The organism is Pseudomonas sp. C9 (assembly GCF_002000165.1).
Taxonomy (GTDB): domain Bacteria; phylum Pseudomonadota; class Gammaproteobacteria; order Pseudomonadales; family Pseudomonadaceae; genus Aquipseudomonas.
Window position 1 is genome coordinate 3882376 of the sequence record NZ_MPAK01000001.1, and the last position, 229207, is coordinate 4111582.

General features: G+C 58.4%; 212 protein-coding genes, 4 tRNA genes, 6 pseudogenes and 1 riboswitch. Of the genes and pseudogenes, 125 read left to right on the forward strand and 97 right to left on the reverse strand.

Translation table 11 applies throughout. From position 1 onward, the window contains the following. The coding region (locus tag BMS17_RS18085; protein WP_139348144.1) for a transposase at positions 1-142 on the reverse strand (142 nt) is incomplete at its 3' end. A gap of 648 nt (positions 143-790) precedes the next feature. On the opposite strand from BMS17_RS18085, the gene BMS17_RS18090 reads away from it, so the two are divergent. Then, a complete protein-coding gene (locus BMS17_RS18090) occupies positions 791-1165 on the forward strand; it encodes a DUF6124 family protein (protein ID WP_077431354.1) in 375 nt (124 codons plus the stop codon). 58 nt (positions 1166-1223) lie between these two features. Here BMS17_RS18090 and BMS17_RS18095 read toward each other — a convergent pair whose 3' ends face one another. From BMS17_RS18095 to BMS17_RS18105, 3 genes are all read right to left on the reverse strand, one after another. Beyond that, entirely contained in the window at positions 1224-1820 is a 597-nt protein-coding gene (locus tag BMS17_RS18095; protein WP_077431355.1) for a superoxide dismutase, read from the reverse strand. Between the two features lie 176 nt (positions 1821-1996). Then, positions 1997-2599: a LysE/ArgO family amino acid transporter gene (locus BMS17_RS18100; protein WP_046033234.1), complete on the reverse strand. Its 603-nt coding sequence runs from the start codon at positions 2597-2599 to the stop codon at positions 1997-1999. A gap of 6 nt (positions 2600-2605) precedes the next feature. Further along, on the reverse strand, positions 2606-3007 hold the full coding sequence (locus tag BMS17_RS18105) for an ACT domain-containing protein (protein WP_046033235.1): 402 nt from the start codon (positions 3005-3007) through the stop codon (positions 2606-2608). 96 nt (positions 3008-3103) lie between these two features. On the opposite strand from BMS17_RS18105, the gene BMS17_RS18110 reads away from it, so the two are divergent. The 4 genes and pseudogenes from BMS17_RS18110 (at position 3104) to BMS17_RS18125 (ending at position 7120) form a co-directional block, all read left to right on the forward strand. Beyond that, positions 3104-3997: a LysR family transcriptional regulator ArgP gene (locus BMS17_RS18110; RefSeq protein ID WP_077431356.1), complete on the forward strand. Its 894-nt coding sequence runs from the start codon at positions 3104-3106 to the stop codon at positions 3995-3997. 54 nt (positions 3998-4051) lie between these two features. Continuing rightward, on the forward strand, positions 4052-5044 hold the full coding sequence (locus tag BMS17_RS18115) for an NAD(P)-dependent oxidoreductase (RefSeq protein WP_077431357.1): 993 nt from the start codon (positions 4052-4054) through the stop codon (positions 5042-5044). A 119-nt stretch (positions 5045-5163) separates the two neighbouring features. Further along, positions 5164-6042 (forward strand): ATPase, encoded by an 879-nt coding sequence (locus BMS17_RS18120; protein ID WP_077431358.1) that lies wholly within the window; start codon positions 5164-5166, stop codon positions 6040-6042. Positions 6043-6272: 230 nt separating this feature from the next. Then, positions 6273-7120: pseudogene (locus BMS17_RS18125) on the forward strand (cache domain-containing protein). A 121-nt stretch (positions 7121-7241) separates the two neighbouring features. Here the strand turns inward: BMS17_RS18125 and BMS17_RS18130 are convergent. Both BMS17_RS18130 and pobA read right to left on the reverse strand, forming a co-directional pair. After that, complete coding sequence (locus BMS17_RS18130) at positions 7242-8759, reverse strand: MDR family MFS transporter (RefSeq protein WP_046033240.1); 1518 nt, start codon at positions 8757-8759, stop codon at positions 7242-7244. Positions 8760-9103: 344 nt separating this feature from the next. Beyond that, positions 9104-10297, reverse strand: coding sequence for a 4-hydroxybenzoate 3-monooxygenase (gene pobA / locus BMS17_RS18135; protein WP_077431359.1), 1194 nt, complete (start codon positions 10295-10297; stop codon positions 9104-9106). A 176-nt stretch (positions 10298-10473) separates the two neighbouring features. Here pobA and BMS17_RS18140 point away from each other — a divergent pair, with 176 nt between their 5' ends. Continuing rightward, on the forward strand, positions 10474-11370 hold the full coding sequence (locus tag BMS17_RS18140) for a helix-turn-helix domain-containing protein (RefSeq protein WP_046033242.1): 897 nt from the start codon (positions 10474-10476) through the stop codon (positions 11368-11370). A 9-nt stretch (positions 11371-11379) separates the two neighbouring features. Here the strand turns inward: BMS17_RS18140 and BMS17_RS30380 are convergent, their stop codons facing one another. Together BMS17_RS30380 and BMS17_RS18145 are read right to left on the reverse strand one after the other, a co-directional pair. After that, the gene (locus BMS17_RS30380; protein ID WP_175648977.1) at positions 11380-11556 is read right to left on the reverse strand and encodes a hypothetical protein; all 177 of its coding nucleotides are present in this window, start codon (positions 11554-11556) and stop codon (positions 11380-11382) included. A gap of 216 nt (positions 11557-11772) precedes the next feature. Next, the gene (locus tag BMS17_RS18145) at positions 11773-12678 is read right to left on the reverse strand and encodes a LysR family transcriptional regulator (RefSeq protein ID WP_218191590.1); all 906 of its coding nucleotides are present in this window, start codon (positions 12676-12678) and stop codon (positions 11773-11775) included. 209 nt (positions 12679-12887) lie between these two features. Between BMS17_RS18145 and BMS17_RS18150 the strand changes: the two genes are divergently transcribed. Both BMS17_RS18150 and BMS17_RS18155 read left to right on the forward strand, forming a co-directional pair. Further along, positions 12888-13775, forward strand: a complete 888-nt coding sequence (locus tag BMS17_RS18150) for an MBL fold metallo-hydrolase (protein ID WP_077431360.1) — start codon at positions 12888-12890, stop codon at positions 13773-13775. Between the two features lie 124 nt (positions 13776-13899). After that, positions 13900-14514, forward strand: a complete 615-nt coding sequence (locus tag BMS17_RS18155) for an NAD(P)-dependent oxidoreductase (protein WP_077431361.1) — start codon at positions 13900-13902, stop codon at positions 14512-14514. Positions 14515-14669: 155 nt separating this feature from the next. On the opposite strand, the gene BMS17_RS18160 is transcribed toward BMS17_RS18155, so the two are convergent. Next, positions 14670-15551, reverse strand: coding sequence for a LysR substrate-binding domain-containing protein (locus tag BMS17_RS18160; protein ID WP_077431362.1), 882 nt, complete (start codon positions 15549-15551; stop codon positions 14670-14672). A 160-nt stretch (positions 15552-15711) separates the two neighbouring features. Between BMS17_RS18160 and BMS17_RS18165 the strand changes: the two genes are divergently transcribed. From BMS17_RS18165 to BMS17_RS18190, 6 genes are all read left to right on the forward strand, one after another. Further along, on the forward strand, positions 15712-17349 hold the full coding sequence (locus BMS17_RS18165) for a 5-guanidino-2-oxopentanoate decarboxylase (protein WP_077431363.1): 1638 nt from the start codon (positions 15712-15714) through the stop codon (positions 17347-17349). Further along, positions 17346-18794, forward strand: a complete 1449-nt coding sequence (locus tag BMS17_RS18170; RefSeq protein WP_077431364.1) for an aldehyde dehydrogenase family protein — start codon at positions 17346-17348, stop codon at positions 18792-18794. Before BMS17_RS18165 ends, BMS17_RS18170 begins: the two co-directional genes overlap by 4 nt. Positions 18795-19013: 219 nt before the next feature. Beyond that, the gene (locus tag BMS17_RS18175) at positions 19014-20117 is read left to right on the forward strand and encodes an extracellular solute-binding protein (RefSeq protein WP_046033249.1); all 1104 of its coding nucleotides are present in this window, start codon (positions 19014-19016) and stop codon (positions 20115-20117) included. 143 nt (positions 20118-20260) lie between these two features. Beyond that, positions 20261-21169 carry an ABC transporter permease gene (locus BMS17_RS18180; RefSeq protein ID WP_046033250.1) on the forward strand — a complete coding sequence of 303 codons (909 nt, stop codon included), beginning with the start codon at positions 20261-20263 and terminating at the stop codon, positions 21167-21169. Beyond that, complete coding sequence (locus BMS17_RS18185; RefSeq protein WP_077431365.1) at positions 21166-22014, forward strand: ABC transporter permease; 849 nt, start codon at positions 21166-21168, stop codon at positions 22012-22014. Before BMS17_RS18180 ends, BMS17_RS18185 begins: the two co-directional genes overlap by 4 nt. A gap of 18 nt (positions 22015-22032) precedes the next feature. After that, positions 22033-23088 carry an ABC transporter ATP-binding protein gene (locus BMS17_RS18190; protein ID WP_077431366.1) on the forward strand — a complete coding sequence of 352 codons (1056 nt, stop codon included), beginning with the start codon at positions 22033-22035 and terminating at the stop codon, positions 23086-23088. Between the two features lie 131 nt (positions 23089-23219). Here the strand turns inward: BMS17_RS18190 and BMS17_RS18195 are convergent, their stop codons facing one another. After that, positions 23220-24149: an AraC family transcriptional regulator gene (locus BMS17_RS18195; RefSeq protein WP_077431367.1), complete on the reverse strand. Its 930-nt coding sequence runs from the start codon at positions 24147-24149 to the stop codon at positions 23220-23222. Positions 24150-24487: 338 nt separating this feature from the next. On the opposite strand from BMS17_RS18195, the gene BMS17_RS18200 reads away from it, so the two are divergent. Then, positions 24488-24841, forward strand: coding sequence for an antibiotic biosynthesis monooxygenase family protein (locus BMS17_RS18200; RefSeq protein ID WP_046033254.1), 354 nt, complete (start codon positions 24488-24490; stop codon positions 24839-24841). Between the two features lie 41 nt (positions 24842-24882). Then, positions 24883-25113 (forward strand): hypothetical protein, encoded by a 231-nt coding sequence (locus BMS17_RS18205; protein ID WP_046033255.1) that lies wholly within the window; start codon positions 24883-24885, stop codon positions 25111-25113. A 1-nt stretch (position 25114) separates the two neighbouring features. Here the strand turns inward: BMS17_RS18205 and BMS17_RS18210 are convergent, their stop codons facing one another. The 5 genes from BMS17_RS18210 to BMS17_RS18235 form a co-directional block, all read right to left on the reverse strand. Next, positions 25115-25750, reverse strand: a complete 636-nt coding sequence (locus BMS17_RS18210) for a flavin reductase family protein (RefSeq protein WP_046033256.1) — start codon at positions 25748-25750, stop codon at positions 25115-25117. A 240-nt stretch (positions 25751-25990) separates the two neighbouring features. Then, positions 25991-27310: an MFS transporter gene (locus BMS17_RS18220; protein WP_046033257.1), complete on the reverse strand. Its 1320-nt coding sequence runs from the start codon at positions 27308-27310 to the stop codon at positions 25991-25993. Between the two features lie 310 nt (positions 27311-27620). Beyond that, positions 27621-28946 (reverse strand): sigma-54 dependent transcriptional regulator, encoded by a 1326-nt coding sequence (locus BMS17_RS18225; protein WP_046033258.1) that lies wholly within the window; start codon positions 28944-28946, stop codon positions 27621-27623. Continuing rightward, positions 28940-30706, reverse strand: a complete 1767-nt coding sequence (locus tag BMS17_RS18230) for an ATP-binding protein (protein ID WP_077432195.1) — start codon at positions 30704-30706, stop codon at positions 28940-28942. Before BMS17_RS18230 ends, BMS17_RS18225 begins: the two co-directional genes overlap by 7 nt. A gap of 233 nt (positions 30707-30939) precedes the next feature. Next, positions 30940-32463 carry a fumarate hydratase gene (locus BMS17_RS18235; RefSeq protein ID WP_077431369.1) on the reverse strand — a complete coding sequence of 508 codons (1524 nt, stop codon included), beginning with the start codon at positions 32461-32463 and terminating at the stop codon, positions 30940-30942. Positions 32464-32943: 480 nt separating this feature from the next. On the opposite strand from BMS17_RS18235, the gene BMS17_RS18240 reads away from it, so the two are divergent. From BMS17_RS18240 to BMS17_RS18250, 3 genes are read left to right on the forward strand one after another with little or no spacing between them, the layout of a single operon-like run. Next, the gene (locus BMS17_RS18240; protein WP_077432196.1) at positions 32944-34050 is read left to right on the forward strand and encodes a GGDEF domain-containing protein; all 1107 of its coding nucleotides are present in this window, start codon (positions 32944-32946) and stop codon (positions 34048-34050) included. Next, positions 34043-34978, forward strand: a complete 936-nt coding sequence (locus BMS17_RS18245) for an iron-sulfur-binding ferredoxin reductase (protein WP_077431370.1) — start codon at positions 34043-34045, stop codon at positions 34976-34978. Before BMS17_RS18240 ends, BMS17_RS18245 begins: the two co-directional genes overlap by 8 nt. Before the next feature lie 29 nt (positions 34979-35007). Continuing rightward, positions 35008-35757 (forward strand): enoyl-CoA hydratase-related protein, encoded by a 750-nt coding sequence (locus BMS17_RS18250; RefSeq protein WP_046033260.1) that lies wholly within the window; start codon positions 35008-35010, stop codon positions 35755-35757. A gap of 209 nt (positions 35758-35966) precedes the next feature. Here the strand turns inward: BMS17_RS18250 and pyk are convergent, their stop codons facing one another. Next, positions 35967-37418: a pyruvate kinase gene (pyk, locus tag BMS17_RS18255; RefSeq protein ID WP_027922904.1), complete on the reverse strand. Its 1452-nt coding sequence runs from the start codon at positions 37416-37418 to the stop codon at positions 35967-35969. Positions 37419-37607: 189 nt separating this feature from the next. Here pyk and BMS17_RS18260 point away from each other — a divergent pair, with 189 nt between their 5' ends. Together BMS17_RS18260 and BMS17_RS18265 are read left to right on the forward strand one after the other, a co-directional pair. Beyond that, on the forward strand, positions 37608-37979 hold the full coding sequence (locus BMS17_RS18260; RefSeq protein ID WP_046033261.1) for a tol-pal system YbgF family protein: 372 nt from the start codon (positions 37608-37610) through the stop codon (positions 37977-37979). Between the two features lie 241 nt (positions 37980-38220). Further along, positions 38221-38580: a PilZ domain-containing protein gene (locus BMS17_RS18265; protein WP_046033262.1), complete on the forward strand. Its 360-nt coding sequence runs from the start codon at positions 38221-38223 to the stop codon at positions 38578-38580. A 63-nt stretch (positions 38581-38643) separates the two neighbouring features. Here BMS17_RS18265 and BMS17_RS18270 read toward each other — a convergent pair whose 3' ends face one another. The 8 genes from BMS17_RS18270 to BMS17_RS18305 all read right to left on the reverse strand — a co-directional run bounded on the left by BMS17_RS18270 (position 38644) and on the right by BMS17_RS18305 (position 46431). Further along, positions 38644-39018, reverse strand: a complete 375-nt coding sequence (locus BMS17_RS18270) for a DUF6124 family protein (protein WP_046033263.1) — start codon at positions 39016-39018, stop codon at positions 38644-38646. Positions 39019-39324: 306 nt separating this feature from the next. After that, positions 39325-39573: a hypothetical protein gene (locus BMS17_RS18275; RefSeq protein WP_046033264.1), complete on the reverse strand. Its 249-nt coding sequence runs from the start codon at positions 39571-39573 to the stop codon at positions 39325-39327. A gap of 141 nt (positions 39574-39714) precedes the next feature. Continuing rightward, complete coding sequence (locus BMS17_RS18280) at positions 39715-41046, reverse strand: DUF58 domain-containing protein (RefSeq protein ID WP_077431371.1); 1332 nt, start codon at positions 41044-41046, stop codon at positions 39715-39717. Beyond that, entirely contained in the window at positions 41043-42044 is a 1002-nt protein-coding gene (locus tag BMS17_RS18285; protein ID WP_046033266.1) for a MoxR family ATPase, read from the reverse strand. Before BMS17_RS18285 ends, BMS17_RS18280 begins: the two co-directional genes overlap by 4 nt. After that, positions 42041-43204 (reverse strand): DUF4350 domain-containing protein, encoded by a 1164-nt coding sequence (locus BMS17_RS18290; RefSeq protein ID WP_077431372.1) that lies wholly within the window; start codon positions 43202-43204, stop codon positions 42041-42043. The genes BMS17_RS18285 and BMS17_RS18290 overlap by 4 nt, the downstream gene beginning before the upstream one ends. Continuing rightward, a complete protein-coding gene (locus tag BMS17_RS18295) occupies positions 43201-44745 on the reverse strand; it encodes a DUF4129 domain-containing protein (RefSeq protein WP_077431373.1) in 1545 nt (514 codons plus the stop codon). Before BMS17_RS18295 ends, BMS17_RS18290 begins: the two co-directional genes overlap by 4 nt. Further along, the gene (locus BMS17_RS18300) at positions 44732-45709 is read right to left on the reverse strand and encodes a stage II sporulation protein M (RefSeq protein ID WP_046033269.1); all 978 of its coding nucleotides are present in this window, start codon (positions 45707-45709) and stop codon (positions 44732-44734) included. Before BMS17_RS18300 ends, BMS17_RS18295 begins: the two co-directional genes overlap by 14 nt. Continuing rightward, complete coding sequence (locus BMS17_RS18305) at positions 45706-46431, reverse strand: RDD family protein (RefSeq protein ID WP_077431374.1); 726 nt, start codon at positions 46429-46431, stop codon at positions 45706-45708. The genes BMS17_RS18300 and BMS17_RS18305 overlap by 4 nt, the downstream gene beginning before the upstream one ends. 183 nt (positions 46432-46614) lie before the next feature. Here BMS17_RS18305 and sbcB point away from each other — a divergent pair, with 183 nt between their 5' ends. Next, entirely contained in the window at positions 46615-48045 is a 1431-nt protein-coding gene (gene sbcB / locus BMS17_RS18310; RefSeq protein ID WP_046033271.1) for an exodeoxyribonuclease I, read from the forward strand. Between the two features lie 100 nt (positions 48046-48145). On the opposite strand, the gene mvaT is transcribed toward sbcB, so the two are convergent. Next, positions 48146-48523, reverse strand: a complete 378-nt coding sequence (gene mvaT / locus BMS17_RS18315) for a histone-like nucleoid-structuring protein MvaT (RefSeq protein WP_007933316.1) — start codon at positions 48521-48523, stop codon at positions 48146-48148. Positions 48524-48860: 337 nt separating this feature from the next. Here mvaT and purU point away from each other — a divergent pair, with 337 nt between their 5' ends. Beyond that, positions 48861-49709 carry a formyltetrahydrofolate deformylase gene (gene purU, locus BMS17_RS18320; protein ID WP_077431375.1) on the forward strand — a complete coding sequence of 283 codons (849 nt, stop codon included), beginning with the start codon at positions 48861-48863 and terminating at the stop codon, positions 49707-49709. 86 nt (positions 49710-49795) lie between these two features. Continuing rightward, a complete protein-coding gene (locus tag BMS17_RS30385; RefSeq protein ID WP_175648978.1) occupies positions 49796-49972 on the forward strand; it encodes a hypothetical protein in 177 nt (58 codons plus the stop codon). A gap of 173 nt (positions 49973-50145) precedes the next feature. Here BMS17_RS30385 and BMS17_RS18325 read toward each other — a convergent pair whose 3' ends face one another. Continuing rightward, positions 50146-52035 carry a methyl-accepting chemotaxis protein gene (locus BMS17_RS18325; protein WP_046033273.1) on the reverse strand — a complete coding sequence of 630 codons (1890 nt, stop codon included), beginning with the start codon at positions 52033-52035 and terminating at the stop codon, positions 50146-50148. A gap of 185 nt (positions 52036-52220) precedes the next feature. Between BMS17_RS18325 and BMS17_RS18330 the strand changes: the two genes are divergently transcribed. Next, on the forward strand, positions 52221-53708 hold the full coding sequence (locus tag BMS17_RS18330; RefSeq protein ID WP_077432197.1) for a helicase HerA-like domain-containing protein: 1488 nt from the start codon (positions 52221-52223) through the stop codon (positions 53706-53708). A 107-nt stretch (positions 53709-53815) separates the two neighbouring features. Here BMS17_RS18330 and BMS17_RS18335 read toward each other — a convergent pair whose 3' ends face one another. Continuing rightward, positions 53816-54271 (reverse strand): DUF721 domain-containing protein, encoded by a 456-nt coding sequence (locus BMS17_RS18335; RefSeq protein WP_046033274.1) that lies wholly within the window; start codon positions 54269-54271, stop codon positions 53816-53818. Between the two features lie 307 nt (positions 54272-54578). Here BMS17_RS18335 and secA point away from each other — a divergent pair, with 307 nt between their 5' ends. The 4 genes from secA (at position 54579) to BMS17_RS18355 (ending at position 60372) form a co-directional block, all read left to right on the forward strand. Then, the gene (gene secA / locus BMS17_RS18340) at positions 54579-57314 is read left to right on the forward strand and encodes a preprotein translocase subunit SecA (protein ID WP_046033275.1); all 2736 of its coding nucleotides are present in this window, start codon (positions 54579-54581) and stop codon (positions 57312-57314) included. A 119-nt stretch (positions 57315-57433) separates the two neighbouring features. Further along, the gene (argJ, locus tag BMS17_RS18345; protein ID WP_046033276.1) at positions 57434-58651 is read left to right on the forward strand and encodes a bifunctional glutamate N-acetyltransferase/amino-acid acetyltransferase ArgJ; all 1218 of its coding nucleotides are present in this window, start codon (positions 57434-57436) and stop codon (positions 58649-58651) included. 147 nt (positions 58652-58798) lie between these two features. Continuing rightward, entirely contained in the window at positions 58799-59431 is a 633-nt protein-coding gene (locus BMS17_RS18350; protein ID WP_046033291.1) for a glutathione S-transferase family protein, read from the forward strand. Then, positions 59428-60372 carry a Nudix family hydrolase gene (locus tag BMS17_RS18355; RefSeq protein WP_046033277.1) on the forward strand — a complete coding sequence of 315 codons (945 nt, stop codon included), beginning with the start codon at positions 59428-59430 and terminating at the stop codon, positions 60370-60372. Before BMS17_RS18350 ends, BMS17_RS18355 begins: the two co-directional genes overlap by 4 nt. 127 nt (positions 60373-60499) lie before the next feature. On the opposite strand, the gene BMS17_RS18360 is transcribed toward BMS17_RS18355, so the two are convergent. Genes BMS17_RS18360 through BMS17_RS18370 form a run of 3 tightly spaced genes read right to left on the reverse strand, consistent with a single transcriptional unit; the run spans position 60500 to position 64084 of the window. After that, positions 60500-61081, reverse strand: coding sequence for a cob(I)yrinic acid a,c-diamide adenosyltransferase (locus BMS17_RS18360; protein WP_046033278.1), 582 nt, complete (start codon positions 61079-61081; stop codon positions 60500-60502). 3 nt (positions 61082-61084) lie between these two features. After that, positions 61085-63121 (reverse strand): ATP-binding protein, encoded by a 2037-nt coding sequence (locus tag BMS17_RS18365; RefSeq protein ID WP_046033279.1) that lies wholly within the window; start codon positions 63119-63121, stop codon positions 61085-61087. A gap of 45 nt (positions 63122-63166) precedes the next feature. Continuing rightward, positions 63167-64084: a putative 2-dehydropantoate 2-reductase gene (locus tag BMS17_RS18370; protein ID WP_046033280.1), complete on the reverse strand. Its 918-nt coding sequence runs from the start codon at positions 64082-64084 to the stop codon at positions 63167-63169. A gap of 140 nt (positions 64085-64224) precedes the next feature. Between BMS17_RS18370 and BMS17_RS18375 the strand changes: the two genes are divergently transcribed. Next, positions 64225-64710, forward strand: a complete 486-nt coding sequence (locus tag BMS17_RS18375; RefSeq protein WP_007906601.1) for a YajQ family cyclic di-GMP-binding protein — start codon at positions 64225-64227, stop codon at positions 64708-64710. Between the two features lie 129 nt (positions 64711-64839). Then, positions 64840-65682, forward strand: coding sequence for a mechanosensitive ion channel family protein (locus tag BMS17_RS18380; protein WP_046033281.1), 843 nt, complete (start codon positions 64840-64842; stop codon positions 65680-65682). 143 nt (positions 65683-65825) lie between these two features. On the opposite strand, the gene BMS17_RS18385 is transcribed toward BMS17_RS18380, so the two are convergent. Then, entirely contained in the window at positions 65826-67154 is a 1329-nt protein-coding gene (locus BMS17_RS18385) for an OprD family porin (protein WP_046033282.1), read from the reverse strand. An 874-nt stretch (positions 67155-68028) separates the two neighbouring features. Between BMS17_RS18385 and BMS17_RS18390 the strand changes: the two genes are divergently transcribed. Both BMS17_RS18390 and BMS17_RS18395 read left to right on the forward strand, forming a co-directional pair. Continuing rightward, entirely contained in the window at positions 68029-68454 is a 426-nt protein-coding gene (locus tag BMS17_RS18390) for an HIT domain-containing protein (RefSeq protein ID WP_046033283.1), read from the forward strand. A gap of 3 nt (positions 68455-68457) precedes the next feature. Continuing rightward, positions 68458-68664, forward strand: coding sequence for a SlyX family protein (locus BMS17_RS18395; RefSeq protein ID WP_008029236.1), 207 nt, complete (start codon positions 68458-68460; stop codon positions 68662-68664). A 64-nt stretch (positions 68665-68728) separates the two neighbouring features. Here the strand turns inward: BMS17_RS18395 and BMS17_RS30855 are convergent, their stop codons facing one another. After that, positions 68729-69331, reverse strand: coding sequence for a cold-shock protein (locus BMS17_RS30855; protein ID WP_046033284.1), 603 nt, complete (start codon positions 69329-69331; stop codon positions 68729-68731). A gap of 258 nt (positions 69332-69589) precedes the next feature. Between BMS17_RS30855 and BMS17_RS29960 the strand changes: the two are divergent. The 18 genes and pseudogenes from BMS17_RS29960 to BMS17_RS18490 all read left to right on the forward strand — a co-directional run. Beyond that, positions 69590-69709, forward strand: a pseudogene (locus tag BMS17_RS29960) (DNA starvation/stationary phase protection protein); the annotation flags it as partial. A gap of 268 nt (positions 69710-69977) precedes the next feature. After that, positions 69978-70316 carry a ribbon-helix-helix domain-containing protein gene (locus BMS17_RS18410; RefSeq protein WP_046033285.1) on the forward strand — a complete coding sequence of 113 codons (339 nt, stop codon included), beginning with the start codon at positions 69978-69980 and terminating at the stop codon, positions 70314-70316. Between the two features lie 136 nt (positions 70317-70452). After that, complete coding sequence (locus BMS17_RS18415; RefSeq protein ID WP_010457489.1) at positions 70453-70674, forward strand: FmdB family zinc ribbon protein; 222 nt, start codon at positions 70453-70455, stop codon at positions 70672-70674. Between the two features lie 106 nt (positions 70675-70780). Further along, positions 70781-72556: an aspartate--tRNA ligase gene (gene aspS / locus BMS17_RS18420; RefSeq protein WP_077431376.1), complete on the forward strand. Its 1776-nt coding sequence runs from the start codon at positions 70781-70783 to the stop codon at positions 72554-72556. A 117-nt stretch (positions 72557-72673) separates the two neighbouring features. After that, the gene (locus BMS17_RS18425) at positions 72674-73420 is read left to right on the forward strand and encodes a YebC/PmpR family DNA-binding transcriptional regulator (protein WP_046033287.1); all 747 of its coding nucleotides are present in this window, start codon (positions 72674-72676) and stop codon (positions 73418-73420) included. A gap of 155 nt (positions 73421-73575) precedes the next feature. Next, positions 73576-74100, forward strand: coding sequence for a crossover junction endodeoxyribonuclease RuvC (gene ruvC / locus BMS17_RS18430; RefSeq protein ID WP_046032063.1), 525 nt, complete (start codon positions 73576-73578; stop codon positions 74098-74100). A 116-nt stretch (positions 74101-74216) separates the two neighbouring features. Continuing rightward, a complete protein-coding gene (ruvA, locus tag BMS17_RS18435) occupies positions 74217-74834 on the forward strand; it encodes a Holliday junction branch migration protein RuvA (RefSeq protein WP_046032062.1) in 618 nt (205 codons plus the stop codon). Then, on the forward strand, positions 74835-75896 hold the full coding sequence (ruvB, locus tag BMS17_RS18440; protein ID WP_008027785.1) for a Holliday junction branch migration DNA helicase RuvB: 1062 nt from the start codon (positions 74835-74837) through the stop codon (positions 75894-75896). Positions 75897-76023: 127 nt separating this feature from the next. Continuing rightward, complete coding sequence (gene ybgC / locus BMS17_RS18445) at positions 76024-76491, forward strand: tol-pal system-associated acyl-CoA thioesterase (RefSeq protein ID WP_007945841.1); 468 nt, start codon at positions 76024-76026, stop codon at positions 76489-76491. Further along, positions 76481-77176, forward strand: coding sequence for a protein TolQ (tolQ, locus tag BMS17_RS18450; protein ID WP_008147369.1), 696 nt, complete (start codon positions 76481-76483; stop codon positions 77174-77176). The genes ybgC and tolQ overlap by 11 nt, the downstream gene beginning before the upstream one ends. Before the next feature lie 23 nt (positions 77177-77199). Beyond that, the gene (gene tolR, locus BMS17_RS18455) at positions 77200-77652 is read left to right on the forward strand and encodes a protein TolR (RefSeq protein ID WP_161807482.1); all 453 of its coding nucleotides are present in this window, start codon (positions 77200-77202) and stop codon (positions 77650-77652) included. Beyond that, on the forward strand, positions 77652-78731 hold the full coding sequence (gene tolA / locus BMS17_RS18460; RefSeq protein WP_046032061.1) for a cell envelope integrity protein TolA: 1080 nt from the start codon (positions 77652-77654) through the stop codon (positions 78729-78731). The genes tolR and tolA overlap by 1 nt, the downstream gene beginning before the upstream one ends. A 17-nt stretch (positions 78732-78748) precedes the next feature. Next, positions 78749-80029, forward strand: a complete 1281-nt coding sequence (gene tolB, locus BMS17_RS18465) for a Tol-Pal system beta propeller repeat protein TolB (RefSeq protein ID WP_263295831.1) — start codon at positions 78749-78751, stop codon at positions 80027-80029. Positions 80030-80081: 52 nt separating this feature from the next. After that, positions 80082-80579 carry a peptidoglycan-associated lipoprotein Pal gene (pal, locus tag BMS17_RS18470; protein WP_003178634.1) on the forward strand — a complete coding sequence of 166 codons (498 nt, stop codon included), beginning with the start codon at positions 80082-80084 and terminating at the stop codon, positions 80577-80579. 6 nt (positions 80580-80585) lie between these two features. Next, positions 80586-81425, forward strand: a complete 840-nt coding sequence (gene ybgF / locus BMS17_RS18475) for a tol-pal system protein YbgF (RefSeq protein WP_046032059.1) — start codon at positions 80586-80588, stop codon at positions 81423-81425. A gap of 167 nt (positions 81426-81592) precedes the next feature. Then, positions 81593-82240, forward strand: a complete 648-nt coding sequence (gene queE / locus BMS17_RS18480; protein ID WP_046032066.1) for a 7-carboxy-7-deazaguanine synthase QueE — start codon at positions 81593-81595, stop codon at positions 82238-82240. A gap of 1 nt (position 82241) precedes the next feature. Next, entirely contained in the window at positions 82242-82934 is a 693-nt protein-coding gene (gene queC / locus BMS17_RS18485) for a 7-cyano-7-deazaguanine synthase QueC (protein WP_046032058.1), read from the forward strand. Between the two features lie 63 nt (positions 82935-82997). Then, positions 82998-83073, forward strand: a tRNA-Lys gene (locus BMS17_RS18490). 277 nt (positions 83074-83350) lie between these two features. On the opposite strand, the gene BMS17_RS18495 is transcribed toward BMS17_RS18490, so the two are convergent. Next, positions 83351-85252, reverse strand: a complete 1902-nt coding sequence (locus tag BMS17_RS18495) for an acyltransferase family protein (protein ID WP_046032057.1) — start codon at positions 85250-85252, stop codon at positions 83351-83353. Between the two features lie 287 nt (positions 85253-85539). Here BMS17_RS18495 and nadA point away from each other — a divergent pair, with 287 nt between their 5' ends. After that, positions 85540-86598 carry a quinolinate synthase NadA gene (nadA, locus tag BMS17_RS18500; protein WP_046032056.1) on the forward strand — a complete coding sequence of 353 codons (1059 nt, stop codon included), beginning with the start codon at positions 85540-85542 and terminating at the stop codon, positions 86596-86598. A gap of 59 nt (positions 86599-86657) precedes the next feature. Here nadA and BMS17_RS18505 read toward each other — a convergent pair whose 3' ends face one another. The 12 genes from BMS17_RS18505 to arcD (BMS17_RS18560) form a co-directional block, all read right to left on the reverse strand. Then, complete coding sequence (locus BMS17_RS18505) at positions 86658-87146, reverse strand: RDD family protein (protein ID WP_077431378.1); 489 nt, start codon at positions 87144-87146, stop codon at positions 86658-86660. Between the two features lie 96 nt (positions 87147-87242). Next, complete coding sequence (locus BMS17_RS18510) at positions 87243-87455, reverse strand: cold-shock protein (protein WP_007934683.1); 213 nt, start codon at positions 87453-87455, stop codon at positions 87243-87245. Positions 87456-87859: 404 nt separating this feature from the next. Then, on the reverse strand, positions 87860-88984 hold the full coding sequence (gcvT, locus tag BMS17_RS18515; RefSeq protein ID WP_077432198.1) for a glycine cleavage system aminomethyltransferase GcvT: 1125 nt from the start codon (positions 88982-88984) through the stop codon (positions 87860-87862). Positions 88985-89022: 38 nt separating this feature from the next. Continuing rightward, positions 89023-90399: an L-serine ammonia-lyase gene (locus BMS17_RS18520; protein WP_077431379.1), complete on the reverse strand. Its 1377-nt coding sequence runs from the start codon at positions 90397-90399 to the stop codon at positions 89023-89025. Between the two features lie 202 nt (positions 90400-90601). Further along, the gene (gene gcvP / locus BMS17_RS18525; protein WP_046032053.1) at positions 90602-93454 is read right to left on the reverse strand and encodes an aminomethyl-transferring glycine dehydrogenase; all 2853 of its coding nucleotides are present in this window, start codon (positions 93452-93454) and stop codon (positions 90602-90604) included. Positions 93455-93465: 11 nt separating this feature from the next. Then, positions 93466-93849, reverse strand: a complete 384-nt coding sequence (gene gcvH / locus BMS17_RS18530; protein ID WP_046032052.1) for a glycine cleavage system protein GcvH — start codon at positions 93847-93849, stop codon at positions 93466-93468. Positions 93850-94289: 440 nt separating this feature from the next. Continuing rightward, positions 94290-95798: a sigma-54-dependent transcriptional regulator gene (locus tag BMS17_RS18535; protein ID WP_046032051.1), complete on the reverse strand. Its 1509-nt coding sequence runs from the start codon at positions 95796-95798 to the stop codon at positions 94290-94292. Between the two features lie 141 nt (positions 95799-95939). Beyond that, positions 95940-96302: a DUF5064 family protein gene (locus BMS17_RS18540; RefSeq protein ID WP_046032050.1), complete on the reverse strand. Its 363-nt coding sequence runs from the start codon at positions 96300-96302 to the stop codon at positions 95940-95942. Between the two features lie 12 nt (positions 96303-96314). Further along, the gene (gene arcC, locus BMS17_RS18545) at positions 96315-97244 is read right to left on the reverse strand and encodes a carbamate kinase (RefSeq protein WP_046032049.1); all 930 of its coding nucleotides are present in this window, start codon (positions 97242-97244) and stop codon (positions 96315-96317) included. Between the two features lie 194 nt (positions 97245-97438). Beyond that, positions 97439-98449: an ornithine carbamoyltransferase gene (locus BMS17_RS18550; RefSeq protein ID WP_046032048.1), complete on the reverse strand. Its 1011-nt coding sequence runs from the start codon at positions 98447-98449 to the stop codon at positions 97439-97441. An 80-nt stretch (positions 98450-98529) separates the two neighbouring features. After that, positions 98530-99786 (reverse strand): arginine deiminase, encoded by a 1257-nt coding sequence (gene arcA / locus BMS17_RS18555; protein ID WP_077431380.1) that lies wholly within the window; start codon positions 99784-99786, stop codon positions 98530-98532. Between the two features lie 35 nt (positions 99787-99821). Further along, entirely contained in the window at positions 99822-101249 is a 1428-nt protein-coding gene (gene arcD, locus BMS17_RS18560) for an arginine-ornithine antiporter (RefSeq protein ID WP_077431381.1), read from the reverse strand. A 461-nt stretch (positions 101250-101710) separates the two neighbouring features. On the opposite strand from arcD (BMS17_RS18560), the gene arcD (BMS17_RS18565) reads away from it, so the two are divergent. Beyond that, complete coding sequence (gene arcD, locus BMS17_RS18565; RefSeq protein ID WP_046032045.1) at positions 101711-103138, forward strand: arginine-ornithine antiporter; 1428 nt, start codon at positions 101711-101713, stop codon at positions 103136-103138. After that, on the forward strand, positions 103135-103998 hold the full coding sequence (locus BMS17_RS18570) for a DNA-3-methyladenine glycosylase (RefSeq protein WP_077431382.1): 864 nt from the start codon (positions 103135-103137) through the stop codon (positions 103996-103998). The genes arcD (BMS17_RS18565) and BMS17_RS18570 overlap by 4 nt, the downstream gene beginning before the upstream one ends. A gap of 105 nt (positions 103999-104103) precedes the next feature. Here the strand turns inward: BMS17_RS18570 and BMS17_RS18575 are convergent, their stop codons facing one another. The 10 genes and pseudogenes from BMS17_RS18575 to gap all read right to left on the reverse strand — a co-directional run bounded on the left by BMS17_RS18575 (position 104104) and on the right by gap (position 115030). Then, positions 104104-105435, reverse strand: coding sequence for a CoA transferase (locus BMS17_RS18575; protein ID WP_077431383.1), 1332 nt, complete (start codon positions 105433-105435; stop codon positions 104104-104106). Between the two features lie 201 nt (positions 105436-105636). Then, complete coding sequence (locus BMS17_RS30970; RefSeq protein ID WP_371916731.1) at positions 105637-106392, reverse strand: methyl-accepting chemotaxis protein; 756 nt, start codon at positions 106390-106392, stop codon at positions 105637-105639. Positions 106393-106542: 150 nt separating this feature from the next. Beyond that, a pseudogene (locus tag BMS17_RS30975) lies at positions 106543-107781 on the reverse strand (chemotaxis protein); the annotation flags it as partial. Between the two features lie 178 nt (positions 107782-107959). Further along, entirely contained in the window at positions 107960-108355 is a 396-nt protein-coding gene (locus tag BMS17_RS18585; RefSeq protein WP_077431384.1) for a YbaN family protein, read from the reverse strand. Between the two features lie 137 nt (positions 108356-108492). After that, on the reverse strand, positions 108493-109101 hold the full coding sequence (locus BMS17_RS18590) for a biliverdin-producing heme oxygenase (protein WP_046032040.1): 609 nt from the start codon (positions 109099-109101) through the stop codon (positions 108493-108495). Between the two features lie 114 nt (positions 109102-109215). Then, positions 109216-111780 carry a TonB-dependent receptor gene (locus tag BMS17_RS18595; RefSeq protein WP_077431385.1) on the reverse strand — a complete coding sequence of 855 codons (2565 nt, stop codon included), beginning with the start codon at positions 111778-111780 and terminating at the stop codon, positions 109216-109218. Between the two features lie 122 nt (positions 111781-111902). Further along, entirely contained in the window at positions 111903-112868 is a 966-nt protein-coding gene (locus BMS17_RS18600) for a FecR domain-containing protein (RefSeq protein WP_077431386.1), read from the reverse strand. Between the two features lie 83 nt (positions 112869-112951). After that, positions 112952-113470, reverse strand: a complete 519-nt coding sequence (locus BMS17_RS18605; RefSeq protein WP_077431387.1) for an RNA polymerase sigma factor — start codon at positions 113468-113470, stop codon at positions 112952-112954. 76 nt (positions 113471-113546) lie between these two features. Beyond that, on the reverse strand, positions 113547-114011 hold the full coding sequence (locus BMS17_RS18610) for a methylglyoxal synthase (RefSeq protein ID WP_077431388.1): 465 nt from the start codon (positions 114009-114011) through the stop codon (positions 113547-113549). A 17-nt stretch (positions 114012-114028) separates the two neighbouring features. Then, on the reverse strand, positions 114029-115030 hold the full coding sequence (gap, locus tag BMS17_RS18615) for a type I glyceraldehyde-3-phosphate dehydrogenase (RefSeq protein WP_077431389.1): 1002 nt from the start codon (positions 115028-115030) through the stop codon (positions 114029-114031). Positions 115031-115250: 220 nt separating this feature from the next. On the opposite strand from gap, the gene edd reads away from it, so the two are divergent. The 11 genes from edd (at position 115251) to BMS17_RS18670 (ending at position 128793) form a co-directional block, all read left to right on the forward strand. Next, complete coding sequence (gene edd, locus BMS17_RS18620) at positions 115251-117077, forward strand: phosphogluconate dehydratase (RefSeq protein ID WP_046032034.1); 1827 nt, start codon at positions 115251-115253, stop codon at positions 117075-117077. Next, on the forward strand, positions 117074-118024 hold the full coding sequence (locus BMS17_RS18625; RefSeq protein WP_046032033.1) for a glucokinase: 951 nt from the start codon (positions 117074-117076) through the stop codon (positions 118022-118024). The genes edd and BMS17_RS18625 overlap by 4 nt, the downstream gene beginning before the upstream one ends. Positions 118025-118182: 158 nt before the next feature. Further along, on the forward strand, positions 118183-118914 hold the full coding sequence (locus tag BMS17_RS18630; protein WP_046032032.1) for a response regulator: 732 nt from the start codon (positions 118183-118185) through the stop codon (positions 118912-118914). Then, positions 118904-120373 (forward strand): ATP-binding protein, encoded by a 1470-nt coding sequence (locus tag BMS17_RS18635; RefSeq protein ID WP_046032031.1) that lies wholly within the window; start codon positions 118904-118906, stop codon positions 120371-120373. The genes BMS17_RS18630 and BMS17_RS18635 overlap by 11 nt, the downstream gene beginning before the upstream one ends. 219 nt (positions 120374-120592) lie before the next feature. Then, the gene (locus BMS17_RS18640) at positions 120593-121852 is read left to right on the forward strand and encodes an AGE family epimerase/isomerase (protein WP_077431390.1); all 1260 of its coding nucleotides are present in this window, start codon (positions 120593-120595) and stop codon (positions 121850-121852) included. 117 nt (positions 121853-121969) lie between these two features. After that, a complete protein-coding gene (locus tag BMS17_RS18645; protein ID WP_046032029.1) occupies positions 121970-123268 on the forward strand; it encodes an ABC transporter substrate-binding protein in 1299 nt (432 codons plus the stop codon). Positions 123269-123407: 139 nt separating this feature from the next. After that, entirely contained in the window at positions 123408-124316 is a 909-nt protein-coding gene (locus BMS17_RS18650; protein WP_007974433.1) for a carbohydrate ABC transporter permease, read from the forward strand. Further along, positions 124309-125154, forward strand: a complete 846-nt coding sequence (locus BMS17_RS18655; RefSeq protein WP_046032028.1) for a carbohydrate ABC transporter permease — start codon at positions 124309-124311, stop codon at positions 125152-125154. Before BMS17_RS18650 ends, BMS17_RS18655 begins: the two co-directional genes overlap by 8 nt. Positions 125155-125158: 4 nt before the next feature. Then, a complete protein-coding gene (locus BMS17_RS18660) occupies positions 125159-126319 on the forward strand; it encodes an ABC transporter ATP-binding protein (RefSeq protein ID WP_046032027.1) in 1161 nt (386 codons plus the stop codon). Between the two features lie 128 nt (positions 126320-126447). Then, on the forward strand, positions 126448-127794 hold the full coding sequence (locus BMS17_RS18665; RefSeq protein ID WP_077431391.1) for a carbohydrate porin: 1347 nt from the start codon (positions 126448-126450) through the stop codon (positions 127792-127794). Positions 127795-127938: 144 nt separating this feature from the next. Beyond that, entirely contained in the window at positions 127939-128793 is an 855-nt protein-coding gene (locus BMS17_RS18670) for a D-hexose-6-phosphate mutarotase (RefSeq protein WP_046032025.1), read from the forward strand. A 101-nt stretch (positions 128794-128894) separates the two neighbouring features. Here the strand turns inward: BMS17_RS18670 and BMS17_RS18675 are convergent, their stop codons facing one another. Next, on the reverse strand, positions 128895-129755 hold the full coding sequence (locus BMS17_RS18675; protein WP_175649041.1) for a MurR/RpiR family transcriptional regulator: 861 nt from the start codon (positions 129753-129755) through the stop codon (positions 128895-128897). A gap of 226 nt (positions 129756-129981) precedes the next feature. On the opposite strand from BMS17_RS18675, the gene zwf reads away from it, so the two are divergent. From zwf to BMS17_RS18695, 4 genes are all read left to right on the forward strand, one after another. Beyond that, positions 129982-131451, forward strand: coding sequence for a glucose-6-phosphate dehydrogenase (gene zwf, locus BMS17_RS18680; protein WP_046032024.1), 1470 nt, complete (start codon positions 129982-129984; stop codon positions 131449-131451). Then, positions 131438-132151 (forward strand): 6-phosphogluconolactonase, encoded by a 714-nt coding sequence (gene pgl, locus BMS17_RS18685; protein WP_046032023.1) that lies wholly within the window; start codon positions 131438-131440, stop codon positions 132149-132151. Before zwf ends, pgl begins: the two co-directional genes overlap by 14 nt. Before the next feature lie 17 nt (positions 132152-132168). Continuing rightward, the gene (locus BMS17_RS18690; protein WP_046032022.1) at positions 132169-132834 is read left to right on the forward strand and encodes a bifunctional 4-hydroxy-2-oxoglutarate aldolase/2-dehydro-3-deoxy-phosphogluconate aldolase; all 666 of its coding nucleotides are present in this window, start codon (positions 132169-132171) and stop codon (positions 132832-132834) included. Between the two features lie 346 nt (positions 132835-133180). Then, a complete protein-coding gene (locus BMS17_RS18695) occupies positions 133181-133906 on the forward strand; it encodes an intradiol ring-cleavage dioxygenase (protein ID WP_046032021.1) in 726 nt (241 codons plus the stop codon). Between the two features lie 2 nt (positions 133907-133908). Here the strand turns inward: BMS17_RS18695 and BMS17_RS18700 are convergent, their stop codons facing one another. Next, positions 133909-135090: an aminotransferase class V-fold PLP-dependent enzyme gene (locus BMS17_RS18700; RefSeq protein WP_046032020.1), complete on the reverse strand. Its 1182-nt coding sequence runs from the start codon at positions 135088-135090 to the stop codon at positions 133909-133911. Between the two features lie 17 nt (positions 135091-135107). Then, complete coding sequence (locus BMS17_RS18705) at positions 135108-135344, reverse strand: DUF3820 family protein (protein WP_003213031.1); 237 nt, start codon at positions 135342-135344, stop codon at positions 135108-135110. Positions 135345-135548: 204 nt separating this feature from the next. Here BMS17_RS18705 and BMS17_RS18710 point away from each other — a divergent pair, with 204 nt between their 5' ends. Continuing rightward, entirely contained in the window at positions 135549-136016 is a 468-nt protein-coding gene (locus tag BMS17_RS18710; RefSeq protein WP_046032019.1) for a PA2169 family four-helix-bundle protein, read from the forward strand. Positions 136017-136091: 75 nt separating this feature from the next. Here the strand turns inward: BMS17_RS18710 and BMS17_RS18715 are convergent, their stop codons facing one another. Next, positions 136092-136562 (reverse strand): MaoC family dehydratase, encoded by a 471-nt coding sequence (locus tag BMS17_RS18715; protein ID WP_008151121.1) that lies wholly within the window; start codon positions 136560-136562, stop codon positions 136092-136094. 42 nt (positions 136563-136604) lie between these two features. Further along, positions 136605-137549, reverse strand: a complete 945-nt coding sequence (locus BMS17_RS18720) for an alpha/beta hydrolase (RefSeq protein WP_077431392.1) — start codon at positions 137547-137549, stop codon at positions 136605-136607. A 245-nt stretch (positions 137550-137794) separates the two neighbouring features. Between BMS17_RS18720 and fadD2 the strand changes: the two genes are divergently transcribed. Next, positions 137795-139483, forward strand: coding sequence for a long-chain-fatty-acid--CoA ligase FadD2 (fadD2, locus tag BMS17_RS18725; protein ID WP_046032017.1), 1689 nt, complete (start codon positions 137795-137797; stop codon positions 139481-139483). A gap of 386 nt (positions 139484-139869) precedes the next feature. After that, entirely contained in the window at positions 139870-141570 is a 1701-nt protein-coding gene (gene fadD1, locus BMS17_RS18730) for a long-chain-fatty-acid--CoA ligase FadD1 (RefSeq protein ID WP_077431393.1), read from the forward strand. A 170-nt stretch (positions 141571-141740) separates the two neighbouring features. On the opposite strand, the gene BMS17_RS18735 is transcribed toward fadD1, so the two are convergent. Continuing rightward, positions 141741-142118, reverse strand: a complete 378-nt coding sequence (locus tag BMS17_RS18735; protein ID WP_046032015.1) for a hypothetical protein — start codon at positions 142116-142118, stop codon at positions 141741-141743. A gap of 200 nt (positions 142119-142318) precedes the next feature. On the opposite strand from BMS17_RS18735, the gene BMS17_RS18740 reads away from it, so the two are divergent. From BMS17_RS18740 to def, 3 genes are all read left to right on the forward strand, one after another. Continuing rightward, positions 142319-142510 (forward strand): CsbD family protein, encoded by a 192-nt coding sequence (locus tag BMS17_RS18740; protein WP_046032014.1) that lies wholly within the window; start codon positions 142319-142321, stop codon positions 142508-142510. A 173-nt stretch (positions 142511-142683) separates the two neighbouring features. Beyond that, on the forward strand, positions 142684-143646 hold the full coding sequence (locus BMS17_RS18745; protein WP_046032013.1) for a YihY/virulence factor BrkB family protein: 963 nt from the start codon (positions 142684-142686) through the stop codon (positions 143644-143646). After that, the gene (gene def, locus BMS17_RS18750; RefSeq protein ID WP_046032012.1) at positions 143643-144182 is read left to right on the forward strand and encodes a peptide deformylase; all 540 of its coding nucleotides are present in this window, start codon (positions 143643-143645) and stop codon (positions 144180-144182) included. The genes BMS17_RS18745 and def overlap by 4 nt, the downstream gene beginning before the upstream one ends. Positions 144183-144223: 41 nt before the next feature. On the opposite strand, the gene BMS17_RS18755 is transcribed toward def, so the two are convergent. Continuing rightward, complete coding sequence (locus tag BMS17_RS18755; RefSeq protein WP_046032011.1) at positions 144224-144643, reverse strand: GNAT family N-acetyltransferase; 420 nt, start codon at positions 144641-144643, stop codon at positions 144224-144226. A 335-nt stretch (positions 144644-144978) separates the two neighbouring features. Between BMS17_RS18755 and BMS17_RS18760 the strand changes: the two genes are divergently transcribed. The 4 genes from BMS17_RS18760 (at position 144979) to BMS17_RS18775 (ending at position 148504) form a co-directional block, all read left to right on the forward strand. Further along, positions 144979-145920, forward strand: coding sequence for a fatty acid desaturase (locus BMS17_RS18760; RefSeq protein WP_046032010.1), 942 nt, complete (start codon positions 144979-144981; stop codon positions 145918-145920). Positions 145921-146058: 138 nt separating this feature from the next. Next, the gene (locus BMS17_RS18765) at positions 146059-146850 is read left to right on the forward strand and encodes a phosphate/phosphite/phosphonate ABC transporter substrate-binding protein (protein ID WP_046032009.1); all 792 of its coding nucleotides are present in this window, start codon (positions 146059-146061) and stop codon (positions 146848-146850) included. 116 nt (positions 146851-146966) lie between these two features. Then, positions 146967-147494: a sigma-70 family RNA polymerase sigma factor gene (locus BMS17_RS18770; protein ID WP_077431394.1), complete on the forward strand. Its 528-nt coding sequence runs from the start codon at positions 146967-146969 to the stop codon at positions 147492-147494. Beyond that, entirely contained in the window at positions 147491-148504 is a 1014-nt protein-coding gene (locus tag BMS17_RS18775) for an ABC transporter substrate-binding protein (protein ID WP_077431395.1), read from the forward strand. The genes BMS17_RS18770 and BMS17_RS18775 overlap by 4 nt, the downstream gene beginning before the upstream one ends. A 235-nt stretch (positions 148505-148739) precedes the next feature. Here BMS17_RS18775 and BMS17_RS18780 read toward each other — a convergent pair whose 3' ends face one another. The 3 genes from BMS17_RS18780 to BMS17_RS18790 form a co-directional block, all read right to left on the reverse strand. Next, the gene (locus BMS17_RS18780; protein ID WP_077431396.1) at positions 148740-149294 is read right to left on the reverse strand and encodes a hypothetical protein; all 555 of its coding nucleotides are present in this window, start codon (positions 149292-149294) and stop codon (positions 148740-148742) included. A 155-nt stretch (positions 149295-149449) separates the two neighbouring features. Beyond that, complete coding sequence (locus BMS17_RS18785) at positions 149450-150082, reverse strand: glutathione S-transferase family protein (RefSeq protein WP_046032005.1); 633 nt, start codon at positions 150080-150082, stop codon at positions 149450-149452. A 56-nt stretch (positions 150083-150138) separates the two neighbouring features. Further along, positions 150139-151170 (reverse strand): LacI family DNA-binding transcriptional regulator, encoded by a 1032-nt coding sequence (locus BMS17_RS18790; protein ID WP_046032004.1) that lies wholly within the window; start codon positions 151168-151170, stop codon positions 150139-150141. A gap of 214 nt (positions 151171-151384) precedes the next feature. Here BMS17_RS18790 and BMS17_RS18795 point away from each other — a divergent pair, with 214 nt between their 5' ends. Both BMS17_RS18795 and BMS17_RS18800 read left to right on the forward strand, forming a co-directional pair. Beyond that, a complete protein-coding gene (locus BMS17_RS18795; protein ID WP_046032003.1) occupies positions 151385-151918 on the forward strand; it encodes a gluconokinase in 534 nt (177 codons plus the stop codon). Between the two features lie 82 nt (positions 151919-152000). Beyond that, a complete protein-coding gene (locus BMS17_RS18800; RefSeq protein WP_046042277.1) occupies positions 152001-153353 on the forward strand; it encodes a GntP family permease in 1353 nt (450 codons plus the stop codon). Between the two features lie 118 nt (positions 153354-153471). Here BMS17_RS18800 and alaC read toward each other — a convergent pair whose 3' ends face one another. Further along, a complete protein-coding gene (gene alaC / locus BMS17_RS18805; protein WP_077431397.1) occupies positions 153472-154686 on the reverse strand; it encodes an alanine transaminase in 1215 nt (404 codons plus the stop codon). Positions 154687-154825: 139 nt separating this feature from the next. On the opposite strand from alaC, the gene BMS17_RS18810 reads away from it, so the two are divergent. The 3 genes from BMS17_RS18810 to BMS17_RS18820 all read left to right on the forward strand — a co-directional run bounded on the left by BMS17_RS18810 (position 154826) and on the right by BMS17_RS18820 (position 156628). Then, on the forward strand, positions 154826-155488 hold the full coding sequence (locus BMS17_RS18810; protein WP_046032000.1) for a LysE family translocator: 663 nt from the start codon (positions 154826-154828) through the stop codon (positions 155486-155488). A gap of 67 nt (positions 155489-155555) precedes the next feature. Then, a complete protein-coding gene (locus BMS17_RS18815) occupies positions 155556-156041 on the forward strand; it encodes a GyrI-like domain-containing protein (RefSeq protein WP_077431398.1) in 486 nt (161 codons plus the stop codon). Positions 156042-156139: 98 nt separating this feature from the next. Beyond that, a complete protein-coding gene (locus BMS17_RS18820) occupies positions 156140-156628 on the forward strand; it encodes a GNAT family N-acetyltransferase (RefSeq protein WP_077431399.1) in 489 nt (162 codons plus the stop codon). Positions 156629-156761: 133 nt separating this feature from the next. On the opposite strand, the gene BMS17_RS18825 is transcribed toward BMS17_RS18820, so the two are convergent. Beyond that, complete coding sequence (locus BMS17_RS18825) at positions 156762-157247, reverse strand: GNAT family N-acetyltransferase (RefSeq protein WP_046031995.1); 486 nt, start codon at positions 157245-157247, stop codon at positions 156762-156764. 139 nt (positions 157248-157386) lie between these two features. On the opposite strand from BMS17_RS18825, the gene BMS17_RS18830 reads away from it, so the two are divergent. From BMS17_RS18830 to BMS17_RS18840, 3 genes are all read left to right on the forward strand, one after another. Beyond that, positions 157387-157812, forward strand: coding sequence for a nuclear transport factor 2 family protein (locus BMS17_RS18830; RefSeq protein WP_046031994.1), 426 nt, complete (start codon positions 157387-157389; stop codon positions 157810-157812). A gap of 67 nt (positions 157813-157879) precedes the next feature. Next, positions 157880-158224, forward strand: coding sequence for a YciI family protein (locus tag BMS17_RS18835; RefSeq protein ID WP_046031993.1), 345 nt, complete (start codon positions 157880-157882; stop codon positions 158222-158224). Next, on the forward strand, positions 158224-159459 hold the full coding sequence (locus BMS17_RS18840) for an RNA polymerase sigma factor (RefSeq protein WP_077431400.1): 1236 nt from the start codon (positions 158224-158226) through the stop codon (positions 159457-159459). Before BMS17_RS18835 ends, BMS17_RS18840 begins: the two co-directional genes overlap by 1 nt. 100 nt (positions 159460-159559) lie before the next feature. On the opposite strand, the gene BMS17_RS18845 is transcribed toward BMS17_RS18840, so the two are convergent. Next, complete coding sequence (locus BMS17_RS18845; RefSeq protein WP_046031991.1) at positions 159560-160414, reverse strand: LysR family transcriptional regulator; 855 nt, start codon at positions 160412-160414, stop codon at positions 159560-159562. 90 nt (positions 160415-160504) lie between these two features. Here BMS17_RS18845 and BMS17_RS18850 point away from each other — a divergent pair, with 90 nt between their 5' ends. Next, on the forward strand, positions 160505-160951 hold the full coding sequence (locus BMS17_RS18850) for a multidrug/biocide efflux PACE transporter (RefSeq protein WP_046031990.1): 447 nt from the start codon (positions 160505-160507) through the stop codon (positions 160949-160951). Positions 160952-161094: 143 nt separating this feature from the next. On the opposite strand, the gene BMS17_RS18855 is transcribed toward BMS17_RS18850, so the two are convergent. The 4 genes from BMS17_RS18855 to BMS17_RS18870 all read right to left on the reverse strand — a co-directional run bounded on the left by BMS17_RS18855 (position 161095) and on the right by BMS17_RS18870 (position 165879). Further along, positions 161095-161817 (reverse strand): TylF/MycF/NovP-related O-methyltransferase, encoded by a 723-nt coding sequence (locus BMS17_RS18855; RefSeq protein ID WP_046031989.1) that lies wholly within the window; start codon positions 161815-161817, stop codon positions 161095-161097. Continuing rightward, positions 161814-162680 (reverse strand): hypothetical protein, encoded by an 867-nt coding sequence (locus tag BMS17_RS18860; RefSeq protein WP_077431401.1) that lies wholly within the window; start codon positions 162678-162680, stop codon positions 161814-161816. Before BMS17_RS18860 ends, BMS17_RS18855 begins: the two co-directional genes overlap by 4 nt. Before the next feature lie 290 nt (positions 162681-162970). Beyond that, the gene (locus BMS17_RS18865) at positions 162971-164587 is read right to left on the reverse strand and encodes an inorganic phosphate transporter (protein ID WP_046031987.1); all 1617 of its coding nucleotides are present in this window, start codon (positions 164585-164587) and stop codon (positions 162971-162973) included. A 269-nt stretch (positions 164588-164856) separates the two neighbouring features. Continuing rightward, complete coding sequence (locus BMS17_RS18870; protein ID WP_077431402.1) at positions 164857-165879, reverse strand: transporter; 1023 nt, start codon at positions 165877-165879, stop codon at positions 164857-164859. Positions 165880-166300: 421 nt separating this feature from the next. On the opposite strand from BMS17_RS18870, the gene BMS17_RS18875 reads away from it, so the two are divergent. The 3 genes from BMS17_RS18875 (at position 166301) to BMS17_RS18885 (ending at position 169008) form a co-directional block, all read left to right on the forward strand. Continuing rightward, entirely contained in the window at positions 166301-167926 is a 1626-nt protein-coding gene (locus BMS17_RS18875; RefSeq protein WP_046031985.1) for a methyl-accepting chemotaxis protein, read from the forward strand. Positions 167927-168037: 111 nt separating this feature from the next. Then, positions 168038-168466 (forward strand): hypothetical protein, encoded by a 429-nt coding sequence (locus BMS17_RS18880; RefSeq protein WP_077431403.1) that lies wholly within the window; start codon positions 168038-168040, stop codon positions 168464-168466. 179 nt (positions 168467-168645) lie between these two features. Next, positions 168646-169008 (forward strand): hypothetical protein, encoded by a 363-nt coding sequence (locus BMS17_RS18885; protein WP_077431404.1) that lies wholly within the window; start codon positions 168646-168648, stop codon positions 169006-169008. 16 nt (positions 169009-169024) lie between these two features. Here the strand turns inward: BMS17_RS18885 and BMS17_RS18890 are convergent, their stop codons facing one another. From BMS17_RS18890 to BMS17_RS18900, 3 genes are all read right to left on the reverse strand, one after another. Further along, positions 169025-170203 (reverse strand): HAMP domain-containing sensor histidine kinase, encoded by a 1179-nt coding sequence (locus BMS17_RS18890; protein ID WP_046031983.1) that lies wholly within the window; start codon positions 170201-170203, stop codon positions 169025-169027. A gap of 125 nt (positions 170204-170328) precedes the next feature. After that, a complete protein-coding gene (locus BMS17_RS18895; RefSeq protein WP_046031982.1) occupies positions 170329-170634 on the reverse strand; it encodes a PepSY domain-containing protein in 306 nt (101 codons plus the stop codon). Between the two features lie 148 nt (positions 170635-170782). Continuing rightward, positions 170783-171910, reverse strand: coding sequence for a glycerophosphodiester phosphodiesterase (locus tag BMS17_RS18900; RefSeq protein ID WP_077431405.1), 1128 nt, complete (start codon positions 171908-171910; stop codon positions 170783-170785). 238 nt (positions 171911-172148) lie between these two features. On the opposite strand from BMS17_RS18900, the gene BMS17_RS18905 reads away from it, so the two are divergent. Further along, positions 172149-172475, forward strand: a complete 327-nt coding sequence (locus BMS17_RS18905; protein ID WP_046031980.1) for a DUF2025 family protein — start codon at positions 172149-172151, stop codon at positions 172473-172475. A 126-nt stretch (positions 172476-172601) separates the two neighbouring features. Here the strand turns inward: BMS17_RS18905 and BMS17_RS18910 are convergent, their stop codons facing one another. Together BMS17_RS18910 and BMS17_RS18915 are read right to left on the reverse strand one after the other, a co-directional pair. Continuing rightward, positions 172602-172910, reverse strand: a complete 309-nt coding sequence (locus tag BMS17_RS18910; RefSeq protein WP_077431406.1) for an antibiotic biosynthesis monooxygenase — start codon at positions 172908-172910, stop codon at positions 172602-172604. Between the two features lie 5 nt (positions 172911-172915). Then, the gene (locus BMS17_RS18915; RefSeq protein ID WP_077431407.1) at positions 172916-173614 is read right to left on the reverse strand and encodes a CTP synthase; all 699 of its coding nucleotides are present in this window, start codon (positions 173612-173614) and stop codon (positions 172916-172918) included. A gap of 15 nt (positions 173615-173629) precedes the next feature. Here BMS17_RS18915 and BMS17_RS18920 point away from each other — a divergent pair, with 15 nt between their 5' ends. After that, a complete protein-coding gene (locus BMS17_RS18920; RefSeq protein ID WP_077431408.1) occupies positions 173630-174571 on the forward strand; it encodes a LysR family transcriptional regulator in 942 nt (313 codons plus the stop codon). A 7-nt stretch (positions 174572-174578) separates the two neighbouring features. Here the strand turns inward: BMS17_RS18920 and BMS17_RS18925 are convergent, their stop codons facing one another. Both BMS17_RS18925 and BMS17_RS18930 read right to left on the reverse strand, forming a co-directional pair. Continuing rightward, positions 174579-175112: a DUF1003 domain-containing protein gene (locus BMS17_RS18925; RefSeq protein ID WP_077431409.1), complete on the reverse strand. Its 534-nt coding sequence runs from the start codon at positions 175110-175112 to the stop codon at positions 174579-174581. 120 nt (positions 175113-175232) lie between these two features. Further along, positions 175233-175850 (reverse strand): TetR/AcrR family transcriptional regulator, encoded by a 618-nt coding sequence (locus BMS17_RS18930; RefSeq protein ID WP_077431410.1) that lies wholly within the window; start codon positions 175848-175850, stop codon positions 175233-175235. Positions 175851-176064: 214 nt separating this feature from the next. Between BMS17_RS18930 and BMS17_RS18935 the strand changes: the two genes are divergently transcribed. Beyond that, positions 176065-177123, forward strand: a complete 1059-nt coding sequence (locus BMS17_RS18935; protein ID WP_077431411.1) for an MBL fold metallo-hydrolase — start codon at positions 176065-176067, stop codon at positions 177121-177123. A 17-nt stretch (positions 177124-177140) separates the two neighbouring features. Here the strand turns inward: BMS17_RS18935 and BMS17_RS18940 are convergent, their stop codons facing one another. The 4 genes from BMS17_RS18940 to BMS17_RS18955 form a co-directional block, all read right to left on the reverse strand. Continuing rightward, complete coding sequence (locus tag BMS17_RS18940) at positions 177141-177461, reverse strand: helix-turn-helix domain-containing protein (RefSeq protein WP_077431412.1); 321 nt, start codon at positions 177459-177461, stop codon at positions 177141-177143. 3 nt (positions 177462-177464) lie between these two features. After that, positions 177465-177818 (reverse strand): type II toxin-antitoxin system RelE/ParE family toxin, encoded by a 354-nt coding sequence (locus BMS17_RS18945; protein ID WP_077431413.1) that lies wholly within the window; start codon positions 177816-177818, stop codon positions 177465-177467. A 45-nt stretch (positions 177819-177863) separates the two neighbouring features. Further along, positions 177864-178181, reverse strand: coding sequence for a helix-turn-helix transcriptional regulator (locus tag BMS17_RS18950; protein ID WP_077431414.1), 318 nt, complete (start codon positions 178179-178181; stop codon positions 177864-177866). 93 nt (positions 178182-178274) lie between these two features. Further along, positions 178275-179042 carry a helix-turn-helix transcriptional regulator gene (locus tag BMS17_RS18955; RefSeq protein WP_077431416.1) on the reverse strand — a complete coding sequence of 256 codons (768 nt, stop codon included), beginning with the start codon at positions 179040-179042 and terminating at the stop codon, positions 178275-178277. A 112-nt stretch (positions 179043-179154) separates the two neighbouring features. On the opposite strand from BMS17_RS18955, the gene BMS17_RS18960 reads away from it, so the two are divergent. Continuing rightward, complete coding sequence (locus tag BMS17_RS18960) at positions 179155-179970, forward strand: sulfite exporter TauE/SafE family protein (RefSeq protein WP_077431418.1); 816 nt, start codon at positions 179155-179157, stop codon at positions 179968-179970. Between the two features lie 6 nt (positions 179971-179976). Here BMS17_RS18960 and BMS17_RS18965 read toward each other — a convergent pair whose 3' ends face one another. From BMS17_RS18965 to BMS17_RS18985, 5 genes are all read right to left on the reverse strand, one after another. Next, positions 179977-180966 (reverse strand): hypothetical protein, encoded by a 990-nt coding sequence (locus BMS17_RS18965; RefSeq protein ID WP_077431420.1) that lies wholly within the window; start codon positions 180964-180966, stop codon positions 179977-179979. A 96-nt stretch (positions 180967-181062) separates the two neighbouring features. After that, entirely contained in the window at positions 181063-181290 is a 228-nt protein-coding gene (locus BMS17_RS18970; protein WP_028939376.1) for a hypothetical protein, read from the reverse strand. Beyond that, complete coding sequence (locus BMS17_RS18975; protein WP_077431421.1) at positions 181287-182465, reverse strand: colicin E3/pyocin S6 family cytotoxin; 1179 nt, start codon at positions 182463-182465, stop codon at positions 181287-181289. The genes BMS17_RS18970 and BMS17_RS18975 overlap by 4 nt, the downstream gene beginning before the upstream one ends. A gap of 379 nt (positions 182466-182844) precedes the next feature. Beyond that, positions 182845-183354 carry a Bro-N domain-containing protein gene (locus tag BMS17_RS18980; RefSeq protein WP_077431423.1) on the reverse strand — a complete coding sequence of 170 codons (510 nt, stop codon included), beginning with the start codon at positions 183352-183354 and terminating at the stop codon, positions 182845-182847. 383 nt (positions 183355-183737) lie between these two features. Continuing rightward, positions 183738-184157: a very short patch repair endonuclease gene (locus BMS17_RS18985; protein ID WP_077431424.1), complete on the reverse strand. Its 420-nt coding sequence runs from the start codon at positions 184155-184157 to the stop codon at positions 183738-183740. Between the two features lie 27 nt (positions 184158-184184). Here BMS17_RS18985 and BMS17_RS18990 point away from each other — a divergent pair, with 27 nt between their 5' ends. The 5 genes from BMS17_RS18990 to BMS17_RS19010 all read left to right on the forward strand — a co-directional run bounded on the left by BMS17_RS18990 (position 184185) and on the right by BMS17_RS19010 (position 193302). Next, positions 184185-185765 carry a DNA cytosine methyltransferase gene (locus BMS17_RS18990; RefSeq protein WP_077431426.1) on the forward strand — a complete coding sequence of 527 codons (1581 nt, stop codon included), beginning with the start codon at positions 184185-184187 and terminating at the stop codon, positions 185763-185765. A 315-nt stretch (positions 185766-186080) separates the two neighbouring features. Further along, positions 186081-187547, forward strand: a complete 1467-nt coding sequence (locus tag BMS17_RS18995; protein WP_077431427.1) for an ATP-binding protein — start codon at positions 186081-186083, stop codon at positions 187545-187547. Further along, on the forward strand, positions 187544-190273 hold the full coding sequence (locus BMS17_RS19000) for a Z1 domain-containing protein (protein ID WP_139348100.1): 2730 nt from the start codon (positions 187544-187546) through the stop codon (positions 190271-190273). Before BMS17_RS18995 ends, BMS17_RS19000 begins: the two co-directional genes overlap by 4 nt. Further along, positions 190263-191198: a PD-(D/E)XK motif protein gene (locus BMS17_RS19005; protein WP_175648979.1), complete on the forward strand. Its 936-nt coding sequence runs from the start codon at positions 190263-190265 to the stop codon at positions 191196-191198. The genes BMS17_RS19000 and BMS17_RS19005 overlap by 11 nt, the downstream gene beginning before the upstream one ends. Before the next feature lie 19 nt (positions 191199-191217). Continuing rightward, positions 191218-193302: an AIPR family protein gene (locus tag BMS17_RS19010; RefSeq protein WP_077431431.1), complete on the forward strand. Its 2085-nt coding sequence runs from the start codon at positions 191218-191220 to the stop codon at positions 193300-193302. Between the two features lie 133 nt (positions 193303-193435). On the opposite strand, the gene BMS17_RS19015 is transcribed toward BMS17_RS19010, so the two are convergent. The 3 genes from BMS17_RS19015 to BMS17_RS19025 all read right to left on the reverse strand — a co-directional run bounded on the left by BMS17_RS19015 (position 193436) and on the right by BMS17_RS19025 (position 195972). After that, positions 193436-194686 (reverse strand): ribonucleotide-diphosphate reductase subunit beta, encoded by a 1251-nt coding sequence (locus BMS17_RS19015; RefSeq protein ID WP_007943877.1) that lies wholly within the window; start codon positions 194684-194686, stop codon positions 193436-193438. Between the two features lie 516 nt (positions 194687-195202). After that, entirely contained in the window at positions 195203-195517 is a 315-nt protein-coding gene (locus tag BMS17_RS19020; RefSeq protein WP_046031966.1) for a hypothetical protein, read from the reverse strand. Positions 195518-195708: 191 nt separating this feature from the next. Next, positions 195709-195972, reverse strand: coding sequence for a DUF2790 domain-containing protein (locus tag BMS17_RS19025; RefSeq protein WP_046031965.1), 264 nt, complete (start codon positions 195970-195972; stop codon positions 195709-195711). 561 nt (positions 195973-196533) lie between these two features. On the opposite strand from BMS17_RS19025, the pseudogene BMS17_RS19030 reads away from it, so the two are divergent. The 9 genes and pseudogenes from BMS17_RS19030 to argR form a co-directional block, all read left to right on the forward strand. Then, positions 196534-196722: pseudogene (locus BMS17_RS19030) on the forward strand (acetyl-coenzyme A synthetase N-terminal domain-containing protein); the annotation flags it as partial. A 47-nt stretch (positions 196723-196769) separates the two neighbouring features. Continuing rightward, positions 196770-197642, forward strand: a pseudogene (locus tag BMS17_RS19035) (AMP-binding protein); the annotation flags it as partial. 13 nt (positions 197643-197655) lie between these two features. Further along, positions 197656-198960, forward strand: a pseudogene (locus BMS17_RS19040) (acetate--CoA ligase); the annotation flags it as partial. A 684-nt stretch (positions 198961-199644) separates the two neighbouring features. After that, a complete protein-coding gene (locus BMS17_RS19045; RefSeq protein ID WP_077431435.1) occupies positions 199645-200421 on the forward strand; it encodes an ABC transporter substrate-binding protein in 777 nt (258 codons plus the stop codon). 91 nt (positions 200422-200512) lie between these two features. Next, positions 200513-201202 carry an ABC transporter permease gene (locus BMS17_RS19050; protein ID WP_077431437.1) on the forward strand — a complete coding sequence of 230 codons (690 nt, stop codon included), beginning with the start codon at positions 200513-200515 and terminating at the stop codon, positions 201200-201202. After that, entirely contained in the window at positions 201199-201897 is a 699-nt protein-coding gene (locus BMS17_RS19055) for an ABC transporter permease (RefSeq protein ID WP_077431439.1), read from the forward strand. Before BMS17_RS19050 ends, BMS17_RS19055 begins: the two co-directional genes overlap by 4 nt. Position 201898: 1 nt before the next feature. Continuing rightward, positions 201899-203011 (forward strand): succinylglutamate desuccinylase/aspartoacylase family protein, encoded by a 1113-nt coding sequence (locus tag BMS17_RS19060; RefSeq protein WP_046031525.1) that lies wholly within the window; start codon positions 201899-201901, stop codon positions 203009-203011. Positions 203012-203038: 27 nt separating this feature from the next. Next, positions 203039-203803, forward strand: a complete 765-nt coding sequence (locus tag BMS17_RS19065) for an ABC transporter ATP-binding protein (RefSeq protein ID WP_046031526.1) — start codon at positions 203039-203041, stop codon at positions 203801-203803. A 246-nt stretch (positions 203804-204049) separates the two neighbouring features. Further along, positions 204050-205030, forward strand: coding sequence for a transcriptional regulator ArgR (argR, locus tag BMS17_RS19070; protein ID WP_046031527.1), 981 nt, complete (start codon positions 204050-204052; stop codon positions 205028-205030). Positions 205031-205063: 33 nt separating this feature from the next. Here argR and BMS17_RS19075 read toward each other — a convergent pair whose 3' ends face one another. Next, positions 205064-209767 (reverse strand): dermonecrotic toxin domain-containing protein, encoded by a 4704-nt coding sequence (locus tag BMS17_RS19075; RefSeq protein WP_077431441.1) that lies wholly within the window; start codon positions 209765-209767, stop codon positions 205064-205066. A gap of 286 nt (positions 209768-210053) precedes the next feature. On the opposite strand from BMS17_RS19075, the gene BMS17_RS19080 reads away from it, so the two are divergent. From BMS17_RS19080 to astE, 7 genes are all read left to right on the forward strand, one after another. After that, positions 210054-211274, forward strand: a complete 1221-nt coding sequence (locus BMS17_RS19080) for an aspartate aminotransferase family protein (RefSeq protein ID WP_046031529.1) — start codon at positions 210054-210056, stop codon at positions 211272-211274. A gap of 201 nt (positions 211275-211475) precedes the next feature. After that, positions 211476-212495 (forward strand): arginine/ornithine succinyltransferase subunit alpha, encoded by a 1020-nt coding sequence (aruF, locus tag BMS17_RS19085; RefSeq protein ID WP_046031530.1) that lies wholly within the window; start codon positions 211476-211478, stop codon positions 212493-212495. 84 nt (positions 212496-212579) lie between these two features. Further along, positions 212580-213605, forward strand: coding sequence for an arginine N-succinyltransferase (astA, locus tag BMS17_RS19090; protein ID WP_046031531.1), 1026 nt, complete (start codon positions 212580-212582; stop codon positions 213603-213605). After that, complete coding sequence (gene astD / locus BMS17_RS19095) at positions 213605-215071, forward strand: succinylglutamate-semialdehyde dehydrogenase (protein WP_077431443.1); 1467 nt, start codon at positions 213605-213607, stop codon at positions 215069-215071. Before astA ends, astD begins: the two co-directional genes overlap by 1 nt. A gap of 168 nt (positions 215072-215239) precedes the next feature. Then, positions 215240-216586 carry an N-succinylarginine dihydrolase gene (gene astB / locus BMS17_RS19100; protein ID WP_077431445.1) on the forward strand — a complete coding sequence of 449 codons (1347 nt, stop codon included), beginning with the start codon at positions 215240-215242 and terminating at the stop codon, positions 216584-216586. 26 nt (positions 216587-216612) lie between these two features. After that, a complete protein-coding gene (locus tag BMS17_RS19105) occupies positions 216613-216900 on the forward strand; it encodes a hypothetical protein (RefSeq protein ID WP_046031534.1) in 288 nt (95 codons plus the stop codon). 11 nt (positions 216901-216911) lie between these two features. Further along, complete coding sequence (gene astE / locus BMS17_RS19110) at positions 216912-217922, forward strand: succinylglutamate desuccinylase (RefSeq protein WP_046031535.1); 1011 nt, start codon at positions 216912-216914, stop codon at positions 217920-217922. A gap of 167 nt (positions 217923-218089) precedes the next feature. On the opposite strand, the gene BMS17_RS19115 is transcribed toward astE, so the two are convergent. Further along, positions 218090-218599 carry a 6,7-dimethyl-8-ribityllumazine synthase gene (locus BMS17_RS19115; protein ID WP_046031536.1) on the reverse strand — a complete coding sequence of 170 codons (510 nt, stop codon included), beginning with the start codon at positions 218597-218599 and terminating at the stop codon, positions 218090-218092. Positions 218600-218701: 102 nt separating this feature from the next. Continuing rightward, positions 218702-218873, reverse strand: a riboswitch (FMN riboswitch). 196 nt (positions 218874-219069) lie between these two features. On the opposite strand from BMS17_RS19115, the gene ltaE reads away from it, so the two are divergent. From ltaE to BMS17_RS19150, 7 genes are all read left to right on the forward strand, one after another. After that, on the forward strand, positions 219070-220074 hold the full coding sequence (gene ltaE / locus BMS17_RS19120; protein ID WP_077431447.1) for a low-specificity L-threonine aldolase: 1005 nt from the start codon (positions 219070-219072) through the stop codon (positions 220072-220074). Between the two features lie 146 nt (positions 220075-220220). Next, positions 220221-222839, forward strand: coding sequence for an alanine--tRNA ligase (gene alaS, locus BMS17_RS19125; RefSeq protein ID WP_046031538.1), 2619 nt, complete (start codon positions 220221-220223; stop codon positions 222837-222839). Between the two features lie 91 nt (positions 222840-222930). Then, positions 222931-224172: an aspartate kinase gene (locus BMS17_RS19130; RefSeq protein WP_046031539.1), complete on the forward strand. Its 1242-nt coding sequence runs from the start codon at positions 222931-222933 to the stop codon at positions 224170-224172. Positions 224173-224360: 188 nt separating this feature from the next. Continuing rightward, positions 224361-224549: a carbon storage regulator CsrA gene (csrA, locus tag BMS17_RS19135; protein WP_002554426.1), complete on the forward strand. Its 189-nt coding sequence runs from the start codon at positions 224361-224363 to the stop codon at positions 224547-224549. A gap of 62 nt (positions 224550-224611) precedes the next feature. After that, positions 224612-224702, forward strand: a tRNA-Ser gene (locus tag BMS17_RS19140). A 108-nt stretch (positions 224703-224810) separates the two neighbouring features. Then, positions 224811-224887 (forward strand) — tRNA-Arg (locus BMS17_RS19145). Positions 224888-224958: 71 nt separating this feature from the next. Beyond that, positions 224959-225035: transfer RNA gene (locus tag BMS17_RS19150), tRNA-Arg, on the forward strand. A gap of 19 nt (positions 225036-225054) precedes the next feature. On the opposite strand, the gene BMS17_RS19155 is transcribed toward BMS17_RS19150, so the two are convergent. After that, on the reverse strand, positions 225055-225573 hold the full coding sequence (locus BMS17_RS19155) for a SmpA/OmlA family hypothetical protein (RefSeq protein ID WP_046031540.1): 519 nt from the start codon (positions 225571-225573) through the stop codon (positions 225055-225057). Between the two features lie 319 nt (positions 225574-225892). Here BMS17_RS19155 and mgtE point away from each other — a divergent pair, with 319 nt between their 5' ends. Then, on the forward strand, positions 225893-227335 hold the full coding sequence (mgtE, locus tag BMS17_RS19160) for a magnesium transporter (protein ID WP_046031541.1): 1443 nt from the start codon (positions 225893-225895) through the stop codon (positions 227333-227335). 102 nt (positions 227336-227437) lie between these two features. Here mgtE and BMS17_RS19165 read toward each other — a convergent pair whose 3' ends face one another. Next, positions 227438-227764 (reverse strand): Arc family DNA-binding protein, encoded by a 327-nt coding sequence (locus BMS17_RS19165; RefSeq protein ID WP_028620557.1) that lies wholly within the window; start codon positions 227762-227764, stop codon positions 227438-227440. 387 nt (positions 227765-228151) lie between these two features. Here BMS17_RS19165 and phnN point away from each other — a divergent pair, with 387 nt between their 5' ends. Further along, on the forward strand, positions 228152-228724 hold the full coding sequence (gene phnN / locus BMS17_RS19170; RefSeq protein WP_046031542.1) for a phosphonate metabolism protein/1,5-bisphosphokinase (PRPP-forming) PhnN: 573 nt from the start codon (positions 228152-228154) through the stop codon (positions 228722-228724). Here the strand turns inward: phnN and BMS17_RS19175 are convergent. Together BMS17_RS19175 and BMS17_RS19180 are read right to left on the reverse strand one after the other, a co-directional pair. After that, complete coding sequence (locus BMS17_RS19175; RefSeq protein ID WP_046031543.1) at positions 228699-228878, reverse strand: PA3371 family protein; 180 nt, start codon at positions 228876-228878, stop codon at positions 228699-228701. The two genes, phnN and BMS17_RS19175, sit on opposite strands and share 26 nt — an antisense overlap. Positions 228879-228901: 23 nt before the next feature. Continuing rightward, the gene (locus BMS17_RS19180) at positions 228902-229132 is read right to left on the reverse strand and encodes a hypothetical protein (protein WP_046031817.1); all 231 of its coding nucleotides are present in this window, start codon (positions 229130-229132) and stop codon (positions 228902-228904) included. Between the last annotated feature and the right edge of the window lie 75 nt (positions 229133-229207).

Here is a 229207-nt window from a genome sequence, read left to right on the forward strand (position 1 = left end):
GAACCTGATCGACCCAGCGCCGTAAAGCGGTGGGCCCGATATCCAGCGATGCACAAACATCTGAAACCGGGCAGTTATCATCAAGCACCATGCTGGCAGCATGAAGCTTGAACTCGCGCGTATAGACCTTTCTTTCGTTCATGGAGCCTCCAAGTTGGCGAAATCATATCGCCCTTAAGAGGTGTCCGAAATTATTAGGCCAGTTCAGGCTTGCCCGCGATGGCGGCCTGACAGCCGACCGATCTCTTGCCGGTGTACACATTCCCTGTGGGAGTCGGGCTTGCCCGCGATGGCGGCCTGACAGCCGACCGATCTCTTGCCGGCGTACTCATTCCCTGTGGGAGCCGGGCTTGCCCGCGATGGCGGCCTGACAGCCGACCGATCTCTAACAGGTGTGCATCAATTGATCGTTCCCACGCTCAGCGCGGGAATGCCGCCGGGGGCGCTCCGCGTTCCATTTTTGTGTGTTGAAAGATGTGTAAGAAACGCAGTGCTTTCCCACGCATTTTTCAGGTTGCCGGGTAGGAAGCAGTCTCTCTAACCTCTGGCTGTCGCTGAAAATTCAGCGACCGGGTGTGAGAGCCCGGCAACTTATGGTCATCCAGTGTCTGTACACGCATAATCGCCGCCAGCTTATTCGCTGCCGGCAAATGCGTTATGGCGGCTGTGTGCGGGCGGACTTCGGTCCGGCCGGGTGTCCATAACCGGTCTTCTCACCTCGCACATAGCTGCCACCTCTTCGCCGTGTGAGAAGCGGCGAGTGGAGGCTCCAACGCTGGAGAAATGCTCAATGGACAAATTAATTCCCGATCCACCCTTCAACGCCACCACCCCAACCGCCGAAGACACCCAATCCGAAGCACTCCTGCGAGACCGCGAAGCCATAAAACGCGCCCTCGACTACTACCTCGATCCCCCGTCCCAATACACCGAAAAAACCCGCCGCCCCAGCACGATGTTTCTGGTCGCCCCCAACATGGGCACCGAAAGCCTCCTGGCCCAGGCCTGCGAGTCACTGGCCTCCGCCAGCGTCATGACCAGTGATTTCGCCGCGAACCTGATCGGCCCGCAGAGAAACACCGTGCTGGCGATCCAGCAGATCATCATGCTGGCCGAGTTGGCGGTGAACCGGGCCTTGGATAACGTCGACCCACAAGCGACCTGACATTCTCCTGGCGAAAAAAAACCCGGCAAAAGCCGGGTTTTTTTGACTGGCGTCGAGATTAAGCGGTGAAGGTTTTGCCTTCGAACTGCTCAGCCACGAATTTCCAGTTGACCAGGCTCCAGAACGCTTCGACGTATTTCGGACGAACGTTGCGGTAGTCGATGTAGTAGGCGTGTTCCCAGACGTCGCAGGTCAGCAGCGGGGTGTCGCCGTTGGTCAGCGGGTTGCCGGCGCCGATGGTGCTGGCCAGGGCCAGGGAACCGTCAGCCTTTTTCACCAGCCAGCCCCAACCGGAACCGAAGGTGCCGATGGACGTCTTGCTGAACTCTTCCTTGAACTTGTCGAACGAACCGAAAGCCGCGTTGATGGCTTCAGCCAGCGCGCCGGTAGGTTGACCGCCGGCGTTTGGCGCCAGGCAGTTCCAGTAGAAGGTGTGGTTCCAGACCTGAGCGGCGTTGTTGAAGATACCGCCCGACGAAGATTTAACGATTTCTTCCAGGGTCTTGCCTTCGAACTCGGTGCCTGGCACCAGGTTGTTCAGGTTCACGACGTAGGTGTTGTGGTGCTTGTCGTGGTGGTATTCCAGAGTTTCCTTGGAAATGTGCGGCTGCAGGGCATCGTGTGCGTAAGGCAGCGGCGGCAATTCGAAAGCCATGATGATTCTCCTAATCAGGTCAGTTGCGGTGAGCGCAAGGCCGATCACGGGCGGCCAGACAAGCGCCGGGGAGTTTGTACTCTTTGCGGCGCAGGGAATCGGATCATAGCACCGGGGGTGCGGCATAACCACGCAACAACTGTGTGGAATAGAGGTTCCAGAGCCTTTTGGAATAATCAGCCTGCAACAATTAATTGAAACGCCACCGCAAACATCATTACCGCGACCAGCAGGTCGAGTATCCGCCATGTACTTGGCCGGGCCAGCCACGGCGCCAGCCACGCCGCGCCCAACGCCAGGGTGAAAAACCACAGCAACGACGCACTCGCCGCGCCCACCACATAAGCACCGGGCTCGGTTTGTTGCGCCCCGAGAGAGCCGATCAGCAACACCGTATCCAGATAAACGTGCGGGTTGAGCAGGGTGACGGCCAACGCACTGAGCATGACGGCACGCAGTGAGCGAACAGTCTGGTTTTCACTCTGTTGCAGGCTTTGTTTCGAGCAGGCCCGGCGCAGCGCCTGGCTGCCGTACCAAATCAGAAACACCGCGCCCCCCCAGCGGGCGACCGCCAGCAGTGTCGGATTTTGCGCCAGGACCGTCGCGAGGCCGAAGACTCCGGCCGCCACCAACAATGCATCGCAGACCACGCACAGCGCCGCCACCGGCAGGTGATGTTCGCGTCGAAGACTTTGCGCGAGCACAAACGCATTCTGAGTGCCGATCGCCATGATCAGTCCAGCGGCGACCAGCAGGCCGTTTACATAACTTTGCCACATACGTCATTACTCCCCGTTGGCCGCGAGATCGCGCAGTACTTGCAGGGCACGTTCAGCATCGGCCTGACCGACGAACAGGTGGTCGTGGTAGTAACCGGCGATCACGTTGCAGCTGATGCCGGCCTTGCCTAAAGCGGTGGCGAACGCGGCAGTCAGGCCAACTGCTTCCAGCGCCGAGTGCACATTCAAGGTGATCCAGGCCGCGACATAGTCGAAGCTGAAACCGGCCTGTTCGGCGTGGGAGCGTTCCAGAATCACGGTCAGACCTTCCTGCTCGCGAAAGCTGCCGACGATCTCAAGGCCAGTCGGCAACGTGCCGTCGCGCAGGGTGCAAAACACGTATTCGCCGGCGTTGAGTTGCGGGCTCATGCTGCGCAGCAAGGTTGCCAATGAAGTTTCACCCGCCATGTCGGTATTCCTTGTTCAAAAGTGCTTGTCGGGCATTCTGGGCTGCTAACCTGTATAAGAAAAACCAATCATGCTGATCGCTCATTAGGAAAACTGATGTTCGACTATAAATTACTCTCTGCCCTGGCTGCCGTTATCGAGCAGGCCGGGTTCGAACGGGCCGCGCAGGTGCTTGGCTTGTCGCAATCGGCGATCTCCCAGCGCATCAAGTTGCTGGAAGCGCGGGTCGGCCAACCGGTGCTGGTGCGGGTTACGCCGCCGGCCCCGACTGAAATCGGTCGGCGCTTGCTCAACCATGTGCAACAAGTGCGTCTGCTGGAGCGTGACTTGCAATCCCAGGTGCCGGCGCTGGACGAAGAAGGCCTGCCGGAGCGTCTGCGAATTGCGTTGAATGCCGACAGCCTGGCCACGTGGTGGGCGCAAGCGGTGGGCGATTTTTGTGCCGAACAACACCTGCTGCTGGATCTGGTGGTCGAGGACCAGACCGTCGGCCTCAAACGCATGCGTGCCGGTGACGTGGCGGCGTGTGTCTGCGCCAGTGAGCGCCCGGTGGCCGGGGCTCGCAGCGTTCTGTTGGGGGCCATGCGTTATCGGGCATTGGCCAGCCCGGCGTTCATCGCCCGGCATTTCCCGCAAGGCGTTCGTGCCGATCAACTGGCGAAAACCCCGGCGCTGGTCTTTGGCCCGGACGATTTCCTGCAACATCGTTACCTTGCTTCGGTGGGGGTTGATGGCGGTTTCGAACACCATTTATGCCCCTCGTCAGAAGGCTTCATTCGTTTGACCGAGGCCGGACTCGGCTGGGGGCTGGTGCCGGAATTACAGGTGCGCGAGCAACTGGAGCGCGGTGTATTGGTCGAGCTTTTGCCAGATAAGCCCATCGATGTGCCGCTGTACTGGCATCATTGGCGTAATGGCGGTCAGCTTCTGGGGTTGCTGACGGACCAATTGGTGCGTTCGTCGAAGCAATGGCTGGTGCCGTTGGACTGACGGGCAGCGTCAAGACTCACGAATCAGGCAAAACGAAAGACATCGGAGCACTACATGAAAATTCTGGTCACCGGCGCAAGCGGCTTCATCGGCGGACGCTTTGCGCGTTTCGCGTTGGAGCAGGGCCTGGACGTGCGGGTCAACGGTCGCCGGGCCGAAAGCGTCGAACATCTGGTGCGCCGTGGCGCCGAGTTTATTCAGGGCGATTTGAGCGACCCGGAACTGGCGCGCGACCTGTGTTCAGATGTCGAGGCCGTAGTCCATTGCGCGGGGGCGGTGGGGCTGTGGGGACGTTATCAGGACTTTCATCAAGGCAACGTCCAGGTCACTGAAAACGTGGTTGAAGCCTGCCTGAAACAGCGCGTTCGACGCCTGGTGCACTTGTCGTCGCCGTCGATCTACTTCGACGGTCGCGACCACTTGGGGTTGACCGAAGAACAGGTGCCCAAGCGTTTCAAGCACCCCTACGCCGCGACCAAATTTTTGGCCGAGCAAAAGGTCTTCGGTGCCCAGGAGTTTGGCCTCGAAACCCTGGCCCTGCGTCCGCGTTTCGTCACCGGCGCAGGTGACATGAGCATCTTCCCACGCCTGCTGAAAATGCAGCGCAAAGGCCGCTTGGCGATCATCGGCAACGGCCTCAACAAGGTCGACTTCACCAGCGTGCACAACCTCAACGAAGCGTTGCTCAGCAGTTTGCTGGCCAGCGGCTCGGCATTGGGCAAGGCCTACAACATCAGTAATGGAACGCCGATTCCGTTGTGGGATGTGGTCAATTACGTCATGCGCAACATGGAAGTCCCACAAGTCACGCGCTACCGTTCCTACGGTTTGGGTTACACCGTCGCGGCACTCAACGAAGGTGTGTGCAAACTGTGGCCGGGGCGTCCCGAGCCGACGTTGTCGCGGCTGGGCATGCAGGTCATGAACAAAAATTTCACCCTGGACATCAGCCGCGCCCGGCATTATCTGGACTACGATCCGAAAGTCAGTGTCTGGGCCGCCCTCGATGAATTCTGCAGTTGGTGGAAGGCTCAAGACCTGCGTTGACGTCGCGCTAGTCGTCTGCCCGCACTGAACCGAGTTGGGAGTAGGGAGTCAATCGGTGCGGCAGTGGGGTTTATACTCGCCGCATAAAGCCATCACCGCGTTTCACAAAGGTTGACTCAATGTCCATGCGTAACGATGCCAACGACGATTTTGATGATGTACCGAGCCTGCGAGCCGACAGCCTCGACGATGATGATGATTTTGCGCCTACCGCTCGCACCAGCGTGCATTCGCGGCCGGCACCGGTGGTCAAGGTCAAGAGCGCCAGCACCGGCGCGCTGTGGGCATTGGTCGGCGCGTTGTTTTTTGCCTTTGCCGGCCTTGCCTGGTGGAGCTTTCAGCAGATCTCGCTGATGGAACAACAACTGGTGGCCACCCAGGAAAGTTTCGCGCGTATCAGTGAGGAAGCGGCGGGGCGCTTGCAGGACATTTCCGGCAAGGTCGTTGCCAGCCAGACCAACGTCACCAGCGACAGCGAAGCGCTGAAACTGCAAATCAAAGACCTGGAAAACAAGCTGCTGGATCAAGGCAAGCAGCAACAAGGCGTAGTCGGTCAGGCCTCGGATCTGGACAAGCGCCTGGCGCAGATGACCGCGCAAACCAGCGATCTGGATAAGCGTCTGGCGCAACTCACCACCCAGCACACCGAACAACAGGCGGCCAATACGCAATTGCAGGCGCAGCTCAAATCGCTGAGCAGCGAATTGACCGCACTGAAAAGTGCCCCGGCGGACACCAGCAAAGTTGAGGCCGAACTGAAAAGCCTTGGCGCCGACGTCGCCGCGCTGAAAAAACAAGGCAACCCAAGTGCCGCCATTGATCGTCTGGAACAAGACATGGTTGTTCTCAAAAGCCTGCAGGACAACCGCCCGGCCGTTGCGCAAGGTTCCACCAATACCGCTGAGTTCGACGCGTTCCGCGGCCAGGTCACCCGCAACATCAACACCCTTCAGGCCCAAATCCAGAACCTGCAGCAGCAGCTTCGCGCCCGGCAATAAACCTCAGGCAGCCTTGTAGCAGCTGTCGAGCCCCGGCGAGGCTGCGTTCGGCTGCGAAGCAGTCGTCAATCCGATCAACTCGGTCTACCTGAAGCACCGAGTCGGTAGATTTTGCGACTGCTTCGCAGCCGGTCGCAGCCTCGCCGGGGCTCGACAGCTGCTACGGGTCTGGGGGTATCTCCCATTGCCGTCTACGCTCTTGAAACATCGACAAGAACGAGGGATGCACAATGGGGGTTTTGCACAAATTGACCTTGATGGGCGCAATGCTGCTTCTGTGCCTGGGCCAGGCTTTCGCTGCCGGCACCGAAAAAGAAGACAGTCAGGCTGCCAGGGCCTTGCTGGAGAAAGCCCTGGCCTATTACCACGACAATGGCGACAAGGCCCTCGCGGCGTTCAGCCGTCAGGGCGAGTTTGTCGACAAAGAGCGCTACGTGTTTGTGGTCGATACCAAAGGCGTAATGCTCGCCAGTGGTGGGCCGTCTGCGGCGTTGATCGGACGAAACTGACCGAGACGCTCGGGCCAGACTTGCAGAAAGCCTTCAAGGACGCCTTGAAAGTACCGGAGGGCAATGGCATCCAGGAGGCTGAATACCGCTGGCAGAACTGGGCCGACGGCAAGGTCGAGCTCAAGCATGTGTTCTATCAGCGCGTGGGGGCGCGAATCCTCGCGGTCGGTTACTACCTGCCACGAGCGTCAGCGGAACAGGCCATGGCGCTGCTGAACAAAGCCGCGACTGATCTGGCCAAGGACGAGAAGGGTACGCTGACCGCCATCAATTCCCTCAAGGGCGGTTACTTGCAGGATGACCTGTATGTATTCGTCGTCGACCTGGACACCCAGCGTTATGTGGCTCACGGCACCAATCTGCGGCTGATCAATACCGACTTCAGCAAGATCAAGGACCCAGACGGCAAACCGGTGGGCGAGCCGATCCTGGCGTTGATGGCCAAACAGGATTATGGCGAATACGCATACCGCTGGAAAAACCCGGTGACCGGCAAGGTTGAAGACAAGCATGCCTATCTGAAAAAGGTCGGGCACTTCCTGGTGGCGGTCGGGTATTACAGCCCTTGAATCTCAGTGACTGATAAACCGCTATCGCGGGCAAGCCCGCTCCCACGGTTGACCGCGTTCTCTGGAACAACACGGTCTATTGTGGGAGCGGGCTTGCCCGCGATGGCCGCGACTCGGTCTACTACCGAACCTTATCCTCTCGCCCGCGCAACAACATATTCGGCATGGCAATCGCCGCCGCCAGCCCCAGCAGCGACACCGCCGCACTGACCATCAGCAAATGCCTGAACGTCAGCAACAACTCCGCGCGCAAGGCGTTTTGCGCATCCCCCGGCGCGGCGTTCAGGCCGTCGAGCAAGACATTGCCCGAGCTGCCCTCGGCAATCAGCGATGAACCGGCAATGTGGGCAAAACTGGAATCCTGCAACAGCGCCAGCAACAGTGCCGACATCAACGCCACTCCCACCGCGCCGCCCAGTGAGCGGAAGAGATTGGTGGTGCTGGTGGCAACGCCGATATCACGCTGCTCCACCGAATTCTGCGTGCCGACCAATGACGTCGGGAATTGCATGCCACTGGCGATCCCGCACAGCAACATGAACAGGCTACTGAGCCAAAAGGCCTGGGGCGGGCTGAACGCCATACCCAGGATCGCCATCGGCATGAGTGCAGCGCCCGTCAGGATCATCGGTTTGTAGCGCCCGGTGACGGAGGTCCGGCGTCCGGCAAAGTACGCACCAATCGGCAAACCCATGGCCAGTGGCAACAGGTGCAGCGCGGCGCTGTCGGCCCCGGCGCCGGTGACGCTCTGGAAGCGCAGCGGCATCAGCACGATCAACGAGATCGCCTGGAAGCTGGTGAAGAAAATCGTGCACCAGCAAAAAATGGCATTGCGGTTGGCGAACAAGTGCATCGGCAGCAAGGGCTCACGCGCCCGACGCTCATGCCAGACGAACAGCGCCAGTACCAACACCGCAGACCCGAACAAGGCCAGCACTTCGGCGCTGCGCCACGAATGACCCTGACCCACCTGAGTGATACCCAGCAGCAACGCAGTCAAACCGATGATCATCAGCAGCGTGCCGAGGTAATCGATGATCGGTTTGCGCTGTGGCACCGGCAGCCCGACGAGTGTGCGATTCGCCACCAGCCAGGCACCGAGGCCCAGCGGCAGATTGATCAAAAACACCCAGCGCCAGGACAAGTACTCGGTCATGTAACCGCCAAGCACCGGGCCGGCTACGCTCGCCACCGCGTACATGCTGCTGAAATAGCCTTGATAACGACCACGTTCCCGAGGCGGCACAATGTCGCCGATGATCGCCTGGCTGACCGAAATCATCCCGCCCGCGCCGATGCCTTGAATGATCCGCGCCAGCACCAATTGCTCCATGCTTTGGGCCATGCCGCAAAACAACGAAGCGAGGGTGAACAACCCCATGCCGAACAGCATCAGCTTGCGCCGACCATACAAATCGCCGAGCTTGCCGTAGATCGGCACCGCCACTGTCATCGCCACCATGTACCCGGAAATCACCCAGGCCAGCAGGCTGACGTCCTTGAACTGCGCGGAAATCGCCGGCATCGAGACGGCGACGATGGTCTGGTCCAGCGCGCCGAGAAAGATCGCCAGCATCAGGGCGATCAGCACGCTGCGAATGGCTGGCTTGGGCGTGTCAGGCTGGTTGAGATTGGTCACGGTAAAACCTGCGGGCAGTGATGGACCCGCAAGGGGCAAGGCGAGCGGGGATGCTCGCCAGTGTACAGGGTGTGTTATCCATTTTTCCCGCGTCGCGTTGCCGCCTGAAAGCGGGCCAGGCAAGGCGCAGCCCGAAGGTAAGGGTTGTTTCCTTGCCGAGGGCTGCAACGCAGCATGGCCCGCTTTCAGGCGACAACCCGAAGGGCCGGGCGTGCTGTTGCGCAGGGCCGCGTTGCTCGGAGCTTATTTGGAATGACCAAACCACGCTCCTCGCGCCTTGCCCTGCGCAACAGCACACCCGGCGCGACGCGGGAAAAATGGATAACACACCCTGCGATAGCAAGCTATTCGATAGCCTCGTATGGAAGCCCGACGTAGTTTTCTGCAATGGTTTTTCGACCGGCTTCGGAACCGACAAAGTAGTCCAGTTCCGAGGCGCTGATCCGTTGGGTGAACTCATCGTGATCGTCAAAACGGTGCAGCATCGAGGTCATCCACCAGGAAAACCGCTCGGCTTTCCACACCCGACGCAGGCAGATCTCGGAGTATTTCTCCAGCAAATCCACGCGTCCTTCCTGGTAAACCTTCAACAGAATATTGAACAGCGTGCTGACGTCACTGGCCGCCAGGTTCAGGCCCTTCGCGCCGGTGGGCGGGACAATGTGCGCCGCGTCGCCGACCAGGAACATCCGCCCGTATTGCATTGGCTCGACCACAAAGCTGCGCAGTGGCGCGATGCTTTTTTCGATGGACGGGCCGGTCACCAACGCGTCGGCGAGGGCGGTCGGCAGCCGCGATTTGAGCTCATCCCAGAAGCGCTGGTCCGACCAGTCCTGCACCTGATCCTCGACCGGCACCTGGAGGTAATAACGGGTACGGGTAGCCGAACGCATGCTGCACAACGCAAAACCACGTTCGTGACGGGCATACACCAACTCTTCGTGCACCGGCGGCGTGTCGGCGAGAATGCCGAGCCAGCCGAACGGATAGACCCGCTCGAATACCTTGAGGCCGTCGTCGGGGATCGATTGGCGAGCCACGCCATGGAAGCCGTCGCACCCGGCGATGTAGTCGCAATCGAGGCGATACGTCTGGCCATCCTTCTCGAAGGTCACGAAAGGTTCGTCGCTTTTCATGCCGTGCGGGACGACATTGCCGGCCTCGTAAATCGTCTGCGCACCGGCCTCCCGACGAGCGGCCATCAGGTCGCGGGTGACTTCGGTCTGGCCATACACCATCACGGTTTTGCCCCCGGTCAGGGCGTGCAGGTCGATGTGTACTTGGCGGCCGTCGAGCGCCAGTTCGAAACCGCTGTGCACCAGTCCTTCGGCGTCCATTCGCTGCCCGACACCGGCCTGACGCAACAGCTCTACCATGCCTTGTTCGAGGACACCGGCACGGATTCGACCGAGCACATAATCCGGGCTTTGGCGTTCAAGAATGAGGGTGTCGATACCGGCGTTGTGCAGCAACTGGCCGAGCAGCAAACCGGACGGACCGGCGCCAATGATGGCGATTTGGGTTTTCAGCGTTTTCATTGTTATCAGGACTCGCAAGCTCCACGCGACCAGAGCCGGTGAATTATTTTTATGGATCGAGTGCTTGCATTTTTCCCTTGCGAGTCTGTCAATTGAAGGTGAAAACTGAGCCGATATCTGTACATTCTGCCAATCGGTGCGATTATCGCCCGTCACCTGAAGCCTGGATTGAAGTGATGAACAAGCCTGACCTGCCTTCGATTCCAGTGTTCAAGCTCTACGGTGAAAGCCTGGACTGGCCGACCCCGGACTTGCTGCACTGCGAAACCATTTCCAAACGCAGCCGCGAACATCAATGGGAAATCAAACCCCACCGCCACGCCGATTTGTGCCAGTTACTCTTCGTCTTCAAAGGTCAGGCAGAGCTTGAAATCGAAGGTAAACGCACGCAACTGACTGAGCCTGCCATCCTGATCCTGCCGCCATTGTCGGTGCACGGTTATCGGTTTTCCGAGGACGTCGAAGGGTTTGTATTGACCCTGGCCGCGCCGTTGGTGACCCATCTGCAGGCGCAACTGGGCAACTCGGTAAATGCGCTGGCCCAGGCCGAAAGCTACCCGGCGGGCAAGGACGGCGATTACCTCAACAGCCTTTTTTCAGCGCTGCAGGACGAATACACCGGTCACCAACCGGCGCGTGAAATGCTCATGCATTCGTTGGTCAGCGTGATCATGGTGTGGGTCAGCCGGCAGGTAATCACGCGCCGCACTGCCAGCCAGCGTCCGCAGCGTGCCCGGGAATACCTCAACGGTTTTATTCAACTGGTGGAAGAGACTTACCGCCAGCACGTCAAGGTCGAAGACCTGGCGCATCGGCTGGGGATTTCCGTGTCCCACCTCAACGGCACGTGCCGTGAACTGGCGGGACAACCGGCGTTGCAGATCATGCACGAACGGCAATTGCTGGAGGCCAAGCGTTTGCTGACCTACACCAGCATGACCATTTACGAAATGTCCGACGTGTTGGGGTTTTCCGATCCGACCAACTTCACGCGCCTGTTCCGGCGTCGAGTGGGGATTTCTCCCAAGGCGTTTCGCGACCGCTTGAAGGCCGATCAGGACAACGAGGCCTGATCCTCTTCGTTAGCGCAGGGCGTTGAGGGTCGCGTTGTGGGGGATGCAGCGCTCGAAGTTGCAGCTCGCAAATTCGCGGGGCAGTTGGCGCAACTGCTCGACCCGCCAGGCGGCTGTGCCATACAGCGCCAGCGTCGCCGCGCAGGTAATGAAAATGGCGAGGTATCTTCTTGTTTTGGTGTTCATGGCGTTTGACCTCTGAACGAATACCGCTTGGGTATTACTTTCAGCATAGGTCAGCGCCAGTGAGTTGCCACTGAAGCGATATCGGCTCTGACACGGTATTCAGAGCCTTGATGATCCCCTGTGGGAGCGAGCTTGCTCGCGATAGCGATTGATCATTCAACAACGATGTCGACTGAACTACCGCTATCGCGAGCAAGCTCGCTCCCACAGGTTTTTTTATAGGCCGACATCCCACTCCGGTTCCTCGGGGAACCTTAAAACAAGAAAATCCAGCAGGCTGCGCAGCGCCGCCGGCATGTGTTTGCGTGAGGCGTACACCGCGTAAATGTTCATCTGCCGGGGTTGCGCATGAGGTAGCAGACGGATCAGCTCACCGCTGTGGATATGCACGCCGGCCTGATAACTGGGGAGCATTGCCACCCCCGCGCCGGCCATTGTCGCGCGCAGCAACGTGCTGGCTTCGTTGGCGCTGATGTTGCCCTGCACCGGCACCGAGACCGGCTCACCGTCCTCCTCGAAATGCCAAAGGCTTTTGCCGAAGTAGGAATGGGTCAGGCAGTTGTGCTGACTCAAATCTTCCACCCGCTGTGGCCTCGGATGTTCACGCAGATAGGCCGGGGACGCGCAAATCACTGAGCGGCAGACCGTCAGCCGACGGGCAATCAGATTCGGGTCCAGGTCGTTGCTGGTGCGTATCGCCAGATCAATGCGTTCATCCACCAGGTTCACGGTGCGGTCGAGCATCTGCATATCGATGCTGACGCCGGGGTAACGTTTGACGTAGGCGGCCATGGCGTCCGCCAGTTGGGCCTGACCAAACGAGGTGCTGACGCTGATCCGCAACAGCCCGCGCGGCGCATCGTCGGGCTCGCGGATGGCGGCTTGCATGTCGGTGGACAAGTCGAGCATCTGCCGGCAGCGGGGCAGCATCTCGGTGCCGGCAGCCGTCAGGCTCAACTTGCGTGTCGTGCGGTGCATCAACCGGGCGCCGACCCAATCTTCCAGTTCCGCCAGATAACGCGAAACCACCGGGCGTGACAGGTCCAGTTGATCGGCCGCCGCCGACTGGCTGCCGAGGTCGACCACGCTGACGAACACGCGCATTGCTTGTAGACGATCCATGATTTGCCCATTTTTAGAAACAAACTATGTTCAAGCATCGCATTTTTTGTACTGAGTCAGGCAACTAAGCTCTGTCCCCCTGTAGGAGCTGACGAGTGAAACGAGGCTGCGATCTTTTGATCTTGCCTTTACAAGATCGCAGCCTCGTTTCACTCGTCAGCTCCTACAGAGCCATCGGCCAACCTTGGCCATCAACAACGGAGCAACAGATGATCGGCTTCACCTCGCTTAAACGTATTTTGCTGGCCACCGCCACGCTCGGCTTCGCGGCCCATGCAGCCGCGGCATCGACGCTGACTCTGGACGTTTACAACCCCGGCGACAAGGCGATTTTCCCGGTGACGTCGGTGCTGGTCAGTGGCGAAAAGGACGCGATTCTGGTGGATGCGCAGTTCGGCAAATCCCAGGCTGAACAGGTCGTCGAGAAAATCCGCGCCAGCGGCAAGCAACTGACCACCATCTACATCAGCCACGGCGACCCGGATTACTACTTCGGCCTCGACACCCTGACCGCTGCGTTCCCGAACGCCAAAGTGCTCGCCTCGCAACCGACCGTGGATCACATCAAGCACACCGTCGACGGCAAACTCGCGTTCTGGGGCCCGAAAATGGGCGCCGACGTCCCCTCTAAAACCATCGTGCCGGGTGTACTCAAGGGCGACAGCCTGATGCTCGAAGGGCAGAAGTTGCAGGTGGTGGGGCTGGCGGGCAAGCAACCGGATCGCACCTTCGTCTGGATTCCGTCGATCAAGGCCGTTGTCGGAGGCGTGGTCGTGGCAGAAAACATCCACGTCTGGATGGCTGACACGCAAACACCGCAGTCACACGCCGATTGGCTGACTACGCTGCATTCCATCGAAACCCTGAAACCGAAAACCATCGTGCCGGGTCATTACCTCGGTGACAGTGCCCGCTCGTTGGCGGCCGTGCAGTTCACCGCCGACTACATCAAGGCCTTCGATGATGAAGCCGCCAAGGCAAAAGACTCTGCTGCACTGATCGCCGCGATGAAGAAACGCTACCCGACGCTGGGCGAGGAAAGCTCGCTGGAGTTGAGCGCCAAAGTCGCGAAGGGCGAGATGAAGTGGGGTGAATGAGTATTCCCACGCTCCGCGTCCCATTCAAAGCTGAACGCGGAGCGTCCGTTGAGGCATTCCCACGCAGAGCGTGGGAACGATCATTCCGCATGCACTAATTCACTTGAGCCAACTGGAGAACGTCATGAGCAACATCGCAATCATCGGAGCCACCGGTCGTGCCGGTAGCCAACTGTTGGAAGAGGCCCTGCGTCGCGGTCACAGCGTTACGGCCATCGCCCGCGACACGTCGAAGCTCGGCCCGCGTGCTGGTGTGGTGAGCAAAGCCGTGGATGCACTCGACGCCGAGGCGTTGCAAGCGGCGGTCGCGGGGCATGATGTGGTGATCAGCGCCGCGCACTTCGCGACCTTGCCCGCCAGTGCCGTCATCGGCCCAGTGAAAAAGGCCGGTGTGAAACGCCTGCTGGTGGTGGGCGGTGCCGGCTCATTGCGGTTGCCGGACGGGACTCGCGTGATCGACAGCAAGGGCTTTCCCGAGGAGTACAAAGCGGAGGCGGGTGCCGGTGCTGTGTTCCTGGAGAACCTGCTTCAGGAAAAGGACCTGGACTGGACCTTCCTGTCACCGTCGGCGGAGTTTGTCGAAGGCGAGCGCACGGGCACGTTTCGTGTCGGCAAGGATGACTTGCTGGTGAGCAGTGCCGGGCGCAGCTGGATCACGTTTGCCGATTATGCGATTGCGATGATGGATGAAGTGGAAGCGCCAAAGCACACTCGCCAGCGTTTCACCGTCGGGTACTGATCACCGCAAACCTTGTAGCAGCTGGCGAAGCCTGCGTCCGGCTGCGTAGCAGTCGTAAACCCTGCATCCACGGTTTTTCTGACACACCGTGAACTATGGTTTTACGACTGCTACGCAGCCGGACGCAGGCTTCGCCAGCTGCTACAGGATTTCGCTCATCGTGCCTGCGCTTGCTCCACCAACCACCCCATCAGCTCGCGCAACTTCGGCGACGGTCCGGGTTTTTCCGGGAACACCAGGTAATACGCCAGCCCCGTCTTCACCTTCAGTTCAAACGGCATGACCAGCCGCCCGGCGCTCAAGTCATCGCCAATCAACGACCAGTCCCCAATCGCTACCCCCGTTCCCTGAGACGCCATCGACATCGCCAGGTCCAGCGTTTCAAAGTGCTGACCCTTGCTGACATTGCTCAAGCGAACATTGGCGGTGGCCAGCCAGGCCTTCCAGTCCCGTTCATCCCGAGTCGGGTGCAGCAGCATGTGTTTCTCAAGATCTTCGGGCGTCTGCAACGGCACCGGGCCTTCGAGCAGCGGTTTGGAGCAGACCGGCGTCAGCTGTTCTTCAAACAGGCGCTGGGACACCAATACGCTGTCTGGCGGCGCGCCGTACATCACCGCCGCGTCGAACTGCTCGCGATGAAAATCCACACCGTGCTTGATCGTGGTAGTCAATTCCACCGGCACATCCGGGCGCTCCCGTTGCCACTGCAACAGGCGCGGCAACAACCAACGCATGACGCACGTCGGGGCCTTGAGTTGCAAGGTCTCGCGCTTCTCGCCGATCTGCTCCACCGCCTCGTCGATCAGGCCGAAAATCTGCTGGACCCGTGGCAGCCACTCGCGTCCCTCGGCCGTCAAATCCAGACCTCGTGCCTGGCGAATGAACAGCTCATAGCCCAGATGATCTTCCAGCCCGGCGATCTGTCGGCTCACTGCGCCTTGGGTGATGTGTAGCTGTTCGGCTGCGCGGGTGAAATTGCAGCACTGCGCGGTGATCAGGAAAGTGTGCAGCGCCGGCAGAGGAGGCAGTCGTTTCATTGGGATCCAAGGTATGACGTGAGGACATGGCTAGTATGATTTTTTATCCATTGTTGCGGCTATGTGTCGCCCGTTCCAATGAGGCCATCCCTGGACCTGCCCACGCATCATAAACAACGCGCAGGCCCGGCGTCTCAATCGAACAAGAAGGGCAAATTACATGGCGACGTGCGGCGAAGTATTGGTCAAGTTACTCGAAGATTACGGGGTCGAGCAGGTGTTCGGCATTCCCGGGGTTCACACCGTGGAGCTGTACCGCGGACTGGCCCGTTCGAGCATCAACCACGTCACTCCGCGTCACGAACAAGGCGCCGGCTTCATGGCCGACGGTTATGCACGCACCAGCGGCAAACCGGGTGTGTGCTTCATCATCACCGGCCCTGGCATGACCAACATCACCACTGCGATGGGTCAGGCTTATGCCGACTCGATCCCGATGCTGGTGATCTCCAGCGTGCAATCGCGCAGCCAGTTGGGCGGCGGTCGCGGCAAGCTGCATGAGCTGCCGAACCAGGGCGCGTTGGTCGCCGGTGTCGCGGCGTTCTCCCACACCTTGATGTCGGCGTCTGAATTGCCCGGCGTACTGGCGCGTACCTTTGCCCTGTTCCAGGCCGGTCGTCCGCGTCCGGTGCACATCGAAATTCCATTGGACGTACTGGTTGAAGAAGCCGATGACCTGCTCAGCAGCGTACCGGTGAACATCGACCGCGCCGGTGCATCGCCGACCGCCGTTTCGCGCATGAGCGAGTTGCTGGCCGGCGCCAAGCGTCCGCTGATCCTCGCCGGTGGCGGTGCCATCGATGCCGCCGCTGAGTTGACCGAACTGGCCGAACTGCTGGACGCGCCAGTCGCCCTGACCATCAATGCCAAGGGCATGCTGGAATCCAGCCACCCGTTGCTGATCGGTTCGACCCAAAGCCTGGTTGCCACCCGCGCCCTGGTGGCCGAGGCCGACGTAGTGTTGGCCATCGGCACCGAGCTGGCCGAGACCGACTACGACGTGACCTTCGCCGGTGGTTTCGAAATCCCTGGCCAATTGCTGCGCGTGGACATCGACCCGGACCAGACCGTGCGCAACTACCCGCCGCACGTGGCGCTGGTGTCCGACTCGCGTAACGCCGCCCAAGCCTTGCTCACTGTCCTGTCGCACACATCGCTGGCGGCGCGCCGCAACGATTGGGGGCAGGTGCGTGCTGCCCGCTTGCGTGAAGAACTGGCCGGCACCTGGGACGCTCCGACACTGGCTCAGACCCGCTTCCTCGAAACCGTTCTGCACGAGTTGCCGGAGGCCGTGTTCGTCGGCGATTCGACCCAGCCTGTCTACACCGGCAACCTGACGTTCAACCCCGAGCGCCCGCGTCGCTGGTTCAACTCGTCCACCGGTTACGGCACCCTCGGTTACGCCTTGCCGGCCGCTATCGGCGCCTGGCTTGGCGGCAGCGTTGTCGGCGATTCGCGTCCTCCGGTGGTGTGTCTGATCGGTGACGGTGGCCTGCAATTCACCCTGCCGGAACTGGCCAGCGCCGTTGAAGCGCGCACTCCGGTGATCGTGCTGCTGTGGAATAACCAGGGCTACGAAGAGATCAAGAAATACATGGTCAACCGCGCCATCGAGCCGGTCGGCGTGGACATCTACACCCCGGACTTCATCGGTGTGGCCAAGGCGCTGGGCTGTGCCGCCGAGGCGGTCAACGGTGTCGAGCAACTGCGCGTTGCATTGCGTGTCGCTGCCGACCGTCAGGGCCCGACCCTGATTGAAATCGATCAGACCCAGTGGATGAAGGCGGTGTCGAAATGAGTTTTCCAACAACCTTGGATGGCGTGTTCATCAATGGCCAATGGTCGGCCGGCAACGAACATCTGCGCGTGATCAACCCGGCAACCGAAGCGTTGCTGACCACCGTCAATGGCGGTGATGCCCAGGCTGTCGATCAGGCCGTGAGCGCGGCGACCAACGCTTTCGCCGAGTGGTCGAAAACCAGCGGTGCCGAACGTGGCGCGATTCTGCGCAACATCGCGGCCGGCGTGCAGGCCGCTCGTGAGCGCTTGATGCACTTGCAGTCGAGCAACAACGGCAAGCCACAGTTTGAAGCGGCCATCGACGTCGACGACGTGATCGCTACCTTCGAGTATTACGCCGGTCTGGCCGAAGGGCTGGACGCGAAACAAGACAGCGCTGTTGAGCTGCCGACGGAAGATTTCAGCGCACGTCTGCGCCGTGAGCCTGCCGGTGTGGTCGGTTTGATCGTGCCGTGGAATTTCCCGATGGTCACCACCGCCTGGAAACTCGCCCCGGCCCTGGCTGCCGGTTGCTGCGTGGTGCTCAAACCGTCCGAAGTGACGCCGCTGCCAGAGTTGGAACTGGCGGCCATCATCGCCAAGGCCGGCTTGCCTGCAGGCGTCTTCAACCTGGTCTGCGGCACGGGCCTGGCGGTCGGAGCGCCGCTGTCGGCGGATCCGCGCATCGCCAAAATCTCCTTCACCGGCAGCAACGCGGTGGGTGTGCAGGTCATGCAACGGGCGGCGGAAACCGTGAAAGGCGTGAGCCTGGAGCTGGGCGGTAAATCGTCGCTGCTGGTGCTGGCCGATGCTGACATCGAACTGGCGGTGGAAGTGGCGTGCGGCGGTGGTTTCTTCAACGCCGGGCAAATGTGCTCCGCCACTAGCCGCGTGCTGGTTGCCGATGAAGTCGCCGATGAATTCCTGTTGCGCCTGAAGGCTCGCGCCGAAGCCATTCGCGTGGCTGACCCGTTCGACCCGGCGGTGGAAATGGGTGCGCTGGTCAACCACGCGCAATACCAGCGTGTGCTCGGTCACATCGACCGGGGCTTGAGTGCGGGCGCCAAGCTGATGTGCGGCGGTAATCGTCCGGCAGACCTGCCGCGCGGATATTTTTTACAGCCGACAATTTTCACTGAAGTGCCCCTCGACAGTGCGTTGTGGTGTGAAGAGATTTTCGGCCCGGTGATCTGCGTTCGCAGTTTTGCCACTGAAGCCGAGGCGATTGCCTTGGCCAACGACAGTCAGTTTGGCCTGGTCGCCAGCGTCGTCACGCGCAATGCCGAAACGGCTGACCGCGTCGCTAACGCCTTGCAGGCGGGGCTGGTGTGGATCAACGCGCCACAGGTGATCTTCCCGCAGACCGCCTGGGGTGGCTACAAGCAGAGCAGCATCGGCCGCGAATTGGGGCCGTGGGGCTTGCAGGCTTTCCAGGAAATAAAACACGTGATTCGGGCCGTCTGACGGCACGAAAACGGTGAGCGCATGCCTCGAAACGAGGCATGCGCTGGCGTCATGGCTTCAATGAGTTTTTATCGATAGTCAGGTGATTTACACGACCTCAGGATGAACCCGTCGGCTCAGCTCTAACCCTTTGAATACGGGGGTTTGAAGCGGATCTGACCGCGCGGATACAACGGTTGCGACCAACCTCATAATTTACAAAAACAAAGGGAGTCCTTCATGGGCGAGCATGATCTGAACAGACGTCAATTCATCAAAACCGTGGGCGTAGCCTCGGTGGCAGCGGCCGCCATGAGCATGCCGTTCATCAAGGCCAATGCCAGCGACACACGTTTTGCCGGCAAGACCCTGCGTTTGCTGACCTGGTCCGATGACACCGGTCTGGCAGCCCTGCGCAATATCGCTGCAACTTTCGAAGACAAGTACGGCTGCAAGGTCATCGCTGACCGTACCGGCAGTACCTCGGAAATGGTTGCCAAACTGAAGGCCGGCGGTGATCGTCCGCAGTACGACATCATCACCCTGGCTGGCGTCGGTGCCGAAGGTCTGGCCGCCGCCAACCTGCTGGAAAAACCCGACCTCAACCGCATTCCCAACCTGGTCGACGTACCGGAAAAATACCGCACCGGCGCCAATGGCCACGGTATCGGTTACCTCCTGTGGTGCAACAGCCTCGTCTACAGCACCCGCACCCAGAAAGAAGCGCCGACCAGCTACGCCGCCCTGTGGGATGCCGAGCAGTCGCCGAACATCTTCCTGCCGCCGCCAAACTGGACCGAGGCCATGGACCTGATCATCATCGCCGCCAAACTGGCCGGTGGTGACGAACACAACATTGAGCCGGGCTTCAAGAAACTCGCCGAGTTGAAAGATCGCGTGGTGACCCTGGGTGAAAACCCGAACCAGATCGCCGAGCTGTTCCGCACCGGTTCCCTGGACATGGGCGGGCTGTACGCGCCGGCGTTCTTCCCGAAACAGATTCGCGATCCGGCCTACGGCTTGAGTGCAACCTTTGGCATGAAGGAAGGTTTCTACACCGACTTGATGCAATCGGTCATGCCGAAGAACCGTCCGGGCGACACCGACATGGCGTACGCCTTCATCAACCACTCTCTGGACCCGGTAGTGCAGGGCAAGATGGCTGAAGACATCTACAACGGCCCGGTCAACGCCAAGGCGATCATCTCCGCCGAAGCGCGCAAGAGCCCGTACATCCTCACGCCAGAGCAGATTGCCGAGAAGGCGATCATGCACGACAACGCCTTCCTGGCCACCGTGCATGACCAATGGATTCGTCGCTACACGGAAATCTTTTCTTCCTGATCTGAATCGCAGGGAGGTTCTTCGAACCTCATCGCGGGCAAGCCTCGCTCCTACAAGAGCAGCGCCATACCTGTACGAGCATGGCTTGCCCGCGATCGAGTGCGCAGCACTCGCCAAGATCTTCCATTGACGAGACCTTTGCTATGGAACACCAACCTCTGACTCATCCGGTGAGTGTCGCCCCCGTGCGCGCCAACCGGGGTGTTTCGCCGACGACGCGCGCCTGGCTTTTCCTGTCGCCGTCGATGCTGTTCATGGGTGTGCTGATTGCCGCCAGCCTGCTGGTCCTGCGCATGAGCGTGGGCACCAAAGGCGCGGAGTGGACCGGGTTCAGCCTGGCCAGTTACGCTCAATTGCTGGAACCGTATTACCTCAAATCGTTGCTGCTGACCCTGCGCCTGGCGCTGATCAGCGCAGTTATTGCCGTCGTGTTGGCGATCCCGGTGGCCTACACCATGTCGCGCCTGACCTCACCGTTCGTGCGCCGGATCTTCCTCGCCGCGGTGCTGTTGCCGTTGCTGGTCAACCTGCTGCTGCAAAGCTACGGCTGGCTGGTGATTCTCGGCCCTGGCGGCATGCTCAACCAGGCACTGATGGGCCTGGGCTTGATCAAGCGTCCGATCATGCTGCTTTACAACCAGAACGGCGTGCTGATGGGCCTGGTGCAAACCGCGTTCCCGCTGGCCGTGCTGCCGATTGCCAGCGCCATGCGCGGCGTCGCCCGTACTTACGAAGAAGCCGCCGCGACACTGGGCGCGAGTCGCTTGCAGGTGTTCCGCCAGGTGGTGTTGCCGATGAGCATGCCGGGGATCATCACCGGCGCGACGTTGGTGTTTGCCTACAACGCCAGCAGCTTCGTGGTGCCCCTGCTGCTCGGTGGTCGACGCGTGCCGATGCTGGCGGTGATGGTCCATGACCAGATCGCCCCGCTGATGAACTGGCCCGCGGCCTCCGCTGCCGGTGTGGTGCTGATTGTCACCACGCTCGCGATCATGACTTTGTCCGAATACATCACTGGCCGCCGTCGGCGCATGCTGGAGGCTTCGCAATGAGTACCCTGACCAAGAAACGTTATGGGCTGCTGCCGGGCGAAACCGGCAAGTTCGCCGGCATCCTCTCGGGCTTCATCCTGCTGCTGGCGGTGTTGCCGATCCTGACCATGATCGTGATGTCGTTCAGCGGTTCGTCGAACCTCGACTTTCCGCCGAGCAGCTACAGCCTGCAATGGTACAAAGCGGCCTGGCACACCTTCGTCTCGCCGGACGGCAACGACGTGCTGAGCCTGGGCAAGGCGATGACCACCAGCCTGATGGTCGCGTGCCTGACCATGGTTTTCGCCACGATCATCGCGGTGCCGGCGTCTTACGCGCTGACCCGTTGCGAGTTCCGTGGCAAAGCCGTGGCGTTGCAACTGATGTCGCTGCCGTTGGTGTTCCCGATGGTGGTATTGGGCCTGGCATTGCTGCTGGTGTTCGACAGCCTGCCGTTCCAGATGACCACCTCGCGGCTGGTGATTGCCCACGTGATCCTGGCGCTGCCCTTCGTGGTGAAAAACTGCACCGCGGCGATGCTGTCCATCGGCACCGAAGTCGAGGAGGCCGCGCAAATGCTCGGTGCCTCGCCGACCCGGGCGATTGTCGATGTGGTGGTACCGCTGATGAAATCGGGGATTCTGGCGGGGATGCTGCTGGCGTTCATCGTCTCGTTCAACGAATTTACCGTGACCTATTTCCTCTACACCATCGACGTCATGACCGTGCCGATCTGGATGTACAGCCGCACCGTGTCTTCGCTCGACCCTACCGTTTTCTCGTTTGCCGTGCTGATCGTGTTGATCGACTTTGTCCTGATCTGGGCGCTCGAAAAACTGGTCGGTGAAGGTGGCGTTTCGTTCTGATTTCTTGAGGTAATTCACATGTCTGGTCTGATTCTGGAAAACGTCGAGAAACACTACGGCTCGGCTTGCGCGGTAAAGGATGTAAACCTGCATTTGCCGGAAGGCAAACTGGTGTGTTTCCTCGGCCCTTCGGGGTGTGGCAAAACCACGTTGCTGCGCATGATTGCCGGCCTTGAAACCCTGACCGGCGGCGAGATTCGCCTGGACGGTGACGACATCGGCAACACGCCTGCGCACCAGCGCAACTTCGGCATGGTGTTTCAATCACTGGCCTTGTTCCCGCACATGACCGTGGGGGAGAACATCGCCTATCCACTGAAACTGCGTGGCGTCAGCAAGGCTGATCAGCAGGCGCGGGTGGTGGAATTGCTGGAGCTGATTCAGCTGCAGGAAATGATTGATCGCCCGGTGGCAAAACTCTCCGGTGGTCAGCGTCAGCGCGTGGCGATTGCCCGGGCGATTGCCAACCACCCGAAAATCCTGCTGCTGGATGAGCCGCTGTCGGCGCTGGACGCCAAGCTGCGCGAGTCGATGCAGGTGGAAATCCGTCAGCTGCAACAACGCCTGAACATCACCACGATCATGGTGACCCACGATCAGCGTGAGGCAATGACCATGGCCGATATCGTCGTGGTGTTGGGTGAGCATCGCGTGCAACAAGTGGGTACGCCGATTGAAATCTACCGCCACCCGGCCAACGAATTTGTCGCGGACTTTATCGGTTCCGGCAACATCTTCCCGGCCACGGCGCTGGGCAACGGCAAAGTCAGTTTGCCAGGTGGCGATGCACTGCAAGTGCCGATCTGCAGCAGCATCGTCGTCGGCGAGAAAGTGAAGATGCTGATTCGCCCGGAAGACCTGCAACTGTCGCACCCGCAGGCAACGGCGGGGAATCGTTTGATGGGCACGGTGACGTTCGTGCGTGATATCGGCGCGACGATTGAAACCACCGTGGAGTGTTCCGGGGTGACGTTTACCGCGCTGAGCACGCCGTGCCAGGGGTTTGGGTTGAGCATTGGCAACCCGGTGTCGGTGACGTTGCCGGCTGAGGCTTGCCGCGTACTCGGCGCCTGATCCCAAATTTTTATTGCCTGAACTGGCCTCATCGCGGGCAAGCCCGCTCCCACAGGTTTTGTGTACACCGTGATCCCTGTGGGAGCGGGCTTGCCCGCGATGAGGCCATCAGCCACGCAACAATTTCTGGATCAGACACTCAACCGCAACCGCGCCAAATCCCGCAATGGCGGCGCCCCAAACAACCGACTGTATTCGCGGCTGAACTGCGAGGGGCTTTCATACCCCACCCGATACCCCGCCGCCGAAGCCTCCAGTCCTTCGGCCAGCATCAACCGCCGCGCTTCCTGTAACCGCAGTTGCTTCTGATACTGCAACGGGCTCATCGCCGTCATCGCCTTGAACCGGTGATGCAGCGTCGACACGCTCAAATTCACTTCCTTGGCCAGATCATCGATACGCAGCGGCTGCTCATAGTTGCCGTTGAGCCACTTGATCGCCTGACTGATGCGATGGCTCTGGCTGTTGGCGATGGCGATTTCATACAGCCGATGCCCCTGCGGACTGCGCAACAACCGATAAAGAATCTCCCGACGAATCAGCGGCGCGAGCATGGCGATGTCTTTCGGCGTGTCCAGCAACCGCGCCAGGCGCAGCACTGCGTCGAGCATCGCGGTGTCGATGCGTTCGACATACAGGCCTCGACCGGTAGGGCGGGTCGGAACGCCCAAGGGGCCAGCGTCGGCGATCAACGCAGTGATTTCTGCCGGGTCGATGTCCAGGCGCACGGCAAGGATCGGCGTCTCGGGCGAGATGTCCACCACCCGCCCGCTCAGCGGCATCGAGACCGACACCACCAGGTAATTCAGCGGGTCGTAGTTGAAGTGCTCGTCGGCCAGCCGGACCTCTTTGCGCCCCTGCGCCATGATGCACAGCGCCGGTTGCGCGAGCACCGGGGAAAACTCGTGGGACTGGCTGTGGCGTGACATGAACAGCGAACCGACGGCCGTCGCATAGGTGCCATCGTCCGACGTATTGCGGCGAATGATAGCGGCCAGTTCTTCGCGCTGTTTCTCCATGTCGGCATCCAGCGGAACTTGAACGTGATCGAACGACGACATGCCGGGCATCCTCGCTGAGGGGGGTAGGTAATGAGCCGAGCTTAAATTTGTGCAAGACAAAGCGGTAGACACATCCTGCCTCAACCTTGCCTGATTCTGCGCGGCGTGGGTTAACGGTGCGTCTATGTCTGCGTATCGCCGGGGAAACTTGCTTGAAACCCGTGTTTCATTGGCGTGGAACGTATAGACAGGCCGCTACGGCCGTTTTGGAACACCGCGCAGGATTGTGCAATAAGCCGGCAGAAATCGACTAACCGCGCTGGATTGTGCGCGATTAACCTTTGATCCTGTCGCAGCCCGTCCCACGGCTGCCACTCGAGTACCTGGGAGGGTTGAACATGTCTACGCAGATCCCCGTCAGTCACATGGCTTTTGTGCGTGCCCGCGCCGGGCGCTCGGCGGAGCTCGGTGTGCGCCTGAGCGCGTTGATCGAGCCATCGCGCAGCGCGCCGGGTTGCCTGAGTTTTTCCCTGCAGCATTCACAATGCGATCCCGAGTTGTGGCTGGTTTCCGGTTTTTGGGCCCATCAGCAAGCCATGACCGCTTATTTCAGCACGCCGGCGATGGAAGTGTTCGCCGAGCTGGTGCAGGAACTGGTGGTCAACAGCCTGGACTTTCATACCTTCAAGGAGGTCTCCGCCGCTCAGGCCCTGGGCCAGTCCGGGTCGTGGGTACACAAAATGGCGGGTTGAGGGTTTAATGAGCGCATTCTCAATCAGCCAGGATCCGCGACATGGCACGTAAAGCCTTTGAACACTTCGAAGCCGTTTCCGCAGTAGTACCGGGTGAAGGGGGTTACCACGCCGCCATCGCCGTCAAAGCCCTGGGTGGCGCGGGCGCACCGCGTTTTCACAAAGTCCTCGAAGGCCAGGTCTTCAAGACCGCCCATGAGGCCGATGAAGCAGCAGCCAAAGAGCTGACCCGCCTCAAAGACGTCAAGGAAAACACCGACCTGCTTTGGTGATTTACCGGTTTGCCCCCGGGCGATACATCTTGAACAACGCCTCCGGTCCCAGCTGAAAATAGTCCGCTGGCCCACCGCCGCGCAGAATCGGTTCTGCCGCGGCGGTGTCGTATACCCCGTCCTTCAACAGCCACTTGGCGATATGCACGGCGACCACTTCGCCGAGAATCAGCCAACTCGGCACCACGTTTCCGTCGGCGCGTTGCAACTGAATGATCTGCGTGACCTTGCACTCGAAGGACACCGGGCTTTCGGCCACCCGTGGCACCTGGATGATTTTCGAGGCGAGGGGCGTGAGCCCCGACAGTTCGAACTCATTGACCTCGGGGCTGACCATGGCGCAGCTCTGATTCATTTGCTCGGCCAGCGGGCGGGTGGCCAGGTTCCAGGCGAATTCGCCGGTCTGCTCGATGTTGTTCAGGCTGTCTTTGCGCCCGACGCTGGAAAATCCAATGATCGGCGGAATGTAGTTAAAGGCATTGAAGAAGCTGTACGGCGCCAGGTTCAGGCGGCCGTTGGCATCCTGCGAGGAAATCCAGCCGATAGGGCGCGGGCCGACGATGGCGTTGAACGGGTCGTGGGGCAGGCCGTGGCCGTTGGCTGGTTCGTAGAAATGGATGTCGATGTCGTCAGCCATGAAAGGGTTCCTGGGGCTTCATTCGGGATCGGGCCATAGTGCAAGGACGAACGCGTTATTTCCAGCAACACGATCCAAATGTGGGAGCGGGCTTGCTCGCGAAAGCGGTGGATCAGTCAGCCAATTTGCTGAATGTGAAGCGGCCTTCGCGAGCAAGCCCGCTCCCACAGGTTGTAGGTCTATTCAGTAAAAAGGGGCAGACCCTCGCAGGTCTGCCCCTTTTGTTCAGCGCTGACGGTATCAGTCAGTCTCGATCCGCGAATGCTTGCGGGTGTCTTTCATGGTCACATACACCAGCAACGACACCGCGATGCACGCGGTGACATACCAGTAGTAACCGGTTTCCATGCCAATGCTCTTGAACCACAGTGCGATGTATTCAGCGGTGCCGCCGAAGATCGACACGGTCAGGGCATACGGCAAGCCTACGCCCAGCGCACGAATCTCGGTCGGGAACAGTTCGGCTTTGACCACGGCGTTGATCGAGGTGTAGCCGCTGACGATGATCAGCGCCGCCATGATCAGGAAGAACGCGCCCCACCAGGATTGAACGGTGTGCAGGGTGGTCAGGATCGGCACGGTGAACAGCGTGCCCAGAATGCCGAAGGCAATCAGGATCGGGCGACGACCGACTTTATCCGACAGCCCGCCGATGATCGGTTGCAGGCACATGAACAGGAACAATGTGGCGGCGGAAATCGTGGTGGAGTCGGAGATGCTCATGCCGACGGTGTTCACCAGGTATTTCTGCATGTACGTGGTGTAGGTGTAGAACGCCAGCGTACCGCCCATGGTCAGGCCGACCACGGTCATCAGTTCTTTCGGGTGACGAAGCAAGGTGCGCATGGCGCTTTCCTTGGACTTCTCTTTTTTGGTGAACGACTCGGTTTCTTCCATGCCGCGACGCAGGTAGAGCGCGACCACGGCACACAGCGCGCCGATGGCGAACGGGATGCGCCAGCCCCAGTCGTACAACTGCTCGGTGGTCAGCACTTGTTGCAACACGATCAGCACGGCCAAGGCTATGAGCTGGCCGGAGATCAGCGTCACGTACTGGAAGCTGGAGTAGAAGCCGCGACGCTCCTTGGTGGCCATCTCGCTGAGATAGGTCGCCGAGGTGCCGTACTCGCCACCAACCGACAAACCTTGCAGCAGGCGCGCGAACACCAGCAGGATCGGTGCGCCGATGCCGATGGTTTCATACCCAGGACTCAGGGCGATCAGCAGCGAGCCGAAGCACATCAGGTACACCGAGGCCATCAGCGCTTTTTTGCGCCCGACTTTGTCGGCATAGAGGCCCATCATCCAGCCACCAATCGGGCGCATCAGGAAGCCCACGGCGAAAATCGCGGCGGTGTTCAGCAGTTGGGCGGTGGTGTCGCCTTTGGGGAAAAAGGCTTTGGCGAAGTACAGGGAGAAGGCGGCGTAGACATACCAGTCGTACCACTCGACCATGTTGCCGACCGAGCCGCTGAAAATCGATTTGATGCGACTGGCGGTGGTTCTTTCTTTAGCCGGCACGGCAGCCGACCCAAGGGGCAGGGTATTGGAGTTATCCATTGAAGGATCCTTCGTTTAATTGTTTTTGTGGAGCGCGTTGAAACGCAGCCTGCGAGGGCTATAGCAGGAGGTGTGCCAGATCAAGGAGGGCTGGTTTAGAGGGGTTGCGGGGAACTGGTGAGCGGAAATCCGCTTATGTTGGATTAGGCGTGAGCGGAAAATTGCTTATCCGGCTTGTGGGTTTGCGTTGTCAGCGCTGGCCCCTTCGCGGGCAAGCCCGCTCCCACAGTGACCGAGTTGAACGAAGATTTTGTGTACGACACTGAACCCTGTGGGAGCGGGCTTGCCCGCGAAGAGGCCCGTTCAGGCGCTACAGGAACATCTCGCGCGTCAGTCCATGCCGCTGCATCTTTTCATTGAAGGTCCGGCGCGGCAGTTGAAGTTCTTCAAGCACCGCTTTCACATCGCCCTTGTGCCGGGTCAACGCCGAGCGCAGGCATTGCGCTTCAAACGCTTCCTGCTGCGCCGCCAGTGACTGGCCAGGGTCGATGCCCACCGGTTCCGGTTCGCCCAGCCCCAGCACTTGCCGTTCAGCGACGTTCGCCAGTTCGCGCACATTGCCCGGCCAGTCGTGGCTCAGCAGATGGCTCAACTGCGGGCCAGTCAACGGTGGGAACGTCCGCCCCAGACGCTCGGCGGCATTCTGCGCAAACGACTCGAACAACAACGGAATGTCTTCGCGGCGCTCGCGCAACGGTGGCAGTCGCAACTCGGCAACGTTCAGTCGATAGGCCAGGTCCTCGCGAAAACGCCCGGCCCGCGCTTCATCGAGCAGGTCTGGCTTGGTCGCGGCGATGATTCGCAAATCCACGCGAATGCTCTGGTTGGACCCCAGGCGCTCAAGCTTCTGCTCCTGCAGCACCCGCAGCAATTTCACTTGCTGGGCCAGCGGCATGCTTTCGATCTCATCGAGAAACAGCGTGCCGCCATCCGCGTATTCAAGCTTGCCGATGCGTTTACCCTGCGCCCCGGTGAACGCGCCGCTTTCGTGGCCGAACAACTCGGCCTCGAACAATTGCTCGGGAATCGCCGCGCAGTTGAGCGCCACAAACGGCTTGTCGGCCCGCGGTCCGAAGTCGTGCAGGCAGCGGGCAACCAGCTCCTTGCCGCTGCCGGTTTCGCCGCGGATCAGCACATTGACCGGCAATGCCGCCAGGTCCAGCACCTGGCGGCGCAAGGTTTGCAAGCCACGGGACACACCGAGTAGCGTCGCGTCGAGTTTGGCGCGGTTGTCGGCCTGTTCGTGCAGGGCGCGGTTCTCCAGCACCAGCCGCCGCTTGTCCAGCGCGCGGCGCAAACTGCTCAGCAGCGTTTCCGGGCTGAAGGGTTTTTCCAGAAAGTCATACGCGCCATCGCGCATCGCCTCGACCGCCATCGGCACATCGCCGTGACCGGTCAGCAGAATCACCGGCAGGTCGGCATCGCGCCGTTGAACCTCGGCCAGCAGTTCCAGCCCGGTCATGCCGGGCATGCGCACATCGCTGAGGATCACGCCGGGAAAGTGAGTGGGCAGTTGCGCCAGGCATTCATCGGCGCGGCTGAACAATTGCACCTCAAAGCCCGACAGGCTCAGCCATTGTTCGACGGCACTGCGAATACTGCTTTCGTCGTCGACCACCATGACTGAATTCAGCATGGGCTGTGGGCCTCCAGGTCAATGGGCAGGGACAGGGTGAACACCGCGCCGTTGGCGTGATTGTCGGCACTCAGGCGTCCGCCCGCTTCGTGAGCGATGGCAAACGATACCGCCAGGCCCAGGCCCAGGCCATCGCCCACCGGTTTGGTGGTGAAGAAAGGATCGAACACGTTGCCCAGATGTTCTTCGGCGATGCCGCCACCGTTGTCGCTGACGGTCAGGCGCCACAGTTGCTCGTCGGCTTCGAGGCGGATTTCCAGGCGCTTGCAGGGTTTGTCGTGCATGGCGTCGAGGGCGTTGCGCAGTAGATTGATCAGCACCTGTTCCAGACGAATCGCATCGCCGCGCACCCACGCCGGACGCGTCAGGTGCAGCACCGTGCTGATTTGTTCATCACGCAGGCGTGCGTCGAGCAATTGCAGGGATTGGTCGACCACCGCGGCCAGGTCCAGGCGTTCGCGCAGGCCACTGGGGCTTTTGCGGGCGAAGGTTTTCAGGTGGCCGGTGAGGGCCGCCATGCGCGTGAGCATGTCGTCCACCGGTTTGAGTGCCTTGTAAGCGTCGTCGACCCGACCGTGATCGAGCAGCAGGCGCAAGGTCGCCAGTTGCATGCGCTGGGCCGTCAGCGGTTGATTGATTTCATGGGCCAGCGCCGCCGACATCTGCCCCAGCGCCGCGAGTTTGGCCGACTGCACCAAACCGTCCTGCGCCGTGCGCAAATCGCGGGTACGTTCCTCGACCAATCGTTCAAGTTCTTCGCGGCTGCGCTGGCGCAGTCTGGCCAGGCGCCAACGCTGATTGAGGAACAGCAACAGAAACACCAGCGCCAGCCACAGTCCGGCGGCGGCGAGCGCGGCGTTGCGGCTGTCTTCGAACGCGACTTGCGGGCGGCGCAGCAAGTGCAGCGTCCAGCCTTCGGCGGTCAACGGCAGCGATTCCCACAGATACTTCGCCGCCCCGTCAGGCCCCGCCACTTGCCTCAGCTCACTGTTGTCGTCGAAACGCTCCACCGATTGGAATTCGAGCGGCGTGAGCGGTTGTTTGTCGTACTGGCGGGTGGCCTTGAGTTCGGCGTGATCGCTGTCGCTCAGGGGGTTCAACAAGCGATAGCGCCAGCCCGGCTGGTTGGCGATGAAGATGATCCCGCGTGCATCGCTGACCAGCAGCGTGTCGCTGCCCTGACGCCATTCGCGTTCCAGTTCCGGAAACTCGAGCTTGACCACCATCGCCCCGAGGAACTCGCCGTTGTCGTCGGTCACTGCGCTGGACAGGAAGTACCCCGGAATGCCGCTGGTCACGCCCACGGCGTAGAAGCGCCCGGTGCCTTGGGTGCGAGTCTCGCTGAAGTAAGGGCGAAAGCCGTAGTTGTGGCCGACATAGCTACTGGGTAAACGCCAGTTACTGGCCGCCACGGCGAGGCCGGTGCGGTCGAGCAGTTCGAGGGTCGAGGATTGCGCGGCGCCGTTGATTTTTTCCAGCTTGCGATTCAGCGCGTCCTGTTGCTCAGGCATTACCGTGCCATTGAGGGCTGCGCGCAGTTCCGGGTCCAGCGCGAGCACAGCGGGCAGGGCGCGGTAGCGATCGATCAGGGTGTGCAGGGAATTGGCGTAGAGCGCCAATTGCTGATTGGCGCGGGAGGCGTCCTCGACCAAGGCCTGACGTTCGGCGTGGCGCATGGCGAAGCTGGCGGCCAACGCGGCGCCGGCGATGATCAGCAATGTGTACAGCGTCAGGCGTAACGCGCGTGAAGTCGCAAGCATGGTGTTGGAAACAGTCAGCAATACGGGCGCGCACCATACCATGGAGCGCTTGAAATCATGAGCCGTGTGACGGCGTATTGCCTTTTATGCTGCTCATTGTTCGATGAAGTGTTTTGTGACTATGCCGATTTATTCGACAGGTTTACTGAACGCGCTATGAAATTTAAAACGTGGCAAAAAAAACGGCCGGGTCATCTGAAAGACGCCCCGGCCGTATTGGTGCCTTGTAGCGCTTACTGCACTTCTACCGCCAGGCTTTCACTGATCTTTTTCTGCCAGATGGCAGGACCGGTGATGTGAACCGACTCGCCTTTGCTATCAACCGCAACAGTCACTGGCATGTCTTTCACGTCGAACTCGTAGATGGCTTCCATCCCCAGTTCGGCGAATGCCACGACGCGGGATTTCTTGATGGCTTGCGCCACCAGGTAAGCCGCGCCGCCGACTGCCATCAGGTAAACAGCCTTGTGGTCCTTGATCGCTTCGATCGCGGTAGGGCCGCGCTCGGATTTGCCGATCATGCCCAACAGGCCGGTTTGCTCGAGGATCTGACGGGTGAACTTGTCCATCCGCGTTGCGGTGGTCGGACCGGCAGGGCCAACCACTTCTTCGCGCACCGGATCAACCGGGCCGACGTAATAGATGAAGCGACCCTTGAGGTCCACCGGCAAGGTTTCACCCTTGTTCAGCATCTCGACCATGCGCTTGTGCGCCGCGTCGCGACCGGTGAGCATCTTGCCGTTGAGCAGGACGGTCTCGCCCGGCTTCCAGCTCTGCACTTCTTCCGGGGTCAGGGTGTCGAGGTTGACGCGACGGGCCGACGGGCCGGCTTCCCAGACGATTTCCGGGTAGGCGTCCAGCGGTGGCGCTTCCAGCGAGGCCGGGCCGGAACCGTCGAGCACGAAGTGGGCGTGACGGGTGGCGGCGCAGTTCGGGATCATGCACACCGGCAACGAAGCGGCGTGAGTCGGGTAATCCATGATCTTCACATCGAGCACGGTGGTCAGGCCACCCAGGCCCTGGGCGCCGATGCCCAGTTGGTTGACCTTCTCGAACAGCTCCAGGCGCATTTCTTCAATGCGGTTCTGCGGGCCGCGAGCCTTGAGCTCGTGGATGTCGATGGACTCCATCAACACTTCCTTGGCCATGACCGCAGCTTTCTCGGCGGTGCCGCCGATGCCGATGCCGAGCATGCCAGGTGGGCACCAGCCGGCGCCCATTTCCGGAACGGTCTTCAGAACCCAGTCGACGATCGAGTCGGACGGGTTGAGCATGGCCATTTTCGACTTGTTCTCGGAACCGCCGCCCTTGGCCGCCACGTCCACTTCCACGGTATTGCCCGGGACGATGGAGTAGTGGATCACGGCCGGGGTGTTGTCCTTGGTGTTTTTACGAGCGCCCGCCGGGTCGGCGAGGATCGAGGCACGCAGGACGTTTTCCGGCAGGTTGTAAGCCCGGCGCACGCCTTCGTTGATCATGTCGTCCAGGCCCATGGTGGCGCCATCCCAACGCACGTCCATGCCCACGCGGACAAACACGGTGACGATGCCGGTGTCCTGGCAGATCGGGCGGTGGCCGGTGGCACACATGCGCGAGTTGATCAGGATTTGCGCGATCGAATCGCGGGCCGCTGGCGATTCTTCGCGCAGGTAGGCCTCGTGCATCGCCTGGATGAAGTCAACGGGGTGGTAGTAAGAAATGAATTGCAGGGCGTCAGCAACGCTCTGAATCAGGTCGTCTTGCTTGATCACGGTCATGAGTCGCGCTCCTCTAAAAGACGGGAACATTCAATAAGGTGCTTGCAGCTTGGGTGCATCGGTCGGTTGCAAGCACCTTTCAAGGCACGCCGGGGCTGCTGGCGCGACGCTAAAAAGGCGCGGCAGTATACCGCGCCTCGGTTCCGGGCACACCCGCCGACAGTCAATCGTTGGTCGCATAACTTCACGACCCCTGTAGCCGCTGGCGAAGCCTGCGTCCGGCGGCGAAGCCGTCGTAAAACCTGAATCGGTGATTTGCCTGACACACCGGGGTGCATGGATTCACGACGGCTTCGCCGCCGGACGCAGGCTTCGCCAGCTGCTACAGGGTATGGGGATGGGTGAATGAGGGACATGCTTTTGACGCCAGTTTTTTGCCCCGAAAATAGTATGGTTATTTGTCTGGCTCGCCACTAAAGTGGCACTCGGCCTGTAGAGTAGGACACTCGATCAGCATTCCTTCGCATGGTGAGTCAACGATTGACCCATAACGCAATTCAACGGCTTTTACTCAAACGCTTTGCCCTCGCAGCCTGCACTTACGCCTTGGCCTTGATGCTGCTGTGGCTGGCGTTTTTCACCGGGCACTACGACGAACCCATGGCCAGCGTGGCCGTCGGCACGGCGCTGGTGGTCATCAGCCAGGTGGCGTTGTTCGCGGTGTTCTACAGCGGCTGCAACCTGCGCTTTTCCGACCCCAGCCTGACCGAAGCGCAAGTGTTGATGGGGCTGGGTTGGCAAACCTGGCTGATCGCCAATCTGGATGAGGCACGCGGCGCGTTTCTGGTGTTCTACGTGCTGATCCTGCTGTTCGGACTGTTCCACCTGTCGCGTCGGGCGCTCGTGCGGTGTGCGCTGCTGGTGTTTTTCAGTTTCTGCGCGATCACGCTGTGGGAGGGCTACCACTTTCAGCTGCCCGACCCGGCGCTGGCCGGGTTGCAAGTGTGCGTATTGCTGATTGTGCTGATCTGGCTGGTGCTCTACGCCCATTACGTTCAGGCGTCGCGCCAACGCATGCGTCAGCGGCGCTTCGCCCTGCAAGCGCATCAGGACACCCTGCGCGGGATGATGCGCCAGCTCGAAGACCTGGTGGCCACCGACGAACTCACCGGGCTGTTCAACCGCCGCCATTTCCTGCGCCTGGCCTCCCGCGAACTGAAGGTGATGGACGCCGGTGTGATGCATGGCCTGGCGCTGATCGACCTCGATCACTTCAAACGTATCAACGATGTGCACGGCCATGCGGCGGGCGACCAGGTCTTGCAAGCCTTCGCTGGCGTGGCGACGGCGTGCCTGCGCGACGGCGATGTGTTGGCGCGTTATGGCGGTGAGGAATTCGTGGTGCTGGTGCCCGATTGCGATGCCGAACGCCTGACCGCCTGCTGTGAGCGGCTGCGCATCGCCTTCACCGATGTCGAACTGATCGGCCTCAACGTGAACAGCCTGAGCCTTTCGGCGGGCATGACCCTGCTGGCCGTTGGCGACGATCTCGACGACGCCTTGCAGCGAGCCGATCAGGCGCTTTACCGCGCCAAGCGTGACGGTCGCAATCGCTGCGCGGCGGCCTGGGAGAACGTCGATGCCTGAGTTGCGGGTCGGCGAGCGGCATTTTTCAGTGGCAACGGGCAGCAACCTGCTCGATGCCCTGAATCAAAATGGTGTAGCGGTGCCCTACAGTTGCCGCGCCGGCAGTTGCCATGCGTGCCTGGTGCAATGTGTACAAGGCCTGCCGAGTGACAACCGCCCGGATGCCCTGAGCGCAGATCAGCGTCAGCAAGGCTGGCGTCTGGCGTGCCAGTGCCAGGTGGTCGAGGATTTGCAGGTGCATGCCTTCGACCCGCAAGTGGACGGTCGCCCGGCCGAGGTCGCCGCCATCGATTGGCTGAGCGCCAGCGTGTTGCGCCTGCGCCTGATACCGCAACGGCCGTTGCGCTACAACGCCGGGCAACATCTGGTGCTGTGGGCGGGCAACGTGGCACGTCCTTATTCACTGGCGAGCTTGCCGCAAGACGACCGCTTTCTGGAGTTTCACCTCGATTGCCGTCAACCGGGGCAATTCAGCGACGCGGCCCGTCAGTTGAGCATCGGTGACACCCTGCGCCTCGGCGAACTGCGCGGCGGGGCGTTGCATTACGACCCGGACTGGCACACCCGACCGCTGTGGCTGCTGGCCGCCGGCACCGGTCTTGGCCCGTTGTTCGGGGTCTTGCGCGAAGCGTTGCGTCAGGATCATCACGGCGCCATTCGCCTCATTCACCTGGCCCATGACGCCGACGAGCATTACCTGGCCAAACCGCTGCAAGCCATGGCTGACGGTCGCGATAACCTGACGGTCGAGTTCTGGACCCCGGCCGAGTTGCCGCAGGCATTGGCGCAACTGCGGCTTGTCTCCCGACAAACCCTGGCCTTAGTCTGCGGAGCCCCCGACAGTGTCGACGCCTTTTCCCGGCGCCTTTACCTCGCGGGATTGCCGCGCAATCAACTGCTGGCCGATGTGTTCCTGCCGCGTGGTTGAGCGCTGATTGATCAGACGCGAGTCCCACCATGACCGATACCATCCAGATTGAACGCGAACGCGGTGTGCTGACACTGCGCCTGAATCGCCCCGAAAAGAAAAACGCCCTGACCCGCGCCATGTACAGCCACTTGTCTGAAGCGCTGAAGCAGGCTGATACCGATCCCGAAATCAATGCGGTGCTGATCACCGGCAGCGCCGAGTGCTTCACCGCCGGCAACGACATCGCCGACTTCATCCAGCAACCACCGGGCAACCTCGACAGCCCGGTGTTTCATTTCATGCTCAACCTGCTCGAATGCCGTAAACCGGTGGTCGCTGCCGTGGCGGGTGCGGCGGTGGGGATTGGCACGACGATGTTGCTGCATTGCGATCTGGTGTATGTCAGCCGTGATGCTCGCCTGCGCATGCCGTTCGTTAATCTCGGCTTATGCCCGGAGTTCGGCTCCAGCCTGATCCTGCCGCGACTGCTCGGGCATGCCAAAGCGGCGCAGTTGCTGTTGCTGGGTGAAGGTTTCAGCGGTGAGCAGGCGGCGGGGTGGGGCATTGCCACCGAGGCGTTGGGCAGTGGCGAAGAAACATTGGCCAAGGCGCGGGAAATGGCGCTGCGGTTCGAATCGCTGCCACCGGAAGCGGTGCGCATCAGCAAGCAATTGATGAAAGCGCCGGACCGGGAATTGATTCGCAAGGTGATCGAGGAAGAGGGCGCGTTGTTTACCCAGCGGTTGCGCTCGCCGGAAGCGTTGGCGGCGTTGACCGGGTTTATCCGCAAACACTAAATCTTGCAGTGATTGGGCGGGCCTCATCGCGGGCAAGCCCGGCTCCCACAGTGACCGGTGTCGTTCTCGAGTCTGAGTTCTACACAAAACCCTGTGGGAGCCGGGCTTGCCCGCGATGAGGCCCGATCAGACAACACAGCTGTTGGACCAGAAAGCAAAAAGCCCCGCCATTCACATGGTGGGGCTTTTGTTTTTCAGCGGTCCGGTACTCAGACCATCGGGTCGCCAACGTGCAGGATCTTCATGCCGTTGGTGCCGCCGATGGTGTGGTAGCTGTCGCCCTTGGTCAGGATGACCCAGTCGCCTTTCTCCACAACGCCGCGCTTGAGCAACTCGTCGATCGCGGCCTGGCTGACTTGCTCAGGCGGCAGCGATGCCGGGTCGAACGGTACGGTGTAGACGCCACGGAACATGGCCGCGCGGGCCTGGGTTTCGCGGTGCGGAGAGAACGCGTAGATCGGCACCGAAGAACGGATGCGCGACATGATCAACGGCGTGTAGCCACTTTCGGTCAGGGCGATGATCGCCTTCACGCCCGGGAAGTGGTTGGCGGTGTACATGGCCGCCAACGCGATGCTCTGGTCGCAGCTTTCGAAGACCTTGCCGATACGGTGGCTGGAGGTCTTGCTGGTCGGGTGCTTTTCAGCGCCGACGCAGATGCGCGCCATGGCCTGCACAGCTTCCAGCGGATACAAGCCAGCAGCACTTTCAGCCGAGAGCATCACGGCGTCGGTGTAGTCGAGCACGGCGTTGGCCACGTCGGACACTTCGGCGCGAGTCGGCATCGGGTTCTGGATCATCGACTCCATCATCTGGGTCGCCACGATCACAGCCTTGTTGTGGCGGCGTGCGTGCAGAATGATTTTCTTCTGAATGCCCACCAACTCGGCGTCGCCGATTTCCACACCCAGGTCACCACGGGCAACCATCACGGCGTCGGACGCCTGGATCAGCGCGTCGAGGGTTTCGTCGTCGGCCACGGCTTCGGCGCGTTCGATCTTCGCCACCAGCCAGGCAGTACCGCCGGCCTCGTCACGCAGTTGACGGGCGTATTCCATGTCGGCAGCGTCACGCGGGAAGGACACGGCGAGGTAATCGACTTCCATCTCGGCGGCGAGCTTGATGTCGGCCTTGTCTTTCTCGGTCAGGGCCGGAGCCGTCAGGCCACCACCGCGACGGTTGATGCCTTTATGGTCGGACAGCGGGCCGCCGATCAGCACGGTGCAGTTCAGTTCGGTGGCGGTGGCGGTATCGACGCGCATTACCACGCGGCCGTCGTCGAGCAGCAGCTCGTCGCCCACGCCGCAGTCTTTGACCAGGTCCGGGTAGTCGATGCCGACCACTTGCTGGTTGCCTTCGGTCAGAGGATGGCTGGTGGAGAAGGTGAACTGATCACCGATCTTCAGCTCGATCTTCTTGTTGGCGAATTTGGCGATACGGATTTTCGGGCCTTGCAGATCACCCAGCAGGGCCACGAAGCGGCCGTGCTTGGCGGCGAGGTCACGCACCAGCTTCGCGCGAGCCTTGTGCTCGTCGGGGGTGCCGTGGGAGAAGTTCAGGCGGGCGACGTCCAGGCCAGCCAGAATCAGCTGTTCGAGAACTTCCGGCGAGTTACTGGCCGGGCCAAGGGTAGCGACGATTTTGGTACGACGGACGGACATGCAAAGACTCCTGAGTTCAAGCGCTGAGTGAGGCTACTATGCTCTAGGGGTGTAGTCATTGTTCGTTTGCACTACTTTTTATAAAGATCTTGTTCGTCGCTTTTATCTCCAGGCGAATGCTTTTGGTGCAGGCAGCCTGAAGTTTTTACTCAACGGGTCGATACAGGGCTCAAGACAGGAGAACCCCCCATGCGATTTGCGCTCATTGCCGTCCTTGCCCTCAGTGTGACGGGCTGCGCCCGTTGGTCCATGAACCATCATTTGAATCTCGCCTACAGCGCCTATGACCGTGGCAATTGCGAGCAGGTGATGCTCGAGTTGTCGAAAGTCGAGCGCTCCAGTCGCGTGCGGCCTTATGTGTGGCCGGAAGTCTCGATGATGCGTGGCCAGTGCCTGGAACGGCAAATGCTGTTCGTCGATGCGGCTCAGACTTACGAGTTCATCATCGCGACCTACCCGCAAAGCGAATACGCCTACCGCGCCCGCGCCCGTCTGGAAACCCTGCAGAGCACGGGCCATTACCCGATCCGCAGCGCAGCGGCCCCGCGCCCGACTTACTGATTGCAGTTGTCATGCAACGGCTGGCTCACCGGTGGCGGTGAGCTATAGTCCAATAGATCGGTTTCAGAGCCCTTGCCTCTGAACCGAGGTCATGCCTGTGACCGGCAGCAGTGAGCGTCAGCATTGTGTGGACTGTCGCACCGGAAGCGGGGAGAGCGCGCCTACCTCTAAACAAGTCACGCAGGCTCGTTCCGAAGCAGTAGTGCGGCTCTGCTTAAGGGCCTTGCTGGGCGAATTACGCATGTTTACCAACCGCCGTATCGAGCGGCATCAACTGCCGTATTTCCTGAAGGTGTTCAACAGCGTCACTGACAAACCCATCGGGTTTCTGGGCAATGTCTCTGCCGACGGACTGATGCTGATCAGCCAGTTGCCGATGATGATTGGCGCCGATTTCGATTTACGCCTGAAAATCCCCGGTTGCAACGGTTGCCTGCAAGTCATCGATTTTCGGGCGTGTTGCCTGTGGTGCCACGAAGACGCGACCCCTCACCACTATGACGCCGGTTTCAGCCTGCAACGGGCACCGCCGGAGTATGGGCAACTGGTGAGTGCGTTACAGCAATACTTCAGTTTTCAGCCGTTGCCGGCGTCGGCCTGAAGTTAGCGGCGCTTTCGCCATCGCGGACAAGCCCGCGATGGCGTCAGTTAAGGCATCTCAAACTCAAAGCTCAGGTCGTTTAATCGCCTGTTCGTTATCCAGCGACCGCTCCACCAGCATCAATCCCAACTCACTCAACTGATAAATCAACATCGCCAGGTGCCGCGGCTTGTCATCTAGGCTTTCGGCTAGGTCGAGCAGCAGAATGTTGACCGATGAAAAGGTTTCGTAGGTCTGGATGGTCAGGGCTTCGGGATTGGCATCAGGGGCAACAGTGAACATTTTCATGGCGCGGTCTCGGGATGAGCGGAGGGAGGTGATGTCGGGTTCGAGATAATGGTCGAGCGCCTTTTTAGCCGCCTCGTGGAGTTTTCTCGGGTCGAGGTAGCTGTAGGGGGAACGAAGATTCGTTTCGGGTAGCTCGGGTTGGGGGGGCATTGGTTATCTCCTTGTTGGGGCTTCACCATTTCGGAATGAGATGAAAGGGTGGTAACTGCCGATAGGAGAACCTTATGTTGGGAGAGGTAACGTCACAATCAGACAGGGTCGATGAGATCTGTAGGCAGTGGCGCTTCATTCTGTAGTCGTTTGCGCGGCTATGTGAGAGCCAAGCGACGGGGGCAAAAAGTGAGTTAGATGCTAGGAGCGCTTTTCGCGACATGGCAGAGCAGCTTCCCCTAGCTACTGCACGATGAAGAGCATGGGAAAGTAATTGAGGAGAAGCTGCATGAAATTGAAGATCAGCTAGACGTCAGGATCCGGACTTTTTGGCTCTTTTGGTTCGTTGAAATCTGTGGAGATAGACAGAAGCGCCAAAGATATAAAGTCTTGGTTTCGATCAAGCGTATCCAGCGCACCTCGGATGTTACCCGCCACTTCGGTAGCACCGTGTCGTTCCACCCAGTTTGATAGCTCTTCTACTGCTGCGCCTAGCGCCAGTTGGTTCTCGTAGAGTTTCGTTAACACTGAAGTGAGTAGAATTTTCTCGTCCATGAACAATTCCTTTTGACTAAACGATGAGGTTGTAAGTCAGAGTGTTTTTTGCGAGTACTATCAAATAAGTACTAGTGATTAATGCTCGTTCAGCATATTTTTTTGCGTCTCAAGACCTAACCAATTGATTGCGACTTACCATTAAATTGTTCCGGCTTTTTTCCATTCCAAATATCGAGTCACCAATTTTGCACCCAACTCCACGGGCCGCGCATCCACCACCGGCACTCCATGAGCACTCAACCGCTCATGGAGCTCCGCCCGCGCATTCAAGTAATCCACCGTTCCGCAATAAGCCAACGCCTCCGGCAAGGTTTGCACGGGTGCGTGCCGCAAATTGTCGAGCAAGTCTTCGCGCAAACTCGCCACCAGCACCCGATGTTGCTTGCTCAAACGTTTGACGGCGGTCAGCAGTTCTTCGTCGTCTTCATCGCGCAGGTTGGTGACCAGCACCACCAGCGCCCGACGTTTCTGGCGGGCCAGCAACTGGGTGGCGGCGGCCTGGTAATCGGCGGGGCGTTGGGTGCTGTCGAGGTCGTAGACGCTGTTGAGCAACACGTTCAGTTGACCAGTGCCTTTGACCGGGGCGAGGTAGCGGGGATGATCGCTGGCGAATGTGCTCAGGCCCACCGCATCGCCTTGGCGCAGGGCGATGTAACTGAGCAACAGGCAGGCATTCAGCGCGTGATCGAAATGCGCGAGCTCGCCGTCCTGGCTGCGCATTCGGCGGCCACAATCGAGCATGAAAATGATCTGTTGATCGCGCTCGTCCTGATACTCACGGGCGATGGGCGTGCGCTGGCGGGCGGTGGCTTTCCAGTCGATCTGGCGCAGGCTGTCGCCTTCGCGGAATTCCCTCAATTGATGGAACTCAAGGCCCAGCCCGCGACGCTGGCGCTGCCGTACGCCGAGCTGGCTGATCCAGTTGTCCACCGCCAACAGTTCGCCGCCGTAGAGGCGAGCGAAGTCGGGGTAGACGCGGGTGTTGTCGATCACGTTCAGCAGACGCTTGTCGGACCATAAGCCCAAGGGGCTCGGCAAGCTGATTTCGCAGTGTTCGAAGCTGAAGTGGCCGCGCTTGAGCGGACGCAATCGATAGCCAATCTGGCTCTGTAGCCCGGGTTGCAGTTCGATGGACAGGGGGAGGTTTTCGAAACTCAGTCCCGGCGGCACATGGTCGAAAAGCTGCACGTTCAGCGGTTGAGCAAACGCATGTTCAATGTCCAGTCGCACTTCACTCCACCGACCCAATGCAAGACTGCCGGGCATGTGTCGGTGCACGCGCGGCGAGGGCAGGCGTTTGAGGCGAATGGCGTCGAGCACAGCCAGCGCCAACAGGGCTAGCAGCAGCCCCCAGTTGATCGACAACAGGGTTGACGGGACGGCGAAGTCCAGTGCCCGCAATGCGCCCAGCACGATGCCGATGGCCAGCAGGATCGCGAGCCAGATCAGCAGCAGGCGCGAGGGTTTCACAGGCGCGGTGCCGGTACTTGATCGAGCAATTGCTTGAGCACTTGATCGACGTCCAGCCCCTCGATGTCGAGCTCCGGTGCGATCCGGACGCGATGACGCAGCACCGCCAGGGCGCAGCCTTTGATGTCATCCGGAATCACGAACTCACCGCCGCGCAGCAACGCACGAGCCCGTGCGCAACGCACCAGTGCGATGGACGCCCGAGGCCCGGCGCCGAGGGTCAAGCCGGGCCAGGTGCGGGTGGCACGGGCCAGGCGCACGGCGTAATCGAGCACCTGATCGTCCAGCGGCAAATCGCTGGCGATGCGCTGCAAGGCTGATACGTCCTTGGCTTGCAACAGGGTGCGCAGTGGCTGCACATCGAGCATGTCGGCGCGGGTCGAGCGGCTGACCAGGCGCACCATGTTCAGCTCTTGCTCGGCATCGGGGTAGTCCATGCGCACTTTGAGCATGAAGCGGTCGAGCTCGGCTTCGGGCAGTGGGTAAGTACCTTCCTGCTCGATAGGGTTTTGCGTGGCGAGCACCATGAACGGTTGCACGATGGGCAGGGCGCGGCCTTCGAGGGTGACCTGGCGTTCTTGCATGGCTTCGAGCAATGCGGCCTGGGTTTTCGCCGGGGCGCGGTTGATCTCGTCGGCCAGCAGCAGGTTGGTGAACAGCGGCCCTTTGCGCAGTTTGAATTGTTCGGTGGTCAGGTCGTAGACCGCGTGCCCGGTGACATCGCTGGGCATCAGGTCCGGGGTGAACTGGATGCGCGCAAATTCGCCGCCGAAGCAGCGGGCGAGGGCGCGCACCAGCAAGGTCTTGCCCAGCCCCGGCACGCCTTCGAGCAGCACATGGCCGCCAGCGATCAATGCCGTCAGCACGTCGTCGATGACCGTGTCCTGACCAATCACGGCTTTCTGCAGTTCGGTTCTCACGGCCTGAGCCAACTGACTGGCGCGTTGGCGTTGCTGGGCAGCGTGGGTCGCGCTGCCGGGCTCGATCTGTTCACTCATAAGGCGTTCCTCAAGGTTTGCAGGTGGGCGACCTGGCGGCTGAATTGCACGCTGGACAACCGCTGCTTCGGTCGCGGGCTCATGGCCTGACTGATCGCGCGCGTGGGTTGGCCGGTCAGGCGTGCGAGCACCAGCCATTGCTCGGCAATGACGAGTTGTTCAAAGCCTGGATGACGACGCCGGACACGCCGCAAGATGTCTTGCTGCAACGCTTGCAGCAGGTGATGTTGACCGTTGCGACGCAACATGAAATCGGCACTGGCGCGCAGGTGTTCCTGAAGCTGACGACGCGCTTTGGGCGCAGGTTCCAGCAACGGACCATTGCGCACACCGACGTGCCAGCAGACAAGTGCAATCAAGGCGATCAGGGCCGCCAGCGCTTGGGGGAAATAGCGCACCAGCAAGGTCAGCAGGCTGTCGTGAACGGTGTTGAACATCAGGGTCACGTTCGTGTCTGCGGTCAGGTACCAAAGCAGCCAGGCGTTGTCGTATTGATCGATGGCGGGGGTTTTCCACAGGTCGGCATCGGTGACCACGATGATTGAGCCGAGCCCGTGGCTCAGCTGCATCATGTGCGTGCCTTTGCCACTGTTGGCCCAGGATTGCGCGAGGTTTTTCGGGTCGTCGAGATGGAACGCGGTATCGAAACTGGCGTAGGCCGGTGCGTCCTCGTCTTCCAGATAGAGTTTGGTCAGCTTGGGAAAGGAGTCTTCGAAAACATTGGGTGGCGGGTCTTTCAGGTCTTTGCTCAGCGACTGGTGCAATTGCACGCGGTCGAGCAACAGGTCATTGCTCTGGCCCAGTTTTTCATCCCACAAGGATTGGGCGACAAACAGCAAGCGCCCGCCCGCCCGAGTCCAGTTCATCACCTGATCAACCTGGCGCGGGGTCATCTTCGACCGGTCCCCGAGCAGCAACAGGCTGTGTTGATGAGGATCGATACTCGGCAGGATATCGAGGCTGTTGGCATGGCTGACGTTCAGGCCCTGTTTGCCTAGAAAGTATTCGGCGGCCAGGTAAGGATTGGCTTGGGCTTCTGGCGATGGGCCGTGATCGATTTCGGTCTGATAGGGCGTGGCCTTCAGGTACAGATAAATACTCAGCGCGGCCACGAGCACCGCGACGATCAGCCCGATCGCCAGCCCGCGGTGCCGATTCAACGCGCCGCTCCCGGGCCGAACAATGTGCGCCAGCCGTCACAAAGTTCCTGTTGCAAATGCGCCGCAGGCAGGCGATGCCCGTAGGCCATGTTCTGCCAGTGCCGGGTCAGGTTTTTACTGAAGGTCAAAAGCGCCGGCTGTTGCAGTTGCTCGACGCGTTGGAGCACTTCGCCTTCGGTGTCGGCCGGTTTTAGCGCAATGTGGTGGTCGTGCAGCAAATGGCTGAGCAGGGCGCGATACAGCAAGCCCAAGGCTTCACGAGGGTTGGACTGCCAGAGATTTTCGGCGGCGGTGGCGATGTCGGCGGGCAGGCTTTCGCGCTTGAAGTCCAGGCCAAACGCCTGTTGCGGCACAGACCGTGCGATGTTGATGGTCAAGGCCGGTCGGCGGCTGACGAACGCCTGCAACCATTCGCGGTAACGCCAGATCAGTAACCCGATGCCCCCGATCACTGCGCCCCACAGCAATACTTCGATCAAGTTGGCCAGAAACCCGAAGCGTTGGTTATCGAGCAGCTTCAATAACGCCTCCAGCCATTGGGGTGTTTTGCTGTCCCCCGAGGTTGTGTCCGCCGATTTGTCCTCGCCGAATCGATAGCGGGTGACCGATTCCTTGTTCTTGAATGGCGGCTGCTCGAGAAGGGTTTTGATGCTGTCCTTCGACGCTTGACTGGTTAGCGGTTGATCCAGCAGACGCGGGCTGTCCGGTGAGATGAGCGGCTCGGCAGCCCAGACCGTTTGCACGGTGGGGATGATCAGAATGGCGGCCAGCAGCAAGGGAACGATGGTGCTGTTGAGGCGTTGGCGCAATCGGCGGAACACCAGTTCGATATCCCAAGCCTCCAACACTGTGCGCCGGTTCAGATAAAGGCTGAACCCACACGCCACATAGATTGGCTCCCAGATGACCAGCACCACTGCGTAAAAAGCGTTGGTCAGGTGTTCCAGCCAACGCCAGTCTTGCACGCCGGCCGAAATCAACGTCTGCCAGCTCCAGTCGATCTGGACCTGCGGCGGCAGGAGCAGGTAGAACAGCACCATCAAGCCAATCCACAAGGCGGTTTCCAGGTGCATGCCGATGATCGTCAGCCATTGCGCGGCGCCCGCGTTGCGTTGCAGCAGCACGTGCAAACGCTGTTGGCGTTCATGTCCACCCAGGCCTTCGAGTTGCACCACCGGCATCACAAAACTGCGGCTCAGGCTCAAGCGACGCCAGGTCAGGCTGGCCAGCAATTGTGGCTTGAGCAGGCGCGGCCATTGGCGCAGGGCCTGTTTCAATGTGGGCGTTTCACCGAACATTGATTTGGACAGGATGTACAACGGCAGGCGTTCGAACGCGGGTTTGAGCCACCAGAAAATAAACACCGCGAGGGTAGGGGAGTCCCACAGCACCACGCTCAGCAGGGCGAAGACCGGCAAGGTCACGATGGCCCAACTGGTCATCAACAGGCGGCGGTGGCGCTGACTCAGCAGCACACCAAGATCCATGGCTTCCCAAGTGGAACGGGGACGGATGACGACCGTGGCGTCACTCAGGCGCATGGCGACTCCGTCCGGCAAACAACAGATACGTTGCCACCAACAGCCAAAGCACCGCACCGACCAGGTACTTGGTAGTGGCCTGGGGCGCGGTCATCGATGACCAGTAAGCCTCGATAAATGCGGCAATCAGCAGAAACAGCATTACCCCGCAAATCAGTAGCACGCTTTTGCGCGCAGCTAATCGCAAGGCTTCGGCGCGGGGCAGGCGCCCGGGTGCGATCAGCGCCCAACCCAGTTGCAGGCCGGCGGCCCCCGCGAGCGCAATGGCACTCAACTCAAAGGCGCCGTGGCCGATCACGAATGTCCAGAACGTTTGCCCATAACCGATGTGCGTCAGATGCCCGGCCACCGCCCCGATCATCAAACCGTTGAACAGCAGGAAAAATGCACTGCCCACACCCAACAGCAAACCGCTGGCAAAGGTCTGAAAGGCGATGCCGATGTTGTGCATGATGTAGTAACCGAACATTACCCAGTCTTCACTCGCCGCGCGTTCCGCCGTGCGACCCAAGTGGCCGGCGACGGGGTCGTACATGCTCTGCATTTCGCTGACCTGCTCGGCCGGAATCAGGTTGTAGATGAGGTCTGGAAACAGATAAACCAGCAACGCGAAACCGATCAGGCTGCCAAAGAACAACAGGGCGGCGGCGAGCACAAAACGCCATTGCTCACGCACGAGTCGAGGGAAACCGGCCAGGATAAACGCCAACACACTCGCCCCCAGCCGACTGCGATGCCGATACAGCTGTTGATGGCCACGCAGGGCGAGTTGCTGCAACGAGTCAATCAGGAAGCTGCTGTAGCCGCGTTCCTGAGCCAGCGCCAAATGTTGGCAGAGCCTTCGATAATCACCAGGAAAACTGGTGAATCGTGCCGCTTCCTTGCCTCGCTCCAGCCTTTCGAGCATCAGCGAAAACTGTTCCCACTCAGCCTTGTGGCGACTTTCGAAAAGGCTTTGCTTCATGTCGGCCCCAACAAGCCGCGGGCAATGCCGTTCAGTTCGTCCACTGCCTTGGGTGCGGGTACCTGCAGCGGCTGGGCAAGGATCGCGGCGAGTTCGTTGACCCGCGCCTCGGAGAGTTCGCCCTGACGCTCGGCAAACCCGAGGATGGCGCGCTGTTCGGTCAGCGACAGGGGAAACGCCGGGCGCCGGGGTTGGGCGTCGGGGAGTTGCGGTGGGGGCAACGGTTGTTCGCGGTAGATGACCAACGTGCCGGCAGCCAGGTCGCCGAGGCGTTTGAAGGTCGGGTGTTGCAGGCAACTGACGGCGCCGAGGAAGTAGCCGAACGGCAACAGGTCGACGAATCGCAGCAGGTTACGCAGCAGCGAAGCAGACCAGCCGATAGGCGTGCCGTCATCCTGCACCACGCGCAAGCCCATCCATTGTTTGCCGGGTGAGCGCCCCTGATTGAGCACTTCGAACAGCACCATGTACCACCAGCTCACACCGAACAGCAGGATTGAACCCAGGCCGGCGCCCAGCTTTCCGAGAAACGCCAATACGATGAACAACAGACCGAGGATCAACCCGCGCAATCCGAGGTCGATGGTGAAGGCCAGCGCACGAACCATCAGCCCGGCCGGGCGCAGTGGCAAGTCGATGCCTTCGGGCGTTTCGACTTGATACCGGGTATCCAGTTGCGGGGACAGCGTCGCTTTCCTTGGCAGTGCTGTGGTCTCGAGCATGGGCAACCTTGATGTGGCCTGTTCGGGATTCGATGTCCATCCGATGCTAGCAGCCTCCGGGGGGGAAACGACATAACTATGTAGTGCACGGTGAGTGGCCAGAGGTGATTGAATGGCAAGATTACTGGCCGGGGCGGGATGTGAACGCCTAGACTTCGCCGATCTTCAGTTCAGGAATAGCCCGTGACCTCCATCTTCTGGTACGACTATGAAACCACTGGCATCAATCCCCGCTGCGACCGTCCGCTGCAAGTGGCGGGGATTCGCACCGACTTCGATCTCAATGAAATAGACGAGCCGGTCAATCTTTACTGCCAGCCCAGTGACGACATCCTGCCGCATCCTGCCGCCTGCGCGATCACCGGCATTACGCCCGGCCAGTTAGCTGAACAGGGCTTGAGCGAAGCTGATTTCATGACGCGGGTGCATGCCCAGTTAGCGGCGCCGGGAACGTGCGGTGCGGGTTACAACACGCTGCGTTTCGACGACGAGATGACCCGTTACAGCCTGTATCGAAATTTTTTCGATCCGTATGCACGGGAGTGGCAGGGCGGCAACAGCCGCTGGGACCTGATCGATGTGGTGCGAGCAGCGTACGCGTTGCGTCCCGACGGGCTCGTCTGGCCCACGGACGAAGAGGGACGAGTGACGCTCAAGCTCGAGCGCCTGACCGCCGCCAACAACATCGATCATGGCAATGCCCACGAAGCGCTGTCGGACGTTCGCGCTACCATTGCGCTGGCGCGCCTGATTCGCGAGAAACAGCCCAAGTTGTATGACTGGCTGTTCAAGTTGCGCAGTAAACAAAAGGTGATGGACCAGATTCGCCTGTTGCAACCGCTGGTGCACATTTCCGGGCGCTTTTCGGCGGCTCGCAGCTATGTGGGAGTGGTGCTGCCATTGGCCTGGCACCCGCGTAACAAGAACGCCTTGATTGTCTGCGACTTGCATCTGGACCCCCAGGGGCTGCTGGACCTGGATGCCGATACTTTGCGTCAGCGGCTGTACACCCGTCGCGATGACCTGGCCGAAGGCGAACTGCCTGTGCCACTTAAACTCATTCATATCAACAAGTGCCCGGTGGTCGCGCCGATGTCGGTACTTCGGCCTGAGGATCAGCAACGCCTGGGGCTGGACATGGCGCTTTATCAGGAACGTTCGCTGCGGCTAATCGACGCACAACAAGTTTGGCGAGACAAAGTACAGGCCATTTATGCCAGCGAAGATTTCACGCCAAGCCAGGATCCGGAGCAACAGTTATACGATGGTTTTATCGGTGACCGGGACCGGCGTCTATGTGAGCAAGTCCGAACCTCGGACCCTGCCCAATTATCACAAGAGCAATGGCCTTTCGATGACGAACGTTTACCTGAATTATTGTTTCGTTATCGCGCACGCAACTTCCCCGATACGTTGAATTTCGAGGAGCAAGAGCGCTGGCGAATATTCTGTCAGCAACGTTTGACGGCACCCGAGTGGGGGGCACCCAATACGTTGGATACTTTTTCAGAAGCCGCAGCCCAATTGAACGAAACGGCTACAACGTTTCAGCGAGAGGTGTTGAATGAATGGCAGAGTTATGTTCAGGGACTACGCAAACGTTTGAATCTTTGAAAACGAACATGCCCGGAGAATGAATGGCGGGCATAAAAAAACGCCAGCAATTGCTGGCGTTATTTTTTGTCGCAGTTAATGCTTTGACAAACCCTGTGGCTTAGCCCAGCAGAGTAGCCCAGCCTTCAACCACGTCGCCGCCCCACTTGGCTTTCCACTCTTTCAGAGTTTTGTGGTTGCCACCTTTGGTTTCGATGACTTCGCCGTTGTGCGGGTTTTTGTATTGTTTAACTTTGCGAGCACGCTTGGTGCCAGTAGTTTTTACTGCGCCGCCGCGTGGTGCTTTGGTTTTGGACTCTGGATCCAACAGCGCAATGATGTCACGCAGGGACTTGGAGTATTCGCCCATCAGGGTGCGCAGTTTGCCTTCGAATTCCAGCTCGGTTTGCAGTTTGTCGTCTTGGGACAGGTTCTTCAAACGGGCTTGCAGCTCTTTGATAGCTTCTTCGGTGGCGCGGTATTCGTTGATCAAGGACATGAGGACTACCTTATGTTGGGCGCTGGATGGCAGGGGACAGTGCCGCAATAATAGTCAGGGTGTTTCATCAAGTAAACATTTAACCGGCGTTTTAATTAAATTAGTTTCGATGAAGTAGGCGCAAATTGAGGTGCCGATTAAATAGTGTGATGCAGTCATCACAGATATTCACAAATTGACTCTAGATATCATTTAAAAGATCCCCAGCGCGCGGGAGCGGGTGCTATCAGCGCGGGGGCCGCAGGCCGGTTTTCCGGGTAGTACGTCATCAATACTGCAGTTTTGCTGCGCAGTCGCTAGAATGGCGGCCTTTGCGAAGTTCTGGAGTTTCCCCCTCATGCGCACTTTTCGGCTGGTGATTGCTTGCCCGGACCGCGTCGGCATCGTTGCTAAAGTCAGTAACTTTCTGGCGTCACATAACGGCTGGATCACCGAAGCGAGCCATCACTCGGACAATCTCAGTGGCTGGTTCTTCATGCGTCACGAAATTCGTGCCGATTCGCTGCCATTCGGTATCGAAGCCTTTCGCGAAGCGTTTGCACCGATTGCCGAAGAGTTCTCGATGAACTGGCGCATCACCGATACCGCGCAGAAGAAGCGTGTGGTGTTGATGGCCAGCCGTGAGTCCCACTGCCTGGCCGACTTGTTGCACCGCTGGCACAGTGACGAACTGGATTGCGAAATCTCCTGTGTGATTTCCAACCACGATGACTTGCGCAGCATGGTCGAGTGGCACGGCATTCCGTATTACCACGTCCCGGTCAATCCGCAGGATAAGCAACCAGCCTTCGCTGAAGTTTCGCGGCTGGTCAAACAGCACGACGCCGAAGTGGTGGTACTTGCCCGTTACATGCAGATCCTGCCGCCCGAGTTGTGCAGCGAATATGCCCACAAAGTGATCAACATTCATCACAGCTTCCTGCCGTCGTTCGTGGGGGCCAAGCCGTATCACCAGGCCTCCATGCGCGGTGTGAAGTTGATCGGCGCGACGTGCCACTACGTGACGGAAGAGTTGGACGCCGGGCCGATCATCGAGCAGGACGTCGTGCGTGTCAGCCACAGTGACAGCATTGAAGACATGGTGCGTTTCGGCCGTGACGTCGAGAAGATGGTGTTGGCCCGTGGGCTGCGTTATCACCTGGAAGACCGGGTGTTAGTACACGGCAACAAAACCGTAGTGTTCTGACTGTCATACAACACAGTTGAAATTCGAAGGGCCTGGGCGTTCAATCGCTTCAGGCCCTTCGCCGTTTCTACACTGAGGTTTTGACCATGGCCGATCCACTCGACAAAGCCACTTCCAAGGCACCAGCGACATTAGGCGAGGGATGCTTGAGTCGCTACGATCCGGAGGACATGAGCCCCGAAGATGGTACGGAGTTTCCCGGCGCCGCCGAGTTGTGGGAACAGTTGCAGCAAGAGCCCGATGACACGCCTAAGCCTGCTTGAACTTCAGCAACTTTATCGATCCTGCAGGACATTTCGCCATTGGCCGAGGCGGAGGGGGACGCGACAGCGAGGATTGGTAGTGTCTTGAGACCGCTCTCGCGGGCAAGCCTTCTCTCCCAGGTTCACGCAAAACCCCGGGAATGGGCTTGCCCGCGAAGGGGCCGGTTCAGACACTAGATACGGAAACTGCCTACCAACTGCTTGAGTCGCGCGGCTTGCTGCTCAAGGTCGGAGCACGCCCGCAATGTCGATTGCAGGTTTTCCACACCTTCCTGATTGAGGGTGTTGATCTCGGTAATGTCGACGTTGATCGACTCCACCACCGCGGTCTGTTCTTCAGTCGCCGTCGCCACCGACTGGTTCATCCCGTCGATTTCTCCGATGCGCAAGGTCACGCTGTTCAATCGCTCGCCCGCCAGGTTGGCGATTTCCACGCTGTCCTGACTGTGGCGCTGGCTGTCGCTCATGGTACTGACGGACTCACGGGCGCCGACTTGCAGTTCCTCGATCATGGTCTGCACCTGCTGTGCCGACTCCTGAGTGCGGTGTGCGAGGTTGCGCACTTCGTCGGCCACCACCGCAAAACCACGTCCGGCTTCACCGGCACGGGCAGCTTCGATGGCCGCGTTCAGTGCCAACAAGTTGGTTTGTTGGGAGATGCTGGTGATCACTTCGAGAATTTGCCCGATGTTCACGGTTTTGCTGTTTAGCGATTCGATATTGGTGCTCGAGGCGCTGAGCATGCTCGACAGTTGATTCATCGCTTTGATGCTGCGATCCACCACTTGCTGGCCGTCTTCGGCCAGGCTGCGGGCATCACTGGCCTGGCTCGACGCTTGAGCGGCGTTACGAGCGATTTCCTGGGCGGCGGCACCGAGCTGGTTGATCGCTGCGGCCACGCTGCTGGTGCGCGAGGCTTGTTGGTCTGAGTTGAACATCGACGAGTTCGACGCCGCGACCACACGCAGGGCCACTTCGTTGACCTGGCCGGTGGCCGAGGACACTTCACGGATCGAACCGTGGATACGCTCCACGAAACGGTTGAACGCCGTGCCGAGAACGCCAAATTCGTCGTTGTTTTCAATGGTCAGGCGCTTGGTCAGGTCGCCTTCACCGTCGGCAATGTCGGCCATCGCGCGGGTCATGACGTGCAACGGCTGGATCAGGATGCGGATCAGCATGCCCAGCAACGCGATGATGATGGCCACGGCGATGACGGTCGCTACGACCGCCGAGGCGCGGAATTCGCTGAGCATTGCGTAGGCTTTGTCTTTATCCACCGACAGACCGATGTACCAGTTCACCGAGGACAGGCCTTTGATCGGGGTGAACGTGACGATGCGGGTCTTTCCGTCAACGTCGACTTCACTTAAGTCGTTGCTGATGCGCGGGGTGTTTTTCGGAAACGCCTCGCTCAGGGACTTCATCACCAGGGCTTTGTCCGGGTGAACCAGGATCTTGCCGTCGGCGCTGACCAGGAAGGCATAACCCATGCCGTTGAAGTCCAGCGCGTTGAGGCTGTCGGCGATCACTTGCAAGCTCAGGTCACCACCGACCACACCGATGTTTTGACCGTCTTTGAGCACACTGTTGACGATGGAAATGACCAATTGGCCAGACGCGAGATCGATGTACGGTTCGGTCAGTGCCGAGCCGCTGGCGCTTTGGGCGCTCTTGTACCAAGGGCGAGCGCGAGGGTCATAGCCATCCGGCATTTTGCTGTCTGGGCGGATGATGAAGGTGCCATCCTTGTTGCCCAGATAGGCGCCCATGAAGGTTGACGTCACCGCCTTCTGTTCAAGAAGCTTGGAGACGTTGCCGGTGTCAGCGTTCAATGCGACGTTTTGTGACAGGTTTTCGATCAACAGGCTACGGCCAGCCAGCCAGGTATGGATATTGTTGGCTGTCACGCTGCCCATTTCTTGCAGGTAGTTGTCGAGATTACTGCGTATTGCATTGCGCTGCAGATAGTCGTTGTACAGAGTAAACGAAGCGAAGGCTGCAATTACGACGAGGGCGGCGGCAAGCAAAATTTTATGGCTGAAGCGCAGGTTTTTGTTCATGGCTTGGGGTTCCGCTAAGGTCTTAATGTCCTGAGCGTGCTTTTATAAAGGCACGCAAAATGGGCAGTGTTGAAAACAAGCTGATATTTCCGTCCTCTCCTTAGGGAATTACCGACGCTAATTTCTGTGTGGTCTCGGTTTTTGTATCGGCCGTGCCGGCTCAAAGATTAACCATGGGTGACAAAATGCCTGACTCATTGCAACTCGTTCTCGGCGCTGACCTTGCCGGCCAGCCCATCGCCCAGGCCATGCGTCTGGCGAACCGCCACGGTCTGGTCGCAGGCGCTACCGGGACGGGTAAAACCGTCACGTTGCAGCGCATGGCCGAAGCTTTCAGCGATGCCGGGGTGGCGGTGTTTGCCGCCGACATCAAGGGCGACTTGTGCGGTCTCGGCGCCGCCGGCAACCCGCAAGGCAAGATCGCCGAACGCATTGCCGGGATGCCGTGGCTGAACCACAAGCCCCAGGCGTATCCGGTGACCCTGTGGGACATTCATGGCCAGTCCGGTCATCCATTGCGCACAACCTTGAGTGAAATGGGCCCGTTGTTGCTCGGCAGCCTGCTGGAACTGACCGACAGTCAGCAGTCGGCGCTGTATGCGGCGTTCAAGGTGGCGGATCGCGAAGGGCTATTGCTGCTCGATCTCAAAGATCTGAAGGCGCTGCTCAATCACCTGCGCGACCACCCCGAATTGCTCGGGGACGATGCAGCGTTGATGACCACGGGCTCAAGTCAGGCGCTGTTGCGGCGTCTGGCGACGCTGGAGCAACAAGGCGCCGAAGCACTGTTTGGCGAGCCGGCGCTGCAACTTGAAGACATCCTGCAGCCGACCGCTGACGGTCGCGGGCGCATTCATTTGCTGGATGCCAGTCGCCTGGTGCACGAAGCACCGAAGGTTTATGCGACCTTCCTGCTCTGGTTGCTGGCTGAATTGTTCGAACAATTGCCGGAGCGCGGCGATGCGGACAAACCGCTGCTGGCGCTGTTTTTCGACGAGGCACATTTGCTGTTCGCGGGCACGCCCAAGGCGTTGCAGGACCGCTTGGAACAAGTGGTGCGACTGATTCGCTCGAAAGGCGTGGGGGTGTATTTCGTCACCCAGTCGCCGGGCGACTTACCGGATGACGTGCTGGCGCAGTTGGGTTTGCGCGTTCAGCACGGCTTGCGCGCGTTCACGGCCAAGGAACAGAAATCCTTGCGCGCCGTGGCCGAGGGTTTTCGGCCGAACCCGGCGTTCGATACCTTGTCGGTTTTGACCGAGTTGGGGATTGGCGAGGCGCTGGTCGGCACGCTGGCCGATAAAGGCACGCCGGAGATGGTCCAGCGTGTATTGATCGCGCCACCGCAATCGAGGATCGGGCCCTTGAGCGAGGCGGAGCGTGCGGCGCTGGTGGCCGGTTCGCCGTTGCAGGGCCGTTATGACAAACCGATCGACCGTGAGTCGGCTTATGAAGTGCTGATGGGGCGCAAGGGGTTGGCCCCCGATCCCGATGCGACGCCGGCCAAGCCTGCACCCGAAGAGCCAAGCTTCACTGACCAGGCCGGGGAATTTCTGGGTACGGCAGCCGGGCAGGCGTTGAAGTCGGCCATGCGACAGGCGGCTAACCAGTTAGGCCGACAATTGGTGCGTGGGCTGATGGGCTCGCTGCTCGGCGGCAAAAAAAGCCGCTGAACCCTGTAGGGGCATGGCGTGCCCGCGATGAACGATAACGCGGAGTATCTGTTGCACTGCGGCGCGCCCATCGCGGGCAAGCCATGCGCCTACAGAAATCGGTGATCTCAGGTTTTGGGCTTGGCGTGGGCCGCCAGGCGTTCCAGGGCGGCCCGCAGATTCGGATCGCTGATGCTCTCGGCCGTGGCCTGAATGGTCGCGCCCGCGTTGGGCGACAAACTGATGGTGTGGCCAGCAGCCCCTTGTTGCACGGTTGGCGGCTGCACCTTGAACAGAATCCGCGTCAAACTGGCGAATTCATCAAACATTTGCAGTTGGCGATGCAGGCGCTTTTGCTGATAACGCAAGCGCGTTGCCCAATGACCATCGGTAATGATCAGCAGCAAACTGCCTTCGCGCCACGACGCCACATGGCAATGTTCACGGGCGGCAGGCTGCAATTGGCTTTCGAGCAGACGTTGTAAATGACCCAGGCGTTGAGCCTGGCTGAAAATGGCTTTCAGCGGCTTGGCTTCGCGGAGCAGAACGGCGGGTGCTCTGGCCGTAAGAGGGCGAAATGCCATGATCAGACACCTGAAGTAACAGAGCCGCTATGGTAGCAGAAAGCATCACGTGCACCCGACCCATTGCTTTGCGCTCGCTTTACCCATTAAATCAACAAGTAACTTCTGCAGTGAATGGCTTGAAGTTCAGCAAAAAGCCCTTATTTTAAGTGAGCCCCGTTACAACGCAGTGCATGCATCGTGGAATAACGCCACTTTCCTCACCATCGTTTCCGGGTAGAATGCTCGTTCGCATGCGGCCATGAGGGCTGCACGGGCGACTCTCGGGGCCGCCCTCCATCCCTTTAGTGTGGAAGATCCTGCCGATATGTTTGCGCCTTTGTTAAAGAAACTTTTTGGAAGCAAGAACGAGCGTGAAGTCAAACGCATGCTCAAGACGGTGCAATTCGTCAATGCCTTCGAAGAGCAAATGGTGGCCCTTTCGGACGATCAATTGCGTGCCAAGACAGACGAGTTCAAGGCCCGCATCGCCAAAGGGGAAACCCTCGACAAGCTGTTGCCAGAAGCCTTTGCGGTCGCCCGCGAAGCCGGCAAGCGCGTCATGGGTATGCGCCACTTCGATGTCCAGCTGATCGGCGGCATGACCTTGCATGAAGGCATGATCGCGGAAATGCGTACCGGTGAAGGCAAGACCCTGGTGGCGACACTGGGTGTTTACCTCAACGCGCTGTCCGGCAAGGGCGTGCACGTTGTGACCGTGAACGACTACCTGGCCCGCCGTGACGCCAACTGGATGCGTCCGCTCTACGAATTCCTCGGCCTGACGGTCGGCGTGGTCACGCCGTTCCAGCCGCCGGAAGAGAAGCGCCTGGCTTACGCCGCCGACATCACTTACGGCACCAACAACGAATTCGGTTTCGATTACCTGCGCGACAACATGGCGTTCAGCATGGAAGAAAAATTCCAGCGCGAACTCAATTTTGCCGTAATCGACGAAGTCGACTCCATCCTCATCGACGAAGCCCGTACTCCGCTGATCATTTCCGGTCAGGCCGAGGACAGCTCCAAGCTGTACATCGAGATCAACAAACTGATCCCGCGGCTGGAATTGCACATCGAAGAAGTTGAAGGCGAAGTCACCAAGGCCGGCCACTACACCGTTGACGAGAAGACCCGTCAGGTCGAACTCAACGAAGCCGGTCACCAGTTCGTTGAAGAGTCGCTGACCTCCCTCGGCCTGCTGGCTGAAGGCGAAAGCCTGTATTCGGCGCACAACCTGAGCCTGCTGACTCACGTTTACGCCGGTCTGCGTGCGCACAAACTGTTCCACCGCAACGTCGAGTACATCGTGCAGGACGGTCAGGTTGTCCTGGTCGACGAACACACCGGTCGTACCATGCCGGGCCGTCGTTTGTCCGAAGGCCTGCACCAGGCTATCGAAGCCAAGGAAAACCTGAACATTCAGGCCGAAAGCCAGACCCTGGCATCGACCACGTTCCAGAACTACTTCCGTCTGTACAACAAACTGTCCGGCATGACCGGTACGGCTGACACCGAAGCGTTCGAGTTCCATCAGATCTATGGCCTGCAGGTCATGGTCATTCCGCCGAACAAGCCGCTGGCCCGTAAAGACTACAACGACCTGGTGTTCCTGACGGCCGACGAGAAGTACGCGGCCATCGTGGCGGACATCAAGGAAAGCATGGCCGCTGGCCGTCCGGTACTGGTAGGTACGGCGACCATCGAAACCTCCGAGCACATGTCCAGCCTGCTCGTGAAGGAAGGCATCGAACACAAGGTTCTGAACGCCAAGTTCCACGAAAAAGAAGCCGAGATCATTGCCCAGGCCGGTCGCCCAGGCGCACTGACCATCGCCACCAACATGGCCGGTCGTGGTACCGACATCCTGTTGGGCGGTAACTGGGAAGTGGAAGTGGCTTCCCTTGAAGATCCAACGCCAGAGCAGATCGCCCAGATCAAGGCCGACTGGCAGAAGCGTCACCAGCAAGTGCTCGAGTCGGGTGGCTTGCAGGTTATTGCTTCCGAGCGTCACGAATCGCGCCGTATCGACAACCAGCTGCGCGGTCGTGCCGGTCGTCAGGGCGACGCCGGTTCCAGCCGTTTCTACCTGTCGCTGGAAGACAGCCTGATGCGTATCTTTGCCTCTGATCGGGTGAAGAACTTCATGAAGGCCCTGGGCATGCAGCCAGGCGAGGCGATCGAGCACCGCATGGTGACCAACGCCATTGAAAAGGCTCAACGCAAGGTTGAAGGCCGTAACTTCGACATTCGTAAGCAACTGCTCGAGTTCGACGACGTCAACAACGAACAGCGTAAAGTGATTTATCACATGCGTAACACGTTGCTGGCCGCTGACAACATTGGCGAGACCATCGCCGATTTCCGTCAGGACGTACTCAACGCCACTGTCAGCGCACACATTCCACCACAGTCGCTGCCTGAGCAGTGGGACGTGGCCGGTCTGGAAGCGGCGTTGCAGAGCGACTTCGGTGTGGCGCTGCCGATCCAGCAATGGCTCGACGAAGACGATCACCTGTACGAAGAAACCCTGCGCGAGAAGCTGATGCAAGAGCTGATCGCGGCGTACAACGAGAAAGAAGACCAGGCGGGCGCCGAAGCGCTGCGCAGTTTCGAGAAGCAAATCGTTCTGCGCGTGCTGGACGACCTGTGGAAAGACCACCTGTCGACCATGGACCACCTGCGTCACGGCATCCACTTGCGTGGCTATGCCCAGAAGAACCCGAAGCAAGAGTACAAGCGCGAGTCGTTCACGCTGTTCTCCGAGCTGCTGGATTCGATCAAGCGCGACTCTATCCGTGTGCTGTCCCACGTTCAGGTTCGCCGCGAAGACCCGATCGAAGAAGAGCAACGCCTGCGTCAGGAAGCCGAAGCGCTGGCTGCTCGCATGCAGTTCCTGCACGAGGAAGCGCCGGGCCTGGAGCAACCTGAACAGTTGGGTGAAGAGATCGATGTGGCCCTTGCCACCGCTCCGGTTCGCAACGAGCAGAAGCTGGGCCGCAACGAGCTGTGCTACTGCGGTTCGGGCAAGAAGTTCAAGCATTGCCACGGGCAGATCCAGTAAACCCCGTTTCAATCGCTGAAATACCCGCGCCGCGACCGGCTTCAGCCGTCGCGGCGTTTTGCCATTTAACACCGCCGTTCATATGACGGGGATGACTACATTTTTTAAGGAGCGCATTCATGGCTGTTGGTCTTGGTCCTTTGCCAACGTTGCACCCGGTTGCCGGTTTTGAACTCGGTATTGCCTCGGCCGGCATCAAGCGCCCGGGGCGCAAGGATGTTGTGGTCATGCGCTGTGCCGAAGGCTCCACGGTCGCGGGCGTCTTCACGCTGAACGCTTTTTGCGCAGCGCCGGTCATCCTGGCCAAGCAACGTGTGCAAGGCCCGGTGCGTTACCTGTTGACCAACACCGGCAATGCCAACGCCGGTACTGGCGAACCCGGCCTGGCCGCCGCCGAGCGTACTTGCGCCAAACTGGCTGAGTTGACCGGTGTCGACGCCAGCCTGGTGCTGCCGTATTCCACCGGCGTAATCGGCGAGCCGCTGCCGGTCGAGAAAATCGAAGGCGCGCTGCAAGCCGCTCTCGACGACCTGTCGATCCACAACTGGGAAGCGGCCGCCACCGGCATCATGACCACTGACACCCTGCCAAAGGGTGCCAGCCGCCAGTTTGAGCATGACGGTGTGACCATCACCGTGACCGGCATCAGCAAAGGCGCGGGCATGATCCGTCCGAACATGGCGACCATGCTCGGCTACATCGCCACCGACGCCAAAGTGTCCCGTGACGTGCTGCAAAACCTGCTGCTGGACGGTGCCAACAAGTCGTTCAACCGCATCACCATCGATGGCGACACCTCGACCAACGACTGCTGCATGTTGATTGCCACCGGTCAGGCGGCGCTGCCGGAAATCACCCGCGCTGAAGGCGAGTTGTTCGCCAAGTTGAAACAAGCGGTGTTCGAGGTGTGCATGGACGTGGCCCAGGCCATCGTTCGTGACGGCGAAGGCGCGACCAAGTTCGTCACCGTCGAAGTCAACGGCGGCGGCAATCATCAGGAATGCCTGGACGTGGGCTACACCGTGGCCCACTCGCCGCTGATCAAGACGGCCTTGTTCGCTTCCGATCCGAACTGGGGGCGCATCCTGGCAGCCGTTGGCCGTGCCGGCGTACCGAACCTGGACGTGAGCAAGATCGACGTGTTCCTTGGTGAAGTGTGCATTGCCAGCCGTGGCGCACGGGCCGCGACGTACACCGAAGCCCAGGGCGCTGCAGTGATGCAGCAGGAAGAGATCACCATCCGTATCGAGTTGGGTCGCGGCGACTGCAGCGAAACCATCTGGACCACCGACTTGTCCCACGAATACGTGAAAATCAACGCCGAGTACCGTACTTAAGACCGAGTCGCTCCTATCGCGGGCAAGCCCGCTCCCACAGTTTTGTGTCGTTCACAACACACCCTGTAGGAGCAAGGCTTGCCCGCGATGAAGGACGACCAGACACTGAAGATTCCGGTCTGTACCCCTCATCAAAAGGTCCCGAACATGAGCCTCCACCTGATCATCGGCGACAAACTGCTTTCCTCCTGGTCGCTGCGTGGCGCCTTGGCCCTCGACCTGACGGGCGCGGCCTACACCGAAGAACTGATCAAGCTGGGTCAACCAGACACCCGCGCGCGCCTGCTCAAGTATTCGCCCGCCGGCAAGGTCCCGCTGCTGAAAACCGAACACGGTACCATCGCCGATTCCCTGGCCATCGCCGAGTATCTGGCGGAGCAGTTTCCCGAGGCGGGCCTCTGGCCCAAAGACACCGCCGCCCGTGCTCAGGCGCGTTCGGCCTGCGCGCAAATGCACTCCGGGTTCTTTGCCATGCGTGGCAACATGCCATTCGACCTGAGTCACGATGCGCCGCTGTCGCCAACAATTCCTGACGTTGAGGCCGACATCCAGCGCATGCTCGCGCTGTGGGCTGAATGCCGCGCGGTGGCCACCGATACCGGTCCGTTCCTGTTCGGCAGCGCGACGTTGGCCGATGCGATCTTCGCGCCAATTGCTGTACGTCTGCGCACCTATCAGGTGAAGTTGCCGGCAGCGGATGAAGCCTACGTCGAAACGATCTACCAGTGGCCGGCCTTCAAAGCCTGGCAAAAGGCGGGTCTGGAGGAGATAGGGCAGTGAAACGAGTCCATGTAGCTGCCGCGGTTATTCGTGATAACAGCGGCAAGATTCTTATCGCACGCCGTGCCGACACTCAGCATCAGGGTGGCTTGTGGGAGTTTCCCGGTGGCAAGGTCGAGGGTGACGAATCCGTCGAAACCGCGCTGGCCCGTGAGCTTCACGAAGAGCTGGGCATTGTGGTCACCGCTGCGCGCCCCCTGATCAAGGTTCATCACGACTACCCGGACAAGCACGTGTTGCTGGACGTCTGGGAAGTTTCCGCGTTTACCGGCGACCCCCACGGCGCTGAAGGCCAGCCATTGTCCTGGGTGACGCCGCGGGAGCTGGTGGATTATGAGTTTCCCGCGGCCAACCAGCCAATCGTTGCTGCTGCACGGTTACCCGCCGAGTATTTGATTACCCCCGAAGACCTGGAAACCCCGGCATTGCTGCGCGGCATCCAGAAAGCCGTCGCGGGGGGGATCAAGCTGATCCAGCTACGGGCTCCCAACGGCTACGATCCGAAGTACCGCGATCTGGCGGTGGATGCGGCAGGGCTGTGTGCCGGCAAGGCGCAGCTGATGATCAAGGGGCCTTTCGAATGGCTGGGAGACTTCCCGTCCGCCGGATGGCACATCACGGCGGCGCAGTTGCGCAAGTACGCAGCGGCGGGTCGACCGTTACCGGCCTCGCGCTGGTTGGCGGCGTCGTGCCACAACGCTGAAGAGCTGGCGCTGGCCGAGCAGATGGGCGTGGACTTTGTGACCCTGTCGCCGGTGCAGCCAACCCTGACACATCCCGGTGCGGAGCCATTGGGGTGGGAGCAGGCTTCGGTGTTGATCGAAGGGTTCAGTAAGCCGGTGTTCCTGTTGGGCGGTGTTGGCCCGGCAGAGCGGCAACAAGCCTGGGAAGCAGGGGCGCAGGGTGTGGCTGGGATTCGGGCGTTCTGGCCTGAGGCTTGATATTGCGGTGATGCGACTGCCGCCATCGCGAGCAAGCTCGCTCCCACAGGGGATCGCATTTCTACAGGAGGAACTCGGTCAACTGTGGGAGCGAGCTTGCTCGCGATGGCGTCTTTGAATACACCGACTAAACCTGAGGTTTCGCCGCCGCCTGCCAAAGTATCTCGGCAATGCCTTGGCGCTTGGCAATCAGCCGCGCCACCACAAACAGTAAATCCGACAACCGATTGATATACGCCAACCCAACCCCGGCCAACGGTTCAAGCGCATTCAATTGCTGGCAACGCCGCTCCGCACTGCGTGCCAGGCTTCGGCACACATGTGCTTGGGCAATCAGCGCTGAACCACCCGGCAAGATGAAGTTTTCCAGCGGCCCCAACTCTTCATTCCAGCGATCAATTGCCGCTTCCAGGCGTTCGATTTCCGCGGCATCCAGTGCCTGATACACCGGCATAGCCAGTTCGCCGCCGAGGTCGAACAGCCGATGCTGGCAAGGCGCCAACACCTCGATCACCTCGTTCAAACCCGGGTATTGCGCGCTTTGGGCGGCCAAACCGGCCAGCAGCACGCCGACCTGACTGTTCAACGAATCGACTTCGCCAATCGCCTCGATTCGCGGGTGGTCCTTGGGTACCCGGCGACCATCTCCGAGCCCGGTTTCGCCTTTGTCGCCAGTGCGGGTGTAAATCTTCGACAAGCGAAAGCCCATGGGTTACCTCGATAGCTGATTGAGTTCTTGAGAGACGACCGGCGTACCCGACAAGGGCAGGCGCAACGTGAAACAGGTGCCTTGGCCCGGCGTCGACTGCACTTCCATCTGGCCCTTGTGGTTGTTGGTGATGATGAAATAGGAGACCGACAGGCCCAGGCCCGTGCCCTGGCCGATTTCCTTGGTGGTGAAGAACGGCTCGAACGTACGTTTGCGCACGTTCTCGCTCATGCCGATGCCGTTGTCCTCGACCTGGATTTCGGCCCATGGCGGGTTCAGTCGGGTGCGCAGGATGATCCGCCCCGGCTCGCTGTCATCCTCGCGCTGATGAATGGCCTGGGCCGCGTTTTTCAACAGGTTGAGCAGTACTTGTTCCAGCTCGTTGGCCGTACCGGGCACCGGACCCAGCGCCGGATCGAACTGGCGAATGATCGCCTGGCCCTTGAAGTCGAAACCGATCGCCAGATCAAAGTCGTTACCGGCGATGTCCACCGCTTGATCGATCAGTGCCGGCAGGTCGCACGGGGCCATTTGCCGGGTGCTGCGGCGGCTGAAACTGAGCATGTGCGTGACAATTTTCGCCGCACGGGCACCGGCCTGCTGAATGCCATCAAGCAGTTGCGGTACTTCGCGCACTTGCAGGTATTGGTTGACCGTTTCCAGCTCGATACCGATCTGCTCGGCTTGCTCCATGTTCTTCGGCAAGTCCGGCGACAGGCGTCGGCGTATGTTCTGCACGTTGTGCAGGATCGCGCCCAACGGGTTATTGATTTCGTGGGCCATGCCGGCGGCGAGGCCGCCTACGGAAAGCATTTTTTCCGACTGCACCATCATTTCTTCCAGCGACAGACGCTGGGTAATGTCGTCGATGCGGATCACCACGCCACGCCCGGCGCCGCCCATCAGCGGGTAAAAGGTCAGGGCGTAGTGTTTGGGCTCATCATCCTTGAACCACGTTACACGCTCGATCTTGGCCACGGTGTGTTGCTCGACGGTTTGCTTGAGCTGTGGCAGAAACGGTTTCAGCGGTTCGAAGGCGAGGAAGATCGGCTGGTTCAAGGCTTCGTCCAGGCGTGTGCCGGACAAGGCGCTGGCTTCCTGATTCCACTGGGTAACGTAGAGCTGCTCGTCGAGGGCGATGAGTGCCGACGGCATGGAGTCGATGATGCTGTTGAGGTAGTTCTGGAAGCCTGTGAGTTTCTTTTCGATTTTGCTGCGCACCTGGACTTCGAGTTCCAGCTTGCGGTTGGTGTGGCGTGTTTCTTCGGCAAGGCCTTGGGCTTGATCGTATGCAGCCTGGGAGTCGTCCCGGGCACGCTTGAGCTGCTGCTCCCGGGCCTCGATCCGCGAGAGCATGGTGTTGAACGCCTCGGCGAGGCTGCCGATTTCGTCGTGGTTGCCACGGGAGGCGCGCAGCGCGTAGTTCTCTTCGCGGGTGACTTGCCGGGACAGTTCTTCAAGCTCATGGATAGGTCGGGTAATCAGGCGTTTGATCTGCCGTGCGATCACCAGCCACAACAGCACGCTGAAGATCAGAATGCCGAGGCTGGCGGTGAGGGTGCCGGTGTAGAACGCCATCGGCAATTCACTGCTGGCCACCAACAGCAAGTGGCCGGGGTCGGTGCCGGGGCGGGGCAGGGTGATCAATTGATTGCTGCGGAACTCGGTCGCTTGCCAGGCTTCAATGTGCTGGTAGCGCCCCGGCAGGCTCAGTTTGTCGCCGTGCTGCAACTGCGCCAGCCGTTCACCCTTGCCGTCATAAAGGGCTGCCGCACGCAGCGGCGAGTAACTGTCGAGCTCCTTGAGCAGGCGTTCGGCGTTTTGTGGCGACTTCAAGGCGTCGGCCACCAGGCTCGGGTTGGACACCAGTCGGCCAATGGTCTGCAGGGCTTGGGGGGCCATGCTTTCCTGGGAGATGTAATACGACGCGCTGATGAAGGTCAGGTTGGCGACCAACAGGATGGTGATCAACAGCACCAGCAGGGCGGCCAGCAACTTCTGGCCGACGGGGAGGTTTTCGAGGCGCTGGCGCAATGGCATCAGGTTCGTCGCTTGAATGGAACAAGTGGCCAGCGTAGCCGCTGCTCAGTCGCTGGGCAATCCAAGGCTGTGCAGATGGGCAATCAGCCGCTGCTGCAGTTGATTAAGGTGGGGCAGGTTGACCTGGTGTCTCGCCGCAACTTTGCAGGCATAGCCCAGCAGATAGCTGATTTCGGTGCGCCGCTCACTCGCGACGTCCTGGTACATCGAGGAGTAATTGGCCGCCGTGGCATGGATCACTCGCTCGACCTCCTGCTGCAGGTCCTGGGCGGCAGCTGGCTGACCGCAGCACTCCAGCAGTTCGGTCAATTCGACGCAGAGGGTGGCGACTTCGCAGTGATGTTCCTGCAAACCGCCATTGCGACAGTTGTGCAAGACCGTCAGGGGATTGATCGCACAGTTGAGCGCCAGTTTACGCCACAGCCTTCTCAGGATGTCGGTGCTCCACTCATGAGGAATCCCGGCGGCCGTCAAATCGTCCAGCCAGATCGGCGCCACCGGATGGCCGGCATCGCCGAGCCACGTGTAACCGTGGCCGGCAAACACTACACGCCAGTCACCCTCCCGAAAGGCGCCTTCCGTACTCGATGCGCTCACGCAACGGGCTTGCGGCACCTGCGCCGCGACGGCGTCCTGACTGCCAAGGCCGTTTTGCAACAGGATCAGTTCGGCGTCCGGCGTCAGGCGCGACGCCAGTTGCGCGACGGCTTTCTCGGCGTCGTAGGCCTTGCAGGCGACCAGCAAGCGGCTGATCGGCCCCACGCTGTCCGGTGTTTCGCCGGGGATGTCATAAGTGCGGGCTTCGCCGTGTTCGACCAGGGTCAAGCCGCCAGCAGCTTGATAGGCCTGCAAACGCTGTTCACTGCGTACGATCAGCCTGACCGGCAATCCGGCCCGCGCCAGACGCGTGGCCCACAACGTGCCGAGGCTGCCGGCGCCCAATACATGCCAAGGGGTCGACATCAGCTTTTTATCCGGTTTGTGGCAGGCATGTGAGGCTCGCAGTATGGCTTGGAAAAGACCCGTTATAATGAGCCCGATTTTAACCGCAAGCCAAGCGCGCGCCATTGCAATCGAGCGCGCCTTTTTATTGGAGAGATTACATGCCGTCGTTCGACGTGGTATCCGAACTGGACAAACACGAAGTCACCAACGCGGTCGAAAACGCCGTCAAGGAACTCGATCGTCGTTATGACCTGAAGGGCAAGGGTACTTTTGAGTTCAAGGAAAAGGACCTGACCGTCAACCTGACCGCCGAGGCCGACTTCCAGCTCGAAGCGATGATCGAGATCCTCAAGCTCGCGCTGGTCAAACGCAAAATCGACGTGCAGTGCCTTGAAGTCAAGGATGCCTATGCGTCGGGCAAGCTGATGAAGCAGGAAGCGGTCCTCAAGGAAGGCATCGACAAAGAACTGGCGAAGAAGATCGTCGCTCACGTCAAAGACGCCAAGCTCAAGGTTCAGGCCGCCATTCAGGGCGAGCAAGTGCGCATTACCGGCAAGAAACGTGACGATTTGCAGGAAGCCATCGCCGCCCTTCGCGCCAAGACGTTCGACATGCCGCTGCAGTTCAACAACTTCCGCGACTGATCGACCAGGCGGGAACCTCTCGGCGTTTTCGGCGTCCGAGGCCCAAGCAACGGCAGAAATGATTGAGCCTCTGGGGTTTGGTCTTTCTGCCGCTCATTTTTTAGCGTGCCGCAAATCAGGAGAAACAAGATGGATCTGAATGCTGAAGTGGACAACCTGGTCAAGGCTTCCCAAGCCTGGATTCCAATGATCATGGAATACGGCAGCCGCGTGTTGCTGGCCGTCATCACGCTGGCCATCGGTTGGTGGCTGATCAATAAAGTGACGCAAAAACTCGGCGGCTTGCTGGCGTTGCGTAATGCAGATCTTGCGTTGCAAGGGTTTATCAGCAGCCTGGCGAACATCATTCTCAAGGTTTTGCTGATTGTCAGCGTGGCCTCGATGATCGGCGTGGAAACCACTTCGTTCGTCGCCGCAATCGGTGCCGCCGGTCTGGCCATTGGTCTGGCCTTGCAGGGCAGCCTGGCGAACTTCGCTGGCGGCGTGCTGATTCTGTTGTTCCGTCCGTTTCGTATTGGTGACTGGATTGAAGCTCAGGGGGTTGCCGGTACTGTCGACAGCATTCAGATCTTCCATACCGTACTGCGTACCGGCGATAACAAAACCATCATCGTACCTAACGGCAACTTGTCGAACGGCATCATCACCAATACCAATCGTCAACCCACGCGCAAAGTAGTGTTCGATGTGGGTGTCGATTACGAAGCGGACTTGCAGAAGGCACGTGAAGTACTGCTGGAATTGGCCAAAGATCCACGCGTATTGGCAGATCCGGCACCTCAGGCTGTTGTTTCTACCTTGGGTGACAGTTCGATCACTCTTTCGCTTCGCGTCTGGGTAAAGACTGCGGATTATTGGGACGTGATGTTTATGTTCAACGAACAGTCCCGTGATCGTTTGAAAACTGCTGGTATTGATATCCCTTTCCCACAGAGGGTTATTCGCGTGGTTCAGGAATCTGCTGCGCAGTGATTGATTTTCAAGTCAGTGCCTGACTCTTCGGTCAGGCAAGTTTTGCATGATTTTTGATCGTTTAAACGCGCAGTTGACACCAACGAAAAAGGCCCATCCGAAGATGGGCCTTTTTTTGATTACCGCAAACTAACTTTCTGCAATTACAGAATGTTGAGTGGGTAGTCGGTGATCAGGCGGAACTCAGAGATATCGCCTTCGCCTTCGTCAGCATTGGCGGAGTGCCATGCTTGACGGATGCGGAACGACAGATCTTTGGCTGGGCCGGTTTGAATGACGTACTTAACTTCCACGTTGGTTTCGTGGTGTTTGCCGTCTGCACCGTACAGACCAGCGTAAGGGCTGCCTGCTGGAGTGTTGGTACCGTCGATGTCCCAACCTTTAACGTAACGGGTCATGAAGCTCAGACCAGGTACGCCGTATTCGGCCATTTTCAGGTCGTAACGGGCTTGTACCGACTTCTCGCCTGGGGCGTTGAAGTCAGAGTACTGGATGGAGTTGGCGAGGAAGATCGAGTCGCCACCGCGGTTGTTTTTACCCACACCGATGTAGTCGAACGGGGTATCGCCGTTCACTTTCTGGAAGCCCAGGGTCAGGGTGTGTGCTTTCAGGAACGAGTAAGCAGCGGCCAGCGAGTAGGCGTTGTTGCTGATTTCGCCTGCTTTAGCGTTACCGGTGTCCTTGGTGTTGTAGTAGTTACCGTCGAAGTTAATCGAGTTGTCGCCGCCCAGTGCGAGGGTGTAGTTCGCGTTGGCGTAGTACTGGTTCCAGACGTCTTCGAGCTTGGCACCGTAGAGCGAGAAGCTCAGGTCCGGGGTAACGCCGTACTTGCCACCGAAGTAGTCGATGGAGTTGGCTTGCACGCCGGCGTAGGTAGCCCACAGGGAACCGTCACGAGCGTTCTTGTCCTGGCTGGTCGCCGAGTAGAAGTGACCGGCTTCGAGGTCGAGGTCTGTAACTTCGCTGCTCTGCAGTTGGATACCGCTGGCAGTTTGGTGAAGAATGCGGGAGCCGCCTACAGCGAACACCGGAGAGGTGCTTGGCTGCATGTCGCCGACTTTCAGCTCGGTCTTGGAGATGCGGAACTTGGCGGCAGCGCCGGCCTTGCCCTGGCTGTTGTTGACTTCGCCATCAGAGTCCACGGACATGTTGCCGGAACCAGAATACTTGTCGGAACCGTCCAGCTTAATGGCCAGTTGGCCCCAAGCTTCAACGCCAACACCGATCAGACCTTGGGTGTAGCCAGAGCTGTACATGCCCTGAATGCCCTGGGTCCAGTCTTTGTCATCGACTGCGCCGTCTTTCTTGTTACGGTTGTAGTAGTAGTTGCGAACCAGCAAGTCGAGCTTGCTGTCTTCAACAAAACCTTTGGCTTCTGCCTGGTCGCTTACGAAAGGTGCGGCTACTGCCAACTGAGTACTGGCTGCTGCTGCAACTGCCAGTGCGATCATGCTCCACTTCATCACGCGCATCGTGATTTGCTCCTTTGGTTTTAGAAGAGTACTGCCGTCCCACCTGATTTATTATCTGGGCGGCTCTTTCTTTTTGTGTCGGCGCAAACTTATATCACGCCGACCATGTTGGCGATACTTGCGTATCTAACCTTTCAGCTTCTTTACGACCGTGTCGCAAACAGCTTGGTAGATGTCGCAAATTTACAGCCTCAATGCAAGCGGGCCGGCAACTTTAACGTTGTTTTCCAGGGCTTGAACATCGGTAAAAAGAGTCCTTGGTGAAACGTTTGAATCTCCATCGGGCAACCCTGCCGCTGTTTTTATTTGCCTTGAACCTTCCACTTCCAGCAGAGGCATCCAAGGCGATGTGGGTGTGAATGCAACAAGCGTGCACAAATCAGACATTTGTTGCGATTTTTTTCTGATGGCCCGCCTAACGCTGTAAAAACCTCATAAAACCGGGCGTTTCAAGCACGTTTTGTTCGGCTTGACGCCACTGATTACATCGTGCTTCAACATTTGGGTCGCCGCCGTGACAACCAAAAATGTTACCGGTTCACCCCGCTAGTGAGTAAATGGCGGATGCTGACGCAATCAGCGTAGACGAGCTGTGCGGTTTTGGTGCAAAAAATTTTAATTGCTGTACTGAATTCATACAGTGCTGTCATTTGGCCGAATCGAACGCATCGTTGTTAATCAAGTATTTCGGCGTTTTGGCTCGGGTCGTGGGTTCTGTAATGGTGCGTTTGGGCAATAAGTGACTCATGGCGGGGCGCGTGCCGGGTCGTGAAGCAAGCGCCGTTCACAGGTATGCTGCCGTCCTGTCGCTTGGCGCACCGTCCCTCGGGAGGGGCGCTAAGCTGAAATTGAGAACCCGGCGGGAGTGCGCACAGTGTTCGCTTTAGATCCACGGCTCCAACAAGACACGTTACCGATCGGGGATTTCCCGCTTTGCCGGTTACTGTTGTCTAACGATTCGAATTACCCCTGGTTCATCCTGGTGCCTCGTCGCGACGATATCAGCGAGATATTTCAGTTGGATGGCGCCGATCAGCAACAGTTGTGGCAGGAGACGACCGCATTGGCGGAAACCCTCAAGGATTCGTTCGACGCCGACAAGTTGAATGTCGCGGCTTTGGGTAATGTCGTCAGTCAGTTGCACATGCATGTGATTGTGCGCAAGCAGGACGACGCCGCCTGGCCGGCTCCGGTCTGGGGCAAGCTGCCCGCCAAACCCTACAACGCAGATCAGATCGCCGCGATTCGCGAGCGGCTGCGTTTGGTATTAACCGAAGACTTTACGTTTCTGGAGGGTTGAATCATGAGCCTGGAAGAACGCGTTACCGATCTGGAGAGCCAATTGGCCTTTCAGGATGACACCATCCAGGCATTGAGCGATGTGCTGGCGACCCAGCAGCGCGCGGTTGAGCGCCTTCAGTTGCAAATGGCAGCACTGCTCAAGCGGCAGGAAGAAATGGCTGGCCAGTTCGAAACCTTTGAAGAAGAAGCGCCACCACCGCATTACTAAAATGCGTGCAATAAAAAACCGCGAACAGCCAGCCTGGCTGTTCGCGGTTTTTTTTAGCCTTGGATCAGCGGCGCGGCAGTGCGGCGATCACATCTTCGGCTTGCAGGCCTTTGTCGCGGTTCATGACAGAGAACTCCACGCGCTGGCCTTCGACCAGAACACGGTGACCTTCACCGCGAATGGCCCGGAAATGCACGAAAATATCATCGCCGGAGTCGCGGGAAATAAAGCCGAAGCCTTTGGAGGTGTTGAACCATTTTACGGTGCCGGTATCGCGGTTGCTCATGTCATAGCTTGGCGAGGCGGCGGCCGGTGAAGATTTGTAGAAGCTGACACCCAGGTGCAGTAAAACGCCGGCCAGGGCAGCCACCAGGCTGAACAGAACGGCAGGCTGGCCGGCGATGACAGGCATCGGCGCGAGCAGCGTCAGGATTTGCAGGAAGACAGCCAGCACCAGCAGAGCGCTGACCAGGTTTTGCAGTTGGTGACGCGGGCCTTTGTTCCAGTAAGGGATGACAGGAGCAAGGGTGAGGTTCAACAGGCCGAAAAAGGCCAGGTACAGTGCATCGGGTTGTTGCAGGTAAGGTACCGCTTCAGATCGCAGGCTAGGGATGAAGGACAGCAGCAGGGCTGCTGCGCCCGTTAGCAAGTGGACGATTTTCAACATTTTGATTAACTCACGTTAAGACGGATCACAAGGAAGAGCTGATTGAGTACGGTTCGCTTCAGAACAATAAGAGGCGTTGGGCACGTTCCCGCTATCAGCCTATGCGCAGCCCCCGGAAAATAGGCGGCAGCGACACACGGTCTATTTAACAGCAAAGCCTGCAGCTACTCAAATCAGGCAGTCAGGCGGTGCTGTGGGGGGGGCGATTTGTCCTGGGTCAGTGCGTCATTCGGGGCGGCGGGATGTCGGCAGGTTTGTTATGCGCGGCTTTCTTCTATTAAGGAAGAGGTCGGAGTGCTCACCGCCGATCTGCTGACCCCGCGTATGCAGGTGCATGAGAAAACCGCCTGGATGTTACGGTCCTTGCTGGATCAGTAATCTCGCCAGTACGCGAATGATGCCGTTGAGGTGTCGTTCGCGTTTTGTCCTTCTACTTCTTCAAGTCTCTTTTGTGCGGGTTAAAACTCGTCTGGGCATGTAGGAAAACGGCCGGCCTAGGACGGTCTCCATGATCCCCCTTCAACTGTTGGCTTATCCTACGTCGAGGGTCATAAAGTCATCTGGATATACCTTTGCGCCTGCGCTTTTATAAGGCAACAGAACGTGCTCTTACAGAAAGCAAGGATGGCAAAGGAGTGTCAACGATATGGATTACGAAGACAGGTTTGGCGAAGGGAGGCTCGGCCCTGCCCGGGATATAAGGGTTGATCCGTTCGTCAGTGAATTTGATATGGGGCTGGCCCGGCCGTTGTCCCGTTCGGTGCGCTTGAATGGTTTTGCGACCTGCTTGCGGCTTGAACAGGTCTATTGGGATATTTTGGGCGATATGGCCAAGGTCAATTGCTGTTCGGTCAGCGCGCTGTTGTCCCATGTGGACCGCGAAGTGCATTTGCGTCACGGCGGGGTCAGGAACTTCACCGGGCTGGTGCGGGTTGTCTGCGTCGTGCGCAGCTTGAAGGAAGGGGGCTGCATTGCGGCGCCTTAGCCGCAGCGACGTAGAGGGTTGAGTGTCAGTCTGTGCAGTCTTACGGCTGCACAGGCTGCATTTAATGGATATAATCCCGCTCTTTGCCGCAAAACCCAGCGTGTGCGGTAGCAATCTGATCGCCGAGACAACCCCCATGCCGATGTACGACTATCAATGTGCTTCCTGTGGTCATCAGTTGGAAGCCATTCAAAAGATCAGCGCAGCACCGCTGGTCGACTGCCCTGCCTGCCAGGCGCCAGAGCTTAAAAAGATGCTGTCCATGCCAGGTTTCCGCCTCAGCGGCACCGGCTGGTACGAAACCGATTTCAAGACCGGCTCGAAGAAGAACCTGGCCGGCGGCGACAAAGCTGACTAGGGTCTAGGGCCTGAGTTGAACCACACGCGTGAGCTCTTGCATCATCCGCAGCCTGATGTGCAGGACTCCAACCGAATTTCGAATTACGAGAAGTGAAACCACTACCATGATGCGCAGCCATTATTGCGGCCAACTGAACGAAAGCCTGGACGGCCAGGAAATTACCCTTTGCGGATGGGTCCACCGTCGCCGTGACCACGGTGGGGTGATTTTCCTCGATATCCGTGATCGTGATGGTCTGGCCCAGGTAGTGTTCGACCCGGACCGCGCTGAATCCTTCGCCGCCGCCGATCGCGTGCGCAGCGAGTACGTCGTGAAAATCACCGGCAAGGTTCGCCTGCGCCCGGCTGGTGCGACCAACGCCAACATGGCGTCGGGCATGATCGAAGTCCTCGGCTACGAACTGGAAGTGCTGAACGAGTCGGAAACCCCGCCGTTCCCGCTGAACGAGTTCTCCGATGTCGGCGAAGAAACCCGCCTGCGCTATCGCTTCCTTGACCTGCGTCGCCCGGAAATGGCCGAGAAGCTGCGTTTGCGTTCGCGCATGACCACCAGCATCCGTCGCTTCCTCGACGAGAACGGCTTCCTCGACGTCGAGACGCCGATCCTGACCCGCGCGACCCCTGAAGGTGCTCGCGACTACCTGGTGCCGAGCCGTACTCACGCCGGTTCGTTCTTCGCCTTGCCGCAATCGCCACAGCTGTTCAAGCAACTGCTGATGGTGGCTGGCTTCGACCGTTACTACCAGATCGCCAAGTGCTTCCGCGACGAAGACCTGCGTGCCGACCGTCAGCCTGAGTTCACCCAGATCGACATCGAGACCAGCTTCCTCGATGAAAACGAGATCATGGGCATCACCGAAAAAATGATCCGCAACCTGTTCAAGGAAGTGCTGGACCTGGAATTCGGCGACTTCCCGCACATGACCTTCGCAGAAGCCATGCGTCGTTACGGTTCTGACAAGCCAGACCTGCGTAACCCGCTGGAACTGGTTGACGTTGAAGATCAACTGAAAGAAGTCGACTTCAAGGTGTTCAGCGGCCCGGCCAACGACCCGAAATGCCGCATTGCCGCGTTGCGCGTTCCAGGCGCTGCGAGCATGCCGCGCAAGCAGATCGACGACTACACCAAGTTCGTCGGCATCTACGGTGCCAAGGGCCTGGCGTACATCAAGGTCAACGAGCGCGCCAAAGGCGTCGAAGGCCTGCAATCGCCAATCGTGAAGAACATCCCTGAAGCCAACCTCAATGTGATCCTGGATCGCGTTGGCGCGGTTGACGGCGACATCGTGTTCTTCGGTGCTGACAAAGCCAAGATCGTCAGCGAGGCCCTGGGCGCGCTGCGGATCAAGGTAGGTAACGACCTGGAGCTGCTGACCTGCAAGTGGGCGCCAATGTGGGTCGTCGACTTCCCGATGTTCGAAGAAAACGACGACGGCAGCTTCACTGCCTTGCACCACCCGTTCACCGCGCCGAAGTGCACCCCGGAAGAACTGGAAGCCAACCCGGCGACCGCTCTGTCCCGTGCCTACGACATGGTGCTGAACGGCACTGAGCTGGGTGGCGGTTCGATCCGTATCCACCGCAAGGAAATGCAGCAGACCGTATTCCGCCTGCTGGGCATCAACGAAGCGGAACAGGAAGAGAAGTTCGGCTTCCTGCTCGACGCCCTGAAGTACGGCGCACCGCCGCACGGTGGCCTGGCCTTCGGTCTGGATCGTCTGGTGATGCTGATGACCGGCGCCCAGTCGATCCGTGAAGTGATCGCCTTCCCGAAAACCCAGAGCGCGGCAGACGTCATGACTCAGGCACCGGGTCAGGTTGATGCCAAGGCACTGCGCGAATTGCACATTCGCCTGCGCGAAACGCCAAAGGCTGAGTAAGGCTGACCGCAAAGGCGCATCCTTGCCGGATGCGCCTTTTCTTTAGGTCGAGATTTTTTTTGTTGCTGGCCGACAATCTGTGGCGGGCAATGTTTCAAAGAGAATTCGGAGCGAGTTATGGCGGGTCATTCCAAGTGGGCGAACATCAAGCACCGCAAAGAACGTCAGGATGCCAAGAAGGGCAAGATTTTCACCAAGTGGATTCGTGAACTGACCGTTGCTGCCCGTCAGGGCGGTGGTGACCCGGGTTCCAACCCGCGTTTGCGTCTGGCGCTGGACAAGGCCCTTGGCGCGAACATGAGCCGCGATATCATCGATCGCGCGGTCGCACGCGGTGCCGGTGCTGCCGACACCGACGACATGGTCGAGCTGACCTACGAAGGCTACGGCCCGGGTGGCGTGGCGGTGATGGTCGAGTGCATGACCGACAACCGTAATCGCACCGCTGCCGCTGTTCGCCACGCTTTCAGTAAATGTGGTGGCAACCTCGGCACCGACGGTTCCGTGGCCTATCTGTTCGAGCGCAAAGGGCAGATTTCCTTCGCCCCAGGCGTTGACGAAGATGCCTTGATGGAAGCGGCCATGGAAGCCGATGCCGATGACGTGGTTACCCATGAAGACGGCTCCATCGATGTATTCACTTCGTTTGCCGGTTTCTATTCCGTGCGTAATGCGCTGGAAGCGGCCGGTTTCAAAGGTGAAGACGCAGAAATCGTGATGCTGCCCACTACCAGCGCCGAGCTGGACCTGGAAGGCGCCGAGAAGGTGCTCAAGCTGATCGACATGCTTGAAGACCTGGATGACGTGCAGAACGTCTACTCCAACGCGGACATTCCGGAGTCGGTGGCTGCACAGCTGGGTTAAGGGCGACTAGGATTTAATGTGGGAGCTGGCTTGCCTGCGATGGCATCACCTCGGTGTATCAGACAGACCGAGGTGATGCCATCGCAGGCAAGCCAGCTCCCACAATTGTTATTCGCTGAATTGAATATCGTGCTTTCACTGAACCCGCAGGCGTTATGACTTTAATCCTTGGTATCGACCCCGGTTCGCGCATCACCGGTTATGGCGTGGTACGCGATACCGGCCGTGGCTGCGTTTATGTGGCATCGGGTTGCATTCGAACCGGCTCTGGCGAATTGCACGAGCGTCTGCAAATCGTCTATCGGGGCGTGCGGGAAGTCATTCAGACCTATGGTCCTGTGACCATGGGTATCGAAAAGGTCTTTATGGCACGCAACGCAGACTCCGCGCTGAAGCTGGGTCAGGCCCGGGGTGCGGCGATTGTGGCGGGTGCCGAAGAAAACCTGGAAATAGCCGAGTACACCGCAACCCAGGTCAAACAAGCCGTGACCGGCACCGGTGCGGCGAATAAAGAACAAGTGCAGATGATGGTCATGCACATGCTGAAACTGACCAGCAAGCCGCAAATCGATGCGTCGGATGCCCTGGCCATCGCCATTTGCCATGCGCATACCCGGTCCAGTCTGTTACCCCATGGCCTTGGCGCGGCACGCAGTCGTGGCGGGCGCTTGCGTCTCTGATAGCATCAGCAATCATTTTTTGCGGAATGAGGTTTTTCGTGTCTGTGTCGTCGACGCGACCCCTCGCTCTGTCGGTCGCCAGGCATTGATCTGGCCAACGCTCAAGGATCTGAAACGTGATTGGACGCTTGCGCGGCACACTGGCTGAAAAACAGCCGCCGCACCTGATTCTGGATGTAAACGGTCTGGGGTATGAGTTGGAGGTGCCCATGACCACGTTGTATCGCTTGCCGTCGGTCGGTGAACCGCTGACCTTGCACACCCACTTGGTCGTACGCGAAGACGCGCAGTTACTCTATGGTTTCGCCAGCAAGCGAGAGCGAGACTTTTTTCGCGAGTTGATCCGTCTCAATGGTGTCGGGCCAAAATTGGCGCTGGCGTTGATGTCGAGTCTGGAAGTCGATGAGCTGGTCCGTTGCGTGCAGTCCCAGGACACCTCGGCGCTAACCAAGGTGCCGGGCGTGGGCAAGAAGACTGCCGAACGCTTGCTGGTGGAACTCAAGGATCGCTTCAAGGCGTGGGAAACCGTACCGGCGATGTTCGCGCTGGTGCCAAACCAACCGGGCGGGCCGGACGCGTCAGCTCCAGTGGCTACCGCCGAAAACGACGCGGTCAGCGCGCTGATTTCCCTGGGCTACAAGCCTCAGGAAGCCAGCAAGGCGATTTCTGCGATCAAGGAGAAAGGCTTGAGCAGTGAAGACATGATTCGTCGTGCCCTGAAGGGAATGATTTAAGTGATTGAAGCCGATCGTCTGATTGCCGCCACCCCCGGTCCTCGTGACCGCGAGGAAGTCCAGGACCGGGCGATTCGTCCTGTCAGCCTGGCCGAATACATCGGCCAGCCGACTGTTCGCGAGCAAATGGAGTTGTTCATCCAGGCCGCGCGTGGGCGTAACGAGTCTCTGGACCACACGCTGATTTTCGGTCCGCCCGGTTTGGGCAAGACCACGCTGGCGAACATCATCGCCCAGGAAATGGGCGTGTCGATCAAGAGCACGTCAGGGCCGGTCCTCGAGCGTCCGGGTGATCTGGCCGCGTTGTTGACCAATCTTGAACCCCATGACGTGCTGTTCATCGACGAGATCCATCGCCTGTCGCCGATTGTCGAAGAAGTGCTGTACCCGGCCATGGAGGATTTTCAGCTCGACATCATGATCGGCGAAGGCCCGGCCGCGCGTTCGATCAAGCTTGATTTGCCGCCGTTCACCCTGGTGGGCGCAACAACGCGTGCCGGTATGCTGACCAACCCGCTGCGCGATCGCTTCGGCATCGTCCAGCGCCTGGAGTTCTACAGCACCGCGGACCTGGCAACGATTGTCAGCCGTTCGGCGAACATACTGGGCTTGCCGCTGGACCCGGAGGGTGCGTTTGAAATCGCCCGGCGTGCTCGCGGTACGCCACGTATTGCCAATCGCCTGCTGCGCCGGGTGCGCGATTTCGCCGAAGTTCGCGCCAAGGGGCACATTACCAAGCCGATCGCTGATCTCGCATTGAATCTGCTGGATGTCGACGAGCGTGGCTTCGATCATCAGGACCGGCGCCTGCTGCTGACCATGATCGAGAAGTTCGACGGTGGGCCGGTCGGGGTGGATAGCCTGGCCGCCGCCATCAGCGAAGAACGCCACACCATCGAAGATGTGCTGGAGCCGTACTTGATCCAGCAGGGCTACATCATGCGCACCCCTCGGGGGCGAGTTGTCACCCGGCATGCGTATTTGCACTTCGGTTTAAATATTCCGTCACGATTGGGTGAAATGCCCGTGGTAGACGAGTTCCTGGATGCCGTTGACGATTAATATCCTTTGCGCGCTGATATATTCGGCTTTTGTGCGGTCCCAGGACCGTACTTTTGCCGCAAAGCCGCAGATCAATGAAAAACAGTTGCCTGGCCGGATTGGCAACCTGAGGAGTAAGCACTAGAGTATGCGCGCGCAAAACGGGCTTGAGCCGTTCGTACATCGTTGTCGCGTTTATTACGAGGACACCGATGCGGGCGGCATCGTGTATTACGTCAATTACCTCAAGTTTATGGAACGGGCTCGAACCGAGCGGCTCCGGGATCTGGGCTTTGCCCAATCGGCGCTGGCAGGGGAGGACCTGTTGTTTGTCGTGCATTCCAGCGAAGCGCGTTACCACGCGCCGGCGCGACTGGACGACGAGCTTCTGGTAAGCGCTGAAGTAATCGAATTGAACCGTGTCAGCCTGCGCTTCAAGCAGCAGGTCAGGCGGGCTACGGATAATGTGCTGCTCTGCGAAGGGCAGTTTTTGGTGGCCTGTGTGCGCACTGAAAGTTTGAAACCCCGGGCCATTCCCGAAGCTCTACGAGCGGCCTTTGCCGACGTGAGCGGCGCGGGTACACACTCAAAGCAGGAGATAAAGCGTGGAAGCTAACGTCGTCGACCATTCCTCCATGTGGAGCCTGGTCAGCAATGCCAGTATCGTGGTGCAACTGGTAATGCTGATCCTGGTAGCCGCATCGGTCACCTCATGGATCATGATCTTTCAGCGCAGCAATCTGCTGCGCGCCGGTCGACGTGCCCTGGAGAGCTTTGAAGAGCGCTTCTGGTCGGGTATCGACCTGTCCAAACTCTACCGTCAGGCCGGCAGCAACCCTGATCCGGATTCAGGCGTCGAGCAGATCTTCCGGGCCGGCTTCAAGGAATTCTCCCGTCTGCGCCAGCAGCCAGGTGTCGATCCGGAAGCGGTCATGGAAGGCGTGGCCCGTGCCATGCGCGTTGCCATTTCCCGCGAAGAAGAGAAGCTCGAGCAGAGCCTGCCGTTCCTCGCCACCGTAGGTTCCGTCAGCCCGTACATCGGTCTGTTTGGTACGGTCTGGGGCATCATGAACTCCTTCCGTGGTCTGGCCACTGCCCAACAAGCGACCCTGGCCACTGTGGCGCCAGGTATTGCCGAGGCACTGATTGCAACTGCGATCGGCTTGTTCGCCGCCATCCCGGCCGTTATCGCTTACAACCGTTTTGCTGCTCGCAGTGAAACCCTGCTGGGCCGTTACTACACCTTCGCCGATGAATTCCAGGCGATCCTGCACCGCAAAGTGCACACCAGCGAAGAATAAGCAGGTAATTTCCAATGGCTTTAATCGCTCGAGCTCGCAAAAAGCGCAAGCCGGTTGCCGAGATGAACGTGGTGCCTTACATCGACGTGATGTTGGTGCTGCTGGTCATCTTCATGGTGACCGCGCCGATGCTCAATCAGGGCGTGAAAGTTGATCTGCCCAAGGTTTCCAGCGAAGCCTTGCCGCAGGACAACAACACCCAGGTCCTGACCATTTCGATCAAGGCTGACAAGACCTACTACTGGAACCTTGGCAGCGAAGTCGACACCGAAAAGCAGCAGGACAAGGCCATGACCTTGCCGCAGATGACTGACGCGGTGACCAAGATCATTCGTGCCGGCACTGAAGGCGGCAAGCGCACTCAGGTGTTCATCCGCGGCGACAAGACCGTCGACTACGGTTCGGTCATGGGCGCCATGGGCGGGTTGCAGAAAGCCGGGGTCGGTAATGTTGGCTTGATTACCGAGGCGCCCTGATGCAGCAACAACGAGAGCCAACAGCCTCGGAAAGCTACTTCTGGCCTAGTGTCTGGGCGATTGGCTTGCACGTGCTGGTGTTCGGCATGCTGTTTGTCAGCTTTGCCTTCACGCCTGAGTTGCCGCCGGCCAAGCCAATTGTCCAGGCGACGCTGTACCAGCTGAAATCGAAAAGTCGGGCGACCACCCAGACCAATCAGAAGATTGCGGGTGAGGCGCAGAAATCTGCTGCGCGCCAGACCGAAGTCGAACAGTTGGAACAGAAGAAGGTCGAGCAGGAAGCGGTGAAGGCTGCGGAACAAAAGAAAGAAGAGGCGGCTCAAAAGGCCGAGGAAGCCAAGAAGGCTGACGAGTCGAAGAAAGCGGATGAGGCGAAAAAGGCTGATGAAGCCAAGAAAGCCGATGAAGCGAAGAAGACCGCCGAAGCCAAAAAGGCCGAAGAGAAACAATTGGCTGATATAGCCAAGAAGAAAGCCGAAGAAGAAGCCAAGAAAGCCGCTGAAGAAGAGGCCAAGAAAGAGGCCGCTGAAGAAGCGAAGAAGAAAATCGTCGAAGACGCGAAGAAGAAAGCCGCCGAAGACGCCAAGAAGAAAGCTGAAGCTGAAGAGGCGAAGAAGAAAGTCGCCGAAGATGCGAAGAAGAAAGCTGCTGCCGATGCTGCGAAGAAGAAATCGCAGGATGCAGCACGTAAATCCGCCGAAGACAAAAAGGCTCAAGCCCTGGCAGATTTGCTTTCCGACACGCCGCAGCGCCAGCAGGCCTTGGCGGATGAACAGGGTGATGAAGTCGCCGGCAGTTTCGATGATTTGATTCGTCTTCGTGCGGCGGAAGGCTGGGCTCGTCCACCTTCGGCACGCAAAGGTATGACAGTCGTGCTGCAAATCGGCATGTTGCCGGATGGTACGGTGACTTCGGCCAGCGTGGCCAAGTCCAGTGGTGACGGTCCGTTTGATGCGTCTGCTGTAGCGGCAGTGAAGAATATTGGACGTTTGACAGAAATGCAGGGAATGAAGCCGAGCGATTTTGCTCCGTATCGTTCATTCAAGATGACATTCACGCCTGAGGATTTAGCCCCGTGAGAAACCTTCTACGAGGAATGCTTGTCGCTATCTGCTGTCTGGCAGGGATGGCGATGGCGGATGAGAAAAACATTCTGGTCACCAGCGGCAGTGATCGGGCTACCCCGATTGCAGTCGTGCCGTTCGCTTTCCAGGGCGGCGCTGTGCTGCCAGACGACATGGCCGAAATCATCGGTAACGACCTGCGCAACTCGGGTTACTACTCGCCGATTCCAAAGCAGAACATGATCAGCTTGCCGAGCCAGGCCAGCGAAATCATTTTCCGTGACTGGAAGGCGGTGGGTGCCCAATACATCATGGTCGGCAGTATCGTTCCAGCGGGCGGTCGCCTGCAGGTTCAATACGCACTGTTCAACGTTGCCACCGAGCAGCAAGTACTGACCGGCAGCGTGTCGGGCAGTACAGATCAGCTGCGCGACATGGCGCACTACATCTCCGACCAGTCGTTTGAAAAACTCACCGGTATCAAAGGTGCGTTCTCGACTCGCCTGCTGTACGTGACGGCCGAGCGTTTCTCCGAGAAGAACACTCGTTACACGCTGCAACGTTCGGACTATGACGGTGCCCGTGCCGTGACCCTGCTGCAATCGCGCGAGCCAATCCTGTCGCCGCGTTTTGCGCCGGATGGCAAGCGCATCGCCTATGTGTCGTTCGAGCAGAAGCGTCCGCGCATCTTCATGCAGAACATCGACACCGGTCGCCGCGAGCAGATCACCAACTTCGAAGGCCTGAATGGCGCGCCAGCCTGGTCGCCGGACGGCAATCGCCTGGCGTTCGTGCTGTCCAAAGACGGCAACCCGGACATCTATGTGATGAACCTGGGTTCGCGTCAGATCTCTCGTGTCACCAACGGTCCCGGCATCAACACCGAACCGTTCTGGGGTAAGGATGGCTCGACCATCTACTTCACCTCCGACCGTGGCGGCAAGCCGCAGATCTACAAAACCAGCGTCGGTGGTGGCGGTGCGGAGCGTGTGACCTTCGTGGGTAACTACAACGCCAACCCTAAACTGTCGGCTGATGAAAAGACCCTGGTGATGATCCACCGCCAGGATGGTTTCACCAATTTCAAGGTGGCGGCCCAGGATTTGCAGCGAGGTAGTGTAAAGATCCTCACTGATAGCACTCTGGACGAGTCGCCTACTGTTGCGCCCAACGGCACCATGGTAATCTACGCCACCCGCCAGCAGGGCCGGGGAGTCTTGATGCTCGTGTCCATTAATGGACGCGTAAGGCTCCCGCTTCCTACCGCTCAAGGCGAAGTCAGAGAACCTTCCTGGTCCCCTTACCTGAACTGACGCGGCGCTACACGTTGTACTTAACACATTGGGGTTCATTAGGAGTTTCACGATGGAAATGCTGAAGTTTGGTAAATTTGCTGCGCTGGCTCTGGCCATGGCTGTAGCTGTAGGTTGCTCGTCCAAAGGCGGCGACAACGCCGGTGAAGGCGCAGTAGATCCAAACGCTGGTTATGGCGCAAACACTGGTGCCGTTGACGGTTCCCTGAGCGAAGAAGCTGCTCTGCGCGCTATCACCACTTTCTACTTCGAATACGACAGCTCGGACCTGAAGCCAGAAGCCATGCGCGCTCTGGACGTTCACGCCAAAGACCTGAAAGCAAACGGCGCTCGCGTTGTTCTGGAAGGCAACACCGACGAACGTGGTACTCGTGAGTACAACATGGCACTGGGCGAGCGTCGTGCGAAAGCCGTTCAACGCTACCTGGTACTGCAAGGTGTTTCCCCAGCTCAGCTGGAACTGGTTTCCTACGGCGAAGAGCGTCCAGTTGCTACCGGCAACGACGAGCAGTCCTGGGCTCAAAACCGTCGCGTCGAACTGCGTAAGTAATTCGTCATGCGAACGTGCCGTCGTGCTGTAACTGTCTTGGCTCTCAGTCTCGCACCGCTTGCGGTGTGGGCTGCGGTTCCTGTGGTCGATAACAACTCCGGTTATAACAATAGCGGGAGCAGTTATCCGCCTGCAGGTTACGGTACGAACGGCGCCTATGCCGGGGGAGGGGTTTCGGCCCCTGTCTCGGCACAGGGCGAGCTGTTCAACCAACTGCAACAAATGCAGCAACAGATCGAGCGCCAGCAAGGCGCGATTGAAGTTCTGCAAAATGATGTAGCGCGCATGAAGCAAGAGAACCTGGAGCGATATCAGGATCTTGATCGGCGCATTGGAACCGGTGCTGCACCTGCCGCGACTCCTGAGAATTCTTCCTCCAGTGGTGATTTGAACGCCCCTGGTGCTGCCGTCGGCGCAAGTGCTGGAGCCGCTGCCGCTCAAGCACCTGCCGCGGGTAGCGAACCGGCTGATCCGGCGAAGGAAAAGCTGTATTACGACGCAGCCTTCGACCTGATCAAAGCCAAGGATTTCGACAAGGCCAGCCAGGCTTTTGCCGCATTCCTGCGCAAATACCCGAACAGCCAATACGCGGGCAATGCCCAGTACTGGTTGGGCGAAGTGAACCTGGCCAAAGGCGATCTGCAAGGTGCAGGTCAAGCGTTTGCCAAGGTTTCACAGTTGTACCCAAAGCACGCCAAAGTGCCTGATTCGTTGTACAAGCTGGCTGATGTAGAACGCCGCCTCGGTCACACCGACAAGGTCAAAGGCATTCTGCAGCAGGTTGTGTCGCAGTATCCGGGCACTTCCGCCGCTCAGCTGGCCCAGCGTGATCTGCAAAAAATGTAAGGGCTGCTTGACCCGTTTCGAAGAAACCCGCGCTTGTCGCGGGTTTTTTCGTTAGAATTCACGCCCTTTTTATGAAACACGCTTTTTGGGATCTGCGCGGTGGCGGGGTTCCTTGAAGTGCCTGACGGAGGCGGACAGCCTGTTTAGCTGTTATGCCCGTGGCGACTATGCAAGACACATTGAGAATCACCGAAGTTTTTTACTCGTTGCAGGGTGAAACGCGGACTGCCGGGCTGCCCACTGTATTTGTGCGCCTGACCGGTTGCCCATTGCGTTGCCAATACTGCGACAGCGCCTATGCCTTCACGGGTGGAACCATCCGCCCGCTCGACGATATCCTCGAGCAAGTGGCCGGTTTTCGCCCGCGTTATGTGTGTGTCACCGGTGGTGAGCCACTGGCACAACCTAACGCCATCCCATTGCTCAAGCAGTTGTGCGACGCCGGTTACGAAGTGTCACTGGAAACCAGTGGTGCACTCGACATCTCGGCAGTAGATTCTCGGGTCAGTCGCGTTGTCGACCTGAAAACCCCGGGTTCGAAGGAAGCACACCGCAACCGCTACGAGAATATCGAGCTGCTTACACCCAACGACCAAGTGAAGTTTGTCATCTGCTCGCGGGAAGACTACGACTGGGCTGTGTCCAAGCTGATCCAGTACGGTCTTGATCGGCGCGCCGGTGAAGTCCTGTTTTCGCCAAGCCACCATGACCTGAATGCTCGGGACCTGGCGGACTGGGTCGTGGCGGACAACCTGCCAGTGCGTTTGCAATTGCAGCTGCATAAATATCTTTGGAATGACGAGCCGGGGCGCTGAAATGACTGAACAATCGAACACTGCTGAAAAACGTGCGGTCATCCTGCTGTCCGGTGGCCTGGACTCGGCGACAGTCGTGGCCATGGCTCGCGCCGAAGGTTACAGCTGCTACACCATGAGCTTCGATTATGGTCAGCGGTCTCATGCGGAGTTGCATGCCGCCGCACGCGTCGCCCGAGACTTGGGTGTGGTCGAGCACAAGGTGATCGGTCTGAACCTGAACGGCATTGGCGGCTCGGCACTGACCGACAGCAGCATCGACATACCGGAAGAGCTCGGCGAAGGTATTCCGGTGACCTACGTACCGGCACGCAACACGGTGTTTCTGTCGCTGGCGTTGGGCTGGGCGGAAGTGCTGGGTGCGCGTGACATCTTTATTGGTGTCAATGCGGTGGATTACTCCGGTTACCCTGACTGCCGTCCCGAGTTCATCGAGTCGTTCGAGCGCATGGCCAATCTGGCGACCAAGGCCGGTGTAGAGGGTAATGGCTTCCGCATTCAGGCGCCGCTGCAGAACCTGAGCAAGGCGCAGATCGTTGAGGCTGGCGTGAAGCTTGGCGTCAATTACGGGCTGACCGTTTCCTGCTATCAGGCCGACGATAACGGCCGTGCGTGCGGAAAATGCGACAGCTGCCGATTGCGTGCAGAAGGCTTCGCAGCGGCCGGAATCAGCGACCCAACACCTTATTTTTGATTTATTTCAAATTAGGTGTTGAATAGTCCTTAAAAATCAGTATTATACGCGCCACCACACAGCGGGTCGTTAGCTCAGTTGGTAGAGCAGTTGGCTTTTAACCAATTGGTCGTAGGTTCGAATCCCACACGACCCACCATTTTTGTAGCAGTTTTAAAAGTCTGGAAGGCCCACGCAAGTGAGGATTTCCGGATTTTTTTTTGCCTGCGATAAAGCAAGGACGAGCGAAACTGCGCGCACTGCGCAGTGGCGATGGATGAGTCCTTCAGCGAACTCTTGGTTAGGTTAGTGTTTCGTTCTGGCGGTGACCTGACTGCGTTGATACTCGATTTGCGGGCCACACGAGTCATTGACGAGGGCATCCTCAAAGACACCCTGTCTGACCCTGTCGCAGGCGCTGGAGCGCCTTCCAGGGCCTATATGTCTTTCGCTACCCCTTTGAACAACCCCTTCAGCTGTTGATTGCCCGCATCCACGAGATGGTTGTCATCAAAATACAAAGGAACGCCGTCCTTGGACCCCATGCAGTGTCCTTCCGGGCAAAGGTATGGGGCCGGGTCCACTACCGTCACGTTGCAACGCTTCGCAACTGCTTCAATTACGGCGATAGCGTTCCTGTTGCGCTGCTCATACTCATACAGCGGGATCGAAATGTCTGATGCCTGCTGGAATATCCGCCGATGCAGATTCAAGCCTTTGTAGACGCTGAAGGGCATTTCCGGAATCGGCTTCACGATATAAACCGGATGATTTTTCGCGATCGAGCAGACGACGTCGGAGTATTGCTCCGTGTAGGTCTCGACAAATGATGAAGCATCCAAGTGCTTCTGTTCAGGGAAGGAAATACGGTAGCTGTTGTTTCTGCTTGGGTCTGAATACAGTGCTGCCCTGCTGAATAGCACCACAGGGATGCCCTGGTACGACCTTTTCAATACTTCCAGTTTTTCATGATTGAACGCTTGGCATTGGCTTTCCAGCTCTTTGTCTCGCATTGCGAAGTTTTGCAGGGGAGGGCAGCCGCCGCGAGCCCAGGACAATGCGGCCTGCTTGTTCTCCATCTGGACAGCCGCAGCCGTAGATTGAGCATGACTGTCGCCAAATAGGATGACCGACACTTCACCCGTCCCGAGTTTGCAATCGGCGGCGGCAAAGTTGTTGGGGTAGCACTCCTGCGGGTACAGCTTGCTGGTGTATTCGGGCTGCCCCAAGTCGACAAATGCAAACCGCACGGCCGGGTAGTTCTTCACTACCGAAGACGTTATGGCTGACAAGGCAACCACCCCCACTGCGTATGACGCGAATTTGAGGATCGTTGCTGGCGCAGACGTAATCTTCTTCACCTTCGACTCAATCAGGTAGAACGACAGCGCACCCAGCACGAACGAAAGAACAATCGCCCCCACAATGTGCGGCACGCTCGTCAGCAAGCCACAGCTATAGAGAAACACCACCAACGGCCAATGCCACAGATAAACGGAGTAAGAGATTTTTCCGGTGAATTGCAGAGCCTTGTGGTTGCTGAAAACTGATTGAGTATTCCCGTAGATCACCAGCGCTGTGCCTAAGACCGGGAGCGCCGCAAGATACCCAGGCCAGAGATCCTGCTCAGAAAAGCAGAACACACTGGCCAGAATTGCCAGTAACCCGAGTCCCTCGCAAACCGTGCTGTTGCGCTTGCCGAGTTGAAGGGGGAACAGAAATACCAGTCCCCCCGCGATCAGCTCCCAGGCACGGGTCGGCAGCATGTAGAACGCAAAAACGGGATTGGCCTTCGTCACAAGGATGGACGCGCCAAAGGACATCAAGGCCAGTATCACCAGTGCATAGGTGGTCTTGCGGGCACCGAAGCATTTGTACAGCGCCATGAGCAGCACGGGGTAGAGCATGTAGAACTGCCACTCAACTGACAGCGACCAGGTATGCAGCAGCCAGTTCTCGTGCAGCGGGGCATCGAAATAGCTCCCGCCTTTGGCAAACATGAAATTAGAGCTGAAGAGCAAGCTGCTTTTGATCGTTCTGATGGTGTCCCGGTAGTCGTCAAGGGGTAGAAACGCGAAGCCGAACACCAATAGCGCAACGCACAGAGCCAATAGTGCCGGAACAATTCGGCGTGCTCTTGATGCGTAGAACCCGAGGAGCGAGAAATTTTGTTTTTGAAGGCCGGTAAAGATGATTCCGGTCATCAGGAAGCCGGATATGACGAAAAAGACGTCAACCCCCGCAAACCCCCCGCCGAACCCTTCGATCTCGAAGTGGAAAAGCACTACGGATATGACGGCAAGTGCTCGTAACGCATTGATATTTTTGTGAAATTGCATTTTATTCCCGCTATCACATCCCTATTGGCAGGGGGCATTGTAGTGGCCGTGTTTACTGATTTGTACATTCTCACTACAAATCTATTTGCCTGTGAGCATGGGTGTAGAGCACGCGGGGTGGTGCAGGTCAGAATCATCTTTTGCATCCGCGGGATATTCTGTAGCCTTGCGCATCTTCAACGCTGTCCGTGCCTGTTGAATACTCACTTTCCCGGCGGTACCCAGTAGGGTCCGGAGCCGGGTGTATACTCGACTTTCGCGCAAATGCGCCTGCAGGTCTTGCGAACATGACGCAGATTTCCGAACGCCTTTTGGTCCAGGCTCACCTCGATGCCAAGCAGCCCAAACCGCTGACTGCCGAGGAAGAGGCCTATTACCGTGCCGCCATCGCCGCCGAGCTCAAGGCTCAGAACGCGGTGCTGGTTGCCCACTTCTATTGCGATCCGGTCATTCAGGCATTGGCTGAAGAAACCGGTGGATGCGTCTCCGACTCGTTGGAGATGGCCCGCTTCGGCGCCGCACATCCGGCCAAAACCGTGGTGGTCGCCGGTGTGAAGTTCATGGGTGAAACCGCGAAAATCCTCACTCCTGAAAAACGTGTGCTGATGCCCACCCTCGAAGCGACGTGTTCGCTGGACCTGGGTTGCCCGGTGGACGAGTTTTCGGCGTTCTGTGATCAGCACCCGGAACGCACCGTCGTGGTGTACGCCAATACCTCGGCGGCAGTCAAAGCCCGGGCGGATTGGGTGGTGACCTCCAGTTGCGCACTGGAAATCGTCGAAAGCCTGATGGACAACGGCGAGACCATTATCTGGGGCCCGGACAAACACCTGGGCACCTACATTCAGCGCCAGACCGGTGCAGACATGCTGCTGTGGGACGGTGCTTGCATCGTTCACGAGGAGTTCAAGTCCAAGCAGCTTGAAGACATGAAGGCGCTGTACCCCGAAGCCGCGATTCTGGTGCACCCGGAGTCCCCGACCTCGGTGATCGAACTGGCGGATGCCGTCGGTTCTACCAGCCAGTTGATCGCGGCGGCGCAGAGCCTGCCAAACAAGACTTTGATCGTCGCCACCGACCGCGGCATTTTCTACAAGATGCAGCAGCTGTGCCCGGACAAGGTCTTCATCGAAGCGCCAACGGCCGGTAACGGCGCAGCCTGCCGCAGTTGCGCACACTGCCCGTGGATGGCAATGAACACGCTTGAGCGCCTGCTGAAGAGCTTGAAAGAGGGGGCGAATGAGATCTTTGTCGATCCTGCGCTGATTCCGCAGGCGATTCGCCCGTTAAAGCGCATGCTCGACTTCACTCAGGCTGCGCGAATGAAGCTGGCGGGTAACGCCTGATTCGCTGACCGCTAAAAAAAACGCCCCGATTTGGTCGGGGCGTTTTTGCATCTGGTGGTCTACTTGGTTTTTTTCGGAATCTGTACGAGCTGAGTGTTGGAGTACATGTCATGCCAGCTGCGTTTCTGCTTGTCGAACAGCGACCAGTAAAAACCCAGCCCCAGACATAGCCAGGACGCTATCGACACTACAAACCGCAACAGCGCCTGCCACAGGCTGATGGACGAGCCGTCGACGTTCTGTACGCGGATGCACCACACCTGCATGCCCAGTGTCTGGCCAGACCAGGTCCAGAACTTGGCGAAAAAGCCGAACAGTACAAACAGCAACACCGTCGAGAGCAATGGATCGCCGTCCAGCGCGCCGGCTTCGGTCAGGGTGCGCATTTTTTCTTCGCCAAGGATGGCCATCTGGATCATCTTGTAAATGCCGCTGGTGACGATCAGCAGGGCGGTACACAACAGAAAGTCATAGAACATCGCTGCCATGCGACGACCCAGGGGGGCGGTGGGGAAGTCGCCCTGGGGGTTGAGCAGGTGTTTCGACATGGCAGCCTCTGGGCAGAAAAAAGAAGCCATTTTACGGATTTACGCGCACAAAAAAGCCCCTGATGTCAGCATCAGGGGCTTTTTCGTTACAGAAGATTAACCTTCTGCTTGAACCTCGTCAGCCTGCATGCCTTTCTGGCCTTGCACGGCAACGAAAGTCACTTTCTGGCCTTCTTTCAGGCTCTTGAAGCCGTTGCCCTGGATGGCGCGGAAATGTACGAACAGATCCGGACCGCTTTCAGGAGTGATAAAACCAAAACCTTTCTCGTCGTTAAACCACTTGACGGTACCGCTCTGACGTTGGGACATTTCTTATTTCCTTTGACGCAAAAATTAATGACAGTCTCCTTCTCGTGAAAGAGTACTGGGGCTGGTTGCAGGAGAGTAAGAAGACGTCGAACGGGATGTAGCTAACTTGTAGGCTACTGCCCAGGTCACGATTCCAAGCGACCCATGCAAACACAGTGGACAAACTCTACGCCAACTACGGGAGAAAAAACAAGCCCCGTTGGAGGCCCGGTTTTGCTCAGGTTGAGCGCACTAGTCGATCCACTAAAGCCTTCTTATTCTATGTCGCTGCTCAATTGTTTTAGAACGTTATAAGCAGCGTTCATAAGCGAAGCTTATTGGTAATGACATGCACTATTTTATGGCGGTTGCGTTACACATTAGTGCACTGTTAACGCAATCGCGTTACTTATAGAAACAGTCAATCAGCCGCGATAGTAGCGTTGTGCAACAAATGGCATTTTGCTTACAAGCAAAGGCACCTTTTTCCCACGGACAATCGCCCATACGGGTGTGTCGATGGCGATGTAGGCGCTGTCGAGGTAACCCATGGCCAAAGGACCTGCCAGGGTCGGGCCAAAACCGCCGCTGCATACGGCGCCGATGATGTCGCCAGCCTCGTTGACGATTTCCGCACCCTCACGCACAGGCGTGCGTTCCTGAGGCAGCAGGCCTACGCGCTTGCGGCTGACGCCACCTTGTTGTTGCGCGAATACGGTTTCAGCGCCAGGGAAGCCGCCGGCCCGCGCACCATCGGCACGACGCGGCTTGGAGATGGCCCACAGCAGGCTCGCTTCGATCGGGGTGGTCTCGGTGTTCATGTCGTGGCCGTAGAGGCACAGGCCGGCTTCCAGGCGCAGCGAGTCGCGCGCACCCAGGCCGATGGCGGCGACTTCTGGTTCGGCCAGGAGGGCGCGTGCCAGGGCTTCGGCATTGGCGGCCGGTACGGAGATTTCGAAGCCGTCTTCACCGGTGTAGCCCGAACGGCTGACGAAGCAGTCCACGCCCAGCAATTTCACGCGGGTGAACTGCATGAAGGTCATCTTCGCCACTTCAGGGGCCAGGCGCGCAAGCACGGTGACTGCGGCCGGACCTTGCAGGGCCAGCAAGGCGCGTTCTTCGAACAGAGGCTCAATGGTGCATTGCTCGCCAATGTGCTTGCGCAGGTGCGCCAGGTCCTGATCCTTGCAGGCTGCGTTGACCACCAGGAACAATTCGTCGTTACCGAGGTTGGCGACCATCAGGTCGTCGAGAATGCCACCGGTTTCATTGGTGAACATCGCGTAGCGCTGCATGCCCACCGGCAGGTCGATGATGTCCACCGGCACCAGGGTTTCCAGGGCCTTGGCGGCATTGGCGCCGGTCAGGCGGATCTGGCCCATGTGCGAGACATCGAACAGCCCGGCTTGATCGCGGGTGTGCTGGTGTTCTTTCATTACGCCAAGCGGGTATTGCACTGGCATGTCATAGCCGGCGAACGGCACCATGCGCGCGCCGAGTTCGATGTGCAGGGCGTGCAGCGGGGTTTTCAGCAATTGTTCGGTGGACATATTCAGCTCCTGAAAAAGTGTGCCAATGCGCGTGAGCATCAGCACTCGATAATGTTGACCGCCAAACCGCCACGGGCGGTTTCCTTGTATTTGCTTTTCATGTCGGCGCCAGTCTGGCGCATGGTGCGGATGACCTTGTCGAGGGAGACGAAGTGCTGACCGTCCCCACGCAGCGCCATGCGCACCGCATTGATGGCCTTCACCGAGCCCATGGCATTGCGCTCGATGCAAGGCACTTGCACCAGCCCGCCAATCGGGTCGCAAGTCAGGCCCAGGTTGTGTTCCATGCCGATTTCCGCCGCGTTTTCCACTTGCTGCACGGTCCCGCCAAGGACCTCGCACAAGGCGCCGGCGGCCATGGAACAGGCCACGCCGACCTCGCCCTGGCAACCGACTTCGGCGCCAGAGATCGAGGCGTTTTCTTTGTAGAGAATACCGATGGCCGCCGCGGTCAGCAGAAAGCGCACGACCCCGTCTTCATTGGCCCCCGGGATAAAGCGCATGTAGTAATGCAAAACCGCTGGAATGATCCCGGCTGCACCGTTAGTAGGCGCGGTGACGACGCGTCCGCCATTGGCGTTTTCTTCGTTGACCGCCAAGGCGTACAGGTTGACCCAGTCCAGCACCGACAGCGGATCGCGCAATGACGATTCCGGGTTCTTGCACAATTGTCGATGCAGGGCGGCGGCGCGGCGCTTGACCTTCAAGCCGCCGGGCAGAATGCCTTCGTTGCGGCAACCGGCGTCGACGCAGTCTTGCATCACTTGCCAGATTTTCAACAGGCCGGCGCGGGTTTCCGCTTCCGGGCGCCAGGCGCTTTCGTTGGTCAGCATCACCTGGCTGATGGACAGGCCGTAGGTGGTGCAATGACTGAGCAAGTCCTTGGCACTTTTGAACGGGAAGGTCAGCGGCGTGGCGTCTTCGACGATGCGGTCGGCGCCGGCGGCGTCTTCATCGACCACAAAACCACCACCGACCGAGTAGTACTCGCGGCTGCGGATCTGTAGGCCCGCCGCGTCGAACGCGCGAAAGATCATGCCGTTGGGGTGATAGGCCAACGGTTTGCGAATCATCGCCAGGTGTTCTTTCTCGTTGAACGCAATGCTGTGTTCGCCGAGCAGGTTCAAGCACCCGCTACCGCGAATTTCTTGCAAGCGCGCAGCAACGGTTTCGGTGTCCACGGTGTCCGGGTGTTCGCCTTCGAGGCCGAGCAACACAGCCTTGTCGCTGCCGTGGCCCTTGCCGGTGGCACCGAGCGAACCGTAGAGCTCGATTTTGACGCAGGTGGTTGCAGCCAGCAGTCCTTCACGGCGCAAACCTTCGGCGAAGCGTGCGGCGGCGCGCATCGGACCGACGGTGTGGGAGCTGGAGGGGCCGATGCCAATCTTGAACAGGTCGAACACGCTTAACGACATGGTTGTTCTCCGGTTTCTTGTTATAGGTATGGGCGAAATCTAAGGCTTGCCACAGAACCCTGTGGGAGCGGGCTTGCTCGCGAAAGCGGTGAGTCAGTCACCATGAATGTTTACTGACCCACCGCTTTCGCGAGCAAGCCCGCTCCCACAAGGGTTTTGTGGTGTTCTTGAAAGTGGGGCGGATCAACCGCCCCACACTGCTTTAAGCGTAGCTTTCGATCGACGGGCAGGCGCACACCAGGTTGCGATCGCCGAAGACGTTGTCGACGCGACCGACCGGTGGCCAGTATTTGCCTTCGATCAGCGAGGCAACTGGATACACCGCTTGCTCACGGCTGTACGGGTGGGTCCACTCGCCAACGATCTCTGCTGCGGTGTGCGGAGCGTTTTTCAGTGGGTTGTCGTCCTTGTCCAGCGTGCCGTTTTCCACAGCGCGGATTTCTTCGCGGATGCGGATCATGGCGTCGCAGAAACGGTCCAGTTCTTCCTTGGATTCGCTTTCGGTCGGCTCGATCATCAGCGTGCCAGCCACCGGGAACGACATGGTCGGCGCGTGGAAGCCGAAGTCGATCAGGCGCTTGGCGACGTCATCGACACTGATGCCGCTGCTGTCTTTCAACGGACGCAGGTCGAGGATGCATTCGTGCGCCACCAGGCCGTTGCTGCCGGTGTACAGCACTGGGTAGTGCTCTTCCAGGCGACGGGAGATGTAGTTGGCATTGAGGATCGCCAGCTGCGAAGCGCGCTTGAGGCCCGCACCGCCCATCATCGAAATGTACATCCAGGTGATCGGCAGAATGCTCGCGCTGCCGAACGGTGCTGCGCAGACTGCGCCTTCCTTGCGTTCCATCTGGGCGTGACCCGGCAGGAACGGGGTCAGGTGCGATTTCACGCCGATCGGGCCGACACCCGGGCCGCCACCGCCGTGCGGAATGCAGAAGGTCTTGTGCAGGTTCAGGTGCGACACGTCGCCGCCGAACTTGCCCGGTGCGCACAGGCCGACCATCGCGTTCATGTTGGCGCCGTCGATGTACACCTGGCCGCCGTTGTCATGAATGATGCCGCAGATCTCGCGGATGCCTTCTTCGAACACGCCGTGGGTCGACGGGTAGGTAATCATCAGCGCAGCGAGGTGTTCGCGGTGCTCGATGGCCTTGGCGCGCAGGTCTTCGATGTCGACGTTGCCGCGAGCATCGCAAGCGGTGACGACGACGCGCATGCCAGCCATGTTAGCGGTGGCCGGGTTGGTGCCGTGGGCGGACGACGGGATCAGGCAGATGTCGCGACGGTCTTCGCCACGGCTCTGGTGATAGGCGCGAATCGCCAGCAGGCCGGCGTATTCACCTTGCGAACCGGCGTTCGGTTGCAGCGAGATCGAGTCGTAGCCAGTCGCGGCGCACAGCATCGCTTCCAGTTCGTCGGTCAGTTGCTGGTAGCCGGCGCTTTGTTCGGCCGGGGCGAACGGGTGCAGGGCACCGAATTCAGCCCAGGTCACCGGGATCATTTCGCTGGCGGCGTTGAGTTTCATGGTGCACGAACCCAGCGGGATCATGGTGCGGTCCAGTGCCAAGTCTTTGTCGGCCAGCTTGCGCAGGTAGCGCATCAGCTCGGTTTCCGAGTGGTAGCGGTTGAACACTGGGTGGCTGAGGATCGGCGATTGGCGCACCAGCGACGCAGGAATGGTGCTCTGCACTACGGCTGCGAGGGCGGCGAAGTCCGGCAGGGTCTTGCCGTCGGCGAAAATACTCCACAGGGTTTCGATGTCAGCCTGGGTGGTGGTTTCGTCGACCGACAGGCCCACACGCTGAGCATCGACCACGCGCAGGTTGATGCGCTGGGCGCGCGCCTGATCGTGCAGCTTGGCGGTATTGGCGCCGGTGTTCAGGGTCAGGGTGTCGAAGAAGCTGGCTTGTTCAACGGTCAGGCCCAGTGCGCTCAAGCCTTTGGCCAGAATCGCCGTCAGGTGATGCACGCGATTGGCGATCTGGGTCAGGCCTTTCGGGCCGTGGTACACGGCGTACATGCTGGCGATGTTGGCCAGCAGCACTTGCGCGGTGCAGATGTTCGAAGTGGCTTTCTCGCGACGGATGTGTTGCTCGCGGGTTTGCATGGCCAGGCGCAGGGCCGGCTTGCCGAAACGGTCCACGGAAACACCGACCAGACGGCCCGGCATGTCACGCTTGAACGCATCTTTGGTGGAAAAGTACGCCGCGTGCGGGCCGCCGAAGCCCAGCGGTACGCCGAAGCGTTGGGCGCTGCCGATGGCCACGTCGGCACCGAATTCGCCTGGTGCGGTCAGCACGGTCAGGGCCAGCAGGTCGGCCGCTACGGCGACCAGTGCGTTGGCCGCGTGGAAACGTTCGGTCAGCGCGCGGTAATCGAACACGTCACCGTTGCTGGCCGGGTATTGCAGCAGCGCGCCGAAGAACGGCGTCACGTCGGTCAGTTCGAGTTCGTCGCCGACGACAACCTCGATGCCCAACGGCTCGGCACGGGTGCGCAGCACGTCGAGGGTTTGCGGGTGGCAATGCACGGAAGCGAAGAATTGGTGGCTGCCCTTGTTCTTGCTCAGGCGTTTGCAGAAGGTCATGGCTTCGGCAGCGGCGGTGGCTTCGTCAAGCAGGGAAGCGTTGGCAATCGGCAGGCCGGTCAGGTCGCTGATCAGGGTCTGGAAGTTCAGCAGCGCTTCGAGACGGCCCTGGGAGATTTCTGGCTGGTACGGGGTGTAGGCGGTGTACCAGGCCGGGTTTTCCAGCAGGTTGCGCAGGATCGGCGATGGCGTGTGGGTGCCGTAGTAGCCCTGGCCGATGTAAGTCTTGAACAGCTGGTTTTTACCGGCGATGGCTTTGATCGACGCCAGGGCATCGGCTTCGCTCAGGCCGTCTTCCAGGCCCAGGACGCTGGTGCCTTTGATGCTGTCGGGAATGACGCTGGCGCTCAGGGCTTCCAGGGAGTCGAAACCGAGGCTGTTGAGCATGGCTTGCTCGTCACCGGCGCGAGGGCCGATATGGCGGGCGATGAATTCGTTGGCGGTGGTCAGATTCACTTGGGTCATGTCAGCGCTCCTCAGGCTTCGGCGTTGGCTTTGATCAGGCGGTCGTAGGCATCCTGATCGAGCAATTGGGCGACCGCCGAGGCGTCGCTTGGCTGGAAGCGGAAGAACCAGCCTTCGCCCAGCGGATCTTCGTTGACCAGTTCAGGGCTGCTGTCCAGCGCCGGGTTCACTTCCAGCACCTCGCCGTCCAGTGGCATGTACACGCCGCTGGCGGCTTTTACCGATTCCACGGTGGCGGCTTCGGCGCCTTTGTCATAGGACTGCAGCTCAGGCAGTTGTACAAAAACCACGTCGCCCAAGGCGTTCTGTGCGAAAGCGGTGATGCCGACAGTAACGCTGCCGTCAGCTTCGGTGCGCAGCCATTCGTGGTCTTCAGTAAAACGCAACTCGCTCATGTGAACTCCTAAGGGGGGGCAGACTCGTCTGGTGGACGCTATTGAATGCTTGGGCAAAGCCCTGATTATGAGGACCACATTGCAAGAACACGGCCAATGTTGGTTTAGCCGTTATTTATCAATGACTTATGACGTTTTGCAGATTGGTTGAATTCACCGCGTGTAGCGAAATCGATACGGTCGGAGACGGGGGAGAAAGCCGAGGTGGATCAAAGCCTTGCACAGCCGTGATCGGGGAGGAGTGTAGCGATATCGTTCCGCTGTAGCGCTTTCAGTACAGATGGAGGTCGTTTTTGAACATGGACCCTGTAGGAGCCGAGCTTGCTCGCGATGGCGGTACTTCAGTCGAAATCAAAGGTGACTGAAGTACCGCCATCGCGAGCAAGCTCGGCTCCTACAGGGGGCTGTGGTGTTTGGGGGATTGTGATCCCGCCACAAGCTCAGGGCTTGTTGGGTATGCCGTACTTGCGCAACCGATGGGCAATCGCCGTGTGGGAAGTTTGCAGGCGGCTGGCCAGTTGGCGGGTCGAGGGGTAGCTGATATAGAGTTTTTCCAACAGGGTTTTTTCAAACGATTCCATGGCCTGTTCCAGGCTGTCGACTTCGCTGTCGTTCTGGCGCGCCACCGAGGTGCCGGCGATGTCGAGGTCGCCGATGTCGACCAGCGTGCTTTCGCAAATCGCCGCGGCACGGAAGATCACGTTCTGCAATTGCCGCACGTTGCCCGGCCAGCGATTGCCCAGCAACGCCGGGTAGGTGCCCGGTGCCAGGCGACAGACCGGGCGCTGGATTTGTGCACAGGCCTGCTGCATGAAATAGCGGGCGAGCAACAGAATGTCCTGGCCGCGTTCGCGCAGCGGCGGGACTTCAACGTTGAGCACATTGAGGCGATAGAACAGGTCTTCGCGAAAGCTGCCCTCGCTGACCATTTTTTCCAGGTCGCGGTGGGTGGCGCTGAGAATCCGCACATTGACCTTCACCTCGCGATCACCGCCAACGCGGCGAAAGCTGCCGTCATTGAGAAAACGCAGCAGTTTGGCCTGCAAGTACGGCGACATCTCGCCGATTTCATCCAGAAACACCGTGCCCTGGTTGGCCAGTTCCATCAGCCCCGGTTTGCCGCCCCGTTGCGCACCCGTGAAGGCGCCGGGGGCATAGCCGAACAGTTCGCTTTCGGCGAGGTTTTCTGGCAATGCCGCGCAGTTGAGCGCGAGGAATGGCGAACTGTGCCGAGCGCTGCTGGCGTGGCAGGCCCGTGCCACCAGTTCTTTGCCGGTGCCGGTTTCGCCCTGGATCAGCAGCGGCGCATCGAGGGCCGCGACCCGTTGTGCGCGCGCCTTGAGGGTGCGGATGACGGGTGACTCGCCCAGCAGCGCATCGAACCCTTCGGCATGGTCATGGTGCAGCGCCGAGAGGCGTTCGCCGATGCGGTTGGGTTGATACAAGGTCAACAGGGCGCCCGCGTCGGTGATCGGCGTGGCGTCCAGCAGCAATGTCTGACCGTCGACGGTGATTTCCCGCAGCGGCAGGCGAAAGCCATGCTCAAGCAGGGCGTCGAGCAGTGCCGGGTCGGCAAACAGGTCGGCGATGCTTTCGCCCGCCGGTTCACGACCGTACAACGCGATCAAGGCCGGGTTGGCCAGCAACACTTTGCCGGCACTGTCCAGCGCCAGGACCGGGTCGGTCATGGCCGCGAGCAAGGCATCGAGTTGCAGGTGTCGGCGCTGTCCGGGAAGAATGTCGACCACCGTCACCGCTTGCACACCACGCACGCTGAATAGCGCATCGCGCAGCTCTTCGAGAACTTGCGGGCTCAGGGTCGGGGCGTCGATGTAAACGTTGGGCGGCACCATCTCCACCGCATCCAGATTGAGGTTGCGCCCACCGAGCAGGGCCAGAACTTCCTGGGTAATACCGACGCGGTCGATGAAGCTGACGTGGATACGCATGGGGCGGTTCAGTGTTCTGAAGTGCGGAGGGTGGCAAGTATGCCTTGGCGCAGGGGATAAGGTGAAATTCGGTGCAGGATTTGCGGGCAACACAGAACCCCTGTGGGCGCGAGCAGGCTCGCTCCCACAGGGGACAGTGGATTACTCGAAGTCTTTGATATCTACCGGGTCGCCGGATTTCATGTCCAACTGCTTGCGTATGTCTTCAAACATCAAGTCGTAATGTTTGTGTACCGAGCCGATCTGGCTATGGGTCTTTGGAATGCCGTACTTCTCGGCGATCGCTGTCACGTTTCTGGCGAAGTTGTAAGCCTCCTCCTTGGGCAGAAAGAAGGTCTCTTTCATGTCCTTCCCTTGCATGCTGCCATGCAGGGTGAACTGAATTCCTTTCACCCCTTTATCATTTTTGCTGACTTCATAGTCGAGCTTCACGTCGTAGCTGACATCGTCCTTGGTCAACGCGTGTCGCTCGATGTGTAAATGACCTGGCTCAAACAGTGCCATAGACGTTTCTCCCTACAAGTAAGTAATGCCAGGTTTCGCCGTGCTGATGCGCGTACCTGCCTTGCCCTGGACGATCGCTTCGATGTCCGAGAGTGAACCGATCACCGCGACCTTTCCAGTATGGCGTGCGAATTCACAGGCTGCCTGCACCTTGGGCCCCATGGAGCCGGCGGCGAAGCCAAGTTTTTCCATTTCATCCGGGTGAGCCTGGCCGATGGCTTTCTGGGTCGGCTTTCCGTAGTCGATGAACGCGGCGCTGACGTCGGTGGCGATCACCAGAATATCGGCTTCAAGCTGTTCGGCCAGCAGCGCCGAGCACAGGTCTTTATCGATCACCGCTTCGACACCTTCCAGTACGCCGGGTGAGGTGTACATGGTCGGGATGCCGCCACCGCCGGCGCAGATCACGATGCTGCCTTTTTCCAGCAGCCACTTGATCGGGCGGATCTCGAAAATGCGTTTTGGTTTGGGGCTGGCCACCACGCGACGGAATTTGTCGCCGTCCGGGGCAATCGCCCAGCCTTTTTCGGCGGCGAGTTTTTCCGCTTCGGCCTTGGCATATACCGGGCCGATCGGCTTGGTAGGGTTTTGAAAGGCCGGGTCTTTGGGGTCGACTTCAACCTGGGTGAGCAGGGTGGCGAAGGGCACTTCGAAGTCCAGCAGGTTGCCCAGTTCCTGTTCGATGATGTAGCCGATCATGCCTTCGGTTTCGGCACCGAGCACGTCCAGCGGGTAGGGGGAAACCGAGGTGTAGGCCGCGGCTTGCAGCGACAACAGGCCGACCTGCGGACCATTGCCGTGGGCGATTACCAGTTGGTTACCGGCATGGACCTTGGCAATTTGTTCGGTGGCGATCCGGATGTTGGCGCGCTGATTGTCCGCGGTCATGGGTTCACCACGGCGGAGCAGGGCGTTACCGCCCAAAGCGACGACGATACGCATAATGGCAATCCTTCCAGAAAAACAGTGAGATGCGGTCATTGTGGGAGCCTGGCTTGCCAGCGATGCAGACGCCTCGGTGAATCAGTTACAACGAGGTGATGCCATCGTCGGAACGCCGCCCGGGGCAAGCCCGGCTCCCACAAAAGTCAGCTCCCACATTGACTGAGTCCAGTCAGTGGGAGCCGGGTGCGCCGTTAAAGGTCAGCCAAAGTCGACACCAGAATCGCCTTGATGGTGTGCATGCGGTTTTCCGCTTGCTCGAAGGCGATGCAGGCCGGCGACTCGAACACGTCATCAGTCACTTCGATGCCGTTCTTCAGGTTTGGGTACTGCTCGGCAATCTGCTTGCCGATTTTGGTATCACTGTTGTGGAAGGCCGGCAGGCAGTGCATGAACTTGGTGCGCGGGTTGCCGGTGGCTTTCATCAGTTCGGCGTTGACCTGGTACGGCAGCAGTTGCTGGATACGCTCGGCCCAGGCTTCAACGGGTTCGCCCATCGACACCCAGACGTCGGTGTGGATGAAGTCCACGCCTTTGACCGCGGCTTTCGGGTCTTCGGTCAGGGTGATGCGAGCACCGCTTTCTTCCGCATATTGCTTGCAGCGAGCCACCAGGTCGTCAAGCGGCCACAGGGCTTTTGGCGCGCAGATGCGCACGTCCATGCCCAGCTTGGCGCCGATCAGCAGCAGCGAGTTACCCATGTTGTTACGGGCGTCGCCCAGGTAGGCGTAGCTGATGTCGTGGATCGGCTTGTCGGCGTGTTCACGCATGGTCAGCACGTCGGCGATCATTTGCGTCGGGTGGTATTCATCGGTCAGGCCGTTGAACACGGGTACGCCGGCAAACTTGGCCAGTTCTTCGACGATTTCCTGCTTGAAGCCACGGTATTCAATGGCGTCGTACATGCGCCCCAATACGCGGGCGGTGTCTTTCATGCTTTCTTTGTGGCCGATCTGCGAGGAGTTCGGGTCGATGTAGGTGACGTTGGCGCCCTGGTCATAGGCCGCGACTTCGAACGCACAGCGGGTACGGGTCGAGGTTTTTTCGAAGATCAGCGCGATGTTGTTGCCTTTGAGGTGTTGCTGCTCGGTGCCGGTGTATTTGGCGCGCTTGAGGTCGCGGGACAGGTCGAGCAGGTAGCGCAATTCGCGAGGGGTGTGGTGTTCCAGGCTCAGCAAATTACGGTTGTGAATATTAAAAGCCATGATGGATCTCCTTTGGTGTCGGTTATCCCCTTGGTCGCGCATGCCCTGGGGTACAGGGCTGCGCCGGCCAAGGCTGAAGGTTAGTAGTCGATTGGGTCGCGAATGATCGGGCAGGTCATGCAGTGGCCGCCGCCACGCCCACGTCCCAGCTCGCCTGCGCTGATAGTGATGACTTCGATGCCCGCCTTGCGCAGCAAGGTGTTGGTGTAGGTGTTGCGGTCATAACCGATCACCACGCCTGGCTCCACAGCCACCACGTTGTTGCCGTCGTCCCACTGTTCGCGCTCGGCGGCGAAGCTGTTGCCGCCGGTTTCCACCACGCGCAACGCTTTCAGGTTGAGGGCCTTGGCCACGGTGTCGAGGAAGCTGGCGTCTTCGCGTCGGATGTCGATGCCACCCGGTTTTTTCTCATCCGGACGCAGGGTGAAGGCGACGATCTGATTGACGACTTCAGGGAAAACCGTGACGAGGTCGCGGTCACAGAAGCTGAACACGGTATCGAGGTGCATCGCTGCACGGGATTTCGGCAGACCGGCGACGATGACTTTTTCGACCGCTTTGTTTTTGAACAGGCTTTGCGCCAGCAGGCCAATGGCCTGGCGGGACGAGCGTTCGCCCATGCCGATCAGCACCACGCCGTTGCCGATTGGCATCACGTCGCCCCCCTCCAGGGTGGAGCTACCGTGTTCCTGGTCCGGGTCGCCGTACCAGACCTGGAAGTCGGCGTTGGTGAATTCCGGGTGGAATTTGTAGATGGCGGTGGCCAGCAGGGTTTCCTGGCGGCGCGCCGGCCAGTACATCGGGTTCAGGGTCACGCCACCGTAGATCCAGCACGTGGTATCGCGAGTGAACTGGGTGTTGGGCAATGGCGGCAGAATGAAGCTTGAGTGGCCGAGGAAGTCGCGGAACATCTCGATGGCTTTACCGCCGAAACTGGTCGGCAGGTCATCGGCGGAGACGCCGCCGATCAGGAATTCGGCGATCTTGCGTGGCTCCAGGCTGCGCAGCCACGAGCTGGTTTCATTGATCAGGCCCAGGCCCACCGAGTTAGCGGTGATCTTGCGCTCCAGAATCCAGTCGAGCGCTTCCGGAATCGCAACGATGTCGGTCAGCAGGTTGTGCATTTCCAGCACATCGATGTTGCGTTCGCGCATTTTGGTGACGAAGTCGAAATGGTCACGCTTGGCTTGGGCGACCCAAAGCACATCATCAAACAGCAGTTCGTCACAGTTGTTCGGGGTCAGCCGCTGGTGGGCCAGGCCTGGGGAGCAAACCATGACTTTGCGCAGTTTGCCGGCTTCGGAATGCACGCCGTACTTAACTTTTTCCGTGGTCATTACAGTGATCCTCCAGATGACAAATTATTCAGGTGTTACAGGGTCAGGAAGCCGGAATACAGCCCATAGGCCGCCACCACGGCGCCTATGATTACGGCTGCAAAAATCAGCTTCTCGACGTTGGTGAAAACAGGTTTGCCCAGTTCACGCTTGGCCTTGGCGAACAGGATTACGCCGGGCGCATAGAGCAGGGCGGACAGCAGCAGGTATTTGGTGCCGCCGGCGTAGACCAGCCAGACCGCGTAGATCACCGAGATGGCGCCGATCAACAGGTCCTTGGTGCGCTCGCCCGAGTCGTTTTCGTAAGTCTCGCCGCGCACCGCCAGCAGCAGCGCGTAAGCCGCCGACCACAGGTAAGGCACCAGAATCATCGAGGTGGCGAGGTAGATCAGCGACAGGTAAGTACTGGCCGAAAACAGCGTGATGATCAGGAACAGCTGCACCATCGCGTTGGTCAGCCACAGCGCGTTGACCGGCACATGGTTGGCGTTTTCCTTGCGCAGGAACTCCGGCATGGTGTGGTCCTTGGCCGCGGCGAACATGATCTCCGCACACAGCAGCACCCACGAAAGCAACGCCCCCAGCAGCGAGATGATCAGGCCTACGCTGATCAGCACCGCGCCCCAGTGACCGACCACATGCTCCAGCACGGCCGCCATCGACGGGTTCTGCAGCTTGGCCAGTTCCGGTTGAGTCATGATGCCCAGCGACAGCACGTTCACCAGCACCAGAAACAGCAGCACAGTGATGAAACCGATGACGGTGGCTTTACCTACATCGGTGCGTTTTTCTGCGCGGGCCGAGAAAATGCTCGCGCCCTCGATGCCGATGAACACCCAGACGGTGACCAGCATCATCTTGCGTACCTGGTTCATCACGCTGCCCAGGTCCGGGTTTTTCACGCCCCAGATGTCAGCGGTGAAAATGTCCAGTTTGAAGGCGAAAATCGCGATCAACACAAACAGCACCAGCGGCACGATTTTGGCGACCGTGGTTACCAGGTTGATGAACGCGGCTTCCTTGATCCCCCGCAACACGAGGAAATGCACGCCCCAGAGCAGCACCGATGCACCGATCACGGCAGCTACCGTGTTGCCTTCACCGAAAATCGGGAAGAAGTAACCCAGGGTGCTGAACAAGAGTACGAAGTACCCGACGTTGCCCAACCACGCACTGATCCAGTAACCCCAGGCGGAAGAGAAACCCATGTAGTCGCCGAAACCGGCCTTGGCGTAGGCGTATACCCCGCCGTCCAGATCAGGCTTTCGGTTGGCCAGGGTCTGGAAGACAAACGCCAGGGTCAGCATGCCGACGGCGGTGATGGCCCAGCCGATCAGTACGGCGCCAACGTCAGCACTGGCGGCCATGTTTTGTGGCAAGGAGAAGATCCCGCCACCAATCATTGAGCCGACAACCAGAGCAACCAACGCGCCAAGTTTCAGTTTTGCGGGGGATTCAGACATCGCATGACTCCAGTGCAGGAGAAGAGAGACAACAGAGTAGTTCTGTTAGCTGTTCGAACATCTGACTTAGATCAGTGCATGAGCACATTCCATTGTTAATTAAAGACTTTTGGATGCTTTTAGGTCCGGATACGGATGGCCGGAGAAGCCTAATCCAGAGGCCTCGCTCAGAGCTAGCCGGAATAAGCGAGCTTTGCTGGCGATCTTTAAGTTAGTTCTTTTTGGCGTTTCCGCAAATATTTGGCGCCTGTTTTTGGTGCGGAGTTGATTTATTAGGATTAACCCACAAAATCGCTCTTTGCCATGACGGTCATAGAATGTTCGGTTATAAATAAATGACCGTGACATGGCGTTATCTAATAAACGTTATTACGCTGTATCTATTTAGTTAAAACCTGTCATGTGACGGTTTTATAACCATGGTCGCCCGGCCGCATTTGGAAAAAAGTGGAGACGCAGGAATGTCACAACCGACGCAAAAGCTTCGCCTGAGCGCGTTGATCGCCTTGGTGGTGGGCTCGATGATTGGCGGGGGGATTTTCTCGTTGCCGCAGAACATGGCGGCGCGAGCCGATGCGGGGGCGGTGCTGATCGGCTGGGCCATCACTGCGGTCGGCATGCTGACCCTGGCGTTCGTCTTCCAGACCCTGGCCAATCGCAAGCCTGAACTGGATTCCGGGGTGTATGCCTACGCCAAGGCCGGCTTCGGCGACTACATGGGATTTTCCTCCGCTTGGGGTTACTGGATCAGCGCCTGGCTGGGCAACGTCGGTTATTTCGTGTTGCTGTTCAGCACCCTCGGTTATTTCTTTCCGGTCTTTGGCCAGGGCAACACACCCGTCGCCATCGGCTGTGCCTCGGTGCTGCTGTGGGCCGTGCATTTCCTGGTGATGCGCGGGATCAAGGAGGCGGCGTTCATCAATCAAGTGACCACCGTGGCCAAGATCGTGCCGCTGATCATGTTCATCGTCATCGCCGCCGTCGCTTTCAAGGCGGACATTTTTACCCGGGACATCTGGGGCCGCAGCAACCCGAATTTTGGCGGGGTGATGGACCAGGTTCGCAACATGATGCTGGTGACGGTGTTCGTCTTCATCGGGATCGAGGGCGCCAGTGTCTACTCGGCCCGGGCGGAGAAACGGTCGGACGTGGGACGGGCGACGGTCATCGGTTTTATCGGGGTGCTGGCCTTGCTGGTGCTGGTGAACGTGTTGTCGCTGGGCATCATGAGCCAGCCAGAATTGGCCAACCTGCAGAACCCGTCGCTGGCGGCCGTGCTGGAACATATCGTCGGCCCCTGGGGGGCGTTGCTGATCAGCGTCGGCCTGGCGATATCGCTGCTGGGGGCTTTGCTGTCCTGGGCGCTGCTGTGTGCTGAGATCCTGTTCGCCACGGCCAAAGACAAGACCATGCCCGCCTTCCTGAAAAAGGAAAACGCCAACCACGTGCCGGTGAATGCGCTGTGGCTGACCAACGTGATGATCCAGCTCTTTCTGCTGATCACGCTGTTTTCCGCCGGCACTTACACCAGCCTGATCTACCTCGCGTCGTCGATGATTCTGGTGCCGTACCTGTGGTCGGCAGCGTATGCGGTGTTGTTGAGCGGGCGCGGCGAAACCTACGAGCACGCCAGCGCCGAGCGCACCAAGGACCTGATGATCGGCGGTATCGCGCTGGGGTATGCGGTGTGGTTGCTGTATGCCGGCGGGGTCAAATATTTGCTGCTGTCGGCGTTGTTGTATGCGCCGGGGGTGATTCTGTTCGCCAAGGCCAAGCATGAGCAAGGCGAGCCATTGTTCACGCATGTCGAGAAGGGCATTTTTACCTGCGTCATGATTGGTGCCGGGTTGGCCGCGTATGGTCTGTACAGCGGGTTGCTGTCGTTGTGAGGTTGTTGCTGGCCTATCAGCCGCCGTATGACTGGTCGGCGATGCTGGGATTTTTGTCGGTGCGGGCGGTGGCCGGGATGGAGGCCGTGGCCGACGGGGTCTACTCGCGCAGCATCGGGTTGAACGGTGTCTACGGTACGTTTTCGATAGGACCGTCAGACGCTGACGCCCTTGAACTGACTCTGGATTTTCCGGATGCGATGGCCGTGCCCGGGATCGTGGCGCGGCTGCGTCGGATGTTTGATCTGGATGCGGATTTGCCAGCGATCCACCGCCAGTTGGCACGGGACCCGTTGATGAAACGCCTGATTGCCCAGCGTCCGGGCTTGCGGGTGCCGGGGGCCTGGGATGGATTGGAGTTGGCGATTCGAGCGGTGTTGGGGCAACAGATCACCGTGGGCGCGGCGATCCGCCTGGCGGGCAAACTCGTGGCGCAGTATGGCGCGCCGTTGCAGTCGCCGCTGGCGGGATTGACCCATGTGTTTCCTGAGTCGGCCGTGTTGGCGAACGCGGATCTGGCGGCATTGGGCATGCCGAAAAGCCGGGGGCGAACCTTGTCCGGTGTGGCTCAGGCGTTGCGGGATGATCCTCGGTTGTTTGAGCCGGGCCGAGAAGATGGCGTGGCGCGGCTACTCGCCTTGCACGGGATTGGTGACTGGACGGCGCAGTACATTGCGTTGCGCCAGTTGCGCGAGCCGGATGCGTTTCCGTCTGGGGATGTGGGATTGATCAAGGCACTGGCAGCGTTGGAAAACGGACCGGTGACGGGTCGGGACCTGTTGTCGCGAGCCGAGGCGTGGCGACCTTATCGAGGGTATGCGGCGCAGTTGCTCTGGACATCACTCAGCCGCTCTGACTGAGCTGTTTGTTCTGGCCCCATCGCGGGCAAGCCCGCTCCCACAGTGGATCTGTGCCGATCACAAAACCTGTGGGAGCGGAGCTTGCCCGCGATGGGGCCAGAATCATCACCACCACTGCGCACGATGGGAACCCAACTCTGTCGCGGGTAGCCCCCACTGCAACGGTGTCCCGGTGATTTTCAACGGCACATGAAGCCGATGCGCCGGCCCCCAAGGCGTCTGCTCAATCACAATCCCTTGATCGTTGTCATCCTCTGCCTGCAACGGTTCTTGCACCCCGGCACCCTGTTCAATCAACAGTTTCGCCGTCCGCGCCAACGACAACCGCGCCGAACCCCCACGCCCCAATAAAATGACAGCCGCAGCCGCCATCAAATACCCGGTGGCGTGATCGAGCGCCTGCACCGGCAAGGGTGTCGGTTTGTCCGCGTGTTTCCACTGCATCCCGGCGTCGCAAATCCCGCTGCTCATCTGCACCAGGCTGTCGAAGCCACGGCGGTTCTGCCACGGGCCGCTCCAGCCATAGGCGTTGAGGCTGACATCCAGCAGGCCCGGCGCCAGTGTCCGGCGCTCGGCAACGCCATAGCCCAAGCGTTCCAGTGCATCGGCGCGGTAACCGTGCAAAAGGATGTCCGCTTCCTTGAGCAGGGTTTCGAATACAGCGCGATCATCTTTACTGTGCAGATCCAAGCGCGCACAGCGTTTGCCCAAGGTCACCTCCGGTACCACGCCGGGTTCGTTCCAGGTCGGCGGGTCAATGCGCAGCACCTGCGCACCGAGGCCCGCGAGAAAACGGCTGGCGACCGGACCTGCCAGCACGCGGGTCAAGTCCAGCACCTTGATCCCGGCCAGTGGCTGGGCCACGGAGCCGCGCCACGCTTTGGCGGGGTGGCCGCTGGCGTCGCTGAACTGAATCAATGGCTCGGCGTTGACGGCCAACCCTTGCGGGTGCCGCTGCCATTGCGCCCACGTGCGCATTTCGGCGGCGCAGCCCCCGGCGTCGACCACCGCCTGCTCCAGAGCGCTTTTGGCCCAATGCGCCACTTTGCTCGTCATCGCCGCGCGGTCAACGCAGGTGCCAAGCACGCTTTCAGCCGCTACCCGGTGATGGGGGGCGTTGGTGTGCAGGCGGATCCAGCCGTCATTCGTCGCGTAGTCACCGGCCACCGGGTCCCACATCGGCGGAACGCTCCAGCCGACGGGGCGGATCGACGTGGCGAACCAGAAAGAGGCAAGGCGGCGGTCGACTTCAACCCCCGGCAAGCGACCGGTGTGCTGCCGCAATAGCTCGCTGACAGCCTGTCCGGCGGCGGCAATGCTGGCGCAGGCCAGATCGGTCACGGCAAACGCCGAGGGCAGGGCGCCGCTCGACGTGAAAGGTATGGGGGTGTGAGGCAAGCCGAGTGCGGCTTGAATGGACGTGAGTAAATCAGTCATCGAAGGCCCTCCGGAACGAGAGCCCGAGCATAGTTCAAAACGGCTGACAGACCAGATGATCGTTCCCACGCTCTGCGTGGGAATGCCTCAATGGACGCTCTGCGTCCGCTTTTGGGACGCAGAGCGTCCCGGGCTGCATTCCCACGCAGAGCGTGGGAACGATCCTGTCGCGGGCAAGCCTTGCTCCTACAGGAACGTGAATTACACCCGGAACTGATCCATCAATTTCATCTGGTGCGTGGTCAGCGAGTTGAGATGGCTGCTGATCTGCGCCGATTCGGTGGCCTGGCCGGTCAGGGTTTCGGTGACGGTGCGGATCGCCGAGACGTTGCGGTTGACCTCTTCGGCCACTGCGCTTTGCTGTTCGGCAGCGCTGGCGATTTGCAGGTTCATGTCGCTGATCACCGTCACGGCATCACTGATTTTGCCCAGGGCCTGGACCGCTTGCTGGATCTGCCCAGCGTTGTTGTGGGCCTGGGTCTGGCTCGAATGCATGGTGGCGACCACGCCGCGCGTGCCGCTCTGGATGCGCTCGATCACCTGGCGAATTTCTTCCACCGAATCCTGCGTGCGTTTGGCCAGGTTGCGCACCTCGTCGGCCACCACCGCAAACCCGCGACCGCTTTCACCGGCACGGGCCGCTTCAATCGCGGCGTTGAGCGCCAGCAGGTTGGTTTGTTCGGCAATGCTGCGGATCACTTCCAGCACCGAACCGATCTGCTCACTGTTGACCGCCAACGCTTCGACTTCGGTCACCGCTTTGCTGACTTCGTCCGCCAGTTGATTGATGTCGCGGGTGCTGCGCTCGATGATCTGCATGCCATCTCGGGCCGATTGGTCGGCACCTTTGGCCGCACTGGCGGCGTTCGAGGCACTGTTGGCAACGTCGTGGGCGGTGGCGCTCATTTCGTTGGACGCGGTGGCGACCTGGTCGATTTCACGGAACTGCACTTGCATGCCTTCGCTGGTCTGACGGGCGATTTCCGAAGACTGGTCGGCCGTGCCGCGGGCGTCGGTGATGCTTTGCTTGATCTGCGCGATGGTCGGTTGCAGCTTGTCGAGGAAGCGATTGAACCAGCTGACCAGTTCACCCAATTCGTCTTTCTTGCTGTAGTTCAAACGCTGGGTCAGGTCGCCGTCGCCGCTGGCAATCGCCTTGAGCATGTCGGCCACGCTGTTGATCGGGCGGGTCACGCCCGACGCGGTGAGCCAGATCAGCAGCAAGCCGCCCAAACCAGCAATGACGGCACCCAGCACCGCTTTGATCGTGCCGCTTTGCTGGGCGTCATCGAGCACCGCTTGCAGTTTCACCGAGTCGGCCAGCAACACTTGTTTGGGCAAGTCGATCACCACGGCCCAGGTTTTCGCGTCAGTGATGGGGCTGACCGGGTAGACCGCGCGGATCAGGTCGCCTTGCTGAAGAATCTTCGGCGCTCCGCTGCCGAGCAATTGCAGGATGTCCCTGCCGTCCGCGCCGAGGGTGTCGCCGATGCTCTTGCCGACTTTACCGGCGTCGACACTGTAGGCCGCGAGCACGCCTGTGCCGGAGACGATCAGCATGTGCCCGGCGCTGTTGAACAGTTCACGCTGGGAGTCGACCGCCGCCGCTTGCAGGGCATCTAGCGCGATGTCGACACCGACCACGCCGATGGACTTGCCATCCACCAGCAGCGGCACGGAAATGGTGGTCATCAACACTTCTGTTTTGTTAGCGCCGACGGTATCGGCGTAGGGGTCGAGCAGGCAGGTACGCTTGCTGTCACGTGGGCAGGTGTACCAGACGTTGTAGGGTGTGCCGCTGAGGTTCAGGGTGGTTTTGGTCATGTCCTCTTCGACCATGATTGTGTTGAGCGCCTCGCCCCCTGCACGGCTCCAATACGTGGCGAATCGCCCGGCTTCGTTGGACTGGCGGACCGCATCATTGACGAACTCGCTGTCCTTGCCATCCAGCCCGTTGGGCTCGAACGCCAGCCAGATCCCCAGCACTTTGCTGTTGCGCTCGAACGCGGTTTTCAGGTTCTGGTTCAACTCTTCACGCAGGGCGCCGGCGTCAAGCGAGCGCTTGGCCGCCAGGGTGCGCATGTCCTTGATCTGATCGGCCAGGGCCGTCACCACCGTCAGCGTTTCACCGAAGGTCTTCTGCACTCGCACCGCTTGTTCGGCAGCTTTGGCTTGCAGCAGGCTCTGTACGCTGTCGGTGAGCATTTTGCTGCTGGAGGCGTTGACCAGATCATCGTTCTGATTGGTCTGGTAAATGTTCATGCCGACGATCAAGACGACCACGCCGAGCAGGCAAAGACCGGAGAGCAAAACGATTTTCAGACGGATAGAGAGGGAGTCGAACATAGGGCGAACTCACAAATGGATGAAGTGTTGGCAAGGAGTCGAAACCGACTCGGTACGCCAAATCCATTTAGCGCCATTCAATGCACATCGGCGCTTTGTGAAGGTTGCATGAACGCAAGTCGACGAACGGTAGTGGTTGACCGTTTGCGCAGGAAAATGCCCTGAAAAGAGCTGAATTTCAGGAAATTCTCGGTACTGATTCCGGTCGCGACCAGATCCACAGATTGCCCAGGCTCATGCCGGCAATCGCCAGGTAAATCGGCCAGCCGTGATCGAGCATCACCAGCATCAGCGTGGCGCACAGCAACATGCTGACGGTGGCACTGACCTTGGCTCGACGGGTGATGATCTTGCCGTTGCGCCAGTTGCGCAGGATCGAACCGAACAGCCGATGGTTTTCCAGCCAGGCACTCAAGCGCGGCGAACTGCGGGTCGCGGCCCAGGCGGCGAGCAGGATGAATTCGGTGGTGGGCAGGCCGGGCACGACGATGGCGATCAGGCCGATACCGAGGCTGATGTAGGCCAGCAGGCCGAAGAGCAGGCGGGAGAGTTTTGAAGAGGAGGGCTGAGGCATTGGTCTCAAGGGCACGGGGGTGAGGCGGACCTGTGGGAGCGGGCTTGCCCGCGATGACGGTCTACCCTTCAACAAAGATGCTGAATGTCACATTGCAATCGCGGGCAAGCCCGCTCCCACAGGATAGTTGTTTGGCTTCAGGCCGGTTCGGCTGCGGTGGCGTAAGCCTGTTCCAGCAACACGGTAAACCGGTTGAACGCGTCGATGGCGCCTTTGTCCAGATCGGCTTCTTCCTGTGCGCTGAGCGTCAGGCCATCCAGCGTCTTCACGAAACTTTTCCAGCCTTCAGCGCGACCACCGGTTGGTTCGCCAAGATGGCGGGCGCCGAAGGTTTCACTCAAGCCCAGGCCAACGGCTCGCTTGATCAGGAACGCCGCGCCGAGCTTCGACCCTTCGGAAACGAACAGCCAGCCCAGCGCTTCGGCCTGGGTCGGGTTCTTCACGGCACCGGCAATGGCGGCCGGCACTTCGGTTTCCAGATCAGCGAGGTCAGCCTTGGCCGCTTCGGCACGGCAACGGGCCGGCAGGTCGGGAACAATCGCGGTCAGTGCGGCATCGTTGTACAGCGACACCAGTTCCGACTGGAACAGGTACTGAGCGACCACGAAACGGGCGAAGTTGGCCTGGGTTTCAAACGGCGCGTGGGCTTTGACCAAGGCATCGAGTTTGGTATGCGGTTCGTGGGTGATCTGGTTCAAACGTTGCGAACGCAGAGCAGGGCGTTGAGCGGTGTCCTGAGAGGTCATGAGAAATCCTTGAGAAATGGAGGCGCTTGGTAACGAGACGAATCAGCAGGCGCGCGACAGTAAAAAATCTTCACTGTGCAGCTTTTACTGGGCTGCACAGTGAGCCGGGCGGGATCAGATATCCCAGACCAGATTGACCGCGAAGTTGCGACCCGGCTGGGTCAGGCGGTCGAGGTTGGCCGGCTGAGTCACCGAGGCTTCGCCGACGCTGTCGTAGCCGCGTACGTCATCCCATTGCCAGTACTTTTTGTTGGTCAGGTTGTAGAGGCCGGCGTTGACGGTCACGTCGTCGGTCACCTTGTAGAAACCGGCCAGGTCGAGCACGCCATAACCCGGTGTCTTGAACTGGGTGCTGGTGCCGTCCGGAGTCTTGAAGCTGGTGCTGTCGACGCGGGTCTTGCGCTTGACCAGTGTCCAGTTCAGCAGGGCGCCGTAGTTGTCCTGGTCGTAACCCAGGCCGAACACGCCGGTCAGCGGGTTGATACTGTTCAGCGGCTGACCGGTGTCATCGTTGCGACCGTACTGGTAGGCCGCCGAGCCTTGGGTATAGAGGCCGTTCGGAGCGCCGAAGTTGTCCAGGTTCAGGCGACCCTTGAGCTCCACACCTTTGATGGTCGCGTGGGCGATGTTGTTGCTCTGGAACGTGGTCTCGGTATAGCCGGGCGTAATGGCGTTCTCGTCAATGAAGTCGCGGTATTTGTTGTAGAACACCGCCACATCGAACGTGCCGGCCTCGAACTGACCGCGCAGGCCGGTTTCATAGCTCTTGCTCTTTTCCGGTTCCAGGTCCGGGTTAGGGGCGACCTGATAGCCGCCCGCGAGGTTTTCGAAGCGACCATACAAAGCCTTGGCCGTCGGCGTGCGGAAGCCTTCGGCGTATTGGCCATACCAGGTGTAGTTGTCGTTGAAGCGGTAGGTGGTGCCGAGTTTTGGCGACAGTTGATGCCAGGTCTTGGTGTCTTCGCTCACGACGCCGTTGCCGCTCTGGTCGGCGGTGGCCAGGAACTCGTCGGTGACGTGCGGCTTGAGTTGGGTGTAGTCGTAACGAGCACCGGGCAGGAAGGTCCAGTTGCCCCAGCTGATCTGATCCTGGGCAAACAGGCTGTAAGTGTTGATCGTCGGATCGGGGAAATCGCTCGCCGGTTTCAGGGTGTCGGCGGGGCTCGCGGCACCGATGACCCGGCAGGAACCGGCCACAGTCAGACAGGTGCCGGTGCCGGTACGCAGGCCGGTGACTTTGTCCTGTTTGATGGTCGTGCCGTAGGTGACGAGGTGAGCGGTGTCGGCAATGGCGAATGACTTGTCAGCCTGGACATCGAACACCCACTGGCGATCTTTGTAGTTGGTGTCGCGGTTGCGCAGCACGGTGCGCGAAGGTGCGTAGATTTCCTGGGTGCTCTGGTCGGCCTTGGCGATCTGATAGTTCAGGGTCCACTTGATGTTGTCTGCCAGGGCGCTGTCCAGACCAAAGTTATGATCCAGGCCAAAACGTTCGCGAGTGATCGTGTCGTTCCCGGTACGGGATTTATAGAAGCCGAAACCACGCCCGGCGTTGAACGGGCCGCCCACCGCGCTCAACTGGTTGGTGTCGCTGTCGGCCTTGTAGTTTTCGAAAGTCAAACCAAAGCGCGCGTCGTCGGCGTAATCCCAGCCCAGCTTGGCCAGTACGCTGGTGGTGCGCACGTCCTCAGGGTTGGCCTCGGTGCGGTTCAGGCCGGTGCCACCGGTTTCGCCGTAAGACTCTGTTTCATGACCGTTGCGCTGGCTCAGGTGCAGCAGGCCGTCGAACTCGCCGGTACGGCCGGCCACGGTGCCGGAGGTCAGCCAGCTTTCATCGGCCGAGCTGTAACCGGTTTTCAGGCGCGCGCCGACGTCCTTGCCAGGTTTGATGATGTCATCCGGGTCCAGCGTGTAGTAGCTGACAGCGCCGCCGATGGCGTTGCTGCCATACAACACCGACGCGGGGCCCCGGAGGATTTCCACGCGTTTGACGATTTCCGGGTCGACGTAGTTGCGGTTGGTCTGGGCATACGGGCCGTTGAAGAAACTGTCCGGCACTTGCACCCCATCGACCTGGGTCAATACGCGATCGCCGTCGATGCCACGGATGTTGTAGCCCGTTAGACCGGCGCGCTGGCCTGTGCCGCCAACCGAAACGCCCGGTTCATAGCGCACCAGTTCCTTGATGGTATTGACGTTGTTGCGGTCCAGGTCTTCACGGGTATAAACGCTGACTGTGCTCGGTACGCTGTTCACGTCCTGTTCATTACGGGTGGCGCTGATCGTGACCTGGTCCAGGTTGATCGCGCCGTTGTTGCTGCGTTTCTCCAGCACAATGTTGCTGGTGCCCAGTTTGCGATAGCTCAGGTTGGTCCCCACCAACAGGCGATCGAGGGCTTTTTCCGGTGGCAACGAACCGCGTACGCCCTGGGAAGCCACGCCTTCAGCCAGCTCTGCCGGCAAGCCGACTTGCCAACCTGTCACGGCGGTAAAGGCATTGAGTGCCGACACCAGCGACTGAGCAGGGATGGCGAACGAATAATCACCCATGTTGCGGGTCGACGGTTCGGCCGCCGTGGCGGCCATGAGCGGCGCGGTACCGGCCATGAGGATGGCGGCGGTCAGCAGCGACAGCACGCAGGAAGGTGAAGAGGACTGGCGGGTAAGGCGAGAGGACATCGATAGCGCTCCGTGTCGCACGAATCTTTATAGGTGCTGATTGGCATGTAGAGATGCGAATCAATTGCATTGGCTATAACGAGACGAACGAACGCGTGCTATCGAGTAAAAATAATTCTCATTTAGTTCAGGATGACTAAAGCGGGGAATTCCTGAAGCCGTGCGGAGGTGATGTGTGCCAGCGAGCGGACCACATCCAGCGGTTGGTCGAGACGGTAATTGCCGGTCACCGCGACGTCGGCCAATTGCTCGTTGTTGTTGATGATCCAGCCCGGATAGTAGCGACGCAGCTCTGCCAGTACCTGGCTCAGCGGGCAGTTCTCGAACACCAGTCGGCCCTGGACCCAGGCCAGTTCGGTGGCGGCATCGAGCTTGGCGGGCCGGTCGAAACCGTTGGGGCCGATACGAATGCTTTCACCGGCGCTGAGGCGCACACGCGTATCGTCGTGCGTCGCCCGCAAGTCGACATCCCCGCGCTGCACCCGAACCTGCGTCACGCCGTCCAGATAACGCACGGCAAACGCGGTATCGCGCACGCTGGCCGTAACGGGCCCGGCGTCGATTTCCAATGGCTGGCCACGACTGGCTTGCACTTCGAAAAACGCTTCGCCCTGATACAACCTGGCCACGCGCTGTTGATCGTTGATGGTGCTGGAAAACGCCGAGTCGGTATTGAGCAGCACTTTGGAGCCGTCCTCCAATTGCAGGCGCTGGCGTTCACCGATCACGGTCAAGTGGTCGGCCTGAAGGCGCATCGGCAGGTTGCTGAAACTGAACAGGCCGAGGATCAACACGGCGGCCGTCGCCAAGGGTTTCCAGTGCGGACGCAGGCGCGACAGGACGGTTACTTTCGGCGGCCGGGCGGCCAGTTGTTGTGCGCATTGCACCACTTGCGGGCCATCCCAGATCGCCTGCGCCTTGGCGAACGCCTCGGCATGCAGCAGATCAGCAGCCAGCCAGTCATGAAACGCCTGGGTCTGGTCTTCGCTCGGGCTGCCCAGCACGATCAGCCAGTCCAGGGCCTGGTCCATCGCGTTGGCGGGGTCCCTGGCCGGCGAGGGCGAAGGGGAGCGGTGGGTGTCCGTCACGGTGTTTCCTCGGCAGTGTCTGTGCACGGCTGTTTTTTTAGTGAGGCTTGGAAGTGGGGCAAGGGTAGCAAAGCCTGACGAACTCAGTCGCCGTTTGAGCGCTCGGCGACTCCGATGCAGATCGTCATGATCAGCTTCAGTTCCTTCTGCACAGTACTCAACGAGACGCCGAGCTTCTCGGCGATCTCCAGATAACTGTGTCCGTTCAGGCGGCTGAGGATAAAAATCTGCTGCTGACGATGGCTCAGTTCACCGAGGCTCACGTTCAAACGCTCCAGCAATTGTTCGGCATGGACGGCATCTTCGGCGCTGCTGGTAGGGGCGGCGATGCTTTCCACCACGTCCAGCGGCACGTCGTCGAGCAGGGTGCGGGACTGAATGCGACGCGCGCGCAAATGGTCCAGCGCCAGGTTGCGGGCGGTCTGGAACACGAAGGGTTCGAGGTGATCGATGGGCCGTTCACCCAGCGCGCGAGTCACTCGCAGGTAGGTCTCCTGCAGGAGGTCTTCGGCAGTGCTGTGATTGTTGACCATCCGCTCCAACGTGCGCAGCAGCGAAACGCGCTGGGCGATGAAGACATGATTGAAGCGCGATTGACTCACGGGGGAACCTGATCCATTTCGAGCGAATGATAATGCTTATCATCCGCTCGGATGGTCAAGTACTGATTGTGAGGGGTTACGCTCGGCCGGATAAATACGTCGCGTAATCGGGGATGCGATGTTCGTGTGCCTGATCCATCAACGGGCTGCTGAGCAGGTAGTCGGCGCTGCATTCATTGCACGCCACCGGAATGTTCCAGACCGCCGCCACGCGCAGCAAAGCCTTGATGTCCGGGTCGTGGGGTTGCGGCTCGAACGGGTCCCAGAAAAACACCAGCAGGTCGACGCGCTGCTCGGCGATGCGTGCGCCGAGCTGTTGGTCACCGCCCAAAGGTCCGCTGATCATGCTTTCCACCGGCAGGTCGAGGCGTTGTTGTAATAACAACCCGGTGGTGCCGGTGGCGACCAGTTCATGTTGCGCGAGTTTGTCTTTGTGCCGTTCGGCCCAGTCCAGCAAAAACACTTTGCAGTGGTCATGGGCGACCAAGGCGATACGCTTGCGCGCCGCCAGGGTCTTTTGCGTAAAACTGATACCGATCATCGGTGACTGCTCCGGGCTTATTCAGCGTTGCACAATGCCAGGCAGTTATCGAGCATGCGGTTGGAAAAGCCCCATTCGTTGTCGTACCAGGCCAACACCTTGAGCAGCTTGCCGCTGGACTTGGTGTGGTTGGCGTCGAAGATCGACGACAGCGGGTTGTGGTTGAAGTCGCTGGAAACCAGCGGCAGGGTGTTGTACCCGAGAATCTTCGAATGCTGGCTGGCTTCTTTCATCAGCGCATTCACTTCATCGGCCGACGCTTCACGCTTGAGCTGAACGGTCAGGTCCACCAGCGACACATTGATCACGGGCACGCGAACGGCCATGCCGGTCAGCTTGCCCGCCAGTTCCGGCAGGACGAGGCCGACGGCTTCAGCGGCACCGGTCTTGCTCGGGATCATGTTCTGGGTGGCGGAACGGGCGCGGTACGGGTCGGTGTGATAGACATCGGTCAGGTTTTGATCGTTGGTGTAGGCGTGGATCGTGGTCATCAGACCGCTCTCGATCCCGAGTTCACGGTGCAGCACCTGAGCGACCGGGGCCAGGCAGTTGGTGGTGCACGACGCGTTGGAAATGATTTGGTGGTGTTGGCGCAAAATGTCGTGGTTAACCCCATACACCACGGTGGCGTCGGCGCCTTTGGCCGGGGCCGAGATGATGACTTTGCGCGCGCCGGCCGTAATATGCGCGGCGGCTTTGGCGCGGTCGGTGAACAGACCGGTGCATTCGAACACGACATCAATCTTTTCTGCAGCCCAGGGCAGTTCGGCGGGGTTGCGAATGGCGCTGACGGCGATGCGGTCGCCGTTGACGGTCAGGCTCTCCTGGTCGTGCTGGACATCGGCGTCGAACGTGCCGTGAACAGTGTCGTACTTGAGCAGATGAGCGTTGATCGCGCTGTCACCCAAATCATTGATGGCAACGATCTGCAGGTCCTGACGATAGCCTTGGGTATACAGTGCGCGTAAGACGTTGCGGCCAATTCGGCCAAAACCATTGATTGCGATTCGAAGAGTCATTTAACAGGGCCGCCGTCGTTTTGTTGTTGGAATTACAAGATTATTCGCATAAAAATAGAAAACAAGCCTTTTTAATGGCAATATTTTGTTCAATCTACAACGAGTGACCTGAACAAACTGGTCCGACCGATCAAGAAAACCGTCTGTCATCCCAATCACAACGGTCCTTGTTCAGCATAGACAATCAGGTCGCCACATCCGTTAGCCTGGAGTTCTACACATGCATCCCCGCGTCCTTGAGGTCACCGAACGGCTTATCGCCCGTAGCCGCGCCACACGTGAGGCCTACCTTGCTTTGATTCGCGGTGCGGCCAGCGACGGTCCGATGCGCGGCAAGCTGCAATGCGCCAACTTCGCCCACGGCGTGGCGGGTTGCGGTACGGAAGACAAGAACAGTCTGCGGATGATGAACTCCGCCAACATCGCGATAGTTTCGTCATATAACGACATGCTCTCGGCACACCAGCCGTATGAAGTCTTCCCGGAACAGATCAAAAGAGCGCTGCGCGAGATCGGTTCGGTCGGCCAGTTTGCCGGCGGCACCCCGGCCATGTGCGACGGCGTGACCCAGGGCGAGCCGGGCATGGAACTGAGCTTGCCGAGCCGCGAAGTGATCGCGATGTCCACCGCCGTGGCGTTATCCCACAACATGTTCGACGGCGCGCTGATGCTCGGCATCTGCGACAAGATCGTGCCGGGCCTGATGATGGGGGCTTTGCGTTTCGGTCATCTGCCGACGATTTTTGTGCCGGGCGGGCCGATGGTCTCGGGCATTTCCAACAAGCAGAAAGCCGATGTGCGCCAGCGCTACGCCGAAGGCAAGGCCAGCCGCGAAGAGCTGTTGGAATCGGAAATGAATTCCTACCACAGCCCTGGCACCTGCACGTTCTACGGCACCGCCAACACCAACCAATTGCTGATGGAAGTCATGGGCCTGCACTTGCCGGGCGCCTCCTTCGTCAACCCGAACACGCCACTGCGCGATGCCTTGACTCGCGAAGCGGCGCACCAGGTAACGCGTCTGACCAAGCAGAACGGCGACTTCATGCCGATCGGCGAAATCGTCGACGAGCGTTCGCTGGTCAACTCCATCGTGGCGCTGCATGCCACGGGCGGCTCGACCAACCACACCTTGCACATGCCGGCCATCGCCATGGCGGCGGGTATCCAGTTGACCTGGCAGGACATGGCCGACCTCTCCGAAGTCGTGCCGACCCTGAGCCACGTCTACCCGAACGGCAAAGCCGACATCAACCACTTCCAGGCGGCGGGCGGCATGTCGTTCCTGATCCGCGAACTGCTGGACGCCGGGCTGCTCCACGAAAACGTCAACACCGTGCTGGGTCACGGCCTGCGTCGTTACACCATGGAACCGTTCCTCGATAACGGCGAACTGGTCTGGCGCGAAGGCGTGACCGACAGCCTCGACGAAAGCATCCTGCGCCCGGTCGCTCGCGCCTTTTCGCCTGAGGGCGGTTTGCGGGTGATGGAAGGCAACCTGGGGCGCGGCGTGATGAAAGTCTCGGCCGTAGCCTTGGAAAACCAGATCGTCGAAGCACCGGCGATGGTGTTCCAGGATCAGCAGGACCTGGCCGATGCGTTCAAGGCCGGTTTGCTGGAGAAGGATTTTGTCGCGGTGATGCGCTTCCAGGGCCCGCGCTCCAATGGCATGCCGGAACTGCACAAGATGACGCCGTTCCTTGGCGTGCTGCAGGATCGTGGCTTCAAAGTGGCGCTGGTGACGGACGGGCGTATGTCCGGTGCCTCGGGCAAAATCCCGGCGGCGATTCATGTCAGCCCCGAAGCGTATGTCGGTGGCGCTTTGGCGCGGGTGCAAGAGGGCGATATCATCCGCGTCGATGGCGTCAAAGGCACCCTGGAGCTTAAGGTGGACGCCGCTGAATTCGCAGCGCGCGAACCTGCCAAGGGCCTGTTGGGCAATAACATTGGCAGCGGTCGTGAACTGTTTGGTTTCATGCGCATGGCCTTCAGCTCGGCGGAGCAGGGCGCCAGCGCCTTTACTTCTGCCCTGGAGACGCTTAATTGAAACTGGCTTTGGTCGGTGACATCGGTGGGACCAACGCACGTTTCGCGTTGTGGAAAAACCAGCAACTGGAATCGGTCCAGGTGCTGGCGACGGCAGACTTCGCCCATCCGGAAGACGCGATCAATCTTTACCTGAGTGGTTTGGGGCTGGCGCCGGGTTCGATCGGCTCGGTGTGCCTGTCGGTGGCCGGTCCCGTGAGTGGCGATGAATTCAAGTTCACCAACAATCACTGGCGACTGAGCCGCAAGGGTTTCTGCGAGACCTTGCAGGTCGAGCAGCTGTTGCTGGTCAATGACTTCTCGGCCATGGCGCTGGGCATGACCCGTTTGCAGCCCGGCGAATTCCGCGTGGTCTGCGAAGGCATGCCGGAACCGTTGCGCCCGGCCGTGGTGATTGGTCCGGGCACTGGTCTTGGCGTGGGTACGTTGCTGGATCTCGGTGAAGGGCGTTTTGCCGCGTTGCCGGGTGAGGGCGGTCACGTCGACTTGCCGTTGAGCAGTCCGCGGGAAACTCAGCTGTGGCAACACATCTTCAATGAGATCGGGCATGTCAGTGCTGAAACCGCGTTGAGCGGCGGCGGTTTGCCACGGGTTTACCGGGCGATTTGTGCGGTGGACGGTCACACGCCGGTACTTGAAACCCCGGAAGCGATTACTGCGGCCGGGTTGGCCGGTGACCCGATTGCATTGGAAGTGCTGGAGCAGTTCTGTTGCTGGCTTGGCCGCGTGGCCGGCAACAACGTGCTGACCACCGGCGCGCGCGGTGGCGTGTACATCGTTGGCGGGGTGATCCCGCGGTTCGCCGATTTCTTCCTTGAAAGCGGATTTGCCCGGTGCTTCGCCGACAAGGGCTGCATGAGTGACTACTTCAAAGGCATCCCGGTGTGGCTGGTGACGGCACCGTATTCCGGCCTGATGGGCGCGGGTGTGGCGCTGGAACAGGCTTGAGACCGAGTACCATTCATCGCGAGCAAGCTCGGCTCCTACACAGGGTTGTGATGACCTGTAGGCGCTGAGCTTGCTCGCGATGGGGTCCTCACAGACACCAACGTTCTTTGCACGATCAGGCATAATCCGCCCAATTCAAACAACAAGGACGCCGCCCCGTGAGCTCAGTCAACAAGTCGATTTTGTTGGTCGATGACGATCAAGAGATACGCGAGTTGCTGGACACCTACCTGACCCGCGCCGGTTTCCAGGTCCGCACCACGCCCGATGGCGCCGGTTTTCGCCAGGCGCTGAACGAGGCGCCGAGCGATCTGGTGATCCTCGATGTGATGCTCCCGGACGAAGATGGCTTCAGCCTCTGCCGCTGGGTTCGCCAGCACCCGCGTCAGGCGCAAGTGCCGATCATCATGCTCACCGCCAGCTCCGACGAAGCCGACCGGGTCATTGGCCTGGAGCTGGGTGCTGACGATTACCTTGGCAAACCGTTCAGCCCCCGTGAATTGCAGGCGCGCATCAAGGCGTTGTTGCGCCGCGCGCAGTTCGGTCAGGAACGCAACGGCGGCGAAGTGCTGGCCTTCGATGACTGGCGCCTGGACATGGTCAGCCATCGACTGTTCCACACCGACGGTGAAGAAGTGATTCTGTCCGGCGCCGATTTCGCGTTGCTGAAACTGTTCCTCGACCACCCCCAGGAAATCCTCGATCGAGACACCATCGGCAACGCCACCCGGGGTCGCGATTTGATGCCGCTGGACCGCATCGTCGACATGGCGGTCAGCCGTTTGCGTCAACGCCTGCGTGACACTGAAAAACCGCCACGATTGATTCGCACCGTGCGCGGCAGCGGCTATCAACTGGCCGCCAATGTGATTGCCAGCAATGGCCACTGAGTCTTTGCGCAAGCTTGCGGCCAAGGTGCCGATGCCGCGTTCGCTGCTGGGGCGGATGTTGCTGCTGACGTTGCTGGCGGTGTTGTTTGCGCAGACGTTGTCGAGCGTTATCTGGGTGTCGCAATTGCGCGCGACGCAGCTTGAAGGCCTGGTCACCAGTGCCCGCAGCCTGGCGCATTCGATGACGGCCAGCGTCAGTTATTTCCGCTCGCTGCCGGTCGCTTTCAGGCCGTTGGTGCTGGACCAGTTGCGCAGTATGGGCGGCACCCGATTCGTGGTGACCCTCAACGACAAACCCTTGGGCATGGACGTGCTGCCGATCACCCCGCGCAAGGAAGCGGTGCTCAAAGCGGTGGACGAAGTGCTGCGCCAGTCACTGGGTCAGGACACCGACATTTCGGTGACCTTCGTCAGCCCCGAAGACCTGCGAATTTTCAACGGTGGCCTGAAGCTCGACGAATTGCCTCGCTCGTGGGCGCACTACGCCTTGACGCTGGAGCCGGTGAACCCGCCTGTGCTGGTTACGCAAATCCAGATGGCGCCGGGTGAATGGCTGTACATCGCCTCGCTGCTGCCCGAGCCCTACACCAGTCTTGAAGAGCAGGGGCTGCCGGCGCAGCAGGTCTGGTTCATTGTGCTCACCAGCGGTTTTCTGCTGCTGTTCATCGGTTTGCTGGTGCACTGGCAGAGCCGTCCGCTCAAGCGTCTGGCCCGTGCCGCCCGGGACATGTCGCTGGGGGCCGACGTGCAATCGGTGGCTGAGGGCGGCGGCAGTGAAGTGGTCGAAGTGAGCCGTGCATTCAATGCCATGCGCGAACGCATCAGCCGGTACCTGACCGAGCGCAGCCAGTTGTTCAGTGCGATTTCCCATGACCTGCGTACGCCCATCACTCGCTTGCGCCTGCGCGTGGAATTGCTGGAAGACGAAAAGCTGCAAGCCAAGTTCGGACGGGATCTGGATGAGCTGGAGTTGCTGGTCAAAGGCGCGCTGCAATGCGTGAAAGACACCGACATTCACGAAAACATCGAACCGGTGGACCTCAACCATGTGCTTGATTGCCTGGTGGAGCCGTATCTGGCACCCAATGGCAATGGTCGCGTGACTCAGCAGGGGCGGGCGCTGGCAGCGTACCCCGGCAAGCCGTTGGCACTTAAACGTTGTATTGGCAACCTGATCGACAACGCCTTGAAGTACGGGCAGAACGCGCATTTGCACATCGATGATGACGACAGTGCGTTTGTCCTGCACGTCGATGACGAAGGGCCGGGTGTGCCCGAGCAACGGTTGGAACAGGTCTTCGAACCGCACTTCCGCCTGGCCGGGCAGCAGCAGGGGTATGGGCTGGGGCTGGGAATTGCGCGCAACATTGCGCATAGCCATGGTGGGGAAGTGAGCCTGCAAAACCTGCGTGAGGGTGGGTTGCGGGTGACGTTGCAGTTGCCGCGCAGCGTTGACTAGTCAGGCCGCGTAATCGTTCATCGCGAGCAAGCTTTGCTCCCACAGGTATTGCGCCCATCCTGTAGGGGCCGAGCTTGCTCGCGATGGCGTCAGACCATTCAACACACTCCTCAAGGCGAATGTCACAGACTGGTGACATAACTCGCCCCCTTCGTTACCTGCCTGTCATCGCCCGTTGTTTAGACTGCCCTCCAGTCATAACAACAAAAAAGGTATGCCATGGACACCTTCCAACCGGCGTTCAGCAGTTGGCTGAACGCGCCTGCCCATCAGCAATGGCTAGCAGCTGAAGGCCTGCGCCTGCTGGCGTTTGCCAAGGCTTCAACGCTTGCCGACGGCTTCGGCAATCTGGATGAAAAAGGCCGCCTGCCGGCCAACGCCTACGCCGAAACCATGAACACCGCCCGCATGACCCACAGCTTCGCCATGGCGCACATCCAGGGGCTTGCGGGGTTTGCGGAGTTGGTGGATCACGGCGTCCGCGCCCTCAGCGGGCCGCTGCGCGATGCCGAACACGGGGGCTGGTTTGCGGTCGCGCATCATCGCGACGGCAACACTGGTAAGGCCGCCTACCTGCACGCCTTTGTTGCGTTGGCCGCCAGTTCCGCCGTCGTCGCCCAGCGTCCCGGCGCACAAGCCTTGCTCGACGATGCAATCAATATCATCGACACGCATTTCTGGAGCGAGGAGGAGGGCGCGATGCGCGAATCCTTCAATCGCGACTGGCGTGAAGAGGAGGCCTATCGCGGTGCCAACAGCAACATGCACGCCACCGAAGCCTTCCTCGCACTGGCCGATGTCACCCAGGACAACCGCTGGCTGTGCCGTGCACAACGCATCGTCGAGCGCGTCATTCACGGTCATGCCGCGGCCAATGATTATCTGGTGATCGAGCATTTCGACCGTCAGTGGCAGCCGCTACGCGAGTACAACCACGACAACCCGGCCGACGGTTTTCGCCCCTACGGCACCACACCGGGCCACGGTTTTGAATGGGCGCGACTGGTGCTGCACCTTGAAGCGGCGCGGGTTCAGGCGGGAATGCTCACGCCAGGCTGGCTCGCCACCGACGCGCAAAAACTCTTCGACCACAACTGCCGTCACGGCTGGGATGTCGATGGGCTGCCCGGGATTGTCTACACCCTCGACTGGGACAATCGGGCGGTGGTTCGCCACCGTCTGCACTGGACCCATTGCGAAGCCAGTGCCGCCGCCAGTGCGTTGTTTAAACGCACCGGCGATGCGCGATACGAAACCTGGTACCGACTATTCTGGGAATTCTGTGACAGTCATTTTATCGATCGTTGCGACGGCAGTTGGCACCATGAGCTGGATCCGCAAAACCGCCCAAGTGCTGATATCTGGGCCGGTAAACCCGACCTGTATCACGCCTGGCAAGCCGTATTGATTCCGCGTCTGCCTCTGGCGCCGAGCATGGCCACGGCTCTGGGCCAGTTGTCTCAGAGTGCGCCTGTGTAACCATGCAGTGACATTCCAGCGTCCCTTCGTTACCTGCGAGGGGATAACTCCTGTTTAAAATCCTATGCAGCGCAAGCACCAGACTTGCATGCATAACAACAAGAAAGGTACTTCTAGATGAATGCGATTTCTCGCCTCGCTACTGTCATTTCTCTCGCCTCCCTGTCTGCGCTCCCTCTCAGTGTGCTTGCCGCCGAATCCAAAGGTTCCGTGGAAGTTGTTCACTGGTGGACGTCGGGTGGTGAAAAAGCAGCGGTCGATGTGCTCAAGGCTCAAGTCGAAAAAGACGGCTTCACCTGGAAAGACGGCGCTGTCGCCGGCGGTGGTGGTTCTACGGCCATGACCGTGCTCAAAAGCCGCGCCGTAGCGGGTAACCCGCCGGGCGTCGCACAGATCAAAGGCCCGGACATCCAGGAGTGGGGCAGCACTGGCCTGCTCAGCACCGACGCGTTGAAAGACGTTTCCAAGTCGGAAAACTGGGATGGCCTGCTGTCCAGGAAAGTCTCCGATACCGTGAAGTACGAAGGTGACTACGTCGCCGTTCCGGTGAACATTCACCGTGTGAACTGGCTGTGGATCAACCCGGAAGTGTTCAAGAAAGCCGGGATCGAAAAAGCTCCGACCACCCTCGAAGAATTCTATGCCGCTGGCGACAAGCTCAAAGCCGCAGGCTTCATCGCCCTGGCCCACGGCGGTCAGCCTTGGCAGGACAGCACCGTGTTTGAAGACGTGGTGCTCTCGGTCATGGGCGCCGACGGTTACAAGAAAGCCCTGGTCGACCTGGACCAGAAAACCCTCTCCGGCCCGGAGATGACCAAGTCGTTCACCGAACTGAAAAAAATCACCGGCTACATGGACCCGAACCGCGCCGGTCGTGACTGGAACATCGCCGCCGCCGACGTCATCGGCGGCAAGGCCGGTATGCAGATGATGGGCGACTGGGCGAAAAGCGAATGGACAGCGGCGAAGAAAGTCGCGGGCAAGGACTACCAGTGCGTACCGTTCCCGGGCACCGAAAAAGCCTTCACCTACAACATCGACTCCCTGGCGGTGTTCAAGCTCAAAGCGGATCGCAAGGGTGACATCGCTGCCCAGCAAGACCTGGCCAAGGTCGCATTGGGCACTGATTTCCAGAAAGTCTTCAGCATGAACAAAGGGTCGATCCCGGTGCGTAACGACATGCTGAATGAAATGGACAAGCTCGGCTTCGACGAGTGCGCCCAGAAGTCAGCGAAGGACTTCGTTGCGGACGACAAGACGGGCGGCCTGCAACCGAGCATGGCGCACAACATGGCCACCTCCCTGGCCGTACAGGGCGCGATCTTCGATGTGGTCACCAACTTCATGAACGACAAGGATGCTGACCCGGCCAAGGCCAGCGCCCAACTGGCATCGGCTGTCAAAGCGGCCCAGTAATCCCCTGTAGGAGCTGAGCTAGCTCGCGATAGCGGTGTAACAGTCGACATCTCTTTTGAATGTCAGTCCGTCATCGCGAGCAAGCTCGGCTCCCACAAGGGCTGTGTCGATCTCACTTCTCTCCACCTGGATTATCCCGATGAGCTCTGTGGCGGTTTTCAGCAAAGCCTCACCGTTCGATGCGCTGCAACGCTGGTTACCCAAGTTGGTACTGGCGCCGAGCATGCTGATCGTGTTGGTTGGTTTCTACGGTTACATCATCTGGACGTTCATTCTGTCCTTTACCAATTCCAGCTTCATGCCGAGCTACAAGTGGGTCGGCCTGCAGCAATACATGCGCCTGATGGACAACGATCGCTGGTGGGTCGCGAGCAAAAACCTCGCGGTGTTCGGCGGCATGTTCATCGGTATCAGCCTGGTGCTCGGCGTGTTCCTCGCCGTGTTGCTGGACCAGCGCATTCGCAAGGAAGGTTTCATTCGCACCGTTTACCTGTACCCGATGGCGCTCTCGATGATCGTCACCGGTACCGCATGGAAATGGCTGCTCAACCCAGGCCTGGGTCTGGACAAGATGCTGCGTGACTGGGGCTGGGAAGGCTTTCGCCTTGACTGGCTGGTGGATCAGGATCGCGTGGTCTACTGCCTGGTGATCGCCGCTGTGTGGCAAGCCTCCGGGTTTGTCATGGCGATGTTCCTCGCCGGTCTGCGCGGTGTCGATCAGTCGATCATCCGTGCTGCCCAGGTCGACGGTGCAAGCCTGCCGACCATCTACCTGAAGATCGTTTTGCCGAGCCTGCGCCCGGTGTTCTTCAGTGCCTTCATGATCCTTGCGCACATCGCAATCAAGAGCTTCGACCTGGTCGCGGCGATGACGGCGGGCGGCCCCGGCTACTCGTCCGACCTGCCGGCGATGTTCATGTATTCCTTCACCTTCAGCCGTGGCCAGATGGGCATCGGTTCGGCCAGCGCCATGCTCATGCTCGGTGCCGTGCTGACCATCCTCGTGCCGTACCTGTACTCCGAGCTGCGAGGCAAACGCCATGACTGATCAATTCGGAAAACGCAGCCTCAGCTTCAGCCGGGTCGCCATATACGCCACGCTGCTGCTCGCAGCGGCGGTGTACCTGATCCCGCTGGTGGTGATGCTGCTGACCAGCTTCAAATCTCCGGAAGACATCCGCACCGGCAACTTGCTGAGCTGGCCGACCGTAATTGACGGTATCGGCTGGATCAAGGCCTGGGACGTGGTCGGCGGCTATTTCTGGAACTCGGTGAAGATCACCGTGCCGGCGGTGCTGATTTCCACCTTCATCGGTGCCATGAACGGTTACGTACTGTCGATGTGGCGTTTCCGTGGCTCGCAACTGTTCTTCGGCCTGCTGTTGTTCGGCTGCTTCCTGCCGTTCCAGACCGTGCTGTTGCCTGCCTCGTTCACCCTCGGCAAGTTCGGCCTGGCTAACACCACCACCGGCCTGGTGCTGGTGCACGTGGTCTACGGCCTGGCGTTCACCACGCTGTTCTTCCGCAACTACTACGTGAGCATTCCGGATGCACTGGTCAAGGCTGCACGCCTGGACGGTGCGGGCTTCTTCACGATCTTCCTGAAGATCCTGCTGCCGATGTCGATCCCGATCGTGATGGTCTGCCTGATCTGGCAGTTCACTCAAATCTGGAACGACTTCCTGTTCGGCGTGGTGTTCGCCAGTGGCGATGCCCAGCCAATTACCGTGGCCCTGAACAACCTGGTCAACACCAGCACCGGGGCCAAGGAATACAACGTTGATATGGCCGCCGCGATGATCGCCGGGCTGCCGACACTGCTGGTCTACATATTCGCTGGCAAGTATTTCCTGCGTGGGCTGACGTCCGGCGCGGTCAAGGGGTAGAAACATGGCAACTCTCGAATTACGCAACGTCAACAAGACCTACGGTGCCGGTTTGCCGGACACCCTGAAAAACATCGAACTGAAGATCGATGACGGTGAGTTCCTGATCCTGGTAGGCCCATCGGGCTGCGGTAAATCCACGCTGATGAACTGCATCGCCGGCCTGGAAACCATCAGCGGCGGCGCAATCCTGGTGGACGATGCCGACATCAGCGGCATGAGCCCCAAGGATCGCGACATCGCCATGGTGTTCCAGTCCTACGCGCTGTACCCGACCATGAGCGTGCGCGACAACATCGCGTTCGGCCTGAAGATCCGCAAAATGCCGACTGCCGAAATTGACGAAGAAGTCGCTCGCGTCGCCAAATTGCTGCAGATCGAACACCTGCTTACCCGCAAGCCGGGTCAGCTCTCCGGTGGTCAACAACAGCGTGTCGCCATGGGCCGGGCCCTGGCGCGTCGGCCGAAGATTTACTTGTTCGACGAACCGCTGTCCAACCTCGACGCCAAGCTGCGGGTCGAGATGCGCACCGAAATGAAACTGATGCACCAGCGCCTGAAAACCACCACGGTCTACGTGACCCACGACCAGATCGAAGCGATGACCCTGGGCGACAAAGTGGCGGTGATGAAGGACGGGATCATCCAGCAGTTCGGCACGCCGAAAGACATCTACAACAACCCGGCCAACCTGTTCGTGGCGAGCTTCATCGGCTCGCCACCGATGAACTTCATCCCCCTGCGTTTGCAGCGCAAGGACGGTCGTCTGGTTGCATTGCTCGACAGCGGCCAGGCCCGTTGCGAGTTGCCACTGGGCATGCAGGATGCCGGCCTCGAAGACCGCGAAGTGATCCTGGGCATGCGCCCTGAACAGATCGTGTTGGCCAATGGCGAACCGAACGGATTGCCGACCATTCGCGCTGAAGTCCAGGTCACCGAGCCAACCGGCCCCGACACCCTGGTGTTCGTCAATCTCAATGACACCAAAGTCTGCTGCCGTCTGGCACCAGACGTCGCACCGGCGCCGGGCGAGACACTGACCCTGCAATTCGACCCATCGAAAGTGTTGTTGTTCGACGCCAAGACGGGGGAGCGTTTGGGGGTGGCGGGCTTGCCGAAAAGCGAAATGCACGCTGACAACGTGGCCCAATTCAAAGGCCGCTGAAGATAAAAAGTGTGGGAGCAGGCTTGCTCCCACAGGGGGATACGCGGCGGATGGCCTGTCGTCCGCTGCAACCGATGTCACCGCGTTAGAAAAAGAAAAGTTAATAACAATAAAACGAGGAAGTAGGGATGAAGAAGAACAACAACGCTCAGCTTATCTGCCAGTTGTCAGCTGTTGCAGTGATGATGATGGCCGGTAGCGCACACGCGGCTGATGCGTTCAGCGCCGACTCCGAATGGATGACCGGTGATTGGGGTGGCGAGCGGACCAAGCTGATCGAGCAGGGCATCGACATCAAAATGGATTACGTCGGTGAAGTCGGCGGCAACCTCCATGGCGGTTTCAACGACGACAAAACGGCTCGTTACGCAGACCAGTTTGGCCTTGGGGCAGCACTGGACCTGCAAAAACTGTTTGGCTGGGATAACACTCAGGCCAAGATCCAGCTCACCAACCGTAACGGTGAGAACATCTCCAATGACCGTATCGGCGACCCGCGTGCCGGCACCTTGAGTTCCTCCCAGGAAGTCTATGGCCGTGGTCACATGGTCCGTCTGACCCAGTTGTGGATCAAGCACCAGTTCTTCGACAATAAACTGGACATCAAGGCCGGTTACTTCGGCGAAGGCGAAGACTTCAACACCTTCCCATGCGAGTTCCAGAACCTGGCGTTCTGTGGTTCCCAGGTGGGTAACTGGGCCACCAACATCTGGTACAACTGGCCGGTCATGCAGGCTGCGGTCCGCGTGAAGTACAACATCTCGCCTGAGTTCTATGCGCAGATCGGCGCGTACAACCAGAACACGTCGCAACTGGAGCACGGTAACGGCTTCAAGCTCAGCGGCAGTGGTACCAACGGCACCGTCCTGCCAGTCGAACTGGTCTGGTTGCCTAACCCTGGCAACCTGCCGGGCGAATACCGTGTCGGTTACTACAAAAGCACGGCCAAGGCCGATGACGTTCTCAAGGACGACAACGGCAATGATGCGGCCACCAGCGGTAACGCCTATCGCAGCCACAGCAGCAAGCACGGTTACTGGTTCGTTGCACAGCAACAACTCACCAGCCACAACGGTGACAAGTCCCGCGGTCTGAACATTGCAGCCAACGCCACGTTCCACGACAAGGACACCAACATTGTCGACAACTACCAGTCGTTGATGTTTGTGTACAAGGGCCCGTTCGATGCGCGTCCTAAAGATGACATGGGCATCGGTTTCGCCCGTATCCATGTCAACGATGACGTGAAGAAAAACGCCGAGGCGGTCAACGCTGCCAACAATGTGACTGAGTATGAGGATCCACTGTTCTCGCCACTGCGGACCACTGAATACAACTACGAACTCAACTACGGCTTCCACGTTACCAACTGGCTGACCGTGCGTCCTAACCTGCAATACGTCACTCACCCAGGCGGTGTGGATGAAGTCGATAACGCGCTGGTGGCCGGTCTGAAAATTCAGTCGGTGTTCTAACGCTGTTGCGATAAGCTCCTCTCTATGTGCGCATATTTGCGGACAGCCAAGGCTGTCCGCTTTTTTTTGGGAGGCCTTAGAGGGCCTGTGGCGCACTGGGCACAACAGTTAGAGTACCCCCATTGATTTTCAGGACCGTGGCACATGCATGAGCATCCGCTACAACGCTTCTTCAAATCCTTGCGCGAACGTCCGGTGTTTGCGTGGGAGCGCTATCAGAAGCGCGACGTGTTGGTGATCGACCATCCGCTGTGTCAGGCGGTGTTCAGTCGCCAGGGCGCGCAGTTGCTGCACTTCCAGCCAACGGGTCAAAAACCCTGGCTGTGGTGCGCGGCGAAGTGGCCGCAGGTCGGCGCGATTCGGGGTGGCGTGCCGGTGTGCTGGCCGTGGTATGGCCGTCATCCGAGCGAGAATGCGTGGCCATCTCATGGCTGGGCGCGGTTGATCGACTGGAAGCTGCTCGACAGCCGCCATGACGACGATGGCGTGCGATTGCACTGGCAGCTTCAATTGTGTGACTGGCAAGTGGACCTGCACGCCCACCTTGGCGAACGCATGGAATTGCGCCTGAGCACCGAGCATCAGGACGACATGCCGTGCCAGTTGAGCCAGGCTTTGCATGCTTACTGGCGTATTGGCGATGTCAGCGAGATAGCGCTGTCTGGGCTCGATGGCGCGCAGGGTTACGACCATTTGAATCGCCAGAGTTGTCAGCAGGATGGTGAGTTGAGGGTCGATGGCGGGTGCCAGCGAGTGTTCCAGCAAGACGGCGAATTGCAACTCAAGGACCACGCCTGGCAGCGTGAGTTGTGCATTGATACGGGTGACGAGGCGGACACGGTGGTCTGGCATCCGGGCTCGCGGCCGTTGCTGGGGGTGAGCTGGAATGAAATATCAGAGTTTGTGTGTGTGGAAGCGGCCAGTGGCGGCACCCACAGCCTGAGCCTGGCGCCGGGACAGAAGGCGCATTTGAGTTTGCAGGCGCGGGTAGGGGCTTAGCGCAGATCAAAAGATCGCAGCCTCGTTTCACTCGACAGCTCCTACAGGTGCGGCGATCTCTTGTAGGAGCTGTCGAGTGAAACGAGGCTGCGAATCGTCAATTAATTGAACTCGTCGCCCACCGGATACCGGCTCGCATTCAAGCTCTCTTTGATCTTGCGCAAATGCGGCTGGAAGTCCACACCGCGACGCAGGGTCATGCCGGTAGCCAGCACGTCCAGCACGGTCAGTTGAATGATCCGCGAGGTCATCGGCATGTAGATGTCAGTGTCTTCGGGTAGCGGGATATTCAGGCTCAGGGTGCTGGCCTTGGCCAGTGGTGAACCTTCGGCTGTCAGACCCAGCACCGATGCACCGTTCTCCCGGGCGATGCGCGCCACTTCCACGAGTTCGCGGGTGCGGCCGGTGTAGGAGATGATCACGAACAATTCGCCGGTGTGTGCCACCGACGCAATCATCCGTTGCATCAGCACATCGGCATGGGCGGTGACGGCCAGATTGAACCGGAAGAATTTGTGCTGTGCGTCCAGTGCCACCGGGGCCGAGGCACCGAGGCCGAAGAAGTGGATCTGCCGGGCCTGGATCAACAGGTCGACGGCGCGGCTGATCAGGTTCGGGTCCAACGCTTGCAAGGCACTGTCCAGGGAGGCTATGGCGCTGCCGAAAATCTTCTTTGTATAGGCTTCAGGATTGTCATCGGCCTCGACCGCACGGCTGACATACGCCGCGCCACTGGCCAGGCTTTGAGCCAACTGCAGTTTGAGTTCCGGGTAGCCGCTGACGCCGAACGAACGGCAGAAACGGTTGACCGTCGGCTCGCTGACCTTCGAGGCCTGGGCGAGGGCGGCGATGCTGAACCGGGTGGCCTGCTGTGGGTTGAGCAGGATCACTTCGGCGACTTTACGTTCAGCCTTGTTCAGGTCTTCAAGGCGATTCTGGATCTGTTCCAGTAAATTCCGCACGCGGTCCATATATGTTCCTTGGGTCAGCAGCGCAAATTAGAGTTCGGCTATGCCAAAAGGGCCTTTGATGCGGCCCCAAACGGTGGCCTATCCTACTGATGGCTCCGACCGACCACCACTCGGAATCTATATTTTGCGAAAATGTTGTGGTTATTACTACATTTTCTCTTGAGCGATGCCTTGAAAAAAGGTATTTGTAGCTTAACTTGATAAAAGAACAAACATCATGCCTTCGATTACGGTTGAACCGTGCACCTTTGCCTTGTTCGGCGCCCTCGGCGATCTGGCCTTGCGCAAGCTGTTTCCTGCCCTCTATCAACTCGACGGCGCAGGCCTCTTGCACGAGGATACGCGCATTATCGCGCTGGCCCGCGAGCCCGGCACCGAGCAGCAACACCTGGCATTCATCGCCGCCGAGTTGCGTCGTTATGTCGGGGCCAAAGAGCTGGATGCGGCCGTGGTCGAACGCTTCCTGGCCCGACTGAGCTACCTGCACGTCGACTTTCTCCAGGCTGACGATTACATCGCCCTGGCTGAAATGGCCGGCAGTGCCCAGCGCGTGATTGCCTACTTTGCGACGCCTGCCGCCGTTTACGGCGCGATCTGCGAGAACCTGGCCAAGGTCGGCCTGGCGCAAAACACCCGCGTAGTCCTGGAAAAGCCCATCGGCTCGGACCTGGAATCCTCGCGCAAGGTCAACGACGCCGTGGCACAGTTCTTCCCGGAAAACCGCACCTACCGCATTGACCATTACCTGGGCAAAGAGACGGTTCAAAACCTCATCGCGCTGCGTTTCGCCAACAGTCTGTTCGAAACCCAGTGGAACCAGAACTACATCTCCCACGTGGAAATCACCGTGGCCGAGAAGGTCGGGATCGAAGGCCGTTGGGGTTACTTCGACAAGGCCGGTCAACTGCGGGACATGATCCAGAATCACCTGCTGCAGCTGCTTTGCCTGATCGCCATGGACCCGCCGGCCGACCTGTCCGCCGACAGCATCCGCGATGAGAAAGTCAAAGTCCTCAAGGCGCTGGCGCCGATCAGCCCGGAAGGCCTGACCACTCAAGTAGTGCGCGGTCAGTACATCGCCGGTTACAGCGAAGGCAAATCGGTCCCGGGTTACCTGGAGGAAGAAAACTCCAACACCCAGAGCGACACCGAAACCTTCGTCGCCTTGCGTGCCGATATTCGCAACTGGCGCTGGGCCGGCGTGCCGTTTTACCTGCGCACCGGCAAGCGCATGCCGCAGAAGCTGTCGCAGATTGTCATCCACTTCAAAGAACCGTCGCATTACATCTTCGCCCCTGAGCAGCGCCTGCAAATCAGCAACAAGCTGATTATCCGCCTGCAACCGGACGAAGGTATTTCCTTGCGCGTGATGACCAAAGAGCAAGGCCTGGATAAGGGCATGCAGCTGCGTAGCGGTCCGTTGCAGCTGAATTTTTCCGACACTTATCGCAGCGCGCGGATTCCCGATGCCTACGAGCGGTTGTTGCTGGAAGTGATGCGCGGCAATCAGAACCTGTTTGTCCGTAAAGATGAAATCGAAGCCGCGTGGAAATGGTGTGACCAGTTGATCGCCGGGTGGAAAAAATCCGGTGATGCGCCCAAGCCGTACGCGGCCGGGTCCTGGGGACCGATGAGCTCCATTGCTCTGATCACGCGGGATGGGAGGTCGTGGTATGGCGATATCTAATTTGAAACTGCCTCAGGGCGTCAGCGCCCATGCGTTCAAAAGCCCGGTGCTGTTGGCCGAAACGCTGGCACTGACGGTTGCCAAGCAATTGAGCGAAGCGATCGACACCCAGGGCACCGCCACGCTGGTGGTGTCCGGTGGTCGCAGCCCGGTGGCGTTTTTCCAGCACCTGGCCAAACAGGCGCTGGACTGGTCGAACGTGGTGGTCAGCCTGGCCGACGAACGTTGGGTGCCGGTTGAGCATGCCGACAGCAATGCCGGTCTGCTCAAGCGCTATCTGTTGCAAGGGCCGGCGGCCAAGGCTCAGTTCCTGAGTCTGTACAGCGCCAGCGCCAACCTTGAACAGGCGGCCGAGCAGGCCGATCGTTTGCTCTCCGAACTGCCGGTGATCGATGTATTGGTGCTGGGCATGGGTGACGACGGTCACACCGCGTCGCTGTTTCCGAACAGCCCGAACTTGGCCGATGCCTTGAAGGCCGACGGCATCCGTCGTTGCTACCCGATGTTGGCACCTACCGTGCCGCATCAACGCCTGACCATGAGCCGTGCGCTGCTGGCATCGGCCAAGCATAAAGTTCTGTCCATTTCCGGTCAGTCAAAACTGACCACCCTGAGTGCCGCATTGGCCAGTGACGATGTCGCCGCCATGCCGATTCGCGCGTTTTTGCAACCCACGTTAGAGATTTACTGGTGCCCATGAGCCAAGGAACAGCCGCTATGACAACCCCATCCCCGACCGTTTCCATGGCGGACAAAGTTGCCCTGATCGACAGCCTCTGCGCCAAGGCGCGGATTTTGCCGGTGATTACCATTGCTCGCGAACAGGACGTCCTGCCGCTGGCTGACGCCCTCGCCGCCGGTGGCCTGACTGCCCTGGAAGTGACCCTGCGTTCGCAGTTCGGCCTCAAGGCCATCCAGATCCTGCGCGAACAGCGTCCGGAACTGGTGACCGGTGCCGGCACCGTGCTGGATCGCCACATGCTCGCCGCCGCCGAAGCGGCCGGTTCGCAATTTATCGTTACGCCAGGCATCACCCGTGATTTGCTCGAAGCCAGTGTCAACAGCCCGATCCCGCTGTTGCCCGGTATCAGCAACGCCTCCGGCATCATGGAAGGCTATGGTTTGGGTTATCGCCGCTTCAAGCTGTTCCCGGCGGAAGTGAGCGGCGGCGTCGCTGCCATCAAGGCCTTGGGCGGCCCGTTCGGCGAAGTGAAGTTCTGCCCGACCGGCGGCGTTGGCCCGGCCAATATCAAGAGCTACATGGCATTGAAAAACGTCATGTGCGTGGGCGGTAGCTGGATGCTTGATCCGGAGTGGATCAAGAACGGCGACTGGGCCCGCATTCAGGAATGCACTGCCGAGGCCTTGGCGCTGCTGGACTGATCTGCTTTACCTGACACTTCGTTGTGTGTTCTACGGCTTTACGGTGCGCTTGGTCGGTGCACCGTTTTTTTTGCCTGTAGAAAAACAACAGGGCATATGAGGTTTTTTGTAGCAGCTGCCGAAGGCTGCGTCCGGCTGCGAAGCAGTCGTAAAATCTGTGCCCACGGTGCATCAGGCAGACCGCATGCACTGGATTTACGACTGCTTCGCAGCCGGACGCAGGCTTCGCCAGCTGCTACAGATCGGACGCAGGCTGCTACGGATCGGCCTCAGGCGATAAATAATTACCGCACCTGCACATTCGTCGCACCCTAACCTGCGCTCTTCTATTGGAAGAGAGAACGTCATGGACGACAACACCTGCGCTGCACCTTCACAACCGGCTTGCCTGCTGTCCCCCGAACAAATCGCCGGTCCGTATTTCCGTAACCCGAAACTGATCAGGCGCAACATCAGCGAAGGCGCTGATGGCGTTCCCTTGATACTGCGCCTGGCGATCGTCGATGCCATGACCGGGCAGCCTGTCACGGGTGCGCTGGTCGATATCTGGCATTGCAACGCGCGTGGTGCCTATTCGGGCTGGAGCAAGATCAATCCGGACAAGGAAGTCGATGTCGGTGAAATCGGCTCGATCCCGCGCACCGACGACGACACTTACCTGCGCGGCGGTCAGTTCACCGACAAGCACGGAGTTGTGCGGTTTACCACGATTTACCCGGGGTTTTACGCCGGCCGCTCGCTGCACATTCACGTCGCTGTGCGCATCACGGCCGGTAACAATTACCTGCAAGAGCGGCATGTCGCCTGGGTCGGCCAGCTTTACTTGCCCGAGGCGGCTTCGCGGTCGGTACTGAACACCCGAGAGTACAGCGGCAGAAAGGCTTCACCGCTGACCAACGATGAAGACATTTACTACAAGCACCACGGCGGCGAAGCTTCGACGTTAAGCGTTCATACGCTTAGTCGAAAGTCGAATGACGATGGCTATTTCGGATCCACCACCATCGCCATCGACACCTTCGCGGTTTCATCACACATCAAGCCGGAGGACTTCGACAGGTACACCGTGTGATTTCAGCCCAGTTCGGTCAGCGCCCGGGTCAGCAGCGTCATATGTGACGCAGTGGTGGTCAGGCCCGGTGTGATGCGAATGCACGGTCCGCTCGCGGCACCGCTGCGCATCACGGTAAACAGGTTGTAGTCGCTGAGCAGTCGCTCAACCATCGGCTGTTGATCGCTATGGCGCGTGAAGCGCAGTGACGTGATGCCGCAATACAGGCGAGGGTCATCCGGCGTCATGACTTCAATCCCCGGCAATTCGCGCGCTGCACGCACCCACAGGTTACGCAAGTAGTTGAGCCGGGCACCCTTGGCGGCAGAACCACCCATGGCATGATGTTCCTCGATCACCAGCGGCAATGTCAGCAGCGCCGGGATATTCGGTGTGCCGTACGGCGTGCGGGCGCGAATGTCGGTGACGGGGTAGTGCGATTCGCCCATGTCCGGGTCGATATCGGCCAGGCGCTCGGGAGCAATGTAGATGAACCCTAGCGTCAGCGGTGCTCCGATCCATTTGTGCAGGTTGAAGCCGGCGAAGGAGATACCCAGTTCATCCAGATTGAAGTCGATTTGCCCCAACGCGTGGGCGCCGTCGAGGATCACATCGATCCCGTGTTCTTTCGCGGCGGCGGCAATCGCCTGCACCGGCATCACCAGGCCGGTGCGATGGGTGACGTGAGTCAGGGCCATCAGTTTGAGTTTGGGGTAGCGCTCAAAAGCGTCGCGGTAGGTCGCCAGTAAACTGTCGAAACTGGCGGGGTGCTGGTGGTCGATCTCGATCACCTCGGCCCCGCGATTGCGCGCCAGCCAGCGCAGGGCGTTTTTGACCGAGTCGTACTCCAGATCGCAGATCAATACCTGGTCGCCCGGCTGAAGACGGTTGTAGTTGCGGATCAACGATTGCAGACCCTCCGAGGCATTGCGGGTCAGCGCCACGGTGTCGGCAGGCACGCCCACCAGTGCGGCCAACTGCGCGCGGATCTTCTGGGTTTCGACCTGTTCGAATCGCTGGCGTACGTACACCGAGTTGCTGCGGTTGATCATTTCGATGTTGCGCTGGTATTCCTCGACCACCGTTCGCGACATGCGCCCGAAGTAACCGTTCTCCAGGTTGATCGGGCCGGGTTCGACGGCATAGCGGTCGGCAAAGGTCTGCCAGAACATTTCATCACGGGCGCGACGGGTGTTATCGGGCATGGGGTACTCGGTCAGGATCAATGGCGGGGGGCGGGTTTGCCATGTTTGGCGCGCAGGGGTTCGAGCAATTCCGACAAGCCGTTGTGATCGATTTCCTGCATCAGGGCCAACAAGCCACCTAATTCGCCATGAGGAAATCCTTCCCGGGCAAACCAATTCAGGTAGGGGCCGGGCAGGTCGGCAATGATCCGGCCCTTGTATTTGCCAAAGGGCATTTCGCGGGTGATCAGCAGTTCTAGTTTTTCAGGGTTCATCGGTTGGCCGTCAGGATTCAATCAGTGCGGAAAATACAGGCATTCTGCATGCAGGCCAATTGACAGTTCATGCAAAAAAAACGGATACAGATTTCGCCTGTAAAATTAAGTCATTGAAATATAAAGGTTAAATTGTTGAATCGAAGCTGGCATGCAGGGTGCAACAGTCATTGCATCTTTCATCAACCCGCAAGGAATTGAAAAATGACCGACATGAATAAAGAAGCCATCTCTGTACTCAACGACCTGATTGAAACCAGCAAAGACGGTCAGGAAGGGTTCAAGACTTGCGCTGAAGACATCAAACACCCTGAACTCAAAACGTTGTTCGTTCAGCGTTCTGCCGACTGCGCCACGGCGGCGTCTGAACTGCAATCCGCCGTGCGTTCGATGGGCGGCGATCCAGAAACCTCCACCAGTGTCAGCGGCGATATGCACCGTCGCTGGGTCGACGTGAAGTCGATGTTTACCGGCAAGGACGAAGAGGCTGTCCTGAACGAAGCCGAGCGCGGTGAAGACCATGCGCTGAAGGCTTACCGAGAGGCGATGGAGAAAATCAACAAACACAACCTGGTGGGCATTCGTGACCTGGTTGAACGTCAGTACCACGGCGTGCAACGCAATCATGACCAGGTCAAAGCCCTGCGTAACCAGGCTCGCGCACGCTCGTAAGCGTTCGCTTCCACTAAAAAAACGCCAGCGAGTCTGGCGTTTTTTGTGCCTGCTGGTTCAAGGCAGGGGCATTGTTCAACCGATGCTGATCGCCGGCAAAGTCGGCAGCGTCACGGTCTGTTGCTTGCGCGGTGCCAGGATCTCCGCTTCGCCATCCACCACCAATTCATCACGCTGGTTGAACACGCGGGTGGCAATGCGCACACGAAACTTCGGCAGTTTCTCCAGAATCTCCAGACGCACGGTTAAGGTGTCGCCAATTTTCACCGGTTTCTGAAAGCTCATTTGCTGGCCGATATAAATAGTGCCTGGCCCAGGCAGTTCACAGGCAACCGCTGCGCTGATCAGCGCGCCACTGAACATGCCATGCGCGATGCGCTCCTTGAACATGGTGCCCGCTGCGAACTCGGCGTCCAGGTGCACCGGGTTGTGGTCGCCGGACATGGCGGCGAACAACTGAATGTCGCGCTCCTCGACGGTCTTGCTATAGCTGGCGGTCTGGCCGACTTCGAGGGCTTCGTAAGGGGTATTGGTAACCTGGGTCATCTGTCTCGGTTCCTGTGACGAATAAAAAAATCCACAAAAAAACTATTCCGACCGGGGTGGCCGGCGGTGGCTCAATGCCTGGGCGATCCACTGCAACACATCGCTGATCACTTCCTTGCGGTTGCTCTCGTTGAACAGTTCGTGGCGCGCCTGCGGGTAAATAGTCAGGTGCAGGTTCTGGCTGCCCGCCGCACGCAAGGCATCGGCCAGATCTTTCAGACGCTTGCCTTCGCTCACCGGATCACATTCACCGCCAATCACCAGCAACGGCAGGCCCGGATCGATCTGAGCGAGATTGGACGCTTTGCTGATTTGCTGCAACCCACCGAGTAGATCGATCCACATCTGGTTAGTGCAGCGAAAGCCACACAGCGGATCGTTGGCGTACAGATCCACTTCCACCGGGTCGCGACTGAGCCAGTCGAATTGTGTGCGTGCCGGTTTGAATTGTTTGTTGAACGAGCCGAAGGACAGCCATTCGATCAACGCACTACGCCCCTTGGGCCCCTGGCGCAGCTTTTCGAAACGGGCGATCTGGCGCGCCGCGCGATAGAGCGCCACGGGCTGGAAATTCGAACCGCTGAGCACCGCGCCGTGCAGGCTGGCGCTGTGATGCAGCAGGTAAGCCTGAGCGATGTAGCTGCCCATGCTGTGACCGAGCAACACGATCGGCACACCAGGATGCTGTTGACCGATGTGCTGGTTGAGGCTGGCGAGGTCGCCGACGACTTTGCACCAGCCATCGTCATCGGCGAAATGGCCGAGTGTGCCGTTTTCGGCGGTTTTGCCATGTCCACGCTGATCCGGCGCATAGACGCCGTAACCGTGCTCGCAGAATTTTTCCGCCAGCCGGGCGTAGCGACCGCTGTGCTCGGCCATTCCGTGAGCCAGCAGAATGACCGCGTGTAATGGCGCGGCGGGCAGCCACTGGTTGACGAACAGGCGGCTATGGTCAGTCGCGGTCAGCCAGAACGTGTCGTGGATCATGTCGATTCCTTTGCATGGGGCTGCATGTGGCATGGGCGTGGTTGCATTGTATAGCGCATCCCGCGCGTCCCGTCTGATCAGGCCACGCCACGGCGGGAAGATTCACACGATCAATGAGGCGCGTGCGCATATTTGCCTGAATCGCCATAGCTGCTAGTGTCCGTGAAGCTCCGCTTTTCGCTTTTGTTTTTGAACAAGGGCGCAACAGCGGCCCCGGATAGGCTCAGGTAAAGAGGATAAGAACAATGCAACCTGATTTCTGGAATGACAAACGCCCGGCCGGCGTGCCCCTGGACATAGACCTTGGGGCTTACAAGTCGGTGATCGAGGTGTTCGAGCGTTCCTGCAAGAAATTTGCTGACCGCCCGGCATTCAGCAACATGGGCGTGACCCTGACCTACGCCGAACTGGAACGCCAGAGCCTGGCATTCGCTGCTTACCTGCAAGCCCACACCGACCTGGTGCCGGGGGATCGCATCGCGGTGCAGATGCCCAACGTCCTGCATTATCCGATTGCTGTATTCGGTGCCTTGCGTGCCGGGTTGATCGTGGTCAACACCAACCCGTTGTACACCGCGCGGGAGATGCGTCATCAGTTCAAGGATTCCGGTGCCCGGGCACTGGTGTACCTGAACATGTTCGGGCAGAAAGTCCAGGAAGTGCTGCCCGACACCGACATCCAGTACCTGATCGAAGCGAAAATGGGCGACCTGATGCCGGCCGCCAAGGGCTGGCTGGTCAATACCATGGTCAGCAAGGTCAAGAAAATGGTCCCGGCGTATGCCCTGCCGCAGGCGATTTCGTTCAAGAGCGCATTGCGCATGGGGCGTGGCCTGGGCATCAAGCCGCTGAAAGTCGGCCTCGACGACATCGCCGTGTTGCAATACACCGGCGGCACCACCGGTTTGGCCAAGGGCGCCATGCTGACCCACGGCAACCTGGTGGCAAACATGCAGCAGGCGCGTGCCTGCCTGGGGCAGTTCGGTGCCGACGGTCAGCCACTGTTGCGTGAAGGTCAGGAAGTGATGATCGCGCCACTGCCGCTGTACCACATCTATGCATTCACGGCGAACTGCATGTGCATGATGGTGACCGGCAACCACAACGTGCTGATCACTAATCCGCGAGACATTGGCGGCTTCATCAAGGAGCTCAAGAACTGGCGTTTCTCGGCGTTGCTGGGGCTCAACACCTTGTTCGTCGCCCTGATGGACCACCCGGACTTCAAGACCCTGGATTTCTCCAGCCTCAAGCTCACCAACTCCGGCGGCACGGCGCTGGTCAAGGCCACCGCCGAGCGCTGGGAGCAGATGACCGGTTGCCGTATCACTGAAGGTTACGGCCTGACCGAAACCTCGCCGGTGGCCTGCACCAACCCGTACGGCGATCAATCTCGAATCGGCACGGTCGGCCTGCCGGTGCCGGGCACTTCGCTGAAAGTGATCAACGATGAAGGCGTCGAGCAGCCGTTGGGCGAGCGCGGCGAACTGTGCATCAAAGGCCCGCAGATCATGAAGGGGTACTGGCAGAAACCCGACGCCACCGCTGAAGTGCTGGATGCCGAGGGCTGGTTCAAGTCAGGCGACATCGCGGTGATCGACCCGGACGGTTTTGTGCGCATCGTCGATCGCAAGAAGGACATGATCATCGTGTCGGGTTTCAACGTGTACCCGAACGAGATCGAAGACGTGGTGATGGCTCACCCGAAGGTCGCCAACTGCGCGGTCATCGGTGTGCCGGACGAGCGGTCGGGCGAGGCGGTGAAGTTGTTTGTGGTGGCCCGCGAAGCCGGGGTCAGCCTTGAGGAGTTGAAGGCTTACTGTAAGGAGAACTTCACGGCGTACAAAGTGCCCAAGCACATCGTGTTACGTGAGTCGTTGCCAATGACGCCGGTCGGGAAGATTCTGCGGCGGGAGCTGCGCGATATCGCGTAATCGATGAATGGCCGCGTTTCACGCGGATCGCGGGCAAGCCATGCTCCTACAGGTTTCATTATCGTCCACATAGAATGTGATCGACACGGAACCTGTAGGAGCAAGGCTTGCCCGCGATGCTTTTAAAGATCTGGAAAGGCCCTGTTTCAGGGGCTTTCAAGGCTTTATAGGATTTTTGCTCTAAAATGACCGCTAGCAATTCTTGAGTCACAATTGTGACCGTAGGGGCCGCTTTTGGCTCTAGTCGACCCTTGGCAAAGCTGCTACTCTCGGCGCGCTTTGTGCTTCTCGGCCTGTGTAAAAGCCCAGATTCACCAATGACCAAACACCAATAATAATCGCATCAAATGCGGTGCTGAATTCGCGTTGCTGAGGAGTGGGCTTCCATGATCGAAGACTTTTGGAAGGATAAGTACCCAGCTGGGATTGCTGCCGAGATCAATCCAGACGAGTACCCGAATATTCAGGCAGTGTTGAAGCAATCCTGCCAACGCTTCGCCAACAAGCCGGCATTCAGCAACCTGGGCAAGACAATCACCTACGGTGAACTGTACGAATTGTCCGGTGCCTTTGCCGCTTACCTGCAACAGCATACCGACTTGCAGCCGGGCGATCGAATCGCCGTGCAATTGCCTAACGTGCTGCAGTACCCGGTTGCCGTCTTCGGTGCCATCCGCGCCGGGCTGATCGTGGTCAACACCAACCCGCTGTACACCGCGCGGGAAATGGAACACCAATTCAACGACTCCGGTGCCAAAGCCCTGGTCTGCCTGGCCAACATGGCACACCTGGCGGAAACCGTCGTTCCGAAAACCGGCGTCAAGCACGTGATCGTCACGGAAGTGGCCGACCTGTTGCCACCGCTCAAGCGCCTGCTGATCAACAGCGTCATCAAGTACGTGAAGAAGATGGTCCCGGCGTATCACTTGCCCAAAGCCGTCAAGTTCAACGACGTGCTGAGCAAGGGGCATGGCCAGCCAGTGGCTGAAGCCAACCCGGCCAGCAGCGATGTCGCGGTGCTGCAATACACCGGCGGCACTACCGGCGTGGCGAAAGGGGCGATGCTGACCCACCGCAACCTCGTGGCCAACATGCTGCAATGCAAGGCGCTGATGGGCTCCAACCTCAATGAAGGTTGCGAGATCCTGATCACGCCGCTGCCGCTGTACCACATTTATGCGTTTACCTTTCATTGCATGGCGATGATGCTGATCGGCAACCACAACATCCTGATCAGCAACCCGCGCGACCTGCCGGCGATGGTCAAGGAACTGTCGAAGTGGAAGTTCAGCGGTTTCGTCGGCCTCAACACCTTGTTCGTGGCCCTGTGCAATAACGAAGGCTTCCGCAAGCTGGATTTCTCGGCGCTGAAAGTTACCTTGTCCGGTGGCATGGCCCTGCAACTGGCTGCCGCCGAACGCTGGAAAGCGGTCACTGGCTGCTCCATCTGCGAAGGTTACGGCATGACCGAAACCAGCCCGGTGGCCACCGTCAATCCGATCCAGAACATCCAGATCGGCACCATCGGCATCCCGGTCCCGTCGACCCGTTGCAAAGTCATTGACGATGCCGGCGTGGAACAGCCGCTGGGCGAAATCGGCGAGCTGTGTGTCAAAGGCCCGCAGGTCATGAAGGGTTACTGGCAGCGCCAGGAAGCCACCGATGAAATGCTCGACAGCGAAGGCTGGCTGAAGACCGGTGACATCGCGCTGATCCAGCCTGATGGATACCTGCGCATTGTCGATCGCAAGAAAGACATGATCCTGGTCTCCGGTTTCAACGTGTACCCGAACGAACTGGAAGACGTGCTCGCGACCCTGCCGGGCGTGCTGCAATGTGCGGCCATTGGCGTGCCGGACGAGAAGTCGGGCGAGGCGATCAAGATCTTTATCGTCGCCAAACCGGGCGTGACGCTGACCAAAGAGCAAGTGATGGAGCACATGCGTGCCAACGTCACCGGCTACAAGGTGCCGCGTGCCGTCGAGTTCCGCGATGCGCTGCCGACCACCAACGTTGGCAAGATTCTGCGTCGTGAACTGCGCGATGAAGAGTTGAAGAAAATCGCCGCGAAAAAGGTCGGCGCGTAACACCAAAAAGCCCTGCGGATGCGGGGCTTTTTTTTGCTCGTCTGACAGGTCTTTGTTGCCTGTCAGGCCGCCTTCGCGAGCAAGCCCGCTCCCACATTTGATCGCATTCTTATTGGAATAACGCGGTTTAATGTGGGAGCGGGCTTGCTCGCGAAGCTTTTGCTTTTGGCTTACAGGCGGAACGGCGCGAAGTTGACGTTGGTGCCCGCCGGGCGCATGTCCTGCAAGTACGAATCCTTGTCGGCACTCAGCTCCAGGCTCAAGGCCGCCTTGCGCTTGCCTTCATTGCGCACCACCAGGCCTTCAAGCTTCTCGCGCAGGAACACGGTCGGCACTTTCAGGTGCAGCAACTCGTCGGTGTCCGGCGTGTGCATCAGCAAGTGAACCCACTCGTACTGACCAACGGCCAGGCGCGCGACCGGGATATCGAACCACCAGATGTTGCGGTTGCGGTTCAATTCGGTGAAATGGCAGTTGTTGACGCCTAGCACGGCACCGCCAAGTTCCTGGTTTCTGCGGGCAATGGCCTGCTTTTTATCGAGTTTCATAACATTCCTACGGGGTTGGATCGTCAGCGCCAGGGCCTGAATACGTTGCGCATTCTCGGGTGTTGGTCGGCAAACATAAAGCCCAACCTGCTGAGATCGACGAAATGGGCGGCACAAATAAATGAAACTCCGCGCAAATGCCCCCGGTCAATCCTTGTGTAACGACTTTTTCTCATTGAAACGTTCACAGGAGAATCACCATGAGCAGCACGGGCGATAAAGTAAAAGGCCTGGCCAATGAAGCCGCCGGCAACGTCAAGCAAGGCGTCGGCAAGGCCACCGGCAACGAAAAAATGCGCTCCGAAGGCGTGATGCAGGAAAGGAAAGGCGAGGCCCAACAAGCGGTCGGCAAAGCCAAGGATGCGCTCAAAAAAGGCATCGACAAGGCGTGATCCGACGTGTGAAACGTCTTGCAAACGGCCATCCATCGATGGCCGTTTTTGTGTCAGCCTGAACTTGAACCAGGAAATTGTTTCAAAGTCGCCAAGTAGGCTACTTTGTTGTAGAAATCAGCCCCCTGAGTCGCCACGACTTTTAACCCCTCTTGCGGCGAATGGAGACGCTAATGATTTTCCCGGACATGAGAGGCCTGCCCCTGCACCGTGTGATGATGCGCACGGTCACCGAGTTCATCGACGATGAAATGTCGACCTATGCCTCGGCGCTGGCCTATCAAATGTTGTTTTCGCTGTTTCCCTTCATCCTGTTCCTGATTGCCCTGATCGGTTTCCTGCACCTGCCGGACTTTTTCTCCTGGCTGCGCCTGCAATCGGAACTGGTCTTGCCGCCCCAGGCGCTGGAACAGGTCAACCCGGTGATTGACCAGCTCCAGCAATCCAAGGGCGGCTTGCTCTCGGTGGGTATCGTGATTGCGCTGTATACCGCCTCTGCCGGTGTGCGGCTGATGATGAGTGCGATGAACGCCGCCTACGATGTGGTCGAAGGCCGGCCGATATGGAAGCGTTTTCCACTGTCGGTCATTTACACCGTCGGCATTGCCGGGATGCTGCTGGCCGCCGCCGCGCTGATGGTCCTCGGGCCGCAAGTCATGGGCTGGATTGCCTCGCAAGTTGGCCTTGAAGACTTTATCGTCACCTTGTGGACCATCGTTCGCTGGCCGGTCATCGTGATTCTGTTGATGGTCGCGGTGGCGTTGATCTACTACGTCATGCCCGATGTCAAACAGGAGTTTCGCTTCATCACCCCGGGCTCGGTGCTGGCGGTGGTGGTGTGGATCATCGCGTCGCTGGGCTTTGGTTTGTACGTCAAGGAGTTCGCCAACTACAACGCCATGTATGGCAGTATCGGCGCGATCATCGTGCTGTTGCTGTACTTCTATATTTCAGCCGCAGTGCTGTTGCTCGGTGCGGAGATGAATGCGGTGATCGAGCACATGTCGCGCGAGGGCAAGGACCCGGGCGAGAAGGTTGCCGGCGAGCACGGTCCTGGCCACGAAGAGAAACATCACGTTTCCGGGCTGGGACGCGATCATTCGGTTAAAACACCCACTGACGAAGTCATCAAATGATCCGTGAAATCCTGAAAATGGGCGATGAGCGCCTGCTGCGCATTGCTCCGCCGGTGCCAGCCGAAATGTTCGACAGCCCCGAGCTGTGGCAGCTGATCGACGACATGTTCCAGACCATGGAAAGCGTCGGTGGGGTCGGCCTGGCGGCGCCGCAAATCGGTGTCGACCTGCAATTGGTGATCTTCGGCTTCGAGCACAGCGAGCGCTATCCCGACGCCGAAGCGGTGCCGCAGACAATTCTGATCAACCCGTTGATCACGCCGCTGAGCCCGTTGATGGAGGAGGGGTTCGAAGGCTGCCTGTCGGTGCCCGGCCTGCGTGGCGCGGTGCAACGTTACCAGCAAATTCGCTACGAGGGTGTCGACCCCAAGGGCGAGCCGATCGTGCGCACGGCTTCAGGGTTTCATGCGCGTGTGGTGCAGCATGAATGCGATCACCTGATCGGCCGTCTGTACCCGTCGCGCATTACCGACTTCAGCAAGTTCGGGTTTACCGAAGTCATGTTCCCGGACCTTGATCCCAACGCCGACGATTGATCCTGTAGGCGCCCCCAATCCTTGTAGGAGCGGCGGTGTGTTCAGGTTGTGCGCGGTTCCAGCCCCATCGCAATCATCGGTTTGCTGCGGGCATAGCGGCTCAGGCGTTCGACCATGGCGTAAGGCATTTGTGGATCGAAAACAAAGCCGCGACGTTCATAAAAATCACGCAAATCCGGATGGCAAAACAGCCACACCGGCAGTTCAAGGTCCTTGACCGCCGCTGCGATCAACGCGCCGGCCACCCCTTGCTCGCGACAGGCCGGATCAACGAACAGCCCCGTCAACCAATGCCCGCCCGCTACCGGCCGCAAACACAATGCGCCGACGATTTCTTCGCGCCGGGCGACCCACAATCGAGCGTCGCGCACGGCTTTCATCGACGATTGGTGAGCGCGATAAAACTTGTTCATCAGCGGCCATAGCGGCTCGTCGAGCACGGTGTACTGAGTGTCTGGCATGGTTTGGGCTGTCGGTGTGCAAAGCGGGCGATTATAAAAGAACGCGCGCGCAGCGATAGGTGTATACCTGATCTCACATCCCTGTGAGTGGAGTACGCATCATGTCCAAAGGTATGGATTCGAAGAAAGCAGCGAAGAAAAAGCCGGCGAAAACCGCCATCGAAAAGCGCGCAGACAAGAAGGCCAAGAAGGTGGATGTGTTCGGTCATTGATCCTGCGACAAGGGAGCCCGGCAATCGGGCTCCTGCGGCACGTCTAACGAAATAACCAAATAATCTGCAAGATTTCCCAAGGCTATTGCACAGAAGGGGACTGGTCCCGATCTGAGCAACGCCATGCCCCATTACTTCGACAGTGCCCATCGAGAAGAAATCGAAACCCTGCGTCAACGCCTGACGGCCCGCACCGAATGGCCGACCTGGCTGTTGTTGATCGGCGTGTATGGCGGCTGGTTCAGTATTGTCCTGGCGGGTGACCGTTTGGGCGTGTGGTGGAGCACCCTGCTACTGATTCCGTTGCTGGTGCTGTGGTTGTCGGTGCAGCACGAATTGCTGCACGGTCACCCGACCCGTTGGACCTCGCTGAACAAAGTCCTCGGTTATGCACCGTTCGCCGTCTGGTATCCCTACACCCTTTATCGCGACAGCCATTTGCTGCATCACCGTGACGAAGACCTGACCCTGCCGGGTCGCGATCCGGAAAGTCGCTACCTGAGCGTCGAACAGTGGCAGGGCCGTTCGCTGTTCGAACAGGGCCTGCACTGGCTGAACAAAACCGTCCTGGGGCGCTTGATTCTCGGTGCGCCGCTGGCCTTGCTGGCACTGGCCCGGGAGGAGTGGCAGCGACTGAAAGCCGGTCAGCGACAGGCGTGGCTGATGTGGCTGAGCCATGGCGCACTGACGATTCTGATGCTGGTGTTCATCGCCCGCTACAGCGTGTTGCCGGTGTGGCATTACCTGTTCCTGATCAGCGTGCCGGCGCTGTCGATTGCGATGATTCGCTCCTATTATGAGCATCGCCCGCATGCCGAACCCGAGCAGCGCACGGTGCTCAATGAGGCGGCCTGGCCATGGCGCTGGCTGTTCCTGAACCTCAATTTTCATCTGGTGCATCACGACTTGCCGGGGTTGGCGTGGTACGACTTGCCGCGTGCTTACCGGGCACGCCGCGAGCAGTGGCTGGCGCGCAGTGGCGGATTTCTGGTGCAGGGTTATGGGCAGTTGTGGCGTGAGAACGGTGTGAGGGCCATCGACAGCCCACAGCATCCGTTTAGCTAATGCATAGTCACCATTGAACCCTGTGGGAGCGGGCTTGCCCGCGATTGCTTTTTCACATCCAACGCATCTGATGACTGGTCTAACGCTATCGCGGGCGAGCCCGCTCCCACAGGGTTACTGGTTGTGTGGAAGATTTCGATGACTCAACACATTGCCGAATTACTGATGTACGTCGCGCCAGAGCCGATCCGCCAGGCCAATGAACGCTGGTTGACGCGAATCCTTGAACGGCTCGGCAGCGATCGTCTTGATGCCAAAGACCTGTCACTGACAGACCTCTGGCTCTCTCCGCATCTGCTGCTGACCCAAACCTGCGGCTATCCGCTGATGACGGCGCTGCGCGGGCGGGTCCGGGTGATCGGACGGCCTCGCTATGAACTGCCGGACAGCAGCGGCGGCAACCATTGCAGCTTGCTGTTGAGTCGTGCCGATGACGCTCGGCGGACCTTGCCCGACTTTTGCGACAGTCGTGGCGTGATCAATGGTGAAGATTCCAACAGCGGCATGAACCTGCTGCGCCATCGACTGGCACCGCTGCATCGCGACGGCCAGTTCTTTGCCAGCGTGGCCATCAGCGGCAGCCACCGCGAAAGCCTGCGCTGGCTGCGTGAAGACCTGGCCGACCTGGCGGCCATTGATAGCGTCACTTACGCCTATCTGGCGCGGTACGCCGAAGAAGAGGTCGCGGGGCTGCACGTCATCGCGCGCAGTGCATTGAGTCCGACGTTGCCCTTTATCACGACGGCGGCGGCGAGTGATCAAGAGGTTGAACAGATTCGGCTCGTCATGAATCAAACCTTGAAAGAATTGCCTGACGTCGTCGAAATCCTCGGACTTGAGGAAGTACTGCCCGCAGAGGAAAGCGACTATCAGGTGGTACTCGACTACCAGCAAGAGGCTGAAATGTCGGGTTATGGTCGCTTGCGTTGAAATTCTTAAAAAGCATATAAAAATGCCTTTTAAATATTATTAAAGAATAAGGCTCCTTGTTAGGATCGCACCACCGGATCACCGGACATTCAGCGACCCCTAACCCAGGAGCCCCTATGTCCGGCCCCGATCTATCCCATCGTCACTCTGTGGACGGCTTGTTCCGCGCCCACTACCGCTGGCTCTGCACTTACTTGCGCCGTCATCTGCAGGACGTGGCGGGCGCCGAAGATATTGCCGCCGACACCTTCGTACAACTGCTTGAAGCGCCCGGTCTGAGCGCGATTCGCCAACCCCGCGCCTTGCTCACCACCATCGCCCAACGCCTGCTCTATCAGCGCTGGCGGCGTGCGGATCTGGAGCGCCGGCATCTGCAGCAGATCGATGCGGATTGCGCCGCTTCGCCCGAAGAACTCGCGCAGGTCTCACAAGCCTTGAACCGCCTCGATCACAGCCTGCAGCGTTTGCCGGGCAAGGCCCGTTCGACCTTCCTGCTGGCTCGCGTCGACGGTTTGACCTACCCGCAAATCGCCGTCGAGCTGGGCATTTCCCAGCGTTCGGTCAGCGTTTACATGACCCGCTCCCAAGCGCTGTGCGATCGCCACAGCGCCAACCAACTCCTGTTAGACAAGAGGTCCGCATGAGATCGATCAAAACCCTGCTCGGCAGTTCGCTGTTGGCGCTGAGCCTTAGCGTCGGCGCGGTATCGGCGACGGAGAAAACCGCGCCGATTCACTTCGGCGATATCACGTGGGAGAGCGGCAGCCTCATCACCGAAATCCTGCGCCTGATTGTCGAGAAAGGTTACGGCTACCCGACCGACACGTTGCCGGGCAGCACCGTCAGTCTTGAGGCGGCGCTGGCCAAAAACGACATTCAGGTGATCGGCGAAGAGTGGGCCGGGCGCAGTCCGGCGTGGGTCAAGGCCTCTGCCGAGGGCAAGGTGTTTGGTTTGGGTGATACCGTCAAAGGTGCCACCGAAGGTTGGTGGGTGCCGGAATACGTGATCAAGGGCGACCCGGAACGTGGCATCAAACCGTTGGCCCCGGAACTGAAATCCGTTGCAGACCTGGCGAAGTACAAGGATGTGTTTCGCGCCCCGGAAGACCCGAGCCGTGGTCGCTTCCTCAACAGCCCCACGGGCTGGACGTCGGAGATCGTCAACAGCCAGAAGCTCAAGGCGTATGACCTGACCGCCAGCTACGTCAACTTCCGCACCGGCTCGGGTGCGGCGCTGGATGCCGAGGTCGCTTCATCGATCCGCCGTGGCAAACCGGTGTTGTTCTACTACTGGTCGCCAACGCCGCTGTTGGGGCGCTTCAAACTGGTGAAACTGGACGAGCCGCCGTTCGACGCCGACGCCTGGAAGACCTTGGCTGATGCCAGCAATCCCAATCCCAAGGGCACGCGCTCGATGCCTGCCAGCCTGGCCATCGGTGTGTCTGCGCCGTTCAAGGCGCAGTACCCGGACCTGGTGGCGTTCTTTGAAAAGGTCGATTTGCCGATCGATTTGCTGAACCGGACGCTGGGGCAAATGAGCGAAAAACGCCTGCCACCGCGTGAGGTGGCGCAGGCGTTTTTACGTGAGCAGCCGCAGGTGTGGAAGGCTTGGGTGCCGGGGGAGGTGGCGACCAAGGTGAGTGCAAGTTTGTAGTTTATCGGGCACGTCGTCGATGCGATCAGCCAGTTCAACTCGACGTTGCAACTGAACTGATTCTCGTAGCGACACATTCGCTGTAGCAGCTGGCGCAGCCTGCGTTCGGGTGCGCAGCAGCCGTAAAATCCGAATGCCCGGTTCTTCTGTCGGACCGCGTAAACCGGATTTACGGCTGCTGCGCAACCGAACGCAGGCTGCGCCAGCGGCTACAAAACGGGTGTGGTATGTGCCGTTAAAGCGATGCCAGGAACTTGTCGACTACTTGAGTGCCACTTTTTTCGCTACTGCCGGCTTCTTTCTCGACCTGCGCCAGTTTCATCTTGTCCTGCAGGCGATCGGCGATTTCCTGGGCGACTGCCTGTTGTTTCTCCGGCGGCATGGCTTTCAAGTCTTCCTCGGTAATACCCATTTCCTTCAGGATACTGTCGCGCAGACGCTGTTCCGGCGTTTTGCTCATGTAGTCCTTGAAGTCGGTCATGGCCGCGCTGTCGGAGGACTGGGCTTTGACATCGGCCGGAACTTTGGACGGATCGGCGGCTTGCAGCGCCACGCGGGTCTTGGCGAACGCTTCATCAACGTTGTCGCTGATTTTGCTCGCCTCACTGACTTGTTGCGTGGCCTGTTGGGTCGCGGACGATTGCACCTGCGCCTGCACGTTGGTTTGCAGAGCCTGCATCATTGCACCCTGCAAGCCGCTTTGCAGACCGGCGGCGGCTTCGGCGGCCGGATCTTCGCCGGGACGCTTGGGCAGGGGAAGCATTTGGACTTGTTTTGCACTGACCAACATGATGGGTAGACCTGTGGGTAATGGCTGACCGATGGGCAGGAGCAAATACTGTGCCGCAGCACAAAGCCTCGGGTTTGCAAAGGCTTTGCAAGGGGAGGGCGCAGGTCCGGCGGTCAGGGGTTGCCGTCAGGCGGCAGAGATCTACCGCGGCGCCGTCAAGGCAGGCCGTTACATCCGTGTTTCAAGAAGCCCTGGCGTTGGGCCAGGCGCTGAAAATACTCGTCGATGACGGGGAAGTCCGGCCGTTCCATCGGCGTCATCAACCAGCGATTGACGGACAGCCCGACGACAATGTCCGCCAGCGTGAACTCGGACCCGGTGACAAACGCCCCGGTTGCCGAGAGCTGATGGGCAAGAATGTCCATTTTCTGGTTCCAGCCACGCAGGCCGACGGCGATGCGATGCGGGTCCTGATATTCCGGGTCTTTGCGCACCAATGCGCTAAACGCGTAGCTCCAGGACGAATTGAGGTCGGTTGCTTGCCAATCCATCCATTGCTCCACGCGCGCGCGCGCCAGCGGTTCGTGTGGCAGCAGGTGAGTGTTGTGGTGTTTGCCGGTCAGATAGCGGCAGATGGTGTTGGATTCCCACAGCACGACGGTGCCGTCGATGATGACCGGCACCTGGGCATTGGGGTTGAACCTGAGGAATTCCGGGCTATGGGTTGAGGCAAAACCGCTGCCCCAGTCCTCGCGTTCGTAGGCGATGCCCAGCTCCTCGCAGGTCCAGAGGACTTTTCTGACATTGATTGACGAGGCTTTGCCGAGAATCTTCAGTACAGGGTCCATTGAGCTACTCCGTTAGCGAATACGCTTCGGGACTTTAAGGTTAGTTGAAAACGTAATCACGTGCTTTCGCGCACCTTCAACTCAAACCCCATGTCTTGCACCGGTTTGGCCACGCTATTCCCGGCCATCAGGGTCAGCATCAATTCCGCCGAGCGCCGGCCGATGGCCTCTCGCGGGGTGTTGATGCTGCTCAGGCGCGGGACCATGTGGGCGGAGGCGGGCAGGTCGTTGAAGCCGAGGATGGCTATTTGTTCCGGCACCTTGATGCCATGGCGCAGGGCTTCGAGCAGTGCGCCCTGGGCCAGGTCGTCGTTGCCGAAAAAGATCGCATCGACATCGGGGTGACTGGCCAGCAGTTGCAGGAACAGTTCTCCGCCTAATCCGACGGAGGAGGCGCGCGGGGTCAGCACTTCCAGATCAGGGTCGTACAAACCGGCCTTTTGCAGGGCTTTGCGAAAACCCTCGCCGCGCAGCAAGGTGCGCTGGTCCAGTTGTGCGCCGATGTAGGCCAAGCGCTTGCGGCCACGGGACAGCAAGTGCCCGGCAGCGGTTTCGCCGGCCGCCAGTTGTGAGAAGCCGACGCAGTTCACGCCGGCCGCGCTGTCCAGTTCCATCATGTACACGCACGGGATGTTGCTCGCCTCGATCATCCGCCGCGAACTTTCGGTGCGGTCGAAACCGGTCAGCAACAGACCGCGAGGCTGATACGCCATGTAGTTGCGCAGCAGGTTTTCTTCTTCATCGCGCGAGTAATGGAAGTTGCCGATCAGCACTTCGAAGCCTTTGGGGCGCAAAACCTGATGAATGGCTTCCAGGGTGTCGATGAACAGCAAGTTGGATAATGAAGGCACCAACACCACCACCGAATGGCTCTGGGCCGAGGCCAGGGCGCGGGCGGCGGGGTTGACCACATAGTTGAGTTCCAGCGCGGCTTTCTGGACTTTTTCCACCAGTTCGGTGGCCACCGTGCTGACGCCACGCAGGGCGCGGGAGGCGGTAATCGGGCTGACGCCGGCCAGTCGGGCAACTTCATTGAGGGTAGGGCGGCCAGTGGTGCGCGTATTTTTATCGTTTTTAGTTGGGGTCATCGACGGCTTGCCAAACAAAATTCAAGGCACTAAGGTAGCGCTGTCCCGAAGCAGCTGCAAATGCGTAAGCGAGTTTTGCCTGAACCTCGCTTCTTGGCGTTGGGAACGAACATGCTGCAACCCACAAAAATGACAAGAAGGCGTCGGCAACTACTGCTTTTGGTCTAGTGTCATAACTGGCAAAGGTAGCGCTGTCTGCGCGCTGAGGTGTTACATGAATCATCCCATCACCGCCCTGGTCATCATGGGCGTTGCCGGTTGCGGCAAGACGTGCGTCAGCGAGGCCTTGTGCCAACTCAGCGGCGCCACTGCCATTGAAGGCGATACTTTCCACCCTGCCGCCAATATCGAAAAGATGAGCGCGGGTATCCCCCTGAACGACGAAGACCGTGCCGGCTGGCTCGACAGCCTGTGCGATGAACTGCGCCGCATCGATGCCAAGGGCGAACGCCCGGTGCTGACGTGCTCGGCCCTCAAGCACATTTATCGCGAGCGCTTGCGCAGTGCCTTGCCGGGCCTGGGTTTCGTGTTCCTTGAACTGACCCCTGAAGTCGCCGCTGACCGCGTGTCCCACCGCCCGGGCCACTTCATGCCGTCGACATTGATCGAAAGCCAGTTCGCCACCCTCGAATCGCCCGTGGGCGAGCCGTTGACCCTGGCGCTGGATGCATCGGTCTACAGCGTCGAGCAATTGGCCGCACAGGCGCATGTCTGGTGGCAGGCCCATGGCCTGAAACACGCTGTATGAGCGTTCCCGGAAAAGATAGCGCTGTCCTGATGGCGTGCGAATTACCCGCTTTAATAACAACAACAACCAGGAGACACCCCTAATGTTTGGCATGTCCCACGAGACGTTCCTGCTGCTCGATGCAGTGGTCACGGTGATCGGGCTTATCGTCTTGATCACCAAGTTCAAGTTGCACCCATTCCTCGCACTGATCATCGCCGCAGCCTTCCTCGGGCTGACCTCCGGCATGCCGATAGGCACCATCATCAAGGCGTTCCAGGACGGCTTCGGTGGCGTGCTGGGTTTCGTCGGCATCATCCTCGCGCTGGGCACCATGCTCGGCAAAATGATGGCCGAATCAGGCGGTGCGGATCAGATTGCGCAGACGTTGATCCGCGCCTTCGGCAAGGACAAGGTGCAGTGGGCGATGATGTTCGCCGCGTTCCTGGTCGGCATTCCGCTGTTCTTCGAAATCGGCTTTGTGCTGCTGATTCCGCTGGTGTTCATCGTGGCCCGCCGCACCGGCGTGTCGATCATCAAGATCGGTATCCCGTTGCTGGCCGGCCTGTCCGCCGTACACGGCCTGGTGCCGCCGCACCCGGGTCCGCTGCTGGCGATCGGTGTGTTCGGTGCCGACATTGGTAAAACCATTCTGTACGGCCTGATCGTTGCGTTGCCAACCGCCATCATCGCTGGCCCGATTTTCGGTACGTTCATTGCCAAGCACATTCCCGGTCATCCGAACCAGGAGCTGGTGGATCAACTGGCGCGCGAAACGGATTCGGCTGAACTGCCGAGCTTCGGCATCACGCTGGTGACCGTGCTACTGCCGGTGTTCCTGATGCTGCTCAAGACGTTTGCCGACGTGGTGCTGCCCGATGGCAACATCTTCCGCGCTTTCATGGACCTGATCGGTCACCCGATTTCGGCATTGCTGCTGGCATTGCTGCTGTCGCTGTACACCTTCGGCTACAAGCAGGGCATCGGTTCCAGCCAAATGATGAAATGGCTGGACGCGAGCCTGGCGCCGACCGCCGCGATCATTCTGATCATCGGTGCCGGTGGTGGCTTCAAGCAGATGCTGGTGACCAGCGGTGTGGGTGACGTGATCGGCCACATGGCGGTGAATGCACAGATTTCGCCGATTCTGTTGGCGTGGCTGGTGGCGGCGGTGATTCGTATCGCGACCGGTTCGGCGACCGTGGCAACCATTACCGGTGCGGGCATTGTGGTGCCGGTGGTGGGGATGATTCCGGGTGTGAACCGTGAGCTGCTGGTATTGGCCACCGGTGCCGGTTCGTTGATCCTGTCTCACGTCAACGACGCAGGTTTCTGGCTGGTGAAGCAGTACTTCAACATGACCGTGGCGGAAACCTTCAAGACCTGGACCGCGATGGAAACCATCCTGTCCGTGGTGGGCCTGTGCTTTATCCTGCTGTTGTCGCTGTTCGTTTAAGCAACACCGCAAAACAAATGTGGGAGCTGGCTTGCCTGCGATGGCATCGACTCGGTCTGACGTTAAACCGAGTTGTCTGCATCGCGGGCAAGCCCGGCTCCCACAGTGTTATGTGTTGTCAGTTGGTTTTGGCGACTAACCCATCCGCCCGGAACATCCCGCGAATCCCGCGCACAGCCTGACGAATCCGGTCCTGGTTTTCGATCAGCGCGAAGCGCACATGATCGTCCCCATACTCACCAAACCCCACGCCTGGCGAAACGCAGACCTTGGCCTCGGCCAGCAGTTTCTTGGCGAATTCCAGCGAGCCGAGGTGCGCATACGCCTCGGGAATCTTGGCCCAGACGTACATCGACGCCTTCGGGTTCTCGACCATCCAGCCCAGTTCATGCAGGCCTTTGACCAGCACGTTACGCCGCTGCCGATACTGCTCGGCGATGTCCTTGACGCATTGCTGGTCGCCTTCCAGCGCCGCAATGGCCGCGACTTGCAGCGGAGTGAACGTGCCGTAGTCGTGGTAACTCTTGATCCGCGCCAAGGCGTTGACCAGTTCCGGATTGCCGACCATGAAACCGATCCGCCAACCCGCCATGTTGTAACTCTTGGACAGGGTGAAAAACTCCACCGCAATGTCCTTGGCGCCCGGTACTTGCATGATCGAGGGGGCTTTCCAGCCGTCGTAGACGATGTCGGCGTAAGCCAGGTCGTGTACCACCAAAACGTCGTACTGCTTGGCGAGGGCGATCACGCGCTCAAAGAAATCCAGCTCCACACATTGAGCAGTAGGGTTGGACGGGAAGCCGAGGATCATCATTTTCGGTTTCGGGATCGAGCCGCGAATGGCCCGTTCCAGTTCGGCGAAGAAGTCCACGCCCGGAATCAACGGCACCGAACGCACCTGTGCGCCGGCAATCACGGCACCGTAGATGTGGATCGGGTAGCTGGGGTTGGGCACCAGCACGGTATCGCCCTGATCGAGGGTGGCCAGCATCAAGTGCGCCAGGCCTTCCTTGGAACCGATGGTGACGATGGCTTCGCTTTCCGGGTCGATGTCGACCTCGTAGCGATCCTTGTACCAGTTGGAAATTGCCCGGCGCAGACGCGGAATGCCTTTGGACGTCGAGTAGCCGTGGGTGTCTTCGCGCTGGGCGACCTGCACGAGTTTTTCGACAATGTGCGGCGGAGTCGGGCCGTCAGGGTTGCCCATGCTCAAGTCGATGATGTCTTCGCCACGACGACGGGCGGCCATCTTCAGCTCGGCAGTGATGTTGAAAACGTAAGGGGGGAGTCGATCGATGCGCGCAAAGCGGCGCGGCGAACCTTGTTCGGCCATTGTTGCCTCGAATAACGTAAGCGCCCGGAACCGTCCGAGCGACGCTGGCCACTGCGGTGGCCTGTTGCGGAAGATAAGGGCTGATGTGGCACACTGTCCAGCCACTGTGTAAACAAATTTTTCCGAAGGAAATCGGTTGATGGAATTCACCAGCGGCTTCTTGCTGAGCCTTTCGCTGTGCCTGGATATCGGCGTGGCCAATATCGCGATGATCACATTGGCTATGCAGCGCGGCTATTTCCAGGGCTTTGCGCTGGGGTTGGGGACCTGTGTCGGCGACCTGATCTACGCGGTGCTGGCGTTAGCGGGCATGACCGTTTTGCTGCAATACGAAACCGTGCGTTGGGTACTGTGGATCGGCGGTTCGGCGTTGCTGATCTATTTCGCGGCGAAGATGATCTATTCGGCGATTCACCACGAAGCGGCCTTGGCCCAGGCCGAAGAGGTGGGGCAGAACTCCCATCGCAAAGAGTTTTTCCGCGGGATCTTCCTCGCCATGTCCTCGCCCAGCGCCATCCTGTGGTTCGCGGCAGTCGGCGGCACGCTGATTGCCCGTTCCGGCGGCGGTGGCGCCCTCAGCTCGGCGCTGTTTCTCGGCGGTTTTCTTTGCGCCGGACTGCTCTGGAGCGCCGGCCTGTGCTTCGCTGCCAGCCACGGCGGCAAGTTGCTGGGCGACAAATTGCTGCGCTACTCGTACATGGCATCGGCGGCGATCTTCTGCTATTTCGCGGTCTACGTGATTCTATCGGGCTACAACGAGTTTGTGGGGGCGGGTGCCGTCGAACAGTTGCACGCCCTGTAACTGGGCGAATCGGGTTTGGCTTCTATACTCCCAGCCGAACCCACTTTTTAGCCCAAGGAGTCGAGTCATGGATGAACAAATACGCGCCGAAGTGTCGGAACCGCGCTTCGAACACGGTCACTTCCTGCTGATAGCGGGGTTTGGCGGGGCATTTACCCAACAAACCGTGAAAGGCATTCCCGACCTCTGGGAAAAATTCAGTCCCCACATTGGCAAGGTGCCGGGGCAAAAAGGCGAAATGACCTACGGCGTCTGCTGCAATTTCGACGGCAAGGGCGGTTTCGATTACATCGCCGGGGTCGAGATCAGCAAGCTCGATGACTTACCGGACACATACCGCTGGGTAGAGGTGCAGCCCCAGCAATACGTAGTGTTCGAACACAAAGGGCCGCTGGCCGCCTTGCCGCAAACCTTCCAATACATCCATGGCACGTGGCTGCCTCAGTCTGGGCGCGAGCTGTTGGTTGCCCCGGAGTTCGAGCGCTACAGCGAAGACTTCAACCCCAAGCTCAACACCGGCAAGCTGGAAATCTGGTTGCCGATCAAAGCGTAAACAAGACGGCGAGAGACTGATTAGTAGAATCGTCTCTCGCTGTCGCGCGGGTGCTGATTTATGATCCCCAGCCTTTCCCACGCTGATTCCGAGCTGCCATGAACACCGTCATCCGCAACGTCACCGCCACTGATCTGGACCGCTGCTACGCCATTGAAACCGTTGCCTACGAAGGCGATGAAGCCGCCACCCGGGAAAAAATCGCCACCCGCATCGCCACCTGGCCCGAAGGTTTCATCGTGGCCGAAGTCGACGGCGTTGTAGCCGGTTTCATCAACTCCGGTGCGGCGTTTCAGGTGGAAATGTCGGACGAAGCGTTCAAGGAACTGATCGGCCACGACCCGGCCGGTCCGCAAGTCGTGATCATGTCGGTGGTGGTACACCCGGATTATCAGGGGCTGGGGTTGGCGAAGCGGTTGATGGGCGAGTTCATCGAGCGGATGCGTGCGTTGGGCAAGACCCACATCCACCTGATGTGCAAGGAGCGGCATGTCCCGTTGTACGCTGGGTTTGGCTTTGCCTACGTCAAACCGTCGGCTTCGGACCATGGCGGGATGGCCTGGCACGAGATGGTGCTGGATTTATAAGACCGCCGAAGATCCCCCTGTAGGAGTGAGCCTGCCCGCGATAGCGTCGGCACATTCAACATTGATGTGACTGACAAATTGCAATCGCGAGCAGGCTCACTCCTACATTGGTTCGGTGTTGGTCAGTAGAGCCTCAGAAAACCAGCCCCATCCGCCGTTCATACCCGATCCGGCCCTTGTACGCTTCACCACTGTCGACCCAGCCGAATTTTGCGTAGAGCGCGATGGCCGCCTGGTTGTCCGCATCCACCGACAACTCCAGCCCCTTTATTTCCGGAAACGCCTGGCGCGCCACGTCCGGCAGCGCTTGCAGGCAGGCCTTGCCGTAGCCTTTGCCTTGAGCGTGTTGATCCACTTGCAGCGCATGCAAGGTGGCGCTGTGTTCATCGGCCCAGGCCGGCAGCACGGGCGGGCGCTTGAGCAGCAGGAAGGCGACCGGAACGTCTTCGACCAGTAGCGCAAACCCTTTGACGCCCGGGCCCGGTCTGGACAGCAAGGTGTGCAATGCACCGTGAATGTCGCCGGAAAATTTGATTTGTTCCTGATGAACTTCGATGGCCTCGACCTGCTGGCGCTGGAGTGCGTTCAGGCTGTCGTATGGCACGAGTCGGGCTGTCACTGGAGTGTCCTTTTTCCAACACGAATGGGTCTTGGATTTTAGCGAGTTTGCGCAGATGGATTATTTTTATTTGGTTGTCGATTTGCCGTTTGGCCGAACGACTAAGGGTGTCTTCACAACAAAAACACGGAGAACCACCATGAGCGCTACCAATGAAATCCAGACCCTGATCGACACCTATCGTCAGGCAGTCATTTCTAAAAACGTCGATAAAATCATGGCGCTGTATGCCGACGACATCGTCTCCTACGACGCAGTCAAGGCCTTGCAGTTCCGGGGCAAGGCCGCGTACCGCGCGCATTGGCTGGAGTGCATGGAAATGTGCCAGGGCCAGCATCAGTTTGATTTCGATCATATGAACATTGTGGCGGACGAGCACGTCGCCTTCGCCCATTGGCTGGCCCATTGCGGTGGCACCAACGACAAGGGCGAGACCCAGGCCTGCTGGATGCGCGTGACCGCCTGCTATCGCCGCGACGGCGGGCAATGGCGGATTGTCCACGAACATTGGTCGGCCCCGTTCGACATGGTCAGCGGCACCACGCTCTTCAATCTGGAGCCCTGATCGTCGGGAATTTCGCCAAGGCGTCAATCTGCAGCCATAGTTGATCCGTTCGATTCAGGAGAGTCACATGAAGTACCTATGCCTGGTGTACAGCAACGAACAGGCGTTGCACTCATTGCCTGACAGTCCCAAGGACGCCGAGTGCATGGCCTACGCCGAGTCGATTCAGGGTAGTGGCCGCATGGTGGCGGCCGAAGCGCTGGAGTCGGTGCAGACCGCGACCACTGTGCGCATGCGTAACGGCAAGATGTCGATCACCGACGGTCCGTTCGCCGAAACCAAGGAGCAGTTGGCCGGCTTCTACCTGATCGATGCCAAGGACCTCAATGAAGCGATCCAGGTCGCCGGGGACATCCCGGCGGCCCGTGTCGGTTGTGTTGAGGTGCGCCCCGTTCGCCAGTTGAATCCTTGATGCCGGGCGAGTCGGTGCCGGCTCGGGTCGAGCTGGTTTACCGCGAAGAGTCGCGGCGGATCCTGGCGACGCTGATCCGATTGCTCGGCGATTTCGATCTCGCTGAAGAGGCCCTGCACGAGGCCTTTTTCGTGGCGGTGGAGCGCTGGCAGCGTGATGGCGTGCCGGACAATCCGCGCGCCTGGCTGGTGTCCACCGGGCGCTTCAAGGCCATCGATGCGTTGCGTCGGCGTGCGCGGTTTGTCGCGGCGCAACCGCTGCTGATCGCTCAACTGGAGGCGCTGGAACAGGCCGACTGGAGTGCCGAAGACGTGGAAGATGATCGCCTGCGGCTGATCTTCACCTGTTGTCACCCGGCACTGGCCGCAGATGCTCAAGTGCCGTTGACCTTGCGCGAAGTCTGCGACCTGACCACAGAGGAAATCGCCCGGGCGTTTCTCTCGGCGCCCGCTACCATCGCTCAGCGCATCGTGCGGGCGAAAGCGAAAATCCGCGATGCGAAAATCCCTTATCAAGTGCCGACGCTGAAGGAATTGCCCGAGCGCCTCGACAGCGTGTTGCGGGTGATTTACCTGGTGTTCAACGAAGGTTACTCGGCCTCCATCGGTGCTGAAGTGACGCGCGAAGACCTGACGCGCGAGGCCATTCGGCTGGGGCGTTTGCTGCTGGAGTTGCTGCCCGAGCCGGAGGTCATGGGGTTGCTGGCGCTGATGTTGCTGCATGAGTCACGGCGCCTGGCCAGGACTTCGGCAAGCGGCGAGTTGATCGTGCTGGATGAGCAGGACCGTTCATTGTGGGATGCGGGGATGATCGCCGAGGGTTGCGCCCTGGTGGAACGGGCGCTGACCCTGCAGCGCTTTGGGCCGTATTGCCTGCAAGCGGCCATTGCGGCGGTGCATGCCGAGGCGTCAGCGCCGCAAGCCACGGACTGGCCGCAGATTGTCGGTCTGTATGACTTGCTGTTGCGGATGGTGCCATCGCCGGTGATCGAGTTGAACCGGGCAGCGGCGATCTCCCAGCGCGATGGACCGTTGGCGGGGCTGACGTTGGTGGAGGCGATTCTGGATCGCGGCGAATTGCTGGATTACCACCTGGCGCATTCGGCGCGGGCGCAGTTTTATCGGCAGTTGGGACGGGTGGAGGAGGCGCGGGCCGCGTATGAGCGGGCGCTGGAACTGACGCAGCAGGTGCCGGAGCGGCGGTTTCTGGAAGCGCGCATAAAGGCGTTGGGATGATGTGATGTGTCGGGCCTCATCGCGGGCAAGCCATGCTCCTACGGGGTTTGCGTTTAACCTGTAGGAGCATGGCTTGTCCGCGAAAAGGGCCAAAGGACCTTCACTCCAGCATCTTGCTCAACAACCAACTCCCCGCTGGCCCCGGCGGATATTGGCGTGACCACAACGCATCGACAAACACCGGTTTCGGCCAGCCGCGCACCTGAAGTTCCTGCAACGAACCCTGGCCATAACGCTCCACCAGCCACCGCGGCAACGACGCCCAGCCAAATCCGCCCTGGGCCATTTCCAACAGCATCAAGTAACTCGGCGCCGACCAGACGCGACCCTTCGCCCGGCTTTCATACGGATTGACGATGGTGGCCAGGCGCAGCTCCCGGTGCTGTTGCAATACATGCTGGTCGATATGATCGAGCGCCGCCAAGGGATGCGCAGGGGAGACGAACAGTGCAATTTCCGTGCGCTCTTCGACGGTAGAGCTGACCAGGCTCGGAGGGTAGCTGTCCTTCATTTCCGCGAACGCCACGTGCGCCCGTCCCCGTTGCACCAGCGCTATCAGGTCATCGCATTCGGCAATCAGGCATTCGAGCTCCAGGTCCGGATAGCGTTGCTCGAACGCACTGAGCACCGCTTCGAACCGGTCGGATTGATAGGTGTCGGAAATCGCCACGGTCAGTTTTGCCTCAATGCCTTCAGACAATTGGCTGGCCGTCATTTCCAGCCGACTGGTAGCAGCCAGGATTTCCTCGGCGCGTTGCAGCATCACGTGCCCGGCCGGGGTCAGGCTGGGTTTGCGGCTGCTGCGGTCAAAGAGCACCAGGTTCAAATCGATTTCCAGGCTGGCCACTGCTGCGCTGATGGTCGACTGGCTGCGCCCCAGTTTGCGCGCCGCTGCGGAAAACGAGCCTTGGGTCGCCGCCTGGACAAAGGCGAGCAACACTTCGTGAGAGGCCATGAACTATCGCCTTGATCGATGGTTATTGGTTATGAAGTATCGGCTTGATGCCGGATCATGGCAACCACAGTCACTCAGAGGAGTCAGGCCATGAGCCCCAACAAATCCATCACAGAGCGTGTTTTCCAGGCCATTGGTTTCGAACTGCTGGCCATCCTGATCTGTACCCCGTTGCTGGCCTGGATCATGAACAAACCGTTGCTCGACATGGGTATGGTCACCATGCTCATCGCGGCGCTGGCCCTGGCCTGGAACGTAGTGTTCAACGGGATGTTTGACCGTGTACTCAACCACTACAACGTGGTGCGCACGACATGGGTCCGGGTGGTCCATGCGCTGCTGTTTGAAGGCGGTCTGGTCGCCTTCGGTGTGCCGCTGATTGCCTGGTGGCTGAAGACCAGCCTGTGGGAGGCGTTCTTGCTCGACATCGGCGTGCTGCTGTTTTTCCTGCCGTACACCTACATTTACCACTGGGTGTATGACGTGGTGCGGGAGCGGGTGATGGTGGGGCGGGCGACGTTGCAAAAAGCCAACTGAGACAGGGGCTGCAACACATAACAAATGTGGGAGCGGGCTTGCCCGCGATGGCGACCTGACAGTCAACGATGATGTTGAATGTGCCGGCCTCATCGCGAGCAAGCTCGCTCCCACAGGTTTTGTATCAGCTGTACGGTTATGCGTCAGACGTGGAAGTAACCCACGCACGAATCAAACGGCAGACGCTTGAGTTCGATTTTGTTCAGGTCCAGCACTTCGCGCAGGGCCTTGGTTTCGCCCGGGAAGTTGCGGTAAGCGACTTCGTCCAGAACCACGATGGCGCCTTTAGGCATGTACGGCAGGAAGGTTTCCAGCGCGACTTTGGTCGATTCGTACAGGTCGGTGTCGAGGATCAGCATGGCCACGACCAGGTCCGGACGGGTCTTGACCCACTCAGGCACGGTCTTGACGATGTCGCCCTTGACCAGTTCGCAACGCGGGATGCGGTTGACCGGGCGCAGCAGGTCGTTGGCGTCGATCATGTCCTGGATCAGCGACTGGTCGGTGTCGGAGAACATGGTCTCGTTGACGTCGGCCGGGTCTTCTTTCTTGTCGATGCTCTGGAAGCCTTCGAAGGTGTCGAAGCCTACGATCGAACGGTTGATCGCGTACGGTTCCAGAATCATCGACAAGTGCATGTACAGCATCAGCGAGTTGCCCTTGTACACGCCGCACTCGATGATCGCACCCGGTACTTCAGCCACTTTCTTGAACAGTTCCATGCGCGACAGTGCAGCGGTTACGCCGATGCGGTTGGCGAACACGAACGGCGCGTCGGCCACGTACTCGGCATCAACGCGCTTCAGAACGTTGGCACGGGTTTCGTTGTACTGGGCCTCTGCAGGCGTGATGCGACGCTTGGTCATTGCTGGATTCCTTGGAAATTCGAGAAGTCGTGGGCGTGGAAATAGTCTTTGAAACCGGCGCCGACGTCAGGGCAGGCGCTGTCGACGTTGATCGCGCCGCGCTTGTGCTTGAGGTCATCGAGGTGCATCAGGCGGAAATCCACGCTGAAGCGGGTTTGTTCGGTGTGGTTGGCGACCGTGCCGTGCAGGTGCGAGCCGGAGAAAATCAGCATCTCACCGGTGTTGCCGGCAATGCGCACTTCTGAGGACGTATTGATCGCCTCCAGTGGTACCGGGTGCACGCGGACTTCCTCTTTGAGGTTGTCCTTGGCCTTGTGCCGCTGGTTGTTGATCCAGTCGTTGAGGCTCCATTCGCTGGAGGTGTTCTTCACCGGCACATCGAAGTAACCGGCGTTGATCATCATGGTCTGGTCGGGGCGAATGGTGTGCACCGGCATCCAGGTGTTGATCTGGCAATCGACGCTGCCATACCACGTGTCGCGATGCGGCTTGTAGGCGTAGCTGACGCCGGCGTGCAGGTAGTCATAGTTCGGCACCACGCGAATGCGCGGCACGTCGAAAATGTACTCGCGCGGGTCGACGCCGATCTCGTCGATGAACGACAAGATCAAATCCTTGGCGCGCTGGCTGTTGGTGAACTGGCCCTTGAGGCGAGTCACCAGCACTACGAATTCTTCCACCGGCATCAGCGTGTGCAGGGTCTGGTGGTTGGTCTCGCCGTCGAACGCGGCGGTGATGCTTTCCTGGGCAAACGCACACAGCTCTTTGGCAGCGCGCAGCTGAGTGTTCAGGAAGATGTCGCCAGCGTAGATGGCTTCTTTGAAGTCAGCTTTTTGCTGAAGCTGATTGATATACAGATTCACGATTCCACTCCTGAATACATCGAGTCTCTTATGAGTCGGCCACACGTTAGCAAACTGAAGTGCAAACCGGCGGGAGGTGGATCAATAAAAGCGTAATCGCCTGAATTTGCGACGAAATGCTTTTCGGCCAGACAAAAAAATCCCCTGTAGCAGCTGGCGCAGCCTGCGTCCGATTGCGCAGCAGTCGTAAAACCATAACGCGCGGTCCATCAGACATACCGCATGCACAGGACTTACGACTGCTGCGCAGCCGGACGCAGGCTGCGCCAGCTGCTACAGGGGTTTGTCGATCAGAACAGTTGGGTGAACAACCAGTACAGGCTGCCCGACAACAGGATCGCTGCCGGCAAGGTCAGTACCCAGGCCATCAGCAGGTTGCGGATGGTCTTCATCTGCAAGCCACCGCCGTTGGCGACCATGGTCCCGGCGACGCCAGAAGACAACACATGGGTGGTCGACACCGGCAGACCGAACATATCCGCGGCGCCAATCGTCAGCATCGCCACGGTTTCCGCCGAGGCGCCCTGGGCGTAAGTCAGGTGGGTTTTGCCGATCTTCTCGCCGACCGTCACCACAATGCGTTTCCAGCCGACCATGGTGCCCAGCCCGAGTGCAATCGCCACGGCGATCTTGACCCATAGCGGAATAAACCGCGTGGAGTTGTCGATCTGCTGCTTGAACAGCTGCAGCTTGCTGCTGGTGTCGGCGTCGAAGTTGCCGACCTTGTTCTTGTCCATCAGGCGAATGGTTTCGCTGGTCAGGTACATGTCGTTACGCACGTTGCCCACAGCCTCGGCCGGCACTTTGGACAGCGCGCCATAGCCCTTGACCTCGGCGCCGATGCGGCCGGTGAGGGCGGCGAGCGCCGGCACCAGTTGCGGCGTGGCTTCCTTGCTGCGCACGTAGTCGGACAGCACCAGGCGCGGATCGGCCGGGGCCGGTTGCGGCGCGGCCTTGGCCAGCGCTTGCTGCGTTACCTCGGCCACCGCCGCGAACTGCAACGCCTGGTCGGCCGGCATGGCGCGGTTCAGCGCGTAGGCCATTGGCAAGGTGCCGACCAGAATCAACATGATCAGGCCCATGCCTTTCTGGCCATCGTTGGAGCCGTGGGCAAACGAGACGCCGGTGCAGGTCACGATCAACATGCCGCGAATCCACCACGGTGGCGGGGTGTTGCCTTTGGGGGCCTTGTACAGCGAGCGATTCTTGACGAACGCGCGCAGGGCCAGCAACAGCAACGCGGCGAAACCAAAACCGACCAGCGGTGAAAGCAGCAACGCGTAACCGATCTTGGTCGCCTGGGCCCAGTCCACGCCGCTGGTGCCGTCACGGCCGTGCATCAGGGCATTGGCCACGCCGACGCCGATGATCGAACCGATCAGCGTGTGCGAAGACGAAGCCGGTAAACCCAGCCACCACGTGCCGAGGTTCCACAGGATGGCGGCGATCAACAGGGCGAAGATCATGGCGAAACCGGCGGAGGAGCCGACTTGCAGAATCAACTCCACAGGCAGCAAGGCAATGATGCCGAACGCCACCGCGCCGCTGGACAGCAGCACACCGAGGAAGTTGAAGAACCCGGACCACGCTACCGCGAAGTTCGGCGGCATCGAGTTGGTGTAAATCACCGTCGCCACCGCGTTGGCGGTGTCGTGGAAACCGTTGACGAATTCAAAGCCGAGGGCAATCAGTAGCGCCACACCCAACAGCAGAAACGGGGTCCAGGTGGTCACCACGGTGCCGAGTTCGTTCATGTCGCGCATCAGGCTGTAGGCAGTAAACAGCAGCCCGATGGCCAACACGCCGAAAAAAATCACCAGCGTGAACGCACTGGGCTTTTTGTCGAGTTGGGGTTTACCGCTGCTGGCGGAAGCCTGGGCATCGGTGGGGTAGGAAGGAGTAGCCATGACTGACAATCCTGAGGAGGGAGGTGTGTCAGTGATAGTCGTTGCTAATTGTTACAGGGAGACTGCTTCAGGTCAGGGTTTGGGGTTTTTGCGTATCCGTTAATCAGAATTCACCGCGCTACCCTGTAGCAGCTGGCGAAGCCGGCGTCCGGCTGCGCAGCAGTCGTAAATCCTGAGCACACGTTTTACCTGAAAGACCGCAGTGACTGATTTTACGACTGCTGCGCAGCCGGACGCAGGCTTCGCCAGCTGCTACAGGTCTCGGGGGCTCAGTAATCCTGGCGCTTGCGAAAGGCCCAGCGCCCGGCGATCACGGTAAACGTCGCCACCAGCGCCACCAGAATCCAGAACCCTTCGGGGTCGCCCGACAGCGGCACTCCGCCGACGTTCATGCCAAAGAAACCGGCAATGATGTTGATCGGCAACGCGAGCACCGTGACCACGGTCAGGGTAAACAGGGTGCGGTTGCTCTGTTCGTTGAGGTTGGCGGCGATTTCTTCCTGCAACAGCTTGATCCGCTCACCCAGCGCCGTGAGGTCGTTGATGATCAGGGCGAACTCTTCGGTGGACTTGCGCAGCTCCTTGACGTCCTCCTTCTGCAACCATTGCGGCGGCCGATTGAGCAGGCGCAACAGCGAACCCGGTTCCAGCGCCAGCAGACGTTGCAAACGCACCAGCACCCGGCGGTTGGCACCCAGTTCAGCGCGGTTGGTCGACAGGCGTGAAGAGAGCAACTCATCTTCGATCTGATCGACACTCTGGCTGGTCTTGCGCACGATTTGCGTCAGCACTTCGCCTTGGTCGCGCAGCAGATGCACGAGCAATTCCAGCGGCGAGCGAAAACATTCACCGGCCTTCACCGAGGACCGCAACTTATCCACCGAGTGCAGCGGTTGCAGGCGCGCGCTGATGATCAGCCGGCTGCGGGCACACACCCACAGCGTCGAGACATCCGAGGAAACCATGCTGCTGAGGTTGAACACCACATCGTTGACCACCGCCAGCAAGGCCGAGTCCACATGCTCGATGCGGGTCGACCGGGAGCCTTCATGCAAGGCTTCGAAAAACTCCTCCGGCAGCTCCAGATGGCTTTTCATCCAGCGCTCGCACGCGGCGTGGGCCAGGTTCAAGTGCAACCAGAGAAACTGCTCGTCGTCTTCGGGGTGTTGCAGGTAGTGCAGCGCCTTGGCCGAATCAATCTCCCGACCTCGTTCACCGGGACGAAAGCTGAAACCGTAGAGCAGGCCGAACAGATCGGTGTCGCGATGGCTGTGGTCGATGCTGTGGTTCATGAGTGCTCGCAAGGGGTATGCCGCTCCATGTAGCAGCTGGCGAAGCCTGCGTTCGGCTGCGAAGCAGTCGTCAAACCTGAGCACGCGGGCTTGCTGACACAACGCATTGCCTGATTACACGACTGCTTCCAGCCGAACGCAGGCTTCGCCAGCGGCTACAGGATCGCGTTACGGCGGGTTTTACAGGTTCACTTGAGCCGCATCATCGCAAGGATTTTTGACGGTTTTGTGACAGGGCGGTGAAGGCGAAATAGTGGCTCTGCCAACGGTCGGATTTGATTAAAGAACCGCTCTGGCACGCCGATTACGCTTGGGTTAAGTTGCGCGCCTTCGGCCGTCAGCCGACGTCGCAGACAAGGAAGTCCGGACACCTTTCACGCCTTACCGGGGCGTGCCTAATTTCTGTCATGAGTACCCTTCGATGCTTTTGCAAAAGTCCTTGAGAGCGCAAATTCTCGCCCTGTTGAGCGGCAGCCTCTTTGCGATGCTGTTGATCGCCCTGGCCTGCTTTCATTTCCTTTCCAGCGGCGTTCAGCGCTACGCGAACCTGATCGACGGCCCGTTGCACACTTCCCAGTTGATCGATGAAGCCAACCTGCAATTCAAGGTGCAGGTCCAGGAATGGAAAAACGTCTTGCTGCGTGGCAAGCAACCGGCGGACCTGGACAAATACTGGAAGCAATTCGAAGACCGTCAGCGCGATGTGCAAAGCATCCTCGGCGAACTGGCCGGGCAGAAGGGCATCGAACCGCAGCTCAAGACTCGCATCGAACGCCTGCGTGATGAACACCGCCTGCTCGGGGCCGCCTATCAAAAGGGTCGTGATGCCTATGTGGCCGCCGGTGCCGACCCCACCGCTGGCGACACCGCGGTGAAAGGTGTGGACCGCGCAGCCAGTGACCAGATGAGCGAACTGGTCGCCGAATTGCGCAAGCAGGGCAGCGAACAGTCGAAGCAGATCAGTGCCGAGGCTGAGCGCACCGTGTTGCTGGGGATCATCGTTATGCTGGTTTCGGGTTTGCTGATCGGGTTGTTGAGCCTGTGGCTGGTCAACCGCAACCTGGTCGAACCGATTCGCAAACTGATCGAATACGTGGCGCAACTCAGCCGGGGAAAAATTGCCGAGCGTGTGGCCAGTACCCGCCAGGATGAGTTGGGCAAACTGGCGGTCGCGGCCAACACCCTGCGCGATTTCCTCGCCGAAACCTTCAGCCATTTGCAGCGCAGCGCCAAGGATCTGGACAGTGCCAGCGGTGAACTGAATTCGATTGCCGGCCTCATGGCGGGCGGCACCAACGAGCAGTTCAACCGCACCGATCAGGTGGCCACGGCAATGAACGAAATGTCCGCCACCGCGCAAGAAGTCGCCCGTCACGCCGCCGATGCCGCACGGGCTGCCGACGACGCTGACCAGTCCGCGCAGCAGGGCGAAAAAGTCATGCAGGGCACCATCCGCACCATCACTCAAATGCGTGGCGAAATCGCCAATACCGCTACGGTCATTCGTCAGTTGGAAACCGACAGCGGCCGCATCGGCAAGGTGCTGGAAGTGATTCGCGGCATCGCCGAACAGACCAACCTGCTGGCGCTCAACGCCGCCATTGAAGCGGCCCGTGCCGGTGAAGCCGGGCGTGGTTTTGCGGTGGTCGCCGATGAAGTGCGCAGCCTGGCCCAGCGCACGGCAGCGTCGATCATCGAGATCAACCAAATCATCCAGACTGTGCAAACCGGTGCGGTCGACGCGGCGCAGGCCATCGAAAGCGGCCAGTCACGCAGTGAGGAAAGCGTGCAGCAAGTGACCGAAGCCGGCGCGATGCTGGAGCGGATCACCCAAGCCGTCGAAGCGATTCGCGACATGAACCGCCAGATCGCCACCGCCGCCGAAGAGCAGACATCGGTCGCCGAGGACATCTCGCGCAACCTCACGGAAATCACCAGCATCGCCAGTACCAATCTGGACAACGTGCAACGCACCGAGGCGGCCAGCCACAACCTGAACAGCGTATCGTCGCAGTTGAATGAAGTGACGGCGCGGTTGAGCGCTTAGCGGCACTGAATGTGTACCGGCTCGCTTACCGAGTCGGTACACAGTCGATCTCAAATCCGGCCTGAACTTGTCGATGAGGGAGATACCCAGCACCCACATTGGATAATTCCCATGGTCAGCATCACCTCTGTATCCATCAACCAGACCCTCACCACCTCCACCAGCAAAACCTCGATCAGCGCTCCCGCCGCAGACACCTCCGTCACCGCCACGCCTTCCGACGACACTAAACTGGCCGACGGCGGCGCTCCCGCGTCGAGCGACAGCAGTTCCAGCAGCAGCGAAGAATCCGATGCGGTGAAAACCTTGCGCAAGCAAATCGCCGAGCTGCAAAAGCAGATGCAGGAACAACAGCAACAGCTGCAAGCGGCCCAGGCGAAACAGGAGGATGCAGACGCCAAAGCCGCTGATGTCGCGGCGGCTCAGTCGCAGATTGCGACCACGGCGGGTTCATTGCAGACGGCGACGGCGGCGTTGTTGCAGGCGTTACAGGATGCCGATTCCAGCACGTCGGGTTCGCTGGTCAGTACGTCCGTCTAGAGGATGAGTGTTGCATGACCGGGGCGGTCAGATGCCCTTCGATTGCCTGTTCTCGGTAAGCGGCTACCAACGGCTACCTGTAATTTCTGACAGTAGACAGGAGTTTATCCTCAGCGCTTGATAAGCCTTGGTATGCATTTTCGGACTGAACATGCACCCAATTTACGAGGAGCTTTGAGATGAGCGAAATTTTGAGCCCAATGTCAGTTGTCGGTGGTCAGGTAGTCGTTTTACACGTTGATCAGGCAGACCCATTGATACCCAAGGTCATCATCCCGGCGCGGGAAGATTTTGAAATAGGCGAAGTAATCACTGTGTTGTTCGGCGACATCGTGGTTGCCACTCACCGCTATCGGGAAGGTGATTTCTTTCCTGTACACATTGATTTGGACAAAGAGGCGCTGGCTAGAGTAACTGGCTCGAAAGACGTTCACTACGCGATCAAGCATCTGGATGGCACTACCTCTACATCAAGTTCCTTCCGAGCCAAGGTCGAGGTGTTCAACAGTCAATCGTCAGTGAGTCACGCCAACGAGGCCTGATGCGTTGATGTTGTCGTCACAGTGCCAAAGCCAGTGTGAAGGTAAACGTCGTACCCTGTAGCGCGGTCGAGACCACGTCCAGTTTTCCACCGTGGGACTGCGCGATCTGACTGGCAATGTACAAACCCAACCCGAGGCCGGTCTGCGGAGTATCGCTGGCCGGTCGCGAGTAGGGGCGGAACAGATACGCCAATGCGTCCTCGGCAATCAGTCCCTGATTTTTTACGCTCAGTACGAAGTGTCCATCGTTGGTCTGCGCATTGACCTCGACCGGACCTTGGGGATCGCCGTGGACTACCGCGTTCGCCACCAGATTGGACAGCAACTGGGCGACCCGCTCGCGATCGCACGGGACGTTGTGTAAATCGCCGATGGAAAATTTTATGACGCGGTCCGGGTGAACACTCTGAACTTCGGAAATCACATGCCGTAAAGCCGCATCCAGATCCGCGCACGGTGCGATGTTCACCGGAATGCCCAGGCCAAAGGAACCGCGAGCGAAATCCAGCACGTCATCGACCAGTCGAGTTGCGCGTTGGGCACTGGTCAGAATGTGCTGGACCCGTTGCTGGTTCGCCGGGTCAGGCAGTTTGCGCAGGAGCATTTCGGCACCGGCACTGATGGCGAACAACGGGTTGCGCAAGTCATGGCCGAGCACGGCGATAAACCGATCGCGCTGTTGCGAGTTTTCACGCTCCTGCTTCAGCGCCAACTCGGTGTGTTGCTGGTTTTCTTCGACCTCGATTTGCAGTGCCAGCATGCGCGCGAAGGATTCCATGGTGCTTTGGATCGTGCTGGATTTTAGCTGAGCGGGCAGAGGATCAAGTGCGCAGAGGGTGCCGAAGAAGCGTCCGTCGGTACGGAAGATCGGCACGGAGATGTAGCTTTCGAACTGATAAATACGCGGCGTGTGGTGATCGCGGTAGCGCGGGTCTTCGCTGGCCTTGTCGATCACCACCGACTGGCGGGCCTGACGAATTTCGTGGCAAAGGGTCGTGGTGACCTCCAGTTCACCGCCGACCTGCAAACCGAAGTTCAGTTGGTCGAGCACGGCGCACGCCGTCCAGGAGTCCTCCGTCACGCGCGCCACCGCGGCGAAGCGCAGGCCGGTCAACTCGCGGACCACTTGAAGGATGGCCGGTACGGCGCTGATCCTGCCGATCAAGGCGATGTCTGCTGCCGCTGTTTGGCCCATTTCAATCAATCTCTGTTTGAACACCGTGGACAGATTCTAGCGGGCCGACGATGTGTTGGCGTAGTCTGAATTGCAGACGCAAAAAAGCCGCACGATTGGTAAATCGTGCGGCTTTTGCGGGGCGATTACTTGTCTTGTTTGTTGCTCAGGACTTTGCCGGTCGCGGCATCGAAATCCACATCCCACTCCACGCCGTCGGCGGTACGCAGTTCAACTTCGTATTCGTAGCCGTTGAAGTGGTTGTCCAGATCCGTGTCGGTGATGGTCGCGCCCGGGTGCAGTTTCAGCGCTGCCTGGTTCATTTCTTCCAGTGGCTTGATCTTGCCGCTTTTGACCAGTTCAGGGATCTGGTCGACGCGGACATCGGCCTGGACCAGGCCAGCGGTGAGGGTCAGGGCAGCGGCGGTGAACAGGGCAGTCAGGGTTTTCATGAAGATCTTTCCTTGGGTTGAGCTGTTTAAGTGGCGCCAGATTAACGGTGGCAACTTAACTCATCCTTAATTCCAGAAAGCCATCGCGGGGTTGCACAATCCCTGTGGGAGCGAGGCTTGCCCGCGATAGCCGCACCGCGGTCCCGAATCAGTAACCGTTATTCTGCAGCAACTGCGCAACAGTCCCCGCTGCCGGCCGCTTGTAGAACTTCAACAACTCACTGGCCCGGTTAGTAAAGATCCCATCCACCCCGGCATCCATCACCTTCTGGTAATCCAGCGCATCATCAATGGTGTACACGTGCACCAGCATGCCCTGATCGTGGGTGTATTGGTTCATCCACGGTTTCACCAGGTCCGAGTAGCTCTGGTCGCCCCCTTGGGTCAGCGCGGCGGAAGGGCCGGTGCCGATAGCGCCCTGAGCCTTGGCGTACTCGACCCATTGCTGGAATTCGGCTTTATCCTTCGGCTCTTGTCTGGCGTAGTAAGTGGCTTTGTCCTTATCGCCGGATTCGGCGAACGTCACCTTGGATTTGGGCTCGATACTGCCTTCGCCGACCCACAACAGCAGAATTTTCGGCACCTTCGGCATTTCCTTTTGCAGCAGTTCGAGGCTGCTCTTCTCGAAGGTCTGCAACACGACTTTGCCTTTGCCCTGGCCGACGGCCAGATCACTTTTCGCCAGTTTCGAACCGGCCGGGCTCAGCCAGCCACGGTCCTGCAATTTGTCCTTGAGGTCGCGCTCAATACCGGGGAATTGCTTTGGCTCTTTGGTCTCGATGTACAGGCCGGGTTTGTGCAGTGGGTTGCCCTGGGCAATATCGATGATTTCGTCCAGCGTCAGAATTTTCAGACCCGCGTAGGAAGGACGCGCACGATCCGGGTAAGCGCTGTTGAACCAGCTGCCGGCGTCGAGGGTTTTCAACTCGGCCATGGTGAACGCGTTGGCGGGGCTGTCCTTGCGATCCGGGAACTTGCTGGCAACGTCGGTGGTGCGTTGCAGATTGTTGTCGTGCAGCACAAACAGCACGCCGTCCTTGCTGCGTTGCAGGTCCATCTCCAGATAATCGGCCCCCAGGTCGCGCGCCAGTTTGTAGGCGGCGGCGGTGGATTCCGGCGCATCGAAAGACGCGCCGCGGTGGGCGATCACCGCCGGGTGCGGAATGCCCAAACGGCTTGCCAGCGCTGTCGGGGTTGGCTCGTTGGCGGCTTGTGCCTGGCCGAGACCGAGCATCAGGCTCAGCAGCAGGGCGCTTTTGGTGAAGGTAACCGGCATGGTCGAGATCCTTTCGCAATGAGTAATCAAAGACGTCCCTTTTAACAACTGAGCGTTGCCGGCGCTATCGCCAGACCGACATAAACGTGTTCAAAGCAGAATTTTTCAGCGCAACTGTGCACTTCTTTGCAGTACTCTTGGTCACGGCAATTTCCCCGGCAGAGGGAAAACCGTGTCGTTTCCCTTGCGTGTAAACCATTGATCACCGGTCGTAGAAACGACTTTTTGTGAGGTTTATATGCGCATCACTTCCGAGCTTATCTGCCAGGCCGCCGACCAACTCAAAGGCTTTGTCGGCCTCAACCGCAAGACCGGCCACTACATTGTGCGATTCAGCGAAGACTCGTTCGGCATGGACGTGGCCGATGACGGCATTATTCCCACCAGTGAATTTGTCTGGGCGCCGGGGCCGGGGCAGGCCATGACGCTCAAGCGTGAGTTGATTCAGTTGCTGCTGGATCAGAACATTGATGACCGGATCAACATCACCGAGCCGTTGCGGGTGTACATGAATCGGCAGGAAGTGCCGGAGATAGCGGCGGTGCGGAGTCTTGTTCGGGGCTGAGTTTTGCGGCGACTGTGCTGGCCTCTTCGCGAGCAAGCCCGCTCCCACACTTGATCTCCGGTGCAACATAGATCAAGTGTGGGAGCGGGCTTGCTCGCGAAGGCGGCCGAAAGAACACCACAATTTTCAGTGCTGAAACCGGTAATCCCGTTCAACCCGGCACACCCGCGTATGACACGACGAGTACCAGGTCGACCGCCCACGCTCACGAATCTCACTGTGCTCGGGATGATGTTTCCACGCCAGAATCGCCGCTTCACTGGCCCAATACGAAACCGTAATCCCGAGCCCATCCTCACCCCGAGCCGACTCTACGCCGAGAAACCCCGGCTGCTCACGGGCCAGTGCCACCATGCGTTCGGCAGCCTCGGCGTAACCGTGATCACCTTCAGTGCGCCGGGAGGTGAAAATTACCGCGTAGTAAGGCGTCGTCATGGTTTCTACCTCACACAAGCCTTGATGAAAGCGCGGACCAGCGGCGGCAGAACACCCTTGAGCGCCGCACGTTCCGGCTGGAACAGCGTGGCGACAAAGAACGGATGCCCCGTGAGCTCAACGGCCCGCAAATCCCCCTGCGAATCATGCCCAACGGCGCGTAGCTGCTGGACCAATAGCTCACGTTCGAACTCAGGATTCACACCGAAGCGGCAGTGATATCCCTCGTGTATTTCAGTCGTTTCGTACGCTTTGGCGATCAACGAACCTTCAACCAGATGAATGCTGTCCACCGCTTCCACCAGCGAACAGGCCAGTGGCGTCAGAAGCGCCCGCGCGGCATCAGGGTGCGTCTCGCCGTGTTCGGCATCTTCCCACCCCAACACATGACGGGCGTACTCCAACACCGCATGTTGAAACCCGCCACAGGTGCCGAGGAACGGTCGCTGCTGCTCCCGGGCAAACCGGATCGCCCGTAACGCCCCGTCCATGTCGCGGTAAGGACTTCCGGGTACGCACCAGAAACCATCGAAATCTTGCAGCGGTCTGTTGGCGCTGATCTGGTCGGTGGCCAACCACTGGAATTGCACGTCCAGCTGCAATGCTTCGGCGGCCATGCCAAGGGCAATGGGAATGGCTTGGTGGGCGGTGACTTGAAGGTCGTAGTCACCGATCAGGGCGATGCGGGTTGCAGTGGTTTCCATGAGTGCTCTCTCGGCTTGTTGATTCCTGGTACCCACTATAGATTGGCGTTCACGCAATCAATATTGGCGTTATCCCAAGTGATCAATGCATCGACGCACTATCGACTGGACTATCCCGACCTGGCCCTGATCCTCGCCCTGGTGCGCGGTGGCTCTCTGTCCCGGGCCTCGAGCCTGCTGAAAGTCGACGTTTCGACAGTGTTTCGCGCCGTCCGCCGACTGGAGGCGGCATTGGGGCAACAACTGTTCGAAAAGAGCCGCGCCGGGTATTTGCCATCCACGCTCGCGCAAACCCTGGCCGAGCAGGCTGAGCGAGCGGAACAAGCGTTGGACGCGGCGCGAATTGGTGTGGAACAGGGCGGGGAAGTCATCTGCGGCACCGTGCGCCTGACCTGCACCGATTCGGTTCTGCAAGGTTTGCTGCTGCCGGCGCTGGCGCAGTTCATGCCGTCCTATCCGGCACTGACCATTGAGCTGAGCACCTCCAACGACTTCGCCAACCTCAGTCGTCGAGATGCTGACATCGCTTTGCGCCTGACGCGTACACCGCCCGAGCATTTGGTCGGTCGACGTCTGGCGGATATTTCCTACCGGGTGTGTGCCAGTCAGCGGTACCTGAAGTCTGTCGACCCTGAAGACCTGGCTTCGCTGACCTGGATCGCGCCCGATGATTTCCTGCCTGACCATCCCACCGTTGCCTGGCGGCGTCAGCACCTGCCGGGCGTCACACCGGCCTATCGCTGCAGCAGCATGTTGTCGGTGACCGAGCTAGTGCGGGCCGGCTTAGGTGTCGCGGCATTACCGGACTTTTTGATCGGCGACACGTTGCAGCTGCTGACCGGTCCTTTGCACGGTTACGACACCGCGCTCTGGCTGCTGACCCGCCCGGACTGCCGCGCCTTGCGCTCGGTGGTGACGCTGTTTGATGAGTTGGGGCGGGCGCTGCGATTGCCTTGAGCGCGCATTAAACCTTGGGCGGCTCTTTGCGCACGAAGTGCTGATGCATTTCCGAGGTCAGGTTTTCGATGCGTTCGGTCAGGGTCTTGGTCATCTCTGTGAGCCGGGTGTTTTGCTCAAGCAATGCCAAGAGTTGCGCAGTGTTATGCGCGGCTTGGGCCTGACGTTCACTGTTGGCCACAGCCAAGGCTTCGCGGTGTTGCGCATCGGCGTCGGACTGCGCCTTGTCGCGCGCTGCCTGACGGGTCTGGGCCAGCAGAATCAGCGGTGCGGCGTAAGCCGATTGCAGGCTGAACGCCAGGTTGAGCAGGATGAACGGATACAGGTCGAAGTGGGCCACGCCGAACAGGTTGAGGCACACCCACAGCACCACAATCAGCGTCTGTGCCCCGAGAAAAGTCGGCGTGCCAAAGAACCGCGCAAAGGCTTCCGCACGCAGGGCAAATTTGTCGTTGCCGAAGGTGGGCGCGAGATGGGCGTGAGGGCGGTGGAAGCGCAAATGATCGACGACGGGCTTCGTATCAGTGGTTGGGGTGGTCATGATGCTCTCTGCATGGCGCGGGGACTGACGCTCACTATAGCCCCCGCGCCAGTTTCATTCTGAAACACATAGCGCAGATTTATTTAGCACCGAGCCCTGCAGGGGAAGGGTGGAACCGTGTCATTTTTCGCAGACCTGATAACAGGCCAGGAACATGTCCAGCGCCGACTCCACCACGGTGGTCTGCATCTCCGGTGACAGCCCCGGCAACCCCATGGAAATCTGCGGCCAGAACGCAAATGACTTGAGCATTCCCTGAATCTGTTGGGCGGCAAACGCGGGGTCGACCAGTTTCAATCGACCATCGGCCTGCGCTGTGCGAATCCACACGGTCAGGTCTTCTTCACGCTCGCCCATCCTGGCGACCATGTTCTGCGCGCGTTCCGGCGAATGGATCGTGGCGGCGATGGCCACCCGCGCCAGATCGAGAAAATTCTCATCGCCGAGCATGTGCATTTTCGCCTGCAACATCACGCGCATCTGGTCGCGCAAGGGCAGGTCAGGGCGGTAGGCCGTTTCCTGTTCGGACAGCACCCGCGTCCACAATTGATTGAGGATTTCGGCAAACAACTCTTCCTTGCTCGGGAAGTGGTTGTACACCGTGCGCTTCGACACGCCGGCAGTGGCGGCAATCTTGTCCATGCTGGTGATGTCGAAACCGTTAGCACGGAATTCGACAATCGCCGCCTGGATAATGGCTGCGCGTTTTCGGTCGGTGAGGCGCTGTGGAGCTGTCATAAGTACGCTTCGGCAGGAGGCTGAGGAAAGTTACACTTGGTAGTTTACTTGTCATCAGCTTTGATGCAACCTAGAAACTACACTGTGCAGTGTAACGTTTCGTTAATCCTGCTCAGCAAAAAATAGATCTCCGGCTGATGCGTGCGTGCTTTGGCCATTTATCGTCCCACCGTGAAGAACTGCAATCTTGCGGTTTTTCTGGAGTCACTCAGTCATGGCCACTTCTACTTCCCCTGCGGATAACGCCCCTACGCCTGAAGCTTCCCGTCAGGCAGAAGGACTCTTTCGAAACCATGCACCCGTGCAACGCGAAGGCGTTCGCAAAATGCTGCGCATCATGTGGAACATGATCTTCCACAAACCGCGCAACACCCGCCCGGCGGCCCCGGTGCCGGTGCAAACCCTGACCCAGGCAGCGTTGATCGCAGCGCCCAACCACAGCGTCTACCGCCTCGGCCACTCCACCGTCCTGCTGAAACTGCGGGACAAATTCTGGATCACCGACCCGGTCTTCGCCGAGCGCGCTTCACCCGTGCAATGGGCTGGCCCCAAGCGTTTCCACCAGCCACCGATCAGCCTGGACGAATTGCCACCGATTGAAGCGGTGATCCTGTCCCACGACCACTACGACCACCTCGACTATCACGCGGTGCTCAAACTGGCAGACAAGGCCAACTACTTCCTCACCCCGCTGGGCGTCGGCGACACGCTGATCAAATGGGGCGTGGACGCCAGCAAAGTGCGCCAACTCGATTGGTGGCAGGGCACCGAAGTGGACGGCATCCAGTTCATCGCCACCCCGTCGCAACACTTTTCCGGCCGTGGTTTGTTTGATGGCAACAGCACGCTCTGGGCTTCGTGGGTGATGATCGACGGCGACACGCGGATCTTCTTCAGCGGCGACAGCGGCTACTTCGATGGCTTCAAGCGCATCGGCGAACAGCACGGCCCGTTCGACCTGACACTGATGGAAACCGGCGCCTACAACGTTGAATGGCCGCACGTGCACATGCAGCCGGAGCAAACCCTGCAAGCGCACATCGACCTCAAAGGACGCTGGTTATTGCCGATTCACAACGGCACTTTCGATCTGTCGATGCATGCCTGGTTCGAGCCCTTTGACCGGATTTTGGCGTTGGCCTGGGAGCGCAATGTGTCGATCACCACGCCGCAAATGGGCGAGGCGTTCAACGTGAAGTATCCGCAGCGCGGGAGTGCGTGGTGGTTCGGGACGGAAAGTGAACGCGATCAGGTCACAGCGCAGAACGCATAACAACGGGCTTACACCACTCAGGCGAAAATCACTTCAATCCGGCCCTCTTTTCTCGAACGTGGGGCCGATTTAATAACGATTTGCACATCACGTCCTAGCAGGGAAAGACATTCCATCATCTTGGCCTCACTGATACCGCGAAACTTACCGCGCAACATCTCAGAAAGCTTGGGTTGCGATAGGCCCAAAATTTGTGAAGCCTGAACTTGAGTTAAATGACGAGCCTTGATGATCTCGCCGATTTTTGCAGCTAGCTGAGATTTGACTCGCATTTCATTGGCATTGGGCGTCCCTAGGTCTTCATAGACGTTCCCACTGCTTTCTTCGATTTCAATCATGTTTTAGATCCTTTTGCAATGTTCCTGTGCTGCTTGGAGTCGGGTTCTGATCAACTCGATATCGCGCTGTGCGGTTTTGACGCCTGAAGTCGATTTTTTCTGAAAGCAGTGCAAAACATAAACTGCGTTATCAAAGCGAACGGTATAAACGGCACGGTAAGTGTTCGTATCGAAGTCCTCGACCACCTCAAGTACACCAGCACCTCCAAACCCCTTCAGAGGCTTTACTTCGGGATGCTTTAAGCCGCGTTCCGCCAAATCTAGAGCGTGACCAAAAACGTCTTGTACATCTGCGGGCATTTGCTTGAGATCTTTTTTACTGCTGCAAACCCACAGGAGTGACTTCCTTGTACTCATGCAAAAATATGCCTATATGGGGATAATCGTCAATCGATGATTCTCTTACTCAACCATCGCATAATCCGCCCGCCCGACCGGGTTCGGCGTAGACCCTTTCACATTCATCCCTCGACCCGGCGCAAACCCCGGGAAAAACACCAAGCCCTGCGCCTCAAAGCAATACGCCAACGCCAACCGGGTAACGTCCAGCACATCGCGTCTGGCCTCAAACCGCTCGATGGCCTCTACCGAAACCGCGGATTCCCGAGCCAGCTCATCAACACTCCACCCCAGCATCGCTCGGGCCTGGGCGCAGTGGGCCGGGGTGAATTGGAAGAGGGCGATACGTTCCAGGGTGATTTTCATCGCATGAGAGGCCATGGTGTTCTCCGGGCTCGAGAGTGCTGATTTAAAATGTACTGTGTTTTTGTACAGTTGTTTTGCGCCCGGATCAAACTCATTTTTTGATTTGTGCTATTTCGAGGCTTCCATCCAGACGGACGGTGGCTGCCCCAGTACGCGACGAAACATGGTCGAGAACGCGGCCGGGCTGTCATAACCGAAATCCAGCGCGATGCGCGTGACCGCCGTCCCCGAGGCCAACCGCGCCAGGGCCAATACCACGCAGGCTCGCTGCCGCCATTGGCTGAAACTCATGTCGGTCTGTTGTCGAAACAATCGATTAAACGTCCGCAGGCTGATGTGCAGTTGATCGGCCCATTGCTGCGGCGGCTGGTGAACATTCGGCTGCCGCAGAAACGCCTGACACAACCCCAATAACCGCGCATCGACGGGCAGGGGAATGTGCAACGGCAGGTGAGCGCTGCGCGCCAGTTCGTGCAGGAGCAAGTCGATCAGTGCACCGTCACGCCCGGCCTCGTCATACATCAGCGGGATCTCCACCGCCTCCATCAACAAATGTCGCATCAACGGCGACACACTGATCACCTGACAGCGATCCCCCAGATCAACCGCTGCCGGTTCGATATACACACTGCGTGTACTCACCCCGAGCATCAGCACCTCATGCGCCATCCCCGGCGGAATCCACACCGCGCGCTGTGGCGGCACCACCCAATTGCCGTCGTGCGTGCTGACCTGCATTACCCCGGTAGCGCCATACAGCAACTGCGCCCGCCGGTGTGTATGACGAGGCAACACATGGCCGTGGGAATAATCCGTGCCGATCGCCACCACCGAGCGAGGCGTGTCATCCAGCAAATCAATCGAAACATTGCGCATCGAGCGGCTTCCAGCAGTTGGCGTAAACGCGAACATTATTGGCTGACTTGCTGAAGCAGGCCAAGGCGCATCGCTCTATCGTCGACCGCTCCCAACCAACGGACGACGCGCCATGTTCTATCTCCTGCTAACACTCTTCGGCTGCGTGACCGGCATCACGGCGGTGCTGTTCGGCTTCGGCGGCGGCTTCGTCGTCGTGCCATTGCTCTACCGCATGCTCACCGCGAGCCACGGCGCCGACGACCCGGTCGGGCAAGCGGCGATGCACATTGCCGTGGCGACTTCGACCTGCGTGATGATCGTCAACGCACTAATCGCCACAGGCAAACACCGGCGCGCCGGTAACCTCATTCGCCATTATCTGTGGCCATTAGGCGGGTTCATTGGTTTGGGCGCGGTGGTTGGCGCGGTCGCCGCGATGTGGGTCAGTGGCGAGGTGATTCGTTATGCATTCATCGCGTACCTGGGCGTGACTATTGTGGATTGCCTGGTTAGACGCGGATTTCTTACACGCACCGACAACGCAATCCCACGGCGATTGGGGAGGGCGGAAGTGTCCGGCGGTGGTGTAGGAATTGGAGCCATCGCGACGTTTCTCGGCGTGGGCGGCAGCGTCATGACCGTGCCATTGTTGCGGCGTTGCGGGTTGAGCATGAGTCAGGCGACGTCGATGGCCAATCCGTTGAGCCTGCCGGTCGCGGTGGCTGGCACGGTGACTTACATGGCCATGGCGGGATTCAGCGAGTTTGACTTGGGGTCGTGGTTTATCGGCTATGTGGATCTGCTGGCGTTTGCGGTTTTGACGATGGGATCGTTGCTGGGGATTCGATTGGCCACACCTTGGATCGGGCGGATTCCGGATCGAATACATGCGTGGGTTTACGTGGGTTTGCTGGTGTTGGTGATGCTCAGCATGTCTCTGAACTGAGCGCTGTTACTTATCGGCCAACCCCGGCGCTTCCCGAACAATGAAGTGATCCAGGTTCTCAATATTCGCACTGAAAACCCCGAACGTCTGCTCGGGGTTTTTCTTGCTCGGCACCTGCTTCAACTCCGGCGTCACGCCATAAAAGAAACAATGCAAATCCTTGCCGCTCTCGATGGCGTGCTTGATCTCTTCCAGAAATGCTTTGCGCTTGCGGTAGTTGTCGATCAGCTTCTTGCTCAAGTAAACATTGACCGAATAAGGCTTCTTCTTCGCCTCTTCCGCCTGCTTGAACCAGACCTTCTGTTCGAAATCGATGCGAAAGCTCTGGGTGTAATCCTTGATCTCCTTGATCTTGCCCCAGTAAATCAGCCCCTTGTTGTCCTGCAGATACTCGATCTTCTTGAAGAACGACCCGTACGGCGCCGTGTGCTCGCCAATCTTCAGCGGCATGCGCTTGAGCAGCTCCTTGTCCTCGAAGTTCGACACAAAACACTCCACCGGGTGGGCGAAGACACTGGTCTTGTCTGGCGCCGATTCGCGGCTCGGGAGCTCTGTGTGACTGTCCGGCGAAACGGTATTCGGGACGTCTCGAACTTCATCCGCCGCCCCCGCCGGGTTCGACGGCTGACGAACATACTGACGCCGGGTCAGTAACAACTCCGACGGGAAATGCTCCTCGCGACTGTCATCCGTTTCCGCACCGTCCACGTCCACACCTGACGCCGAGGCTTTGAGACCGACATAAGGACAATCTGCCACGTGCCGGGTGCTGGGGGTGTTTTTGAAGTGCGGGGTGCGGACGTAATTCACGTTTTTGGCGTTGAAGGTTGTCAGCAGGTTGGCCGGATCGAACGCCAAACGACAGGCATCGTTGGGGCACTGGAAGTGCTCTTTGGCGGAGTCAAACTCCATGGTTTCGTCGAAATTCAGATCGCGCACGTCATAGATCGACAGCTTGTCGTCGAGGCTTAGGCAGTAGGCGAGGTCGAATTTCATGGCAGGGCTCGGGTCCTTGAGTGGGAAGGGTATTAATAGCGGGAGTCGGGGCGGGTTGCACTGACTGTTTTCAAAACACCGTAAGCCCATCACACGTCAATTTTGACTGGTGGTTAAAAAAAGAATGAGATCGGATGGAAACGAAACCGAGCAGGCCTGTTCAATGGCTGTAATTTGATCCTTCGTCAATTGGTAGTCATACACATAGTCCTCTTGATCCTTCCAGCCCATCAATACCGCGAGCTCCTCGCTTTTGATCGGAAGCACGTTCTCATAAGAAGCAAAGTCGTCTCCCTCATAGATACCCATCACCGTGTGCTTCATGGCTCTACCGTCCTCGTTGGGTCTGCGGGTTTTGTCTGATTGCCTGATGCGTGATCAAACTCGCCCAAGTGTTTTCCGCGTTTGTTGTATTTCTCCACTGCGCCGTGCTGGAAGTCCCATTCGTAAATCGTGCCTTTTTTATCCTTCCAACGAGGACGTAGGCCCCCGCCCTTCATGCGGGTTTTGCCTGGGGCCCATTTTGCATCCGGGAAGGCCGGCAAGGTATGTGGCTTCGGGTAGTAATGATGAGAAATACTGACAACGACATAGACCGGCCTTACCCCCGACTCCACGGGAAACACCAGAATGAAATCCTTGTACTCCGGAGGATAAACCGGGTTTACGATGATGCTGTCAGCCGCTTTCGTCGGCGGGTAAACCCAGATATGTGGTGCTTGCGGGGCAGCCTCCAGTGCAGGAATCCCGAGGATGTCCGAGCCATCCACGGGCGGCGTCCAGATCAGCTCAACACCCTCCCCGAGATCTACCACCTGCTGGCTACCGCGCAGTGTGAACTGCACGACATCGACCATTTCCCAATCGCGGTTCTTGCCGGTATAGAACCCGTAGCCCTTGAGGCTGCCATCAGCCTGTTGCTCGACCTGCAAACGAACGCGGGTTCTGGCCTGTTTCAGGGCACGCAGTTGTTCTTCGGTATAGAGCGCGCTATCACCCAGGCTCGGCGTCCAGAACAACGCGACGACACCGGCCAATGTGGTAGCAGAGGCAGCCTCAAGTGCCAATAAAGGTACAGCGAGAGCCGGGGCTCTAAGTGCCAGTCGACCGATGCCGAGTGCGACGGTACTGCCGCTGATGGTTTCGAGATTCAGCAGCCCGGCATCGCCTACATCACGAGCGCCGAGCCAGGCAATTTCGCCATAATTCTTAAGGCTGTCTGTCGGCACAACACCCGAAGGATTCGAGTAATCGATGATGGCGTCCGGCAGGTTGCAGGACTTGGCAAAGACACATCCGGCTTGAGCCGGTCTTTGCTTTTCCGCTATGACCTGACGGCTGCGCTCGAAGGCGTCTTGCCTGGCCAGCATGGCCTCGTAGGCTTTTTGCCTGGCATCCCGTTCGGCCAATTCGGTGGCGGTCATGTAGCGGTAGGTGACGTGATGCCCATCACCGGAGGGTGGATTCTTAATCCGCGGAATGTCCTTGTTGCCAGCCACTGATCATCCTTTCGTTCATCCATCGGCAGCCCCGGAAAAGGGGCTGCGCGACGTTAACGAACGTGGCTGATCGTGGCTGTAGGACGAGTCCTTGATGACTCTAGGTGTTTTCTCTTTTTATCGGTACGGCAGCGCAATCCTTACAGCTCGCTGTCTTCGTGCACATGTGCCGATAAAATTTTCCAAGCCTTAGCGACGCGGTAAATTTTTCCTAGTCGCTTGAATGACGACAGCGACTGTTTTCAACACTCCGACACCAGCGGCAACATACCAAACCTGGGGGAGTGAGCATGCTCGCGATGGCGTCAGTGAATACGCTACTAAACAAAATCCGCTACTTGAAACTCAAGCAGCGGATTTTTTGTACGGCAATGAATGATCAGAAACCTCGCAACACTCGCGACGCCTTCCGCCACCAGGATCCGCGTTGATTCAAAGGATTATCCGTCAACACGCAAGGCATGTCCCGCAACCGAATCCAAGGTTCATCCTGCCAGTGCAACATGCAAAGCGACATCTTCGGCCAGTCCAGAACACTCAACGTTGGCCTTTCAACTGATCGCGATGTACGAGCATCACGCAGTGCCGGAATCACTTGGTGCGTCAGCCATTCGCGTAGCAGCCGATACTCCGGGCAATAGTGATAAACCAGCAACGCGTAGACACCAGACTCGCTGATCATCAGACGTTCTTCTGCTGTGCCGTGAGCATCCACCAGCATCATCTGTCGCTGGTCTGCATCGAGTTTGCGTGACATGCGTTCGTCGAGGAATTTCCCCATCAACCGCCCGAGGTCGTGAGCGCAGAACCAGGCCTGGTTCTCCACCAGTAGCGCGTGAAGGTAGATATCGTGACGAGTGAAAAGGGTTGAAACAAGCGGGTCAGACATGGCGAGCCTCCTGAGACAGAAGCGCGCGATTGGGCGTATGGGTACGGCGATTCACCTTCATCATGAAGGTCGGGTAGTCAGGCATTTCCTTTACCTCTGGCTGCTTTCTTAGGGCATTCGTTATGGGTGTCGGGAGCTAAGAAACCCACCAGAGACGGGCCGGACATATTCCCCTTTCGGGTCTTGTATTCGTCCACTCCCGACATAACGGGTATTTTCTCGCAGGCGTAGTGAAACCGCAGACGAAAAAAAGCCGCATGATTGTCGGGTGCGGAGGACCGCTCTGGTTGAGGCGTTTCTTAGGCGCCGAATTGAGAGCTTAGGGGCGCAATGCCGGGCGGTCAACCCTCGAAAATTGTTAAGAAGTTCGCTAACCGTGACGTTTATACCTGAGAGCTTGCAGCGAGGGCCTCGAAGATTTTCTGGCGTAATAAGTCGATTTTTCTTGTTTCACACTCCCAGATGATCACCACGTTCCATCCGAGTTCACGGAGGGCGCTCTGAGCTACCAGATCTCTCTCAACGTTTTTAGCGAATTTTGGCAACCAAAAATCGAGCCTGCTTTTCGGTGTGTAACAGTATCTGCAGTCTGGATGACGGTGCCAAAAGCATCCATGGACAAATATACAGGTACGAAGCTTCGGCATTACAATGTCCGGTTTTCCAGGTAGGTCTTTTCGATGTATACGAAATCGATAGCCGAGGGCATGCAGGTATCTCCGGACCACAATTTCGGGACCAGTGTTTTTTCCACGAATGGCAGCCATCATCCTCGATCTGGTTGCGCTATCTACGATATCCACTCAGTTTACCTTTGGCAGAATTAGCATATGAATTTTGATCAACCTTTACAGGTCGTTGATCTCTTCGCTGGGCCAGGAGGGCTTGGTGAAGGTTTTTCCTCCCTGAATGAGGGGAAAAGCTTTGAAGTATTGGTTTCCGCAGAAATGGATCCGTTCGCTCGATCCACTTTACGACTTCGAGCTTTCTATCGCGCTCTGAAAAAAAACAATCGTGCTGCTTTGGACGACTATTACCATTTTTGCGAAACCGCCGGTGTCGAGCACCCGTGGACGTCACACAGTTTGAAAGAGTGGGAAATTGCTGACAAAGAGGCGAGGCAGATCAAGTTAGGCAGCCCCGAGGGGAATGCTGAACTAGATCGTATACTTGAAGAAAGGCTGGATACAACTAAGCCGTGGGTTCTGATAGGCGGACCTCCTTGCCAAGCTTATTCAATTGTCGGAAGAGCGAGAAACAAAGGGAATCTGGAATACAAAGCCGAAGATGATCACCGACACTTTCTATATAGAGAGTACTTAAGGATAATTCAAAGTAAAAAACCAGCCGTTTTTGTAATGGAAAATGTTAAGGGGATTTTGTCGTCCAAAGTTGGAGGAGAACAAATTTTCCCGCAGATTCTAAAAGACCTCGCTGATCCCGACCTAGCCTTGGGAGGATTAGCTGAATCTAAAAACAAATATAGAATATGTTCGTTGGTGACAGATGATGTATATGAAAGCGGTGATGACCCACTTAAGTTAGATCTCAATAATTTTGTAATTCGTGCTGAAAATTACGGTGTGCCACAAAGTAGGCATCGAGTGATATTAGTTGGAGTATCTGAGCGTTATCTTAAAGGGTTGCATGAACACAAGCTGAAACCGTCCAAGGGCCCTACTGTGGAGCAGATGATCGGTACGCTACCGCCACTTCGGAGCACGTTGTCGAGAGGGCAGGACAGTCCTGATGCGTGGTGCAGCCAAGTTATCGGACACCTTGATGAGCTTCGATCTGATTTGATCTCTTCAGGAAAGAAGGATCCTAAACTAGAAATGAAATTGAAGATTTTTCGAGATTCATTTTCCGGTGGTAGACTAAATAATGGCGGATTACGAGTAAGAAAAAGCAATAGCTGCTCAGGCAGGGTCGACATACCGGATCTTGATAGTTGGTTGTCAGATGAGCGGCTCGGTGTATGGCTTAATCACGAGGCGCGCGGCCATATGACTTCCGACCTTCGGCGATATGTATACGCGGCTGTATTCGGTGACGCGCATTTAACTTCCCCGAAGGGGCATCAAGAGTTTGCTTTAGCGGGCTTGGCCCCAGATCATAAGAACTGGGAAACGGGAAAATTTAGCGATAGATTTAGGGTTCAATTAAAGGGTCAAGTTGCTTCAACCATAACCAGTCATATATCAAAGGATGGTCATTATTTTATTCACTATGATCCAAATCAGTGCAGAAGTTTGACTGTGCGTGAAGCTGCCCGTATCCAAACATTTCCAGATAATTATTTTTTTCTAGGTAACCGTACTCAACAATATCATCAAGTCGGTAATGCTGTTCCACCATTACTTGCGGGAAAAATTGCAAAGATCGTTGAGTCGATCATAAGGAGTGCATAGAACGACTGCAGATAGTCGTCCGGTTGGCCTCGCGCTTTTGTCAAAACGCGAGGCCTTTTTTTGTTTGATTTCATGAGGATTCCATGTGGTCGGAGGTCTTTACTTGCGTTGGAAACATTTTTGTGAAAAGAATGATGGCGAAGGCATGGCGTTGAAAGCGTCTATCTGCTCCTGAAGATCCGGGGGTATAGGGCTTTTCAGAAGAGTTTTTTGGACTAAATTTATCTTAAGTCTTTGATCTTAAAGAGCTGGGAGACAAGGAATGTTGGAAGGCGTAGTAGCGTTGTCCAAATCGAAGGCAGCGGTAACAGTGTCATGAGAGAGATTCAGCATCCCCCGCATGCCGCTTCGCTGATGGAGTCGATGCGTTCAATCGGATACACGCTAGAATCTGCTCTAGCAGATTTGATTGATAACAGCATTTCGGCTTCAGCTAAAAAAATTAGAATCGAGTTTAGACCGTACGATGACCCGTACGTCGCAATAATAGATGATGGTTTCGGAATGTCTCCAGATATTCTGATAAATGCTATGCGGCACGGCAGTACAAACCCGCTTATTGAGCGTGCGGTTGATGATATGGGACGTTATGGACTTGGGCTGAAAACCTCATCGCTCTCACAATGTCGACGCATGACTGTCCTATCAAAAAAAGATAACCATATTAGTGCCTATTGTTGGGATTTGGATATAGTTGTAGAGCGTGGAGCTTGGGTAATGCTCGAGTTAAACACCTGTGACTATGAGCAGATACCTCACTTTCGGGATTTAGAAGCACAGACCTCTGGTACGATAGTGCTCTGGCAGAAACTCGATAAACTAGTTGCCGGAGAGGGCACAGCAGAAGCGGCAATTGGTCGTCAGATGTCGTATGCTCGTGAACATTTAGCTTTAGTGTTTCACAGGTTTTTAGCCAAGGAGGGTAATAAGCCAAAAATTGGTATCTATATAAATGGAGCTTCTCTCCCCATCTCTGACCCTTTTTTAAGTGATCATAAGTCTACGCAACCTTTGGATGAAGAAAGCTTCACTGTGGAAGGGCGAAAAGTCAAAGTAAAGCCGTTTATACTGCCGCACTTTAGTAAGTTGTCTAATACAGAGTTGCAGCAAGCCGGTGGGGGTGAGGGTTTCAGAAACTCTCAAGGTTTTTATATTTATAGGAATCGAAGGTTAATAATTTGGGGGACGTGGTTTAGGTTGGCTCGGAAAGATGAGCTGAGCAAGTTAGCTAGGGTTAGGGTAGATATACCTAATTCATTAGATCACCTTTGGACTCTAGATATAAAGAAATCAGCGGCCCATCCTCCTGAAGCTGTAAGATTAAATTTAAAACGCACCATTGAACGTATTCGTTCCGTCAGTGGGCGGACTATTACATTTCGTGGAAAGAAGGTTGATAACTCCGATTTGTCACTAGGATGGAACGAGATAATCGATCGAGGTGGAGTTAGATTTGAAATAAATCGCGAGCACGCCTTAATTAAAGAATATGTGAGTAATCTCCCTTCAAGTATGTTGTCGGAATTTAATCTTATTTTGAGCGTTGTTGAAAGCTCATTTCCGGCTGAAGCGCTTTACTCAAGAATGGCATCCGATGTGAAACCTGATTTCAATAGTGAGGCCGTGGCTGAGAAGCTGAGATCATTGGCGAGTTCATTGTTTACGAATATGCCCCAAGAATCGGTCGCACGAAGAAGCCTTCTAAACACACTTCATCTTCTCGAGCCATTTAACCTCCATCCCATTATTACAAAAAAGATAGTTGAGGAGTTTTCCATTTGAATGCTCATTCGAAAAATGTTATATCGAACAATGCAAGGCGTCTCGAACTGGGCGTTATTACTACTTTGACTGTTGATGGTATTCCTACCGAGTCAGAAATACTAGATTTGGCAGGGATGTTGCGGAAAATACCTAATTACTCGGTAACCGATGAGGAGTTCCAAGAAGTTATAAAGCGTCTCCATTTATCTTTAACTTTAGATATGGGGGTGGGTAATTGTGTATATGATGAACACAATCCTTGGTTGAGAGCGCGAAAAGCGGAAATCGAACCTTTTTATTGGAGCAGGTATCAAACCGACCTTTTGAAACAAGGGTGGGGTCCTAAGGTTGTGAATTCGCTAGACAAAGTGACAGACGAAATATTAGACCTGATGGGAGATCCGCATGGTCGATCGGGGTGGCCGAGGCGAGGCTTGGTCATGGGGGATGTTCAGTCAGGGAAGACGTCAAATTATACTGGACTCATCTGCAAGGCAGCAGACTCAGGATATAAGTTAGTAATTTTACTTACTGGAACACTAGAAAGTCTGCGTCGACAAACTCAGGAGCGTCTTGATGCAGGATTTGTAGGATTGGACAGCTCAGGAGTTGTCAATAATCGTAAACGACATCGAAAAGAAATCGGTGTCGGCTTGATCGACGCTACTCGGTCTGCTGGAGTTTTCACCTCAACCGTGGGTGATTTTAAAGCTGACACAGTAAATCAGTTAGGGTTCAAACTAAAAGACTATAAAGAGCCAGTTCTACTAGTAGTTAAGAAAAATAAACGAATACTTGAGAATCTTGCTACATGGCTAATAAACTTTAACGCGGGTTCCGCTGATAGTATAGATATACCGCTCCTACTGATAGATGACGAGGCAGACAATGCCTCGATTAATACAAACCCCAAAAAAGCCACTGCTATCAACGCGGGGATTAGGGGGCTTCTTAAAGTTTTTCCTCGATCAAGTTATGTTGGATTCACCGCTACCCCCTTTGCAAACGTGTTCATAAATCCTGACACTACCAGTGACATGGAAGGTGATGATCTATTTCCACGGGACTTTATCTATGCTCTTGATGCTCCTACAAACTATGTGGGGGCGCGAAGGATTTTCGGTGAAGGTGCATCTTTAAATTGTCTTGAAGAGATAAATGATGCTGAAGAGTTTTTTCCAAAAGGACAGAAGTCCGATAGTTTTATATCGGGATTGCCTAGTTCTATGCTTGATGCTCTTCGATGTTTTATAATTGTCAATGCTATAATGGATCTTCGATCTCAGATGCCGAAGCACCGATCCATGCTTGTCAATGTCAGTCATTTTACATTAATTCAAAATCAAATTAGAGATGCACTAGACCACGAACTGCGAGTGATCCAGGGCGATATTCAAAATTATGCTTCTCTTTCGATTGTGGATGCGATGCGGAATAACTCAATCCGTGAGTTATTTAATACCTTTGAAAAATTCTATTCGAACTTGGGCGTTGAATGGTCGGAGTTGCAGTACGCGCTTGCGGCCGCTGCTCTTCCAATACAGGTTTCTGCAGTAAACCAAAAAAGTGGACCTGCTGGCTTGGATTATGCGGCATATAAGGAACACGGGCTTCGCGTCGTTGCTGTTGGGGGAAACAGCCTTGCGCGCGGATTAACTTTAGAAGGCTTGTGTGTGAGCTACTTCTATCGCGGAACGCAAATGTATGATGCTTTGCTTCAAATGGGGCGTTGGTTTGGTTATCGCATCGGATATGAAGATCTTTGTAAAATCTGGATGTCGAATGAAACCGCAGATTGGTATTCACATATTTCAGACGCTACTGACGAGCTCCGGGACGAAGTAAGGCGTATGCAAGTCTCTCGGCTTAAGCCAATAGACTTCGGTTTGCGTGTAAGATCGCATCCAGAATCGCTAATGATCACTGCTAGAAATAAAATGCGTGATTCTGATGAAATTGTCGAAACCATTTCGATAACGCAAGAAAGTCTTGAGTCAGCAAGATTATTGAAAGACGCACATGTACTATTGGATAATTATAGATCATCGCAGGATCTGCTTCGTAACCTATTGGCTACTGATATGCCACGCAATAACGCTTATGATTTCCCGGTTTGGAATAAAGTCCCTAAACACTTTATTGTCGGATTTCTCAGGCGTTTTGTGAGTCACCCCTTAAGTATAAAACTACAAACCTCTAGTTTGGCAGACTTTATAGAACGCTCATCTGATTCGAAACTCGCTTATTGGGATGTTGGCGTCCCAGGAGGAAAAGGAGCGTCTTTGATGGTCGCGCCTGGATTAGAGTTGAAACAACGTCAGCGCACGGTCTTGCTAGACGAAGATACTCGGTCATTATTGGTAAACGGTAAGAAAATGCGCGTTGGTTCGTCATCTGATGAGACGATTGGCTTAACAAGAAATGAAATAAAAAGTGCTGAAGATAAGTTTTGGGCGAATGCTGCAAATGAAAGTAAAATAACTGTACCTGGCAAAGCATATACAGAAATACGACCGGCCCCCCTCCTTTTAATACACTTCATCGAACCATCGATTTCGGGAGGAAAATATATTTTACCTCCGGAGTGTGAGGCGTTGGTAGCAATAGGTTTAAGTTTTCCGGCTCTTAGTGGAGCTACGCACCGTATTTCTTATCGTATTAACTTGGTTGAGCTTAGGAACATATTGTCCGGACAGACATCAGGCTCCGACGCAACTGACGAGGACGATGAAGATGTCGATTAAGATTGATTCTCTATGGGATTCTATAAAGTTAGATAAAACGGGTGTTGGGTTTAGGCGATTCGATACTACACATGTATTGGATTTTTATGCCGGCATTGATAGTGATGGGCGTAGAGCTCTATTGTTGATTTGCCCGTCGGAGCCAGCAGTACAAACTGATATGAGAGCGGTGTTAGTAAAGTCTTCTGAGCGGGAAGATGGCCGTTGGTCATTATTTTTAGTTCTTGATGACGTTAGGCTATTAGAGCTGTTTTCTTTGTTTTGTGAAGACCTCATAGAGTCTTCAAGGTCCAATTTAAATTTACTCGATTCATTTGTGTTTGTAATTAGCCGCTTGGCAAGCTGGAGGCAGCTGTTTGAGTTAGGGGATTTGGGGCTGCTCTCGGAGAACCAAATTCGCGGGTTGTGTGGAGAGTTGTTATATTTACGAACATTGGTTGAGTCAATTGGGGAGTTAGCTGCGGTAAGCGCGTGGGTCGGACCGAGTCGAGCTGATCAGGACTTCCAAGCCCAGAGTCATGCTTGGGAGATCAAGACCATAAGGCCTGGTTGTGACATTATAAAAATATCCTCAGAAACACAGTTGGATACTAAACTTCGCTCGGTCGATTTGGTTGTGATAGAACTTGGAAATTGCGCTGTTGATTCGCAAGGTGCATTTACCTTGAATTCTATGGTTGGAGAAATTCAGAGTTTATTGAAAACTAATTATGCAGCAAGATTGTTGTTTGATAATTTACTTTTTAAGGCGGGTTATATTTTTAGACCTGAATATGACGCGTTGAATTTGGCCGTTCGTAATGTCGCTGTTTTTGGTGTGCACGTAGGGTTTCCTTGTATTACTCCTGATTGTTTGCCGGTTGGTGTCAGTAGGATCAAGTATGACCTGAATTTGGCAGAATGTGAGATTTTTAAAATTTCTTGATTGCTGGTGAGGGGATGTAATGGAGCTGATCGATTATCACCGGGATTTAATTGAGACGGTTCGCGCACGAGCTGAGTCTTCTAGGGACTTCGTAAGGGCTAGCTTTGTTGAAGAATGTGGGGAACTGCTGACAGGTGCCGAAGAACTACTAGGTTTTGAAGTATGTCGCTTTGAAGGCCTCGCTAAAAGAAGGAAGCTTCTTGTAGATGGATATTCATTCGACGATGCTGATAATTCGCTATCTTTAATGGTTTGCGAGTTTTTCAATGAAGACGAGATCTCGACATTTAATACTTCAGATGTTCAGAAAACATTTGGCATGCTTCGAGCTTTCTTGGAAGAGTCCCTTAATGGCACGTTGACAGATGGTAGTGTGGATGAAAGCCAGCCTGGCTATGGCCTTGCCAGCGACTTGATGGATTGGCATTCAAAGATATCCAAGTATCGATTTTATTTAATTAGTGACGGTTTGCTAAAAACCAGAACTAAAGATTGGTTGGAGCAAGATATTAATGGCACCGCCGTAGAGTTGCACATCTGGGATGTAGGTCGTTTCCATTCCGCTTATGTCTCTGCGACCGGACGTGATGAGTTAACTGTTGATTTTTCAGAGGTGGAGGGAAGGGGGTTACCTTGCCTCGCAGCAGCGCATTCTGAGGGAGAATACAAAGCTTATCTTTGCATGATATCAGGCGATTCTTTAGCTGATATTTATGAAAAGTATGGTAGCAGACTTTTAGAGGGCAACGTTCGGACGTTTCTCAGTGCTAAAGGTAAAGTTAACTCCGCCATTCAAAATACCATTCGCACTCAACCAGAAATGTTCTTCGCGTTTAATAATGGTATAGCTGCAACGGCCGAAAACATTGTTTTGTGTTCAGATAGTGGAAGCTTGCGTATACAGAGTGCTACGAATTTGCAGATCGTAAATGGCGGTCAAACCACTGCTTCTCTAGCACTTGCGAAGCGGGGCGGTAGCGGTAAAAAAGATGTGGCTGATCTATCGAAAGTAATGGTTCAAATGAAGTTGTCTGTTCTGCCGCCGGAAAGAGCGGGAACATTAACACCTGAGATAGCTCGATTTGCCAACAGTCAAAATAAAGTTAGTGATGCAGACTTCTTTTCAAATCATCCGTTTCATATTCGGCTGGAGGATTTTTCACGTAGGTTATTCACATCCCCAGTTGGTGGTGCACAACATGGTACTCATTGGTTTTACGAGCGTGCTCGAGGACAGTATGTTAATGAGCAGGCTAAGCTTTCAGCTTCTCAGAAGACTCAGTTTCAATTGCAAAATCCGAGGAGTCAGTTATTTACCAAAACTGATGTCGCTAAATATGAGAATACATGGAAGGAACAGCCCCACAAAGTGAGCATGGGCGCACAGAAAAATTTCATGTTCTTTGCTGACACTATTTCAAAATCTTGGGCCGCAGATGGAAGAATTTACACTGAGGAGTATTTTCGTTCTCTTGTAGCTTTGGCTATTATCTTTCGTAGCACTGAGTCAATTGTAACTCAGCAAGAGTGGTATCAAGGGGGGTATCGTGCCAACATCGTAACTTACTCGATAGCGAAACTGCACAATCTAATCGCCGAAGAGCAGCTTGGTAAACAATTGAGTTTGCGTAGCATTTGGGATCGGCAGTGTATTGATGAGGTTCTGTCGGAACAGATAGCGATCATTGCAAAGTATGTCTTCCAAGTGCTGACAGATCCTGATCGTCCTAAAGATAACGTCACTGAGTGGGCGAAAATGCAGGCTTGTTGGGAGCAGGTTCGGGATTGTAAAGTGACGTTAAGTACTGGTTTTATCCAAACTTTACAAGATTTAAAAGGTGTTCATGAGGCATCCGAGAGTTCCAAGGTTACTCAAAAACTAGATGATGGTATAGAAATTCAGATGTTGGTAGTTGATGTGCCAGGCATTGAATGGAGTAGAATGCTTAACTGGGGTGTAAAAAAAGATAAGCTCAGCCCTAAGCAAATCAGCTTGTTGCGTGGTGCTACATTAATTCCTAAGAAATTACCTACTGAAAAGCAGTGTATCGAAATTTGGAAAGTTAGAAACAAGTTAATAGAGTTTGGGTATTTAGCACTATAGTGCGTGTATTTTTGGGTGTGCTTATAAGTCTCTTGGAAAAAAGTTCTCCGGTTTAAGTGTCGTAGAGTTGAAGTGAAAATTATCTTTATAAATAAAAAGCCCTGTATTCAGGGCTTTTTATTTCAGCTTTGAATCAATCCCAGCTCAACGCCCCACCAGTCTGATACTCAATAACTCTCGTCTCAAAGAAATTCTTCTCTTTCTTCAAGTCCATAATCTCGCTCATCCAAGGGAACGGGTTAGTCGTCCCTGGATACTCTTCCTTCAAACCAATCTGGCTCAAACGACGGTTAGCGATGAACTTCAGGTAGTCCTCCATCATCGCCGCATTCATGCCCAACACCCCACGAGGCATGGTGTCACGTGCGTATTCGATCTCCAGCTGAGTGCCCTGCAGAATCATCTGCGAAGCCTCTTCCTTCATCTCGGCATCCCACAGGTGCGGGTTTTCGATTTTGATCTGGTTGATCACGTCGATGCCGAAGTTCAGGTGCATGGATTCGTCGCGCAGGATGTACTGGAACTGCTCTGCGACGCCGGTCATTTTGTTGCGGCGGCCCATGGAGAGGATCTGGGTGAAGCCGCAGTAGAAGAAGATGCCTTCCAGAACGCAGTAGTAGGCGATCAGGTTGCGCAGCAGCTCTTTGTCGGTTTCGACGGTGCCGGTTTCGAACTTCGGATCGGAGATCGAGCGGGTGTACTTGAGGCCCCAGGTGGCTTTTTTCGCGACCGATGGGATCTCGTGGTACATGTTGAAGATCTCGCCTTCATCCATGGCCAACGATTCGATGCAGTACTGGTAGGCGTGGGTGTGGATCGCCTCTTCAAAGGCCTGGCGCAGGATGTATTGGCGGCATTCCGGGTTGGTGATCAGGCGGTACACGGCCAGGACCAGGTTGTTGGCAACCAGGGAGTCGGCGGTGGAGAAGAAGCCGAGGTTGCGCATGACGATGCGACGCTCGTCGTCGGTCAGGCCTTCCGGGTCTTTCCAGAGGGCGATGTCGGCGGTCATGTTGACTTCTTGCGGCATCCAGTGGTTTGCGCAACCGTCCAGATACTTCTGCCAGGCCCAGTCGTACTTGAACGGTACGAGTTGGTTAAGGTCGGCGCGGCAGTTGATCATGCGCTTTTCGTCGACAGCGACGCGGGCGGAGGCGCCTTCGAGTTCGGCGAGGCCTTCGGCGACGTCGAGGGTGTCCAGGGCAGCTTTGGCACGGGCGATGGCGGCAGAGTCGTTCGCGGTAACGGCGCGAGCTTCTTGAGCGGCGACACCACCAGCGGTGTCGAGTCGGTCCATGTTGGCTTCGGTCGCGTGGCCGGCGTTAGCGCCTTTTACCACGGCTTCGCCGCTGTCTTCTTTGTCGAATTCGTCCCAGCTCAGCATGACGTGTCGTCTCCTGCGTGAGGGCCAGATGCCCGTGTGAAAACTGATAGGTTGGTTTTTCACACGGCCGTACTGGCCGCGTTGGATAGCGTTTTTTGCAGCGGTACACGCAGGCAAATAAACATAATTTTGTACGGGGTTCCGAGAGCCGCTGATGGCGCTGCAGTCGCTGGCGACGTCGCTTTGGGCTTCGGACTGGCTTTCATCCCTGTAAGGGAATATTGCAGGCCCGTTTAAGGCGGCATTATAGGGAAATTTTTGCGGCCGTGGTGGGGCGAATCCGCGCATGGAGCGGTCGAGAAGGAGGGTTTTTCGGTCGGAGCGAGGGTTTATAGGGCTTTGGCTGGAGATCGCGGGTGCAGATTTTTTTTCATAAATTTTGATGAATTGATTTCTTGTTCAAAAAACAGCCAGAAAATCAGGTTTTTCACTACATGTTGTGTTTTGAGCCGGTTTCCGGTGGCTCCAGACACAACTAAGCCCGACCGAAGTCGGGCTGTAAGTCACGCTCGATGATCAGCTCAGGCGAGCGGCACCGACGTGGTCTGTGCCATCAGCAGCAACCTTGGCAGCACCAGTGTGATCGAAGCCATCGGCGGCGAGTTTGGCAGCGCCAGTGTGATCGAAGCCGTCCGAAGCAAGTTTGCCGGCGCCAATGTGGTCTGCGCCATCAGCGGCGAAGGAGGCCGAGCCGGTGTGATCGTAACCATCAGCAGCGACAGCCGCTTCAGTGGTGTAAGAAGCCGAGCCGGTGCGGTCGTAGCCGTCGGCGGCAAAAGTGTTGGCGGCCAGGACGGACAGGGTCAGGGCGAAGATCAATTTGGTTTTCATGGTGGTGGCTCCAGGTTTGTGGACGTTTTGTGCCTTGGGTGTGGAATTCATACTACGCCAGCTATTTCGATTAAAAAGTGCAAATAAACGCTTAAAACAATCGAACAAATCGATATTAAAGGTTCGGCGCTGCATTGGCCTGGAAGGGCGGGCGAATGGGTCGAACCTTGGGGGGAAGTGAGAGCCGGGAATTAGCCGTTAGAGCAGCCGTTGCCCATGATGCTGTAGCGCAAAATATGGCGTTGGCCCTTGGAATCGTCGTATTCCATTTTCATCGGGACAACTTCACACACGTTTGGTACTTCGCTCATGGAGACAACTTTGGCGATGTCCAGGTGGGTGGAGTAAGTGTATTCCTCAACTACCGGTTGTTGCTGTGCGACATCAGTCGGGGCCTCGTCTGCCATGGCGGTTGCGCACAGGCTGCTGAGGACCAGAACTAATAAAGCTTTCATGTCGGATTTACCTTTTAGAGGTCGAATGGGGTCACGCAACCTTTGTGGGGTTGCGTGTGGAGCTTGGTTACCGGAGTGCTTGATTAACGGCCTTCGTGGGGGCTGCAACTTGGTTAATCAGATTGCCTTGTTGGCGTGGCAGATTTTAGGCGTGGGGGTTTCAATCATATAGCCGTGGTTTTGATAAACACTTTTGACAGATTTCGTAACAATCCACGTAAACAGCCCCGTCTATCCAGGACAACGCACGACGTGTAGCAGCTGGCGAAGCCTGCGTCCGGCTGCGCAGCAGTCGTATATCCGGCTAAACGCGGTCTGCCTGATACACCGCAATTGCTGATTTTACGACTGCTGCGCAGCCGGACGCAGGCTTCGCCAGCTGCTACAGACCGCATTGTGGCGGGGGGTTGAAACACCCTGAAAGAGGCGTGGTAGTTGGGGTTGCGGGCTATTCACGACATTTTGTAGGGGCTTGTTACTACCATCGTCGAATGGTTCTATAGGCCCGGCACGGCTAAAACGGTGCCATACAAAAACAACTATTCCACCGAGGTAAGAAAGATGAGTGCGGCTTCCCTGTATCCCGTTCGTCCCGAGGTTCTGGCTAATACGCTGACTGACGAGGCGACCTACAAGGCCATGTACCAGCAATCGGTCGTCAACCCGGACGGTTTCTGGCGTGAACAGGCCAAGCGCCTCGACTGGATCAAGCCTTTCACCACGGTGAAGCAGACCTCCTTCGACGATCACCATGTCGACATCATCACAAAAACAACTATTCCACCGAGGTAAGAAAGATGAGTGCGGCTTCCCTGTATCCCGTTCGTCCCGAGGTTCTGGCTAATACGCTGACTGACGAGGCGACCTACAAGGCCATGTACCAGCAATCGGTCGTCAACCCGGACGGTTTCTGGCGTGAACAGGCCAAGCGCCTCGACTGGATCAAGCCTTTCACCACGGTGAAGCAGACCTCCTTCGACGATCACCATGTCGACATCAAATGGTTCGCCGACGGCACGCTGAACGTTTCCTACAACTGCCTCGACCGTCACCTGGCCGAGCGCGGTGATCAGATCGCGATCATTTGGGAAGGGGATGAYCCYGCCGAAAGCCGCAACATCACTTACCGCGARCTGCACGAACAAGTCTGCAAGTTCGCCAACGCCCTGCGTGGTCAGGACGTACACCGCGGCGACGTGGTGACTATCTATATGCCGATGATCCCTGAAGCCGTGGTCGCCATGCTGGCCTGTACCCGGATCGGCGCGATTCACTCGGTKGTGTTCGGCGGTTTCTCCCCGGAAGCCCTGGCCGGTCGCATCATCGACTGCAAATCCAAAGTGGTGATCACCGCTGACGAAGGCGTTCGTGCCGGCAAGAAAATCCCGCTCAAGGCCAACGTCGACGACGCGCTGACCAACCCGGAAACCAGCAGCATCCAGAAGGTCATCGTGTGCCAGCGCACCGGTGGCGAGATCAAGTGGAACCAGCATCGCGACATCTGGTACGAAGACCTGATGAAAGTGGCGGGCACCGTGTGCGCGCCTAAAGAGATGGGTGCCGAAGAAGCGCTGTTCATCCTTTACACCTCTGGCTCCACCGGCAAGCCGAAGGGCGTGCAGCACACCACCGGCGGTTATCTGCTGTATGCGGCCATGACCCATGAGCGTGTGTTCGACTACCATCGTGTGCCAGCGCACCGGTGGCGAGATCAAGTGGAACCAGCATCGCGACATCTGGTACGAAGACCTGATGAAAGTGGCGGGCACCGTGTGCGCGCCTAAAGAGATGGGTGCCGAAGAAGCGCTGTTCATCCTTTACACCTCTGGCTCCACCGGCAAGCCGAAGGGCGTGCAGCACACCACCGGCGGTTATCTGCTGTATGCGGCCATGACCCATGAGCGTGTGTTCGACTACCGTCCGGGCGAAATCTTCTGGTGCACCGCCGACGTCGGCTGGGTCACGGGCCACAGTTACATCGTCTACGGCCCGCTGGCCAACGGCGCGACCACGTTGCTGTTCGAAGGCGTGCCGAACTACCCGGACATCACCCGTGTGGCGAAGATCGTCGACAAGCACAAGGTCAACATCCTCTACACCGCACCAACGGCGATCCGCGCGATGATGGCCTCGGGCACCGCCGCTGTTGAAGGCGCCGATGGCAGCAGCCTGCGTCTGCTGGGTTCGGTCGGCGAGCCGATCAACCCGGAAGCCTGGGACTGGTACTACAAGAACGTCGGCAAGTCCCGTTGCCCGATCGTCGATACCTGGTGGCAGACCGAAACCGGCGGCAACATGATGAGCCCGTTGCCGGGCGCTCACGGCCTCAAGCCGGGTTCTGCGGCACGTCCGTTCTTCGGTGTGGTGCCGGCCCTGGTGGATAACCTGGGCAACATCATCGACGGCGTTGCCGAGGGCAACCTGGTGATTCTCGATTCGTGGCCAGGCCAGGCCCGTACGCTGTTTGGCGATCATGACCGTTTCGTCGACACTTACTTCAAGACCTTCCGCGGCATGTATTTCACCGGTGACGGTGCCCGTCGCGATGCCGATGGTTACTACTGGATCACCGGTCGCGTGGACGATGTGCTCAACGTGTCCGGGCACCGCATGGGCACCGCCGAAATCGAAAGTGCGATGGTTGCTCACCCGAAAGTCGCCGAAGCGGCGGTGGTCGGGGTGCCGCACGACATCAAGGGGCAGGGCATTTATGTCTACGTCACCCTGAACGGTGGCGAAGAGCCAAGCGAGCAACTGCGCCTGGAGCTGAAAAACTGGGTGCGCAAAGAGATCGGCCCGATCGCTTCGCCGGATGTGATCCAGTGGGCACCGGGGCTGCCGAAGACTCGTTCGGGCAAGATCATGCGCCGGATTCTGCGCAAGATTGCCACGGCCGAGTACGACGGGTTGGGGGATATCTCCACCCTGGCGGATCCGGGTGTGGTGCAGCATTTGATTGATACGCACAAGACCATGAATGTTGCTTAAGTAGCGGGTCTTGAACCATTGAAACCCTGCCAGGTGGTGAGCCTGGTGGGGTTTTTTATTGCCTGGGTTTTGTGGTGGCAGGTCGGGCCTCATCGCGAGCAAGCTCGCTCCCACAAGGGATCTGCGTGGTAACCCAATCAACTGTGGGAGCGAGCTTGCTCGCGATAGCGGTCGACCAGGCACTTCATAAACAACAGCCAATAATTATCGGGCTCAGTTGTAGGCCCTTTCCCACTGTTACCCATCCCCCTTCAAGTAACTGAATGTGTAACCGCACGCGCCAATTCGAGGCATAGGGAAACGCCAAGCCCCATTCCTGGACCTCTTTAGCCCCCCTGGAAAATAAGAACTAACGCCAAGCTTGCCGGATTAGAAGGGTTTGCCAATAATAGGCCCGCAATTTGCAACATAGATCGGTTAACTGTCTTTTGCTCCTGCATGATTTTGCAGGGCTGTCAACGCGCTCAAGCGGCTTTCTCTGTGCTTCTGTAATTAGTTGTCGCATTGAAGAAATATCGGCTTCGGGCCTGTCGTTAGAATGCCGGTCACTCGCTCGTCAGTGTCCGTGTTGAAAATCAACACGCGATTCCCAGGACGCAGCAATCGCTTTTGTGGTTCTACTCACTCGCATATTGGGCTGTCGCTCACTCTGCCGTTTTTGCCCTTTACCGATGGAGTCCCAAGATGAAGAAACTCGTGCTGCTTGGCGCCCTGGCACTGTCCGTGCTGTCCCTGCCAACCTTCGCCGATGAAAAGCCTCTGAAAATTGGTATCGAAGCGGCTTACCCTCCGTTCGCTTCCAAAGCACCGGACGGCAGCATCGTTGGTTTCGACTACGACATCGGCAACGCCCTGTGCGAAGAGATGAAGGTCAAGTGCGTGTGGGTCGAGCAAGAGTTCGACGGTCTGATCCCGGCCCTCAAAGTGCGCAAGATCGACGCGATCCTGTCGTCCATGTCGATCACTGAAGACCGCAAGAAGTCTGTCGACTTCACCAACAAGTACTACAACACCCCGGCTCGCCTGGTCATGAAGGCCGGCACTCAAGTCAGCGACGGCCTGACTGAATTGAAGGGCAAGAACATTGGCGTGCAGCGTGGTTCGATCCACGAGCGTTTCGCCCGTGAAGTCCTGGCCCCGCTGGGTGCCGAGGTCAAGCCTTACGGTTCGCAGAACGAAATCTATCTCGACGTGGCCGCCGGTCGCCTCGACGGCACCGTGGCAGACGCTACGCTGCTGGATGACGGTTTCCTGAAAACCGACGCTGGCAAAGGCTTCGCCTTCGTTGGCCCGGCCTTCACCGACGTCAAATACTTCGGCGACGGCGTAGGTATCGCTGTTCGCAAGGACGACAAGGCTGATCTGGACAAGCTCAACGCTGCCATCGCTGCCATTCGTGAGAACGGCAAGTACAAGCAAATCCAGGACAAGTACTTCGCCTTCGATATCTACGGCAAGTAATACGTCCAAGCGACAAGTCCGAAATGGCGCAAGCAACAGGATCTCTGAGGTTTGCGCCATTTTTTCATCCCAACTTTCGAGGACCTGAATCATGTTGAAAGGCTACGGGGCTGTCATCCTCGATGGCGCATGGCTGACGCTTCAGCTCGCCTTGTCGTCCATGGCCTTGGCCATCGTTCTGGGTCTGATCGGCGTTGCGCTGCGTCTGTCGCCGGTTCGCTGGCTGGCCTGGCTGGGCGATCTGTACTCCACGGTGATCCGCGGTATTCCCGATCTGGTGTTGATCCTGCTGATTTTCTACGGCGGTCAGGACCTGCTCAACCGCGTCGCACCGCTGCTGGGCTTTAACGACTACATCGACCTGAACCCGTTGGCCGCCGGTATCGGCACCCTGGGTTTCATCTTCGGTGCGTACCTGTCGGAAACCTTCCGTGGCGCCTTCATGGCGATCCCGAAGGGGCAGGCAGAGGCTGGCATGGCGTACGGCATGAGCAGTTTTCAGGTGTTCTTCCGGGTATTGGTGCCGCAGATGATTCGCCTGGCGATTCCGGGCTTTACCAATAACTGGCTGGTCTTGACCAAGGCCACCGCGCTGATTTCGGTGGTGGGCCTGCAAGACATGATGTTCAAGGCCAAGCAGGCGGCAGATGCCACCCGCGAGCCTTTCACCTTCTTCCTCGCAGTGGCGGCGATGTACCTGGTGATCACCAGCGTCTCGTTGCTGGCATTGCGTCACCTTGAGAAGCGCTACTCGGTAGGCGTAAGGGCGGCTGATCTATGATCTTCGACTACAACGTCATTTGGGAGTCCTTGCCGCTGTACCTCGGCGGCTTGGTGACTACCCTCAAATTGCTCGCGCTGTCGCTGTTTTTCGGCCTGCTGTGCGCCTTGCCGCTGGGCTTGATGCGCGTCTCGAAAAACGCCGCCGTCAACATGAGCGCCTGGCTCTACACCTACGTGATCCGCGGCACGCCGATGCTGGTGCAGCTGTTTTTGATCTACTACGGGTTGGCGCAATTCGAAGCAGTCCGTGAAAGCTTCCTGTGGCCGTGGCTGTCCAGCGCAACGTTCTGTGCGTGCCTGGCCTTTGCCATCAACACCAGCGCCTACACCGCTGAAATCATCGCCGGCAGCCTGCGTGCTACGCCGAACGGCGAGATCGAAGCCGCCAAGGCCATGGGCATGTCGCGCTACAAAATGTACAAGCGAATCCTGTTGCCATCGGCCCTGCGCCGGGCGTTGCCGCAGTACAGCAACGAAGTGATCATGATGCTGCAGACCACCAGTCTGGCGTCCATCGTGACCCTGATCGACATCACCGGTGCCGCGCGCACGGTCAACGCCCAGTTCTACCTGCCGTTCGAAGCCTACATCACCGCCGGCGTGTTCTACCTGTGCCTGACCTTCATTCTGGTGAAGCTGTTCAAACTGGCAGAGCGCCGCTGGCTGGGCTACCTGGCCCCGCGGAAGCACTGATATGGAACGCATCGATCATGCATTGCCGTGGAGCCACCTGGGCAGCGAACGCCAGATTTCGGTGTTCCGCTTCGGCTGCGGCGAGCGCAAGGCCTACATTCAGGCCAGCCTGCACGCCGATGAACTGCCGGGGATGCGCACGGCCTGGGAGCTGAAAAAGCGCCTGGCCGAACTCGAAGCCCAGGGCTTGCTCAACGGCGTGATCGAACTGGTGCCAGTGGCTAATCCGATGGGCCTCGGTCAATTGGTTCAAGGCAATCATCAAGGGCGTTTCGAAGCGGGCAGCGGCAAGAACTTCAACCGTGATTTCGTCGAGTTGAGTGCGCCGGTTGCGGCTGCGTTGGCTGGAAGTCTTGGTGATGATGCGCATGCCAACATTCGCTTGATCCGTCAGGCGATGGCTGATCATCTGGCCGAATTGCCAGAGGCGAGCAGCCAGTTGCAAGGCATGCAACGCATCTTGCTCAGCCACGCCTGCACGGCTGACGTGGTGCTGGATTTGCATTGCGATTCGGAAGCGGCGCTGCATATGTACGCGCTGCCACAACACTGGCCGCATTGGCGTTCGTTGGCTGCGCACCTGAATGTGCGGGTCGGCCTGCTGGCGGAAGATTCCGGTGGCAGTTCGTTCGACGAAGCCTGCTCGCTGCCATGGCTGCGTTTGTCGCGCCTGTTCCCGGAGGCGCAGATTCCACTGGCGTGTCTGGCGACTACCATTGAATTAGGTGGGCAGGCTGATACCGGTCGCGTTGAGTCTGAGGCTCACGCTGAAGGCATTCTGGCGTTCCTCGCCGAACAGGGCTTGATCAGCGGTGAATGGCCGAAACCTGCGCAAGAGCCTTGCGAAGGCATGCCGTTCGAAGGCACTGAATTGTTGTTTGCACCGCACCCTGGTGTGGTGAGTTTTCTGCGTAAACCCGGTGAGTGGATCGAAACCGGTGACGAGATTTTTGAAGTGATCGATCCGTTGTCGGATCGGGTCAGCACGGTGTGTGCTGGTACGTCCGGGGTGCTGTTTGCCATTGAACGGCTGCGTTATGCCCAACCCGGTTTCTGGCTGGCCAAGGTGGCGGGGCGCGAAGCGCTGCGTCACGGGCGCTTGCTCAACGACTGACTGACTGTTTTTGTGAGAACCGACCGCATGTACAAACTTGAAGTCCAAGACCTGCATAAACGCTATGGCAGTCACGAAGTGCTCAAGGGCGTGTCCCTGAAAGCGGCGGCTGGCGATGTGATCAGCATCATCGGCTCCAGTGGCTCCGGCAAAAGTACCTTCCTGCGCTGCATCAACCTGCTGGAGCAGCCGCACGCGGGCAGGATTCTGCTCAACAACGAAGAGCTGAAACTGGTCGCCAACAAGGACGGCGCGCTGAAAGCGGCCGACCCGAAGCAGCTGCAACGCATGCGTTCGCGCCTGTCGATGGTGTTCCAGCATTTCAACTTGTGGTCGCACATGACCGCGCTGGAAAACATCATGGAAGCGCCGGTTCACGTGCTGGGCATGTCCAAGGCCGAAGCCCGCGAAAAAGCCGAGCACTACCTGAACAAGGTAGGCGTGGGTCATCGCAAGGACGCTTACCCGGGCCACATGTCCGGCGGCGAACAGCAACGCGTGGCGATTGCCCGTGCGCTGGCGATGGAACCTGAGGTGATGCTGTTTGACGAACCGACCTCGGCACTCGACCCGGAGCTGGTCGGCGACGTGCTGAAAGTCATGCAGGCCCTGGCCCAGGAAGGCCGGACCATGGTGGTGGTGACGCACGAAATGGGCTTTGCCCGTGAAGTGTCGAACCAGCTGGTGTTCCTGCACAAAGGTGTCGTTGAAGAAAGTGGCAATCCGCGTGAGGTGCTGGTCAATCCCCAGTCCGAGCGCCTGCAACAATTCCTCTCGGGCAGCTTGAAGTAATCAGGGCTGCCGTTGTGCACCGCGATAGTGCATGCTTCGCAGTCTGAAAGCTGGCCCCGATTTACTGTGGGAGCTGGCTTGCCTGCGATGGCGGTGGGCCAGTTAGCATCTTTGGCACTGATACACCGCTATCGCAGGCAAGCCAGCTCCCACATTTGATCTTTGCTGGCTTTGAGATTTGTGTTCATTTCCGGGCTAGCATTGGCCCATGCCTTCATCACCGTTCTTCGTTTCGGATTGCCCGCCATGACTGCCCATCGAATTGGTTTCCTGATTTGGCCCAGCACTAAAGCCCTGACGCTTGCGCTGGCTGAGGAGGCCTTGCGTGTTGCCCAGCGTGTGCACCCGGACGTGGTTTACGAACTGTCGTTTTTGCAGGCCGAACCGGCGACCGAAGGCGCCTGGCAATTGCCGGGTGAGCCCTGGGCCGGCAAGCTCGAAAACTTCCAGAAGCTGTTTCTACTCGCCGATGAGCCGCCGACTGCACTCGCGCCGGCGCTCAGCAGTGCGTTGAAACAGCTGGTGCGGGCCGGTTGCGTGATTGGCGGTTTGTCGGCCGGTGTTTACCCGTTGGCGCAATTGGGTTTGCTCGACGGCTATCGTGCTGCCGTGCATTGGCGCTGGCAGGACGATTTCGCCGAACGTTTTCCGAAAGTCATCGCCACCAGCCACCTGTTCGATTGGGATCGCGATCGTCTGACCGCGTGCGGCGGCCTGTCGGTACTCGACCTGTTGCTGGCCGTGTTGGCCCGTGATCACGGCGCCGAACTGGCGGGTGCCGTGTCGGAAGAACTGGTGGTCGAGCGCATTCGCGAAGGCGGCGAGCGTCAACGCATTCCTTTGCAAAACCGTCTCGGCTCCAGCCATCCGAAGCTCACCCAAGCGGTGTTGCTGATGGAGGCCAACATCGAAGAGCCGTTGACCACCGACGAAATCGCCCAGCACGTGTGCGTGTCCCGTCGACAGTTGGAGCGCATCTTCAAGCAGTACCTCAACCGTGTGCCGAGCCAGTATTACCTGGAGTTGCGCTTGAACAAGGCGCGGCAGATGTTGATGCAAACCAGCAAGTCGATCATCCAGATCGGCCTGTCGTGTGGCTTTTCCTCGGGGCCGCATTTCTCTAGCGCCTACCGCAACTTTTTTGGTGCCACGCCGCGCGAAGATCGCAACCAGCGGCGCAGCAGCAGTCCGTTCGAATTGTCGTCAGTGCCGTCCGAGCGCGGCTGACAGTGCTCGCCGCGCCCGGACATGCAGGCTGCTTTACTCGTCTACTTCGGAACCACCAGACGTCGATATCTCCATCTGGCCTTGGTTGATGATTTCTTCCACACCGAAATCCACTCCAGTGCGCTCGAAGTAGCTGACCAGCCGTGACAGGCTCTCCACGGAAAACCGGTTGCCTCTGAAATTGATGTTCTCTGCGATTTTCAGTGGCAACTCCAGAATTTCGCTGGGCACTTCGGTGATTGCGTTTGCGCTCAGGTCTGCCCATTCCAGTTCACTCATTTGCATCAGCCCGTGCGGTAGTTCGGTGATGCCGGTGTCATTGAGCAGGATGGTCTCCAGGCTGCTCATTTGGCTCAGGTCGGGTGCTTGCTCCAGCCTGTTGTAGCCCAGGTCCAGATACTCCAATTGTTCCATTGCCGCCAATGCACTGACTGAATCAGTGGTCAAGCGGACGCGGCAATGTGGCAGCGATAACGACCGGAGTTGACCCATCTTGAACACGGCTTCCGGTATTTCTCCGAGATTGCAGTAGCGCAATCTGAGGTTTTTGAGCTTGGGGAAAGACTCCAGGAAGCGCCCGATGCGCGTTACGCCATCGGCACTCTGCAGTTCCACCGACGAAACATGATCAAAGTTGGCGCTCAGGGTTGGCAGTTCTCCATGGACAGGCGATCGGATGACCAGCTCGTAGCCGGGTTCAAGTGACGAATCAAACTCATCCAGTTCCGTTTCCTTGCGCCAGCACTGCTCCAGTAGGTGCTTGAGTTCGTCGCGGCTTGAATGTTCGAAAAACTCTTGCAATGCGGTGAAGGGTTCACCTGTCAGGGGGTGATAGGGTGGCAAGTTGGCGGTCCAGGTGGACAGATCGACTTGGAGCTGACTCAGTTCCTGCTCAAGACGGGTCAATTCGATCCGGCCGTCTTCCAGCGTACCGGGCAAGTCATACACAAATTCGCTCGCCTGCTCGACCTCCATGCCCGGATACAGCGCTCTGACGCGGACAATATCTGCCTCAGGGGCGTAGGCACCCAAATCAAAGGAAGTGCTGAAGTATTGCTGTTTGATCAGCTGTCGCGCGGCGTTGGACAGGGGATTGTGTGTGAGATAAACGCCTTGTTTTTCATACACCGCACTGTCGAACAATTCAGTGGGTAGATCAGTGATTTTATTGTCCAGCAACATCAGCGATTCAAGGTGCGGGCTTCGGAACGCGCCGCGAGGGAATTTGGACAGGCCCGTGTCACTCAGGTCCACCTGGACCAGATCGGGCATCGATTCGAGGCTCGGGACTCCTTCAATCGAATTGCGATAGAGGTCCAGTGAACTCAGTTTGTTCAGCGATTGCAGCTTCGACCAATTGGCGGCGTCAAAGTTGATCCCGCAGTCGCTCAGCACCAACGCGTCGAGGCTGGTCATCCGGGGGATGGCGTCGGGCAGTGTGCTCAGATGGAAGCGGCGCAGTTCGAGACGGCGCAGCCCTTTGAAGTGTTCTAAAAAAGCCGGGATGCCCTGGGGGGCGAAATGACCCTCGAGCGACAGTGTGGACACGTGGTTGAAATCGGCATTCAGGGTCGGCAGATCGCCCGGGACCGGATCCACAAAGGTGAGCACATAGCGCTCGACGCCATCCTCGGAGTCCAATTCCCGATCAGTTTGCCGGCGCCACGCTCGCTGGATTTCCCGGGCCAGCAACTTGCGATTACGCTGGGCGATCTGGCGATCCATATCGTTCAGCGCGAACCCTGTTTCGGCGTCGGTGGTGGGCGCGTCGAGTACCCAGCCATTCAAATCTTGACGAAGCCGGGCCAATTCGCTGGCCAGGCGCGAAAGTTCGAAGCGAGCGCCATCAGGGTGACGTTGTAACCTCAGAACCATGGACCGGAGCTCTTCCTCGTTGAGCGAGGGATAAACCTCACGAACCCGGTCGTCGAGCGTTGGCGCCATGCCGACGCGGCGGGTGTAACCCTCGGTGCCGCCGGGCAGGCGCATGGTGGTGGGGTCGTAAAAGGGTTTTCGATGAGGGTTTTTCGCAAACAGAGTGCGCAGGCCCGGTTGTTCCAGTGCGTGTTCTGCAAGGCGTTGTTTGAATCTGCGGCTGTCCCCTATCGAGGTGCGCTCTGTGTCTGGCAGTGCCTGAAACAGGGTGTGGTAAAAGTCGCCGGGAGTGGCATCGTTATCGTGAAGTCGATAGCTACCGTCTACGGTGCGCACCAGTGTTTTGAGGTTTGGAGCGTCGACGCGGCCCATGCTGTCGCGCAGGGCGCCCTCCTGTGAAAAATCCCTGACTTCAAGGCGCAGGTCAGTGGGCCAGTCGGGCAGTGTGTTCAGGCTGTGCAGCGCCAATTGATGAGTGTCTGCGGTTTCCAGTGCGTCACGAAAAAGTCCTTCGTAAGCCCGGGTAATACGCACCGCCTCCATGGCTTTCAGTGCGACGTCCTTCAGGCGTTGAGGCACTGTTCCGTTATGCAGTTGCGTCAGCTCGGTGCCCGATGCGTTGCTGGCCAGTTCTTGTGCGATGTCTGTCGGCAGCCCTTGGGTGTTGGCCTGAAGTACTTGAACTGGCCGATCCGTGGTTTTCTCCAGCGCCCGATAGCGTGATTCGAATAGCGATTTGCGATGGCTGAGCGCCCGATCGTAATCGGGGTGTTCGGTGTGGTTCTGGTCAATCAGGTTTTGAATGTCACGATCGATTTTGAAGCGTTTGATCGTGTCGGTCAGAAGTGAGGGCGGGCGATGGTTCTCGACATGAATCTCCCGTAGCACATTGTCGTGATAGCCACTGATGCGCAGGATCGCTTCGCGTTCGGCGCGGCTGAAGGATTCGACGCTATGCCCGAGGCGATGCATTACGGTATCGCGGTCCCAGCTCAGCGGCTGTTCCAGCTCGGTCGTCCAGGCACCGTGGCCGTTGTGGCGCAAGGTGGGCTGATAGGCGTCGACCTGGTCGGGATGCTCGATCTTGAACGCACCTGTCCTGGCATTCGATTGCACGGCGTACAGCTTTCCCTCGAGGGGCAGCAGCGTCTTGTTCTCGTGTCGGTACAGGCCAAGGTCATCGGGTTGCAAGCCAGCGGGCAAGTCGATGGTTTGTTCGTAGCGGGTGAGGTCCGGATTCCAGTAACGGGTTTTTCCGTCCGGGCCCGGCACCGGTTTGAGCGGCTCGATCAGCGCCACTGATTCAGGGGAAAGCAGGCGCTGGAAGGTGCGGGCGGCAATGGCGCTGCCGATCACAAATGTTCCCGTTTGAACCACGGTTTCGACCACGCTCATCAGTTGCCTGAACGCTTCTGTTTTTTGGTCTTCGGCCCAGTCCACGATACCTTCGAAGGTTTCGTCGAGGACCTGATAGGCCATGTAGGCCAGCATCAATTCGCCGAGGAAGGGCACGAACGGCAAGGCGACGAACGTTGCGACTTCCAGGACCGCCGAGGCCACTTTGCTGAAGGCGTCCCACATTGCCCAGCGTGCGTTCTGGTCGGCGCGAGCGGTGGAGACGGCAACGGTGCTTGCATCATTGAGGATCTTGTTCAGCTGCCGTTGATAGAGGTGGTTCCACAGTCCCGCCCTGAACGGGGTCATCGAAAACCGTAGATTGGGATGGTCGATCGGGGTTTCCCGCCAGCTCGGCAGTGGGTCACCACGGGTATGCCGATGCCAGGTGACGGCCTGCAGGCGACGATTGAGATCAGCAAAGAAATAGCCCCGTTCGTGGTGATCGACGAATCGACTGAAAAACGCTTGATAAGCGGGTGAGTGCAGCTTGTGGGTCAGTTCATTCATGAACGCCACGGTGTCGGGGTATTGCTTGAGCGGATGCTCCGGATCATCGGGGATGTAGGCGATGATCCGGGTGGCCTTGGTTGTGTGGCTCGATTTGGCGCTGAATACGATGATGCCGGTCAGCGATGACGACATCATTGTCAGGTCGTGACAGTGCAGGGGATAGCCGTCCAGTGGCATGGGCGCGCGCGCCTCGAGCAAACGCTCGATTGCGTTATAGGCATCGTCCTCGATATCCCGGCGGGCATGAGCCAGCTTCAGCGCAGAGCGAAGTGCTGCCTGGTTTGTTTGGCCGACCTTCGATTTCAAAACAGCCCCGGCTACCCGGTTGGTCAGCCCCAGATTGTCTTTGAGATAAGCGTTGTATTGGCCGCCGATATCCAGTTCGCGGCACAGCTGGGTGAAGGCCTGGATCGTCAGTTTGCGAGAGACCTCGGGCAACGTATCGAACTGCCCTGTGGGCGACGGTGCGCTGATGAAGGTGGAGTCAGCCTCATAAGCGCCGACCTCGGCCTCTGATGGCTGAAAGTTGTGCAGCGCCGCGTCGAGCATCGACACCGTCCAGGTGCGGGCGGCACCGGTCTTGATCGCAAACCAGGGTGTGGTCAGCGGGATGTACAGACGCAGGAAGGTGGTTTTGACATCCAGCTCAAGGTCGAAGCGGGTTTTCAGCGCTGAGGCCAGAATCGGCTCTGCGTAGTCCTGAGCGTTTTGCACCTTCGCCAACATCGATCCCAACCGGTTTCGTTCGGTCCAGTGCGTCTGGCTTGAGCTTTTCAGCACCTGGTGTTGCAAGCGCGAAGCGGTGCGATGCCAGGGAGGCGCTTCAAGACTGGCGCTCTTCAGCGCGCCGCGCGTTTCGGTCGATGACTCTAATAGCCATGCGGGCAGGTTTTGGTAAACGTGATGAAAGTGAGAGTCCGGTTGCGAGGCGGGCTCAAAATCGTCTTGATTCATGCGCTATTCCTTTAGCGTTTGGATTAGCCGCCAGCAAAACAGATGATGATGAGTGGCGTGCGGTACATATTTACCGCACCGTTCATCAGGCCTGCCTATAACCTGCGCCGGCAGTTTAAACTGCGCCTTTGCGACGCTATATGTCGCATTGCCGTAAACCCGGCTGAATCCGGGGTTTGCGCTATAAGAAGTTGTCGCTTGGCGGCAAGGCCGGGCTGAAAACTGTCCTTACAATCCCCCCATCGCTCGCCAGTTTCAGGCGAGTGTTCCTCTTCAGGAGACTCCGATGTCCGTTGAGCACGCTGCGGTACAACGCGCCGATTTCGACCAGGTAATGGTTCCCAACTACGCGCCTGCCGCTTTCATCCCCGTGCGTGGTGCCGGTTCCCGCGTCTGGGACCAGTCTGGCCGCGAGCTGATCGACTTCGCCGGCGGGATTGCCGTTAACGTATTGGGCCACGCACACCCTGCGCTGGTCGGTGCCTTGACCGAGCAGGCGAACAAGCTGTGGCACGTGTCCAACGTGTTCACCAATGAGCCGGCCCTGCGCCTGGCGCATAAGCTGATCGACGCTACCTTTGCTGAGCGCGTGTTCTTCTGTAACTCCGGCGCCGAAGCCAACGAGGCCGCTTTCAAGCTGGCCCGTCGGGTCGCCTTCGATCGCTACGGCAGCGAGAAGTACGAAATCATCGCCGCGCTGAACAGTTTCCACGGCCGTACCCTGTTCACTGTGAACGTCGGTGGCCAGTCGAAGTACTCCGACGGCTTCGGTCCGAAAATCACCGGCATCACCCACGTGCCTTACAACGATCTGGCTGCGCTCAAAGCCGCCATTTCCGACAAGACCTGCGCCGTTGTGCTGGAACCGATCCAGGGTGAGGGCGGCGTATTGCCGGCCGAACTGGCTTACCTGCAAGGCGCCCGCGAACTGTGCACCGAGCACAATGCGCTGCTGGTGTTCGACGAAGTGCAGACCGGTATGGGCCGCAGCGGCAAGCTGTTCGCCTACCAGCACTACGGCGTGACCCCGGACATCCTGACCAGTGCCAAGAGCCTGGGCGGCGGTTTCCCGATCGCTGCCATGCTGACCACTGAAGACCTGGCCAAACACCTGGTCGTCGGCACCCACGGCACCACCTATGGCGGTAACCCGCTGGCGTGTGCGGTTGCTGAAGCGGTGATCGACGTGATCAACACCCCTGAAGTGCTGGCCGGCGTCAACGCCAAGCACGACAAGTTCAAGGCACGCCTGGAGCAGATCGGCGAGAAGTACGGCCTGTTCACTCAGGTCCGTGGCCTGGGGCTGCTGATCGGTTGCGTACTGAGCGATGCCTGGAAGGGCAAGGCCAAGGACATCTTCAACGCCGCCGAGCGTGAAGGCCTGATGATTCTGCAAGCCGGCCCGGACGTGATTCGTTTCGCCCCGAGCCTGGTGGTTGAAGACGCCGATATCGATGCCGGTCTGGACCGCTTCGAACGTGCTGCTGCGAAGTTGACTCAAGCCTGATAGACCCTTCGGCGCCTGACTATTCAGGCGTCGAATCAATTTTTTGTGCCGGGCTTAGTAAGTGTGGGAGCGGGCTTGCCCGCGATGAGGGCCTGACAGCCGACTTCATTGTTATCTGACAGGACGCTATCGCGGGCAAGCCCGCTCCCACATGAGCCGGGCATTTTACTTATGAAAGTTTTTCGAGAAAGGAGTGACACCATGCTGGTGATGCGCCCCGCGCAAATGGCTGATCTGGGCGAGGTACAGCGTCTGGCTGCGGATAGCCCGATTGGTGTCACTTCCTTGCCGGATGACGTTGAACGCCTGAGCGACAAGATCGCGGCAAGCGAAGCCTCGTTTTCTGCCGAAGTCAGCTTCAACGGTGAAGAGAGCTATTTCTTCGTCCTCGAAGACACCGCCACCGGCAAACTGGTCGGTTGTTCGGCCATCGTTGCTTCGGCGGGTTATTCCGAGCCGTTCTACAGCTTCCGTAATGAAACCTTCGTGCACGCTTCCCGCGAGCTGAAGATTCATAACAAGATTCACGTGCTTTCCCAATGCCACGACCTGACCGGCAACAGTTTGCTGACCAGTTTCTACGTACAGCGCGAGCTGGTGGGGTCGCCTTGGGCCGAACTCAATTCCCGTGGCCGCCTGCTGTTCGTGGCCAGCCATCCGGAGCGCTTCGCCGACTCCGTGGTGACCGAGATCGTTGGCTACAGCGATGAAAACGGTGACTCGCCATTCTGGGATGCCATCGGCCGTAACTTCTTCGACCTCAACTACGCTGAAGCCGAACGTCTGTGTGGCCTCAAGAGCCGTACGTTCCTGGCCGAGCTGATGCCGCATTACCCGATCTATGTGCCGCTGCTGCCGGACTCCGCTCAAGAGGCGATGGGCCAGGTGCATCCACGGGCGCAGATCACTTTCGACATCCTGATGCGCGAAGGTTTCGAGACCGATCACTACATCGATATTTTCGACGGTGGCCCGACCTTGCACGCACGTGTGACGGGGATCCGTTCGATCGCCCAGAGCCGCGTCGTGCCGGTGAAAATCGGCGAGCCGGTCAAAGGTGCCGGTCGTCAGTATCTGGTGGCCAATGCCCAATTGCAGGATTACCGCGCCGTGTTGCTTGAGCTCGATTACGCGCCCGGCAAACCGGTAACCCTGGACCTGGAAGCGGCCGAAGCCCTGGGCGTCGGCGAAGGTGCCAGCGTGCGCCTGGTGGCGGTTTAACGCCGGCTTTGATTTCCAGAAAGAAATGCCTGGAAAGCAGCGAAATTTCACGGGTGGCGCAAGCGGCCCGTTTGAGGAGATAGCATGATCGTTCGTCCCGTACGCAGCAGCGATTTACCCGCTCTGATCGACCTGGCCCGCAGCACTGGCACCGGCCTGACCACTTTGCCGGCCAACGAAGAGCGGCTGGCCCATCGGGTCGGCTGGGCCGAGAAGACCTTTCGCGGCGAAGCCGGGCGCGCTGATGCGGACTACCTGTTCGTACTCGAAGACGACACGGGGCGCGTGGTGGGCATTTCTGCCATCGCCGGCGCCGTCGGCCTGCGTGAGCCCTGGTACAACTTCCGGGTCGGCCTGACGGTCAGCGCTTCGCAAGAGCTGAACATCTACCGCGAGATCCCGACGCTGTTCCTGGCCAATGACCTGACCGGTAACTCTGAGCTGTGCTCGTTGTTCCTGCACGCCGATTACCGCACCGGGCTCAATGGCCGCATGCTGGCCAAGGCGCGGATGCTGTTCATTGCCGAGTTCCCGCAACTGTTCGGCAACAAGATCATCGCCGAGATGCGCGGTGTGTCCGACGAAGCCGGGCGTTCGCCGTTCTGGGAAAGCCTGGGCCGCCACTTCTTCAAGATGGAATTCAGCCAGGCCGATTACCTGACCGGCGTGGGCAACAAGGCGTTCATCGCCGAACTGATGCCGAAGTTTCCGCTGTACACCTGCTTCCTGTCGCCAGATGCGCGCAATGTTATCGGTCAGGTCCACCCGGACACCGAGCCGGCACTGGCCATGCTCAAGAGTGAAGGGTTCAGCTACCAGGGTTACGTCGACATCTTCGACGCCGGCCCGGCCGTGGAATGCGAAACCGGCAAGATCCGCGCCGTGCGCGACAGCGAGGCACTGGTGTTGGCCATCGGCACGCCGGGTGACGACGCGACGCCTTTCCTGATTCATAACCGCAAGCGCGAAGACTGCCGGATCACTGCCGCGCCAGCACGCTTCGCCGCCGGCACGCTGGTGGTTGATCCGCTGACCGCCAAACGTCTTCAACTCAACGCCGGCGATCAAGTGCGCGCCGTTCCGTTGTCTGCTGCTCGGGAGTCGAAGTAATGAATTCGCTATACATCGCAGGTGAATGGCTGGCTGGCCAGGGCGAAACCTTCCAGTCGCTGAACCCGGTGACCCAGCAAGTGCTGTGGGCCGGCGAAGGCGCCACGGCTGCTCAGGTTGAATCCGCCGTGCAAGCCGCGCGTCAGGCATTCCCCGGTTGGGCCCGTCGTACGCTGGATGAGCGCATTGCCGTGCTTGAGGCCTTTGCCGCTGCGCTGAAAAACAAGGCTGACGAACTGGCGCGCTGCATCGGTGAGGAAACCGGCAAGCCGCTGTGGGAATCGGCGACCGAAGTGACCAGCATGGTCAACAAGATTGCGATTTCGGTGCAGAGCTACCGTGAACGTACCGGCGAGAAAAGCGGCCCGCTGGGCGACGCCACCGCTGTGTTGCGTCACAAACCACACGGCGTGGTGGCCGTGTTCGGTCCTTACAATTTCCCTGGCCACTTGCCGAACGGTCATATCGTGCCGGCGCTGCTGGCCGGTAACAGCGTGTTGTTCAAACCGAGCGAGTTGACCCCGAAAGTCGCCGAGCTGACGGTCAAGTGCTGGATCGAAGCTGGCCTGCCAGCGGGCGTGCTGAACCTGCTGCAAGGCGCTCGCGAAACCGGTATTGCCCTGGCGGCGAACCCGGGCATCGACGGCTTGTTCTTCACCGGCTCCAGCCGCACGGGCAACCACTTGCATCAGCAATTTGCCGGTCGTCCGGACAAAATCCTTGCGCTGGAAATGGGCGGTAACAACCCGCTTGTGGTCGACGAAGTGGCGGACCTGGATGCCGCCGTTTACACCATCATCCAGTCGGCCTTCATTTCTGCCGGCCAGCGTTGCACCTGCGCACGTCGTTTGCTAGTGCCGCAAGGCGCATGGGGCGACACGCTGCTGGCGCGTCTGGTGGCGGTCAGCTCGACGATTGAAGTCGGCGCGTTTGATCAGCAGCCGGCACCGTTCATGGGTTCGGTGATTTCCCTCAGTGCTGCGAAAGCGCTGATGGATGCGCAGGAACATTTGCAGGCCAATGGTGCGGTGGCGTTGCTGGAGATGACTCAGCCTCAGGCTCAAGCGGCCTTGCTGACCCCGGGCATTCTGGATGTCACTGCCGTTGCCGATCGTCCTGACGAAGAGCTGTTTGGCCCGTTGCTGCAAGTGATCCGCTACGCTGATTTTGAAGCGGCGATCGCTGAAGCCAACGACACCGACTATGGCCTGGCGGCGGGCCTGCTGTCGGACTCCGAGGCACGTTATCAGCAGTTCTGGCTGGAAAGCCGCGCCGGTATCGTCAACTGGAACAAGCAATTGACCGGTGCGGCGAGCAGCGCGCCATTTGGCGGCGTCGGTGCCTCGGGCAACCATCGCGCCAGCGCCTACTACGCCGCCGATTACTGCGCGTATCCGGTGGCCTCGCTGGAAACGCCGAGCCTGGTGTTGCCGGCGGCCCTGACGCCTGGCGTGAAGATGGCGTAACGCCGATTCGCGGGCAAGCCCGCTCCCACAGGATTTGTGAGGGTCACAACATGTGTGAACGCCTCTAAACCTGTGAGAGCCGGGCTTGCCCGCGATGGCAGCGACTCGGTCGCACTGAACAGCTAGTTATTGAAGCCTATAACAACAGATTCTCGTGGAGCCTCGCTGATGAAATCCTATGAAGTCAATTTTGACGGTCTAGTGGGGCCGACCCATAACTACGGCGGCCTGTCCTACGGTAACGTCGCGTCCCAGAGCAACAGCCAGCAGTCTTCGAACCCGAAGGAAGCCGCGCTGCAAGGCCTGGCGAAAATGAAATCGCTGATGGAGATGGGCTTCCAGCAGGGCGTGCTGGCGCCGCAAGAACGCCCGGACATCGCCGCGCTGCGTCGTCTTGGCTTCAGCGGCACCGATGCTCAAGTGATCGAGCGCGCCGCCAAAGAAGCGATGCCGTTGCTGGTCGCCAGTTGCTCGGCGTCGAGCATGTGGGTGGCCAACGCCGCCACGGTCAGCCCAAGTGCCGACACGGCCGATGGCCGCGTGCATTTCACTGCCGCCAACCTCAACTGCAAATATCACCGCAGCATCGAACACCCGACCACCAGTCGCGTTCTGGGGGCAATGTTCGCCGATCAGAAGCACTTTGCTCACCACGCCGCGTTGCCGGCCGTGGCGCAGTTCGGTGACGAAGGCGCCGCCAACCACACCCGTTTCTGCCGTGAATACGGTGAAGCAGGCGTCGAGTTCTTCGTGTTCGGTCGCAGCGCTTTCGATACCCGTTACCCGGCGCCGCAGAAATACCCGGCGCGCCAGACACTGGAAGCGTCCCAAGCCGTTGCCCGCCTGCACGGCTTGAGTGAAGACGGCGTGGTCTACGCGCAGCAGAACCCGTCGGTGATCGATCAGGGCGTGTTTCACAACGACGTGATCGCCGTGGGTAACGGTGAGGTGTTGTTCTATCACGAGGACGCGTTCCTCGACACCGAGCAGATGCTGGCGGAACTGCAAAGCAAACTCGCCAAGGTCGGTGGGAAATTCCAGTCAGTCTGCGTACCGCGTTCGGCAGTTACCGTCGAAGACGCCGTTCGTTCCTACTTGTTCAACAGCCAACTGCTGTCGCGTCCTGACGGTTCGATGCTGTTGATCGTGCCGGAAGAGTGCCGTGGCAACGAGCGTGTCTGGCAATACCTGCAAGGTTTGACCGGCTCCGGCGGCCTGATCCGTGAAGTGAAGGTATTCGATCTCAAGCAAAGCATGCAGAACGGCGGTGGCCCGGCTTGCCTGCGGCTGCGCGTCGCACTGAATGAAACCGAGCTGGCGGCCGTCAATCCAGGGGTTATCATGACGGCCCCGTTGTACGGCACGCTGACCGAATGGGTCGACAAGCACTACCGCGACCGCATGACCGAAACCGATCTCGCGGACCCGCAATTGTTGCTTGAGTGCCGGACGGCACTGGATGAACTGACGCAAATCCTTAAACTGGGCGCGGTTTATCCATTCCAGATCAATTGAAAGTCTCAACCGAGAGCGTAAAAAACATGAGCGATACCCTGCAGCTGATCCTTGAAGACACCGACGGCACGCAACTGGAAACTTCCTGCACCCGCGTCGCGGTCATGTGGCAAGGCAAAGAGCTGTGGATCCAGCACGATGGCCGCGGCCAACTGCTGATCGGTGTGGACGTTGAAGAAGGCGACGCTGAATACGCCAACCTGCTGCTGCGCCCATTGGCGACTAATCTGGTAAGTCTGCAACTGGAAATGGAACCGGCTGAAGTCGGCGACGAAGACCACGTGCATGGCCCGGATTGCGCACACGACCACTAAGGAAACGCTCTATGCTCGCCCTCGGCAAACTGCTTGAACTAACCCTCGCCGGCCGCGAACCGGCGGAGAAGACTCAACTGACAGTCGAAGGCGTGCGGATGCGCTGGTTGAGCGAAGGTGCGCTGGAAGTCCGGCCACCTGAGGCTCGCGACAACGGCCTGGACCTGCTGCTGTCGGCCGGTATCCATGGCAACGAAACAGCGCCGATCGAATTGCTCGATCGCCTGTTGCATGACATCGCCCGTGGCGACCTCAAGCCACGCGCACGTATTCTGTTCCTGTTCGGTAACCCCGACGCGATCCGTAAAGGCGAGCGTTTTATCGAGCAGGACGTCAATCGGCTGTTCAATGGCCGTCACGAACAAAGCAGCGGCTCAGAAGCCTTGCGCGCTTGTGAGCTGGAGCGGCTGGCGGCGAGTTTCTTCAGCCTGCCGGATCGCCAGCGCCTGCACTACGATCTGCACACTGCGATTCGCGGCTCGAAAATCGAACAGTTCGCCTTGTACCCCTGGAAGGAAGGCCGCCAGCATTCGCGTCTGGAACTGGCGCGCCTGCGTGCTGCCGGGATGGAGGCCGTGCTGTTGCAGAACAAGCCGTCCATCGTCTTCAGTTCCTACACCTACGACAAGCTGGGCGCCGAGTCCTTCACCCTTGAACTGGGCAAGGCACGGCCGTTTGGGCAGAACGACGGGGTCAACGTTTCCCTGCTGGAAAACCGCCTGAAACAGATCATCGAAGGCACCGAGCCGGAACTGACCGACGCAGCGCTGGACGGTTTGCAGCTGTACAGCGTGGCGCGGGAAATCATCAAGCACAGCGATAGCTTCCGCTTGAACCTTCCAGTGGACATCGAGAATTTTTCGCAGCTGGAGGTGGGTTATCTGCTGGCGGAAGACATCGCCAATACCCGCTGGATCATCGAAGAAGAGGGCGCCCGGATCATCTTTCCGAACCCCAAGGTGAAGAATGGCTTGCGTGCCGGCATTCTGGTCGTGCCGACGACTGACGAAAACCTGGCCTGACCACAACTTAAGCGATACGCAACCCACCCTGTGGGAGCGAGCTTGCTCGCGATAGCGGTATAACAAACAACATCACCGTTGAATGTTAAACCGCTATCGCGAGCAAGCTCGCTCCCACAGTTGGTTTGGGTGAAGGCAGAGACTTCACCCGGACCAAAGATTTTGGATTAGACAGCCATTGCACGCGGCTCGGTGCGGCGCAGCGCACGCATCTTCTGCAGCGTATCCGCGCACGTTTTCGCCGCTTCCTGGCCTTTATGCAGGAAATGCTCGAAGAAGAATTTCTGGTGCTCTTCACCGGCATGGAAGTGGTGCGGGGTCAGGGATACCGAGAACACTGGCACTTCGGTTTCCAGTTGCACCTGCATCAGGCCGCTGACTACCGACTGGGCGACGAACTCGTGACGGTAGATCCCGCCATCAACCACCAGGGCTGCGGCGACGATGCCGGCATAACGACCGGTCTTGGCCAGCAACTTGGCGTGCAGGGGCATTTCAAAGGCGCCGCCGACTTCGAAGAAATCGATTTCTGACTCCTGATAACCCTGGGCAATCATTTCGGTCACGAAGCCTTTACGGCTCTGATCGACGATTTCCTTGTGCCAGCAGGCCTGGATGAACGCAACGCGCTCGCCATGAGGGTGTTTGCTTTTGCTGTCGATTGCGGTGGGTTGCATGTTCTGACTCCTGTTTATGGTTAAAACAGGGCATATGAATCGAATGGGATTTGAGGGTGCGCACGCTCGCACGAATGCCTGCGGACGGCCCTATGGTGTCAATCCCGTTCTCTCTTCATCCGGACTATGACCGTCGGCCCCGGGATCACACCGGGTCTGCTGACCTTGTCGTCATACACAGCCAATGCCGTGCCTGTCGCCAAGCGCTCGCGGGCTATGCGCATTGCGCGCAATTACCGCCGGTGGGGAGTTGCACCCCGCCCTGAGAACGTTTTTGCCGCCGGAATGTTTGGCGGCGCAGCGTTTTTATCACATATTTGCGGTATGCGCATGGCCCCTTTTGGATGATTGTCATCGACTTTTCCGTTGGATTAATCGACCTTTTCCTGCGCAAGGGTTGATTAATCGTCGTCATGCCCGCAGTAATTCTTTCCTGAAAGGGATTTCCCCTGCTTACCGAGGCCAGATTCATGAGTGTTATCGATCTTCGCAGCGACACCGTCACCCAACCTTGTGCCAGCATGCTCGACGCGATGGCCACAGCCACCACCGGTGACGATGTTTATGGTGAAGATCCGACGGTCAATCGTCTGGAAACCGAATTGGCCAAGCGCCTGGGTTTCGCGGCGGCGCTGTTCGTTCCGACAGGCACCATGAGCAACTTGCTGGGCCTGATGGCGCATTGCGAGCGTGGCGAGGAGTACATCGTTGGCCAGCAGGCGCACACCTATAAGTACGAAGGTGGCGGTGCGGCGGTGCTCGGTTCGATTCAGCCGCAGCCGCTGGAAGTGCAGGCCGATGGCTCGCTGGACCTGGCCCACGTGGCGGCCGCGATCAAACCGGACGATTTCCATTTCGCCCGCACCCGTTTGCTGGCGCTGGAAAACACCATGCAAGGCAAGGTGCTGCCGCTTGAATATCTGGCGCGGGCCCGCGGTTTTACCCGTGAGCACGGGTTGCAACTGCACCTGGACGGCGCGCGGTTATACAACGCGGCAGTCAAACTGGGGGTTGATGCCCGGGAAATCACTCAGCACTTCGATTCCGTTTCGGTCTGCTTGTCCAAAGGCCTGGGAGCGCCAGTCGGTTCGGTGCTGTGCGGTTCGGTCGAGTTGATCGGCAAGGCACGCCGGTTACGCAAAATGGTCGGCGGTGGCATGCGTCAGGCCGGGATTCTGGCCGCGGCGGGCCTGTACGCGCTGGACAACAACGTCCAGCGTCTGGCCGACGACCATGCCAACGCACAGTTGCTGGCCGAAGGCCTGCGTGCGGCGGGCTATGAGGTTGAACCGGTGCAGACCAACATGGTTTACGTGGCCATGGGTGACAACGCCGAGGCGATCAAGCACTTCGCCGCTGATCGTGGCATCAAGCTCAGTGCTGCCGCTCGGCTGAGAATGGTCACGCACATGGATGTCAGCCGTGCTCAAATCGAACAAGTCGTCGCGGCATTCGTCGACTTTTCGCGCAAGTGATAGCGTTAGCGTTCCATTTGACCGTTTCTATCGTATAAACACGCTGTACCCCGCGCGCAGGGCCGATATAATGCGGCCCTTTGCCGTCGCTTCGTCTGTTGACGTTTCGAACAGGCCTTTGGCCGCAGCCTCCGTGGAAGAACCTAATGAAAAGCGCAGAAATCCGTGAAGCCTTCCTTCGCTTCTTCGAAGAGCAAGGCCACACCCGTGTAGCCTCCAGCTCTTTGATTCCGGGCAACGACCCAACCCTGCTGTTCACTAACGCGGGGATGAACCAGTTCAAGGACTGCTTCCTGGGCCAGGAAAAACGCGCGTACACCCGCGCCACCAGCAGCCAGAAATGCGTACGCGCCGGCGGCAAGAACAGCGACCTGGAAAACGTCGGTTATACCGCTCGTCACCACACATTCTTCGAAATGCTCGGTAACTTCAGCTTCGGTGACTATTTCAAGCACGACGCGATTACCTTCGCCTGGACTTTCCTGACCGGCGTTTTGAAGCTGCCGAAGGAAAAACTCTGGGTCACCGTCTATGCCTCGGACGACGAAGCGTATGACATCTGGACCAAAGAAATCGGTGTGCCGGTCGAGCGCATGATTCGCATCGGCGACAACAAGGGCGCGCCTTACGCCTCCGACAACTTCTGGACCATGGGCGATACTGGCCCGTGTGGCCCATGCACCGAGATTTTCTACGATCACGGCGACCACATCTGGGGCGGCCCACCGGGCTCGCCGGAAGAAGACGGTGACCGCTACATCGAGATCTGGAACAACGTATTCATGCAGTTCAACCGCACCGCCGATGGCGTATTGCATCCGCTGCCAGCGCCGTCGGTCGACACCGGCATGGGCCTGGAGCGGATCAGTGCGGTAATGCAGCACGTAAATTCCAACTACGAAATCGACCTGTTCAAGAACCTGCTGAGCGCGTCGGCCGATGCGATCGGCTGCGAAAATGGCGATCAGTCTTCGCTGAAAGTGGTTTCCGACCACATCCGTTCGTGCGGCTTCCTGATCGCCGACGGCGTTCTGCCGTCCAACGAAGGTCGCGGTTATGTACTGCGCCGGATCATTCGTCGCGCCTGCCGTCACGGTAACAAGCTGGGCGCAACCGGTAGCTTCTTCTACAAGATCGTCGCGGCGCTGGTGGCCGAGATGGGCGAAGCCTTCCCGGAACTCAAGCAGCAACAGACCAACATTGAGCGCGTGCTCAAGGCCGAGGAAGAGCAGTTCTCCAAGACCCTGGAACACGGCTTGAAGATTCTCGAGCAGGATCTGGCCGAACTCAAAGGCACTGTGGTGCCGGGCGACGTGGTGTTCAAGCTGTATGACACCTACGGTTTCCCAATGGACCTGACCGCCGACATTGCCCGTGAGCGAGAGCTGACCATCGACGAAGCCGGATTCGAGCGCGAGATGGAAGCCCAGCGCGTGCGTGCGCGTTCGGCCAGCTCGTTCGGCCTGGACTACAACACCCTGGTCAAGGTTGACGTGGCCACCGAATTCACTGGCTACACCGATACCAGCGGTTCGGCAAAAATCGTTGCCCTGTACAAGGACGGCCAGTCGGTCGACGTATTGAGCGAAGGCGACGAGGGCGTGATCGTTCTCGACAAGACGCCGTTCTACGCCGAATCCGGTGGCCAGATCGGCGATTGTGGTTATCTGCAAGCCGGCGCTTCGCGTTTCGACGTGCGTGACACCACCAAGACCGGCGGAGCGTTCCTGCACCACGGCGTGCTGGCAAGCGGCAGCCTGATCATCGGCGCTCCCGTGGAAGCCCACGTTGAGGCTGACGTGCGTCACGCCACTTCGCTGAACCACTCGGCGACCCACTTGCTGCACGCGGCATTGCGTCAGGTGCTGGGCGATCACGTTCAGCAAAAAGGCTCGTTGGTCGACAGTCAGCGCCTGCGCTTTGACTTCAGTCACTTCGAGGCGATCAAACCTGAGCAGTTGAAAGCGCTGGAAGACATCGTCAACGCCGAGATTCGCAAGAACTCCGCCGTTGAAACCGAAGAAACCGACATCGAAACCGCCAAGAAGAAGGGCGCCATGGCGCTGTTCGGCGAGAAGTACGGCGACAACGTGCGCGTACTGAGCATGGGCGGTGATTTCTCCGTCGAGCTGTGCGGCGGTATCCATGCCAACCGTACCGGCGACATCGGCCTGCTGAAAATCATCAGCGAAGGCGGTGTGGCATCGGGCGTACGTCGTATCGAGGCAGTCACTGGTGCTGCGGCACTGGCCTACTTGAATGCGGCTGAAGAACAACTCAAGGAAGCGGCGAACCTGGTCAAGGGTAGCCGCGACAACCTGATCGACAAGCTGTCGGCTGTGCTGGAGCGCAACCGTCTGCTGGAGAAGCAACTCGAGCAGTTGCAGGCCAAGGCTGCCAGCGCGGCGGGCGACGATCTGTCGGCCTCTGCACTGGACGTCAAAGGCGTGAAGGTGTTGGCCGTGCGTCTGGACGGTCAGGACGGCAAAGCGCTGCTGGCGCTGGTCGATCAACTGAAAAACAAACTCGGCCGCGCAGTGATCCTGCTCGGCAGTGTCCATGAGGAAAAGGTCGTTCTGGTTGCAGGCGTAACCAAAGACCTGACTGGCCAACTCAAAGCCGGTGATTTGATGAAGCAAGCCGCTGCGGCAGTGGGCGGGAAGGGCGGTGGTCGTCCAGACATGGCGCAGGGCGGCGGTACAGACGCTGGCGCACTGGATGCAGCATTGGCCCTGACCGTTCCATTTGTAGAGCAGGGTTTATAAGGCAGTGTGTCTGGCCCGCGGTCTAGTGGTGGGCCAGAACGCTGTTTGAGTGATTATTTGGGCGCCCTTCATGGGCAGAGGCGGCTTTGAAATGGCTTTGATCGTACAGAAATTTGGAGGCACCTCGGTCGGCACTGTCGAGAGAATCGAGCAGGTCGCCGACAAGGTTAAGAAATTCCGCGATGCCGGCGATGACCTGGTGGTTGTGCTGTCTGCAATGAGCGGCGAAACCAACCGTCTGATCGATCTGGCCAAGCAAATCAGTGGTGATGACCAACCGGTTCCGCGTGAACTGGATGTGATTGTCTCCACCGGTGAGCAGGTGACGATTGCGCTGTTGGCCATGGCGCTGATGAAGCGTGGCGTGCCAGCGGTGTCGTACACCGGCAATCAGGTACGGATTCTGACCGATAGCGCGCACAATAAAGCGCGTATCTTGCAGATTGATGACCAGAAGATTCGCGGCGACCTGAAGGCCGGTCGCGTGGTGGTTGTCGCCGGTTTCCAGGGCGTCGACGAGCACGGCAACATCACCACCCTCGGTCGTGGCGGTTCCGATACCACCGGCGTGGCGCTGGCAGCAGCCTTGAAGGCTGATGAATGCCAGATCTACACCGATGTCGATGGTGTCTACACCACTGACCCGCGCGTGGTGTCCGTGGCCCAGCGCCTGGAAAAGATTACCTTCGAAGAGATGCTGGAAATGGCCAGCCTCGGTTCCAAGGTTTTGCAGATCCGTGCGGTCGAGTTCGCCGGCAAGTACAACGTTCCGCTGCGCGTTCTGCACAGCTTCAAGGAGGGTCCGGGCACCCTCATTACTATTGATGAAGAGGAAACCATGGAACAGCCGATCATTTCCGGTATCGCTTTCAACCGCGATGAAGCCAAGCTGACCATCCGTGGCGTGCCAGACATCCCGGGCGTTGCATTCAAGATTCTCGGCCCGATCAGTGCCGCGAACATTGAGGTCGACATGATCGTGCAGAACGTTGCGCACGATAACACCACCGACTTCACCTTCACTGTGCACCGCAACGACTACCAGGCGGCGCAAACCGTGCTGGAAAAAACTGCTAGCGAACTGGGTGCCCGTGAAGTCGTGGGTGACACCAAGATCGCCAAGGTGTCGATCGTGGGCGTTGGCATGCGTTCGCACGCAGGCGTGGCCAGCCGCATGTTCGAATCGCTGGCGAAAGAAAGCATCAATATCCAGATGATCTCGACCTCGGAAATCAAAGTCTCCGTTGTGATCGAAGAGAAGTACCTGGAACTGGCTGTGCGCGCTCTGCACACGGCTTTCGAACTGGACGCGCCAGCCCGTCAGGGCGAGTGATGCGTTTGACGAAGGGCGCGGTCTGACCGCGCCCTTCGTTTTTTTTTGAGTAGCGCGACCTGGAACTGTTCTTTTGCTCGCGCTGGTCAATACTCAGGCATGTAGGGCTGCGATCATTCTGGTTGTGGGTCGAGTGCCTTTTTTTTGCAGACTGTTGTCCCTGAAATGAAATGCGTTAGGAGAAAGGTATGCTGATTCTGACCCGTCGGTGCGCAGAAAGCCTGATTATTGGTGATGGCGAAATCACCGTGACCGTGCTCGGCGTCAAAGGAAATCAAGTGCGTATCGGTGTGAACGCCCCGAAAGAGGTTGCTGTGCACCGTGAGGAAATTTACCTGCGTATAAAGAAAGAGAAGGACGAAGAACCAAGCCATTAATTTTTATCGTTTTTTATGTTTGCAAACGGGGAAAAGGTTGGTTAAGATACGCCCCGTGTTGCGGAGAGCTGGCCGAGTGGCCGAAGGCGCTCCCCTGCTAAGGGAGTACACCTCAAAAGGGTGTCGGGGGTTCGAATCCCCCGTTCTCCGCCATTATTTGCGTAGTACGTTGTAATCTGGCTTCTTCGGTAAGTTGTTGAAATTACTAGAAAAAAGCGCTTTACAAAAAGATTCAACGGCCTATAATGCGCGGCAACAAATGCACTCGTAGCTCAGCTGGATAGAGTACTCGGCTACGAACCGAGCGGTCACAGGTTCGAATCCTGTCGAGTGCACCATTTAAGAGTTGTTTGCAGTGATGCGAGCGACTTTGCTTCAGCCAGTTGTGGTCTGGTCTAAAAACACAAATGCACTCGTAGCTCAGCTGGATAGAGTACTCGGCTACGAACCGAGCGGTCACAGGTTCGAATCCTGTCGAGTGCACCATACAACAGAAAGCCCGCATTTAATGCGGGCTTTTTGCCGTCTGGGATTTGGCTTTTCCTTTCGTACATCCTTTCTCGTCGAACTCGACATGTGCGCTGCGACCTCGCTTGGTGTCGTAACGGTAACTCGTTGATGAATTCCTGATACTGATCTTGTCTGGCTTGCCGAGAGCGCTCTCGACATCCTGTTGACTCATGCCGGCAACGACTCGTTGATTGATGATCGCTTCGCGCCGTTTTCTGGCGTCGATCAGATTTCCACATTTGTCCTCGGCTTGACCCACAATGGTCGGCGCTCTGCTTTTGCTATTCCTGCCTGATTTTTCAGTGCTGTCGGCGTTCGGCATGAGCGCCATCACGCTGCCGGGGGTGAAGGGGCGCACCTCCTGCACTGACAGGCTCTCTGCGTCCGTGCAGCTCATAGTGGTGAAGGTCAGGTGCCCGTTGGGTGCCTCGCACCGGTGGACAGCCGCCGCATGCAACCAAGGCGACAGGCAAAGCAGCGCACTCAGCAAAAAATAGTAGGAATAAGGTGACATTTGGCGTCCTCCATGACGGTCGATATCAAGGGTAGCTGCTACATTTTTTGAGAGCGGTGTGTTTTCTTTTCAGAATGAGTCGTCGCAGTTTGATAGATAAGGTGGCGCTCAGGTTTGGCTTGCAAGCGCTTGTTTCAGCCACGATTTTTTAACGTTTAAAACCGTTGGGCGGTGTATCATTGCGCCCGTCAGCCCCGCCGGGGCTTGTGGAATACATCCATGGACTTACCCAGTAGTTACTCAATACCCCGTTTTACCAATCATGAATTGACTGATTGATCCTTCCGGCGTGCCCCGCTGCTGGGAGTGGAGTTCGCCTATGTCCGAAGTTGAAGTAAAGAAAACGCAAGAAAGCCTGCAGGACCGCCTCGCTCAAGTTGTTGAGCTGTTGCAGCGTCAGCGGGTTGTCGAAGACCTGACTCATCGCCAGGAAGGTCCGCACCACGACCGGGTCGAGAACCTGGTTCACCGGCAGAATCTCGTCGAGCTGCAACGCAAGCTCGATGATCTGCACTCCGCCGACGTCGCCTACATCCTTGAAGCACTGCCGCTGGACGATCGTCTGACGCTTTGGCAGCTGGTCAAGGCGGATCGTGACGGCGACATCCTGCTCGAAGTATCCGACTCGGTCCGTGAAACCCTGATCGCCGACATGGACGATCACGAGCTCCTGGCGGCGGCCAAGGACATGGACGCCGACGAACTTGCTGACCTGGCTTCCGAGCTGCCGCGAGACGTCGTCCACGAGCTGATGGAAACCCTCGACGGCCAACAGCGTGAGCGCGTTCGCTCCGCGTTGTCCTATGACGAGGAGCAGGTCGGTGCACTGATGGACTTCGAGATGGTGACCATCCGTGAGGATGTCAGTCTCGAAGTGGTCCTGCGTTACCTGCGCCGTCTCAAGGAGCTGCCGGGTCATACCGACAAATTGTTTGTGGTCGACTATGACGGCGTGCTCAAGGGTGTGCTGCCGATCAAGCGTTTGCTGGTCAACGATCCGGAAAAACAGGTTTCGGAAGTCATGGCCAGCGATCCGGTGAGTTTTCACCCGGACGAGGACGCCTACGACGCTGCTCAGGCGTTTGAACGTTATGACTTGATCTCTGCCCCCGTGGTCGACAAGAACGGCAAGCTGATCGGCCGTCTGACCATCGACGAAATGGTCGACCTGATTCGTGAAGAGAGCGAAAACGAAGTTCTCAACATGGCGGGTCTGCGCGAAGAAGAAGACATTTTTGCGTCAGTCTGGAAATCCCTGCGTAACCGTTGGGCCTGGCTGGCGGTGAACCTGATTACTGCGTTTATTGCTTCCCGGGTAATTGGCCTGTTTGAAGGCTCCATCGAAAAACTGGTCGCGCTGGCGGCACTGATGCCGATCGTCGCCGGTATCGGTGGCAACTCCGGTAACCAGACCATCACCATGATCGTGCGGGCCATGGCTCTGGATCAGGTCAGTACCGGCAATACCTCGCGACTGATGCGCAAGGAGCTGGCGGTCGGTTTGATCAATGGCCTGGTCTGGGGCGGGGTGATTGGGGCAGTGGCCTATATGCTTTACGGCAGTTGGTCCCTTGGCGTGGTCATGACTGCCGCCATGACGCTCAATCTGTTGCTGGCAGCATTGATGGGGGTTTTGATTCCAATGACCTTGGCGCGACTTGGGCGCGACCCGGCGATGGGCGCGAGTGTAATGATTACTGCCATGACCGACAGCGGCGGATTCTTCATCTTCCTCGGGCTGGCGACGATCTTTCTGCTCTGACGTGTACGCTTTTGAAAACCCGCCCAACCCGGCGGGTTTTTTTTGCCAGATTTCAGGCAAAAAAAAGCCAGCAATTATGCTGGCTTGAGCTTTCGGGATGAATCAGGAAGCGTCGGCGGCCAATTCGGCGTCGTGGGCAATCAGCGACACGAGAGCGTTTTGTTGGCGGTGAGAGAGTTGACGAAAGCGTTGCAGTAACTCGCGTTCGTGCAATGACAGTTCGGGGCTGTCCAGGCGCATGCTCAATTCTTCGCCCAGTGCGCCTTCCTGAATAAGGCTCTGCTCAAGGCGCGCAATGATTTCGGAGTTCATGCTGCGATGATGATTGCGAGCCACCTCGGCAATGCGTTCACGCATTCCGTCTGGCAGACGTACGACGAACTTGTCAGCCGTACGGCTGGAATAAATTGCCTGTTTCAATGGGCGCATATATTTAACCGGTTAGTTCAGGGGAGCGGTTCTCGGGATTGGCCGCAGGATGTCTGGTAGGACAAGCGTTATGGCCAAATGTTCAACCTGAATTGATAGAGGCGCGCATCATGCCTCAAAGCAGCCAGATCATTGGCGTCAATTCTGTGACAAATATTGATCTGGGTAAAGGCGTTCTGCCAGCACCCATTTTCAGAAATGCGGACTGGTTGGAAAAAATTTGCCCAGCGCCGCATCGCTGAATGCATCCTTTGCCTCCGCAGGTGATGTCCGAAAACGCCTGAAGGTGCATGCTATAAGGATTCGATCCTTGATCCTTGTCTAATACAGAATAGTGGCAAATTGCCGATTTACTAGGGGCTCAAGTGTCGTGGGGGATGATTCAGGATGGATGGCAGGCTGATTTATCTGATGGGGCCTTCCGGATCCGGCAAAGACAGCCTCATTGAAGCGGCTCGAATACCGTTGCGCTCGATGAACTGCGAAGTGGTGCGTCGGGTCATCACACGCTCGGCCGAGTCTGTGGGTGAGGATGCCATCGGCGTATCCCGCGAAGAATTCGAGCGTCGCAAAGACGCAGGGGACTTTGCCTTGTCGTGGCATGCCAATGGCCTGGGTTATGGCATTCCGATTCAGATTAATGATTGGCTCAAGGGCGGTCGTCACGTACTGATCAACGGTTCTCGCGGTCATTTTGCCGAGGCGCTACAACGCTATCCCGCGCTGTTGCCGGTAGTGTTGACCGTAAAGGTTGAAGTGTTGCGCGAGCGCCTGGTGCGGCGTGGCCGCGAGAGTCTTGATGAGATCGAAGCGAGACTGCGGCGCAATGAACAATTCGCCGCTAACGATTTACTCGATAATACGCAGGTCCATCGACTGGATAATTCCGGGGAGCTCTCTGTCACCGTTGCCAACCTGCTGCATCTACTGACACTCAACGCAGAACCGGATCGAATTTGATTTTTCGACCGGCAATCAATGCCAGCACAAATAAGCCACCAAAAACGCCGCAGGCAATCAGGGGCAGGGTGACCACCGATTCCTGAACCATTGCCAGATGAAGAATGCCGCTCAGTAAGGCAAGGATCAAAAATCCTGCAGCTGATTTGGACATGCTGTGCTCCTGATAGGGATGATTCAAAATACAAAGCGTTCTGAAGCCTGCGACACGGGTGTACCTTCCTGGCTCGCATCCTGGCGAATAAAACCGTGCTGATCATTCATGACCGCTAACTGCGGGGCTTTTTGCAGTTGCAGGTAATGCGGCATGCGCTGAGCAACCTGCGTCGCACTGCTCTCGGGGGCAAAATGAAAACCCGCCAGGACTGCAAGAGCGATTGCATTCGAGAGTAAAAGGGCGCGGTTCATGAGGCTCACCTCAGCTGTTCTGGAGAACATTCTTGAGAACAGCTGAAGCAGCCCGCGTGCCAGGAGTTTAACGGC

Coding starts and splice junctions, on each gene's coding strand:
- BMS17_RS18090 (WP_077431354.1), top strand. CDS start 791: ATGGACAAATTAATTCCCGATCCACCCTTCAACGCCACCACCCCAACC.
- BMS17_RS18095 (WP_077431355.1), bottom strand. CDS start 1,820: ATGGCTTTCGAATTGCCGCCGCTGCCTTACGCACACGATGCCCTGCAG.
- BMS17_RS18100 (WP_046033234.1), bottom strand. CDS start 2,599: ATGTGGCAAAGTTATGTAAACGGCCTGCTGGTCGCCGCTGGACTGATC.
- BMS17_RS18105 (WP_046033235.1), bottom strand. CDS start 3,007: ATGGCGGGTGAAACTTCATTGGCAACCTTGCTGCGCAGCATGAGCCCG.
- BMS17_RS18110 (WP_077431356.1), top strand. CDS start 3,104: ATGTTCGACTATAAATTACTCTCTGCCCTGGCTGCCGTTATCGAGCAG.
- BMS17_RS18115 (WP_077431357.1), top strand. CDS start 4,052: ATGAAAATTCTGGTCACCGGCGCAAGCGGCTTCATCGGCGGACGCTTT.
- BMS17_RS18120 (WP_077431358.1), top strand. CDS start 5,164: ATGTCCATGCGTAACGATGCCAACGACGATTTTGATGATGTACCGAGC.
- pobA (WP_077431359.1), bottom strand. CDS start 10,297: ATGAAAACGCTGAAAACCCAAATCGCCATCATTGGCGCCGGTCCGTCC.
- BMS17_RS18140 (WP_046033242.1), top strand. CDS start 10,474: ATGAACAAGCCTGACCTGCCTTCGATTCCAGTGTTCAAGCTCTACGGT.
- BMS17_RS30380 (WP_175648977.1), bottom strand. CDS start 11,556: ATGAACACCAAAACAAGAAGATACCTCGCCATTTTCATTACCTGCGCG.
- BMS17_RS18145 (WP_218191590.1), bottom strand. CDS start 12,678: ATGGATCGTCTACAAGCAATGCGCGTGTTCGTCAGCGTGGTCGACCTC.
- BMS17_RS18150 (WP_077431360.1), top strand. CDS start 12,888: ATGATCGGCTTCACCTCGCTTAAACGTATTTTGCTGGCCACCGCCACG.
- BMS17_RS18155 (WP_077431361.1), top strand. CDS start 13,900: ATGAGCAACATCGCAATCATCGGAGCCACCGGTCGTGCCGGTAGCCAA.
- BMS17_RS18160 (WP_077431362.1), bottom strand. CDS start 15,551: ATGAAACGACTGCCTCCTCTGCCGGCGCTGCACACTTTCCTGATCACC.
- BMS17_RS18165 (WP_077431363.1), top strand. CDS start 15,712: ATGGCGACGTGCGGCGAAGTATTGGTCAAGTTACTCGAAGATTACGGG.
- BMS17_RS18170 (WP_077431364.1), top strand. CDS start 17,346: ATGAGTTTTCCAACAACCTTGGATGGCGTGTTCATCAATGGCCAATGG.
- BMS17_RS18175 (WP_046033249.1), top strand. CDS start 19,014: ATGGGCGAGCATGATCTGAACAGACGTCAATTCATCAAAACCGTGGGC.
- BMS17_RS18180 (WP_046033250.1), top strand. CDS start 20,261: ATGGAACACCAACCTCTGACTCATCCGGTGAGTGTCGCCCCCGTGCGC.
- BMS17_RS18185 (WP_077431365.1), top strand. CDS start 21,166: ATGAGTACCCTGACCAAGAAACGTTATGGGCTGCTGCCGGGCGAAACC.
- BMS17_RS18190 (WP_077431366.1), top strand. CDS start 22,033: ATGTCTGGTCTGATTCTGGAAAACGTCGAGAAACACTACGGCTCGGCT.
- BMS17_RS18195 (WP_077431367.1), bottom strand. CDS start 24,149: ATGTCGTCGTTCGATCACGTTCAAGTTCCGCTGGATGCCGACATGGAG.
- BMS17_RS18200 (WP_046033254.1), top strand. CDS start 24,488: ATGTCTACGCAGATCCCCGTCAGTCACATGGCTTTTGTGCGTGCCCGC.
- BMS17_RS18205 (WP_046033255.1), top strand. CDS start 24,883: ATGGCACGTAAAGCCTTTGAACACTTCGAAGCCGTTTCCGCAGTAGTA.
- BMS17_RS18210 (WP_046033256.1), bottom strand. CDS start 25,750: ATGGCTGACGACATCGACATCCATTTCTACGAACCAGCCAACGGCCAC.
- BMS17_RS18220 (WP_046033257.1), bottom strand. CDS start 27,310: ATGGATAACTCCAATACCCTGCCCCTTGGGTCGGCTGCCGTGCCGGCT.
- BMS17_RS18225 (WP_046033258.1), bottom strand. CDS start 28,946: ATGCTGAATTCAGTCATGGTGGTCGACGACGAAAGCAGTATTCGCAGT.
- BMS17_RS18230 (WP_077432195.1), bottom strand. CDS start 30,706: ATGCTTGCGACTTCACGCGCGTTACGCCTGACGCTGTACACATTGCTG.
- BMS17_RS18235 (WP_077431369.1), bottom strand. CDS start 32,463: ATGACCGTGATCAAGCAAGACGACCTGATTCAGAGCGTTGCTGACGCC.
- BMS17_RS18245 (WP_077431370.1), top strand. CDS start 34,043: ATGCCTGAGTTGCGGGTCGGCGAGCGGCATTTTTCAGTGGCAACGGGC.
- BMS17_RS18250 (WP_046033260.1), top strand. CDS start 35,008: ATGACCGATACCATCCAGATTGAACGCGAACGCGGTGTGCTGACACTG.
- pyk (WP_027922904.1), bottom strand. CDS start 37,418: ATGTCCGTCCGTCGTACCAAAATCGTCGCTACCCTTGGCCCGGCCAGT.
- BMS17_RS18260 (WP_046033261.1), top strand. CDS start 37,608: ATGCGATTTGCGCTCATTGCCGTCCTTGCCCTCAGTGTGACGGGCTGC.
- BMS17_RS18265 (WP_046033262.1), top strand. CDS start 38,221: ATGTTTACCAACCGCCGTATCGAGCGGCATCAACTGCCGTATTTCCTG.
- BMS17_RS18270 (WP_046033263.1), bottom strand. CDS start 39,018: ATGCCCCCCCAACCCGAGCTACCCGAAACGAATCTTCGTTCCCCCTAC.
- BMS17_RS18275 (WP_046033264.1), bottom strand. CDS start 39,573: ATGGACGAGAAAATTCTACTCACTTCAGTGTTAACGAAACTCTACGAG.
- BMS17_RS18285 (WP_046033266.1), bottom strand. CDS start 42,044: ATGAGTGAACAGATCGAGCCCGGCAGCGCGACCCACGCTGCCCAGCAA.
- BMS17_RS18295 (WP_077431373.1), bottom strand. CDS start 44,745: ATGCGCCTGAGTGACGCCACGGTCGTCATCCGTCCCCGTTCCACTTGG.
- BMS17_RS18300 (WP_046033269.1), bottom strand. CDS start 45,709: ATGAAGCAAAGCCTTTTCGAAAGTCGCCACAAGGCTGAGTGGGAACAG.
- BMS17_RS18305 (WP_077431374.1), bottom strand. CDS start 46,431: ATGCTCGAGACCACAGCACTGCCAAGGAAAGCGACGCTGTCCCCGCAA.
- mvaT (WP_007933316.1), bottom strand. CDS start 48,523: ATGTCCTTGATCAACGAATACCGCGCCACCGAAGAAGCTATCAAAGAG.
- purU (WP_077431375.1), top strand. CDS start 48,861: ATGCGCACTTTTCGGCTGGTGATTGCTTGCCCGGACCGCGTCGGCATC.
- BMS17_RS30385 (WP_175648978.1), top strand. CDS start 49,796: ATGGCCGATCCACTCGACAAAGCCACTTCCAAGGCACCAGCGACATTA.
- BMS17_RS18325 (WP_046033273.1), bottom strand. CDS start 52,035: ATGAACAAAAACCTGCGCTTCAGCCATAAAATTTTGCTTGCCGCCGCC.
- BMS17_RS18330 (WP_077432197.1), top strand. CDS start 52,221: ATGCCTGACTCATTGCAACTCGTTCTCGGCGCTGACCTTGCCGGCCAG.
- BMS17_RS18335 (WP_046033274.1), bottom strand. CDS start 54,271: ATGGCATTTCGCCCTCTTACGGCCAGAGCACCCGCCGTTCTGCTCCGC.
- secA (WP_046033275.1), top strand. CDS start 54,579: ATGTTTGCGCCTTTGTTAAAGAAACTTTTTGGAAGCAAGAACGAGCGT.
- argJ (WP_046033276.1), top strand. CDS start 57,434: ATGGCTGTTGGTCTTGGTCCTTTGCCAACGTTGCACCCGGTTGCCGGT.
- BMS17_RS18350 (WP_046033291.1), top strand. CDS start 58,799: ATGAGCCTCCACCTGATCATCGGCGACAAACTGCTTTCCTCCTGGTCG.
- BMS17_RS18360 (WP_046033278.1), bottom strand. CDS start 61,081: ATGGGCTTTCGCTTGTCGAAGATTTACACCCGCACTGGCGACAAAGGC.
- BMS17_RS18365 (WP_046033279.1), bottom strand. CDS start 63,121: ATGCCATTGCGCCAGCGCCTCGAAAACCTCCCCGTCGGCCAGAAGTTG.
- BMS17_RS18370 (WP_046033280.1), bottom strand. CDS start 64,084: ATGTCGACCCCTTGGCATGTATTGGGCGCCGGCAGCCTCGGCACGTTG.
- BMS17_RS18375 (WP_007906601.1), top strand. CDS start 64,225: ATGCCGTCGTTCGACGTGGTATCCGAACTGGACAAACACGAAGTCACC.
- BMS17_RS18380 (WP_046033281.1), top strand. CDS start 64,840: ATGGATCTGAATGCTGAAGTGGACAACCTGGTCAAGGCTTCCCAAGCC.
- BMS17_RS18385 (WP_046033282.1), bottom strand. CDS start 67,154: ATGCGCGTGATGAAGTGGAGCATGATCGCACTGGCAGTTGCAGCAGCA.
- BMS17_RS18395 (WP_008029236.1), top strand. CDS start 68,458: ATGAGCCTGGAAGAACGCGTTACCGATCTGGAGAGCCAATTGGCCTTT.
- BMS17_RS30855 (WP_046033284.1), bottom strand. CDS start 69,331: ATGTTGAAAATCGTCCACTTGCTAACGGGCGCAGCAGCCCTGCTGCTG.
- BMS17_RS18410 (WP_046033285.1), top strand. CDS start 69,978: ATGGATTACGAAGACAGGTTTGGCGAAGGGAGGCTCGGCCCTGCCCGG.
- BMS17_RS18415 (WP_010457489.1), top strand. CDS start 70,453: ATGCCGATGTACGACTATCAATGTGCTTCCTGTGGTCATCAGTTGGAA.
- aspS (WP_077431376.1), top strand. CDS start 70,781: ATGATGCGCAGCCATTATTGCGGCCAACTGAACGAAAGCCTGGACGGC.
- BMS17_RS18425 (WP_046033287.1), top strand. CDS start 72,674: ATGGCGGGTCATTCCAAGTGGGCGAACATCAAGCACCGCAAAGAACGT.
- ruvC (WP_046032063.1), top strand. CDS start 73,576: ATGACTTTAATCCTTGGTATCGACCCCGGTTCGCGCATCACCGGTTAT.
- ybgC (WP_007945841.1), top strand. CDS start 76,024: ATGCGCGCGCAAAACGGGCTTGAGCCGTTCGTACATCGTTGTCGCGTT.
- tolA (WP_046032061.1), top strand. CDS start 77,652: ATGCAGCAACAACGAGAGCCAACAGCCTCGGAAAGCTACTTCTGGCCT.
- tolB (WP_263295831.1), top strand. CDS start 78,749: ATGCTTGTCGCTATCTGCTGTCTGGCAGGGATGGCGATGGCGGATGAG.
- pal (WP_003178634.1), top strand. CDS start 80,082: ATGGAAATGCTGAAGTTTGGTAAATTTGCTGCGCTGGCTCTGGCCATG.
- ybgF (WP_046032059.1), top strand. CDS start 80,586: ATGCGAACGTGCCGTCGTGCTGTAACTGTCTTGGCTCTCAGTCTCGCA.
- queE (WP_046032066.1), top strand. CDS start 81,593: ATGCAAGACACATTGAGAATCACCGAAGTTTTTTACTCGTTGCAGGGT.
- queC (WP_046032058.1), top strand. CDS start 82,242: ATGACTGAACAATCGAACACTGCTGAAAAACGTGCGGTCATCCTGCTG.
- BMS17_RS18495 (WP_046032057.1), bottom strand. CDS start 85,252: ATGCAATTTCACAAAAATATCAATGCGTTACGAGCACTTGCCGTCATA.
- nadA (WP_046032056.1), top strand. CDS start 85,540: ATGACGCAGATTTCCGAACGCCTTTTGGTCCAGGCTCACCTCGATGCC.
- BMS17_RS18505 (WP_077431378.1), bottom strand. CDS start 87,146: ATGTCGAAACACCTGCTCAACCCCCAGGGCGACTTCCCCACCGCCCCC.
- BMS17_RS18510 (WP_007934683.1), bottom strand. CDS start 87,455: ATGTCCCAACGTCAGAGCGGTACCGTCAAGTGGTTTAACGACGAGAAA.
- gcvT (WP_077432198.1), bottom strand. CDS start 88,984: ATGTCCACCGAACAATTGCTGAAAACCCCGCTGCACGCCCTGCACATC.
- BMS17_RS18520 (WP_077431379.1), bottom strand. CDS start 90,399: ATGTCGTTAAGCGTGTTCGACCTGTTCAAGATTGGCATCGGCCCCTCC.
- gcvP (WP_046032053.1), bottom strand. CDS start 93,454: ATGACCCAAGTGAATCTGACCACCGCCAACGAATTCATCGCCCGCCAT.
- gcvH (WP_046032052.1), bottom strand. CDS start 93,849: ATGAGCGAGTTGCGTTTTACTGAAGACCACGAATGGCTGCGCACCGAA.
- BMS17_RS18535 (WP_046032051.1), bottom strand. CDS start 95,798: ATGCGTATCCACGTCAGCTTCATCGACCGCGTCGGTATTACCCAGGAA.
- BMS17_RS18540 (WP_046032050.1), bottom strand. CDS start 96,302: ATGGCACTGTTTGAGCCAGGTCATTTACACATCGAGCGACACGCGTTG.
- arcC (WP_046032049.1), bottom strand. CDS start 97,244: ATGCGTATCGTCGTCGCTTTGGGCGGTAACGCCCTGCTCCGCCGTGGT.
- BMS17_RS18550 (WP_046032048.1), bottom strand. CDS start 98,449: ATGGCTTTTAATATTCACAACCGTAATTTGCTGAGCCTGGAACACCAC.
- arcA (WP_077431380.1), bottom strand. CDS start 99,786: ATGACCACGGAAAAAGTTAAGTACGGCGTGCATTCCGAAGCCGGCAAA.
- arcD (WP_077431381.1), bottom strand. CDS start 101,249: ATGTCTGAATCCCCCGCAAAACTGAAACTTGGCGCGTTGGTTGCTCTG.
- arcD (WP_046032045.1), top strand. CDS start 101,711: ATGTCACAACCGACGCAAAAGCTTCGCCTGAGCGCGTTGATCGCCTTG.
- BMS17_RS18575 (WP_077431383.1), bottom strand. CDS start 105,435: ATGACTGATTTACTCACGTCCATTCAAGCCGCACTCGGCTTGCCTCAC.
- BMS17_RS30970 (WP_371916731.1), bottom strand. CDS start 106,392: ATGCAAGTGCAGTTCCGTGAAATCGACCAGGTCGCCACCGCGTCCAAC.
- BMS17_RS18585 (WP_077431384.1), bottom strand. CDS start 108,355: ATGCCTCAGCCCTCCTCTTCAAAACTCTCCCGCCTGCTCTTCGGCCTG.
- BMS17_RS18590 (WP_046032040.1), bottom strand. CDS start 109,101: ATGACCTCTCAGGACACCGCTCAACGCCCTGCTCTGCGTTCGCAACGT.
- BMS17_RS18595 (WP_077431385.1), bottom strand. CDS start 111,780: ATGTCCTCTCGCCTTACCCGCCAGTCCTCTTCACCTTCCTGCGTGCTG.
- BMS17_RS18610 (WP_077431388.1), bottom strand. CDS start 114,011: ATGATCGGTATCAGTTTTACGCAAAAGACCCTGGCGGCGCGCAAGCGT.
- gap (WP_077431389.1), bottom strand. CDS start 115,030: ATGACTCTTCGAATCGCAATCAATGGTTTTGGCCGAATTGGCCGCAAC.
- edd (WP_046032034.1), top strand. CDS start 115,251: ATGCATCCCCGCGTCCTTGAGGTCACCGAACGGCTTATCGCCCGTAGC.
- BMS17_RS18635 (WP_046032031.1), top strand. CDS start 118,904: ATGGCCACTGAGTCTTTGCGCAAGCTTGCGGCCAAGGTGCCGATGCCG.
- BMS17_RS18640 (WP_077431390.1), top strand. CDS start 120,593: ATGGACACCTTCCAACCGGCGTTCAGCAGTTGGCTGAACGCGCCTGCC.
- BMS17_RS18645 (WP_046032029.1), top strand. CDS start 121,970: ATGAATGCGATTTCTCGCCTCGCTACTGTCATTTCTCTCGCCTCCCTG.
- BMS17_RS18650 (WP_007974433.1), top strand. CDS start 123,408: ATGAGCTCTGTGGCGGTTTTCAGCAAAGCCTCACCGTTCGATGCGCTG.
- BMS17_RS18655 (WP_046032028.1), top strand. CDS start 124,309: ATGACTGATCAATTCGGAAAACGCAGCCTCAGCTTCAGCCGGGTCGCC.
- BMS17_RS18660 (WP_046032027.1), top strand. CDS start 125,159: ATGGCAACTCTCGAATTACGCAACGTCAACAAGACCTACGGTGCCGGT.
- BMS17_RS18665 (WP_077431391.1), top strand. CDS start 126,448: ATGAAGAAGAACAACAACGCTCAGCTTATCTGCCAGTTGTCAGCTGTT.
- BMS17_RS18670 (WP_046032025.1), top strand. CDS start 127,939: ATGCATGAGCATCCGCTACAACGCTTCTTCAAATCCTTGCGCGAACGT.
- zwf (WP_046032024.1), top strand. CDS start 129,982: ATGCCTTCGATTACGGTTGAACCGTGCACCTTTGCCTTGTTCGGCGCC.
- pgl (WP_046032023.1), top strand. CDS start 131,438: ATGGCGATATCTAATTTGAAACTGCCTCAGGGCGTCAGCGCCCATGCG.
- BMS17_RS18690 (WP_046032022.1), top strand. CDS start 132,169: ATGACAACCCCATCCCCGACCGTTTCCATGGCGGACAAAGTTGCCCTG.
- BMS17_RS18695 (WP_046032021.1), top strand. CDS start 133,181: ATGGACGACAACACCTGCGCTGCACCTTCACAACCGGCTTGCCTGCTG.
- BMS17_RS18700 (WP_046032020.1), bottom strand. CDS start 135,090: ATGCCCGATAACACCCGTCGCGCCCGTGATGAAATGTTCTGGCAGACC.
- BMS17_RS18705 (WP_003213031.1), bottom strand. CDS start 135,344: ATGAACCCTGAAAAACTAGAACTGCTGATCACCCGCGAAATGCCCTTT.
- BMS17_RS18710 (WP_046032019.1), top strand. CDS start 135,549: ATGACCGACATGAATAAAGAAGCCATCTCTGTACTCAACGACCTGATT.
- BMS17_RS18715 (WP_008151121.1), bottom strand. CDS start 136,562: ATGACCCAGGTTACCAATACCCCTTACGAAGCCCTCGAAGTCGGCCAG.
- BMS17_RS18720 (WP_077431392.1), bottom strand. CDS start 137,549: ATGATCCACGACACGTTCTGGCTGACCGCGACTGACCATAGCCGCCTG.
- fadD2 (WP_046032017.1), top strand. CDS start 137,795: ATGCAACCTGATTTCTGGAATGACAAACGCCCGGCCGGCGTGCCCCTG.
- fadD1 (WP_077431393.1), top strand. CDS start 139,870: ATGATCGAAGACTTTTGGAAGGATAAGTACCCAGCTGGGATTGCTGCC.
- BMS17_RS18735 (WP_046032015.1), bottom strand. CDS start 142,118: ATGAAACTCGATAAAAAGCAGGCCATTGCCCGCAGAAACCAGGAACTT.
- BMS17_RS18740 (WP_046032014.1), top strand. CDS start 142,319: ATGAGCAGCACGGGCGATAAAGTAAAAGGCCTGGCCAATGAAGCCGCC.
- BMS17_RS18745 (WP_046032013.1), top strand. CDS start 142,684: ATGATTTTCCCGGACATGAGAGGCCTGCCCCTGCACCGTGTGATGATG.
- def (WP_046032012.1), top strand. CDS start 143,643: ATGATCCGTGAAATCCTGAAAATGGGCGATGAGCGCCTGCTGCGCATT.
- BMS17_RS18755 (WP_046032011.1), bottom strand. CDS start 144,643: ATGCCAGACACTCAGTACACCGTGCTCGACGAGCCGCTATGGCCGCTG.
- BMS17_RS18760 (WP_046032010.1), top strand. CDS start 144,979: ATGCCCCATTACTTCGACAGTGCCCATCGAGAAGAAATCGAAACCCTG.
- BMS17_RS18765 (WP_046032009.1), top strand. CDS start 146,059: ATGACTCAACACATTGCCGAATTACTGATGTACGTCGCGCCAGAGCCG.
- BMS17_RS18770 (WP_077431394.1), top strand. CDS start 146,967: ATGTCCGGCCCCGATCTATCCCATCGTCACTCTGTGGACGGCTTGTTC.
- BMS17_RS18775 (WP_077431395.1), top strand. CDS start 147,491: ATGAGATCGATCAAAACCCTGCTCGGCAGTTCGCTGTTGGCGCTGAGC.
- BMS17_RS18780 (WP_077431396.1), bottom strand. CDS start 149,294: ATGTTGGTCAGTGCAAAACAAGTCCAAATGCTTCCCCTGCCCAAGCGT.
- BMS17_RS18785 (WP_046032005.1), bottom strand. CDS start 150,082: ATGGACCCTGTACTGAAGATTCTCGGCAAAGCCTCGTCAATCAATGTC.
- BMS17_RS18790 (WP_046032004.1), bottom strand. CDS start 151,170: ATGACCCCAACTAAAAACGATAAAAATACGCGCACCACTGGCCGCCCT.
- BMS17_RS18795 (WP_046032003.1), top strand. CDS start 151,385: ATGAATCATCCCATCACCGCCCTGGTCATCATGGGCGTTGCCGGTTGC.
- BMS17_RS18800 (WP_046042277.1), top strand. CDS start 152,001: ATGTTTGGCATGTCCCACGAGACGTTCCTGCTGCTCGATGCAGTGGTC.
- alaC (WP_077431397.1), bottom strand. CDS start 154,686: ATGGCCGAACAAGGTTCGCCGCGCCGCTTTGCGCGCATCGATCGACTC.
- BMS17_RS18810 (WP_046032000.1), top strand. CDS start 154,826: ATGGAATTCACCAGCGGCTTCTTGCTGAGCCTTTCGCTGTGCCTGGAT.
- BMS17_RS18815 (WP_077431398.1), top strand. CDS start 155,556: ATGGATGAACAAATACGCGCCGAAGTGTCGGAACCGCGCTTCGAACAC.
- BMS17_RS18820 (WP_077431399.1), top strand. CDS start 156,140: ATGAACACCGTCATCCGCAACGTCACCGCCACTGATCTGGACCGCTGC.
- BMS17_RS18830 (WP_046031994.1), top strand. CDS start 157,387: ATGAGCGCTACCAATGAAATCCAGACCCTGATCGACACCTATCGTCAG.
- BMS17_RS18835 (WP_046031993.1), top strand. CDS start 157,880: ATGAAGTACCTATGCCTGGTGTACAGCAACGAACAGGCGTTGCACTCA.
- BMS17_RS18840 (WP_077431400.1), top strand. CDS start 158,224: ATGCCGGGCGAGTCGGTGCCGGCTCGGGTCGAGCTGGTTTACCGCGAA.
- BMS17_RS18845 (WP_046031991.1), bottom strand. CDS start 160,414: ATGGCCTCTCACGAAGTGTTGCTCGCCTTTGTCCAGGCGGCGACCCAA.
- BMS17_RS18850 (WP_046031990.1), top strand. CDS start 160,505: ATGAGCCCCAACAAATCCATCACAGAGCGTGTTTTCCAGGCCATTGGT.
- BMS17_RS18855 (WP_046031989.1), bottom strand. CDS start 161,817: ATGACCAAGCGTCGCATCACGCCTGCAGAGGCCCAGTACAACGAAACC.
- BMS17_RS18865 (WP_046031987.1), bottom strand. CDS start 164,587: ATGGCTACTCCTTCCTACCCCACCGATGCCCAGGCTTCCGCCAGCAGC.
- BMS17_RS18870 (WP_077431402.1), bottom strand. CDS start 165,879: ATGAACCACAGCATCGACCACAGCCATCGCGACACCGATCTGTTCGGC.
- BMS17_RS18875 (WP_046031985.1), top strand. CDS start 166,301: ATGCTTTTGCAAAAGTCCTTGAGAGCGCAAATTCTCGCCCTGTTGAGC.
- BMS17_RS18880 (WP_077431403.1), top strand. CDS start 168,038: ATGGTCAGCATCACCTCTGTATCCATCAACCAGACCCTCACCACCTCC.
- BMS17_RS18885 (WP_077431404.1), top strand. CDS start 168,646: ATGAGCGAAATTTTGAGCCCAATGTCAGTTGTCGGTGGTCAGGTAGTC.
- BMS17_RS18890 (WP_046031983.1), bottom strand. CDS start 170,203: ATGGGCCAAACAGCGGCAGCAGACATCGCCTTGATCGGCAGGATCAGC.
- BMS17_RS18895 (WP_046031982.1), bottom strand. CDS start 170,634: ATGAAAACCCTGACTGCCCTGTTCACCGCCGCTGCCCTGACCCTCACC.
- BMS17_RS18900 (WP_077431405.1), bottom strand. CDS start 171,910: ATGCCGGTTACCTTCACCAAAAGCGCCCTGCTGCTGAGCCTGATGCTC.
- BMS17_RS18905 (WP_046031980.1), top strand. CDS start 172,149: ATGCGCATCACTTCCGAGCTTATCTGCCAGGCCGCCGACCAACTCAAA.
- BMS17_RS18910 (WP_077431406.1), bottom strand. CDS start 172,910: ATGACGACGCCTTACTACGCGGTAATTTTCACCTCCCGGCGCACTGAA.
- BMS17_RS18915 (WP_077431407.1), bottom strand. CDS start 173,614: ATGGAAACCACTGCAACCCGCATCGCCCTGATCGGTGACTACGACCTT.
- BMS17_RS18925 (WP_077431409.1), bottom strand. CDS start 175,112: ATGACCACCCCAACCACTGATACGAAGCCCGTCGTCGATCATTTGCGC.
- BMS17_RS18930 (WP_077431410.1), bottom strand. CDS start 175,850: ATGACAGCTCCACAGCGCCTCACCGACCGAAAACGCGCAGCCATTATC.
- BMS17_RS18935 (WP_077431411.1), top strand. CDS start 176,065: ATGGCCACTTCTACTTCCCCTGCGGATAACGCCCCTACGCCTGAAGCT.
- BMS17_RS18940 (WP_077431412.1), bottom strand. CDS start 177,461: ATGATTGAAATCGAAGAAAGCAGTGGGAACGTCTATGAAGACCTAGGG.
- BMS17_RS18945 (WP_077431413.1), bottom strand. CDS start 177,818: ATGAGTACAAGGAAGTCACTCCTGTGGGTTTGCAGCAGTAAAAAAGAT.
- BMS17_RS18950 (WP_077431414.1), bottom strand. CDS start 178,181: ATGGCCTCTCATGCGATGAAAATCACCCTGGAACGTATCGCCCTCTTC.
- BMS17_RS18955 (WP_077431416.1), bottom strand. CDS start 179,042: ATGCGCAATGTTTCGATTGATTTGCTGGATGACACGCCTCGCTCGGTG.
- BMS17_RS18960 (WP_077431418.1), top strand. CDS start 179,155: ATGTTCTATCTCCTGCTAACACTCTTCGGCTGCGTGACCGGCATCACG.
- BMS17_RS18965 (WP_077431420.1), bottom strand. CDS start 180,966: ATGAAATTCGACCTCGCCTACTGCCTAAGCCTCGACGACAAGCTGTCG.
- BMS17_RS18970 (WP_028939376.1), bottom strand. CDS start 181,290: ATGAAGCACACGGTGATGGGTATCTATGAGGGAGACGACTTTGCTTCT.
- BMS17_RS18980 (WP_077431423.1), bottom strand. CDS start 183,354: ATGTCTGACCCGCTTGTTTCAACCCTTTTCACTCGTCACGATATCTAC.
- BMS17_RS18990 (WP_077431426.1), top strand. CDS start 184,185: ATGAATTTTGATCAACCTTTACAGGTCGTTGATCTCTTCGCTGGGCCA.
- BMS17_RS18995 (WP_077431427.1), top strand. CDS start 186,081: ATGAGAGAGATTCAGCATCCCCCGCATGCCGCTTCGCTGATGGAGTCG.
- BMS17_RS19005 (WP_175648979.1), top strand. CDS start 190,263: ATGTCGATTAAGATTGATTCTCTATGGGATTCTATAAAGTTAGATAAA.
- BMS17_RS19010 (WP_077431431.1), top strand. CDS start 191,218: ATGGAGCTGATCGATTATCACCGGGATTTAATTGAGACGGTTCGCGCA.
- BMS17_RS19015 (WP_007943877.1), bottom strand. CDS start 194,686: ATGCTGAGCTGGGACGAATTCGACAAAGAAGACAGCGGCGAAGCCGTG.
- BMS17_RS19020 (WP_046031966.1), bottom strand. CDS start 195,517: ATGAAAACCAAATTGATCTTCGCCCTGACCCTGTCCGTCCTGGCCGCC.
- BMS17_RS19025 (WP_046031965.1), bottom strand. CDS start 195,972: ATGAAAGCTTTATTAGTTCTGGTCCTCAGCAGCCTGTGCGCAACCGCC.
- BMS17_RS19045 (WP_077431435.1), top strand. CDS start 199,645: ATGAAGAAACTCGTGCTGCTTGGCGCCCTGGCACTGTCCGTGCTGTCC.
- BMS17_RS19050 (WP_077431437.1), top strand. CDS start 200,513: ATGTTGAAAGGCTACGGGGCTGTCATCCTCGATGGCGCATGGCTGACG.
- BMS17_RS19055 (WP_077431439.1), top strand. CDS start 201,199: ATGATCTTCGACTACAACGTCATTTGGGAGTCCTTGCCGCTGTACCTC.
- BMS17_RS19060 (WP_046031525.1), top strand. CDS start 201,899: ATGGAACGCATCGATCATGCATTGCCGTGGAGCCACCTGGGCAGCGAA.
- BMS17_RS19065 (WP_046031526.1), top strand. CDS start 203,039: ATGTACAAACTTGAAGTCCAAGACCTGCATAAACGCTATGGCAGTCAC.
- argR (WP_046031527.1), top strand. CDS start 204,050: ATGACTGCCCATCGAATTGGTTTCCTGATTTGGCCCAGCACTAAAGCC.
- BMS17_RS19075 (WP_077431441.1), bottom strand. CDS start 209,767: ATGAATCAAGACGATTTTGAGCCCGCCTCGCAACCGGACTCTCACTTT.
- BMS17_RS19080 (WP_046031529.1), top strand. CDS start 210,054: ATGTCCGTTGAGCACGCTGCGGTACAACGCGCCGATTTCGACCAGGTA.
- aruF (WP_046031530.1), top strand. CDS start 211,476: ATGCTGGTGATGCGCCCCGCGCAAATGGCTGATCTGGGCGAGGTACAG.
- astA (WP_046031531.1), top strand. CDS start 212,580: ATGATCGTTCGTCCCGTACGCAGCAGCGATTTACCCGCTCTGATCGAC.
- astD (WP_077431443.1), top strand. CDS start 213,605: ATGAATTCGCTATACATCGCAGGTGAATGGCTGGCTGGCCAGGGCGAA.
- astB (WP_077431445.1), top strand. CDS start 215,240: ATGAAATCCTATGAAGTCAATTTTGACGGTCTAGTGGGGCCGACCCAT.
- BMS17_RS19105 (WP_046031534.1), top strand. CDS start 216,613: ATGAGCGATACCCTGCAGCTGATCCTTGAAGACACCGACGGCACGCAA.
- astE (WP_046031535.1), top strand. CDS start 216,912: ATGCTCGCCCTCGGCAAACTGCTTGAACTAACCCTCGCCGGCCGCGAA.
- BMS17_RS19115 (WP_046031536.1), bottom strand. CDS start 218,599: ATGCAACCCACCGCAATCGACAGCAAAAGCAAACACCCTCATGGCGAG.
- ltaE (WP_077431447.1), top strand. CDS start 219,070: ATGAGTGTTATCGATCTTCGCAGCGACACCGTCACCCAACCTTGTGCC.
- alaS (WP_046031538.1), top strand. CDS start 220,221: ATGAAAAGCGCAGAAATCCGTGAAGCCTTCCTTCGCTTCTTCGAAGAG.
- BMS17_RS19130 (WP_046031539.1), top strand. CDS start 222,931: ATGGCTTTGATCGTACAGAAATTTGGAGGCACCTCGGTCGGCACTGTC.
- csrA (WP_002554426.1), top strand. CDS start 224,361: ATGCTGATTCTGACCCGTCGGTGCGCAGAAAGCCTGATTATTGGTGAT.
- BMS17_RS19155 (WP_046031540.1), bottom strand. CDS start 225,573: ATGTCACCTTATTCCTACTATTTTTTGCTGAGTGCGCTGCTTTGCCTG.
- mgtE (WP_046031541.1), top strand. CDS start 225,893: ATGTCCGAAGTTGAAGTAAAGAAAACGCAAGAAAGCCTGCAGGACCGC.
- BMS17_RS19165 (WP_028620557.1), bottom strand. CDS start 227,764: ATGCGCCCATTGAAACAGGCAATTTATTCCAGCCGTACGGCTGACAAG.
- phnN (WP_046031542.1), top strand. CDS start 228,152: ATGGATGGCAGGCTGATTTATCTGATGGGGCCTTCCGGATCCGGCAAA.
- BMS17_RS19175 (WP_046031543.1), bottom strand. CDS start 228,878: ATGTCCAAATCAGCTGCAGGATTTTTGATCCTTGCCTTACTGAGCGGC.
- BMS17_RS19180 (WP_046031817.1), bottom strand. CDS start 229,132: ATGAACCGCGCCCTTTTACTCTCGAATGCAATCGCTCTTGCAGTCCTG.